197 protein-coding genes, 7 tRNA genes and 1 other RNA gene (1 of these 205 running past the window's edge) are annotated in these 228,248 nt (G+C 74.4%); 64 read left to right on the top strand and 141 right to left on the bottom strand.

The window, feature by feature from the left end; genetic code table 11:
- Window positions 1–1,110: the 5' portion of a signal recognition particle-docking protein FtsY gene (gene ftsY, locus QYM41_RS03975; protein WP_368798429.1), read on the bottom strand. 36 nt of this gene lie to the left of the window's left edge; only the first 1,110 of its 1,146 coding nucleotides appear in the window; its start codon is at window positions 1,108–1,110; its stop codon lies beyond the left edge, outside the window.
- Window positions 1,111–1,192: 82 nt separating this feature from the next.
- On the opposite strand from ftsY, the gene QYM41_RS03970 reads away from it, so the two are divergent.
- Window positions 1,193–2,428 carry an MFS transporter gene (locus QYM41_RS03970; RefSeq protein ID WP_368798428.1) on the top strand — a complete coding sequence of 412 codons (1,236 nt, stop codon included), beginning with the start codon at window positions 1,193–1,195 and terminating at the stop codon, window positions 2,426–2,428.
- A 33-nt stretch (window positions 2,429–2,461) separates the two neighbouring features.
- On the opposite strand, the gene smc is transcribed toward QYM41_RS03970, so the two are convergent.
- A complete protein-coding gene (gene smc / locus QYM41_RS03965) occupies window positions 2,462–6,139 on the bottom strand; it encodes a chromosome segregation protein SMC (protein ID WP_368798427.1) in 3,678 nt (1,225 codons plus the stop codon).
- Between the two features lie 264 nt (window positions 6,140–6,403).
- Here smc and QYM41_RS03960 point away from each other — a divergent pair, with 264 nt between their 5' ends.
- From QYM41_RS03960 to QYM41_RS03950, 3 genes are all read left to right on the top strand, one after another.
- On the top strand, window positions 6,404–7,429 hold the full coding sequence (locus QYM41_RS03960; protein ID WP_368798426.1) for a 3-oxoacyl-ACP synthase III: 1,026 nt from the start codon (window positions 6,404–6,406) through the stop codon (window positions 7,427–7,429).
- Between the two features lie 136 nt (window positions 7,430–7,565).
- Window positions 7,566–10,253, top strand: a complete 2,688-nt coding sequence (locus QYM41_RS03955) for an alpha/beta fold hydrolase (protein WP_368798445.1) — start codon at window positions 7,566–7,568, stop codon at window positions 10,251–10,253.
- On the top strand, window positions 10,250–11,446 hold the full coding sequence (locus QYM41_RS03950) for an NAD-dependent epimerase/dehydratase family protein (RefSeq protein ID WP_368798425.1): 1,197 nt from the start codon (window positions 10,250–10,252) through the stop codon (window positions 11,444–11,446). Before QYM41_RS03955 ends, QYM41_RS03950 begins: the two co-directional genes overlap by 4 nt.
- Before the next feature lie 21 nt (window positions 11,447–11,467).
- Here the strand turns inward: QYM41_RS03950 and mutM are convergent, their stop codons facing one another.
- The 5 genes from mutM to coaD form a co-directional block, all read right to left on the bottom strand.
- Entirely contained in the window at window positions 11,468–12,409 is a 942-nt protein-coding gene (gene mutM, locus QYM41_RS03945) for a bifunctional DNA-formamidopyrimidine glycosylase/DNA-(apurinic or apyrimidinic site) lyase (RefSeq protein WP_368798424.1), read from the bottom strand.
- A complete protein-coding gene (gene rnc, locus QYM41_RS03940) occupies window positions 12,402–13,100 on the bottom strand; it encodes a ribonuclease III (protein ID WP_368798423.1) in 699 nt (232 codons plus the stop codon). Before rnc ends, mutM begins: the two co-directional genes overlap by 8 nt.
- Before the next feature lie 5 nt (window positions 13,101–13,105).
- On the bottom strand, window positions 13,106–13,309 hold the full coding sequence (gene rpmF, locus QYM41_RS03935) for a 50S ribosomal protein L32 (protein ID WP_058874629.1): 204 nt from the start codon (window positions 13,307–13,309) through the stop codon (window positions 13,106–13,108).
- Window positions 13,310–13,311: 2 nt separating this feature from the next.
- Window positions 13,312–13,824, bottom strand: coding sequence for a YceD family protein (locus tag QYM41_RS03930; protein WP_368798444.1), 513 nt, complete (start codon window positions 13,822–13,824; stop codon window positions 13,312–13,314).
- 170 nt (window positions 13,825–13,994) lie between these two features.
- Window positions 13,995–14,462 carry a pantetheine-phosphate adenylyltransferase gene (gene coaD, locus QYM41_RS03925; RefSeq protein WP_368798422.1) on the bottom strand — a complete coding sequence of 156 codons (468 nt, stop codon included), beginning with the start codon at window positions 14,460–14,462 and terminating at the stop codon, window positions 13,995–13,997.
- 83 nt (window positions 14,463–14,545) lie between these two features.
- On the opposite strand from coaD, the gene QYM41_RS03920 reads away from it, so the two are divergent.
- Window positions 14,546–15,952 carry a wax ester/triacylglycerol synthase domain-containing protein gene (locus QYM41_RS03920; protein ID WP_368798421.1) on the top strand — a complete coding sequence of 469 codons (1,407 nt, stop codon included), beginning with the start codon at window positions 14,546–14,548 and terminating at the stop codon, window positions 15,950–15,952.
- 10 nt (window positions 15,953–15,962) lie between these two features.
- Complete coding sequence (locus QYM41_RS03915; RefSeq protein ID WP_368798420.1) at window positions 15,963–17,189, top strand: aminotransferase class I/II-fold pyridoxal phosphate-dependent enzyme; 1,227 nt, start codon at window positions 15,963–15,965, stop codon at window positions 17,187–17,189.
- Between the two features lie 31 nt (window positions 17,190–17,220).
- Here the strand turns inward: QYM41_RS03915 and QYM41_RS03910 are convergent, their stop codons facing one another.
- The 5 genes from QYM41_RS03910 to thiL all read right to left on the bottom strand — a co-directional run bounded on the left by QYM41_RS03910 (window position 17,221) and on the right by thiL (window position 23,663).
- Window positions 17,221–18,546: a UDP-glucose dehydrogenase family protein gene (locus QYM41_RS03910; protein WP_368798419.1), complete on the bottom strand. Its 1,326-nt coding sequence runs from the start codon at window positions 18,544–18,546 to the stop codon at window positions 17,221–17,223.
- A gap of 60 nt (window positions 18,547–18,606) precedes the next feature.
- Entirely contained in the window at window positions 18,607–19,236 is a 630-nt protein-coding gene (gene rsmD, locus QYM41_RS03905; protein ID WP_368798418.1) for a 16S rRNA (guanine(966)-N(2))-methyltransferase RsmD, read from the bottom strand.
- Window positions 19,237–19,300: 64 nt separating this feature from the next.
- The gene (locus QYM41_RS03900) at window positions 19,301–21,595 is read right to left on the bottom strand and encodes an ATP-dependent DNA helicase RecG (protein WP_368798417.1); all 2,295 of its coding nucleotides are present in this window, start codon (window positions 21,593–21,595) and stop codon (window positions 19,301–19,303) included.
- A 12-nt stretch (window positions 21,596–21,607) separates the two neighbouring features.
- Window positions 21,608–22,534: a DAK2 domain-containing protein gene (locus QYM41_RS03895; RefSeq protein ID WP_368798416.1), complete on the bottom strand. Its 927-nt coding sequence runs from the start codon at window positions 22,532–22,534 to the stop codon at window positions 21,608–21,610.
- A 22-nt stretch (window positions 22,535–22,556) separates the two neighbouring features.
- Window positions 22,557–23,663: a thiamine-phosphate kinase gene (thiL, locus tag QYM41_RS03890; RefSeq protein ID WP_368798415.1), complete on the bottom strand. Its 1,107-nt coding sequence runs from the start codon at window positions 23,661–23,663 to the stop codon at window positions 22,557–22,559.
- 64 nt (window positions 23,664–23,727) lie between these two features.
- On the opposite strand from thiL, the gene QYM41_RS03885 reads away from it, so the two are divergent.
- Both QYM41_RS03885 and QYM41_RS03880 read left to right on the top strand, forming a co-directional pair.
- Complete coding sequence (locus QYM41_RS03885) at window positions 23,728–24,219, top strand: DUF3515 family protein (RefSeq protein ID WP_368798414.1); 492 nt, start codon at window positions 23,728–23,730, stop codon at window positions 24,217–24,219.
- A gap of 119 nt (window positions 24,220–24,338) precedes the next feature.
- Complete coding sequence (locus QYM41_RS03880; RefSeq protein WP_368798413.1) at window positions 24,339–24,644, top strand: DUF4193 domain-containing protein; 306 nt, start codon at window positions 24,339–24,341, stop codon at window positions 24,642–24,644.
- 28 nt (window positions 24,645–24,672) lie between these two features.
- Here QYM41_RS03880 and QYM41_RS03875 read toward each other — a convergent pair whose 3' ends face one another.
- A complete protein-coding gene (locus QYM41_RS03875; RefSeq protein ID WP_368798412.1) occupies window positions 24,673–25,953 on the bottom strand; it encodes an ABC transporter permease in 1,281 nt (426 codons plus the stop codon).
- A complete protein-coding gene (locus QYM41_RS03870; RefSeq protein ID WP_368798411.1) occupies window positions 25,950–26,708 on the bottom strand; it encodes an ABC transporter ATP-binding protein in 759 nt (252 codons plus the stop codon). Before QYM41_RS03870 ends, QYM41_RS03875 begins: the two co-directional genes overlap by 4 nt.
- A 541-nt stretch (window positions 26,709–27,249) precedes the next feature.
- Between QYM41_RS03870 and QYM41_RS03865 the strand changes: the two genes are divergently transcribed.
- Together QYM41_RS03865 and QYM41_RS03860 are read left to right on the top strand one after the other, a co-directional pair.
- The gene (locus QYM41_RS03865; protein ID WP_368798410.1) at window positions 27,250–27,939 is read left to right on the top strand and encodes a hypothetical protein; all 690 of its coding nucleotides are present in this window, start codon (window positions 27,250–27,252) and stop codon (window positions 27,937–27,939) included.
- 302 nt (window positions 27,940–28,241) lie between these two features.
- A complete protein-coding gene (locus QYM41_RS03860) occupies window positions 28,242–28,838 on the top strand; it encodes a class F sortase (protein ID WP_368798409.1) in 597 nt (198 codons plus the stop codon).
- Window positions 28,839–28,863: 25 nt separating this feature from the next.
- Here the strand turns inward: QYM41_RS03860 and QYM41_RS03855 are convergent, their stop codons facing one another.
- The 6 genes from QYM41_RS03855 to leuC form a co-directional block, all read right to left on the bottom strand.
- Window positions 28,864–29,982, bottom strand: a complete 1,119-nt coding sequence (locus QYM41_RS03855) for a D-alanine--D-alanine ligase family protein (RefSeq protein WP_368798408.1) — start codon at window positions 29,980–29,982, stop codon at window positions 28,864–28,866.
- Complete coding sequence (locus tag QYM41_RS03850; RefSeq protein WP_368798407.1) at window positions 29,979–31,100, bottom strand: NAD(P)H-dependent glycerol-3-phosphate dehydrogenase; 1,122 nt, start codon at window positions 31,098–31,100, stop codon at window positions 29,979–29,981. The genes QYM41_RS03855 and QYM41_RS03850 overlap by 4 nt, the downstream gene beginning before the upstream one ends.
- Window positions 31,097–31,846, bottom strand: coding sequence for a lysophospholipid acyltransferase family protein (locus QYM41_RS03845; RefSeq protein WP_368798406.1), 750 nt, complete (start codon window positions 31,844–31,846; stop codon window positions 31,097–31,099). The genes QYM41_RS03850 and QYM41_RS03845 overlap by 4 nt, the downstream gene beginning before the upstream one ends.
- 13 nt (window positions 31,847–31,859) lie before the next feature.
- A complete protein-coding gene (gene murA / locus QYM41_RS03840) occupies window positions 31,860–33,176 on the bottom strand; it encodes a UDP-N-acetylglucosamine 1-carboxyvinyltransferase (RefSeq protein WP_368798405.1) in 1,317 nt (438 codons plus the stop codon).
- A 172-nt stretch (window positions 33,177–33,348) separates the two neighbouring features.
- Entirely contained in the window at window positions 33,349–33,948 is a 600-nt protein-coding gene (leuD, locus tag QYM41_RS03835; protein ID WP_368798404.1) for a 3-isopropylmalate dehydratase small subunit, read from the bottom strand.
- 32 nt (window positions 33,949–33,980) lie between these two features.
- Window positions 33,981–35,483, bottom strand: a complete 1,503-nt coding sequence (leuC, locus tag QYM41_RS03830) for a 3-isopropylmalate dehydratase large subunit (protein ID WP_368798403.1) — start codon at window positions 35,481–35,483, stop codon at window positions 33,981–33,983.
- A 114-nt stretch (window positions 35,484–35,597) separates the two neighbouring features.
- Between leuC and QYM41_RS03825 the strand changes: the two genes are divergently transcribed.
- From QYM41_RS03825 to QYM41_RS03815, 3 genes are all read left to right on the top strand, one after another.
- A complete protein-coding gene (locus tag QYM41_RS03825) occupies window positions 35,598–36,410 on the top strand; it encodes an IclR family transcriptional regulator (RefSeq protein ID WP_368798402.1) in 813 nt (270 codons plus the stop codon).
- A gap of 104 nt (window positions 36,411–36,514) precedes the next feature.
- A complete protein-coding gene (locus tag QYM41_RS03820) occupies window positions 36,515–38,251 on the top strand; it encodes an NAD(P)/FAD-dependent oxidoreductase (protein WP_368798401.1) in 1,737 nt (578 codons plus the stop codon).
- Window positions 38,235–39,086 carry a hypothetical protein gene (locus QYM41_RS03815; protein WP_368798400.1) on the top strand — a complete coding sequence of 284 codons (852 nt, stop codon included), beginning with the start codon at window positions 38,235–38,237 and terminating at the stop codon, window positions 39,084–39,086. Before QYM41_RS03820 ends, QYM41_RS03815 begins: the two co-directional genes overlap by 17 nt.
- A 60-nt stretch (window positions 39,087–39,146) precedes the next feature.
- On the opposite strand, the gene QYM41_RS03810 is transcribed toward QYM41_RS03815, so the two are convergent.
- The 4 genes from QYM41_RS03810 to QYM41_RS03795 are packed head-to-tail and all read right to left on the bottom strand — an operon-like array spanning window position 39,147 to window position 44,491.
- Window positions 39,147–40,835, bottom strand: coding sequence for a dynamin family protein (locus tag QYM41_RS03810; RefSeq protein WP_368798399.1), 1,689 nt, complete (start codon window positions 40,833–40,835; stop codon window positions 39,147–39,149).
- The gene (locus QYM41_RS03805; RefSeq protein WP_438612542.1) at window positions 40,832–42,595 is read right to left on the bottom strand and encodes a dynamin family protein; all 1,764 of its coding nucleotides are present in this window, start codon (window positions 42,593–42,595) and stop codon (window positions 40,832–40,834) included. The genes QYM41_RS03810 and QYM41_RS03805 overlap by 4 nt, the downstream gene beginning before the upstream one ends.
- A 56-nt stretch (window positions 42,596–42,651) precedes the next feature.
- Complete coding sequence (locus QYM41_RS03800; protein ID WP_368798398.1) at window positions 42,652–43,572, bottom strand: NADP-dependent oxidoreductase; 921 nt, start codon at window positions 43,570–43,572, stop codon at window positions 42,652–42,654.
- Between the two features lie 55 nt (window positions 43,573–43,627).
- Window positions 43,628–44,491 carry a potassium channel family protein gene (locus tag QYM41_RS03795; protein WP_368798397.1) on the bottom strand — a complete coding sequence of 288 codons (864 nt, stop codon included), beginning with the start codon at window positions 44,489–44,491 and terminating at the stop codon, window positions 43,628–43,630.
- Between the two features lie 169 nt (window positions 44,492–44,660).
- On the opposite strand from QYM41_RS03795, the gene QYM41_RS03790 reads away from it, so the two are divergent.
- Entirely contained in the window at window positions 44,661–45,908 is a 1,248-nt protein-coding gene (locus QYM41_RS03790; protein ID WP_368798396.1) for a cation:proton antiporter domain-containing protein, read from the top strand.
- Between the two features lie 39 nt (window positions 45,909–45,947).
- The gene (locus QYM41_RS03785) at window positions 45,948–46,493 is read left to right on the top strand and encodes a DUF421 domain-containing protein (protein ID WP_368798395.1); all 546 of its coding nucleotides are present in this window, start codon (window positions 45,948–45,950) and stop codon (window positions 46,491–46,493) included.
- Between the two features lie 28 nt (window positions 46,494–46,521).
- Here QYM41_RS03785 and QYM41_RS03780 read toward each other — a convergent pair whose 3' ends face one another.
- Window positions 46,522–48,417 carry a glycoside hydrolase family 15 protein gene (locus QYM41_RS03780; RefSeq protein ID WP_368798394.1) on the bottom strand — a complete coding sequence of 632 codons (1,896 nt, stop codon included), beginning with the start codon at window positions 48,415–48,417 and terminating at the stop codon, window positions 46,522–46,524.
- A gap of 61 nt (window positions 48,418–48,478) precedes the next feature.
- Between QYM41_RS03780 and QYM41_RS03775 the strand changes: the two genes are divergently transcribed.
- Window positions 48,479–49,870 (top strand): glucose-6-phosphate dehydrogenase, encoded by a 1,392-nt coding sequence (locus QYM41_RS03775; protein WP_368798393.1) that lies wholly within the window; start codon window positions 48,479–48,481, stop codon window positions 49,868–49,870.
- A gap of 40 nt (window positions 49,871–49,910) precedes the next feature.
- Window positions 49,911–50,849, top strand: a complete 939-nt coding sequence (gnd, locus tag QYM41_RS03770) for a phosphogluconate dehydrogenase (NAD(+)-dependent, decarboxylating) (RefSeq protein ID WP_368798392.1) — start codon at window positions 49,911–49,913, stop codon at window positions 50,847–50,849.
- A gap of 112 nt (window positions 50,850–50,961) precedes the next feature.
- Here the strand turns inward: gnd and QYM41_RS03765 are convergent, their stop codons facing one another.
- From QYM41_RS03765 to QYM41_RS03745, 5 genes are all read right to left on the bottom strand, one after another.
- A complete protein-coding gene (locus QYM41_RS03765) occupies window positions 50,962–51,156 on the bottom strand; it encodes a DUF2795 domain-containing protein (protein WP_368798391.1) in 195 nt (64 codons plus the stop codon).
- Window positions 51,157–51,292: 136 nt separating this feature from the next.
- A complete protein-coding gene (locus QYM41_RS03760; protein WP_368798390.1) occupies window positions 51,293–51,568 on the bottom strand; it encodes an SHOCT domain-containing protein in 276 nt (91 codons plus the stop codon).
- 169 nt (window positions 51,569–51,737) lie between these two features.
- On the bottom strand, window positions 51,738–52,442 hold the full coding sequence (locus QYM41_RS03755; RefSeq protein ID WP_368798389.1) for an esterase/lipase family protein: 705 nt from the start codon (window positions 52,440–52,442) through the stop codon (window positions 51,738–51,740).
- Window positions 52,439–53,230 (bottom strand): alpha/beta fold hydrolase, encoded by a 792-nt coding sequence (locus QYM41_RS03750; protein ID WP_368798388.1) that lies wholly within the window; start codon window positions 53,228–53,230, stop codon window positions 52,439–52,441. Before QYM41_RS03750 ends, QYM41_RS03755 begins: the two co-directional genes overlap by 4 nt.
- The gene (locus QYM41_RS03745) at window positions 53,227–54,369 is read right to left on the bottom strand and encodes a carboxylate-amine ligase (RefSeq protein WP_368798387.1); all 1,143 of its coding nucleotides are present in this window, start codon (window positions 54,367–54,369) and stop codon (window positions 53,227–53,229) included. Before QYM41_RS03745 ends, QYM41_RS03750 begins: the two co-directional genes overlap by 4 nt.
- A gap of 293 nt (window positions 54,370–54,662) precedes the next feature.
- On the opposite strand from QYM41_RS03745, the gene QYM41_RS03740 reads away from it, so the two are divergent.
- From QYM41_RS03740 to QYM41_RS03725, 4 genes are all read left to right on the top strand, one after another.
- Window positions 54,663–55,706: a TerC family protein gene (locus QYM41_RS03740; protein ID WP_368798442.1), complete on the top strand. Its 1,044-nt coding sequence runs from the start codon at window positions 54,663–54,665 to the stop codon at window positions 55,704–55,706.
- Between the two features lie 151 nt (window positions 55,707–55,857).
- A complete protein-coding gene (locus tag QYM41_RS03735; RefSeq protein WP_368798386.1) occupies window positions 55,858–56,250 on the top strand; it encodes a hypothetical protein in 393 nt (130 codons plus the stop codon).
- 121 nt (window positions 56,251–56,371) lie between these two features.
- A complete protein-coding gene (locus tag QYM41_RS03730) occupies window positions 56,372–57,628 on the top strand; it encodes a heparan-alpha-glucosaminide N-acetyltransferase domain-containing protein (RefSeq protein WP_368798385.1) in 1,257 nt (418 codons plus the stop codon).
- Window positions 57,629–57,800: 172 nt separating this feature from the next.
- Window positions 57,801–58,232, top strand: coding sequence for an OsmC family peroxiredoxin (locus QYM41_RS03725; RefSeq protein WP_368798384.1), 432 nt, complete (start codon window positions 57,801–57,803; stop codon window positions 58,230–58,232).
- Between the two features lie 128 nt (window positions 58,233–58,360).
- Here the strand turns inward: QYM41_RS03725 and QYM41_RS03720 are convergent, their stop codons facing one another.
- Window positions 58,361–58,561, bottom strand: coding sequence for a hypothetical protein (locus tag QYM41_RS03720; protein ID WP_368798383.1), 201 nt, complete (start codon window positions 58,559–58,561; stop codon window positions 58,361–58,363).
- A 52-nt stretch (window positions 58,562–58,613) separates the two neighbouring features.
- On the opposite strand from QYM41_RS03720, the gene QYM41_RS03715 reads away from it, so the two are divergent.
- Entirely contained in the window at window positions 58,614–60,029 is a 1,416-nt protein-coding gene (locus tag QYM41_RS03715; RefSeq protein ID WP_368798382.1) for an alkaline phosphatase PhoX, read from the top strand.
- Window positions 60,030–60,121: 92 nt separating this feature from the next.
- Here the strand turns inward: QYM41_RS03715 and QYM41_RS03710 are convergent.
- The 9 genes from QYM41_RS03710 to metG form a co-directional block, all read right to left on the bottom strand.
- Window positions 60,122–60,197: transfer RNA gene (locus QYM41_RS03710), tRNA-Glu, on the bottom strand.
- Between the two features lie 140 nt (window positions 60,198–60,337).
- A tRNA-Glu gene (locus QYM41_RS03705) sits at window positions 60,338–60,413 on the bottom strand.
- 22 nt (window positions 60,414–60,435) lie between these two features.
- Window positions 60,436–60,507: transfer RNA gene (locus QYM41_RS03700), tRNA-Gln, on the bottom strand.
- An 88-nt stretch (window positions 60,508–60,595) separates the two neighbouring features.
- On the bottom strand, window positions 60,596–61,174 hold the full coding sequence (locus tag QYM41_RS03695; protein ID WP_368798381.1) for a cupin domain-containing protein: 579 nt from the start codon (window positions 61,172–61,174) through the stop codon (window positions 60,596–60,598).
- A gap of 67 nt (window positions 61,175–61,241) precedes the next feature.
- Window positions 61,242–62,756 (bottom strand): glutamate--tRNA ligase, encoded by a 1,515-nt coding sequence (gene gltX / locus QYM41_RS03690; RefSeq protein WP_368798380.1) that lies wholly within the window; start codon window positions 62,754–62,756, stop codon window positions 61,242–61,244.
- 147 nt (window positions 62,757–62,903) lie between these two features.
- The gene (locus QYM41_RS03685; RefSeq protein ID WP_368798379.1) at window positions 62,904–63,677 is read right to left on the bottom strand and encodes a fumarylacetoacetate hydrolase family protein; all 774 of its coding nucleotides are present in this window, start codon (window positions 63,675–63,677) and stop codon (window positions 62,904–62,906) included.
- Between the two features lie 69 nt (window positions 63,678–63,746).
- Window positions 63,747–64,856, bottom strand: coding sequence for a branched-chain amino acid aminotransferase (locus QYM41_RS03680; RefSeq protein WP_368798378.1), 1,110 nt, complete (start codon window positions 64,854–64,856; stop codon window positions 63,747–63,749).
- Window positions 64,857–64,954: 98 nt separating this feature from the next.
- A complete protein-coding gene (locus tag QYM41_RS03675) occupies window positions 64,955–66,028 on the bottom strand; it encodes a 3-isopropylmalate dehydrogenase (protein WP_368798377.1) in 1,074 nt (357 codons plus the stop codon).
- Window positions 66,029–66,158: 130 nt separating this feature from the next.
- Window positions 66,159–67,721 carry a methionine--tRNA ligase gene (gene metG / locus QYM41_RS03670; protein WP_368798376.1) on the bottom strand — a complete coding sequence of 521 codons (1,563 nt, stop codon included), beginning with the start codon at window positions 67,719–67,721 and terminating at the stop codon, window positions 66,159–66,161.
- A 97-nt stretch (window positions 67,722–67,818) separates the two neighbouring features.
- On the opposite strand from metG, the gene QYM41_RS03665 reads away from it, so the two are divergent.
- Window positions 67,819–68,487 carry an AIM24 family protein gene (locus QYM41_RS03665; RefSeq protein ID WP_368798375.1) on the top strand — a complete coding sequence of 223 codons (669 nt, stop codon included), beginning with the start codon at window positions 67,819–67,821 and terminating at the stop codon, window positions 68,485–68,487.
- Between the two features lie 4 nt (window positions 68,488–68,491).
- Here the strand turns inward: QYM41_RS03665 and QYM41_RS03660 are convergent, their stop codons facing one another.
- The 5 genes from QYM41_RS03660 to QYM41_RS03640 all read right to left on the bottom strand — a co-directional run bounded on the left by QYM41_RS03660 (window position 68,492) and on the right by QYM41_RS03640 (window position 74,282).
- Window positions 68,492–69,298, bottom strand: a complete 807-nt coding sequence (locus QYM41_RS03660) for a CPBP family intramembrane glutamic endopeptidase (RefSeq protein ID WP_368798374.1) — start codon at window positions 69,296–69,298, stop codon at window positions 68,492–68,494.
- A gap of 161 nt (window positions 69,299–69,459) precedes the next feature.
- Window positions 69,460–70,485, bottom strand: coding sequence for a ketol-acid reductoisomerase (ilvC, locus tag QYM41_RS03655; RefSeq protein ID WP_368798373.1), 1,026 nt, complete (start codon window positions 70,483–70,485; stop codon window positions 69,460–69,462).
- A gap of 107 nt (window positions 70,486–70,592) precedes the next feature.
- Window positions 70,593–71,102: an acetolactate synthase small subunit gene (gene ilvN / locus QYM41_RS03650; protein WP_368798372.1), complete on the bottom strand. Its 510-nt coding sequence runs from the start codon at window positions 71,100–71,102 to the stop codon at window positions 70,593–70,595.
- A 2-nt stretch (window positions 71,103–71,104) separates the two neighbouring features.
- Window positions 71,105–72,997: an acetolactate synthase large subunit gene (locus QYM41_RS03645; protein ID WP_368798371.1), complete on the bottom strand. Its 1,893-nt coding sequence runs from the start codon at window positions 72,995–72,997 to the stop codon at window positions 71,105–71,107.
- Between the two features lie 277 nt (window positions 72,998–73,274).
- Window positions 73,275–74,282, bottom strand: coding sequence for an NAD(P)-dependent oxidoreductase (locus QYM41_RS03640; protein WP_368798370.1), 1,008 nt, complete (start codon window positions 74,280–74,282; stop codon window positions 73,275–73,277).
- A 168-nt stretch (window positions 74,283–74,450) separates the two neighbouring features.
- Here QYM41_RS03640 and QYM41_RS03635 point away from each other — a divergent pair.
- Window positions 74,451–74,526 (top strand) — tRNA-Lys (locus QYM41_RS03635).
- Window positions 74,527–74,774: 248 nt separating this feature from the next.
- Here QYM41_RS03635 and QYM41_RS03630 read toward each other — a convergent pair.
- Window positions 74,775–75,311 (bottom strand): MarR family winged helix-turn-helix transcriptional regulator, encoded by a 537-nt coding sequence (locus tag QYM41_RS03630; RefSeq protein WP_368798369.1) that lies wholly within the window; start codon window positions 75,309–75,311, stop codon window positions 74,775–74,777.
- Window positions 75,312–75,583: 272 nt separating this feature from the next.
- On the opposite strand from QYM41_RS03630, the gene bcp reads away from it, so the two are divergent.
- From bcp to QYM41_RS03600, 6 genes are all read left to right on the top strand, one after another.
- Window positions 75,584–76,057 carry a thioredoxin-dependent thiol peroxidase gene (bcp, locus tag QYM41_RS03625; RefSeq protein ID WP_368798368.1) on the top strand — a complete coding sequence of 158 codons (474 nt, stop codon included), beginning with the start codon at window positions 75,584–75,586 and terminating at the stop codon, window positions 76,055–76,057.
- Window positions 76,058–76,093: 36 nt separating this feature from the next.
- Window positions 76,094–76,177, top strand: a tRNA-Leu gene (locus QYM41_RS03620).
- 78 nt (window positions 76,178–76,255) lie between these two features.
- Window positions 76,256–77,866, top strand: a complete 1,611-nt coding sequence (locus QYM41_RS03615; protein WP_368798367.1) for an ABC transporter substrate-binding protein — start codon at window positions 76,256–76,258, stop codon at window positions 77,864–77,866.
- Between the two features lie 127 nt (window positions 77,867–77,993).
- A complete protein-coding gene (locus tag QYM41_RS03610) occupies window positions 77,994–79,478 on the top strand; it encodes a malate:quinone oxidoreductase (protein ID WP_368798366.1) in 1,485 nt (494 codons plus the stop codon).
- Between the two features lie 277 nt (window positions 79,479–79,755).
- Entirely contained in the window at window positions 79,756–82,950 is a 3,195-nt protein-coding gene (locus QYM41_RS03605) for an efflux RND transporter permease subunit (protein WP_368798365.1), read from the top strand.
- 250 nt (window positions 82,951–83,200) lie between these two features.
- Window positions 83,201–83,635: a MarR family winged helix-turn-helix transcriptional regulator gene (locus QYM41_RS03600; RefSeq protein ID WP_368798364.1), complete on the top strand. Its 435-nt coding sequence runs from the start codon at window positions 83,201–83,203 to the stop codon at window positions 83,633–83,635.
- Here the strand turns inward: QYM41_RS03600 and QYM41_RS03595 are convergent.
- Window positions 83,622–84,479 carry a transglutaminase-like domain-containing protein gene (locus tag QYM41_RS03595; protein ID WP_368798363.1) on the bottom strand — a complete coding sequence of 286 codons (858 nt, stop codon included), beginning with the start codon at window positions 84,477–84,479 and terminating at the stop codon, window positions 83,622–83,624. The genes QYM41_RS03600 and QYM41_RS03595 overlap by 14 nt on opposite strands.
- A 168-nt stretch (window positions 84,480–84,647) precedes the next feature.
- Between QYM41_RS03595 and QYM41_RS03590 the strand changes: the two genes are divergently transcribed.
- Genes QYM41_RS03590 through QYM41_RS03575 form a run of 4 tightly spaced genes read left to right on the top strand, consistent with a single transcriptional unit; the run spans window position 84,648 to window position 88,422 of the window.
- Window positions 84,648–85,739, top strand: a complete 1,092-nt coding sequence (locus tag QYM41_RS03590) for a YihY/virulence factor BrkB family protein (protein ID WP_368798362.1) — start codon at window positions 84,648–84,650, stop codon at window positions 85,737–85,739.
- A gap of 36 nt (window positions 85,740–85,775) precedes the next feature.
- On the top strand, window positions 85,776–86,528 hold the full coding sequence (locus tag QYM41_RS03585) for an alpha/beta hydrolase (protein WP_368798361.1): 753 nt from the start codon (window positions 85,776–85,778) through the stop codon (window positions 86,526–86,528).
- Between the two features lie 59 nt (window positions 86,529–86,587).
- The gene (locus tag QYM41_RS03580; RefSeq protein ID WP_368798360.1) at window positions 86,588–87,685 is read left to right on the top strand and encodes an S-(hydroxymethyl)mycothiol dehydrogenase; all 1,098 of its coding nucleotides are present in this window, start codon (window positions 86,588–86,590) and stop codon (window positions 87,683–87,685) included.
- Complete coding sequence (locus QYM41_RS03575) at window positions 87,682–88,422, top strand: MBL fold metallo-hydrolase (RefSeq protein ID WP_368798359.1); 741 nt, start codon at window positions 87,682–87,684, stop codon at window positions 88,420–88,422. Before QYM41_RS03580 ends, QYM41_RS03575 begins: the two co-directional genes overlap by 4 nt.
- A 54-nt stretch (window positions 88,423–88,476) precedes the next feature.
- Here QYM41_RS03575 and QYM41_RS03570 read toward each other — a convergent pair whose 3' ends face one another.
- Window positions 88,477–89,784: a hypothetical protein gene (locus QYM41_RS03570; protein ID WP_368798358.1), complete on the bottom strand. Its 1,308-nt coding sequence runs from the start codon at window positions 89,782–89,784 to the stop codon at window positions 88,477–88,479.
- Between the two features lie 127 nt (window positions 89,785–89,911).
- Window positions 89,912–90,865 carry an MIP/aquaporin family protein gene (locus QYM41_RS03565; RefSeq protein WP_368798357.1) on the bottom strand — a complete coding sequence of 318 codons (954 nt, stop codon included), beginning with the start codon at window positions 90,863–90,865 and terminating at the stop codon, window positions 89,912–89,914.
- 144 nt (window positions 90,866–91,009) lie between these two features.
- Between QYM41_RS03565 and QYM41_RS03560 the strand changes: the two genes are divergently transcribed.
- Complete coding sequence (locus tag QYM41_RS03560; protein ID WP_368798356.1) at window positions 91,010–92,137, top strand: ADP-ribosylglycohydrolase family protein; 1,128 nt, start codon at window positions 91,010–91,012, stop codon at window positions 92,135–92,137.
- Here the strand turns inward: QYM41_RS03560 and QYM41_RS03555 are convergent.
- From QYM41_RS03555 to clpS, 8 genes are all read right to left on the bottom strand, one after another.
- A complete protein-coding gene (locus QYM41_RS03555; RefSeq protein WP_368798355.1) occupies window positions 92,106–92,741 on the bottom strand; it encodes a 3'-5' exonuclease in 636 nt (211 codons plus the stop codon). The genes QYM41_RS03560 and QYM41_RS03555 overlap by 32 nt on opposite strands.
- 22 nt (window positions 92,742–92,763) lie before the next feature.
- Entirely contained in the window at window positions 92,764–93,630 is an 867-nt protein-coding gene (locus tag QYM41_RS03550) for a phosphotransferase family protein (RefSeq protein WP_368798354.1), read from the bottom strand.
- 27 nt (window positions 93,631–93,657) lie between these two features.
- A complete protein-coding gene (gene rdgB / locus QYM41_RS03545) occupies window positions 93,658–94,302 on the bottom strand; it encodes an RdgB/HAM1 family non-canonical purine NTP pyrophosphatase (protein ID WP_368798353.1) in 645 nt (214 codons plus the stop codon).
- A complete protein-coding gene (gene rph, locus QYM41_RS03540) occupies window positions 94,295–95,080 on the bottom strand; it encodes a ribonuclease PH (RefSeq protein WP_368798352.1) in 786 nt (261 codons plus the stop codon). Before rph ends, rdgB begins: the two co-directional genes overlap by 8 nt.
- A 56-nt stretch (window positions 95,081–95,136) precedes the next feature.
- Window positions 95,137–95,964 (bottom strand): MBL fold metallo-hydrolase, encoded by an 828-nt coding sequence (locus QYM41_RS03535; RefSeq protein WP_368798351.1) that lies wholly within the window; start codon window positions 95,962–95,964, stop codon window positions 95,137–95,139.
- A 61-nt stretch (window positions 95,965–96,025) separates the two neighbouring features.
- Window positions 96,026–96,961 (bottom strand): glutamate racemase, encoded by a 936-nt coding sequence (gene murI / locus QYM41_RS03530; protein WP_368798350.1) that lies wholly within the window; start codon window positions 96,959–96,961, stop codon window positions 96,026–96,028.
- Between the two features lie 115 nt (window positions 96,962–97,076).
- Window positions 97,077–97,637, bottom strand: coding sequence for a DUF2017 domain-containing protein (locus tag QYM41_RS03525; protein WP_368798349.1), 561 nt, complete (start codon window positions 97,635–97,637; stop codon window positions 97,077–97,079).
- On the bottom strand, window positions 97,637–97,975 hold the full coding sequence (clpS, locus tag QYM41_RS03520) for an ATP-dependent Clp protease adapter ClpS (protein WP_368798348.1): 339 nt from the start codon (window positions 97,973–97,975) through the stop codon (window positions 97,637–97,639). Before clpS ends, QYM41_RS03525 begins: the two co-directional genes overlap by 1 nt.
- A gap of 55 nt (window positions 97,976–98,030) precedes the next feature.
- Here clpS and QYM41_RS03515 point away from each other — a divergent pair, with 55 nt between their 5' ends.
- Both QYM41_RS03515 and QYM41_RS03510 read left to right on the top strand, forming a co-directional pair.
- A complete protein-coding gene (locus tag QYM41_RS03515; protein ID WP_438612541.1) occupies window positions 98,031–99,380 on the top strand; it encodes a nicotinate phosphoribosyltransferase in 1,350 nt (449 codons plus the stop codon).
- Window positions 99,381–99,595: 215 nt separating this feature from the next.
- Entirely contained in the window at window positions 99,596–100,207 is a 612-nt protein-coding gene (locus tag QYM41_RS03510; protein ID WP_368798346.1) for an isochorismatase family protein, read from the top strand.
- A gap of 57 nt (window positions 100,208–100,264) precedes the next feature.
- Here QYM41_RS03510 and QYM41_RS03505 read toward each other — a convergent pair whose 3' ends face one another.
- The 6 genes from QYM41_RS03505 to QYM41_RS03480 all read right to left on the bottom strand — a co-directional run bounded on the left by QYM41_RS03505 (window position 100,265) and on the right by QYM41_RS03480 (window position 106,849).
- Window positions 100,265–102,064 (bottom strand): DEAD/DEAH box helicase, encoded by a 1,800-nt coding sequence (locus tag QYM41_RS03505; protein WP_368798345.1) that lies wholly within the window; start codon window positions 102,062–102,064, stop codon window positions 100,265–100,267.
- Between the two features lie 122 nt (window positions 102,065–102,186).
- A complete protein-coding gene (locus QYM41_RS03500; protein ID WP_368798344.1) occupies window positions 102,187–102,522 on the bottom strand; it encodes a DUF3039 domain-containing protein in 336 nt (111 codons plus the stop codon).
- Between the two features lie 63 nt (window positions 102,523–102,585).
- Entirely contained in the window at window positions 102,586–104,241 is a 1,656-nt protein-coding gene (locus QYM41_RS03495; RefSeq protein WP_368798343.1) for a hypothetical protein, read from the bottom strand.
- Entirely contained in the window at window positions 104,223–105,074 is an 852-nt protein-coding gene (locus QYM41_RS03490) for an ABC transporter ATP-binding protein (RefSeq protein WP_368798342.1), read from the bottom strand. The genes QYM41_RS03495 and QYM41_RS03490 overlap by 19 nt, the downstream gene beginning before the upstream one ends.
- Before the next feature lie 216 nt (window positions 105,075–105,290).
- A complete protein-coding gene (locus QYM41_RS03485) occupies window positions 105,291–106,250 on the bottom strand; it encodes a tetratricopeptide repeat protein (protein ID WP_368798341.1) in 960 nt (319 codons plus the stop codon).
- Between the two features lie 257 nt (window positions 106,251–106,507).
- A complete protein-coding gene (locus QYM41_RS03480) occupies window positions 106,508–106,849 on the bottom strand; it encodes an Rv1322 family protein (protein ID WP_368798340.1) in 342 nt (113 codons plus the stop codon).
- A gap of 75 nt (window positions 106,850–106,924) precedes the next feature.
- On the opposite strand from QYM41_RS03480, the gene nucS reads away from it, so the two are divergent.
- Together nucS and QYM41_RS03470 are read left to right on the top strand one after the other, a co-directional pair.
- The gene (gene nucS, locus QYM41_RS03475) at window positions 106,925–107,620 is read left to right on the top strand and encodes an endonuclease NucS (protein WP_368798339.1); all 696 of its coding nucleotides are present in this window, start codon (window positions 106,925–106,927) and stop codon (window positions 107,618–107,620) included.
- Window positions 107,621–107,902: 282 nt separating this feature from the next.
- The gene (locus QYM41_RS03470) at window positions 107,903–108,106 is read left to right on the top strand and encodes a cold-shock protein (RefSeq protein ID WP_017833253.1); all 204 of its coding nucleotides are present in this window, start codon (window positions 107,903–107,905) and stop codon (window positions 108,104–108,106) included.
- Window positions 108,107–108,177: 71 nt separating this feature from the next.
- Here QYM41_RS03470 and murA (QYM41_RS03465) read toward each other — a convergent pair whose 3' ends face one another.
- From murA (QYM41_RS03465) to QYM41_RS03395, 15 genes are all read right to left on the bottom strand, one after another.
- Complete coding sequence (gene murA / locus QYM41_RS03465; protein ID WP_368798338.1) at window positions 108,178–109,455, bottom strand: UDP-N-acetylglucosamine 1-carboxyvinyltransferase; 1,278 nt, start codon at window positions 109,453–109,455, stop codon at window positions 108,178–108,180.
- A gap of 122 nt (window positions 109,456–109,577) precedes the next feature.
- Window positions 109,578–109,853, bottom strand: a complete 276-nt coding sequence (locus QYM41_RS03460; protein WP_368798337.1) for a F0F1 ATP synthase subunit epsilon — start codon at window positions 109,851–109,853, stop codon at window positions 109,578–109,580.
- Between the two features lie 2 nt (window positions 109,854–109,855).
- Complete coding sequence (gene atpD, locus QYM41_RS03455) at window positions 109,856–111,322, bottom strand: F0F1 ATP synthase subunit beta (protein WP_368798336.1); 1,467 nt, start codon at window positions 111,320–111,322, stop codon at window positions 109,856–109,858.
- 55 nt (window positions 111,323–111,377) lie between these two features.
- Entirely contained in the window at window positions 111,378–112,289 is a 912-nt protein-coding gene (locus QYM41_RS03450; protein WP_368798335.1) for a F0F1 ATP synthase subunit gamma, read from the bottom strand.
- Window positions 112,290–112,349: 60 nt separating this feature from the next.
- Window positions 112,350–113,975, bottom strand: coding sequence for a F0F1 ATP synthase subunit alpha (atpA, locus tag QYM41_RS03445; RefSeq protein ID WP_368798334.1), 1,626 nt, complete (start codon window positions 113,973–113,975; stop codon window positions 112,350–112,352).
- A gap of 154 nt (window positions 113,976–114,129) precedes the next feature.
- Complete coding sequence (locus tag QYM41_RS03440; RefSeq protein WP_368798333.1) at window positions 114,130–114,942, bottom strand: F0F1 ATP synthase subunit delta; 813 nt, start codon at window positions 114,940–114,942, stop codon at window positions 114,130–114,132.
- Window positions 114,942–115,490, bottom strand: a complete 549-nt coding sequence (locus QYM41_RS03435; RefSeq protein ID WP_368798332.1) for a F0F1 ATP synthase subunit B — start codon at window positions 115,488–115,490, stop codon at window positions 114,942–114,944. The genes QYM41_RS03440 and QYM41_RS03435 overlap by 1 nt, the downstream gene beginning before the upstream one ends.
- Before the next feature lie 47 nt (window positions 115,491–115,537).
- Window positions 115,538–115,741 carry an ATP synthase F0 subunit C gene (gene atpE / locus QYM41_RS03430; protein WP_017833261.1) on the bottom strand — a complete coding sequence of 68 codons (204 nt, stop codon included), beginning with the start codon at window positions 115,739–115,741 and terminating at the stop codon, window positions 115,538–115,540.
- Window positions 115,742–115,858: 117 nt separating this feature from the next.
- Window positions 115,859–116,653, bottom strand: coding sequence for a F0F1 ATP synthase subunit A (gene atpB, locus QYM41_RS03425; protein WP_368798331.1), 795 nt, complete (start codon window positions 116,651–116,653; stop codon window positions 115,859–115,861).
- Window positions 116,654–116,686: 33 nt separating this feature from the next.
- On the bottom strand, window positions 116,687–117,097 hold the full coding sequence (locus tag QYM41_RS03420) for an AtpZ/AtpI family protein (RefSeq protein WP_368798330.1): 411 nt from the start codon (window positions 117,095–117,097) through the stop codon (window positions 116,687–116,689).
- Window positions 117,084–117,509, bottom strand: a complete 426-nt coding sequence (locus QYM41_RS03415; RefSeq protein WP_368798329.1) for a hypothetical protein — start codon at window positions 117,507–117,509, stop codon at window positions 117,084–117,086. Before QYM41_RS03415 ends, QYM41_RS03420 begins: the two co-directional genes overlap by 14 nt.
- Complete coding sequence (locus tag QYM41_RS03410; RefSeq protein ID WP_368798328.1) at window positions 117,506–118,618, bottom strand: MraY family glycosyltransferase; 1,113 nt, start codon at window positions 118,616–118,618, stop codon at window positions 117,506–117,508. Before QYM41_RS03410 ends, QYM41_RS03415 begins: the two co-directional genes overlap by 4 nt.
- Window positions 118,615–120,543 (bottom strand): polysaccharide biosynthesis protein, encoded by a 1,929-nt coding sequence (locus tag QYM41_RS03405; RefSeq protein WP_368798327.1) that lies wholly within the window; start codon window positions 120,541–120,543, stop codon window positions 118,615–118,617. The genes QYM41_RS03410 and QYM41_RS03405 overlap by 4 nt, the downstream gene beginning before the upstream one ends.
- Before the next feature lie 59 nt (window positions 120,544–120,602).
- A complete protein-coding gene (locus tag QYM41_RS03400; RefSeq protein ID WP_438612544.1) occupies window positions 120,603–121,406 on the bottom strand; it encodes a glycosyltransferase in 804 nt (267 codons plus the stop codon).
- Window positions 121,407–121,452: 46 nt separating this feature from the next.
- On the bottom strand, window positions 121,453–122,370 hold the full coding sequence (locus tag QYM41_RS03395) for a glycosyltransferase (protein WP_368798325.1): 918 nt from the start codon (window positions 122,368–122,370) through the stop codon (window positions 121,453–121,455).
- 208 nt (window positions 122,371–122,578) lie between these two features.
- On the opposite strand from QYM41_RS03395, the gene QYM41_RS03390 reads away from it, so the two are divergent.
- The gene (locus QYM41_RS03390; RefSeq protein WP_368798324.1) at window positions 122,579–123,550 is read left to right on the top strand and encodes an NAD-dependent epimerase/dehydratase family protein; all 972 of its coding nucleotides are present in this window, start codon (window positions 122,579–122,581) and stop codon (window positions 123,548–123,550) included.
- Window positions 123,551–123,604: 54 nt separating this feature from the next.
- Here QYM41_RS03390 and QYM41_RS03385 read toward each other — a convergent pair whose 3' ends face one another.
- The 9 genes from QYM41_RS03385 to argS form a co-directional block, all read right to left on the bottom strand.
- Window positions 123,605–124,633, bottom strand: a complete 1,029-nt coding sequence (locus QYM41_RS03385; RefSeq protein WP_368798323.1) for an L-threonylcarbamoyladenylate synthase — start codon at window positions 124,631–124,633, stop codon at window positions 123,605–123,607.
- Entirely contained in the window at window positions 124,630–125,529 is a 900-nt protein-coding gene (gene prmC / locus QYM41_RS03380; RefSeq protein ID WP_368798322.1) for a peptide chain release factor N(5)-glutamine methyltransferase, read from the bottom strand. The genes QYM41_RS03385 and prmC overlap by 4 nt, the downstream gene beginning before the upstream one ends.
- Before the next feature lie 13 nt (window positions 125,530–125,542).
- On the bottom strand, window positions 125,543–126,625 hold the full coding sequence (prfA, locus tag QYM41_RS03375) for a peptide chain release factor 1 (protein ID WP_368798321.1): 1,083 nt from the start codon (window positions 126,623–126,625) through the stop codon (window positions 125,543–125,545).
- A 126-nt stretch (window positions 126,626–126,751) separates the two neighbouring features.
- On the bottom strand, window positions 126,752–129,022 hold the full coding sequence (gene rho, locus QYM41_RS03370; protein ID WP_368798320.1) for a transcription termination factor Rho: 2,271 nt from the start codon (window positions 129,020–129,022) through the stop codon (window positions 126,752–126,754).
- A 326-nt stretch (window positions 129,023–129,348) separates the two neighbouring features.
- Window positions 129,349–130,305, bottom strand: a complete 957-nt coding sequence (gene thrB, locus QYM41_RS03365) for a homoserine kinase (protein ID WP_368798319.1) — start codon at window positions 130,303–130,305, stop codon at window positions 129,349–129,351.
- A gap of 6 nt (window positions 130,306–130,311) precedes the next feature.
- Window positions 130,312–131,421: a threonine synthase gene (gene thrC / locus QYM41_RS03360; RefSeq protein ID WP_368798318.1), complete on the bottom strand. Its 1,110-nt coding sequence runs from the start codon at window positions 131,419–131,421 to the stop codon at window positions 130,312–130,314.
- Window positions 131,422–131,554: 133 nt separating this feature from the next.
- Window positions 131,555–132,877 carry a homoserine dehydrogenase gene (locus tag QYM41_RS03355; protein ID WP_368798317.1) on the bottom strand — a complete coding sequence of 441 codons (1,323 nt, stop codon included), beginning with the start codon at window positions 132,875–132,877 and terminating at the stop codon, window positions 131,555–131,557.
- Entirely contained in the window at window positions 132,877–134,325 is a 1,449-nt protein-coding gene (gene lysA, locus QYM41_RS03350) for a diaminopimelate decarboxylase (RefSeq protein WP_368798316.1), read from the bottom strand. Before lysA ends, QYM41_RS03355 begins: the two co-directional genes overlap by 1 nt.
- Before the next feature lie 4 nt (window positions 134,326–134,329).
- Window positions 134,330–136,000, bottom strand: a complete 1,671-nt coding sequence (gene argS, locus QYM41_RS03345; protein WP_368798315.1) for an arginine--tRNA ligase — start codon at window positions 135,998–136,000, stop codon at window positions 134,330–134,332.
- 105 nt (window positions 136,001–136,105) lie between these two features.
- Here argS and QYM41_RS03340 point away from each other — a divergent pair.
- A tRNA-Arg gene (locus QYM41_RS03340) sits at window positions 136,106–136,178 on the top strand.
- Window positions 136,179–136,285: 107 nt separating this feature from the next.
- Here QYM41_RS03340 and QYM41_RS03335 read toward each other — a convergent pair.
- From QYM41_RS03335 to QYM41_RS03320, 4 genes are all read right to left on the bottom strand, one after another.
- Window positions 136,286–136,648: a hypothetical protein gene (locus tag QYM41_RS03335; RefSeq protein ID WP_368798314.1), complete on the bottom strand. Its 363-nt coding sequence runs from the start codon at window positions 136,646–136,648 to the stop codon at window positions 136,286–136,288.
- 130 nt (window positions 136,649–136,778) lie between these two features.
- Window positions 136,779–137,606, bottom strand: coding sequence for an ABC transporter ATP-binding protein (locus tag QYM41_RS03330; protein WP_368798313.1), 828 nt, complete (start codon window positions 137,604–137,606; stop codon window positions 136,779–136,781).
- A gap of 3 nt (window positions 137,607–137,609) precedes the next feature.
- Complete coding sequence (locus QYM41_RS03325) at window positions 137,610–138,548, bottom strand: ABC transporter permease (protein WP_368798312.1); 939 nt, start codon at window positions 138,546–138,548, stop codon at window positions 137,610–137,612.
- A 141-nt stretch (window positions 138,549–138,689) separates the two neighbouring features.
- Window positions 138,690–139,694, bottom strand: coding sequence for an ABC transporter substrate-binding protein (locus tag QYM41_RS03320; RefSeq protein WP_368798311.1), 1,005 nt, complete (start codon window positions 139,692–139,694; stop codon window positions 138,690–138,692).
- Window positions 139,695–139,868: 174 nt separating this feature from the next.
- On the opposite strand from QYM41_RS03320, the gene hrpA reads away from it, so the two are divergent.
- On the top strand, window positions 139,869–143,897 hold the full coding sequence (gene hrpA / locus QYM41_RS03315) for an ATP-dependent RNA helicase HrpA (RefSeq protein ID WP_368798310.1): 4,029 nt from the start codon (window positions 139,869–139,871) through the stop codon (window positions 143,895–143,897).
- Between the two features lie 28 nt (window positions 143,898–143,925).
- Here the strand turns inward: hrpA and QYM41_RS03310 are convergent, their stop codons facing one another.
- Together QYM41_RS03310 and QYM41_RS03305 are read right to left on the bottom strand one after the other, a co-directional pair.
- Window positions 143,926–144,354, bottom strand: a complete 429-nt coding sequence (locus QYM41_RS03310; protein WP_368798309.1) for an HIT family protein — start codon at window positions 144,352–144,354, stop codon at window positions 143,926–143,928.
- Window positions 144,355–144,434: 80 nt separating this feature from the next.
- Window positions 144,435–145,097: an MBL fold metallo-hydrolase gene (locus QYM41_RS03305; protein WP_368798308.1), complete on the bottom strand. Its 663-nt coding sequence runs from the start codon at window positions 145,095–145,097 to the stop codon at window positions 144,435–144,437.
- A 242-nt stretch (window positions 145,098–145,339) separates the two neighbouring features.
- Here QYM41_RS03305 and QYM41_RS03300 point away from each other — a divergent pair, with 242 nt between their 5' ends.
- Complete coding sequence (locus QYM41_RS03300) at window positions 145,340–146,296, top strand: diacylglycerol kinase family protein (RefSeq protein ID WP_368798307.1); 957 nt, start codon at window positions 145,340–145,342, stop codon at window positions 146,294–146,296.
- A gap of 12 nt (window positions 146,297–146,308) precedes the next feature.
- On the opposite strand, the gene QYM41_RS03295 is transcribed toward QYM41_RS03300, so the two are convergent.
- From QYM41_RS03295 to guaB1, 3 genes are all read right to left on the bottom strand, one after another.
- Window positions 146,309–147,391: a hemolysin family protein gene (locus QYM41_RS03295; protein WP_368798306.1), complete on the bottom strand. Its 1,083-nt coding sequence runs from the start codon at window positions 147,389–147,391 to the stop codon at window positions 146,309–146,311.
- Window positions 147,388–148,749 carry a hemolysin family protein gene (locus tag QYM41_RS03290; RefSeq protein ID WP_368798305.1) on the bottom strand — a complete coding sequence of 454 codons (1,362 nt, stop codon included), beginning with the start codon at window positions 148,747–148,749 and terminating at the stop codon, window positions 147,388–147,390. The genes QYM41_RS03295 and QYM41_RS03290 overlap by 4 nt, the downstream gene beginning before the upstream one ends.
- Before the next feature lie 188 nt (window positions 148,750–148,937).
- Window positions 148,938–150,395, bottom strand: a complete 1,458-nt coding sequence (gene guaB1 / locus QYM41_RS03285; protein WP_368798304.1) for a GMP reductase — start codon at window positions 150,393–150,395, stop codon at window positions 148,938–148,940.
- 270 nt (window positions 150,396–150,665) lie between these two features.
- Between guaB1 and QYM41_RS03280 the strand changes: the two genes are divergently transcribed.
- The 3 genes from QYM41_RS03280 (at window position 150,666) to QYM41_RS17940 (ending at window position 155,452) form a co-directional block, all read left to right on the top strand.
- Window positions 150,666–154,508 carry a multifunctional oxoglutarate decarboxylase/oxoglutarate dehydrogenase thiamine pyrophosphate-binding subunit/dihydrolipoyllysine-residue succinyltransferase subunit gene (locus QYM41_RS03280; RefSeq protein WP_368798303.1) on the top strand — a complete coding sequence of 1,281 codons (3,843 nt, stop codon included), beginning with the start codon at window positions 150,666–150,668 and terminating at the stop codon, window positions 154,506–154,508.
- Window positions 154,509–154,643: 135 nt separating this feature from the next.
- Window positions 154,644–155,243, top strand: coding sequence for a GDSL-type esterase/lipase family protein (locus tag QYM41_RS03275; RefSeq protein ID WP_368798302.1), 600 nt, complete (start codon window positions 154,644–154,646; stop codon window positions 155,241–155,243).
- 134 nt (window positions 155,244–155,377) lie between these two features.
- Window positions 155,378–155,452 carry a 50S ribosomal protein bL37 gene (locus QYM41_RS17940; protein ID WP_095343185.1) on the top strand — a complete coding sequence of 25 codons (75 nt, stop codon included), beginning with the start codon at window positions 155,378–155,380 and terminating at the stop codon, window positions 155,450–155,452.
- 115 nt (window positions 155,453–155,567) lie between these two features.
- Here the strand turns inward: QYM41_RS17940 and rsrA are convergent, their stop codons facing one another.
- On the bottom strand, window positions 155,568–155,834 hold the full coding sequence (gene rsrA / locus QYM41_RS03265) for a mycothiol system anti-sigma-R factor (RefSeq protein ID WP_368798300.1): 267 nt from the start codon (window positions 155,832–155,834) through the stop codon (window positions 155,568–155,570).
- A 2-nt stretch (window positions 155,835–155,836) separates the two neighbouring features.
- Window positions 155,837–156,505 (bottom strand): sigma-70 family RNA polymerase sigma factor, encoded by a 669-nt coding sequence (locus QYM41_RS03260; protein WP_368798299.1) that lies wholly within the window; start codon window positions 156,503–156,505, stop codon window positions 155,837–155,839.
- A 356-nt stretch (window positions 156,506–156,861) separates the two neighbouring features.
- On the opposite strand from QYM41_RS03260, the gene QYM41_RS03255 reads away from it, so the two are divergent.
- The 4 genes from QYM41_RS03255 to hisN all read left to right on the top strand — a co-directional run bounded on the left by QYM41_RS03255 (window position 156,862) and on the right by hisN (window position 160,760).
- Window positions 156,862–157,401: a DoxX family membrane protein gene (locus QYM41_RS03255; RefSeq protein WP_368798298.1), complete on the top strand. Its 540-nt coding sequence runs from the start codon at window positions 156,862–156,864 to the stop codon at window positions 157,399–157,401.
- 20 nt (window positions 157,402–157,421) lie between these two features.
- Complete coding sequence (aroA, locus tag QYM41_RS03250) at window positions 157,422–158,795, top strand: 3-phosphoshikimate 1-carboxyvinyltransferase (protein WP_438612540.1); 1,374 nt, start codon at window positions 157,422–157,424, stop codon at window positions 158,793–158,795.
- Entirely contained in the window at window positions 158,785–159,894 is a 1,110-nt protein-coding gene (rsgA, locus tag QYM41_RS03245; RefSeq protein ID WP_368798296.1) for a ribosome small subunit-dependent GTPase A, read from the top strand. Before aroA ends, rsgA begins: the two co-directional genes overlap by 11 nt.
- A 68-nt stretch (window positions 159,895–159,962) precedes the next feature.
- Complete coding sequence (gene hisN / locus QYM41_RS03240) at window positions 159,963–160,760, top strand: histidinol-phosphatase (RefSeq protein WP_368798295.1); 798 nt, start codon at window positions 159,963–159,965, stop codon at window positions 160,758–160,760.
- Window positions 160,761–160,889: 129 nt separating this feature from the next.
- Here the strand turns inward: hisN and QYM41_RS03235 are convergent, their stop codons facing one another.
- The 3 genes from QYM41_RS03235 to smpB all read right to left on the bottom strand — a co-directional run bounded on the left by QYM41_RS03235 (window position 160,890) and on the right by smpB (window position 162,875).
- Window positions 160,890–161,738: a hypothetical protein gene (locus QYM41_RS03235; protein WP_368798294.1), complete on the bottom strand. Its 849-nt coding sequence runs from the start codon at window positions 161,736–161,738 to the stop codon at window positions 160,890–160,892.
- A gap of 189 nt (window positions 161,739–161,927) precedes the next feature.
- Window positions 161,928–162,311: a transfer-messenger RNA gene (ssrA, locus tag QYM41_RS03230) on the bottom strand.
- Between the two features lie 87 nt (window positions 162,312–162,398).
- Window positions 162,399–162,875, bottom strand: coding sequence for an SsrA-binding protein SmpB (gene smpB, locus QYM41_RS03225; protein WP_368798293.1), 477 nt, complete (start codon window positions 162,873–162,875; stop codon window positions 162,399–162,401).
- A 189-nt stretch (window positions 162,876–163,064) separates the two neighbouring features.
- Between smpB and QYM41_RS03220 the strand changes: the two genes are divergently transcribed.
- Entirely contained in the window at window positions 163,065–164,300 is a 1,236-nt protein-coding gene (locus QYM41_RS03220) for a polysaccharide pyruvyl transferase family protein (protein ID WP_368798292.1), read from the top strand.
- A gap of 61 nt (window positions 164,301–164,361) precedes the next feature.
- Here QYM41_RS03220 and prfB read toward each other — a convergent pair whose 3' ends face one another.
- Window positions 164,362–165,483 carry a peptide chain release factor 2 gene (prfB, locus tag QYM41_RS03215; protein ID WP_368798291.1) on the bottom strand — a complete coding sequence of 374 codons (1,122 nt, stop codon included), beginning with the start codon at window positions 165,481–165,483 and terminating at the stop codon, window positions 164,362–164,364.
- An 88-nt stretch (window positions 165,484–165,571) separates the two neighbouring features.
- Here prfB and QYM41_RS03210 point away from each other — a divergent pair, with 88 nt between their 5' ends.
- Window positions 165,572–166,732 (top strand): glucose-1-phosphate adenylyltransferase family protein, encoded by a 1,161-nt coding sequence (locus QYM41_RS03210; protein WP_368798290.1) that lies wholly within the window; start codon window positions 165,572–165,574, stop codon window positions 166,730–166,732.
- A 60-nt stretch (window positions 166,733–166,792) separates the two neighbouring features.
- Here the strand turns inward: QYM41_RS03210 and QYM41_RS03205 are convergent, their stop codons facing one another.
- The 8 genes from QYM41_RS03205 to QYM41_RS03170 all read right to left on the bottom strand — a co-directional run bounded on the left by QYM41_RS03205 (window position 166,793) and on the right by QYM41_RS03170 (window position 172,878).
- The gene (locus QYM41_RS03205; protein ID WP_368798289.1) at window positions 166,793–167,938 is read right to left on the bottom strand and encodes a glycerol dehydrogenase; all 1,146 of its coding nucleotides are present in this window, start codon (window positions 167,936–167,938) and stop codon (window positions 166,793–166,795) included.
- Window positions 167,939–168,095: 157 nt separating this feature from the next.
- Window positions 168,096–168,605, bottom strand: a complete 510-nt coding sequence (locus QYM41_RS03200) for a pilus assembly protein TadG-related protein (RefSeq protein WP_368798288.1) — start codon at window positions 168,603–168,605, stop codon at window positions 168,096–168,098.
- Window positions 168,602–169,027, bottom strand: a complete 426-nt coding sequence (locus tag QYM41_RS03195) for a hypothetical protein (RefSeq protein ID WP_368798287.1) — start codon at window positions 169,025–169,027, stop codon at window positions 168,602–168,604. The genes QYM41_RS03200 and QYM41_RS03195 overlap by 4 nt, the downstream gene beginning before the upstream one ends.
- Window positions 169,028–169,091: 64 nt before the next feature.
- The gene (locus tag QYM41_RS03190) at window positions 169,092–169,559 is read right to left on the bottom strand and encodes a TadE family protein (protein WP_368798286.1); all 468 of its coding nucleotides are present in this window, start codon (window positions 169,557–169,559) and stop codon (window positions 169,092–169,094) included.
- Window positions 169,560–169,561: 2 nt separating this feature from the next.
- Window positions 169,562–169,780, bottom strand: coding sequence for a hypothetical protein (locus QYM41_RS03185; protein ID WP_368798285.1), 219 nt, complete (start codon window positions 169,778–169,780; stop codon window positions 169,562–169,564).
- A gap of 52 nt (window positions 169,781–169,832) precedes the next feature.
- The gene (locus QYM41_RS03180; protein ID WP_368798284.1) at window positions 169,833–170,765 is read right to left on the bottom strand and encodes a type II secretion system F family protein; all 933 of its coding nucleotides are present in this window, start codon (window positions 170,763–170,765) and stop codon (window positions 169,833–169,835) included.
- Window positions 170,762–171,619 carry a type II secretion system F family protein gene (locus tag QYM41_RS03175; RefSeq protein ID WP_368798283.1) on the bottom strand — a complete coding sequence of 286 codons (858 nt, stop codon included), beginning with the start codon at window positions 171,617–171,619 and terminating at the stop codon, window positions 170,762–170,764. The genes QYM41_RS03180 and QYM41_RS03175 overlap by 4 nt, the downstream gene beginning before the upstream one ends.
- Window positions 171,616–172,878 carry a TadA family conjugal transfer-associated ATPase gene (locus QYM41_RS03170; protein ID WP_368798282.1) on the bottom strand — a complete coding sequence of 421 codons (1,263 nt, stop codon included), beginning with the start codon at window positions 172,876–172,878 and terminating at the stop codon, window positions 171,616–171,618. The genes QYM41_RS03175 and QYM41_RS03170 overlap by 4 nt, the downstream gene beginning before the upstream one ends.
- Window positions 172,879–173,260: 382 nt before the next feature.
- Between QYM41_RS03170 and QYM41_RS03165 the strand changes: the two genes are divergently transcribed.
- Window positions 173,261–174,208: a glycerophosphodiester phosphodiesterase family protein gene (locus tag QYM41_RS03165; protein ID WP_368798281.1), complete on the top strand. Its 948-nt coding sequence runs from the start codon at window positions 173,261–173,263 to the stop codon at window positions 174,206–174,208.
- A gap of 16 nt (window positions 174,209–174,224) precedes the next feature.
- Here the strand turns inward: QYM41_RS03165 and QYM41_RS03160 are convergent, their stop codons facing one another.
- Together QYM41_RS03160 and QYM41_RS03155 are read right to left on the bottom strand one after the other, a co-directional pair.
- Window positions 174,225–174,641: a DUF2304 domain-containing protein gene (locus tag QYM41_RS03160; protein WP_368798280.1), complete on the bottom strand. Its 417-nt coding sequence runs from the start codon at window positions 174,639–174,641 to the stop codon at window positions 174,225–174,227.
- A 40-nt stretch (window positions 174,642–174,681) separates the two neighbouring features.
- Window positions 174,682–175,347, bottom strand: coding sequence for a glycosyltransferase family 2 protein (locus QYM41_RS03155; RefSeq protein ID WP_368798279.1), 666 nt, complete (start codon window positions 175,345–175,347; stop codon window positions 174,682–174,684).
- A 143-nt stretch (window positions 175,348–175,490) separates the two neighbouring features.
- Here QYM41_RS03155 and QYM41_RS03150 point away from each other — a divergent pair, with 143 nt between their 5' ends.
- On the top strand, window positions 175,491–177,554 hold the full coding sequence (locus QYM41_RS03150) for a DUF6541 family protein (RefSeq protein WP_368798278.1): 2,064 nt from the start codon (window positions 175,491–175,493) through the stop codon (window positions 177,552–177,554).
- Window positions 177,555–177,745: 191 nt separating this feature from the next.
- Here the strand turns inward: QYM41_RS03150 and QYM41_RS03145 are convergent, their stop codons facing one another.
- The 6 genes from QYM41_RS03145 to QYM41_RS03120 form a co-directional block, all read right to left on the bottom strand.
- Entirely contained in the window at window positions 177,746–178,522 is a 777-nt protein-coding gene (locus QYM41_RS03145) for an ABC transporter ATP-binding protein (RefSeq protein WP_368798277.1), read from the bottom strand.
- Between the two features lie 2 nt (window positions 178,523–178,524).
- A complete protein-coding gene (locus QYM41_RS03140; RefSeq protein WP_368798276.1) occupies window positions 178,525–179,385 on the bottom strand; it encodes an ABC transporter permease in 861 nt (286 codons plus the stop codon).
- Window positions 179,385–181,388: a glycosyltransferase gene (locus QYM41_RS03135; protein ID WP_368798275.1), complete on the bottom strand. Its 2,004-nt coding sequence runs from the start codon at window positions 181,386–181,388 to the stop codon at window positions 179,385–179,387. The genes QYM41_RS03140 and QYM41_RS03135 overlap by 1 nt, the downstream gene beginning before the upstream one ends.
- Complete coding sequence (gene glf / locus QYM41_RS03130) at window positions 181,385–182,572, bottom strand: UDP-galactopyranose mutase (protein WP_368798274.1); 1,188 nt, start codon at window positions 182,570–182,572, stop codon at window positions 181,385–181,387. Before glf ends, QYM41_RS03135 begins: the two co-directional genes overlap by 4 nt.
- A 101-nt stretch (window positions 182,573–182,673) precedes the next feature.
- Window positions 182,674–183,852 (bottom strand): glycosyltransferase family 4 protein, encoded by a 1,179-nt coding sequence (locus QYM41_RS03125; RefSeq protein ID WP_368798273.1) that lies wholly within the window; start codon window positions 183,850–183,852, stop codon window positions 182,674–182,676.
- Between the two features lie 147 nt (window positions 183,853–183,999).
- On the bottom strand, window positions 184,000–184,398 hold the full coding sequence (locus QYM41_RS03120; protein ID WP_368798272.1) for a hypothetical protein: 399 nt from the start codon (window positions 184,396–184,398) through the stop codon (window positions 184,000–184,002).
- A gap of 340 nt (window positions 184,399–184,738) precedes the next feature.
- Between QYM41_RS03120 and QYM41_RS03115 the strand changes: the two genes are divergently transcribed.
- Window positions 184,739–184,987 (top strand): WhiB family transcriptional regulator, encoded by a 249-nt coding sequence (locus QYM41_RS03115; RefSeq protein WP_017833636.1) that lies wholly within the window; start codon window positions 184,739–184,741, stop codon window positions 184,985–184,987.
- Window positions 184,988–185,060: 73 nt separating this feature from the next.
- Here the strand turns inward: QYM41_RS03115 and QYM41_RS03110 are convergent, their stop codons facing one another.
- Genes QYM41_RS03110 through QYM41_RS03100 form a run of 3 tightly spaced genes read right to left on the bottom strand, consistent with a single transcriptional unit; the run spans window position 185,061 to window position 188,652 of the window.
- Window positions 185,061–186,611, bottom strand: coding sequence for a sensor histidine kinase (locus QYM41_RS03110; protein WP_368798271.1), 1,551 nt, complete (start codon window positions 186,609–186,611; stop codon window positions 185,061–185,063).
- A 50-nt stretch (window positions 186,612–186,661) separates the two neighbouring features.
- Entirely contained in the window at window positions 186,662–187,999 is a 1,338-nt protein-coding gene (locus QYM41_RS03105; protein WP_368798441.1) for a CpaE/TadZ family protein, read from the bottom strand.
- A complete protein-coding gene (locus QYM41_RS03100; RefSeq protein WP_368798270.1) occupies window positions 187,999–188,652 on the bottom strand; it encodes an SAF domain-containing protein in 654 nt (217 codons plus the stop codon). Before QYM41_RS03100 ends, QYM41_RS03105 begins: the two co-directional genes overlap by 1 nt.
- Before the next feature lie 239 nt (window positions 188,653–188,891).
- Here QYM41_RS03100 and QYM41_RS03095 point away from each other — a divergent pair, with 239 nt between their 5' ends.
- On the top strand, window positions 188,892–189,107 hold the full coding sequence (locus QYM41_RS03095; RefSeq protein ID WP_368798269.1) for a helix-turn-helix domain-containing protein: 216 nt from the start codon (window positions 188,892–188,894) through the stop codon (window positions 189,105–189,107).
- A 27-nt stretch (window positions 189,108–189,134) separates the two neighbouring features.
- Here the strand turns inward: QYM41_RS03095 and QYM41_RS03090 are convergent, their stop codons facing one another.
- Window positions 189,135–189,698 (bottom strand): hypothetical protein, encoded by a 564-nt coding sequence (locus QYM41_RS03090; RefSeq protein ID WP_368798268.1) that lies wholly within the window; start codon window positions 189,696–189,698, stop codon window positions 189,135–189,137.
- Window positions 189,699–189,908: 210 nt separating this feature from the next.
- Here QYM41_RS03090 and QYM41_RS03085 point away from each other — a divergent pair, with 210 nt between their 5' ends.
- Together QYM41_RS03085 and QYM41_RS03080 are read left to right on the top strand one after the other, a co-directional pair.
- A complete protein-coding gene (locus QYM41_RS03085) occupies window positions 189,909–190,691 on the top strand; it encodes a LysM peptidoglycan-binding domain-containing protein (RefSeq protein ID WP_368798267.1) in 783 nt (260 codons plus the stop codon).
- A 97-nt stretch (window positions 190,692–190,788) separates the two neighbouring features.
- Window positions 190,789–191,349: an Rv3235 family protein gene (locus tag QYM41_RS03080; RefSeq protein ID WP_368798266.1), complete on the top strand. Its 561-nt coding sequence runs from the start codon at window positions 190,789–190,791 to the stop codon at window positions 191,347–191,349.
- A gap of 22 nt (window positions 191,350–191,371) precedes the next feature.
- Here the strand turns inward: QYM41_RS03080 and secA are convergent, their stop codons facing one another.
- The 10 genes from secA to QYM41_RS03030 form a co-directional block, all read right to left on the bottom strand.
- Window positions 191,372–194,086, bottom strand: a complete 2,715-nt coding sequence (secA, locus tag QYM41_RS03075; protein WP_368798265.1) for a preprotein translocase subunit SecA — start codon at window positions 194,084–194,086, stop codon at window positions 191,372–191,374.
- A 191-nt stretch (window positions 194,087–194,277) separates the two neighbouring features.
- Window positions 194,278–194,964 (bottom strand): ribosome hibernation-promoting factor, HPF/YfiA family, encoded by a 687-nt coding sequence (gene hpf, locus QYM41_RS03070; protein WP_368798264.1) that lies wholly within the window; start codon window positions 194,962–194,964, stop codon window positions 194,278–194,280.
- A gap of 89 nt (window positions 194,965–195,053) precedes the next feature.
- The gene (locus QYM41_RS03065) at window positions 195,054–195,854 is read right to left on the bottom strand and encodes a ComF family protein (RefSeq protein WP_368798263.1); all 801 of its coding nucleotides are present in this window, start codon (window positions 195,852–195,854) and stop codon (window positions 195,054–195,056) included.
- Between the two features lie 89 nt (window positions 195,855–195,943).
- Window positions 195,944–197,638: an LpqB family beta-propeller domain-containing protein gene (locus tag QYM41_RS03060; protein ID WP_368798262.1), complete on the bottom strand. Its 1,695-nt coding sequence runs from the start codon at window positions 197,636–197,638 to the stop codon at window positions 195,944–195,946.
- Entirely contained in the window at window positions 197,635–199,437 is a 1,803-nt protein-coding gene (gene mtrB, locus QYM41_RS03055) for an MtrAB system histidine kinase MtrB (protein ID WP_368798261.1), read from the bottom strand. Before mtrB ends, QYM41_RS03060 begins: the two co-directional genes overlap by 4 nt.
- Window positions 199,434–200,117, bottom strand: coding sequence for an MtrAB system response regulator MtrA (gene mtrA / locus QYM41_RS03050; RefSeq protein WP_368798260.1), 684 nt, complete (start codon window positions 200,115–200,117; stop codon window positions 199,434–199,436). The genes mtrB and mtrA overlap by 4 nt, the downstream gene beginning before the upstream one ends.
- A 160-nt stretch (window positions 200,118–200,277) precedes the next feature.
- A complete protein-coding gene (locus QYM41_RS03045; RefSeq protein ID WP_368798259.1) occupies window positions 200,278–201,339 on the bottom strand; it encodes a uroporphyrinogen decarboxylase/cobalamine-independent methonine synthase family protein in 1,062 nt (353 codons plus the stop codon).
- Entirely contained in the window at window positions 201,336–201,737 is a 402-nt protein-coding gene (locus QYM41_RS03040; protein ID WP_368798258.1) for a chorismate mutase, read from the bottom strand. Before QYM41_RS03040 ends, QYM41_RS03045 begins: the two co-directional genes overlap by 4 nt.
- A 10-nt stretch (window positions 201,738–201,747) precedes the next feature.
- On the bottom strand, window positions 201,748–202,944 hold the full coding sequence (gene mnmA / locus QYM41_RS03035; RefSeq protein WP_368798257.1) for a tRNA 2-thiouridine(34) synthase MnmA: 1,197 nt from the start codon (window positions 202,942–202,944) through the stop codon (window positions 201,748–201,750).
- 42 nt (window positions 202,945–202,986) lie between these two features.
- On the bottom strand, window positions 202,987–204,234 hold the full coding sequence (locus QYM41_RS03030; RefSeq protein WP_368798256.1) for a cysteine desulfurase family protein: 1,248 nt from the start codon (window positions 204,232–204,234) through the stop codon (window positions 202,987–202,989).
- A gap of 58 nt (window positions 204,235–204,292) precedes the next feature.
- Here QYM41_RS03030 and QYM41_RS03025 point away from each other — a divergent pair, with 58 nt between their 5' ends.
- The gene (locus QYM41_RS03025) at window positions 204,293–204,760 is read left to right on the top strand and encodes a tRNA (cytidine(34)-2'-O)-methyltransferase (protein ID WP_368798255.1); all 468 of its coding nucleotides are present in this window, start codon (window positions 204,293–204,295) and stop codon (window positions 204,758–204,760) included.
- Window positions 204,761–204,828: 68 nt separating this feature from the next.
- Here the strand turns inward: QYM41_RS03025 and QYM41_RS03020 are convergent, their stop codons facing one another.
- Complete coding sequence (locus QYM41_RS03020) at window positions 204,829–206,271, bottom strand: S1C family serine protease (protein WP_368798254.1); 1,443 nt, start codon at window positions 206,269–206,271, stop codon at window positions 204,829–204,831.
- A gap of 278 nt (window positions 206,272–206,549) precedes the next feature.
- Between QYM41_RS03020 and QYM41_RS03015 the strand changes: the two genes are divergently transcribed.
- Together QYM41_RS03015 and QYM41_RS03010 are read left to right on the top strand one after the other, a co-directional pair.
- Window positions 206,550–208,592: a TPM domain-containing protein gene (locus QYM41_RS03015; protein ID WP_368798253.1), complete on the top strand. Its 2,043-nt coding sequence runs from the start codon at window positions 206,550–206,552 to the stop codon at window positions 208,590–208,592.
- A 134-nt stretch (window positions 208,593–208,726) separates the two neighbouring features.
- A complete protein-coding gene (locus QYM41_RS03010; RefSeq protein ID WP_368798252.1) occupies window positions 208,727–209,470 on the top strand; it encodes a PspA/IM30 family protein in 744 nt (247 codons plus the stop codon).
- Between the two features lie 117 nt (window positions 209,471–209,587).
- Here QYM41_RS03010 and QYM41_RS03005 read toward each other — a convergent pair.
- From QYM41_RS03005 to QYM41_RS02995, 3 genes are all read right to left on the bottom strand, one after another.
- A tRNA-Met gene (locus tag QYM41_RS03005) sits at window positions 209,588–209,664 on the bottom strand.
- A gap of 46 nt (window positions 209,665–209,710) precedes the next feature.
- A complete protein-coding gene (locus QYM41_RS03000; protein WP_368798251.1) occupies window positions 209,711–212,602 on the bottom strand; it encodes a UPF0182 family membrane protein in 2,892 nt (963 codons plus the stop codon).
- Window positions 212,603–212,846: 244 nt separating this feature from the next.
- Window positions 212,847–213,926 carry a YlbL family protein gene (locus QYM41_RS02995; RefSeq protein WP_368798250.1) on the bottom strand — a complete coding sequence of 360 codons (1,080 nt, stop codon included), beginning with the start codon at window positions 213,924–213,926 and terminating at the stop codon, window positions 212,847–212,849.
- A 214-nt stretch (window positions 213,927–214,140) separates the two neighbouring features.
- Here QYM41_RS02995 and QYM41_RS02990 point away from each other — a divergent pair, with 214 nt between their 5' ends.
- Window positions 214,141–215,556, top strand: coding sequence for a zinc-dependent metalloprotease (locus QYM41_RS02990; RefSeq protein ID WP_368798249.1), 1,416 nt, complete (start codon window positions 214,141–214,143; stop codon window positions 215,554–215,556).
- On the opposite strand, the gene QYM41_RS02985 is transcribed toward QYM41_RS02990, so the two are convergent.
- Entirely contained in the window at window positions 215,487–216,095 is a 609-nt protein-coding gene (locus QYM41_RS02985) for a M48 metallopeptidase family protein (protein WP_368798248.1), read from the bottom strand. The genes QYM41_RS02990 and QYM41_RS02985 overlap by 70 nt on opposite strands.
- A gap of 162 nt (window positions 216,096–216,257) precedes the next feature.
- On the opposite strand from QYM41_RS02985, the gene QYM41_RS02980 reads away from it, so the two are divergent.
- The gene (locus QYM41_RS02980; RefSeq protein WP_368798247.1) at window positions 216,258–217,064 is read left to right on the top strand and encodes a hypothetical protein; all 807 of its coding nucleotides are present in this window, start codon (window positions 216,258–216,260) and stop codon (window positions 217,062–217,064) included.
- Here QYM41_RS02980 and QYM41_RS02975 read toward each other — a convergent pair.
- Both QYM41_RS02975 and nudC read right to left on the bottom strand, forming a co-directional pair.
- Complete coding sequence (locus QYM41_RS02975) at window positions 217,055–218,884, bottom strand: ATP-dependent helicase (RefSeq protein WP_438612539.1); 1,830 nt, start codon at window positions 218,882–218,884, stop codon at window positions 217,055–217,057. The two genes, QYM41_RS02980 and QYM41_RS02975, sit on opposite strands and share 10 nt — an antisense overlap.
- Window positions 218,881–219,966 (bottom strand): NAD(+) diphosphatase, encoded by a 1,086-nt coding sequence (gene nudC, locus QYM41_RS02970; RefSeq protein ID WP_368798245.1) that lies wholly within the window; start codon window positions 219,964–219,966, stop codon window positions 218,881–218,883. The genes QYM41_RS02975 and nudC overlap by 4 nt, the downstream gene beginning before the upstream one ends.
- An 85-nt stretch (window positions 219,967–220,051) precedes the next feature.
- Here nudC and QYM41_RS02965 point away from each other — a divergent pair, with 85 nt between their 5' ends.
- Window positions 220,052–221,209, top strand: coding sequence for a phosphotransferase (locus tag QYM41_RS02965; RefSeq protein ID WP_368798244.1), 1,158 nt, complete (start codon window positions 220,052–220,054; stop codon window positions 221,207–221,209).
- Here the strand turns inward: QYM41_RS02965 and QYM41_RS02960 are convergent.
- Both QYM41_RS02960 and QYM41_RS02955 read right to left on the bottom strand, forming a co-directional pair.
- Window positions 221,185–224,691, bottom strand: a complete 3,507-nt coding sequence (locus tag QYM41_RS02960) for an ATP-dependent helicase (RefSeq protein ID WP_368798243.1) — start codon at window positions 224,689–224,691, stop codon at window positions 221,185–221,187. The genes QYM41_RS02965 and QYM41_RS02960 overlap by 25 nt on opposite strands.
- A gap of 50 nt (window positions 224,692–224,741) precedes the next feature.
- The gene (locus QYM41_RS02955) at window positions 224,742–228,233 is read right to left on the bottom strand and encodes an ATP-dependent helicase (protein WP_368798242.1); all 3,492 of its coding nucleotides are present in this window, start codon (window positions 228,231–228,233) and stop codon (window positions 224,742–224,744) included.
- Window positions 228,234–228,248: the final 15 nt, after the last annotated feature.

The raw sequence follows: 228,248 nt of genomic DNA, 5'->3' as shown, positions 1-228,248 counted from the left end.
GAAGGGCGCGAGGTCGTCCGGTCCCTCGCCGAGGCCGATGAGCTTGACCGGCACCCCGAGGCTCTTCTGGATGGCCACCACGATGCCGCCCTTGGCGGTGCCGTCGAGCTTGGTGAGCACGATGCCGGTGACGTCCACGGCCTCGGCGAAGACCCGGGCCTGGGTCATGCCGTTCTGCCCGGTGGTCGCGTCCAGGACCAGCAGCACCTCGTCGACGGTGGCGGCCTTCTCCACGACCCGCTTGATCTTCCCGAGCTGGTCCATCAGCCCCGCCTTGTTCTGCAGCCGGCCGGCGGTGTCGATCAGCACCACGTCCACCTCGTGCTCGATGCCGGCGGTCACGGAGTCGTAGGCCACGGACGCGGGGTCCGCGCCCTCGACCTGCGAGCGCACGGTGGGCACGCCCACGCGGGCGCCCCACGTGGCGAGCTGGTCCGCCGCCGCGGCGCGGAAGGTGTCCGCGGCGCCGAGGACGACGTCCTTGTCCTCGGCGACGAGCACGCGCGCGAGCTTGCCCACGGTGGTGGTCTTGCCCACGCCGTTGACGCCCACCACGAGGACGACGGCGGGGACCGGCCCCTTGCGGTCCACGGCCAGGGACCGGTCCATCGTCGGGTCGACGAGCGCCACGAGCTCCTCCCGGAGCATGGCCTTCACGTGGACGGGGTCGTGGGTGCCCTCGACCCGGACCCGGCGCTGCAGCGCCTCGACGAGGTCCGTGGCCGCGTCCGTGCCGAGGTCCGCGAGCAGCAGCGTCTCCTCGATCTCGTCCCACACGTCCTGGTCGATGCGGTCGCGCGAGAGCAGCGCCAGCAGGCCCTTGCCGAAGACGGTGTTGGACCGGGCCAGCCGTCCGCGCAGCCGGGCCATCCGGGACGCCGCGGACTCGGGGCGGTCGAGGGCCGGGCGGGTGCTCTCGGGCGGGACGGGCGCGGTGCCGGGCTCCAGGTCACCGGGGGCGGCGACGGGGCCCGGGTCGAGGTCGTCGGGGTCCCGGGTGGAGGGGTAGCCGCCGCGGGGCGCCCTGGGCCCCCGCAGCAGGACCAGGCCGAGCAGGCCGAGGACCACCACGGCGATGAGGACGAAGGCGAGAACGGGTATCGAATCCACGTCCCCCAGCTTCTCACACCGCCCTCCGGCACCGGCCGGACGCACCGGCGTCCCGCCCCGCCCGGGGACCTAGACTCGACGGGTGCCCGTTCAGCCCCCAGCCGCCGCCCCCGGCCGCGACCGCGTCCCCCAGCAGATCACGGTGCTCATCGCCGCCGCCTTCGTCATCGCCGTCGGCTACGGCATCGTGGCCCCGGTGCTCCCCCAGTTCGCCACGACCTTCGGGGTCGGCGTGGCGGCCGCCTCGGCCGTGGTCAGCGTCTTCGCCGTGGCCCGCCTCCTGTTCGCCCCGGCCGGCGGGCGGATCCTCAACCGGATCGGCGAGCGCCCCACGTACGTGACCGGGGTGCTGATCGTGGCGCTGTCCTCGGCGGCCACCGCGTTCGCCCAGACCTACTGGCAGCTGCTGCTGTTCCGGGGTCTCGGCGGGATCGGCTCCGTGATGTTCACGATCTCGGCGATGGGCCTGATCGTGCGCCTGGCCCCGCCGCGGATGCGGGGGCGGGTCTCGGGCTACTACGCCTCCGCGTTCCTGGTGGGCGGGGTGCTCGGCCCGGTGATCGGCGGGCTGCTCGCCGGCTTCGGCATGCAGGCGCCGTTCCTCATCTACGCCGTGTCGCTGCTGGTGGCCGTGGCCGTGGTGCACTTCCGGCTGCGGGACGAGGTCCTGGGCGCCGGCAGGGACCGCCGGGACCAGCCGGTCATGTCCGTGGCCGAGGCGCGCCGGGTCGGGGCCTACCGCTCCGCCCTGGTCTCGAGCTTCGCCAACGGGTGGACCGCCCACGGCATCCGGGTGGCGCTCGTGCCCCTGTTCGCGGTCGCCGTGCTCGGGGCCGGGCCGGCCGTGGCGGGCCTGGCCCTGGCGGTCTACGCCGTGGGCAACGCCATGGCCCTGCCGGTCACCGGCCGGCTCACGGACCGGTTCGGGCGCAAGCCGCTGGTGCTCACCGGCCTGGTGGTCAACGGGGTCGCGACCATGGGGCTGGGCCTGGTCCAGGACGTGCCGTGGTTCGTGGTCCTCTCGCTCGTGGCCGGCATGGGCTCCGGGACCCTGAACCCGGGCCAGCAGGCGACCGTGGCGGACGTCATCGGACCGGACCGGGCCGGCGGACCGGTGCTGGCGCGGTTCCAGATGAGCGCCGACGCCGGGCAGATCCTGGGGCCCGTGGTGGCCGGCGCGCTGGCCGACGCGGCCGGCTTCGGCTGGGCCTTCGGGGTGTCCGGGGCGATCATGCTGCTGGCCGCCGGGGCCTGGCTGCCGGTGCGGGACACCATGGAGCGGCCCGACACGCCCTCCGTGCGCGGCACCGGATCGTGAGCGCCGGACCGGCCGGGGCCGCCCCGGGCCGGCTCAGCGCAGCTCGGCGAGGCGCTGGCCGATGACGGTGGTCACGCCGTCCCCGCGCATGGCCACCCCGTAGAGGGCGTCGGCGATCTCCATGGTCCGCTTCTGGTGGGTGATGATGATCAGCTGCGAGGTCTCCTGCAGCAGGCGGAAGATGCCCAGCAGCCGCCCCAGGTTCCGGTCGTCCAGGGCCGCCTCGACCTCGTCCATGACGTAGAAGGGCGAGGGGCGGGCCTTGAAGATGGCCACGAGCAGCGCGATGGCCGTGAGCGAGCGCTCCCCGCCCGAGAGCAGGGACAGCCGCTTGATCTTCTTGCCCGCCGGGCGCGCCTCGACGTCGATCCCGGTGCCGAGCATGTCCGTGGGGTCCGTCAGGCGCAGCCGCCCCTCCCCGCCGGGGAACAGGGTGGCGAAGACGCCCTCGAACTCGCGGGCGGTGTCGGCGTAGGCCTCCGCGAACACGCGCTCCACGTGCTCGTCGACGTCGCGGATGATGCTGCGCAGGTCCTGCCGGGACCGCCTGAGGTCCTCGAGCTGCTCCGCGAGGAAGCGGTGGCGCTCCTCGAGGGCCGCGAACTCCTCCAGGGCCAGCGGGTTCACCCGGCCCAGCGCGGCGAGCTCCTTCTCGGCCCGGCGCAGCCGCGCCTCCTGCTCCGCCCGCACGTAGGGCGTGCCCTGCCCCGGCACGCCCCCGGAGCAGGGGCCGAACAGGACCTCCTGGTCCCCCTCGCCCGTCGCGGGCGCGGCGGCGCCGCCGGACGGCGGCGTCCCGGGGTCCGGCGCCGGCTCGGGCTCGGGGACCGGCAGGTGCGGCCCGTAGTGCTCCACGAGCGCGTCCGGGGTGAGCCCCAGCTCCTCGAGGGACCGGTCCTCGAGCGCCTGGACCCGGGCGCGCCGCTGGGTGCGGGCCAGCTCGTCCCGGTGCACGGAGTCGGTGAGCTCCGCGAGCCGCGCGGCGAGCCGGTCGTTGGCGGCGCGCAGGTCCGTGAGCTCGGCGTCGAGCCCGGCGCGGACCGCCTCGGCCCGGTCCCGCTGCGCGGCGGCGGCCGCGGCGGAGCCGGCGACGGCGTCGAGCAGCTGCCCGGCGCCGTCGAGCACCGCCTCGGCGTTGCGGGCCTGCAGCCGGCGGCGCCGGGCCCGTCGCTCCGCCTCCTCGCGCGCCCGGCGCTCGGCGGCCGCGGCCCGCTCCTGGGACGCGGCCCGGTTGCCGAGGGCGCGGGCCTGCTCCTCGAGCGAGCGCAGGGCCAGCCGGGCGTCCGTCTCGGCGGTGCGGGCGGCCGTGGCGGCCCGGTGCCGCTCGTCGCGGCGGGCGGCGGCCTCGAGCTGGACGGCCTCCGTGTCCTCCTCGCCGTGCTGCTCGGCGGCCTCCAGCCGTCCGGCGGCCTCGCGCAGCCGCTCCTGCTCCCGCGCCAGCTGCTCCCGCGCGGCCCCGACCTGCTCGTCGAAGCGCCGGGTCTCCGCCTCGGCGGAGTCCAGCACGGCCCGGGTCCGGGCGAGCTCCGAGGCGGCCCGGTCCGCGGCGCGCTCGGCCGTGCGGAGCCGCTCCGCGGCCTCCTCCGCCGCCCGGCGGGCGGCGTCCCGGGTCCCGGCGGCCGCCCGGGACGCGGCGCGAGCCTGCTCGAGGGCCGTGGCGAGCTCGGCCCGCTCCGTCTCGGCGGCCTCCGCGGCGGCGCGGGTCTCGAGCGTGCCGGCCGCCTCGGCGGCGCCGCCCCAGGCGCTGGTGCCCGTGAACACGTCGCCGTCCCGGGTGACGGCCGTGAGCCCGGGCGCCGCCACCACGACCCGGGCCGCCGTGGCGGCGTCCTCCGTGAGCACGGTGGCCGCGAGCAGGGCCCGGACGGCGGCCGCGCCCCGCTCGAGGTCCTCGGCCGCGGCGGAGTCCCCGGCCGCGCCGGCCCGCAGCACGGCCGCGGCCGGCCGCACCCCCGGGACGTCGGGGACCGCCGGAGGCGGACCAGGGCGGTCCGCGGCGGCCCCCGCCACCAGCAGGTGCACCCGGCCCACGCCGTCGGCGCGCAGGGCCTCGAGGACGGAGACCGCCTCGCCGTGGGAGCGCACGGCGAGGGCCTCGGCGAAGGGACCCATCGCGGCGGTCACCGCCCGCTCCCAGCCGGGCTCGACGTCGACGAGGTCGGCGACGGCGCCGAGGACGGCCTCGGCGTGCCGGTCGAGGACCGCCGCCGAGCCGTCGGGCTGGCGCAGCCCGGCGCGCAGGGTCTCGGCCCGGGCGCGCTGGGCGTCGTGGGCCCGCAGCAGCTCCTGGGCGGCGCCCTCGGCCTCCCGGGCCGCGGCGCGGGCCCGGGCGGCGGCCTCGGCGGCCTCCTCGTGCCGGACCCGGGCGCGGTCCGCGGCGCCGGCCGCCTCCTGGGCCGCCAGCGCCAGGCTGTCGGCCTCGGTGCCGGCCTGCGCCCGCCGCCGCCCGGCGTCGGCGTGGGTGGCGTGCAGGCGGGCGAGCTCGTTCTCGGCCGCCTCCACCCGCGAGCGGGCCGCGGCGACCGCGCCGGTGAGCCGGGCCGCGCCCTCCCGGCGGTCGGCGGCCGCCCGGAGCAGGCCGGTGACCACGCCGTCCTGCTCCCGTGCCGCGGCCTCCGCGTCCTCGCGCTCCTGGATGGCCTCGGCGAGGGCCTCCACGGCGTCCTCGACCTGCTCGAGCAGGAGCTGCTGCTCCTCCCGGGTGCGGGCCGCCTGGGCGTCGAGCCGGTCCGGGTCCCGTCCCGGTTCCGCCGGCTCCGCGGCGGCGCCGAGCAGCCGGCGCCGTTCGGCCGCGAGGGAGGCCAGTGAGCGGTAGCGCTCCTGCACGGCGGTGAGCTGGTACCACGTGTCCCGCGCGGCGTTGAGGGCGGGGGTCGCCCGGGCGGCGCGGGCCTCGACCTCGGCCTGGCGGGCGCGGCCGGCGTCGAGGGCCTGCTCGACCTCGGTGCGCTCCGCGCGCAGCCGGCGCTCGGCCTCCTCGTCGACGGCGAGGCCGGTGCGGGCCTGCACGAGGTCGTCCGCCAGCAGCCGGGCGCGGGCGTCGCGGACGTCGTGCTGGATCCGCTGGGCACGGCGGGCCGTCCTGGCCTGCCGGCCCAGCGGGGTGAGCTGGCGGCGGATCTCGCCGGTGAGGTCCTCGAGCCGGTCGAGGTTGGTCTGCATCGCTTCGAGCTTGCGCAGGGTCCGCTCCTTGCGGCGGCGGTGCTTGAGGATCCCGGAGGCCTCCTCCACGAAGCCGCGGCGCTCCTCAGGGGTGGCGTGCAGGATGCGGTCGAGCTGGCCCTGGCCCACGATGACGTGCATCTCGCGGCCGAGCCCCGAGTCGGAGAGCAGCTCCTGGATGTCGAGCAGCCGGCAGGGCCGGCCGTTGATGGCGTACTCGGAGCCCCCGGAGCGGAACAGCGTGCGCGAGATCGTGACCTCGGCGTACTCGATCGGCAGCGCGCCGTCCGCGTTGTCGATGGTCAGCGAGACGTGGGCGCGCCCGAGGGGCGCCCGTCCGGCGGTGCCGGCGAAGATGACGTCCTCCATCTTCCCGCCGCGCAGGGACTTCGCGCCCTGCTCCCCCATCACCCACGCGAGGGCGTCCACCACGTTGGACTTGCCCGAGCCGTTGGGGCCCACCACGGCGGTGACCCCGGGCTCGAACTCGAAGGTGGTGGCCGAGGCGAAGGACTTGAACCCCCGCACGGTCAGGGTCTTCAGGTGCACGGGTGTCCGGTCTCCTGCGGTGGGGGCGGCGGGCGGGGGTCGTCCCCACTCTACTCGGGCGCCCGGACGGGGCCGTGCGCCCGGCCCCGCGGCGAGGAGGCGGGGCGGGCGATGATCAGCCTGCAGAGAAACGGCCCGGACCCGGGGGGCGGGCGCGGAACCGGCCGGTAGACTGACCGCGACCAGCACGACCTGCCCTCCCCGTGAGCGCGCCCCCGTGGGCGGAGCGGGGCGTCGGCGAGCCCCTAACGAAAGCCAGAGACCTTGACCGGTAATTCCTCGATCCGTCACCGCAACGCCGCCCTCCTGGCCATCACCAAGGTCGAGGCCGACGTGGTCGTGCCCTCGTCCCACGCCGACGAGGTCCTGGCGGACACGTTCGCGCGCCTGAAGATGCCGAAGGGCCTGCTGGAGCGGCTCGCGGGCGTCAAGGAGCGGCGCGTCTGGGCCCCGGGGCGCCACTTCACCGACGGCGCCGTGGAGGCGGGCGAGGCGGCCCTCGCCCGGGCGGGCGTGCGCCCGGACCAGGTGGGGCTGCTGATCAACGCCTCGGTGACCCGCGACGGCTACGAGCCCGCGGTCTCGGTCTCCGTCCACCACCGGCTGGGCCTGGCCCCGTCCGCCCTGAACTTCGACGTCACCAACGCGTGCCTGGGCTTCGTCAACGGGCTCACGATCGCGGCCACGATGATCGACTCGGGCGCCATCGACTACGCCGTGGTGGTCGCCGGCGAGGACCCGACCCCCTGGCACCGCGAGACGTACGAGCGGCTGCAGGGCCCCGACGTGACCCGTGCGGACGTGGTGCGCGAGTTCGCCACGCTGACCCTGGGCTGCGGCGCGGCCGCCGCCGTGGTGGGCCCGGCCGACCGGCACCCCGAGGGCCACCGGATCGCCGGCTCCGTGACGCGCTCCGCCACCGAGCACCACGGGCTGTGCATCGGCGGCTTCGACGGCATGTACACCGACGCCACGGGCCTGCTCAAGCACGGCGTAGGCCTGCTCGAGGACGCCTGGCGCGACGCCCACGAGGACGGCTGGCACTGGGAGGAAATGGACCGCTACATCGGGCACCAGGTCTCCATGTCCCACACCAACAAGCTCTTCCAGGACGTCGGGATCGACCCGGAGAAGTTCCCGCTGACCTTCCCGTTCTGGGGCAACGTGGCGGCGGCCGCGCTGCCGATGACCCTCGCGCTGGAGGCCGAGCGGCTCCGGCCCGACGAGCGCGTGCTGCTGCTCGGCGTGGGCTCCGGGCTCAACGCCACCTACATGGAGATCGACTGGTGAACCGCCGGCGCTGACGCGCCGCGCCCGCACGAGACGTCCCGCACGAGACCCACCCTCGAGGAGCCCCACGACCATGGCACGCACACGACCGTCCACGACGCCGCAGACCGGAGGGCCGGACGCGGCCCGGCTGCCCATGACGGAGGTGCCCCTGCCCGGGGTGGACCCGGCGTGGTCCCGCACGGTCACGGTCGCCTCGAGCGCCCCCGTGGAGCCCGTGCCCGGCCGGCGGCGCCGCTGGCACGTCCTGGACAACGCCCCCTCCCTGGAGGCCGCCGGGCTCACCCCGCGGGGGACGGTCCTGGCCGTGCACGGCAACCCCACCTGGTCCTACCTGTGGCGCGACGTGCTGGCCGCCGGGACCGACCCCGCGAACCCGTGGCGGGTGGTGGCCGTGGACCAGCTCGACATGGGCTTCTCGGAGCGCACGGGGCTCTTCCGCCGCCTCGACGACCGGGTCCGCGACCTGGGCGACCTCACGGCCGAGCTCGGCCTGGACGCGGGCGACGGCCCCGTGGTGACGCTCGCCCACGACTGGGGCGGGCTGGTCTCCTCCGGCTGGGCCCTGGAGCACCCGGACGTGCACCGGGCCACGATCCTCACCAACACGGCCGTCCACCACGACAACGCCGAGCGGATCCCCGCGTCCCTGCGCCTGGCGCTGGCGCCCGCCGTGCACGGGGTGCTCACCGAGGGCACCACGAGCTTCCTCGACGTGGCGCTCGCGCTGGCCGAGCCGTCCCTGTCCCGCGAGGTCCGGGCGGCCTACCGGGCCCCGTACGCCACGCAGGAACGGCGCGAGGCGATCCGCAACTTCGTGGCCGACATCCCCGCCGCCCCGGACCACCCCTCCCACGCCCGCTACGAGCAGATCGCCGCGGGGGTGGCCGAGCGCGACGTGCCCGCCCTGCTGCTCTGGGGCACCGGGGACCCCGTGTTCCAGGAGCGCTACCTGCACGACCTGCTGCGCCGGATGCCGCACGCCGACGTGCACCGCTACGAGGGCGCCCTGCACCTGCTGCCGGAGGACCGGGACATCGCCACCCCGGTCATGGCCTGGCTCGCCGACCGCTTCGGCCCCGGTCCCCGCCGCCGGGAGCTGCACCTGCAGCGCCGCGCGGCGGCACGCGCCGAGCACGTGCCCTTCCCCGCCGAGCTCGACGCGCGGCGGGCGGACCTCGGCCTCGCCGTCGTGGACATGGCGCCCAGCCCCGGCGACCCGCACGCGGGCTCCCGCGTGCCCCCGGTGCGGGCGAGCCTGAGCTGGGCGGAGCTCGCCGACCGCGTGGACCGCCTCGCCGCGGGGCTGACCGGGATCGGCGTGCGCCCCGGGGACCGCGTGAGCCTCATGGTGCCGCCGGGCTCGGATCTGACCGCGCTGCTCTACGCGTGCCTGCGCATCGGCGCCGTCGTCGTGGTGGCCGACTCCGGGCTGGGCCCCCGGGGCCTCACCCGGGCGCTGCGCGGGGCCGCACCCGGCTGGCTCGTGGGGATCCGCAGGGCGCTCGTCGCCGGCCGGGCCCTGGGCTGGCCCGGGACCCGGATCTCCCTCGAGGCCCTCGACCCCGTCTCCCGGCGGGTCCTCGGCGTCGCCCACGACGTGCCCGGACTGCTCGCGAGCGCCCCGCGCACGGACCTGCCCGCGCCGGACCCGGACGCGGACGCGGCGGTGCTGTTCACCTCCGGGTCCACCGGCCCGGCCAAGGGCGTGGTCTACACCCACCGGCAGCTCTCCGCCATGCGGGACGCCGTCCGCGGCACCTACGGGCTGAGCGCCGGCACGGGGCTCGTGGCGGGCTTCGCGCCGTTCGCGCTGCTCGGGCCCGCGATGGGGACCACCTCGGTGACGCCCGACATGGACGTGACCGCCCCGAAGACCCTCACGGCCCGCGCCCTGGCCGACGCCGCGTCCGCGATCCAGGCCACCGCGGTGTTCCTCTCCCCCGCCGCGATCGCCAACGTGCTCGCGACCCGCCACGACCTGGACGAGGGGCAGCGCGGGGCCCTGGAGCGGGTCGAGCTCGTGCTCTCGGCGGGGGCCCCCCTGCCGGAGCCGCTGCTCGAGCAGCTGCAGGAGCTGGTGCCGGCGGCCACGCTGCACACCCCCTACGGCATGACCGAGGGCCTGCCCCTCACGGACGTGACGCTCGGGACCATCCGGCAGGCGCGCCTGGACGGCCAGGGCGCCGCCGTGGCCGGGGCCGGCAACGGCGTGTGCGTGGGCACCGCGGTGCACGGCGCCGAGCTGGGCGTCACCGCCCTGGGCCCGGACGGCTCGCCCGGGGACGCGATCACGACCGAGCCCGGGGTGACCGGGGAGATCGTCGCCCGCGCCCCGCACCTCAAGGACCGCTACGACCGGCTGTGGTACACGGAGCACCTCAGCACCCAGCTGCCCGGCTGGCACCGCACCGGGGACGTGGGCCACGTGGACGCCGCCGGGCGGCTGTGGGTCGAGGGCCGCCTCGCCCACGTCATCGTCTCCGCCGGAGGCGTGCTGACGCCGGTCGCCGCGGAGCACGCGGCCCAGACGGTGCCGGGGGTCGGCCGCGCGGCCGTCGTCGGCGTCGGTCCGGCGGGGGCCCAGGTGCCCGTGGCCGTCGTGGAGACCGTGCCCCCGGCCCCGCGCTCCGGGCCCGCCGACCCGCTGGTCGCCGGGGCCGTGCGCGCCGCCGTGGCCGGGGCCACCGGGCTGGACCTCGCCGCCGTGCTCGTGGTCCCCGAGCACCCCACCGACATCCGGCACAACTCCAAGATCGACCGAGCCCTGCTGGCCCGCTGGGCGGACTCCGCCCTGGCCGGAGGAAGGATCAGGAACCCGTGAACGGCAAGCACCGCCAGGACGGCGCGCACGACGAGAAGGTCCCCGCCTACGACTCCTCCGTGACGGAGGGCGCCCCGCCGGCCGGCACCGGCAGCCACGAGGTGGAGCGCGGACGGGAGGAGCTGACCGGGACGGGGCGCACGGTGCTCGTCACCGGCGCCTCCGGGATGCTCGGGGAGCACGTGGCGCGGCGGCTCAGGGACCGCGGCTGGACGGTCCGGCTGCTCCAGCGCCGGCACGCCCCGCTGGCGGACGAGCCGGGCGTCGAGGAGGTCCTGGGCTCCGTCGCGGACCCGGAGGCCGTCGCGCGGGCCGTGGAGGGCGTCGACGACGTCGTCCACCTCGCCGCCAAGGTCTCCTTCGCGGGGGACTGGGCCGACTTCGTGCGGACCAACGTCACCGGCACCCGTGTGGTCCTGGAGAGCGCACGGGCCGCCGGCGCCGGCAACGTGGTGTTCGTCTCCTCGCCGTCGGTCGCGCACACGGGCGAGTCCATCGTGGGCGAGCCCGCCCGCACGGCCGACCCCGTGCACGCCCGCGGCGACTACGCCCGGTCCAAGGCCGCCGCCGAGCTGCTCGCGCTCGAGGCGGACGGGCACGGGCTGCGCGTCACGGCCGTGCGCCCGCACATCGTCTGGGGACCCGGCGACACGCAGCTCGTCGAGCGGATCGTGGACCGGGCGGCGCGGGGACGGCTGCCGCTGCTCGACCACGGCGCGGCCCTCATCGACACCACCTACGTGGACAACGCCGCCGAGGCGGTCGTGCGGGCGCTGGAGCGGATCGAGTGGGCGCACGGGCAGGCCCTGGTGGTCACGAACGGCCAGCCCCGCACCGTGGGCGAGCTCGTGGCGGGCTTCTGCCGGGCGGCCGGGGTGGAGCCGCCGGCGCGCCGGGTCCCGGGCGCGGCGGCCCGCCTGGCGGGCCGGGTCATCGAGAAGGTCTGGGCGCTGCGCCCGGGAGCGGACGAGCCCCCCATGACGGCGTTCCTCGCCGAGCAGATGTCCACGGCCCACTGGTTCGAGCAGAGGACCACCCGCGAGGTGCTCGACTGGACGCCGTCCGTGACGGTCGAGGAGGGCATGGAGCGGCTCGCCGCGCACTACCGGGACCGTCCGCGGGCCGCCCCCGGGACCCCGGGGCACTCCGCCGGGGCCCCGGCCACCGCGACCTCCGGAGCGCGGCCCTCCTGAGCACGCCCCCGTGGCGCCCGGTCAGAACCGGGCGTTGCGGGGCGTGCGCTGGCAGGCCGGGCAGCGGTACGAGGAACGGTTCATGAACTGCTCCCGCACCACCAGGGTGCTCCGTCCCTCCTCCGCGCAGCGCGGGCAGGGCAGGGAGGCCCGGCCGTAGGCGTTGAGGGAACGCGCGAAGTACCCCGACTCCCCGTTGACGTTGACGTACAGGGAGTCGAAGCTCGTCCCGCCGGCCGCCAGGGCGCGGTCCATGACCTCCCGGACCGCCTCGAGCAGGCGGTGCGTCTCGGGGCGGCGGAGCGTGTCCGTGGGCCGGGCCCAGTGCAGGCGCGCCTGCCACAGCGCCTCGTCCGCGTAGATGTTGCCGATCCCGGAGACGAGCGACTGGTCCAGCAGCGCGCGCTTGAGCCCGGTGCGGCGCCGGCGCAGCCGCTCGTGCAGGCGCCCCGCGTCGAAGGCGGGGTCCAGGGGGTCCCGGCCGATGTGGGCGGCGCGGGCGGGCACCAGCGGGGCACCGGTCGCGCAGCGACCGCCCGGGGCGCCGTCCTCGGTGGGCACGAGCCGGTCCAGGAGCATCCCGCCGAAGATCCGCTGGTCCACGAAGCGCAGCTCCGCCGGGGTGCCGGGGCGCTCGGACAGGCCCAGCCGCACCTTGAGGTGCCTCTCGTCCGGCGAGCCGGAGTCCTGGACGAGCAGCTGACCGCTCATCCCGAGGTGGACCAGCAGGGCCTCCTGCGGGGGCGATCCGTCCGGTCCGGTCAGCGGCAGCCAGAGGAACTTGCCGCGGCGCACCGCGTCGGCGACGACGGCGCCCTCGAGCTCGTGCGCGAAGTCGGCCGGACCGGCCTCGTGCCGGCGCACCGACCGGGGGTCCAGGACCTGCACGGACTCGATCCGGCGGCCGACCACCCAGCGCTCCACGCCGCGGCGGACGACCTCGACCTCGGGCAGCTCAGGCACCGCGGCGGGCGACCAGGGTCGCGTAGGCCTGCGCCGCGGCGGAGCGCTCGGCCTCCTTCTTGGTGGTGCCGGTGCCGGTGCCGTGGTCCTGGCCCCCGACGAGCACGTGCGCCTCGTAGCGGCGGTCGTGGTCGGGGCCCGTGCCCTCCACGGCGTAGCGGACGGGGCCCAGGCCGCGCGCGGCGGCCAGCTCCTGGATCTCGGTCTTCCAGTCGCGGCCCTCCCCCATCACGAAGTCGTCCTCCAGCAGGGGCACCACGAGCCGCAGCACGAAGGCGCGCGCCTGCTCCAGTCCCGAGCTCACGTAGACGGCGCCGATCAGCGCCTCCATGGTGTCGGCCAGGATGGAGGCCTTCTCGTGCCCGTTGGTGCGCACCTCCCCCTTGCCCAGGCGGATGTGGGGGCCCACGTCCAGGGACCGGGCGAGGTCGGCCAGCGTCCGGGTGCTCACCACGGCCGAGCGGATCTTCGCGAGGTTGCCCTCGGAGTCGTCGGGGTAGCGGTGGAAGATCTCGTCGGTGACCGCGAGCCCCAGCACGGAGTCCCCGAGGAACTCGAGCCGTTCGTTGTGGCCCTGCCCCTCGTGCTCGTACGCGTAGGAGCGGTGGGTCAGGGCAAGACGGAGCGTCCCGGCGTCGATGTCGACGCCGAGACGCTCCAGCAGGTCCTGAGACGTGGCGGTGGTGGTCACCGTGGTCAGGCGTCGGCCACCTTGCGGCCCTTGTACTCCAGGAACAGCGCGGTCCCGGCGGAGTCGGTCACGACCTTGGCCTGGTGCGGCAGGCTGTAGCTGACCTTGCCGTTCTCGACGGTCTTGACCAGCTTCGGCGCGGTCGCCTTCCACTGGGAACGGCGTGCACGGGTATTCGCACGGGACATTTTCCGCTTGGGAACAGCCACGGCTATCTCTCTTCTCTCGGTTCGGTCGTCTGGGTCGAGGTGTCCTGCTCGAGCAGCCCCGACAGGGCGCTCCAGCGCGGATCGAGCACCTCGTGGTGGTGCCCCGGGTCGTCCTCCAGGCGCGCGCCGCACTGGGCGCACAACCCCTGGCAGTCCTCCCGGCACACCGGTTGGAACGGCAGCTGCGTGATCACTGCGTCCCGAAGCATGGGTTCGAGGTCGATGGTCTCGTCCTGAACGTCATACATCTGGTCGTCCTCCGACTCCTCCCCACCGTCGGTGGCGGCGTCGAAGACGTAGAGCTCCTGCACGTCGACGTCCAGATCGTAGTCGATCGGGTCGAGGCACCGGCTGCACTCGCCGTGGATGGCCACGACGGCCGTGCCGGACACCAGGATACCGTCGTGGACGGATTCCAGCCGGAGGTCCAGGTCGATGTCCGAGCCCTCCGGGGCGCCGATGAGTGCGTTGCCGAAGTTCTCCGGCGCGGGCACAACTTCTTCCAGGCGTCGCATCATCCCCGGGCGGTGCTCGAGGTCCCGGACACCGATGGTGAGGGGCGAACTGTTCTCGCGACTGATGACTGACTCCTGGTGAAATTCTGACCGACAGACCATGTTAGCGTGCCGCGCCGCACGTTCTCAAACGCGGCGGCTCCCGGCGCGCCCGGGCGGGGCGGGCCGGCTCAGCCGCGCAGGGCCGCCAGCACGGGCGCCGGCACGAACCCGGAGACGTCCCCGCCGAGGCCGTGGACCTCCTTCACGAGCGTGGAGGACAGGTGCAGGTAGCGGGGGTCGCCGGGGAGGAAGACCGTCTCCACGCGGGTGAGGTCCCGGTTCATGGTGGCCATCGGCACCTCGTACGCGTAGTCCTCCCCCGAGCGCAGCCCCTTCACCAGGGCCACCGCGCCGCGCCGCGCCGCGTACTGCGCGAGCAGGCCCGCGCCCATGGGCTCCACGACGACCCCGGCGACGTCCGCGAAGCTCTCCCGCGCCAGGGCCAGCCGCCGGTCCGCGTCGAAGCGGTAGCGCTTGTGCGGGTTCGTGGAGACCGCGACCACGACCTCGTCGAAGAGGGCCGCGGCGCGGGCCACGACCTCCACGTGGCCGTTGTGCAGGGGGTCGAAGGAGCCGGGGCAGATCGCTCGGTGCATGGGTGCCATCCTAGGGGCGCACCGCGCCCCGGCGGCGTACCGTGGTGGGCGAGCGACCCCTCCGGGCAGAGCGGAGCACCGACATGGGCCATCACCGCCGCCGCGCGCGGACCGGGCAGCGGATCAGCGCCCAGGACGCGGCCACCCTGCGCGTGGAGCGCCGTGGGGTGCCCATGCACGTCGCGGCCCTGGCGCTGCTGGACGCCGGTCCGCTCCTGGGTCCCGGCGGGCGGCTGGGACTGGAGGTCGTCCGGGAGCACGTCGAGCGGCGCACCCGGGACGTCCCCCGGCTGCGCCAGGTGCTCGCCCGGCCCGGGCGCGGGCGGCCCGTGTGGCTCGCCGACCCCGTCTTCGACGTCGCCCGTCACGTGCACGCCCGTCCGGTGCCGCCGCCCGGGGACGAGGAGGGCCTGCTGCGGGTGTGCACCGCGATCCACGCGGTCCCGCTCGCGCAGGACCGGCCCCTGTGGGAGCTGTGGCTGCTGCCCGGGCTCGAGGGCGGCCGGACCGGCCTGCTGATCCGCTGGCACCACGTGCTCGCGGACGGCCTCGCGGCCCTGACCCTCCTCGCGCCGCTGTTCGATCCCGCGGCGCCCGGCGCCCCCGGCGCCCCGCCTGACGGCGCCCCGCCGCCCGGGACCGCCCCTCCCGGCACCCCGCCGGCCGGCATGTCCAGGCCCGGCGCCGCCCGGTCCGGCGCCGCGGCCGGCGGGCCCCCGTCCGTCCCGGCGGGGGCGCGCAGCCGGGCCGCCCGCCTGCTCGGCCGTCCGGCCCGGCTGCGCGCCGCCCTCGCCCAGGGTCGCGCCCCGGCCCTGAGCATCAACCGCCCCGTGGGCCCGCGGCGGCGCAGCGCGCTCGTGCGCGCCGACCTCGCCGCCGCCCGGAAGGTGGCCCACCGGCACGGCGGGACGGTCAACGACGTGGTGCTCGCCGCCGTGGCGGGCGGCGCCCGGCAGCTGCTGGCCGGGCGGGGTGAGCTGGCCGGCGTGACGGAGCTCGTGGTGTCGGTGGCCGCCTCCGTGCGCACCCCGGGAGATCCCGCGGGCGGCAACCGGACCGGTGTGCGCGTGGTGGCCGTTCCCGTGGACGAGCCGGACCCCGTGGCCCGGCTGCGCCGGATCGCGGCGACGACGGCCGCGCGGCGGGATCTGCCGCCGTACCGGCCGGGCGGTCGCCTCGCCCAGCACTGGATGGTCCGCGTGATGGACCGGCAGCGGCTCGTCAACGTCCTGCTCAGCAACGTGCGCGGCCCCGCGGCCCCGCTGCTCTTCGCGGGCGCGCCCGTGCGCGAGCTGTTCCCGGTGGGGGCCGTGCAGGGCAACCTGGCCCTCGCCGTGGGCGTGGTCTCCTACGCCGGCGCCCTGGGCCTCGACGTGGTGGCCGACGCCGACGTGGTGCCCGACCTGCCGGTGTTCGTGGCGGGGCTGACCGCCGCCCTCGAGGGGCTCGGCGCGGTTGCCCCTCCCCCGGGCCCCGCGGCGGAACCCTAGACTGGCCGCCATGGATGCCACCGACACCGCCGTCCCCTGCCCGCCCGGCCCCCCGTGGGAGCGCATGGCCCGCGGGGGCGGCCTGCTGACCGGCACCGGGGAGCTCACCGGGACGGTCTTCGAGGAGATGTCGCGGCTGGCCGCGCGGACGGGCGCCGTGAACCTGGGTCAGGGCTTCCCGGACGTCGACGGTCCGCAGGAGATGCTCGACGCCGCGGCGGCCGCGCTGCGGAGCGGCGGCAACCAGTACTCCCCGGTCGCGGGGCTGCCGGTGCTGCAGGAGGCCGTCGCCGCGCACCAGCACCGCTTCTACGGGATCGACGTGGACCCGGGCACCGGGGTCGTCGTGACGGTGGGCGCGTCCGAGGGTCTCGCCGCAAGCCTGCTCGCGTTCCTGCGGCCCGGGGACGAGGTCGTGGTCTTCGAGCCGCACTACGACCTCTACGGCGCCGTCGTGGAGTTCGCGGGCGCCCGGCTGGTCACGGTCCCGCTCGAGCCGCCGCGCTTCGCCCCCGATCCCGAGCGCCTCGCCGCCGCCTTCGGCCCCCGCACCCGGATGGTGATCCTCAACGACCCGCACAACCCCACCGGGACCGTGTTCGACGACGCCGTCCTGACCCGGCTGGCCCGGCTCGCCGCCGAGCACGACTGCGTGGTGGTCACCGACGAGGTCTACGAGCACCTGCGCTACGCCGGCCCGCACCGGCCGTTCGCCGCGCTGCCGGGGGCCTTCGAGCGGACCCTGACCGTCTCCTCCGTGGGCAAGTCCTTCTCGGCCACGGGCTGGCGCGTGGGCTGGGTCAGCGGGCCGGCGCACCTCGTGGGCCCCGTGCGCGCCACCAAGGCCTACCTCACGCACAGCGCCGCCACGCCGCTGCAGATCGGGGCGGCCACCGCCCTGGGCGCGCCGGAGGGCTTCTACGACCGGCTCACCGAGGACTTCCGGCGGCGCCGCGACGTGCTCGTGCAGGGCCTGGCCGCGGCGGGCGCCGAGCCGTTCGAGCCGCAGGGCACGTTCTTCGTCGTGGCCGACGTGCGCGGGCTGTGCGAGCGGCACGGCGCCGAGGACGCCGAGCACCTGGCCCCGCTGCTGGCCGAGCGCGCCGGCGTGGTGGGCGTGCCGGTCCCGGCCCTGGCCTCCGCGACGCACCGGGGGCTGTACGCGTCCTGGATGCGCTTCTCCTTCGGCAAGCGCCTGGAGGTCCTGGAGGAGGCGGGGCGGCGCCTGGCCGGCTGACGCGAGCCGAGGACGCCGCCCCGGGCCGGGCTCAGACGGAGACCGCCCGGCGGCCGAGGGCCCGGTAGCAGAAGCCGGCGGCGGTCCAGCGCTCGGGGTCGAGCACGTTGCGGCCGTCCAGGATCTGGGGGACGGCCACCAGCGGCTCGAGCTGCTCCGGGGTCATGGTCTTGAACTCCGCCCACTCGGTCAGCAGCACCACGACCTCGGCGCCGGTCACGGCCGCCTCGAGGGAGTCCACGTAGTCCAGGCGGGGATAGCGCTTGGCGGCGTTGGCGTTGGCCTTGGGGTCGTAGACGGCGACCTCGGCCCCGATCGAGTGCAGCCGGGCGGCGATGTCCAGGGCCGGGGAGTCGCGCACGTCGTCGGAGTCCGGCTTGAAGGCCGCCCCGAGCACGGCGACCTGGCGCCCCACCACGGACCCGCCCAGCATCTGGGTGACCGTCTCCACCGTGTGGCCGCGGCGGCGGACGTTGATGTCGTCGACCTCCGCGAGGAAGCGCACCGACTGCTCCACCCCCAGCTCCGCGGCGCGGGCCCGCAGGGCACGGATGTCCTTGGGCAGGCAGCCGCCGCCGAAGCCCACGCCGGCGTTGAGGAACTTGCGCCCGATCCGCTCGTCGAGCCCGATGGCGTCGGCCAGGGTGCGGATGTCCCCGCCGACCGCCTCGGTGAGCTCGGACAGGGCGTTGATGAAGGAGATCTTGGTGGCCAGGAACGCGTTGGCCGCGACCTTGACGAGCTCGGCGGTCTCGAAGTCGGTGACGATCAGGGGCACGCCGGCCTCGAGCTGGCGGGCGTAGACCTGGCGCATGACGGCCTCCGCGGCCTCGTCCTCGGCGCCGAGCACCATGCGGTCCGGGGTCAGGGTGTCCTCCACGGCGTAGCCCTCGCGCAGGAACTCGGGGTTCCACACCAGGGACACGTCCACCCCCTCACGGGCGGAGGCGCGCGCCAGGTCGGCCAGGCGCCGGGCGGAGCCGACCGGGACCGTGGACTTGCCCGCGATGACGCAGTCCTTCGTGGCGGCCGCGGCGATCGAGCCCACGGCGGCGTCGACGTAGCGCATGTCCGCCGCGAAGCTCCCGGCCCGCTGCGGGGTGCCCACGCCCACGAAGTGGACGTCGCCGAAGGCCCCGGCCTCCTCGTAGCTCGTGGTGAAGCGCAGCCGGCCCGTGCCCACGTGCGTGCGCAGCAGCTCCCCCAGGCCCGGCTCGTGGAAGGGCAGCTCGCCGCGGGACAGGGCGTCGACCTTCTCCGGGTCCACGTCCACCCCGAGCACCTCGAAGCCCATCTCCGCCATCGACGCGGCGTGCGTGGCCCCCAGGTAGCCCGTTCCCAGAACCGTGATCCTCATGGACGTCCTCCGTCTCTCCCGGGCGCGGGGCCCGTGCTCGTTGCTGCCTGTCGCATCTTGTCAAAGCGGGTGCGTGCGGGGACGCAGGTCCTGGTCCGGCGCGCCGGGCGGGGGCGCGGATGTGACGTCCGTCTCCGCGAACCACATCGTGGTCTCCCCGTGCCGCCGGTGCTCGAAGCGGCGCAGCCCCGCCGGCCAGTCCGGTTCCGGGGAGCGGGAGGAGCGCTCGACCACGACCACCCCTCCCTCCCGCAGCCGGCCCGCCAGCGGGGCGAGGACCGCGGTGAGCTCCGTCTCCGGGAGGGGGTACGGCGGATCGGCCAGGACCAGGTCCCAGGGTCCCGCGGCGGGATCCGCGAGGTAGCCGCCGACCGCCCCGGGCCGGACCGCGACGACGTCGTCCCGGCCGAGGGCCCCGTGGACCGTCCGGGCGTTGGCGCGGCAGACCCGCACCGCGCCCGGGTGCCGCTCCACGAGGGTCACCGAGGCCGCCCCGCGGCTCGCGGCCTCGCAGCCGAGCGCCCCGGAGCCCGCGAACAGGTCGAGGACCCGGGCGTCCCGGAGCATCCCCCACGCCTCGAGGCGCGCGAAGAGCGACTCCTTGACCCGGTCGGTCGTGGGCCGCGTGTCCCGGCCCGGCACGGACTGCAGCCGCAGCCCCCCGGCGGCCCCGGCGATGATCCTGCTCACGCGTGCTCCTGTTCTGTGCGCTGCGGCACGGGCTGCTGCGGCACGGGCTGCTGCGGCACGGCGCTCAGCCCCGGTCCAGGAACGCCTCGGCGTCCGGGTCGAGGTAGCGCTCGATGGCCTCGGCCAGCTCGGGGTGCTCGAGCAGCCGGGGGTCCTCGCGCAGGATGGCCTCCGCGTCCCGGCGGGCGCGCTCGATGAGCTCGACGTCGTCGAGGGCGCGGAGCAGGCGCAGGGTGGAGCGCCCGCCGGACTGCGCGGCGCCCAGGATGTCGCCCTCGCGGCGCAGCGCGAGGTCCGCCCGGGCCAGCTCGAAGCCGTCCGTGGAGGCCGCCACCACCTCGATCCGCTCCCGGGACGGGTGCCCGGCGGGACGCCGCGTGACGAGCAGGCAGGTCCCGGCGTGCCCGCCGCGCCCGATCCGGCCGCGCAGCTGGTGCAGCTGGGAGATGCCGAACCGGTCGGCGTCCACGATGATCATCAGCGTGGCGTTCGGGACGTCCACGCCCACCTCGACCACGGTGGTGCACACGAGCAGCGGCACGTCCCCGGCCGCGAACTCCTCCATGACGCGGGCCTTGCGGTCGGTGTCGAGCCGCCCGTGCAGCACCTCCGCGCGCACCCCGGCCAGCACGGGCTCGGCGGCGACGAGCTCGGCCAGCCAGGTGACGGACGCCATCGTGGCCTCGGCCCCGTCGTCCCCGGCCGCGGCGAGGGCCGACTCCGCCAGGGAGGAGTGGGGCGGGGGCTCCTCGTCGTCCCCGATCTTGGGGGCCACGACGTAGACCTGGCGGCCCGCGTCGATCTCCTCCCGGGCGCGCCGCCACAGGCGCCGCTCCCACCCCGGGTGCTCCACGAGACCCACGGCGTGGGTGGTGATGGGCTGCCGTCCGGCCGGGAGCTCGTCGAGGACGGAGACGTCCAGGTCCCCGAAGACGGTCATCGCCACGGTGCGCGGGATGGGGGTCGCGGTCATCACCAGCAGGTGCGGGGGCCGTCCGGCCTTGTCCCGCAGCCGGTCCCGCTGCTCCACGCCGAAGCGGTGCTGCTCGTCCACCACGACCAGCCCGAGGTCGGCGAACTGGACGACCTCCGACAGCAGGGCGTGGGTGCCGATGACGATCCCGGCCTCCCCGGAGGCGATCTGCAGGAGGGCCCGCCGGCGGGCCGCGGCGCCCATCGATCCCGTGAGCAGCACGACCCGCGTGCCGTCCGGGTCCCCGCCGAGCAGCCCGGCCTGGGCGAGCGGGCCCAGGGAGCGGAGCACGGAGCCGTGGTGCTGGGCGGCCAGCACCTCGGTGGGGGCGAGCAGGGCGGCCTGCGCGCCGGAGTCCACGACCTGCAGCATCGCGCGCAGCGCCACCAGGGTCTTGCCGGAGCCGACGTCCCCCTGGAGCAGCCGGTTCATGGGGTGGGTGCCGGCGAGCTCGGCGGCGAGCTCCTCCCCCACGGCGCGCTGACCGGCGGTCAGCGCGAACGGCAGCCCGGCGTCGAAGCGGGCCAGCACCCCGCCCGCGGCGCCCGGGCGGGCGGTGGTGGGGTGGGCGGCGAGCTCGGCGCGGCGGCGGGCCAGGGCGCACTGCAGCAGGAACGCCTCCTGGAAGCGGAACCGGCGGCGCGCCTCGCCGTGGGCACGGGTGTCCCGGGGGCGGTGGACCTGCCAGTAGGCCTCCTCGAGGCCCATGAGCCCCTCGCGCTCCCGGAGCCAGTCCGGCAGCGGCTCCGGGACGGCGCCGAAGTCCACCACGGGCAGCAGCGAGTGCACGGCGCGGGCGATCTTGTCCGTGGTCAGCTTGGCGGTGGCCGGGTAGATGGGGATGGGCCGTCCGGCCCGCTCCTCGGCGCTCTCCCCGGCCTCCGGGGCGTCCGGGTCGAGGATCGCGTAGTGCGGGTTGGTCATCGTCACGGCGTTGTGGTAGATGCCGACCGTCCCGGAGAACAGGGCGTGCGTGCCCGGCGGCAGGTCCCGGGCCGCGGTCCAGGCGTTGAAGAAGCTCAGCCGCATGGTCCGGCCCGGGCCGGGGTCCCCGTCCGCGAAGAGCCGCTGCGGGTCGGAGGAGGCGCGGTCCGTGATCACCACGTCCGTGATGGACCCGCGCCGGGAGCGCATCTTCCGGGTGGAGGCGTGCACGACCTCGGCCACGATGGTGACCTGCTGGTCGATGCGCAGCTCCGAGAACGGGGTGAGCTCACCGCGCGGCATGTACCGGCGGGGGAAGTGGTCCAGCAGCTGCCCGATGGTGGTGACCGAGAGCTGCCGGGCGAGCTGGTCGGCCGTGGTCCTGCCCAGCAGCCGGGCCAGCGGCTGGTCGAGCTCGGGGACCGGGTCGGGGAACGCCCCGCCGCCGTGGGATCGGGTCATCTCAGCGGCGCCTCATCCGTCCGCCTCCGAGAGGGAGGTCACCGTCAGGTTGACGGCCTTGCCGCGGGCGCCGATCACCGTGAGCGCGGCCTCGGGCCGCGGGACGTGCACGTGGACCCGCCACCGGTACCCGTCCCCCGTCTCGGTCACGGCGCTCATGATCACGCTGGTGCCGACCTCGCTGAGCTCGTGGCGCAGCTCCGCGGCGTCCAGCGGGCTCAGCTCCACGGTGCACATCACCTCCACGCCGCCGTGCACGGCGTGCGGCGGGTCCTCGGCGCCGGCGGCCCGGGCCGCGGCGGCGTCGATGAGCTCGTCGAGGGCGTTCTCGTCGCCGGCGTCGTCGCCGCCCACGGTGCGGGCCAGGGCGTCGAGGACGACGAGCATGCCCAGCGCGCCGGCGTCGACCGTGCCCGTCTCCCGCAGGATCTCGAGCTGGTCCGGGGTGACGAGCACCGCCGCCCGGGCCGCCGTGCTGACACCGGCGAGGAACTCCTTGAGCTGCTGGTTGGAGCCGTCCTCCACCCCCTGGGGCACGGGGACGGCCGCGGCGGCCTCCAGGACGGAGAGCATGGTCCCGTCCACGGGGTCCGTCAGGACGCTCCAGGCGCGTACGTGCCCGGCGTGCAGGGCCAGCCGCACGGACTCGGCGCTCAGCCTGGTGCTGCCCTCCAGCGCGCGGCCGACGGCCGTGAGGAAGACCGAGAACAGGGTGCCCGAGTTCCCGCGGGCCTCCTCGAGGGCGGCCTGGCCCGCGAGGGACAGCAGCTCCCCGACGTCTCCGGTCTCGAGCACGGCGGCGGCCTCGGCGGCGGCGCGCACGGTGGTCGAGAGGTTGGTCCCGGTGTCGGCGTCGGCCACGGGGAACACGTTCAGGGCGTTGAGGACGGGGCTGTGGCGCACGAGGTCCCGGTGGGCCAGGTCGAGCCACCGCCGCATGACGGCCGCGTTCGATCCGATCCTATGGTTCAAAGTGATCCCATCCTTCGCCGACCGCGTGCCCGAGAGCCCGGTGCGGCGCTCGTCCGTCGAGCAGCACCCGGGGGAGGGAGCCGTCCGGTGCGGGGGGCGCGGGCGCACACGAGCCTATCGCACGGAACGCGCCGGGCAGCGGCACGCCGGGCGGGAAGACGGCCAGCAGCCCGTGGTCCTCGCCCCCGGTCAGCACCCAGTCGCGAGGGTCCGCCCCGAGCAGACGGGCGGCCGGGGCGAGGGGCGCGGCGAGCTCGGCCACGGCCTCCCCGTCGAGGTCGACGACGACGCCGCTGGCGGCCGCGACCCGGCCGGCGTCGCGGAGCAGGCCGTCGGAGAGGTCGATCATCGCGGTGGCCCCGGCCGCGGCGGCGGCGGCCCCGGCGGGCACGGGAGCGCACGGCCGCAGCTGGGCCTGCGCCAGCGCGTCCAGCCGCTCGTCGTGGCCGGGCCGGTAGCGGCGGTCCTCGAGCAGGGCCACGCCCGCGGCGGCGCGCCCGGTGGTCCCGGCGAGCGCCACGGTGCCGCCCTCCCCCGCCCCGGAGCGGCGCACCGGGTCCCGGCCCTCGAGGTCGCCCGTCACCGTGGCCGTCACCGACAGCTCCCGGCCGGCGCCCAGGTCCCCGCCGACCACGGCGCAGCGCTCCGCGCCCATGGCCGCGAACCCGGCCACGAGTCCCCGGGCGAAGTCCAGGGGCCAGGACACCGGCGTGTCCGGCGGCAGGGTCAGGGAGACGACCGCGGCGGTGGGGACGGCTCCCATCGCGGCGACGTCGGCGAGGTTCTGGGCGGCGCACTTGACCCCGGTGTCGTAGCCGGTGGTGACCGTGCCGCAGGCCCAGGAGAGCCGGAAGTCCTGGTCCTGCACCTGGGTGTCCGTGGTGATCACGTACCGCCCGTCCGGGGCCGCGAGCACGGCGCAGTCGTCGCCGGGCCCCACCAGCACCGGGTCCGCCCCGCGGTCCGGGGAGGCCGGGCGCAGGAGCAGCGGGAGCACGCGGTCGAGCAGCTCCGCCTCGGAGAGCTCCCCGACGGTCGGTCCCGGTCCGGGCGGGGCGTGGGGCACGGGGGGCTGCTCCGCTGGGGGTCGGGTCATGGCGCTCATCCTAACGAGGGGCCCGGACGCGGGAACGGCGCCGCCCGAGGATTACGCTGGGGGCATGCCCTCGCTCCTGCTGTCCCGATCCGCCCGCGCCCTGTGGGGGGCGGGAGCCCTCGTGGTGGTCCTCGCGGGGTGCTCCGCGGCCGTCACCGTGGACCCCGCCGCCGACGCCGCCGACCCGGGGTGCGCCCCAGCGATGCTGGCCATGCCGGAGACCGTCGGGGAGCACGAGCGGCGCGAGACCACGAGCCAGGGGACCACGGCCTACGGCGAGCCCACGGCGGCGGTCGTGCGCTGCGGGGTGACGCCGCCCGGGCCCACCACGGACCCCTGCTCCTCCGTCAACGACGTCGACTGGCTGATCCGCCAGGACGAGGACGGGAGCACGTGGACGGCCACGACCTACGGCCGGGACCCGGCGGTCGAGGTCGTCTTCGACAGCACCGCCGTGGCGTCCTCGACCCTGCTCGTGGAGCTGGGCTCCGCCGTGGAGCAGATCCCCGCGGAGCGCCGGTGCCTGGACCTGCAGGACGCCGTGGAGGGCCTGTGAGCCCGGGGCCGGGCGGTGGCCGCGGCACCGGGCGCGGGCGGCGGGAATAGGCCCACGCCCCGCCGGGTTGTGGCGTGGACATGCACGCGAGCGCAGCACGCGCACAAGGAGGAGAACCCGTGGCCACCGATTACGACGAGCCCCGCGTCAAGCCCGAGGACGAACCCGCCAACGAGTCGCTCGAGGTGATCCAGGCGCAGCGCAGCGCCACCACGCAGAGCCCGGCGATCGACGTCGACGACGCGGACACGGCGGAGGGCATCGACCTGCCCGGTGCGGACCTGTCCCAGGAGGAGCTGCTCATCCAGGTGGTGCCGGAGCAGGACGACGAGTTCACCTGCATGTCCTGCTTCCTGGTCCGCCACCGCAGCCAGCTCGCCCGCGAGAAGGACGGCGCCCGGTACTGCATCGAGTGCGAGAGCTGACCGACCCCTCCGGTGGTGCCCGCCGGGCTCACTCGTGGCGCAGGGAGGCGATGGGGTCCTTCCGCGCCGCCCGGACCGCGGGGATCGTCCCGGCCAGGAACGCGATCCCCATGACGGAGAGCACGATCAGTGCCACCCGCCACGGCTCGAACGCGAACAGGGCGAGTCCGGGCAGCCCGGAGAGGAAGCCCTCGGCCAGCGCCCCGCTCAAGGCGGAGCCGCCGAGCACGCCCGCGACGGCGCCGACGACGGCCCCGAGGAAGCCGATGACGACGGCCTCGAGGGAGAACAGGCCGAAGACCCGCCCCCCGCTCATGCCCATGGCCTTCATCAGGCCGATTTCGCGGGTGCGCTCCTGCACCGACATCAGCAGGGTGTTGACGATCCCGAGCCCGGCGGCCAGGAGCGCGATGACGGCGCAGGCGTTGAGGATCCAGACGATGGCGTTGATGACGGCGCGGAACATGCCGAGCTGGTCCTCCACGGTGAGCCCGAGCATGTCGTGCTCCTCCAGCCGCGCCTGGACCGCCGGCGCCGCCGCCATGTCCTCGACGGTGACCGTGGCCATGGCGAAGCTCTCCGGCACCTCCTCCGGGGCCCCGCTGACCTGGTAGTCGTAGAGCCGCTGGTTGAAGGAGTCCGACGGGATGGGGTTCAGGGACGTCCCGACGAGGCTGGCCTGCGTCACGCCCGAGATGGTGGCCGGGAATGCCCGGTCCTGCTCCGCCATGTTGGTCATCACCACGTCGACCCGACCCCCGACCGCCTCGCCGGCGGAGGCGAAGCCCAGGTCGGCGACCCAGCTGTCGGGCACCACGATCTCGTCCCGTCCCGCGGCCGGGGCCCCGCCGGCCACCATCTGCAGACCCACGGCGTCGACCGGGATCCCCGGGGACAGCTGGAACCTGCTCCCGTCGGCGGCCTCCAGGTAGGTCGGGGCCACGGAGTACATGGGCTTCACGGAGCGCACGCCGTCGATGCCCTCGACGACGTCGATGTCCTCGCGGGTCAGCCCCTCGAAGGACACGCCGAAGCCCGTGCGGATCCGGGTGGTGTCCGGGTCGTACTCCCGGGGCCCCGAGGTCGCGGACAGCTCGATGAGGGGCTGCGACTTCTGCACGTAGAGCGCGTCGGCGTCGCCGAAGGCGGCCACCGTGTCGTCGATGTAGCGGTTCACCCCCGTGCCCATGCCCGAGGTGAGCGTCAGCGCGAACGCGCCGATGAACACGGCCAGCACGGTCAGGGTCGCGCGGATCCTCGCCCGCCGGGTGTTGGCGACGGCCGAGCGGAGCAGGTCGGGCCATCTCACCGGGCGCCCCCGGCCACGCCCACCACGGCCTCGGCGCCGGGCCCCGCTTCGGCGCCGGACCCCGCGGCGGGGCCGGCGCCGTCCACGACGAGACCGTCGTGCAGGTGCACCTGGCGGCCGCAGTGCCGCGCGAGGTCCTCGTCGTGGGTGACGACCACCAGCGTGATGCCCTGCTCCCGGTGCAGCCCGAACAGGAGGTCCTGGACCACCGCGCCGGTGGCCGAGTCGAGGTTGCCCGTGGGCTCGTCGGCGAAGATCACGGCGGGGTCGTTGACCAGGGCGCGGGCGAGGGCGACCCGCTGCTTCTGCCCGCCGGAGAGCTCGACGGCGCGGCTGGAGGCCTTCTCCGCCACGTCCAGCCGCTCCAGCACGTCCAGGGCGCGGCGCCGGCGCGCCGCGGGGCGGACACCGGCGATCTTCAGCGGCAGCACGACGTTCTCGAGGACCGTCTGGTCCGGGGTGAGGTAGAACTGCTGGAACACGAAGCCGAACGCGGCGTTGCGCGCGGCGTTGAGCTCACGGGCCGTCATCGAGGCCGCCGGCCTGCCGTCCAGGGCCACCGTCCCGTGGGTGGGTGCGTCGAGCAGCGCGAGCAGGTGCATCAGGGTCGACTTGCCCGATCCGGACTTGCCGACCACGGCCACGGACTCCCCGTGCCGGATCCGCAGGTCCACCCCGCGCAGCGCGGCGAAGCGGGTGTCCCCCCGGCCGTAGATCTTGACCAGGCCATGGGCCTCGAGCACCGCGGACGTCATCGGATCCCCCCTGTCGGAGCGCCCGTCCCCGCGGACGGCCGCCGTGGGACCACGTCCCGCCCTCCATCATGTGCACACGTTAACGGTGGAGGCGACCAGGACCGTGTCCCCACTAGTGCTGTCCCGGACCCCGGCGCCGGACAGGGCGGCCGGGAGCCCTGTTCGGCGGGTCCGGCGCGGACCGGACGAGGACCCGGCGTGGACCCGGTGTGGACCCGGTGTGGACTCGGCAGGGGCCCGGCGTGGACCCGACGGGGACCGCCGCGACCGGTGCGCCGGGCCCCGACTCCTCCCGTCACGTAGGAGTTCACCCTTGCTAATGCTGTGATCTGGACGATAGTTAACAGCACAGCGGTTCTTCGGCAGGGGGTCACGGCTCCGCAGGACGGGCGCACCGTCCGTCCGGGCCGAACGACGAGCGGCACGACGAGACGGGGGTCCGTCCGCGCGGGGGCGCGGGCCGCTCTCGCGGGGTCTGTGCGCGCGCTGGCGGTCCTGGGGTGGGCCCGGGCCGACGACGGGATACAGGAGACGCATCGACATGACCACTACGAGAAGACTGGCTGCCGCCGGTGCCTCGGCGACCGTGCTGGTGGGGGGCCTGTTCCTGGGCGCCCCGGCAGCGGTCGCCGCGCCCGGTGACGCCCCACCGGACGGCGCCCCGCCGGGCGCCGCCGCACCCGCATCCGCGGCGGTGGAACTGCCTGCCGCCGTACCCGCTGACGTCCCGGCCGCCGAGGTCCTGGTCGCCGAGGCACCGGCCGCCGAGGTGGCCGCGCCGGCCCAGGCCCCGGCACCGGCTCCCGAGCCGGCACCGGCCGCCGCCGAGGTGGCGGCCCCGGTCCTGCCGGTCGCGGACGCCCCGGCCCCCGCACCCGCGGAGGTCGCACCCGTCGAGGTCCAGCCGGTCGAGGCACCGGCCGCCGAGGTGGCCGCGCCCGTGCAGGCCCCGGCTCCCGAGCCGGGACCGGCCGCCGCCCAGGTGGCGGCGCCGGAGCCCGCGGCACCGGCCGCGGCCGTGGCCGAGCAGGCGGTCGTCCCCGAGCTCGCGCCCCAGGAGGCCGTGGTCGGAGCCGCGAACCCGGGGCTCAACGTGGACACCCGCCTCACCGCGGCACCCCTGGAGCAGACGGCCGGGGCCGGCCTGCTCACGGGGCTGCTCGCGGCGGCGGTGGCCCTTCCCGGTGCGCTCGCGTACAGGGCCCGGCGGCTCGGGCGCACCGGCGCCTGAGCCTCGGTGCCGTGCCGGTGCGCCCGCGGGCGCTCCGGCACGGCACCGTCGTCCCGGAGAAGGGCGACCGCCCCGGAGGAGGACGACGGCTCCGGAGGGCGGCGCCGCCCGGCGGGAGCCGGGCCCGGCCGCACCGGGAAAGGACCCCGGCCGTGACGGGGACCGGCGCCAACCGGCACAGGACGCGCCCTGACAGGACAGGACGGGCCGGCACAGGACGGGCCGGCACAGGACGGGCCGGGACAGCGCCGGACAGGACAGCACGGGACAGGACAGGCCCGGGAAGAACAGGACGGAGCAGGATGGCAACGAGCACCGTGGCGGGGCCGCCACGGCCGGTTGCGGCGAAGGACCCGGGGGCCCGCCGGGCGGCCGTGGTGACGCTGTGCGCCGCCGTGCTGTGGGTGGCGCTGATGAACCAGTGGTTCCTGGCCCAGACGTTCTTCGGGCACGTGCCGTCCGCGGCGTCGCCGCTGCGCCTGAGCATCGACGCGGTCGGCTTCGACGCGGACGTGCTCCCGTACGACCCGACGGACGAGGACCTCGAGGGCGGGTCCCTCGTGCCGCCGCAGACCTACAGCGGCTACCGGCTCACGCCGTACGGGATGCCCGGGGCGGGCTCGACCAACACCACGTACATCGCCGGGCACAGCTACGACAGGGTGGAGCTGCCCTTCAACAAGCTGAGCGACCCGGGCCTGGTCGGCGAGGAGCTCGAGGTCGAGACCGTGGACGGGACCCTCGACTACGTGGTGGACTCGGTGACGACCTACGAGAAGGACACCCTGAAGGACAGTGAGATCTGGCGGGTCGTCCCGAACCGCATCGTGCTGATCAGCTGCTACACCCAGGACGCGGTCGGCAAGAACGTGGTGGTCACCGCCTCCCCGGCGCCGTGAGGCGGGTTCGCGGCCGCGCGGCGGTTCAGCGCAGCCCCACCGGCCGTTCCAGGGCCAGGCCCAGGAGCTCGTCGATCAGCTCGGCGTAGTCGAGGCCGGAGGCCGCCCACATCCGCGGGTACATCGAGATGGGCGTGAACCCGGGCATCGTGTTGATCTCGTTGATGACCACCCTGCCGTCCGGGGTGTAGAAGAAGTCGGCACGGCACAGCCCCTCCCCGTCCAGCGCCTCGAAGGCGGTCACGGCGCCGCGGCGGATCGTCTCGATGGCCTCCTGCGGCAGGTCCGCGGGACAGCTGAGCCTCGCGGAGGCCTGCGAGACGTACTTCGCCTCGAAGTCGTAGAACGCGTGCTCGTCGACGATCTCGATCTCCCCCGGCATGGAGGTCCGGGCGGCACCGGTCCCCCGCCCCTGGAGCACCGCGCACTCGATCTCGCGGCCCACGATCCCCGCCTCGACCACGAGTTTGCGGTCGTGCTCGCGGGCGGCCGCGATCGCGGCGTCCAGCTCCTCCGCGCGCTCCACCTTCGTGATGCCGAAGGAGGACCCGGCGCGGGCCGGCTTGACGAACACGGGGAAGCCGAGCGCGGCGATGCGCTCGCGCACGCCGTGGGGGTCCACGGCCCACTGCCGGTCGGTCACCACCGTGTAGGGACCCACTTCCAGCCCCGCCGCCTCGAAGGCGAGCTTCATGAAGTGCTTGTCCATCCCCACCGCCGAGGCGGTCACCCCGCAGCCCACATAGCGCAGGTCGGCGAGCTCGAGCAGCCCCTGCAGCGTGCCGTCCTCCCCGAAGGGCCCGTGCAGCAGCGGCAGGACCACGTCGATGTGCCGGTCCCGGGCGACCGTCTGCCCGCAGGGGCCGTCCTGGCGCACGATGAGCTCGCTCTCCCCGACCTTCAGCGGCAGGCTCACGAGGTCCTCGCCCACGGGCAGCTCCGCGATCGGGTTCGCCTCGAGCAGCGCCTCGAGCTCCTCCTGGGGGCAGAGGAACCACTCCCCGGAGGTCGCGATGCCCACGGTCACCACGTCCCACTTCTCGCGGTCGATGGCGCGCAGCACGCCACGGGCCGTGATGAGGGAGATGGAGTGCTCGCTGGAGCGACCGCCGAACAGCACGGCGACGCAGGGGCGGGGGGTCATGGGGCGGTCCCTTCGGATTTGATCTCTCGGCCCAGCAGCAGCTGGGCCACGTCGTCGATGGTGATCTGCTCGCGCAGGATGGCCACGACGGCCTCGGTGATGGGCACGTCGACGCCGTGCCGGCGGGCCAGGGCGAGCACGGCCGGGGCGGACTTGATGCCCTCGGCGGTCTGGGTCATCTCCTCCTGGACCTCCGCGGGGGTCAGGCCCAGCCCGAGGAGCCGGCCCGCGGTGCGGTTGCGGGACAGGGGCGAGGAGCAGGTGGCCACGAGGTCGCCCAGCCCGGCGAGCCCGGAGAGGGTCTCCAGCCGGCCGCCGAGGGCGAGCGCGAGCCGGGTGGTCTCGGCCAGGCCGCGGGTGATGATGGAGGCCTTGGAGTTCTCCCCGAAGTGGCGGCCGTCGGCGACGCCCACCCCGAGGGCGATGACGTTCTTGACGACGCCGCCGATCTCGGTGCCCACCACGTCCGTGTTCGTGTAGGGGCGGAAGTAGCGGGTCCGGCAGGCGTGGGCCACCCAGGTGGCCAGCGCCTCGGACGGGGCCGCCACCACCGACGCCGTGGGCTGCTCCTCGGCGATCTCCATGGCCAGGTTCGGCCCCGAGAGCACGCACGTGCGTGCCCGCCAGTGCTCGGGGCCCAGGCCGGTGGCCCGGCCGAGCTCCTCGGCGACCACCTCGCTCATCCGCAGGCCCGTGTCCCGCTCGAGCCCCTTGGCCAGGGACAGCACCACGGCGTCCCGCTCGAGGTGCTCCGCCGCGGCGGCCAGCTGCGCGCGCAGGGACTGCGCGGGGACGGCGAGGACCACGAGGTCCGCCCCGTGCACGGCGGCGGCGAGGTCCGCGGTGATCTCCAGGCGCTCGGGCAGCCGGATGCCGGGGACGTAGCGGTCGTTCACCCGGGTGCGGGCGGTGTGGCCCATCGCGGCGGCGCTGCGTCCCCACAGCACCACGGTCCGGCCGGGAGGCTCGTGGCGGTCGTGCGCGGCCTCCCGGGCGCTGTCGGCGAGGATCTTGGCGAAGGTCGTGCCCCAGGACCCGGCCCCCAGCACGGCGATCCTGCGGGGACCGGCGGCGGGCGGGCCCCCGGGGGCCGGTGCGGTGGGCTCGGCCGGCGTCACGGGCGGGCCCCCCGGCGGCGGTCCCAGAGGGCGGCCGGCGGCTCCGTGCCGCGCAGCACGGCGAGCTCCCGCGCCACCGCCCGCATGACGGCGTCCGTGGCCTCCTCGAGCCGGGCCGCGTCCGGCTCCGCCGGACGGGTCAGGTCGGGGACCTCCTCCCGCCACGGGCCGAGGTCCACGGGCGGGCCGATCCGCACGCGGACGTCCTTGCGGGGGAAGAGGCTGACGGTGCGCCGGCCCGTGGCGCGGTCGTGGTCGAGGACGTCCTGGTCGCCCCAGTGCGCCACCGGGACGACCGGGGCCCCGGTGGCCAGGGCCAGGCGCACGGCGCCCGTGTGCCCGGTCATCGGCCACCGGCCGGGGTCCCGGGTGAGGGTCCCCTCGGGGTAGATCACCACGGCCCCGCCGGAGGCGAGCTCCGCGCGGGCCGCCGTCAGCGCCGCCGCCGCGTCGGCCGTGCCGCGCAGCACGGGGACCTGGCCCGTGGCCCGGAGCACCGCGCCCACCCCGGGGACGCGGAACAGCGACTCCTTCGCAAGGAAGCGCGGCATGATCCCGTTGTCGTAGAGCGTGATGGCGACAGTCAGGGGGTCGAGCTCGGTCAGGTGGTTGGGGACCACGACGAACCCGCCCTCGGCGGGCAGGTGCTCCTGCCCGGACCAGCGCAGCCGGGCCACCAGCGCGTAGGCCGGTTTCACGACGCCCGCGAGCACGCGGAAGAGGCGACGGTTCGAGGTGCGGCTCATCGACGGGCCCGGCTCACTCGCCGTCGAGCTCGAACGACGCCCCGAGCCCCGCCAGCTTGTGGGTGAAGTGCTCGTAGCCCCGCTCGATGAGTTCCACACCGGTGACGTGGGACGTGCCCTCGGCGGCCATCGCCGCGATGAGGTGCGAGAAGCCGCCGCGCAGGTCGGGGATGTTGATCTCCGAGGCCTGCAGCGGGGTGGCCCCCGAGATCACGGCCGAGTGCACGAAGTTGCGCTGCCCGAAGCGGCAGGGCACGGAGCCCAGGCACTCGCGGTGCAGCTGGATCGTGGCCCCCATCCGGTTCAGGGCGGCGGTGAAGCCGAAGCGGTTCTCGTAGACGGTCTCGTGCACGATGGACACGCCCGAGGCCTGGGTCAGGGCGACCACCAGCGGCTGCTGCCAGTCGGTCATGAACCCGGGGTGCACGTCCGTCTCCACGATGAGCGGGTTCAGGTCCCCGCCGGGGTGGTAGAAGCGGATGCCGTCCTCCGTGATGTCCAGGCCGCCGCCGATCTTGCGGAAGGTGTTGAGGAAGGTCATCATGTCGGCCTGCCGGGCCCCGGACACGAAGATGTCGCCGCCCGTGGCCAGCGCCGCGGAGCCCCAGGACGCCGCCTCGATCCGGTCGGGCATCGCCCGGTGCCGGTAGCCGGTGAGCTCCGGGACGCCCTCGATGCGGATCACGCGGTCGGTCTGGACCGTGATGATGGCGCCCATCTTCTGCAGGATCGCGATGAGGTCCATGATCTCGGGCTCGGTCGCCGCGCCGCGCAGCTCGGTGTGGCCGTCGGCGCGGGTGGCGGTGAGCAGCACCTGCTCGGTCGCCCCGACCGAGGGATAGGGCAGTTCCACCTTGGCCCCGTGCAGGCCGTGGGGGGCGCTCATCCGGATCCCGGACTCGAGCTTCTCCACGCGGGCGCCGAAGTGGCGCAGCACGTCGAGGTGGTAGTTGATGGGCCGGTCGCCGATCTTGCAGCCGCCGAGGTCGGGGATGAACGCCTCGCCGATGGCGTGCAGCAGCGGACCGCACAGCAGGATCGGGATCCGGGAGTCCCCGGCGTGGGCGTCGATGTCCGCGTGCCGCGCCGTGGTGACGTTGCACGGGTCCAGGGAGAGCCGTCCGTCCTCGCGCGCCACGTCGACGCCGTGCAGCGCCAGCAGGTTCGTGACGACCTGGACGTCCTTGATCTCGGGCACGTTGGCCAGGACGGACGGGGTGGAGCCCAGGAGGGCGGCCACCATCGCCTTGGGGACGAGGTTCTTGGCACCTCGCACGGTGACCTGCCCGGACAGGGGGACCCCGCCCGTGATGTGCAGTGCGCTGCTCATGACCTTCCGATCTGCTGTTGCCGGGCCACTCCCGAGCGGGAGCGGCACCCGTACAGTGTAGGTTCCCCGGCGCGGGCCCCCCGACAGGGGCGGACGTCGTGCGTGTCCGGGACACGCGACGGCCCGGCGGGGCCGCGGAGGGCTCCGCCGGGCCGTGCCGGGCGCGGCCGGGTCAGGTGCGGGCGGGCAGCGTGGTCGGCTTGAACGCGGGCCGGGCGGCCTCGTAGGCGGTGATGTCCTCCTCGCGCTGGAGGGTCAGCCCGATGTCGTCCAGGCCCTCCATGAGGCGCCAGCGGGTGTAGTCGTCGATGGTGAAGGGCACCGTGACCGTGTCGCAGGTCACCGTGCGCGCCTCGAGGTCGACCTCGATCTCGGTGCCGGGGTGCTCCTCGATCAGCTTCCACAGCAGCTCGACGTCGGCCTGGTCGACCTGGGCGGCCAGCAGGCCCTGCTTGCCGGAGTTCCCGCGGAAGATGTCCGCGAACCGGGAGGAGACCACGACCCGGAAGCCGTAGTCGCGCAGCGCCCACACCGCGTGCTCGCGGGAGGAGCCGGTGCCGAAGTCCGGTCCCGCCACCAGGACGGAGCCGTGCCGGTAGGGCTCCCGGTTGAGCACGAAGTCCTCGTTCTTGCGCCAGGCGGCGAACAGGGCGTCCTCGAACCCGGTCTTGGTGATCCGCTTGAGGTAGACGGCCGGGATGATCTGGTCGGTGTCCACGTTGGACTGGCGCAGCGGGACGCCGACACCCCGGTGGGTGGTGAACTTCTCCATGGCAGGGCCTTTCTGGGCTTCGGGTCGAGGGCTCAGGCGCCGGCGGACGCGAGGTCGCCGGGGGCGCCGGCGGACTCGAGGTCGGACGGGGAGGACAGCGTGCCGCGCACCGCGGTGGCCGCGGCCACCACGGGCGAGACGAGGTGGGTGCGCCCGCCCTTGCCCTGCCGGCCCTCGAAGTTGCGGTTCGACGTCGAGGCGCACCGCTCCCCGGGGGCGAGCTGGTCGGGGTTCATGCCCAGGCACATCGAGCAGCCCGCGAACCGCCAGTCGGCGCCGAACTCGGTGAAGACCCGGTCCAGGCCCTCGGCCTCGGCCTGCAGCCGCACCTTCGCGGAGCCGGGCACCACCATCATCCGCACGTTCGCGGCCTTCGTGCGGCCCTTGACGATCTCCGCCGCGGCCCGCAGGTCCTCGATCCGGGAGTTGGTGCAGGAGCCCAGGAAGACGGTGTCCACCGGGATCTCCTTCATCGGGGTGCCGGCGGCCAGGCCCATGTACTCCAGGGCCCGGCGGGCGTTGGCCTTGTCGTTCTCGTCGCCGATGTCCTCGGGGTCCGGCACGGACTGGGACAGCGGCACGCCCTGGCCAGGGTTGGTGCCCCACGTGACGAACGGCTCCAGCTCGTCCGCGTCCAGGAAGACCTCCGCGTCGAAGACCGCGTCCTCGTCGGTGCGCAGGGTGCGCCAGTACTCGACCGCGGCGTCCCAGTCGGCGCCCTGCGGCGCGTGCGGGCGGCCCTGGACGTAGTCGAAGGTGGTCTCGTCCGGGGCGATCATGCCCGCCCGGGCGCCGGCCTCGATCGACATGTTGCAGATCGTCATCCGGGCCTCCATGGACAGCGCACGGATGGCCGAGCCGCGGTACTCCAGGACGTAGCCCTGCCCCCCGCCGGTGCCGATCTTCGCGATCACGGCCAGGATGATGTCCTTGGCGGAGACGCCCGGGCGCAGCGTGCCCTCGACGGTGATCGCCATGGTGCGGAACGGGGCCAGCGGCAGCGTCTGGGTGGCCATGACGTGCTCGACCTCGGAGGTGCCGATGCCGAAGGCCAGCGCGCCGAAGGCCCCATGGGTGGAGGTGTGGGAGTCCCCGCAGACCACGGTCATCCCGGGCTGGGTGAGCCCCAGCTGGGGGCCCACCACGTGCACGATGCCCTGCTCGGCGTCCCCGAGCGGGTGCAGGCGCACCCCGAACTCGGCGCAGTTGGCCCGGAGGGTCTCGATCTGCTTGCGGGAGGTGTCGTCGGCGATGCGCGAGAAGATGTCCTGGGTGGGCGTGTTGTGGTCCTCGGTGGCGATCGTCAGGTCCGGCCGGCGCAGCGGACGGCCCGCGAGACGCAGGCCCTCGAAGGCCTGCGGCGAGGTGACCTCGTGGAGCAGGTGCAGGTCGATGTAGAGCAGGTCGGGCCGCCCGTCCTCCCCCTGGCGCACGAGGTGGTCCGCCCAGACCTTCTCGGCGAGGGTGCGCCCGCCGGCGCGCCCCGAGGGCGCGGCGGAGGTCGTGGCGGGGGTCGAGGACTGGTAGTCCGGCATGGCGGATCCTTCCGTGCTGCCTGTGCAACGTCTTTCCTCCATGGTCGGCGCCCGGCTCGCGCCGGGCCAGCTTTCCGGCTTGCTTCTCACATTCTGAGACGGCAGTATCATTCCATGGACACATCGGGACACCTCGACCCCTCCGGCGCCCCCCTCGGAACGCCCCTGGGCGGGCACGGGACCGGGGAGGCCCTGGCGCTGGCCGCCACCACCGCGCCCAGCGGGGTGGGGGTGGTCGACAAGGCCGCGACGATCCTCGATGCCCTCGAGGCAGGGCCCGCGACCCTCGCCCAGCTGGTGAGCGCCACCGGGCTCGCCCGCCCCACCGTCCACCGGCTGGCCGTGGCGCTGGCCCACCACCGCTTCGTGGGCCGCGACGTCCAGGGCCGGTTCGTGCTCGGCTCCCGGCTCGTGGAGCTGGCCTCCGCGGCCGGTGAGGACCGCCTGATCGCCGCCGCCGGTCCCGTGCTCGTGAACCTGCGGGACGCCACCGGGGAGTCCGCGCAGATCTTCCGCCGGCAGGGCGACTGGCGCGTGTGCGTGGCCTCGGCCGAGCGCCCCATCGGGCTGCGGGACACGATCCCCGTGGGCACCCAGCTGTCGATGAAGGCGGGCTCCGCCGCGCAGGTGCTCGTCGCCTGGGAGGACCACGACCGCCTGCTGGAGGGCCTGCGCCACGCCCGGTTCTCGGCGACGGTGCTGGCGGGGGTGCGCCGCCGCGGCTGGGCGCAGTCGCTGGGCGAGCGGGAGCCGGGCATCGCCTCCGTCTCGGCGCCGGTGCGGGGGCCCTCGGGCCGGGTGATCGCCGCGGTCTCGATCTCCGGGCCCATCGAAAGGCTCACCCGCCAGCCGGGCCGGCTGCACGCCGAGGTCGTGGTCCAGGCCGCCCGCCAGCTCACGGAGGCCGTCCGGGCCACCACCCAGTAGCGGGCCCGTGCCGCCCCGCCCCCGGGCGGATCCCCTTGTCCCCGGATCCGGGCGCGAGTAGCCTGAGCGCCATCCGGCCAGGGATCCACCAGGAGGTGGTGGCCATGGATGGCTCGGTCCCGGTCCTGCTGCTCGCGACCGACGACCCGGTCTCCCGGGAGATCCTGGGGGACGAGCTGCGTCGGCGCTACGGCGCCGACTACGAGGTCGTGGTCTGCGCCTCGAACGCCCATGCCCGGGCGGTGCTCCAGGGACTCCGGCACTGGAAGCGCTCGGTGGCGCTCATCATGGGCTGCTACGGCCCGGCCGACCGGGGCGGACTGGACCTGCTCCGCCGCGCCTACGCCGAGCACCCCGCCGCCAAACGGGCCGTCGCGGTGATCTGGGGAGACTTCGCCAGCGGTCCCACCGTGTTCAGGGCCCTCGCCCAGGGCCACGCCGACCTGCTCGTGCTGCGGCCCGAGCGGACCCGCGACGAGGAGTTCCACGGTGCGGTCACCGACGCCCTCGACGACTGGCACCTCGCCCAGGGCGCCGGGTTCGTGGCCGTGCGGATGATCGGGGAGGCGCGCGACGCCCGGACCCGGTCCCTGCGCGACACGCTGGTGCGCAACCACATCCCGGTGGGCTTCCACCCGGCCGGTTCCGCGGCGGCCCAGCGGATGCTCGCGGGCCTGGACCTGCACGAGCCCGAGCTGCCGGTCCTGGTGCTGGAGTTCACCGCGCCGCCCACCGTCCTGCAGAACCCCAGCGACCCGGAGATCGTCGAGGCGTTCGGGCTGAACCGTCCGCAGGCGGCGGACCGGGTCTACGACGTGGTCGTGGTGGGCGCCGGACCTGCCGGTCTCGCGGCGGCGGTGTACGCCTCCTCCGAGGGCCTCTCCACCCTGGTGGTGGAGAAGGAGGCCGTGGGCGGGCAGGCGGGCACCAGCTCGCTCATCCGCAACTACCCCGGCTTCTCCCGCGGCGTGAGCGGCGCCCACCTGGCCTTCCGGTCCTTCCAGCAGGCCTGGGTGTTCGGCACCGACTTCCTGTTCATGCGGCAGGCGGAGGGGCTGGGGACCGAGGGCCCCCTGCGCACGGTGCGCACCTCCGACGGCGGGCTCGTCCGGGCCCGCGCGGTCGTGGTGGCCACCGGCGTGGACTACCGCCGCCTCGGTGTCCCGCAGCTCGAGGAGCTGGTGGGCCGGGGGGTGTTCTACGGCGCCGCGGTCTCGGAGGCGCCGTCGCTGGCCGGTCAGCGGGCGTGCGTCGTGGGCGGCGGCAACTCGGCCGGGCAGGCGGCCCTGCACGTCGCCCGCTACGCGAAGCACGTCACGCTGCTGGTGCGGGGACCGTCGCTGGCGGCGAGCATGTCGGACTACCTGATCGGCCAGCTCGAGGCGACGCGCAACGTGAGCATCCTCCTGGGCACCGCGGCGGTGGGCGCCCGGGAGCTGGACGGGTGCCTCGCCGCGGTCGTCGTCGCGCCGTCCGGGGCGCCCGCGGACGGCCCCGTCGAGGAGATCGAGGCCGCCGCCCTGTTCGTGCTGATCGGCTCGGTGCCGCGCACGTCGTGGCTGCCCGGGTCGGTCCAGCGCGACAGCGCCGGTTTCCTGCGCACGGGCGGCACCGGGCGGGCGGAGGAGCCCGGTCCCGGCGGGCCGTCCGGGCCGCCGCTGCTGCTGGAGACCACCATGCCGGGGGTCTTCGCGATCGGCGACGTCCGGGCCGGCTCGGTCAAGCGGGTGGCGACCGCCGTCGGGGACGGCGCCACCGTGATCTCGCTCCTGCACGGCTACCTGGCCGAGCACCCGTCGGCCGGCCCCGGCACGGCGGCGGACCATGGGCTCCCCGGCTGACGCCGCGCCGCTGCTGCCGGCGATGCGGCGGCTGCTGCTCGTCGCCGCGTTCCTGGTGTTCCTCGCGGGGCTGGTGCTGTTCGTGTTCCCGCTGCGCACGCCGGACTGGTTCGCGTGGACCGTCGACCCGCCCATGACCGCGGTCTTCCTGGGCGCGGCGTACTGGTCGAGCGCCGTCCTCGAGGTGGCGGGGGCGCGCTCGGCCGCCTGGGACCGGGCGAAGCTGGCGGTCTGGCCCGTGTTCGTCTTCACGACCCTGACCCTCGGCGTGACGCTCCTGCACCTGGAGCGCTTCCACCTGGCCCCGGAGCACCCGTTCCTCGCCCGGTTCGCCACCTGGGCGTGGCTGGCCATCTACGCCGCCGTCCCCGTGGCGATGCTCGTCATCGGCCTGGCCCAGAGCCGGACCCGGCCGGTGGCCGGGACCCCCGCGCAGGCCCGCGTCCCGCTGCCGCCCGGTCTGCGGGGACTCCTGGCGGGCATCGCCGCGGTGCTGCTGCTGACCGGCGCCGCGCTGCTCCTCGTGCCGGTCGCGGCCGCGGCGCTGTGGCCGTGGCCCCTGACCCCGCTGACGGGGCGGGCGGTCGGTGCCTGGCTGGTCGGTCTCGGGTGGGCGGCCGCGTACGCCGGCGCGGCCGGCGACGCGCGCACCGTCCGCCCCCTCGGGCTGAGCGCCCTCGTCTTCGCCCTCCTCCAGGCCGTGGCCCTGCTCCGCCACGGTGACGCCCTGACCTGGACTGGCCTGCCCGCCGCCGGCGTCGTGGCCGTCCTGCTGGCCATCGGCTGCGCGGGCGGATGGATCCTCGCCCTCCGTCCGGCGGCCGGTGCCCGCTGAGGGCCGGCCCCGGGCGGGTTCCCCCGGGACCCGTCGGCGGCCGCCGACGAGGACCGGGGCTCAGCGGCGCAGGACCTCCAGGGCCGTCCGGAACGCGGCGAAGGCCTCGAGCTCCGCCCGCACCGGGTCCACGACGGTGCGCCGGCCCGCCTCCGCCACCGACGCCCGCAGCCGGCGCCGCACCGAGCGTTCCCGCAGCCGGGCGCCGAAGCCGGCGAGGATCCGGCCGGTCAGGGCCGTGAAGATGCCGAGCAGCGCCCCGGCCAGCACGAGCAGCGTGGGCACGGGCAGCGGGAAGCCCTCGACGCCCGGGGGCGGCGGGACGGGGATCTGGAACCACTCGAGCAGGAAGAGCCCCAGCAGCCACACCAGGCCCGCCACCGCCGCGAGCGCCGCGAGCCACTGGACGACGTCGAGCAGCAGCCACCACCAGGAGTTGCGCCCGGCCCGGAAGTCGGTGCGGGCGACCGCCTGGTCGATCGCGTCCGGCAGCCTCTGCTCGTGCGTGCGTGCGGCCTGGCGGACCGACCGGGTCCACGGCTCGGCCGCCCCCTCGGCGGCGTCGTGGGCGAACGTGCGCACGGCGGAGTCGGCCGCGGCCCGCTGGGCGGCGCCCATGGGCGGCAGGGACGTGCGGTTGACCTCCGGGTTCACGGTCCCGCCCCGGTCGAGGTTGAGCCGGCGCATCGGGTCCTTGCGGAACCGCAGCAGCCACCGGGTGGGGATCCACCCCGTGCGGTGCGCGGCGTGCAGGGCGTAGGAGCGCCCGGCGGCCCGGGCGATGCCGGGCACGTTGGCGGCCTGCGCCAGGCCGTCGGTGAGCCGCTCCTGCGCCGGCCCGGTGATCCCGGTCGGCTCCCCCTCGCCGCAGGCCTCGGCGAGACGCGCGGCGGCGTCGTCCACGTCGGCGTCGAGCCGGGCACCGGCCGCGGCCCGGGAGTCGGCCACCCGGCGGATCCGGGCCCGGAGGGCCTCGACGCCCTCGCCGGTCACCGCGGAGACCGCCACCGGCGCCGACAGACCCGTGGTGGGCAGCCCGTCCCGGGCCACGAGCTCCTCGAGGGAGGCCATCACGGCCGGGACCTCCGCGGGCGGCAGCCGGTCCACCTGGTTCATCACCACCATGGTCACGGCCCCGTGGCGGGCGAGCGGCGCGATGAAGTCCTGGTGGATGACCGCGTCGGCGTACTTCTGCGGGTCCACGACCCAGACCACGACGTCCACCATGCCGACCAGGCGCTGCACGACGGTGCGGTGGTGCAGGCTCACGGAGTCGAAGTCCGGCAGGTCCAGCAGGATGAGCCCCCCGGGCCCCTCCGCCGCGGGTCCGCCCGTGAACCGCTCCTTCACGCGCGTCCACCGGCCGGTGTCCTCGTCCGCGGAGGGCAGGGGCGTGTCCACGTGGTGGCGCTGGTTGACGCCGAGCCAGTCCAGCAGGGCCTCGCTGCCGGCCTCCCCCCAGACGGCGGCCAGGGGTTCCGAGGTGGTGGGGCGGCGGGCGGCGGCCCGGGCGATGTCCCGGCCCACCACCGCGTTGAACAGCGTGGACTTCCCGGACCCGGTCGCCCCGAAGAAGCCCACCACCGTGTGGTCGGCGGACAGGGAGCGCCGCTCCGCGGCCCGGTCCAGGACGGTGCGGGACGCCGCCACGGCTTCCTCGTCGAGCCGGCCGGAGGCCAGGTCCGTGGCGCGCGTGAGCGCCGTGAGCCGTTCGGAGAGGGTCGGGGCCGTCTGCCGGGCCGGGCTCACCGCCCCTCCCCCAGCGTCCCGCCCGCGGTGCGGATGCGCTCCGCGGCGGCGGCGAGCTCCTCCGCCCGCGGGTGCCCGTCCAGCACGTCCAGGCGCCGCAGGAACACGGACGCCTGCTGGTCCATGAGCGTGGAGATCCGGGTTTCCAGGTTCCGGCGGGCGTCCTCGGCCATCCGCCGCACGGCGTCCTCCCCGAAGACCGCCTCGAGGAGCTTGGTGCCCACCACCCCGGAGCCGCCGGCGATGCCGACCTCCAGCCCGGTGAGCCCGCCCGTCATGGAGAACACGCCGATCATCAGGATCACGGTCAGCGCGTTGACGCCCAGGGACATGGCCCGCGCCTTGGTCCGCTTGTCCGCGCCCTCGCGCCGGATCAGCTCCATGAGGTCGCCCTGCCAGGCGCGCACCTGCTCGGCCGTGCGCTCGCGGAAGTCCGGGGGCAGGGAGCCGAGGTCGGAACCGCCGAGGAGCACCCGGCCGGCCGGCTCGTCCTGCCAGCGTCGCTCGGCGGTCTCGGAGGCGCGCGCCGCCTCCTCCACGATCACGGTCTGCAGCCCGGTCTCGATGGCCTCCTCGACCTCGACCTCGGGCGCCGGCCGGCCGCTCAGGAAGGCGGTGAGCCGGTCGCGCAGCCGGCCGATGCCCGCCTCGAGGTTGCGGAAGAACTCGCCGGTGCCCACGAAGTCCTGCCAGCGGGCGAGGACCTCCCCGCGCAGCAGGGTCCCGTCCCGCGTCGACTCCACGACCGCCGCCAGCGCCTCCTCGAAGGCGCGCTCCACGTCCTGGTGCAGCTGCGCCCCGACGCGCTGCTGGGAGAGCACCGCGGTCCCGGCGGCCCCGGTGCGGTCGGCGATCGAGCGCACCGCGCCGCCGAGGGTCCGGCGGGCGATCTCCGAGCGGGCGGCCGCGCTGCGCCCCAGCTCGGCGAGGTAGTCCGCGACGGGGGCGACGACGTGCGGCGGGAGCATGCCGGTCTCGTTGAGCGGGGACTCCGGGACCGTGAAGACCGGCGCGTCCCCGAGGCCCTGCTCGCCGAGCATCCGCCGGAGATCCTCCTCGATCTCGGCCTCGAGCCCGTGCGGGACACGGTCGAGGACCACGGCCATCGTGATGTCCCGCTGCGCGGCCTCGACGAGCAGCCGCCACGGCACGGCGTCGGCGTAGCGGTTCGCGGTGGTCACGAACAGCCACAGGTCCGCGGCGGCGAGCAGCTGGCCCGCGAGCCGGCGGTTCTCGTCGGAGATCGAGTCCACGTCCGGGGCGTCGAGCAGGGCCACGCCCTCGGGGATGCGCGGCTCGGCCAGCAGCACGAGGGCCTGGCCGTCCGCGGTGCCGGGCAGGGCGGACGGGGAGGCGGTGTCCGCGGCGGTCGAGCCCGCGGGGGTGACCTTCCGCGCGTGGATCCGGCTCAGGTGCGGCAGCACCCGCTGGTCGGCGAACGCCTCGGCGTCGCGGGGGTGGTGGATGAGGATCGGCTGCCGGGTGGTCGGGCGGATGGCCCCGGACCGGGTCACGGGGTGACCCACGAGCGCGTTGACCAGGGTCGACTTGCCGGCGCCGGTGGACCCGCCGACCACGGCGAGCAGCGGGGCGTCGAGGGAGCGCACCCGGGGCAGGACGTAGTCGTCGAGCTGGGCGACGGCGCGGCCGACGTCCTCGCGCTCGCGCAGCACGTCGGTCGTGGACAGCGGGAGGGTCGTCGCCGCGAGCAGCGCCCGCGCGTCCTCCAGGGCGCTCAGCATCTCCGTCTGGTCGGTCACACGGCCATTGTGCCAGTCAGCCTGCTGTCCACCTACGCGGCGGGCGTCCCCGCGGCTCAGGGCATCCGGACGGCGATCTTGCCGCGGACGTGGCCCTCCTGGCTGAGCCGGTAGGCCTCGACGCCCTCGGCCAGGGGCACGCTGCGGGCGAGCTCGATCCGGAGCGCGCCCCGGTCCACCAGCCGGCTCAGCTCGGTGAGGTCCTCGGCGGAGGGGCGCACCCACATCCAGGTCCCGCCGTGGGCCTCCACGGCGTCGTCGGCCACGGAGGCGTGCCGTCCGCCGTCCGCGAGGACGGCCAGCGTCTGCTCGAGCACCCCGCCCACGAGGTCGACCACCACGTCCACGCCCCCGGGCGCGAGCTCCCGGACCCGCTCGGGCAGGCCGTCCCCGTAGCCCACGGGTTCCGCGCCCAGCTCGCGCAGGTAGTCGTGGTTGGCCGCCGACGCCGTGCCGATCACCCGGGCGCCGCGGGCCACGGCGAGCTGCACGGCGTAGCCGCCCACGCCGCCGGAGGCGTTGTGCACGAGCACCGTCTCCGCCGCGGCGACGTCCAGGCGGCGGAGGACCTGGTGGGCCGTGAGCCCGGCCAGCGGCAGGGAGGCCGCCCGGTCCCAGTCCACCGAGGCGGGCTTCGACGCGAGCAGCCGGGCGGGCAGGGCCACGTACTCGGCCATCGTCCCGCCGTGCACCCAGTCCGTGCGGGCGTAGGAGATCACCTCGTCGCCGGCCGCCCACTCCGGCACGTCGATGCCCACGGTCTCCACGACCCCGGACACGTCCCAGCCGGGCACCACCGGGAACTGGACCTCCATGAGCGGGTCGAGGCCGCCGGACATGATCTTCCGGTCCACGGGGTTGACCGCGGCGCTGCGCACCTTCACGAGCACCCACCCCGGGGGCACCTTGGGCTGGGGCAGCTCGGTGAGCTCGAGGACTTCGGGGCCGCCGTAGCGGGCGTACGTCAGGGCTTTCATGCCCGGCCCAACCGGCAGGGGCGGGAATCTGTTCCCGCGCCCCTGCCGTGCGGAATCAGCGGCGGGCGTCCCGCCCGTGGTCCTCGGCGTAGGCCGCGAAGGTCTCCTCCGGGGACTCCCCCGCGGTGAGGAAGTCCTCCCGCAGCTTCTGCCCGAGCTGCTCCAGGGCCAGTCCCAGCCGGCGGGAGCTCGTGCGCACCCCCTGCGCGGAGCAGGCGGCGGCGCCGTCCCGCAGCGCGAGCGCGTAGGGCAGGTGCCGGGCCAGGGAGAGGTCCGGGTCCTCCTCCTGGAAGTAGTACGTCTCCCCGTGCTGGGTGAAGTCGATCCTGGCCTTCGCCACCTCCGCGGCCAGGCCGTCGAGCACCCGGGCGGCCGTCACCGGGTCCTCCTCCGGCAGGCCGCCGGCGTAGTCCACGTCCGCGAGGGACTTCAGCTCGAGCGCCAGGGCGCGGCGCCGGGACAGCGGCGGGTAGATCTGGGTGAACCAGGTCAGGGCCGCGGTGAGCAGCGCGAAGCCCGTCAGCGCCTCCAGCGGGGTGGCCATCCTGATCCAGGGGTCGGTGGCCACCACGTCCCCGAACCCCAGGGTCGCCAGCGTCACCAGGGAGACGTAGAGCGCGTCCACGGCGTCCGGGTAGTCAGCAGGGTCCACCCCGGGCGCGTACGTGAAGCCCCCGGGCACGTGCGGCAGGTAGACCAGGGCCCAGCCGACCCCCTGCAGGACGACCCACAGCAGGACCACCGTAATCATCGACGCCGGTCCCACGGCCGAGCCGAACCGGTGCCCGGTGGACCGGGAGAGCCACCAGACGGCCGACTGCACCCTGCCGCCCAGGGCCCCAGAGCCGCTGGGGTGCAGCAGGCTGTGGTAGATGTCCCACAGCCCGAGCGCGACGATGCCGATCCCCAGCGCTGTCATGAGCACGTCCACGTTGTCGCTCCGATCCTCTCCGCGTGCTGTCCTCGTCCGGTGACCCTACCCGGCGCGCGGCTCCCTCTTGCACCGGGCACCGTCAGCAGGGTTACGGTGGGAGCCGGCGGACCGGAGCGCTGCCGGACGGTGCGGCGACGGGACCGGAGGGAGCGACGTGGACATCAACCTGGTGCTGGCCCTGTTCGCCGGGGTGGTCCTGGTGCTGTCGGCGTTCTCGACCCTCTTCCAGCGGATCAGCCTGCCCGGCCCGCTGCTGGCCCTCGCCCTCGGGGTGCTGATCGGCCCCCACGCCCTGAACCTCCTGCGGATCGAGGACTGGGGCCTGCCCCGGGGCACCCTGCTCGAGCAGGCGTCCCGGATCACCCTGGCCGTGGGCCTGGCGGGGGTGGCGCTGCGCCTGCCGCACGGGTACTGGCGGCAGAACCTCCGCTGGATCGTGGTCATCATCGGCCTGGGCATGGCCGGGATGCTCGTGGTGGCCACGGGTGTGCTGTGGTGGGGCCTCGGAGCGTCGTTCCTCCTGGTCCTGCTCCTCGGGGCGATCGTCACGCCGACCGACCCCGTGGTCACCACCCCGATCGTCACCGGCTCCCTGGCCGAGGAGAAGGTGCCGGAACGGGTCCGGCACAACATCTCCGCGGAGAGCGGGATCAACGACGGGCTGGGGTACCTGTTCGTAATGCTCCCCGTGCTGCTGCTGACGGACCCGGGCGGCGCCTGGCACGAGCTGCTCACCAGGGTCCTGCTGTGGGAGGTCCTGGGAGGGGCCGCCCTCGGCGCCGTCGCCGGCTGGCTGCTGGGCCGGCTGTTCCTGTTCGTGCAGCGGCACGGACTGATGGAGGAGAGCTCGTACCTGGCGATCGTCGTGCCCCTGGCCCTGCTGCTGCTCGGTGTCGGCAAGCTCCTCGGGACGGACGCCGTCCTGGTGGTCTTCACGGGCGTCGCCGTCTTCGGACAGGTCATCCCCCAGCGGGAGGAGGAGCAGGAGGACCGGATCCAGGACGCCGTCTCCCGGCTCTTCCTGCTCCCGGTCTTCATCCTGCTGGGCCTGGCCCTGCCCCTGGACGAGTGGACCCGGCTGGGCTGGGTCCCGCCCCTGGTCCTCACCGTGGCCCTGCTCGCGCGCCGGCTCGTCACCGTCTGGCTGCTGCGGCCCCTGTTCGCCCGGCTGCACGACCGCGCCGAGACGTTCTTCCTCAGCTGGTTCGCCCCGGTGGGCATCTCCGCGCTCTTCTACGCCACGCTGGCCGAGCGCCACACCGGCCGGCACGAGATCTTCGTCTACACCGCACTCGCCATCACCGTCTCCGTGGCCGTGCACGGACTCACCGCGGCGCCGCTCAGCGCCTGGCTCCGGCACCGGGAAGCGGCGCCGGAGGAGCAGAAGGAGGCCTCCGCATGATCACGACCGGCACCGTCCCCGTCCCGGGAGGTGGTCCTCGTGTGGTTTGACGGGTGGCCGCAGATCCTGCGCATCGTCCTGGTGGGTGCGGCCGCGTACGCGGCGCTCATCGTGTGCCTGCGGGCCACGGGGAAGCGGACCCTCGCCCAGCTCAACGTCTTCGACTTCGTGGTGACCGTGGCCCTGGGGTCCACCCTGGCGACGATCTTCCTGAGCAGCGACGTCTCGTGGGCGGAGGGCGTCACCGCGTTCGCGGTGCTGACCGGGCTGCAGCTGTGCGTGGCGTGGATCTCGTCGCGCCGGCCGCGGGTGCGCGGGGTCTTCACCGCGGAGCCGGCGCTGCTGCTGGCCGGCGGGGAGATCCGCCAGGACGCGCTGCGGCGCAACCGGCTCACCGAGTCCGAGCTGCGCCAGGCCGTGCGGATGCAGGGCACCGGCGATCTCTCCCAGGTCGCGGCGGTCGTGCTCGAGACCAACGGCAAGTTCAGCGTGATCACGTCCGGCTCCTACGGCGACGGGTCCGCGCTCCGCGACGTCCGCGGGGCGGAGGACCTCGACACCGGCGGGCACCGGCCACCGCGCTGACCGCCCGGCACCGCGGGCGGCCGCGACATCAGGAGGAGGCCCGGGCGAGGGCGTCGGCGGCGCGGATGAAGCCGAGGTGGCTGAACGCCTGGGGGAAGTTCCCGGCCAGGCGGCCCCGCTCCGGGTCGTACTCCTCGGCGAGGAGACCGAGGTCGTTGGCGCAGCCGGTCAGGCGCTCCAGCAGCGTGCGGGCGTCCTCGCCCCGGCCGCTGCAGGCGTACTGCTCCACGAGCCAGAAGGAGCAGATCAGGAAGGGGTATTCGTCCCCGGCCAGGCCGTCCAGGCCCGAGGACGTCCGGTACCGGCGCAGCAGCCCGTGCTCGTCGAGCAGCTCCTCCTCGATCCTGGCCACGGTGCCCAGCATCCGGGGGTCGTCGTAGGCGACGAACCCGGTGTGCGGCAGCTGGAGCAGGGAGGCGTCGACCTCGGTGTTCGCGTAGGTCTGGGTGAAGGTGTTCCGTCCCTCGTCGAAGCCGTGCTCCAGGATCTCGGCGCGCAGCCGGTCCCGCAGGACCCGCCACCGCTCCACGGGACCGTCGGAGCCGTGCACCTCCACGGCGCGGATCCCCTGGTCGAACGCCGCCCACATCATGGCCCGCCCGTGCACGAAGAACGCCGGTTCCCCGCGCATCTCCCAGATGCCGTGTCCGCGCCGGTCGTAGTGGTCCTCGCAGAAGCGCAGCAGGTTCTTCTGCAGGCCCCCGGAGTACTCGTCCTCCTCGATCCCGGCGTCGCGCAGCGCGGCGAGCGCGAGCATGACCTCCCCGACGACGTCCGCCTGGTACTGGCCCACCGCCCCGTTGCCGATCCGCACGGGCACGGAGCCCTCGTAGCCGGGCAGGTGCTCCAGGCGCCTCTCGTCCAGCTCTCGCTCCCCGGCCACCCCGTACATGATCTGCAGGTCGTCGGGGTGTCCGGCGACCGCGCGCAGCAGCCAGCCCCGCCAGTGCAGGGCCCCGTCGGTGAAGTCGTGGGCGACCAGCGTCTCGATGGTCAGGGCGGCGTCCCGCAGCCAGGTGTACCGGTAGTCCCAGTTGCGCACCCCGCCGAACTCCTCCGGCAGGGACGTGGTCGGGGCGGCGACGATCCCCCCGGTACCGCTGTTGGTCAGCGCCCTGAGCACGAGCAGCGAGCGCAGCACCGTCCGGCCGTGCTCGTGCTCCGTGTCCACGCGCGCGGACCACTCCCGCCAGTACCGCAGGGTGCGCTCCAGGGCCTGCTGCGGGTCCTCGGGCCGGGGCGGGTACTCGTGGGACAGGTGCCAGGTCAGCACCCAGTCCAGGGTCTCGCCCTCGGACAGCGGGAACACCCCGGTGAGCCGGTCGGCGACCGCACCCTGGTAGTCGTCGGGATGTCCCGCGGAGGACGCCTCATGGCGCTCCTCCATCCCCGTCTGGGGCTGCACCTGCTGCTCCTCGTGGGGGTGCAGCAGCGGTCCGGACAGCAGGAGCCCGTCGGGACCGGCCACCGAGAGCAGACCGCACGTTCCGGTGTCCTCGAGGTCGACGCGCCGGGTCCAGGGCCTCGCCCGGGCGTAGTCGAAGCGGATCCGGAGGTCGTGCTCCACCTGCACCTGCCCCTGCGTGCACTCGACCCTGCGGATCAGGTCCGCCTGGTCGCTGGCCGGCGGGAGGAAGTCGATCACCACGAGGGTGCCCGTGGGCGTGCGCCAGGTCGTCTCGAGCACGAACGTGCTCGGCAGGTACCGGCGGTGGACGACCTCACCGTCCACGGCGGCGATCCTCCACCGGCCGTCCTCCGGGGTGCCGAGCAGCGCCGAGAACACCGACGGGGAGTCGAAGCGCGGGAAGCACAGCCAGTCGACGCTGCCGTCCCGGGACACCAGCGGCCCGGTGTGCAGGTCCGACAGGAGGGCGTAGTCCTCCAGCGGCGTGGACGTGTGCTCGGGCACCGGATCACCCATGAGCCCATTCAACCACTCCGGTCCCGCGACATCGAGGCGTCAACGGCGTAGCGTGCCGGTCATGGACGGTTCTGCGCGGGAGAACATCGGAACGCTCATCGTGCTCGGGGCCACCGGGGACCTCACGTCCCGGTTGCTGCTCCCGGGCCTGGGCCGGCTGCTCACCGAGCAGCCGGAGCGCCGCTTCACGCTCGTCGGGGCGGACCTGCCCGCCGAGGACGGCGAGGCCTGGACGCGCACGGTGCGGGCGGCCTTCGACACGGCCGGGGCCGCGGGCCCGGCGGTGGACCACGTCCTCGCCCGCACCGCGTACCGGGTCACCGACGCGACGTCGGCAGAGGACCTGCAGCAGCTCCTGGACGCGGCGGACGGGATCCCGGCGCTGTACTTCGCCCTGCCCCCGGCCGTGACCGCCCGGGCGGTGGAGGCCCTGCACCGGGTGACACTGCCGGAGGGCACCGTGCTCGCGCTGGAAAAGCCCTTCGGCGGGGACCGGGACAGCGCCGCCGCCCTGAACCGGAGGATCACCGCGCTCGTCCCGGAGGACCAGGTCTTCCGGGTGGACCACTTCCTGGGGAAGTCCACCGTGCTCAACATGCTGGGCCTGCGCTTCACCAACCACGTGTTCGAGCCGCTCTGGAACCGGGAGCACATCGAGTCCGTGGAGATCGTCTACGACGAGCGTCTCGGCCTGGAGGGCCGGGCCGGCTACTACGACCGGGCCGGGGCACTGGTGGACATGATCCAGTCCCACCTGCTGCAGGTCATGGCGCTGGTCACCATGGAGGCTCCCGTCTCGATGGACGCCGCGGACCTGCGGGCCGTCAAGGCCGAGGCGCTGCGCGCGGTGCGCCCCTGGGCGGGCGATCCCGTCGCTGCCGGCCGGCGCGCCCGGTACACCGCCGGCAGCGTGGACGGCCGGCACCTCCCGTCCTACGCGGACGAGGAGGGGGTCGACCCCGACCGCGGGACCGAGACCCTGGCCGAGGTGACGCTGGAGTCGCGGACCTGGCGGTGGGCGGGCGTGCCCTTCGTGCTGCGCTCCGGCAAGGCGCTGAGCGGGGCGCGCCGGGAGGTCGTCGTGACCTTCCGCGGGGTGCCCCCCGTGCCCACCGGCCTGGCCGGGACGATCGGCCCGACCGTGCTGCGCCTGTGCCTGGGACCCGACCGGATGGTCCTGGAGATCAACGTCAACGGCCCCGGCGACCCCTTCGTGCTCGACCGCGTCCCGTTGACGGCCCGGCTGGCCGGCGGCCGGCTCGACCCCTACGGGGAGGTCCTGCACGGCATCCTCGAGCGGGACCCCACCCTGTCCGTCCGGGCCGAGGGCGCCGAGCACGCCTGGCGGGTGATCGACGAGATCCGGGCCGCGTGGCGCAGCGGCCGGGTGCCGCTGGAGGAGTACGCCGCCGGCTCGGCCGGTCCCGCCTCCTGGCGGGACGGGCCCGGCTGAGACCCGCGGGACCGACGCACCACCGAGGAAGGAGCACACCATGCAGATGGGACTCGTAGGGCTGGGCAAGATGGGCGGCAACATGCGTGAGCGGCTGCGCGAGGCCGGGCACACCATCATCGGCTACGACACCGACCCGGAGCTCTCCGACACCGAGAGCCTCGAGGCGATGGTGGAGCGGATCGACCGCGAACCGCAGGTCGTGTGGGTCATGGTCCCGGACCGGGTGGTGGACCCGGTGATCGACGAACTGGCCGGGCTGCTCGGCGAGGGAGACGTGATCATCGACGGGGGGAACTCCCGGTGGACCCACGACGCCCCCCGGGCGCGGAAGCTGGCCGAGCGGGGCATCGAGTACCTGGACTGCGGAGTCTCCGGCGGGGTCTGGGGCATCACCCAGGGCTACGCCCTCATGGTCGGCGGGGACGATGCGACGGTCGCCAAGGCGCAGCCGATCTTCGACTCGCTCAAGCCCGCCGGCGAGTTCGGCTTCGTCCACGCCGGTGAGCACGGTGCCGGTCACTTCGCGAAGATGGTCCACAACGGCATCGAGTACGCGATCATGCAGGCCTACGCCGAGGGCTGGGAGCTGCTCGAGGCCGCCGGTCACGTCAGGTCGGTGCGCGAGACCTTCAACTCCTGGCGCGAGGGGTCGGTCATCAAGTCCTGGCTGCTGGACCTGGCGGTGAACGCGCTGAACGAGGACGAGCACCTGGACCGGCTCGCGGGCTACGCCGAGGACTCCGGCGAGGGCCGGTGGACGGTCGAGGCCGCCCTGGACCTCGCGGTGCCGGTGCCCGCCATCTCCAACGCCCTCTTCGCCCGCTTCACCTCCCGGCAGGACGAGTCGCCGGCGATGAGGATGATCGCCGCGATGCGCAACCAGTTCGGCGGCCACACGGTGCGGGACGTGGCCGCGGGTCCCGAGCACGTCGAGGCCGCCCCCGGCGAGGAACCGGCGCACCCCGGGGAGCAGTGACCGCGCCCCGCTCCGGAGGGGTCCGTGCCGGGGCCGGCACGGACGGCGGTCCCCCGGGCCCGGGGGCGCCGAGGGACCACCGCGCCGGGACCGGCGGGGCGGGCTGGGCGGGCTACCGGCCGAACACGGCCTCGGTGACGTGCGTGGGCTTCTCGTACTGCCCGTCGGGAAGGTTCCGCAGCGCCTCCAGGATCGAGTCGTCGGCGCCGGAGTCCTGGGCCTTCCGCACGATCTCGTCCTTGCCGACGGGGTAGTCCAGGCCGCTGAGGTGCTTCTGCAGCTCGATGGGGTCGGGCTGGTCGGACACGGGGTGCTCCTTCTCGACATCGGGACACGTCCCGCCGGTGCGGCAGGACTCGGAGAGTTCCAGTCTGTCAGCCTGCTTGTCGTTCGTCAGCCCCGCCCGCTCTCCCGCCGGTCCGGGGGCGACACGGTCCCCGGTCTCACGGACCGCGGCGGCCCTCCTGGTCCAGCAGCCGCAGCCGCTCCCGGTACTCGTCCTCGGTGAGCTCGCCGGCCGCGTGGCGCTCCAGCAGGCCGTCGCGGGCCCGGCGCAGCCCGAGCCGCGTGCGCGCCCTGCGCCCCCAGCAGGTGTTCTGCCCGTACCGGCGCACGAGCCACCGGACGCCCCGCACCACCGCCCAGACGCCGGCGGCGAGCAGCAGCGTCCAGGACATCACCTCCCAGCCCTGGAAGGGCGTCAGTCCCAGTACGACCACGGTCCCACCCGTCCCTCCGACGTCGTCCGCCGCTGCTGCCCGGCCGGCGGGCCGCAGCGGCGCTCGGTGCGGGAAGCGTAGCAGTCGCCTCCGACGCCGCGGCGGTCCCGGCGGCACCGGGACGGGTCCGGGACAGGGCCCGCGGCCGGCACCCCGGCGGGCCGCCCGGTCAGCGGGTCAGCTCGCGGATCCCGTCGAGGATCGCCCGGTGCACGCGGGGATCGCCCAGGGGCAGGAAGTGGCCGCGCGTGGGGAGCCGGACGTTGCGCGCCCCCTCGAGCCGGCTGCCGCCCGGGATGTGGGGGTCGAACTGCCCGTAGACGGAGACGATGTACCGGTCGACCTCCCGGCTGGTGGTCAGCGCGGTCAGCTCCGGGGAGTGCGGCAGGAACACCCGGATCGTCGGGAGGGGCAGGAGCCGGGCGAGCGCCGACCCGGAGAACGGCGTGTTCACGGCCACGAGGCCCTGGACCACGGTGCGCTCGTGGTGCCGGGCGAGGAGGTGCTTGCCGATCAGCCCGCCCTTGCTGTGCGCCACGAGCACGCAGCGCTCGAGCCCCTCACGCCGGACGTGCTCGTCGACCAGTGCCGCCATCTCCTCGAGGGTCCCGGTGTTGAACCCGAGGTCCTCGACCACGTGGACCTCGTGGCCGTGCTCCCGAAGGACCCGGGCCACGGGGATCATGAAGGTCCACGACTCGTAGACACCGGGGATGAGCACGACCGGGACCTTCCCGGGCTCCCCGGGACCCCGGAACCGGGCGGGATCCCGGCGGCCGAGCAGTCCTGCGGCCTGCCGCCGGGCCGCGTAGGCGTAGTCCCGGGCCCAGGCCACGAGGTTCGCGCCCGTCTCGGGCCCCCGGTGCGGGATCACGCCGGGCCGCCGGGACGCGGGCGGGCACGGCAGGCCGCGAGGAAGGGGGCGCAGGCCGCGGCCAGCTCCGCCGGGTCGGTGTGCTGGACGTTGTGCGGGGCGCCGGGGATCTCCAGGAGCCGGGCGTCCGGGGCCGCCCCGGCCAGCCGCCGGGCCCAGTCCCGCCCGGCGATCGGATCGCGGCCACCGCGTACGACGAGTCCGGGCACGGTGCACTCCCGGATGCCGTCCTCGATCCGGTCCCGGAGCATGTGCCGGGCAGTGCGCAGATAGCGCAGCGGCCCCATGCGGAGGTAGTCGCGGAGGATGAGGGCGTTGGTCGCCGGGGGTTCGCGCAGGGTGTCCCGGAGCAGGCGCCGGGCCTGGCGGAGCAGGGTGCGGGCGTCCGCGTCCACGGTCGGCCCGATCAGCACGTAGCCGCTGCACAGCCCGGGGTGGTCCTTGACGGTGTCCACCACGATCTGGCAGCCCATGGAGTGGCTGACGACGACGGGGGCCTCCAGTCCCAGGGCGCTGATCGTGCCCGCCACGACCCGGCCGAGCTCCGGCACCGTCAGGGGCCGGTCCGGCCGCGGCGCCGCCCCGAAGCCCGGCAGGTCCAGGGCGTACACGTCGTGCCCGGGCGCGAGCGAGTCCGCCAGGCGCAGCAGATAGGCGCCCGACACCCCGAGGCCGTGCACGAGGAGCACCGGGGGCAGCGCCGGGCGGAAGGTCCCGCGCACGACCACCGTGTCCCCCGCGACGTCGAGACGGCGCCGCTCGAGCAGGGGGTCCCGACGGCCCGTCACCGGTGGGTCGCCGCCAGCGCCGCGCGCACGACGTCGTGCGGGTCCTGCCGTGCGGCGAAGGCGGTCCGCTGCTGCCGGGCCCCGGAGCCGTCCCGCAGCAGGCCCGCCACCTCCGTCTCCACCGCCGCGACCTCCCCCCACCGCGCGAGCACGGGACGCACGAGCTCGAGCAGCTCGGCCACGACCTCCGCGGCGGGTGCCGGGGCGCCGGAGACCGGGCTGACCAGGGAGCCGCCGACCCCGGCGACGCTCGCCTGCCACGACCAGGCCCGCAGCTCCGCCACGCCGGTCCGCGGGGCCGGGGCACCGCTGCGCCACTGCGCCGCCGCGGTCTCGACCAGGGCGCGGGACAGGGCCGCCAGCGCCGCGGCGTGCCCGGCCTCGAGGCACACGTCCGCGATCCGGATCTCCACGGTGGGGTACCGGGCGGAGAGCCGGACGTCGGAGTACAGCATGCCGTGGTCCAGGGCCACCCCGGAGCGCAGCAGCGCCTCGCACCGGCGCTCGTACTCCCGGGGCGTGCCGACGAGCTCGTCGGGCCCGGCCGTGGGCCAGCGGGTCCAGGTCTGGTACCGGTAGCTGTCGTAGCCGGTGTCCCGGCCGTACCAGAACGGCGAGTTCGCGCTGAGCGCCAGGAGCACCGGGAGCCAGCCGCGGATGCGGTCCAGGACGGCGACGCCCTCGGCCGGGTCGGAGATCCCCACGTGCACGTGCTGACCGCACGTCAGCTGCTCGGCGGCGACCAGGCCGAAGCGGTCGCGGAGCCAGGCGTAGCGGGGACGGGGCACGAGGTGCGGCAGGGCGGGGAAGACCGGTGAGGCCAGGGCCACGGCGCGGGCGCCGGCCGCGCGGGCGGCGGAGTCCAGCAGCTCCCGGCCCCGGCGGATCACCGCGAGCTGGTCCGCGAGGGAGGTCACCGGCGGGCCCGCGACCTCGATCTGCTCCTGCTGGAGCTCGGTGCTGATCCGGTGTCCGGACGGCGCCGGGTGCTCGTCCTGGGCGCTGACCACGCCGGGGCTCACGGCCGCCGGCTCGAGGGTCTCGGCGTCCACGAGGAGCAGCTCCTCCTCCACGCCGAAGGTGCGGGCGGGAGCGGCGGCCTCTGTGTCGACGGGGTGCGGGGAAACGGTGATCACCACCAACCGGGACGGTTCGGAGCAGTGCGGGCGGGTCCTGCGGTTGTCCCGCCGTCGTCGCCGGTGGATCGCCGGCTCACTTCGGAGCGTAGCACCGTGGCACGCTGCCGACGCCCGGCCGCGGGCCTCCGCGTCGCCCCTTGACGCGCGGGGCGCGGAGGAGTTCGCTGGAGACTCCAGGAGGGGAGTATCCCCCCGCGCAGCGTCGTCACCACGGTCCTCGCAGGATCCGGCGCGCGGGCCCGGCACGGGCCGGGAGAGACCTCCGGTCCGCAACCGGAGGGTGGCTGGTGGCGATGGGCGTCCCGTTCTGGGGCTGGGCCGCGGTGATCGGCGGGATCGTGGTGCTGCTGGCGGTCGACCTGCTGGCCCACCGGCGCCCGCACGCGATCGGCCTGCGCGAGGCCGCACTGTGGACCGCCGCGTGGGTGGCGTGCGGGGTGGGCTTCGGGGTGCTCGTCTGGGTGGTCCTCGGGGCGCAGGCGGGTCAGCAGTACTACGCGGGGTACCTGATCGAGAAGTCCCTGTCCGTGGACAACGTGTTCGTCTGGGCGGTCGTGCTCTCGTACTTCGCCGTGCCCCCCGCCTACCAGCACCGGGTGCTGTTCCTGGGCGTCTTCGGCGCGCTCGTGCTCCGGGGCGGCTTCATCGCCGCGGGTGCGGCGCTGATCCACGCCTTCGAGGGCGTGCTCTACCTGTTCGCCGCCTTCCTGCTCTTCACGGGGTGGCGGATGCTCCGCCGGCGCGAGACCCGCCTGAACCCCGACCAGTCGGCGGTGCTGAAGGTCTTCCGGCGGTGCGTGCCGATGACGGAGGTCTTCTACGGCCAGCGCCTGGTGGTGCGGGTCGGCGGGGCGCTGCAGGCCACGCCGCTGCTGGCGGTCCTGGTGCTGATCGAGGCGACCGACGTGGTCTTCGCCGTGGACTCCATCCCGGCCGTCTTCGCCGTCACCGACGACGTCTTCATCGTCTTCACCGCCAACGCCTTCGCCGTGCTGGGCCTGCGGGCCATGTACTTCCTGCTGGCGGACCTGATGCACCGGTTCGTCCACCTGCGTGCCGGTCTGGCCCTGGTCCTGGTGTGGGTCGGCGTCAAGATGGCGCTCAAGGTCGACGTGGCCGACATCCCCACGGGGCTGTCCCTCGCGGTGATCGCCGGCATCCTGGCCGTGTCGGTCGCCACGAGCCTGCACGCCACCCGCGGCCAGGGGCGGCGCCCGCCGGAGTGCCCGCCGGCCCCGCCGTTCCGGACGGCGAGCGCTGCGGAGCTCGCGGCGCTGCAGCCCCTCCGGGCGTCCGGGGCGCCTCCGGCGGAGCCGGGCCGGCAGGGCCGGCGCTGACGGCGGCCGGAGCGGGCCCGGGGCTTCCGGCCCGGCATGTTTGCGAGCCGACCGACAGGTGGCTTATGGTTTGACGGCAGCTGGAACCATCGCGGGCTCACCGACCACCGGACGGCGGCGCGGTCCGCCGCACCGTGAAGGAGCCCACTCCGTGCAGCGCAAGATCTCCGTCCTCCTGGAGGTGGACCCCGACGGCCGGTGCGTCCGGCTCAGCGTGACCGGCGCCCTGACCCGGGCGAACCAGCAGGCGCTCCACCCCGTCCTCCGGCGGGCCCGGACGTCGTTGCCGGCGGCGCGGGTCAGCGTCGACCTGACCTGCGTGCACGAGCTCGAGCCGGCCACCGTCGACCTGCTCCGCGGAGCCGTCGAGCAGGACGCGGGCCTGAGCGGGTCGGTGGAGATCCTCGAGCCCGGGGCGGAGCCCGCCGAACCGGCCGTGGCCGCCTTGGACGCCCGGCGCCGGATGCGGGCCAAGGTGCTGCGGCGCCGCTGCGCCGGGCTCCCCGTGACCCCGCCCGGCATGGCCCTGCACGCCGCCTCCTGAGCCTCCCGGCGCAACGTTGCCGCGGCCGACCGGCGCGGGTGCGAAGATGTCGGCAGTGCACACGACATCCCGGGGCGCGGCCCGTCGTGGGACCGGGACGAGGAACAGGACGGCGTGACCCATGAACGACCACCCCACGAGAGACCGGGCCGCGGAGGCCACCGGCGGGCTCGACCCCCGCCGATCGGCCGGGCGCCTGGTCGCCGTGGACGCCGCACGAGGACTCGCTCTCGTGGGGCTGACGGCGGTCCACTTCCTCCCGCAGTCCTATCCGGACAACGACCGGCCGACACTGTCCTGGCTGCTGTTCGCCGGGGACTCCGCGGCACTGTTCGCCCTGCTCGCCGGGGTCAGCCTCGCCTTCTCCACCGGGGGCCGCCGGCCCAGCAGGGGCCGTGACCTCACGGCCGACCGTGCCGGACTGGCGGTGCGGGCGCTGCTGATCATGGCGATCGGCCTGACGGTGGACTACCTGATGCCGGAGGACCCCCCGGCCGTGAACATCCTCGTCCACTACGGGCTCTTCTTCCTGCTCGCGCTGCCCTTCCTGGGTCTGCGGCCGCGGACCCTGTTCCTGTGCTCGGGCGCCTCGCTGCTCCTCGGGCCCCTCCTGATCCATACCCTGGGCGACCTGGTCCCCGAGCACAGCGCGGTCAACCCCACCTTTGCGGAGCTCGTCACCGAACCGGCCGGGCTGTTCTGGCAGCTCACCCTCACCGGGACGTACCCGGCCGCGACCTACATGGCCTACCTCCTGGCGGGGCTGGCCCTCGGCCGGCTCAACCTCAAGAACCTACGCCTGCAGGCCCGCCTCCTCGCCGTGGGGCTCGGCCTCGCCGCCCTCGCCAAGCTCGTCTCCTGGGTGCTGCTGTACGGCATGGACGGCTACAACGTGCTGCTCTACAGCATCGTCTCGCTGACCCGGGCCGACCTGGACCACATCATCGTCTTCGGCGGGGACGGACCGCTGCCGACGTCCACCCTGTGGTGGCAGGTGCTCTCCGCCCCCCACGCCAACACGCCCCTCTCGGTGGCGTGGAGCCTGGGGGTGGCCCTGGCCGCGCTCGGCGCCCTGCTCCTCGTGGGCCGCGAGTTCGGCACGTGGCTGCTCCCCCTCACGGCCCTGGGTGCGATGACCCTGACCCTCTACACCGCCCAGCTGGTCCTCCTCTCCACCGAGGTCCACTACAGCAGTCCCCTGCTCTGGTTCGTCGCCTGCCTCCTCGTCTCCGCCCTCGTGGCGCTCGCCTGGCGGCACGCGCTCGGGCGTGGCCCCCTGGAGCGGGCGGTCTCCGCGGCCGCGCACGCGACCACCCGTGCCGTCGCGGACCGCGGGACCCCCCGCGGCCCGGACACCCCGCGCCGACCCCTCGAGTAGGTCCACGCGCAGGGCCAAGGGCAGGAGGCGGCGGCGCTGCGGGCAGGACGTGTCCGGGGAGCCCACCACGGCGCCGGTCGGTGGAACGACGCGCGGGATCCGCTAGCGTGACAGCAGCGCCGTCCGGCGCCGGCAGCGGAGCACCCGACTGCCGTGGACCTGAGGAGGAACCATGCCGAAACCCGTCGTCAGCAAGGCCAGCACCGTCTGGACCGGCGATCTCTTCAACGGCTCGGGCACCACCCGCCTGGGCGGCTCGGGCCTGGGCCCGTTCGACGTGGACTGGGACACCCGCGCGGAGAAGGGCGCCGGTTCCAGCACGAGCCCGGAGGAGCTGCTCGCCTCCGCGCACGCCACCTGCTTCGCCATGGCGTTCTCGAACATGCTCGCGCAGAACGACACCCCGCCGACCCGCCTCGACTCCACCGCCGAGGTCACCTTCGTGGCCGGCGAGGGCATCAAGGGCGTCAAGCTGATCGTCGAGGCGCAGGTGGAGAACCTCTCCCAGGAGGACTTCGCGCGCATCGCCGAGGAGGCGAAGGCCGGGTGCCCGGTCTCGCAGGCCCTGGCCGTCGACATCACCCTGGACGCCTCGCTGGCCTGATCCGGGCCCGCCGGCCCGGGCGCTGCCCGGGCCGGCGGACGCACCCCCGCCCGGTGCCCGCTGAGCCCTGGGGTGCCCTCCGCCCGGTGCCCGCGGTGCCCTCCGCCCCTCCGGGGCGGGCGGACCGCTCACGGGTGAGGGTGCGCGGCGACCTCCACGCCCGTCGCCTCGTCCGCCACGCACGCGATGCCGTGGCAGGAGGGGCAGTGGATGACGCGGCGCCCCCACCGCTGCGCCGGGCCGGGCCCGTCCGGCAGCTCGTCGGCCTGCCCGTCACCCGGCGTCCCGGGGATGCCGGCCCCCACCGCCGTCGCTATGCTGACGAGCACCGATCGGGGCGTCCCGCCCCTGCCCGCCCGCTCCCGGCCGAGGAGGCGTCCCGTGCCACGTCCGTTCTCCCGCCGCGGCTTCCTCGGCGCCGGCGCCCTTGGCCTGACGGTCGCCGGCCTCGGGGGGCTGACGTCGTGCGGCCGCCCCGAGCACCCCACGACGCGGGCCGCGGTCGGCTACGGACGGCTGGTCGCGGACCCCGACGGGGTCCTGGCGCTGCCGGACGGCTTCGGCTACACGGTCCTGGCCCGCTCGGGCGAGACCCCGACGTCCGACGGCACCCATCCGTCAGACCCCGACGGCATGGGGGCGTTCCCCGGCGCGGACGGCGGAACCGTCCTGATCTGCAACCACGAGAACAGCGGGGAGGAGACCCACCCGGTGTCCGCGATGGCGGGGCTCACCTACGATCCGGGGGCGATCGGCGGGACCTCCACCCTGGTCGTCGATGCCGACGGACGCCGCGTGTCCCAGTACACGTCGCTGGCCGGGACCGTGAACAACTGCGCCGGCGGAGTCACCCCGTGGGGCACGTGGCTGAGCTGCGAGGAGACGAGCGCCCGCGCCGGGCAGGACGGGTTCACGAAGGACCACGGCTACGTCTTCGAGGTGGATCCGCGGAGCCGCGACGCCAACCTCGGCAGGTCCCCGGTCCCCCTGACGTTCCTGGGCCGCTACTCGCACGAGGCCGTGGCCGTCGACCCCGCCACCACCCGGATCTACCTGACGGAGGACGCCGCGGACCCCAGCGGACTGTACTACCGCTGGACCCCTCCCCCGGGCTTCGTCGCGGGACGCCACGCGCTGCGCGAGCTCGCGGAGTCGGTGGGCGGCGACGTCGCCGGCCGGCTCCAGGCCATGCGCTGCCTCGCGGACGGGCGGGTGGTCCGGGACCTGGCGGAGGCGACCGCTGTGGGCACCCGCTATGACGTCGAGTGGATCGACGTGCCCGACCGCGGCGGCCGGGACGAGTCGGTGCGCCGGCAGTTCGACGACGACACCATCACCCGGGCGCACAAGCTCGAGGGACAGTGGTGGAACGACGAGGGTGTCTACTTCGTCTCGAGCTACGCGGACGACCGAGGGGAGGACGATGCAGGCCCCGTGCACCACGGCCAGGTGTGGTTCCACGACCCGGGCGCCGGGACGGTGACCCTGACCGTGCTCTTCGGGGTGCGGGAGGACCCGGACCTGGAGATGCGCTTCGAGCGCCCGGACAACATCACGATCTCCCCGCAGGGCGGTCTCGTGCTGGCCGAGGACGCGGACGGGACCAGCCACCTGGTGGGGATGACCGCTCGGGGGCGTGCCTACGCGCTGGCGCGCAACGACCTCGACGACTCGGAGTTCTGCGGCCCCGTGTTCTCGCAGGATGGTGTCCACCTGTTCGTCAACCTCCAGCAGGCAGGCCTCACCCTGGCGATCACGGGACCGTGGACGCCTCCGGAGCACGAGCTCCCTGGCTGAGCCGGCCTGTCCCGCGCCCCCGCACCGCGGGCGCGCGGGCCCGGGGAAACGACGACGTCCCCCGGACCGTGTGGTCCGGGGGACGTCGCTCGTGGTGACCCCAGCGGGATTCGAACCCGCGTTACCGCCGTGAGAGGGCGGCGTACTAGGCCGCTATACGATGGGGCCGCACCGGTCCGGTCCGCGGCTTCCCGCGACCGGCCTCGTACACTCTAGCAGGTCCCGGGCCCCGTTCCGGACACCGACCGGGAGCCGGTGCCCGGGCAGCGAAGAACCCCCGGACCGTGTGGTCCGGGGGTTCTTCGCGGTGGTGACCCCAGCGGGATTCGAACCCGCGTTACCGCCGTGAGAGGGCGGCGTACTAGGCCGCTATACGATGGGGCCGTACTGTTCCGATGGAGCAGCGCTGGGATACCAGGACTCGAACCTAGAATGACGGTACCAGAAACCGTAGTGTTGCCAATTACACCATATCCCACTGTCGTCCCCGGTCCGGCGGTTTCCCGCGGCGACCGGCGCAACGCAAGAAAACTATACCGGCCTTCCGGCGGGGCGGCAAATCGTGCTCAGGCGCAGTAGCGCTGCTCCAGCTCACGGTCGATCCCCCGGCGGCGGGCGATCCCCGCCAGCACCCGGCGCACCGGTCCGAGCCAGCGGTGGATCCCCGGCAGGTTGATGTCGGTCCACTCGACGAGCAGGGCCGTGCGCAGCGGGCTGCGCGGCCGGCCGTCCCGGCGGACCCGCCCATCACGGGCCAGCCCGTACAGCGCCACCAGGCCCTTCTCGAAGCCCTCGTGGGCGGGGCGCACCTCCACCACGAACCGGGCCGGGGCCCCGGACGGGTTCTTCCAGCGGAAGAGGTGCTCCTCGGGCACCTCGACCTGTCCCCCGGCGCCCAGGTCCCGCACGACGTGACCGACCTGCACCCGCAGCGTGCCCTCGAGCACATGCAGGCGCATCGCGGACCGCCGGTGGTAGTGGGCGAGCACCTCGCCCCCGGGCTCGACCTCGACGTGCAGCAGGTCGAGCTCGCCGCCCGTCTCGGCACCGGTCCGCAGCCATGTCACGGTGTCCCGCTGCACGGGATTGTGGTGCTGCGGACGGCCTGCCCGCATCGCGTCGATCCGCCCGCCGGCCAGCTCCATGGTAATCGCCTCCTGCCACCAGGCTACGCCGGGAGCACCCGGTGCGGGCGGATGACGGGACGGGTGCTCAGCCGAGCTGGGCGGCGAGGGCGCGCAGGCGCGTCAGGGAGGACTCCTTGCCCAGGATCTCGAGGGACTCGAACAGCGGCGGGGAGATCCGGCGTCCGGAGACGGCCGTGCGCACCGGGCCGAACGCCAGCCGGGGCTTGATGCCCAGGCCGTCGACGATCGCCTCGCGCAGCGCCGTCTCGAGGGCCGCTGAGCTCCAGTCCTCGAGCGGCTCCAGTGCGGCGAGCGCCGCCCGCAGGACCTCGCCGGCGGAGTCCTTGAGCTGCTTGCGGGCGTCGTCGGCGACCTCGATCTCGTCGTCGGCGGCGAAGAGGAAGGACAGCAGCTCGGGGGCCTCGCCGAGCAGGTTCATCCGCTCCTGGACCAGCGGCGCCGCCCGGTCCAGGATCTCCCGCTCGCGCTCGTCCGGGCTCTCCCCCAGCACCCCGGCGGCCTGCAGGTACGGCACGAGCCGGTCGCGGAAGTCCTCGGGGGCGAGCCGGCGGACGTGGGTGCCGTTGATCGCGGTGGCCTTCTTGAGGTCGAACCGCGCCGGGTTGGCCAGGACGTCGTGGACGTCGAAGTGCTCCACGAGCTGCTCCACGGTGAAGACGTCCTCGTCGGCGGACAGGGACCAGCCGAGCAGGGCCAGGTAGTTGAGCAGGCCCTCGGGGACGAACCCGCTGTCCTTGAGGTGGAAGAGGCTGGACTCGGGGTCGCGCTTGGACAGCTTCTTGTTGCCCTCGCCCATGACGTAGGGCAGGTGGCCGTACTCGGGCACGTACTTCGCGAGGCCGATCTCGACCAGGACGCGGAACAGCGCGATCTGGCGCGGAGTCGAGGAGAGCAGGTCCTCGCCGCGCAGCACGTGGGTGATCTCCATGAGGGCGTCGTCCACGGGGTTCGTGAGGGTGTACAGCGGCTGTCCGTTGGCGCGCACCACCACGTAGTCCGGGATGGAGCCGGCCCGGAAGACGATCTCGCCGCGGATCATGTCCTGGACCACGATGTCCTCGTCCGGCATCCGCAGCCGCAGCACGGGCTCCCGGCCCTCGGCCCGGTACGCCGCGATCTGCTCCTCGGTGAGGTCGCGGTCGAAGTTGTCGTAGCCGAGCTTGGGATCGCGGCCGGCCGCCCGGTGGCGGGCCTCGACCTCCTCCGGGGTGGAGTAGGCCTCGTAGACGGCACCGTGCTCCCGGAGCCGGTCCGCCACCTGCCGGTAGAGGTCCAGGCGCTGCGACTGCCGGTACGGGGCGTGCGGGCCGCCCGTCTCGACGCCCTCGTCCCAGTCGATCCCCAGCCAGGCGAGCGCCTCCAGCAGCTGCTGGTAGCTCTCCTCCGAGTCCCGCAGCGTGTCGGTGTCCTCAACGCGGAAGACCATGGTGCCGCCGGTGTGCCGGGCGTGGGCCCAGTTGAACAGCGCGGTGCGGATCAGCCCCACGTGCGGTGTGCCCGTCGGGGACGGGCAGAAGCGCACGCGCACGGACGAGGACGTGGCGGAGGTGGTGGCCGGGGTGGCGGACGTGTCGGTCATGGCTCTCTCGTGGATCGGTCGGGGACTGGACGGGGTCGCGCGGTGGGGCGAGGCGCCCCGGGCTCGTGCCGTGCGGCGGCGAGGGCCGGTGGCGCCGGCCGGTGGCGCGGACGTGCGGAGTGGACGGGTCGGGCGGACGTGCGGGGCTCAGCGGCGCAGGACGGTCGGGAGCACGCCGATGCCCTCGACCTCCACCTCGATCCGGTCGCCCTCGTCGACGATGCCGACGCCGGCGGGCGTCCCGGTGAGGATGACGTCGCCGGGCAGGAGCGTGAAGGCCTGGGAGACGTAGGAGACGAGGAAGGGGACGTCGAAGACCATGTCCCGGGTGTTGCCGTCCTGCTTGGTCTGCCCGTTGACGCGGCTGCGCACGGCGAGGGCCGAGGTGTCGAGGTCCGTCTCGATCCAGGGCCCGAGGGGGCAGGCGCCGTCGAAGCCCTTGGCCCGCGCCCACTGGCCGTCGGTCCGCTGCACGTCCCGGCCGGTGAGGTCGTTGGCGGCGGTGTAGCCGAAGACCACCTCGGGCACGCGCTCCACCGGGACGTCCTTGCACATCCGGCCGATGACGACGGCGAGCTCGCCCTCGTAGGAGACCTGCTCGGTCCACGGGGGCAGGGTCACGGGGTCGCCGGGGCCGGCGACGGAGGTGTTGGGCTTGAAGAACAGCATCGGGGAGGCGGGCAGCTCGTTGCCCAGCTCCGCGGCGTGGTCGGCGTAGTTGCGGCCGACGCACACGATCTTGGAGCGCGGGATGACGGGGGCCAGGAGGCGGACGTCGGCGATGTCGTGGCGCTGCTGGGTGGGATTGATCCCGGTGTAGAAGGGGTCGCCCGCGAGGACGGTGACCGTCTCCTCGCCGGCGGCGCCCTGCACCGCGCCGAAGTGGATCTCGTGGTCGACCGTGAACCTGGCAATTCGCATGGGTCCAGGCTATCCCACGGCCCGCGGGCGGGCGCGCGGCCCCGGGGGCGCCCCGGGGCCGCGCGGGGCTCAGACCAGCCGGGTCAGCCAGCCGTGCGGGTCCTCCGCGCGGCCCGTCTGGATCTCCAGGAGCTGCTTGCGGATGTCCATGGTGACCTCGCCGGGCCGGGCCCCCTCGTCGCCGATGGTCTCCTCGGCGGAGACGAGGCGGCCGATGGGCGTGATGACGGCGGCGGTCCCGCAGGCGAACGCCTCCGTGATGGTCCCGGCCTGCCAGCCCTCGCGCCACTCGTCGAGGGTGAAGCGGCGCTCCTCCACGCTCATCCCCCGGTCCTTCGCGAGCTGGATGATGGACCGGCGGGTGACGCCCTCCAGGATGGTGCCGGTGAGCTCGGGGGTCACCAGCCGGCCGTCGCCGTAGACGAAGAACACGTTCATGCCGCCGAGCTCCTCCACGGCGTCCCCGCGGTCCCGGTCCAGGAACATGACCTGCTGGCAGCCGTGGGCGTCGCCCTCCATCTGGGCGATGAGGGAGGCCGCGTAGTTGCCGCCGCACTTGGCCGCGCCCGTGCCGCCGCGCCCGGCCCGGGCCCAGTCGCGCGAGAGCCAGATGTCCACGGGCTTGACCGGGCCGCCGAAGTAGTTGCCGGCCGGGGAGGCGATCACCGAGTACAGCACCTGACGGGACGGGCGCACGCCCAGGAACGCCTCGGTGGCGATCATGAACGGGCGCAGGTACAGGGACTCGCCGTCCCCGTCCGGCACCCACTGCTCGTCCACCGAGACGAGCTCCCGCAGCGAGTCCAGGAACATCTGCTCCGGCAGCTCCGGCAGCGCCAGCCGGCGGGCCGACCGGTTGAGCCGCGCCGCGTTGGCCTCGGCGCGGAACGTCCACACCGAGCCGTCGGCGTGCCGGTAGGCCTTGAGCCCCTCGAAGATCTCCTGGCCGTAGTGCAGCACGGCCGCGGCGGGGTCCAGCACCAGCGGCCCGTACGGCTCGATGCGGGGATCGCTCCAGCGCCCCGTGCCCTTCTCGACGTCCCCGAACCAGTCGATCTTCACCATGTGGTCCGTGAAGTTCGTGCCGAAGCCCGGGTCGGCGAGGATGGCGGCCCGCACCTCGTCCGGGACCGGGTCCTGGTTGAGGTGGTGGGCGAAGGTGGTGGGCTGTGTGGTCACTGCGTCTCCCTGCGAGGTCGACCCCGTGGCGACCGGCACGCGGGGCTCAGCTGGTGGTTCCGTGCCCCAGCCTATCCCCGGAGCACGGGCGGATCGGCTCAGGCCAGGGCGGCGAGCACGCCGTCGCCCACCTGGGCGGTGGAGCGGGTCTCGGTGCCGTGCCGGGCGAGGTCCTGCTGCACGGCGGCCTCGATCCGGGCCGCGGGCCCGGGGTGGCCGAGGTGCTGCAGCATCATGGCGGTGGCGAGGATCGCCGCCACGGGGTTCGCCAGCTGCCGGCCCGCGATGTCCGGCGCGGAGCCGTGGACGGGCTCGAACATCGACGGCGCGGTGCGGTCCGCGTTGATGTTGCCGGCCGGGGACAGGCCGATGCCGCCGGTCACCGCCCCCGCGAGGTCGGTGAGGATGTCCCCGAACAGGTTGTCGGTGACGATGACGTCGAAGCGGGCCGGGTCGGTCGTGAGGAAGATCGTCGCCGCGTCCACGTGCAGGTAGTCGACCTCGACACCGGGGAACTCGGCGCCGATCTCCTCGACGAGGCGGGCGTAGAGCCGTCCGGCGTGGACGAGCACGTTGTGCTTGTGCACCAGGGTGAGCCGCTGGCGCTCCCGCGAGGCGGCGAGCTCGAACGCGTAGCGCACGAGGCGCCGCACGCCGTAGGCGGTGTTGAGCGAGACCTCCGTGGCGATCTCGGCGTCGGTGCCGCCGCGCAGCACGCCGCCGTTGCCGGCGTAGGGGCCCTCCGTGCCCTCGCGCACCACCACGAAGTCGATGTCCCCCGGGTCGGCGAGCGGGCTGGTGGTGCCGGGGAAGAGCCGGGACGGGCGGAGGTTGACGAAGTGGTCGAGGCTGAAGCGCATCCGCAGCAGCACGTCCCGCTCGATGATCCCGGAGGGGACCCGCCGGTCGCCCGGGGCGGCGCCGACGGCGCCGAACAGGATCGCGTCGTAGGCGCGCAGCTCGGTCAGCGTGCGGTCCGTGAGGGTCTCCCCCGTCGCCAGCCAGTGCTGGGCGCCGAGGCCGAACTCCCGCTTCTCGACCGTGAGCCCGGCCTCGGCGGTCACGGCGTCGAGGACCTTCTCGGCCTCGGCCACGACCTCCGGGCCGATGCCGTCCCCGGGGACGAGGGCGATCTTCAGGTGGGCGGGGGCGGCGGGCGTCGGCTGGCTCATGGCGCCAGGATAGGGGCACGAGGACGGTGTCGACCACGGAGTGGACGGACGTCTCACATGGTGGACGAGTGGGCCGGCGCAGGCCGGTGGGCCGGTACCGCCCGGTGGGGCCGTGCAGGCCTGCACCGGCTCAGGCCTGCAGCGGGGCCGGCTCCTCGTAGCGCGGGAACACCGGCGTGGGCGCGGGCAGCTCCGTGCCGGGGACCAGGGGCACGCCCAGGGCGGTGAACGCCCGGGCCTCGCCCTCCTCCTGGCCGAGCACGTCGAGCAGCCGGGCGGCGGCGTCCGGCATCACGGGCTGCACGAGGACGCCGACCACGCGCACCACCTCGAGCGTCACCCACAGCACGGTGGCCATCCGCTCGGCGTCGGTCTTGCGCAGCTTCCAGGGCTCCATGGCGGTGAAGTAGCGGTTGGCCTCGGCGACGACCCGCCAGATCCGCTCGAGCGCCCGGTGGAACTGCTGCTCGTCGAACTCGGCCCGCACCGGCTCGTAGAGACCGGCCGCGGCGTCGAGCATGGCACGGTCCTCGACGGTCAGCTCCCCCGCGGCCGGGACCCGGCCCCCGCAGTTCTTGGCGACCATCGACAGCGAGCGCTGCGCCAGATTGCCGAGGTCGTTGGCCAGGTCGGAGTTGATCCGGTTCTTGATCCCGTCGTGCGAGTAGCTGCCGTCCTGGCCGAACGGGACCTCGCGCAGCAGGAAGAAGCGCAGCGGGTCGAGGCCGTACTCGGCCACGAGGGCGTGCGGGTCGATGACGTTGCCCACGGACTTGGACATCTTCTCGCCCTGGTTGAACAGGAAGCCGTGCGCGAAGACGCGCCGGGGCAGCGGCAGCCCGGCGGACATCAGGAACGCCGGCCAGTACACCGCGTGGAAGCGGGCGATGTCCTTGCCGATCACGTGGGCGTCGGCGGGCCAGTACCGCCGGAACGCCTCGCCGTCGGTCTCCGGGAAGCCCACCCCGGTGAGGTAGTTGGTGAGGGCGTCGACCCACACGTACATCACGTGGTCCGGGTTGCCCGGCACGGGCACGCCCCAGTCGAAGGTGGTGCGGGAGATGGAGAGGTCCTCCAGGCCCGAGCGCACGAAGGAGGCGATCTCGTTGCGGCGGGTCTCCGGGAAGACGAAGCCCTCCTGCTCGTAGAGGGCCAGCAGCCGGTCCTGGTATGCGGAGAGGCGGAAGAAGTAGGACTCCTCCTCGGTCCAGGTGACCTCCGTGCCGGTGCCCGTCGAGCAGCGCACCCCGTCCTCGCGCAGCTCGGTCTCGTCCTCCCCGTAGAACGCCTCGTCGCGCACGGAGTACCAGCCGGCGTACGCGCCGAGGTAGATGTCCCCGGCCTCCTCCATCCGCCGCCAGATCGCCGCCGACGCCGCGTAGTGGTCCTCGTCGGTCGTGCGGATGAAGCGGTCGTAGGAGATGTTGAGGGCGTCGTCCATCGCGCGGAAGCGCGCCGAGTTGCGGTCCGCGAGCTCCCGGGCCGTGAGGCCCTCCTTCTCCGCGGTCTGCTGCATCTTCTGGCCGTGCTCGTCGGTGCCCGTCAGGAAGCGGACGTCGTAGCCGTCCAGGCGCTTGAACCGGGCCATGACGTCGGTCGCGATGACCTCGTAGGCGTGCCCGATGTGCGGGGTGCCGTTGGGGTAGGCGATGGCCGTGGTGATGTAGTACGGGGTGCGGTCGGAGGAAGTCACGGCGTCCACTCTACCGACCTCCGGGAGGGTGCGGACCCGGGTGCTCCGGTGCCACCATGGTCGGGACAGCGAGCACCGAGAACACCGGGAGGCCACCGTGCGCAGCGAGCTCTTCGCCCAGGACCACTTCGAGCAGCAGAGCCAGGAGCGCTGGACCCGGCAGTCCGACCGGATGCTGCGCGTGGGCCTGGGCCCCGACGTCGTGGCCACCAAGGGCGCCATGGTCGCCTACCAGGGCCGGATGTCCTTCCGGCACGAGGGCTCCGGCTCGATCGGCAAGCTCATGAAGAAGGTGCTCACGAACGAGGACGCCCCCATGATGCGCGTCTCCGGCGAGGGCGAGGTGTTCTTCGCCCGGCAGGCGCGCCACGTGTTCACCGTCCTGCTCGAGGGCGAGGCCATCACCGTGGGCAGCGGGGCCCTGCTGGCCTTCGACGACAGCCTGGCCTGGGACATCCGCCGGGTGGGCGGGGCCGGGCTGATGGCCGGCGGGCTGTTCAACCTGGAGCTCTCCGGCCAGGGCGTGCTCGCCCTGTGCTCGGACGGACCGCCCATGATCCTCGACTGCTCCGCGCAGCCCACGTTCGTGGACCCGCAGGCCGCCGTCGCGTGGTCGGCGAACCTCGTGCCCGGGATCCAGAACGACCTCTCGATGGGCTCGCTGCTGCGCGGCGGCTCCGGCGAGTCGTTCCAGCTCTCCTTCTCCGGGCCGGGCTTCGTGGTCGTCCAGCCCTCCGAGGGCGTGCCGGTCGTGCGGCAGGGCTGAGCGCTCACCGGCGGGGGCGCGCGGCGCCCAGGCGGCCGCGGGTGAGCACGACGACGAGCAGCGCCGCCGCCGCGTAGGTGCCGAACAGGACGAGGTCCACGGTGTCCAGCAGCCCGGTGTGCACCGGGTCCGCGCCGAGCAGGACCAGGTGGTCCTGGGCGGGGGTGAGGCTCGCGTGCAGCAGGACGCACAGCAGCACGCTGCCCGTGCGGTTGTACAGCGGGGTGTAGAGGAACGCGAGGAGCAACGGCACGGCGAAGCCCAGCGGCCCGTAGAGCGGGACGTGCCACAGACCCCACAGCAGCCCCAGCAGCGCGGTGGCCCGGAGCGGCCCCAGCCGTTCCTGCAGCCGGGGCAGCGCGAACCCGCGCCAGCCGGGCTCCTCGAGGCCGCCGCCGAGCACCGCCACGAACGCGAAGGTCGCCAGGTAGGCGGGCGCCCGCTCGAGCGCCAGCGACCAGTCGACGTCCCGGCCCAGGGCCGCCAGCACCGCGTTGACCACGGCGTACAGCGCCGCCGGCAGGCCCAGCGCCCAGGCCCACCACCGCACGGGCACGCGCCACCGCACGATCGCCCGGGCCCAGTCCCGCACCGGCTGCCCCGCCAGCACGGTGACCGCCCACGCCGCCAGCAGCGGGCCGAAGCCGCCGAGCACGAGCAGGGCGGCCCCGCCCGCGCCGAGCAGCAGCGGCGTCCAGCAGGCCCAGGACCACGCGTACGCGAGCGCGAAGAAGGCCACCAGCTGGTGGCGTGCGATCCGGCCCCGCAGGCCCCGGCCGGTCGTCCGGTCGCGTGCACCGACGTCCGCCATGCGGACCACCCCCAGGGATCGTGGCGACTGCCTCCGCCCCCAGCGTAGGACCCGGGACGCGGCGAGGGGCCGCGTCCGCACGGAATGCTCGGCGCATGACGTGCGGTCGCGGCCCCTCGGCCGGTGCCCCGCCGCTCCTCGAGGCGGTGGGGCGGGGTGGATCAGCGGGCCGCGGTGCCCTCGACGTAGTCGGCGTCCGGGGAGGTCCACGCGAAGAGCTTGCGCAGCTCCCGGCCGGTGACCTCGATGGGGTGCGACTCCTCCTTCTCGCGCAGCTTCTTGAACTCGGCGCCGCCGTTGTCCTGGTCCTCGATGAAGCGCTTGGCGAAGGTGCCGTCCTGGATGTCGGCCAGCACGGCCTTCATGTTCTCCTTGACCGCGGGGTTGATGACCCGGGGGCCGGAGACGTAGTCGCCGTACTCGGCGGTGTCCGAGATGGACCAGCGCTGCTTGGCGATGCCGCCCTCGACCATGAGGTCCACGATGAGCTTGAGCTCGTGCAGGACCTCGAAGTAGGCGATCTCCGGCTGGTAGCCGGCCTCGGTCAGGGTCTCGAAGCCGTACTGGACCAGGTGGGACATGCCGCCGCACAGGACCGCCTGCTCGCCGAAGAGGTCGGACTCGGTCTCCTCGGTGAAGGTGGTCCTGATGACGCCGGCGCGGGTGCCGCCGATGCCCTTGGCGTAGGACAGGCCCAGCTCGAGGGCCTTGCCGGAGGCGTCCTTCTCCACGGCCACGAGGGCGGGCACGGCGCGGCCGGCCTCGAACTCGCGGCGCACGGTGTGGCCCGGGCCCTTCGGGGCGACCATGACGACGTCGACGCCCTCGGGGGCCTCGATGTAGCCGAAGCGGATGTTGAAGCCGTGGGCGAAGAAGAGGGCGTCGCCCTGCTCGAGGTTCGGGGCGATCGACTCGGCGTAGACGTGGCGCTGGACCTGGTCCGGGGTCAGGATCATGATGACGTCGGCTTCCTTGACGGCGTCCGCGACGGTGAGCACGCGCAGGCCCTCCGCCTCGGCCTTGGCCCGGGAGCGCGAGCCCTCGGCGAGGCCGATGCGCACGTCCACGCCGGAGTCGCGCAGGTTCAGCGCGTGGGCGTGGCCCTGGGAGCCGTAGCCGATGACGGCCACGGAGCGGTCCTGGATGATCGAGAGGTCGGCGTCGTCGTCGTAGAAGATCTCTGCCATGGGATTGTCTCCTTGAAGCATGGTGGGATGGGCGCGGCGGCGGGGCCGCTGCGCGGTGGTTGGGGTGTCTGTGGGCCGGCGCCCGCGTCCACCGCCGCCCGGGGGCGTCAGTGGCGCAGGGCGCGGTCGCTCATCGACTTGGGACCACGTCCGAGGGCCAGCGTACCGGCCCGGACGATCTCCCGGACGCCGAACGGCTCCAGGATGTCCAGCAGCGCCCGGAGCTTCTCCGGGGCGCCGGTGGCCTCGATGACGAGCGACTCGGTGGAGACGTCGACAACGGTGGCCCGGAACAGGTCCGCGGCTTGGGTGACCTGCAGACGGGTGGCGGCGTCGGCGCGGACCTTGACCATGATGTGGTCGCGCTGCACCGACGACTCGGGGGTGAGCTCGACGATCTTGATCACGTTGATCAGCTTGTTGAGCTGCTTGGTGACCTGCTCGAGCAGCTCGCCCTCGGCGTCCACCACCACGGTGATGCGGGAGACGCCCTCGAGCTCCGTGGGTCCCACGGCGAGCGAGTCGATGTTGAAGGCGCGGCGGGCGAACAGCCCGGCCACGCGGGTCAGCACGCCCGGCTTGTCCTCGACGAGCACGGAGAGGGTGTGTCGGCTCATGGTCAGTCCTCCTCGTCCCAGTCGGGGGTCATGTTGCGGGCGATCTGGATCTGGTCGTTGGACACGCCGGAGGGCACCATCGGCCACACCATCGCGTCGGCGGAGACCACGAAGTCGATCACCACGGGGCGGTCGTTGATCTCGAGGGCCTGGCGGATGACGTCGTCCACGTCCTCGTCGCGGGTGCAGCGCAGGGCGGCGCACCCGTAGGCGTCGGCGAGCTTGACGAAGTCCGGCACCATGATGCTGTCGTGGCCCGTGTTGAGGTCGGTGTTGGAGTACCGGCCGTCGTAGAACAGCGTCTGCCACTGGCGCACCATGCCCAGCGAGGAGTTGTTGATCACCGCCACCTTGATCGGGATCTTGTTGATCGTGCAGGTGGCGAGCTCCTGGTTGGTCATCTGGAAGCAGCCGTCGCCGTCGATCGCCCACACGGTGCGCTCCGGCTGGGAGACCTTGGCCCCCATCGCGGCCGGCACGGCGAAGCCCATGGTCCCCAGCCCGGCGGAGTTCAGCCACTGCCGCGGCCGCTCGTACTGCACGAAGTGGGAGCTCCACATCTGGTGCTGGCCCACGCCGGAGACGTACACGGCCTCGGGCCCGGTCAGGGCGGAGATCCGCTCGATGACGTGCTGCGGCGAGCCCAGCCCGTCGGCCGGCTTGGGGTAGCCCAGCGGGTAGGTGGCCTGCAGGCTGCTCAGCGCGGTCCACCACGCGGAGAGGTCGGGGCTGCCGCTGCGCTCGAACTCCTGGCGCACGGCGGCCACGAGGTCCGGCAGGATCTCCTTGACGTCGCCCACGATCGGGACGTCGGCCGTGCGGTTCTTGGAGATCTCGGCCGGGTCGATGTCCGCGTGGATGATCTTGGCCGTGGGCGCGAAGGTCTCCAGGTGGCCCGTGACGCGGTCGTCGAAGCGCGCGCCGAGGGTCACCAGCAGGTCCGCCTGCTGCATCGAGTACACGGCCGGGACCGTGCCGTGCATGCCGGGCATGCCGAGGTTCTGCTCGTGGGAGTCCGGGAACACGCCCCGGGCCGTCAGCGTGGTCACCACGGGCGCGCCGGTCAGCTCAGCCAGGTCCATCAGCTCGGCGGCGGCGTCGGCGCGCATCGTCCCGCCGCCCACGTACAGCACGGGCCGCTGGGCGGCCGCGATGAGCCGGGCGGCCTCCCGGATCTGCTTGGCGTGCCCGCGGGTGACCGGCCGGTAGCCGGGCAGGTCCATCCGGGGCGGCCAGGAGAAGGTCATGGTGTCCTGCTGGGCGTCCTTGGCGATGTCCACGAGCACCGGGCCGGGGCGGCCGGTCGAGGCGAGGTGGAAGGCCTCGGCGAGCACGCGCGGGATGTCCTCGGCGTGCGTCACCAGGTAGGAGTGCTTGGTGACCGGCATCGTCATCCCGACGATGTCCGCCTCCTGGAAGGCGTCGGAGCCGATCACCTTGGACGAGACCTGGCCGGTGATCGCGACCATCGGGATCGAGTCCATGTGCGCGTCCGCGAGGGCGGTGACGAGGTTGGTGGCGCCGGGGCCGGAGGTCGCGATGCACACGCCCACGCGGCCCGAGGCGAGGGCGTAGCCCTCCGCGGCGTGACCGGCGCCCTGCTCATGGCGGACGAGGACGTGGTTGATCTTGTCCGTGTCCATGAGGGGGTCGTAGGTCGGCAGGATCGCTCCGCCGGGCAGGCCGAAGACGTCGGTCACGCCGAGCTCCTCCAGGGCCCGGATGACCGCCTGGGAGCCGGTCATCTCCGTGGGGGCCACCGTGTTGCTGGGGCCCATGACAGACGGCACGGCGGGGACGGACTTCTCCGGGGCCCCGGGGGGCCGGTGATCGGCGGCGGTCTCCGCGCGCTTGGTGGCCATCAGCGCTGGGCTGATCGGCTGTCCCTTGCTCATGTCAGCAGTCCTTCTGGTCTGGAGTGGTTCTGGTCCGGCTCGACACGCTCTCCGCCGCAGGCGCCGGGCAAGAAAAAAGGCCCTCGCTGCACCGGAGGTGCGACAGGGCCCGTGCGCTCGACCGGTGGTCGGCTCAGGCCCCGCGTCCGACGAGGACGCGTACCGTGAGCTGGACGACACCGTGGCTGAGTTGCATGCTCCCATGTTCTGCCGCCCGCCCGGGCGTGTCAATCTTCGGACGCCGTGTCCCACGATGTGAGACAGGACATATCCTGCCCTACCGGGCGTCCGGGCCCGGCACGGCGAGCCTGCCCTCCTGCTGCAGGAACAGGGGCCGTTCCCCGGCCGCGATGCGCTCGAGCTGCATCCGCAGCAGCCTCCGCACCCTGGGCCGGTAGGAGGTGCTGGACCCGCCGGTGTGCGGGGTCAGGATCGCGCCCGGGGCGCGGAACAGCGGGTGGTCGCCGGGGAAGGGCTCCGGCTCGACGACGTCCAGGGCGCAGCGCAGCCGCCCGGACACGACCTCCTCGGTGAGCGCGGGGGTGTCGACCACGCGTCCGCGCCCCACGTTGACCACCAGGGCGTCGTCGGGCAGCCGGGAGAGCACCCGGGCGTCGACGAGGCGGTCGGTCGCCGGGCTCGCCGGGAGCGCCACGACGAGCACGTCCGTGCCGGGCAGCAGGGCGGGCAGCTCGTCGACACCGCGCACGGGACCCCGTTCGTCCGTGCCGGCCCGGGACGCCACGCGCACGACCTCGACCTCGAAGGGCAGCAGCCGGTCGACCACGGCGGAGCCGATCTCACCGGCCCCGAGCACCAGCACCCGGCTGTCGGCCAGGCTGCGGGTCGCGAAGCGGCGCCAGAGCCCCGCCCGCTGCTGCAGCACGGCGCGGTCGAGCTCCCGCTGCGCCGCCAGGATCAGCCCCAGGGCCAGCTCGGCGGTCCCGGCCGCGTGCACCCACCCCGCGCTCGAGAGCGCCAGATCCGGCCCCACGGCCTCGGCCACCCCGTCGAAGCCCGTGCCCTGCAGCTGCAGGAGCCGCAGCCGCGGGGCGGCGGACAGGGCCCCGAGCCAGGGACCGGCGACGTAGGGGGCCACCGCCACGTCGATCTCCTCGGCGCGGGCCCCGACCGGGTCGCCGGCCATGTCCCACAGCACGTAGCGGAACCCCGGCACCCGGGCGCTCAGGTGGTCCACGAGCTCCTGCTCCGGGAGGGAGACGACGCGGAGCTCGGAGAGGGGGACGGACGCGGTGGTCGGTGCGGAGTGCGGTGCGGAGGCCATGACCGCCATGCTGGACGTCGCGGCTCCCCGGGACGTCGGCCCCGGAATGGACAAGCCGCACCGGAATGGTAGAGTGTTCTCTCGTTGCGGGACGGGCCACGGCGCAAGCCGGCCGGCGCGATTCGGCCCCCGGGCCGGGAGCGTGCTAACGTTCTTGCCGCACCACCAGCGCCTCTAGCTCAATTGGCAGAGCAATTGACTCTTAATCAATGGGTTCTCGGTTCGAGTCCGAGGGGGCGCACCACGGAAGGACCCCATCGCGCAGCCGCGCGGTGGGGTCCTTCGTCGTCCCCGCGCCGGCGCGGGAGCACGGCCTCCCCCGCTGCCCACCGGAGGGACCCGGGGACGACGAAACCCCGGGCCGTCACCGCGCCCCGGGGTGCTCCGCGCCGCCACGCCGTCGTGACCTCGCGCTCGGGCGCTCGCACGGCGGTCCTCGGTGCCGTGCCCGCCCGGCCCGCGGATCCAGGACCCGTGGGCTGTCCGGCCGGATCAGGAGACGGCGTCCTCCTGGTCGCCGGCCTCGGCGGTCCGGCGCGCCTGCTCGGGCGTGGTCGCGTCGGCGGAACCGGCGTCGGTGACGGTCCCATCCGGCTGCACCCGCAGCTTCCACCGCGCGCCGCCCAGGGTGGTGATGATGTCGGCGAGGGTGCGCCGGAGGTTCTCGTCCGTGAGCAGCCCGTGGTCCACCAGCTCGTCCTCGAGCTGGGTGGCGGCCTCCAGGATGCGCTCGCCCTCCGGCGTGATCGACACGAGGTGGCTGCGCCGGTCGCGGACGTTCTTGGACCGGGTCACGTGACCGTGCAGCTCCAGCCGGTGCAGCGTCTTGCCCATGGTCTGCGCCTGCACCCGGACACGGTGCGCCAGCTGGGCCTGGGTCATGCTCCCCGCCGTCTTCAGCACGTCCAGGGCCATGACCCCGGCGTGGGTGACGCCGAGCGTGGCCAGGCGCTCGTTCCACGCGTGCTCCACGAGCCGTGCCGCGGTCGAGAGCAATCGGTTGGTCGGCCATTGAGTGGTGAAAGGCATGCACAGCAGTCTACCGACCCGGTACCCGTAATACAGCACCATGCTAAGCAAACTGAGCAACAATTTTCCGCGCGGGTGCGCCCGGACGGCGGGGACGGGACCCGGTGGACCGGCCCCGGCCGGGCCGGTCCACCGGTAGTGTTCGTGGTCCGCGGCCGTTGCGCCGCACCGGGCGGGCACCCGGCCCGCACCGGCAGCACGGCCGACCGCGCCGCCGGACGACCCGCAGCGACGGCCCGCACCCACGACCCCCAGCACGGAGGAGCATCCCCATGGCAGCACGCCTCGCACCGGGCCGGCAGGCCCCCGACTTCACCCTGCCCGACGCGCAGGGCGGGACCGTCTCGCTGGCCGAGCACCGCGGCCGGCGCGTCGTCGTCTACTTCTACCCGAAGGCGTCCACCCCGGGCTGCACCACGCAGGCCTGCGACTTCCGGGACAGCCTCGAGCGCTTCGCCGCGGACGGGTTCATCGTGCTCGGCGTCTCCCCCGACGCCCCGGAGGCCCTGGCGCGCTTCGCCGAGGAGCAGTCCCTGACCTTCCCGCTCCTCTCCGACGCCGACCACCGCGTCGCCGAGGCGTACGGCGCCTGGGGCGAGAAGAAGAACTACGGCAGGACCTACGAGGGTCTCGTGCGCTCCACCGTGGTGGTCGGGGCGGACGGCACCGTGGAGCTCGCGCAGTACAACGTGCGCGCCACGGGCCACGTGGCGAAGCTGCGCCGGGACCTCGGCCTGGAGGGCTGAGGATAGGATGGCCGAGGGGCCCGCAGGGGCCCCTCGGCGCGAGTGGTGGAACTGGCAGACACGCAGGATTTAGGTTCCTGTGCCCTGACCGGCGTGCGGGTTCGAGTCCCGCCTCGCGCACCCCGCGGTCCCCGGGCCCCGCCCCGGGGACCGCCCACGACGACATCCCGACCGATCCCGTGAGGCGGCGAAGGACCCATGGCGCCCAGGCGAACCCCCCGCACCGCGGCCGCGCTCGCGCTCGCCGCCGGGCTCGTCGCCCTCCCCGGCTGCTCCCCCGCCGGCGACGACGCCCCCGGCGCCCCCACCGCCTCCCGCTCCGTGCCGAGCGCGGAGTTCGTCTTCGCCAACGCCGCCGCCGCGCCCACCCTGGACCCGGCCACGGTCAACATCCTCGAGACCTCCCGGATCGCGGCCCAGATCCTCGAGGGACTCGTCTCCGCCGACCCCTCCACGGGCGAGGCGGTGCCGGCCCTGGCGAGCTCGTGGAGGCGCTCCGAGGACGGTCTGTCCTACACCTTCGCCCTCCGTGACGGGGTGCGCTTCCACGACGGCACCGACCTGGACGCGGCGGCGGTGTGCGCGAACTTCGAGCGCTGGGAGGACCTCGCCGCCGGCGGGTCCCGGACCCCGTTCGGCACCGTCTTCCGGACCGCCGCACCGGGGACCGAGCCGCTCTACGCGGGATGCACGGCGGTGTCGGCCGACACGGTGCGGCTCTCGCTCACCGCTCCGCACACGCCCCTGCTCCGCGCGCTCACGCAGCCCGCCTTCGGGATTGCCTCCCCCGCGGCGCTGGCGGCCGGCACCCACGAGACCCACCCCGTGGGCACCGGCCCCTTCCGCTACGAGTCCGGGGACGGGACGAACGTGGTGCTGCGCGCGAACCCCGGCTACTGGGGCGAGCTCGGGGACATCGGCCGGCTCGAGTTCCGCACCATCGCCGAGCCCGAACTGCGCTACGTGGCGCTGCGGCTCGGCCAGGTGGACGGCTACGACCAGGTGGGCCTGGACTCCTTCGCCCCGCTGGCCCGCCAGGGCGTGCAGGTCCTGCAGCGCGACCCGTACTCCGTGTCCTACCTCGGCATCAACCAGGACGTGGCGCCGCTGGACGACCCCGACGTGCGGGCCGCCATCGCCGCCGCCGTGGACCGCGGCGCGATCGTGCGCGAGCACTACCCCGACGGCACCCGGGTGGCCAACCAGTTCCTGCCCGCCCGCTTCGCCATGGACGGCACCGACCTGGAGATCCCCTCCTACAACCCGCAGCGGGCCCAGGAGCTGCTGGAGGCCTCGTCCTACGCCGGCGAGCCGCTGCGCTTCTACTACCCGCGCAACACCTCCCGGACCTACATGCAGGAGCCCGAGAAGATCTACGCCGACATCGCCGCCCAGCTCGTGCGGGCGGGGTTCGTGATCGAGCCCGTCCCGGTGGAGTGGTCGGACGGCTACGTGGCGCAGGTCCAGGACCCGGACGGCGACCACGCCCTGCACCTGCTCGGGCTCAACGGCGGGTACCGGGACCCGGACTACTTCACGGCGGCGCTCTTCGGCGCCCCCCACGGCGAGTTCGGGGTGGACGCCGCGTCCCTGTTCGGCGCGGTCAACCGCGCGCCGGCCCTGCCGGACGGCGAGGACCGGTCGAGCGCGTACGTGTCCATCAACAACAGGGTCTCCCGCCTGCTGCCCGCGGTCCCCCTGGCCCACCCGATCTCGGCGGTGGCCGTGGACGGGTCGGTCACGTCCTTCCCGCTGAGCTCCACGGGCTACGAGTCCTTCAACCGGGTGGACCTCGAGGATGCCGGGTGAGCACCGCCCCGACGCGCCCCCGGGCGCATTCGGGGATCGTCCGGGCGTGGCGATAGTCTGTTCCCGACCATTCACCGGCGCAGCCACTCACCGGCGCGGCGCCGGGCGTTCAACGGGAGCATCGACAGTGACATCACCTCAGACCACGGAATCGACCGACGTCCTCCTGATCGGCGGCGGCATCATGAGCGCGACCCTCGGCGTGTTCCTCAAGGAGCTCGAGCCGCAGTGGGACATCACGATGCTGGAGCGCCTGGACCAGGTGGGCGCGGAGAGCTCCAACGTCTGGAACAACGCCGGCACCGGGCACTCCGCGCTGTGCGAGCTCAACTACGCCCCCCAGGCCCCCGACGGGTCCGTGAGCGCCGAGAAGTCGCTCGGCATCAACGAGCAGTTCCAGCTCTCCCGCCAGTTCTGGGCCTCGCTCGTGGCCGAGGGCAAGCTGAAGGAGCCGAGCACCTTCATCAACCCGGTGCCGCACATGTCCCTCGTCTTCGGCGACGCCCACAGCGACTACCTGCGCCGCCGCTGGGAGGCCCTCCGGCCCCACAAGCTCTTCGAGCGCATGCAGTACACCGAGGACCGCGAGAAGATCGCCGAGTGGGCGCCGCTGACCATGCACGGCCGCGGCGCCGGCCGCGTGGCGGCGTCCTGGTCCCCCGAGGGCACCGACGTCGACTTCGGGGAGCTGACCCGCCAGCAGGTCGCCCACCTGCAGGCCCGGGGCGGCGTGGTGCACTACGGCCGGCAGGTCGTGGACCTCGACCGCCAGGGCGACGGCACCTGGGTGGCGACGGTCCGGAACCGTCTCAACGCCGAGGGCGACCGGCTCGTCCGCGCCCGGTTCGTGTTCGTGGGCGCCGGCGGCGGCGCGCTGCCGCTGCTGCAGAAGTCCGGCATCCGCGAGGCCAAGGGCTACGGCGGGTTCCCCGTCTCCGGGCTGTGGCTGCGCAACTCCGACGAGGACGTCGCCGCCCAGCACAACGCCAAGGTCTACGGCCAGGCCTCCGTGGGCGCCCCGCCCATGTCCGTCCCGCACCTGGACACCCGCTACGAGCACGGGCGGCGGGCGCTGCTGTTCGGCCCCTACGGCGGGTTCAAGCCCAACTTCCTCAAGCAGGGCTCCTTCCTGGACCTGCCGCGCTCCGTGCGCCCGCACAACATCTACCCGATGACCCGCGCGGGCCTGGCCAACCTGGACCTCGTGAAGTACCTGCTGAGCGAGCTGGCCAAGTCCAAGGACCAGCGCGTCGAGGCGCTGCAGCAGTTCTACCCCACCGCGGACGGCTCCCAGTGGGAGCTGGTCGAGGCCGGGCAGCGCGTGCAGGTCATGAAGCGGGACAAGCAGAAGGGCGGCGTGCTGCAGTTCGGCACCGAGCTCATCACCGCCGCGGACGGGTCCATCGCCGGGCTGCTGGGCGCCTCCCCGGGGGCGTCCACCGCGGTGCCCATCATGCTCAACCTCCTGGCGAAGTCCTTCCCCGCCCGGATGACGGCGTGGGAGCCGCGGCTCAAGGAGCTCATCCCCTCCTACGGCACGAAGCTCAACGACAACCCGCAGCTCGCGGACGAGGTCATGGGCCGCACCGCCCAGGTGCTCGGCATCAACTGACACCCGGCCGTGCCGGCCGGCACCGGCCGGTTCGGCACGGCACCCCGGAACGGGCCCCGGACCGCGAGCGGTCCGGGGCCCGTCGTCGTCCCGCCCGCCACCGGGGCGCCGGGCCCGCCCCGTGGCGGGCCGGCTCCGTTCCCGGGGTGCAGGACCCCGCTCCCGTCGTCCTGCGGCCCGGGGGCACAGGTGACCTGTCAGTAGGCGGCGGTACCCTGGGGGGCGTGCGCCCCGGCCCCGCCGGGCGCCCCCGACCGTCCCTCCCCAAGGAGCACGATTGTTCCCCCTCGCCCGCGCCTCGATGGCCAACCGAGCGCTGATCGTGCTCATCACGCTGTTCGTCGCCCTCTTCGGGGTGCTGAGCATGCGCTCCATGAAGCAGGAGCTCATCCCGTCCCTGGAGATCCCCGCCATCAGCGTGGTCTCGGCCATGCCCGGCGCGTCCGCGGAGGTCGTCGACGAGCAGGTGGGCCGGCCCCTGGAGCGCGCGCTCAACATCGTGGAGGGCCTCGAGAGCTCGACGTCCACCTCGCGCGCCGGGCTGTCCAACATCCAGCTCGGCTTCGAGTACGGCACGGACCTGGACCGGGCCCGCAACCAGGTGGAGCGGGCGGTCTCCAACGTGCGCACCCAGCTGCCCGACGACGTCGAGCCCACCGCGTTCGCCGGCTCCGTGGCGGACTTCCCCATCGTTTTCCTCGCCGTGTCCTCCGACGAGGACCTCAGCCCGCTCGCGGCCGACCTGGAGCGGCTGACCGTCCCGGACCTGCAGAAGATCGTGGGGGTCCGCTCCGCCGAGGTCAGCGGCGCCCCCGACCAGGTCGTGTCGATCCTGCCGGACCGGGCCGACCTCGCCCGGGCCGGCGCCACGCCGGCCGACATCCGCACCGCCCTCGAGGAGAGCGGGGGCCTGGTGCCCGTGGGCACCGTGGACGACGGCGCCACCACGCTGCCTGTCCAGGCCGGCTCCCCCCTGGACTCCCTCGAGGCCGTCGAGAACGTGCCCCTGCCCCTGCCGGAGGACGCCCCCGAGGACGCCGCGCCCACCACCGTGGGCCAGGTGGCCACCGTGGAGCTCACCGAGCAGGAGCAGACCTCGATCACCCGCACCAACGGGGAGCCCACCCTCGCCCTGTCCGTGACCAAGACCCCCGACGGGGACACCGTGGGGATCTCGCAGGCCGTCGAGGAGATGATCCCCGAGCTCGAGGAGGACCTCGGCAACGGCGCCGAGATCACGGCGGTCTTCGACCAGGCCCCCTACATCGAGCAGTCCATCGAGGATCTCACGGTCGAGGGCCTGCTCGGGCTCGCGTTCGCCGTGCTCGTCATCCTGGTGTTCCTGGCGTCGCTGCGCTCGACCCTCGTCACCGCGATCTCCATCCCGCTGTCCCTGCTCGCCACGTTCATCGGGATCAACGCCCTCGGCTACTCCCTGAACCTCCTGACCCTGGCCGCGATCACTCTGTCCGTGGGGCGGGTCGTGGACGACTCCATCGTGGTGATCGAGAACATCAAGCGCCACTACGGGACGGTCGACCTGCGGACCGACCCCGCCGGGGCCAAGTCCCGGGCCATCCTCACCGCCGTGCGCGAGGTCGCGGGGGCGATCACCGCCTCGACCCTGATCACGGTGGCGGTGTTCGTGCCCATCGCCTTCGTGGGCGACGTGACCGGCGAGCTGTTCCGGCCGTTCGCCCTGACCACGACCATCGCGCTGCTGTCCTCGCTCGTGGTGTCCCTGACCATCGTGCCCGTCCTCGCCTACTGGTTCCTGCGGGACCCCCGCCTGGTCCACCGCGCCCGCCCCGCTCCGGCGGTCCGGCCCGCCCCCTGGGCCGGCCCCGCCGCCGGCGGCACGGCCGCGGCGCCGACCCGCCTGGCGCAGGGCTACCTCCCGGTCCTGCGGGGCACGCAGCGGCACCCGTGGGCCACCCTGGGCGTGAGCGTCCTGATCCTGGGCGGGACCGCCGCTTTGCTCCCCGTGCTGCCGACCAACCTGCTCGGGGACACGGGGCAGAACACCATGACGATCGAGCAGGACCTGCCGCCCGGCACCGCCCTGGAGGTCACCTCCGAGCAGGCGGCCCGCGCCGAGGAGGTGCTCGAGTGGACCGAGGGCATCCAGGACGTGCAGGTGACCATGGGTCCCGGCGGCGGCTTCTCCGCGTTCCTGCCCGGCAGCGGCACCAACAGCGCCACGTTCTCCGTGACCACGGACGCCGCGGTGGACCAGGAGCGGCTGCGCCGCACCGTCGGCGAGCGCCTGGACCGGCTGGACGGGGCCGGGGAGTTCTCGGTGCGCGGCGCCCAGGGCTTCACGAGCAACGACGTCGAGATCTCCGTCACCGCCACCGACCAGCCGACCCTGGCGGAGGCCGACGAGGCCGTGGTCCGTGCCATGCGGGAGCTCTCCACCACCGGGCAGGTCACGAGCAACCTGGCCGCCACCCAGCCCACCGTCGTCGTGACGGTCGACCGGGCGGCCGCCGCCGCGCGCGGCCTGAGCGAGGAGCAGGTCACGGCGGCGCTCGCGGGCACCGTGAACCCGTTGCCCGCCGGGTCCATCGACCTGGACGCCGACTCGGTGGCCGTGACCATCGGTGAGGGCCGTGCCGTCGAGGACGTCGAGGCGCTGCGCTCCTTGCCGGTGCCGGCGGCCGGCGGAGCCGTCCGGCTCGACGAGCTGGCCGAGGTCGAGGAGTCGCTCACGGTCGAGACGATCACCTCGAGCAACGACCAGCGCACCGCCACCGTGGCCGTCACCCCGGCCGGCGACGACCTGGGCGCCACGAGCGACGACGTCCGGGAGGCCCTCGCGGACCTGGACCTGCCCCAGGGCGCCTCGGCCGAGCTGGGCGGGGCCGCCACCGAGCAGGAGGCCACGTTCCGGCAGCTGGGCATCGCGGTGCTGGCCGCGATCGCGATCGTCTACGTGGTGCTCGTGGCGACCTTCAAGTCGCTGGTCCAGCCCCTGATCCTGCTGATCTCCATCCCGTTCGCGGCCACGGGAGCGGTGCTCGCGCTGCTGGCCTCGGGGGTGCCGCTGGGCCTGGCCTCGCTCGTGGGCGTGCTGATGCTCGTGGGCATCGTGGTGACCAACGCGGTGGTCCTGATCGACCTCATCAACCAGTACCGGGGCCGGGAGCACCGGATGCCCCTCGAGGAGGCCATCGAGAGGGGCGCGACCCGGCGGCTGCGCCCCATCGTGATGACGGCCCTGGCGACCATCCTGGCGATGACCCCCATGGCGCTGGGCATCACCGGCCAGGGCAGCTTCATCTCGCAGCCGCTGGCCGTGGTGGTCATCGGCGGGCTGCTCTCCTCGACCCTGCTGACGCTGGTGCTCGTGCCGGTGCTCTACCGGCTCGTCGAGGCGCGCAAGGAGGAGCGGCACCGCCGCCGGGAGGAGCGGATCTCCGCGCTGGCCGCCTCCGCGACGGGAGCGGGTCGCCCGGCGCACGAAGCGTGACGCCGGTCACCGTGCGCTCTTTCGTGGACGTTTGCTATAGAGAATTCTCGCGCACGCGGGGATCGGCGGTGCGGTCCCGCGCCGCACGCGGTATCATCCGCCCAGGTCACACCGGAGATCGGGGTCACCGAGCCGGGGTGCACCCCGGGAGCGGTCCGGACCGTCCCCCGAAAAGGGGGACACCGGGGCACCGCACGCCCATGTAACCGAGTCGTAGCATTGACGTGTGCCCCGCAGAGAAACAGATCGTGTGCAGAACAGCGCCGACGCCTGGGAGGCCCTCTTCAGGGCCCAGGTGACGGTCATGCGGCGTCTCCAGCGCCAACCCGAGTTCGCGGAACTGTCCGCCCGCGAGTACGACGTCCTGTTCAACCTCTCCCGCTCCGACGAGGCCGGCATGCGCCTCAACGAGCTCAACGAGTACGTCCTGCTCACCCAGTCCAGTCTCAGCCGGATGCTCGAGCGCCTCGAGCTCAAGGGCCTCGTGCACCGCTGGCAGGACCCGCAGGACCTGCGGGGGCTGCGGATCCGGCTGACCGATCGCGGCCGGCAGATGCAGCTGCAGATCGCCGAGCAGTTCCGCCTGCACGTCCACGAGCTGATGTCCGCGGGCCTGGACCCGGACGAGCTGCGCATCCTCACCCGCCTCGCCGACCGCCTGCGGGAGGCCGTCAACGACCTGTGAGCCCGGCTCCCCGGCCGTCCGGCAGCGGCAGCACGACCCTGGCCCGCGGGTCCTCGGGCACGGGCGCGGAGGACTCCGCGCTGATCCGCATCTCCCCCAGGGTGATCTCCCCCTGGAGGGTGGTCAGGAACGCCGTCTCGGAGGCGTCGGCGCCGGTGGCGATGCGCACGAACCCGGTGCGCGGGGCGAGGCCGGTGGCGTCGAGGACGTACCAGGTGCCGTCGTGCCAGGCCTCGACCACCGCGTGGAAGTCCATGGGTGAGAGCCCGGGCGCGTAGACCGACACCAGCCGCGCCGGCACGCCCAGGCCGCGGAGCAGGGTGATGAGCAGGTGCGCGTAGTCCCGGCAGACGCCCCGGCGGGTCAGGAACGTGTGCACGGCGGTGTCGGTGGCCGTCGAGGACCCCGCCACGTACTCCAGGTTCTCGTGCACCCAGTCCCGCACCCGCTGCAGGGTCGCGTAGCCCCCGCCCCGGGCCCCCGGGAAGAGGGCGTCGGCGGTGCCGGCCATCTCGTCGAAGGGGCAGAACCGGCTGGGACGGGTGTAGCGGACCACGTCCACGCTCTCCGCCGGCGGCGGCGGTCCCGCCTCGCCGGTCAGCTCCAGCGCGTAGGACACCGTGCACTGCGTGCCGCCCGGCACCCGGGCCAGGTGCAGGCGGGTGCCGTGCAGGTCCTCCGCCTCCTCCAGCGCCGCCTCCGTCCCGTCGACGAGCAGGCGCAGCCGCTCACCGGGGTGGCCGCCGCCACCGGTGCGGGCGGCCGCGACGGAGAGCACCGCGAGGTGGTCGCTCTCCGAGGTGAAGTCGAGCTCGGCCGAGACGGTGCGCCGTGGGGTGGGCACGGAGGGCCTCCTGGGGTGGTCGGGTGCGGGTCGGGCCGGTGGGCCGCCCCGACCATTGTCGCCCACCGGGGCGATCGTCAGTACACTGATGCCCGAGAGATCCCCCACACGACCCGCCGCCGTCCGGAGTCCGCGCACCGCATCCGGCGGCCGACCGAAGGACGCAGCATGGCCCAGGACACCGCCCAGGACAGCCGCTCCAAGGAGCGCACCGCACCCGAGCCTGAGGACTCCCGCAAGCCGGACAGCCCCACCGAGCTGAGCAAGCCCTCCTGGGGCTACATCGCCAAGCGGGCGCTCTCCGAGTTCTCCAAGGACGACTGCACCGACCTCGCGGCGTCCCTGACGTACTTCGCCGTCCTCTCCCTCTTCCCCGCGCTGCTCGCCATCGTGTCCCTGCTGGGCGTGTTCGGCCAGGGGCAGGCCACGACGCAGGCGATCACCGACTTCCTGGCCCAGTACGCGCCCGCCGAGCTCGTGACCCTGCTCGAGGGCCCGATCAACAACCTCACCACCAGCACCGGCGCGGGCCTCGCCCTGTTCACGGGTCTGCTGGGCGCGCTGTGGACCGCCTCCGGCTACACGGGCGCCTTCGGCCGGGCCATGAACCGCATCTACGAGGTCGAGGAGGGCCGGCCCGTCTGGAAGCTGCGGCCGATGAACATCCTCGTGACGCTGATGCTCGTGCTGATCGTGGTCCTGATCATGCTCATGGTGCTGCTCTCCGGCGGCGTGGCCCAGTGGGTGGGCGACCTCGTCGGTCTCGGCGCCACGGCCGTGACCGTGTGGAACATCGCCAAGTGGCCGGTGATCGTCGTGCTCGCCGTCGTGCTGGTCGCGGTGCTCTACTACTTCACGCCCAACGTCCGCCAGCCCAAGTTCCGCTGGATCAGCATGGGTTCGATCGTCGCCCTCCTCGTGGCGGCCGTGGCGGCCGCGGCCTTCACCTGGTACGTGATCAACTTCGCGTCCTACAACGCCACCTACGGCATCATCGGCTCCGTCATCATCCTGCTGCTGGGCCTGTGGATCATCAACAACGTGCTGCTGCTGGGGGCCGAGATCGACGCCGAGGTGGAGCGCGGCCGCCAGCTGCAGGGCGGGATCAAGGCCGAGCAGTCCATCCAGCTCCCGCCGCGCGACACCCGCCAGGTGGACAAGAAGGAGAAGAAGGAGGAGAAGCTCGTCGACCAGGGCCGCAGGCTGCGCCTCGAGAACGAGCACCTGGACTACTCCTCCGACGACACCGGCGGCCACTGAGGGAGCCGGCGGGAGCCGACGAGCGGGCCGGCGCGGATGGACCTCCTGGAGCTCGGCGGGGACCCCGGCGGCCACCCGGTGCTGCTGGTCCACGGGTTCGCCTCCTCGTCCTCCGACTGGGTCCGCACCGGCTGGGTGCGCGCGCTCGGGCAGCAGGGGTTCCGGGTGCTGGGCGTGGACCTCCCCGGGCACGGCCGGCACGCCGCCCCCGCGTCGCAGGAGACCACCCGCACCGGACTCGAGGACCGGATCGGCGAGCTCGCCGCCGGCCTGGGCGGCGGCGCTCCCGTGCCCCTGGTGGGCTACTCCCTGGGCGCCCAGCTGGCGTGGTCGGCCGCCGCCCGCCGGCCGGGGATCGGCGCCCTGGTGCTGGGCGGGCTCGGGCCGCAGGACCGCCTCCCCGACCTCGGGCGCGCCCTCGCCGGCGACCCCACGGCCGAGCCGTCCGCCCGCGAGCTCGCGGCCACGCTGACCGCGACGGCCCCGGAGGGCGTCTCCGGCCGCGTCCGGCGCTGGTCCGCGCTCGCCCGCCTGGCCGGGACCGAACCCTTCGCCCCGGAGTCCGCGGTGCCCGCCCAGCCCCTGCTCCTGTTCGCCGGCGGCCGGGACGACTGGGCGGACCCCCGGGCCATGGCCCGGCTCCGCGGCCGCACCGGGGCCCCCACGGAGCAGCTCGTGGTGCCCGGACGCGGTCACGTGGACGTCCTCACGGCCCGCGCGGCACGGCAGGGCGCCGCCGGGTTCCTCCGCCGCTCCGTCCCGCCGCGCGCCCCCGGGGTCCTTCCCTAGACTGGGGAGCGGTGTTCCGGACCGGAACCGTCATGTCGTCCGAAGGAGAGGTCCCCCTCATGCACGAGGTCAGAGCCGTCGTCGTCACGGAGAAGAACGCACCCGCCACCCTCGAGACGATCCTCGTCCCGGACCCCGGGCCCGGGGAGGCGCTGGTGGACGTGCTCACCTGCGGGGTGTGCCAGACCGACCTGCACTACAAGGTCGGCGCCGTGGGCGACGACTACCCCTACCTTCTGGGCCACGAGGCCTCCGGCGTGGTCGCCGCGGTCGGCGAGGGCGTCACCGAGGTCGCCGTCGGGGACAAGGTCATCCTCAACTGGCGCGCCGTGTGCGGGGAGTGCCGGGCCTGCCGCAGGGGCGAGCCCTGGTACTGCTTCGCCACCCACAACGCCACCCAGAAGATGACGCTCGCCGACGGCACGGAGCTCTCCCCCGCCCTGGGCATCGGCGCGTTCGCCGAGAAGACCCTGGTCGCGGCCGGGCAGTGCACCAAGATCGAGGGCGAGCTCGAGGACCACCAGTACGCCGCGGTCGGCCTGCTCGGCTGCGGCGTGATGGCCGGCATCGGCGCCGTCCTCAACACCGCGAACGTCCGGCGCGGGGAGTCCGTGGCTGTGATCGGCTGCGGCGGCGTCGGCACCGCGGCGATCGCCGGGGCCCAGCTCGCGGGGGCCACCACGATCATCGCCGTGGACCTCGACGACGAGAAGCTCGCCACGGCGCAGACGTTCGGCGCGACCCACACGGTGAACTCGAAGGAGCAGGACCCCGTCGCGGCCATCCAGGAGCTCACGGGCGGGCACGGCGCCGACGTCGTGGTCGACGCCGTGGGCGTGGCCGCGACCTTCCAGCAGGCCTTCGAGGCCCGCGATCTCGCCGGACGGCTGGTCCTGGTGGGCGTGCCCGCCCCCGGCACCACGTGGGAGATCCCGCTGGACGAGGTCTTCGGCCGCGGCGGGGCGATCAAGTCCGCCTGGTACGGCGACACCCTGCCGAACCGTGACTTCCCGATGCTCGTGGACCAGTACCGGCTGGGCCGGCTGGACCTCGACGGCTTCATCACCGAACGGATCGGGATCGAGGACGTCGAGCCCGCCTTCGAGCGGATGACCGCCGGCAAGGTGCTGCGCTCCGTCGTGGAGCTCGGCCGATGAGCGCCGTCGACGGCCACGACGGCGAGGCCCTGCCCGACGGGGAGCGCGCCCACCCCGCCGACCACGGCGCCGTCCCGGTGCACCCCGCCGAGGGCGTCGGCCGCGCGCGCATCGACCGGCTCGTCACCGCCGGCACCTTCTCGCTCGACGGGGGGACCTGGGAGGTCGAGAACAACGTGTGGATCGTGGGCGACGACGACGAGTGCGTGGTGATCGACCCCGCCCACGATCCCGCCGCGGTGGTGGAGGCCGTGGCGGGGCGCACGGTGACCGCGATCCTGCTCACCCACGCCCACGACGACCACATCCGCTCCGTCAAGGAGGTGGCCGGCCAGGTGGGCGGCACGATCCACCTGCACCCGGACGACACCGTGCTGTGGGAGCAGGTCTACCCGGCCACGCCCTTCGACGCGGAGATCGCCGACGGCCGGCGGTTCACGGTGGCCGGGACCACCCTGACCGCGCTGCACACCCCGGGCCACTCGCCCGGCTCCGTGTGCTTCCTCGCGCCGGAGCTGGGCGAGCACGGGGTGCTCTTCTCCGGGGACACCCTCTTCCAGGGCGGCCCCGGCGCCACCGGCCGCTCGTACTCGGACTTCCCCACGATCGTGGACTCCATCCGCGACCGGCTGCTCACGCTGCCCGGATCCACGGAGGTGCTCACCGGCCACGGGGACACCACCACGATCGGCGCGGAGGCCCCGCACCTGCAGGAGTGGATCGACCGCGGCCACTGAGCGCGGTCACCCGCCGGCCCTCTGAGCCCCGCCCGCCGGCCCGGCGGGCGGGGCTCAGAGATCGGCGGGGTCGACGCGCCGCCAGCGGTGCACGAAGGCCAGCGCGGTGGCCAGCAGGGCCGCCGCGGAGACCACGGGCAGGAGGGCCGCGCTCCGGTACCCCCCGTACTCCCCCCACCACCCGGAGAGGGCGAGGCCTCCGGTCAGGCCCACGCTCATCATGGCGGTCATCACGGTGGTCAGGGCCGTGACCCGGGAGATCGGCGCCACCAGCCGCGCGATCTCGTAGACCGCCACCAGGCACGGCCCCGTCGTCAGCCCGGCCAGGGCAAGCACCACCACCATGCCGACGGAGTCGTCGGGGATCGTCAGCAGCATCGAGGCGAGCACGGCCCCCGCGGCCGCCGCGACCCAGCGGTTCCACAGCCGCAGCTCCTCGCTGCGGGCGGACGCCGCGACGGCGGCCAGGGCCGAGGTGAGCCCGGAGACCGCGTACAGCCAGCTGACCGAGATCACCGCGTCCACGGCGGTCGCAAAGACCACGACCGCGCCGAGGGTCGACCCCACGAGGCAGCCCAGCGCCGCCATGCCCAGCACGGGCAGCAGCCGCAGCCGCCGCGCCCGGCACCGCCGGTGGCGGGCCGCCCTGGTGGGCGCGGCCGCCTCGGGGGCCCGGACGCCGATCGGGCCCCGCGGCAGCCGGGCGGAGCAGTGCAGCAGGAAGACGCTGGTGCCCACGAGCGTGAGCGTGGCCGCCAGCACGAGCACGGCGACCGGGCCCAGGGTCACGGCCACCAGACCGGTCGCCGCGGCGGCCAGGACGGTGCCCAGGGAGTCCATGACGCTCTCGTGGCGCAGCGCGGTGTCGAAAAGGTCCTCCCGGGAGTCGCGGGCCAGCAGGGACCACCAGCGCAGCCGGCACGCCACCCCCATCTGGGGCAGCACGAGGCCCGCCAGCAGGCAGGGCAGCACCAGCTGCGCGGGGTCCGCCCCGGCGTCGGCGGCGAGGCCCGGCAGGCGGCGCACGAGCCACCACACCACGAGCGGGTTGACGAGGGTGAGCACCACCAGTCCCAGCTGGCGGCGGCGCCACGTGGCGGCGGCGCCCATGGCGAGCCCGCACAGGGCCGAGCCGAGGGTCACGGCGGCGGCGCAGTACGTCCCCCGGGCCGGGGAGCCGGAGATCAGGGCCACCGTGGTCAGTACGCCGAGCGGCACCATGGTCTGGGGCAGCCGCACGAGCAGGGTCAGCACGGGGTACAGGGCCCCGCTGACGGCGGCAAGCTCCCGGGAGTCCGCCAGCGGCGAGCGGGAGATCGTGCCGAAGCCCCCGAGGGGCTCGGCGGCGCGCACACTGCTCACGGGGGTCCTCCGCTTCCTGCCGACGGCGGCCGGGCAGGGACCAGCCTAGTCCCGCCCCGCCGACCATGACGGAAAGCGTCGGCCCGGCGCGCGGCGCCTCCGGCAGCCACGCCCGGGCGGCCGGGGCTCAGCCCTCGCGCTCCGACGCCGTGGGAGCCCCAGTGGGGGCCGCCGCGGTGGACGACCCGGAGTCCGTCCCGGCGGCGGACTCCCCGGCGGACTCTCCGGCGGACCCGCCGCGGCGCGGCCGGGCGAAGTCCGCCGCGCGGTGGACGAGCCCCGCCACGAGACCGCCGAGCAGCGGAGCCGCCCAGAACAGCCAGAGCTGGCCCAGGTGCGTGCCGCCGGAGACCACGGCCGCGCCCGTCGAGCGGGCGGGGTTCAGCGATCCGCCGTCGAACGGCGCGGCGATGGTGAGCAGGAACGCCAGGGCCGCCCCGATGGCCAGGGGGGCGAGCACCGCGTTGGCCCGCGGCGCCGTGGCCCCGAGGACCACGAGGGCGAACAGGGCGGTCGCCACGAACTCGACCAGCAGGACGGTGGTCCATCCCGCCTGGGACGTGGAGTTCTCCCCGAAGCCGTTGGAGACCGCGCCGAGGACCTGCGCCGTGGTCGAGGAGTCGAGCAGCGTCACGAGCACCGCCCAGAGCACGCCCGACGCCGCGAGGGCGCCGAGCACCTGGGCCACCAGGTAGCCGGGGGCGGACCGGACGGGGGTGCGCCCGGCCACGACGGCGGCGAGGGTCACGGCGGGGTTGAAGTGCCCTCCGGAGACGTGGCCGAAGGCGACGATCGCGGCGACCAGGCCGAGGCCGAAGCCCAGCGCGGAGTCGATGACCTCGGTGGCGAACATCCCCGTGCCCAGCCCGGCGAAGACCAGCAGGGCCGTGCCGGCGAACTCGGCGGCCCAGCGGGCCGGGGCGGAGTCGCCGGCCGGTGCGCCGGCAGGCACGGAGTCCTTCCGCGCGGCCACGGGCACGGGAGCGACGAGACCCTCCGTGCCGGGGCCGGCGGGCGTGCTCTCGGGGACGGGGCCGCCTGCGCCGGTGGGCGCGGTGGTGGCGGGGACGTGCTGGTTCATGGGTGCTCTCCTGGGTGTGGGGGGCGGCGCGGCGGGAACGGGCCGCGCCGGTGGGGCGCCGGGCGCCCGTGCCATGCAACCACAGCCGGCTGAAGGGGAGGTGAACCCGTCCCGGGACCGCGGGCCGCCGACTACACTGACCGCATGCCCGCCCCCCTGCTCTCCCCCGACGCCGGCCTCGACCCCCGCCGGGACGGCTACGCCGACTCCGTGCACGCCGTCCTGCTGGGTGGGGCCCTCGGGGACGCCCTGGGCGTCCCCGAGGTCCCGGCGCCGGGAGCCGGCGCCGGGCAGGGCGGGGCGCACGCCCCGACCGGCCGCGGGGACGACGGCCCCGCCGCACCGCTGCGGATCACCGCCGCCGCCCAGCTGACCCTCTACACCCTCGACGGGCTGCAGGAGGTCGTCGAGTGGGCCCACCAGGGCCACTCCGCCGACGAGACCGCGTGCCTGTGGCTGGCCTACCTGCGCTGGCTGCGCACCCAGGACGAGCCCGACCCGGCCGAGGCGCCGCGACCGCTCCCCCGCCCGATCGACGACGACCGGCTCCTGCACGCCGTGCGGGACCCCGACACGACGGTCCTCGAGGCGCTGCGGTCCGGCCGGATGGGCGAGGTCGAGCGCCCGGTGCAGCCGGACGCCCTGGGCCCCGGGGCCGTGCTCCGCTCGGCGCCCTTCGGGCTCCTCCCGCACGTGGGCTGGCGCACGCTCGCCCCGCTCGCCGTCAACGGCGCCGCGCTCACCCACGGCCACCCCGAGGCGCAGACCGCGGCCGCGGTGCACGGCTTCGTGGTGCACGCCGCGGTGCGGGCCCGCCAGGAGGGCGCGGCGCGGCCGGTCGCCGAGGCCGTGGCGGCCGCCCGCGCCGCCGCGGAGCACCTGACCCGGCCGGTGGCCGGGACCGTGGCCCGGATCGACGACGTCGTGCGCGCCGCCGGGCACCGGGTCCCCGCCACCGGGGCGTCCCCGCGGACGGAGGGCACCGGCCCGACCGCCCCCGAGGTCCTGGCCGGCGGTCTGGGCGCGGCCCTGCGCGCGGAGGCCGAGCTCGCGGGCTCCCCGGACCCGCAGGCCGTGTTCCGGCGCGCGGTGGCCCTGGGGACCGAGGACCCCGGCCACGGGGCCGGGGCGGTCGCGGGCGCCGTGACGGGGGCGGCCCTCGGGACGGCCGCGCTCCCCCCGCCGTGGTGCGCCCGGCTGGACGCCCGGGACGCGGTGTCGCGGGCGGCCCGGCGCTGGCTCAGGGAAGTGGGGGCGACGTCAGGCGCCTGACACCCAGTCCCGCGGCGCCGAGCAGCTCCCGGACGCTGCCCGCACCGGCCCGGTGCACGAGGTCCAGCACGATCCCGGCGCACGCCCGGGCGTCCTCGAGGGCGTCGTGGTGGCGGCGCAGCGGGACCCCGGCGGCCTCCGCCGCCCTCGGCAGCGCGTAGGACGGCAGGTCGTAGCCGCGCCGTGCCAGGGCCAGGCTGCACGCGTACGCCAGCGGGGCGTGCCGGGTGCCGGACGCGGCGCACGCCGCGCGGATCACCCCCATGTCGAAGCGGGCGTTGTGCGCGACCACGAGCTCGTCGGGGTCCTCCGCCAGGATCCACGCCTCGATCCGGGGCCACAGCTCGGCGAAGCCGGGCCGGCCCGCGACGGCCTGCTCGGTGATGCCGTGGATGCGGGTGTTGCCGGGGTCGAACGTGGCCAGGGCCCCTGGGGGCCGCATGGTGGTGGAGCGCTCCGCCACCACCCGGCCGCCGCGGACCCGCACGAGGCCCACGGCGCACGGCGAGCCGAGCGAGCGGTTCGCGGTCTCGAAGTCGATGGCGGTGAAGGAGAGGCTGGACGGATCCACGGCGGTCGGGGCGGGGAGGGCTGGTCTCGGCACCAGACCAGCCTACTGCGCCCGCTCAGGCGGAGGCGCCGCGCAGGTTCGTCTCGATCCAGTCGTCGGCCCGGGCGATGGACTGGTTGACCTGGGCCGTGTCGAGCTCGTGGTGCAGGGCGTACGCGACCGCCTGCAGCGGGAAGGTGCGGGCGTGCAGCCGGGCCCGCTCGTAGACGGTCTCCGAGACCGCCGCGCGCAGGGCGTCCCAGCCGTACCACAGCCCGAGGGACGCGGCGTCGTGCGCGGGGTCGGAGAGGCAGGCGTGGTCCCAGTCGATGACGCCCGTGAGCTCCTCCCCCACCCACAGCATGTTGTGGCCCATCAGATCCCCGTGCACCAGGGTCGGGACCACGGTGGGCAGCGCCGCGAGCTCGGCGACGGCCTGCCGCGCGGCCTCCTGGTTGCGGGGCAGCAGCCGCGGGATCACCTCGTCGAGGAGCACGTGCCGGCGCCGGTGGCCGCCCCAGTGCTGTCCGGGACGGTCCAGGTAGTGCGCGAAGCCCGTGGTGTCGACCTCCGCCAGCTCGGTCAGCACCCGGTGCAGCACGGCCGGGTCCCCGTGACCGGGCGGGTGGGGGTCGCCCGGGCACCACGTGAGGCCCACGCCCGTGTAGCCGTGGGAGACCACCACGCCGGTGAGCGGCCGGGGGGTCGTGAACGAGAAGCGGGGCAGCCGGCGCAGCACCTCGGTGCGGCGCTGGACGTGCTCGCAGACCGTGGCGTTCTTCGCGATCCGCACGGAGATCACGTGGCCCACGTTGACCACCACGTGTGCGGAACCGCCGGCGTGCACCTCCCACTGGCTCGGGTCGGCGCTCATGCCGGCCTCGCGCAGGACGGCCTGGACGGCGCCGGCGAACGGCAGGTGGTGGAGCTGCGACCAGGGCATGGTCAGATTCCTCGGTTCGGACGTGGGTCAGTCGGGGACGGCGGCGGGGTCGAGGGCCGCGAGCAGGTGCGGGAGCAGGGCCCGCAGGGCGCGCCCGCGGTGGCTGATGGCGTTCTTCTCCTCGCGCGAGAGCTGCGCGCAGGACCGGTCGAGGCCGTCGGGGCGCAGCACGGGGTCGTAGCCGAAGCCGCCGTCGCCGACCGGTTCCCGCAGCAGCGTCCCGCGCAGGGCGCCGGTCTCGACGTGCTCGGTCCCGTCCGGGGTCACGAGGGCCGCCGCGCACACGAACTGCGCGCCGCGGTGGGCGTCGGGGACGTCGGAGAGCTGGTCGAGCAGCAGCCGCAGGTTGGCGGCGTCGTCGCCGTGGCGGCCGGACCACCGCGCCGAGAAGATCCCGGGGGCGCCGCCCAGGACGTCCACGGCCAGGCCGGAGTCGTCGGCCACGGCGACCAGCCCGGTCGCGGCGGCCGCGGCGCGGGCCTTGAGCAGGGCGTTGGCGGCGAAGCTCGTGCCGTCCTCGACGACGTCGGGGGCGCCGGCCGCGGTGGCGTCCACCACGAGGCGCCCCACGTCCGTGCCGGGCAGCGCCTCCGCCAGCAGGGCCCGCAGCTCGGCGAGCTTGCCGGCGTTGCGGGTGGCCAGGACCACCCGTGGGCCGTCGTGCTCACCCATCGTCGGCCTCGCGCAGGGTCTCGAGCTGGATCTGGGTGAGCTGGGCGCAGCCGGCGAGGGCCAGGTCCAGGAGGGCGTCGAGCTCGGCCCGGTCGAAGGGGGCGCCCTCGGCGGTCCCCTGGACCTCCACGAAGTCGCCGGACCCCGTGACCACCACGTTCATGTCGGTCTCGGCCCGGACGTCCTCGACGTACGGGAGGTCGAGCATCGGCACCCCGTCGATGATCCCCACGGACACGGCGGCCACGGTGTCGGTGAGCGGCTGGGCGCGGCGGGCGAGCAGCCCCTCCGCCCGGGCCCAGCCCACGGCCTCGGCCAGGGCGACGTAGGCGCCGGTGATGGCCGCGGTGCGGGTGCCGCCGTCGGCCTGCAGGACGTCGCAGTCGAGGACCACGGTGTTCTCGCCCAGCGCGGAGAGGTCGATGACCGAGCGCAGGGAGCGGCCGATGAGCCGGGAGATCTCGTGGGTGCGCCCGCCGATCTTGCCCTTCACGGACTCGCGGGCGGAGCGGGTGGACGTGGCCCGCGGGAGCATCGCGTACTCGGCGGTCACCCAGCCGCGGCCCTCCCCCTTAAGCCAGCGCGGCACGCCCTCGGTCACGGACGCGGTGCACAGCACCCGGGTGCTGCCGAACTCGATGAGCGCGGAGCCCTCCGCCTGCTGGGACCAGCCGCGGGTGATCGTGATGGGCCGCAGCTCGCCGGGCGAGCGGCCGTCCGAGCGGGTCACCCCCGGGGTCGCGGGGGCCGGTGCGCTCTGGTCGACGGGGGAATCCATGTGCTCCACCTTACCCCCCGGCCCGGCGCTCCCGGCCCGGGCGCCGGCGGCCGGGATCACGGCCCGACGGCGGCCGCGGGCCGACCGCTGCCGCGGCGGACGATCCGGTAGGTGTAGGCCGGCTCCGCCACCCCGATGGGGCCCTCGAAGACCTCCTGCGCCTCCTCGACGGCCCGTGTCGGGGAGTTCCACACCGGCAGGTGGGTCAGCAGCAGCTTGCGGGCCCCGGCGTCCCGCGCGGCCTCCGCGGCGCGGCGGCCGGTGAGGTGGATGCCGCGCAGGGCGTCGTCGCGCCCCTCGTGGTAGGCGGCCTCGCAGAGGAAGACGTCGGCGTCCCGGGCTGCGCGCACGAGGCTCTCGCACGCGTCGGTGTCCCCGGAGTAGGTCAGGGTGCTGGGACCCATGACGCCGTCGAAGTCGATGCGCAGCGCGTACGGCTCGGGCGTGGGGTGCTCCACCAGGAACGGCGTGACGGTGAACGGGCCCACGCGCACCGGCTCCTCGGGGACCCAGGTGTGGAAGTCGAACTCCCCGTGCATCCCCGGTTCCGTGGGCAGCCCGTGCGTGCTGCTGAGGTACTCGTGCAGACCGGTGGGCGCCCAGAGCGGGATCGGGGCCCGGCCCCAGCCGCGCGGGTCCCACTTGATCGCCACGTGCAGCCCCGCCAGGTCGATGCAGTGGTCGGGGTGCAGGTGGCTGACGAGCACGGCGTCGATGTCGTGCAGGTCGATGTGGCGCTGGAGCACGCCGAGGGCGCCGTTGCCCATGTCCAGCAGGACGCGCCAGGTCCGGCCCTCCTCGTCCTCGCCGCTGACGAGGTAGCAGGAGGCCGGGGAGTTCGGCCCCGCGAAGGAGCCGGTGCATCCGACGATGGTGAGTTTCATGGAGCGTGTGCCTTCCAGGGAGGACCGGTGGGACGGCGGCCGCACCGGCCGCGGGGGCTGCTCAGGGAGCGGACGGGCCGGTGCCCCCGATCATCTCCGGGGTGATCCGCGCGAGCGAGCCCGTGGGGTACTGCTCCGCCACGGAGCTGGTGTGCCGGACGCGGGCGACCTCGGGGCCCAGGAACCGCCGGGCGAGCACTTCGAAGGACGCGGCGTCCCCGGTGGCGAGGAACTCGTGGTGCGCGGGCAGGCCGGGGTCCCGCTCGAGCCCGTGGCCGACCAGTGCCCGGTAGACGTCCTTGGCGGTCTCCTCGGCGCTGGAGACGAGGGTGACGGTGTCGCCCATGACGTAGGAGATCACGCCCGTCAGCAGGGGGTAGTGGGTGCAGCCCAGGACCAGGGTGTCCACCTCGGCGTCGCGCAGCGGGCCGAGGTAGTCCTGGGCCGTGGCCAGCAGCCCGGGTCCCGTGGTGACGCCGGCCTCCACGTAGTCGACGAAGGCCGGGCAGGCCACGGAGTCGATCCGCAGGTGGGGGGCCGCGGCGAAGGTGTCGTCGTAGGCGCGGGAGCCGACGGTCGCCTCGGTGCCGATGACGCCGATCCGGCCGTTGCGGGTCGAGGCCACGGCCCGCCGCACCGCCGGCTGGATGACCTCCACCACGGGGATCCCGTAGACCCGGGTGTAGCGCTCCCGGGCGTCGCGCAGCACCGCCGCGGACGCCGTGTTGCACGCGATCACCAGCAGCTTGACGCCCGAGTCGACGAGCTCGTCCATGATGCGCAGCGCGTGCGCCCGGACCTCGGCGATCGGCAGCGGCCCGTAGGGCCCGTGCGCGGTGTCGCCCACGTAGACGATCTCCTCGTGGGGCAGCTGGTCGATGATGGCGCGGGCCACGGTGAGCCCGCCCACCCCGGAGTCGAACACGCCGATGGGCGAGGCGGGATTGGGGCGCCGTGCGGCCCGGCCGCCGGACCCGAAGAGGTCGTCGTCCTGCATATCGACAAGAGCGTAGTCCCGCCCGTGCCGCCGCCCCAAACCGTGGGCGGGGCGCGCCGCCGTGCGGCACGTCACCGGCGGGGCGGACGGAGCCGCCGCGGGACGTCGTGGCCGGTCAGTCGCGGGGCAGGTCGTGGAGCAGCGCCTCCATGAGCGTCTCCTGCAACCACGAGACGAAGTTGTACAGCAGCGACATGTACGTCTCGACGTCCTCGATCGCGGACCAGTCGTCGTAGCGGCCCACCCGCTCGGCGTCCGCCTCGCTGCGGATGCCCAGGCGGTCGGCCAGCACCAGCCGCACGTCGTTGAGGGCCTGCCCGAAGGCCTGCGCCTGCTCGGGGTCCAGCCGCACGGGCTGAGCCTCGAGGGCCAGGGCGGCCTGCTTGAGCACGCCCCGCTTGGTCTCGCGCAGCCCCCGCTCCGTGTACCGGCGGAACTCGGCGGCGCGCTCGGGGTCGCGGCTGCCGTCGGGCAGCAGCCGGCGCAGCGCGGAGTCGTCCGGCACGGTGGCGTCCCCCGACACGCCCAGCATCCGCTCGAGCGGGTCCTCCGAGGCGGGCTGCTCGGGGACCAGCGCCTGGGCGACGTCCGCGAACAGCTTCTGCAGCACGTCCTTCTCGGCGTCCTCGAAGCGGGCCGTGATGCCCCGGCGGGTGGACCGGAATCCCTGCGCCATCAGTGGCCTCCCGCCTGCTCGAAGGTGGCCCACAGCCCGAAGCCGTGCAGGGCCGCGGTGTGGGTCTCGGCCTCCTCGAGGGAGCCGCTGGCCACCACGGACCGCCCGTGGTGGTGGACCTCCAGCATCAGGGCGCGGGCCTTCTCCTCCGGGTAGCCGAAGTAGGAGCGGAACACGTACGTGACGTAGCTCATGAGGTTGACAGGGTCGTCCCACACGACCACGTTCCACGGGGTCTCGGTCGCCTCGGCCACGGACGTCGCCCCGGTGGGCCGGGTGCCCGTCTCCGGGGTGGCGGTGGCCGCGGGCAGGGCGGCGGCGGGAGTGGCACAGTGCATGGTCCGTCCATCGTAGCGAGTGCCGGAGGCCGGGCGCACCGGAGGCGTCGCTAGAGTGGTGCCCGTGAACCAGCGCAGCCACCGGTGGGCCCCGCCGCCCACGTCCCTGATGACCGACCACTACGAGCTGACCATGCTGCAGGCCGCCCTGCACGCCGGCACCGCGCAGCGGCGCAGCGTGTTCGAGGTCTTCGCCCGGCGGCTGCCGGCCGGCCGCCGCTACGGCGTGGTGGCGGGCACGGGGCGGCTGCTGGAGGGGCTCGAAAGCTTCCGCTTCGGCGAGGAGCAGCTGCGCTTCCTGGCGGACACCGGCGTGGTGAACCGCGCCACCCTGGACTACCTCGCGGACTTCCGCTTCACCGGTTCGATCTCCGGCTACGCCGAGGGGGAGGCGTACTTCCCGTCCTCGCCGCTGCTCGTGGTCGAGGCCACCTTCGCGGAGGCCTGCGTGCTCGAGACGTACTTCCTGTCGGTGCTCAACTACGACAGCGCCGTGGCCTCGGCCGCCTCCCGCATGGTGGGTGCCGCGGCGGGGCGCCCCTGCATCGAGATGGGCTCCCGGCGCGCCCACGAGGAGGCCGCGGTCGCGGCCGCCCGGGCGGCCGTCATCGGCGGCTTCGACTCGACGTCGAACCTCGAGGCCGGGCACCGCTACGGGATCCGCACCGTGGGGACGGCCGCGCACTCCTTCACGCTGCTGCACGACTCGGAGGAGGACGCCTTCCGCGCCCAGCTCCAGTCGATGGGCCGGGACACCACCCTGCTGGTGGACACCTACGACGTCGAGGCCGCGGTCCGGAAGGCCGTCGAGCTCGCGGGCCCGGAGCTGGGGGGCGTACGCCTGGACTCGGGCGACCTCGTGACCCAGGCCGCCTGGGTGCGCGGGCTGCTCGACGAGCTCGGCAACCCGGACACCCGCATCACCGTCACCTCGGACCTGGACGAGTACGCCATCGCGGCGCTCAACGCGGCGCCCGTCGACGCGTTCGGCGTGGGCACCCGGGTGGTCACCGGTTCCGGCGCGCCCACGTCCTCGATGGTCTACAAACTGGTGGCGCGGGAGGACTCCTCCGGCGAGCTGCGTCCCGTGGCCAAGGCCGCCCGGGGCAAGGTGTCCGTGGGCGGGCGCAAGCACGCCCTGCGGCGACGCGACGCGAAGGGCACGGCGACCCACGAGGTCGTGGGGATCGGCCGGATGCCCGACGACGACGGGGACGACCGGGCGCTGCTCGAGGACTTCGTGCGCGACGGCGAGCTGCTGGACGGGTGGACCGGTCCCGCCGGGGTGCGGCGGGCCCGGCAGCGCCACGCCGCGTCCGTGGCGGAGCTGCCGCGCTCGGCCCGCCGGCTGAGCGAGGGCGACCCCGTCATCCCGACCGTGCTGGGGCCCGACGCCCCGGACTGAGCACCCCGCGGCGGAGCACCCGGCCGGGCGCTCCGCCGCGGAGCACCGGGGCGGCCCCCGGGGCGGTCCCACCGGGCATCGGGGCCGCAGAGCACCCGCCGACCCGCAGCCGTCCGGCGGCCGGCACCGGCCACCGGCACCGACCGCAGTTGCCGAACAGCAGGCACCCAACAGCAGGCACTCAACAGCAGGCACCGAACAGAGGGAGGAACACCATGAGGACCGCACTGATCGTCGTCGACGTGCAGAACGACTTCTGCGAGGGCGGGTCGCTGGCCGTCGCCGGGGGCGCGGCGGTGGCCGCGGCCGTGTCGGAGCACCTCGAGGACCACCACCGGGACTACGCGGCCGTCGCGGCCACCCAGGACTGGCACATCGACCCCGGGGCGCACTTCTCCGACGAGCCGGACTACGTGGACTCCTGGCCCGTGCACTGCGTGGCGGAGTCGCGGGGCGCCCACGTCCATCCCGACCTGGACACGGACTGGATCCAGGCCTGGTTCCGCAAGGGCGAGCACGCCGCCGCCTACTCCGGGTTCGAGGGGCTGCTCGCCCCGGACGCGGACGTGCCGATGGGCGACGACGAGGACGTCGACGACGAGCCGGACGTGAGCCTCGACGACTGGCTCCGTGAGCACGAGATCGAGGCCGTGGACATCGTGGGCCTCGCGACGGACCACTGGGTGCGGGCGACCGCCCTGGACGCCCTGGAGGCCGGCTACGACACCCGGGTGCTGGTGGACCTCACCGCCGGCGTGGCCGAGGAGAGCACCGAGCGCGCCCTGCGGGAGATGGCCGAGGCCGGGGTCGAGATCGTCCGTTCCTGACCGCACCGGGTCACGGACCGGGCCCGTGGCCGGGCGGTGGCCCGGGCCGGCCGCGGGTCACTTGCGGCCGATGAACCAGTCCTGGAGCTTCTTCACGCGCGCCTGCAGCTGCGCCTCGTTGGCCTGCGCCACGGCGGGACCGCCGCACACGCGGCGCAGCTCGTTGTGCACCACGCCGTGCGGGGTGCCGGTGCGCGAGGCCCAGGCGGAGACGTTCTTGGACAGCGTGGCGCGCAGCTCCTTGAGCCGCCGGTGGTCCGGCACCGCGGGCTCCGGGGCCCGGGCGGCCCCCGGGCGGCGGCGGGCGTGCTGGGACTGCCGCTCGCGCAGCAGCGCCGAGACCTGGTCGGCCTCGAGCAGGCCCGGGATGCCGAGGAAGTCCGCCTCCTCCTCCGAGCCCACGGCCACGCCGCCGCCGAAGGCGCCGCCGTCGAAGAGCACGCCGTGGAAGGACGCGTCCGAGCCGATCGCCTCGAAACGGCCCTGGGCCAGGGCCGAGGAGGCCTTCTCCTCGCGGTTGGCCTCCTCGAGCAGGTCGTCGTCCCAGCCCTCCTCGAGCGGGTCGGCGGGCAGCCCGGTGTCCTCCGCGGCGGGCTTGTCGAGGGCGTGGTCCCGCTCGGCCTCCATCTCGTTGGCGAGCTGCATCAGCGCCGGCACGGACGGCAGGAAGACGGAGGCCGTCTCCCCCCGCTTGCGGGCGCGCACGAAGCGGCCGACCGCCTGGGCGAAGAACAGCGGTGTGGACGTGGAGGTCGCGTAGACCCCCACGGCCAGCCGGGGCACGTCGACGCCCTCGGAGACCATGCGCACGGCCACCATCCAGCGGCTGTCGCCGGCGGAGAACTCGTCGATCCGGTCCGAGGCGCCCTTGTCGTCCGAGAGGACCACCGTGGGGTTCTCCCCCGTGATCCGGCGCAGCTGCGCCGCGTACGCCTTCGCGTCCTGGTGGTCGGTCGCGATCACCATCGCCCCGGCGTCGGGCACGGTGCGCCGCACCTCGGTGAGCCGCTGGTCCGCGGCCTGGAGCACCGACGGGATCCACTGCCCGTTCGGGTCGAGCGCCGTGCGCCAGGCGTGGGCGGTGATGTCCTTCGTGAAGCCCTCGCCGAGCTCCGCGGCCATCTCCTCGCCGGCGCTGGTGCGCCAGCGCATCTGCCCCGAGTAGGCGAGGAAGATGACGGGCCGGACCACGTGGTCCTTGAGCGCGTCGCCGTAGCCGTAGGTGTAGTCGGAGCTCGAGCGGCGGATGCCGTCGCCGTCCTCCACGTAGCGCACGAACGGGATCGGGGCGGTGTCCGAGCGGAAGGGGGTGCCGGTCAGGGCGAGCCGGCGGGCGGCGGGGTCGAAGGCCTCCTGCAGCCCGTCGCCCCAGGTGAGGGAGTCGCCGGCGTGGTGGATCTCGTCCATGATCACCAGCGTGCGGCCCGCCTCGGTCCGGGCCCGGTGCAGCAGCGGCTTCATGGCCACCTGGGAGTACGTCACGGCCGCGCCCAGGTAGTCCCGGCCGTGGGAGCCGTCCGCGTTCTTGAAGTTCGGGTCGATCGCCAGCCCCACCCGGGCCGCGGCGTCCGCCCACTGCCGCTTGAGGTGGTCCGTGGGCGTCACCACCGTGATCCGGTTGACGGTGCCGCGGTCGAAGAGCTCCTTGGCCACCCGCAGCGCGAAGGTGGTCTTGCCGGCGCCGGGGGTGGCGACGGCCATGTAGTCCCGGGGCTGCGTCTCGAAGTAGCGCTGCAGCGCCTCCGCCTGCCAGGCGCGCAGCTTGGGCGCGGTGCCCCACGCGGCGCGGTCGGGGTAGGCCGGGGGGAGGTCGGCGGCGGCTGCGCCGAACAGGGAGAGCTGGTCGTCCTGGGACACTCTGGCGACGTCCTTTCGCACGGGGGTCCGCGGCCCGGGGTCGCGGTGGATGACGGGGGGCGCGGCGGCGGGCCACGCAAAAGCGCCCGCCGGCGGCGGGCGCTTGCTCCTCGGGGCGGTGCTCAGCCCTGGTCGTCGCCCTGGTCGTTGGGCGGGCGCAGCCCGTCGTAGATCTCCTTGCAGGTGGGGCAGACCGGGAAGCGCTGCGGGTCGCGGCCGGGGACCCAGACCTTGCCGCACAGGGCGATCACGGGCTCGCCCGAGAGGGCGGACTCCATGATCTTCTCCTTGCGCACGTAGTGCGCGAAGCGCTCGTGGTCGCCGGGCTCCTGCAGCTCCCGGGTCTCCTCGCGCTCGATCGTGGAGGTGCCCCCGGCCGGCTGCGCCGGGTCGGTGCCGTACGGGCTGTCGTCCAGGCCGTTCGTCGGGATGCCGGTGGTCGCCGCTGAGACATGCATGGTGGCCACTTTACCCCGTCCCCGCGGCCCCTCGTGCGCTCGGGACCGTCCGGACGGGCCGGCTCAGCGGAACTGGGCGACCTCCTGGAGCAGCTCCGGGGCCCGCCGGTCGTACCAGCGCCCGCCGAGGACGATCCCGCCCCAGCACAGCAGCGGGCCGAGCACCGCACCGGCGGCGAGCGCGCCCCAGCCCCAGACGGGGTCCCCGGTGAGGAGCTGCACGAGCAGCGGGACCGCGGCGGGCAGCATCAGCAGGACCACGAGTCCCAGGGCCACGACCTGCACCAGGACGTTGAGGACGGTGAAGCCCTGCGGCGTCTTCAGGGGGGACGCCCCCGGCGGGGCGACCGGATACGTGTACCGGGCGGACATCACGGAGGACAGGCCGGCCCCGCCCAGCAGCCCCAGCAGCGCGGTCCCCGCGACCCCGGGCAGCAGCTGCCACCGGCCCTCCACCGCGAACGGCAGCAGCAGCCCGAGCGCCGTGAGCGGCACGGCGACCACGAGCAGTGCGAGCACCCGGCCCGCGCGGTCGTGGACCCCCCGGACACCGGAGAGGACGTGCAGGTGCAGGGCGGTGTTGTCGTAGGACACGTCGCCCGAGATCTGGTAGGCGAGCAGCGCCGCGATCATCGGCCCCAGGCCGTAGAGGAGGACGCTGCCCCCGCCGGGGTCCCGGGAGAACCACAGGAGCACCGCGAGCGCGGGGATCACCAGCAGCCCGGCCGCGTAGCGGGGGTCCCGGACCCAGTAGACCAGGCACCGCGCCGCGACGGCGGCCCACGGCCGCGGGGGCACGCGGTCGAACAGCCCGGCGCCGGCGGCCCCCTCGCGGGGGACCGCGGACCGTCCCCCGGCCGTGGTGGTCAGCGCCCGCTCCTGGGCGACCCGCCAGACCAGCACGAGGGCCACGACCGTCAGGACGGTCACGGCCAGCCGGCCGGCGGCGGCCCCCCAGCGGCCCGCGGCGACATCGGCCGGCACGGCCCACACGGCACCGACCGGGGTCCAGGACAGCACCCCGGCGTACCGCGGCAGCCGGTCCCACAGCAGCTCCAGCCCGCTCAGCAGGCCGGTGACGATGGGGCCGAGCAGCACCAGGAGCACGAGCGCGGCGAGCGAGACCAGCTCGGTGAGCCGCCGGCGGCGTCCGAGGCCGGAGGCGAGGGCCGTGACGCAGCGGGAGCCGCAGACCACGAGGGCCAGCGCGAGCGGCACGCACAGGAGGGCCGCGGCCAGCGCGGCCGGGGACGCACGCCAGGAGCTCACGGCCGCCAGGAGCGCGACGGTGGTGAGCGAGCCCGGCACGCCGACGAGCGCGCCGAGGGCCTGGCCCCACTGGACCTGTCCCACGGACAGCGGGAACAGGGCGAGACGGGCGGGGTCCAGCGTGGCGTCCGCGCGCGCCGCGAGGATCGGGAGCAGCCACCAGGCCAGGGTCGCCGCGGTCCCGGCCAGGACGAGCACGGTGCGCACCAGGGCGAGGTCCTGGCGGCCCAGCAGGACCAGCCCGACCACGGCCAGGCCCAGCAGGAACACGAAGTAGGCGGCCCCGAGCACGGTCCCCACGAGCACCCAGGTGCTGCGGGTCAGGGTGTTCACGAGGATCCTCGCCTTCAGGCCCACGAGGCGCCGCGCCAGGACGGCGGTGCCCGCCCCGGCCGGGGCCAGGCCCTCCGGGGCGGGGGCGAGCTCCCGGGTCACTCCGGGCGCAGCCACGACAGCCCCTCCCCCGTCTCCCGGCGGCCTCCCACGAGCTCCACGAACCGGTCCTCGAGCGTGGCCCCGCCCCGGACGTCGTCGACCGTCCCGGCGGCCAGCACCCGGCCGCGGTCCATCACGGCGACGTGGTCGCACATCCGCTGCACGAGGTCCATGACGTGGCTGGAGACGACGACGGTCCCGCCGGCGGCCACGAACCCGTGCAGGATCTCGCGGATGTTCGCCGCCGAGACGGGGTCCACCGACTCGAACGGCTCGTCGAGCACCAGCAGGCTCGGGGCGTGGATCAGGGCGCCGGCGAGCGCGATCTTCTTGGTCATGCCGGCGGAGTAGTCCTGGACCTGCGTCCCGGCGTCGGGGAGCAGGTCCATGACCCGCAGGAGGTCCTCGGTGCGCTCGGCCACGACCGCGCGGTCCATGCCCCGCAGCAGGCCGGAGTAGGTCACGAGCTGGCGTCCCGTGAGCCGGTCGAACAGGTGCAGGCCGTCCGGCAGCACCCCCATGAGCTGCTTGGCCCGCCGGGGCTGCGCCCAGACGTCGACACCGGCCACGTGCGCGGTCCCCGCCGTGGGGCGGAGGAGCCCGGTGGCCATCGACAGCATGGTCGTCTTGCCCACGCCGTTGCGTCCCACGAGGCCGAAGAAGGAGCCCCGGGGGACGTCGAGGTCCACGCGGTCGACGGCGACCTTGGCCTCCGGGGTGCCCGGGCGGCCGAAGACCCGGACCAGGCCGCGGACGCTGAGGGCCGGGGTCCCGCCGGGCGGCGGCCCCGCGGCGGCCGGGGCGCCGGCCCGTCCGGGCGCGGCCTGCGGAAGGTGCTGGTGGCTCATGCCCCCAGCGTAGGCAGGCGGGGATCCGCTCCGCCTCCGGCGCGCGGCGGAGTCCTGCCGGGGCGGACGGCTCCCCCGCGCGGCGGACGGCGGGGCGGGCGCCCGGTCGGCGGACGTGCCGCCGGGGCGGACTCGAGGGCCGGGCGGACTCGAGGGCCGGGCGGACTCGAGGGCCGGAGCGCGGGCGCGTCCGCCCGGAGGGCGGGCGCGGAGTGCTCAGAACAGGGCGCGCATCAGGGCGCCCCGGGCCGTGACCACGCGCGGGTCCTCGGCGCCGACCACGTCGAAGAGCTCGAGCAGCCGCAGCCGGACCGTGTCGCGCTCCTCCCCCGCGGTGCGGCGGACCAGGGCCAGCAGCCGCCGGAAGGCGTCCTCCACGTGGCCCCCGGAGACGTCGAGGTCGGCGACGGACAGCTGGGCCGCCACGTCGTCGGGGGCGGCGGCGGCCTCGGCGCGCACCGTCGCCGCGTCGAGCGGCAGCACGCGCTGGAGCAGGTGCACCTGGGCGAGGGCGAGCTTGGCCTCGCGGTCCCCGGGGTTCTCGGCGATCGCCTTCCGGTACGCGGCCTCGGCCGCGTCGACGTCGCCGGCCTCGAGGGCGTCCACGGCCTCCTGGTGCAGCGGGGGCAGCGGCTCCGGCTCGTCCGTGCGTGCCGGCTCCACGGTGCCCGTGATCCCGTTCTGCTCGGCGAGCGCGAGGAGCTCGTCGAGGACCTGGGCGGCCTGCTCGGGCGGGACCGTGGAGTTGAACAGCGGCACGGGCCGCCCGCCGAGCAGCGCCACCACGGTGGGCACGGACTGCGCCTGGAACATCTGCGCGATCTCGGGGGCGGCCTCGGCGTCCACGGAGGCGAGCAGCAGCCGCCCGCGGTACCGGTCGACCACCTGCTCCAGCGTGTCGGTGAAGGCCACCGACTGCTGGCTGAAGCGGGCCCACAGGGCGAAGACCACGGGGACCCGGGCGGAGAGCTGGGCGACCTCCTGGACGTCGGCGGTCGTGACCTCCCGCCGGTACCCGCCCGCCCGGTCCTCCTCGGGGGCGGGGCCGCCGGGGACGGGGGCCGGCGCGGCGCCCAGGTCCACCGCTCCCCGCACCGAGGAGGGCAGCGGGGTGTCCTGCGGCGGCGGAGCGGTCTCGGCGGTGCTGCGGGGCTGCTGGTGCTGGAACTCGTTCACGGGCGTCTCCTGGGGCTCGGCGGCGGGCTCGGCGGTCCGCCCCACCGCACGGCACGGGGTCCGGTGGCGGGCGGTCCGCGTCGGCCGCCGGGGGTCGGCGGTCGGGTCGGCCGTCCGGGCCGACCGCGGGGCGGCGCCCGGCGGGCGCCGCGGGTCGTCCACGATTATCGACCCGCCCGGCCCGGTCCGGCCACCGGCACGGCCCCGTGTCCGCTCCGGGCGTGACGACGGCCGCGGCTCCGGCGGCGGGCGCCGGGTCAGCGGCGGGTGCGCCAGCAGCGCTCGTGCCAGTGCCGGCGGTCCTCGAAGGCGCTGCGGGCCCCCAGCAGGGAGTCCTGCTGCCAGACCACCAGGTGCGGGGTCCCCGGCGGGACGGCCCGGCCGCAGCCGGGGCAGGTGTAGGTCTTGACCGCGTTGGCGGGCCGGACGTGGCGGACCATCCAGTCGCCGTCCGGGGCGCGCTCCACCGTGGGGGCCGGCTCCAGGAGCCGCTCCACCGACCACGGCTCCTGCGCGGCGCCGCGCTGCCACTTGCTGGCGCGCGGACCGGGGGCGGGCCCGCCGCGGCGGCGGCGCGAGGAGTGGTTGGAGCGTGGCACGGCGACATCCTCTCACACGCGCGGTCGGCGCCCTCCGGTCCGGGCCGGACCGCGCGGAGCGCTAGGCTGGTCCGCGTGCGTCTCGTCATTGCCGATTGCTCCGTCGACTACGAAGGGCGTCTGCGCGCCCACCTGCCCGCCGCCCGGCGTCTTCTGCTCGTGAAGGCCGACGGCTCCGTGCTCGTGCACTCGGACGGCGGCAGCTACAAGCCCCTGAACTGGATGAGCCCGCCCGCCCGGCTGCACGTCGGCGAGCCGGACACGGAGCTCGCGGCCGAGGGCGTCCTGCAGACGTGGACCGTGCAGGCGGCCAAGAGCGACGACCGCCTGGTCATCCAGGTGTTCGCGATCCACGAGGACGTCTCCCACGAGCTGGGCACCGACCCCGGCCTGGTGAAGGACGGGGTCGAGGCCGACCTCCAGCGGCTGCTCGCCGAGCAGATCCACCGCCTGGGCGCGGGGCACACCCTGGTCCGCCGCGAGTACCCCACCGCGATCGGGCCGGTGGACATCCTGGCCCGGGACGCCGCGGGCGCCACCGTGGCGGTCGAGCTCAAGCGCCGCGGGGACATCGACGGCGTGGAGCAGCTCACCCGGTACCTCGAGCTGCTCAACCGCGATCCGTTGCTGGCTCCGGTGCGCGGGGTGTACGCCGCCCAGCTCATCAGGCCCCAGGCCCGGGTGCTCGCCGAGGACCGGGGCATCGCGTGCCTGACCCTCGACTACGACGAGATGCGCGGGCTCGACGACAGCGACTCGCGGCTCTTCTGAGCACGGCCGCCCCCGGGGGGTCCGCGGCGGGCCCGCCGCAACACGCGGGGATCCGCACCCGGACGTCGTTGACCGCCCCCGGGGAGTGTGTGAAGCTGAGCGTGTTCTTCGTTCCATGTTTTGCATGCTCGCAGAACGGGTAAGCGAGCGTGACGTTCGACCCTGACCCTGGCCCCCGCCCCTCGGGAACGGAGGCCTCGGCCCTCGGCTCATCTCGTGGTACCGCCCTTCCGTGCACGACCTGTGCACACGTTTCGCACCATCTCGCAAGGAGAGATCTTCATGGCCCAGGGCACCGTCAAGTGGTTCAACGCCGAAAAGGGCTTCGGCTTCATCACCCCCGACGACTCCGACTCGGACGTCTTCGTCCACTACTCGGAGATCCAGTCGGGTGGCTTCCGCACCCTCGAGGAGAACCAGCGCGTCGAGTTCGAGATCGGCCAGGGCCAGAAGGGCCCGCAGGCCACCGGCGTCACGCTCATCTGATCCGCGTCCCGCGCACCGGCTGAGCACGGAGCCCCGTACCCGTCCCGGGTGCGGGGCTCCGTCGTGCCCGCTCAGTAGGCGGTGACGACGACGTGGCGCTCGACCGCGGCGCCGGCCGCGCCGAGCTGCTCCACGAAGTGCTCGTAGCCGCGGTCCACGTGCGGCACACCGCTGACGTCCGTGGTGCCGACGGCCGCCATGCCCGCGATCACGAGGGCCGCGCCGGCCCGGATGTCCTTGGCCTCCACCGGCGCCCCGGAGAGCACGGGCATCCCGGCCACCAGGGCGTGGTGGCCGTCGAGGCGCACGCTCGCGCCGAGCCGCTCCAGCTCGGCCGTGAAGCCCCAGCGGGCCTCGAAGACGTTCTCGGTGACCATGCCGGAGCCCTCGGCGACCGCGTTGAGGGCCACCACGAACGGCTGGAGGTCCGTGGGGAACCCCGGATAGGGCAGCGTGGAGACGTTGATCGCCCGCGGACGTCGCGGACCGGCGACCACGAAGCGGCCTCCCTCCGTGTCCACGCGGCAGCCGGCGGCACGCAGCTTGTCCAGGACCACCGTCAGGTGGTCCGGTTCCGCGCCCTCGATCTCGACCGTCCCCCCGGTCACGGCCGCGGCGAAGGCCCAGGTGCCCGCCACGATCCGGTCCGGGACCGTGCGGTGCTCGACCGGGTGCAGGGTCTCCACCCCGGTGACCGTGACGGTGCTCGTGCCGAGCCCCTCGATCCGCGCGCCCATCCCCTGCAGCATCCGCCCGATGTCCACGATCTCCGGCTCGCGGGCCGCGTTGTCGATGACCGTGGTGCCCTCGGCCAGGGTCCCGGCCATCATGAGGTTCTCCGTGGCGCCCACGGAGGGGTAGTCCAGGCGGAACGGGGTGCCGCGCAGTCCGCCGGGGACCGACGCCACGAGGTAGCCGCGCTCGATCTGCAGCACCGCCCCCATGGCCTCGAGACCCGCACGGTGCATGTCCAGGCCGCGGGAGCCGATCGCGTCCCCGCCGGGCAGCGCGACCTCCGCCACCCGGCACCGGGCGACCAGCGGGCCGAGCACCGAGATGGACGCGCGCATCGCCCGCACCAGGTCGTAGTCCGCCTGGTGGTGCAGGACCGACGGGACGTCGATGCGGACGGTCTTCTCCGCCCGGTCGTAGCTCACCGCGCAGCCGAGCCGGCGCAGCAGCTCGGCCATGATCGTGACGTCCTGGATCTCGGGGACGTTGGTGATGACGGACTCGCCCTCGGCCAGCAGCGTCGCCGCCATCAGCTTGAGCACACTGTTCTTGGCGCCGGAGACGCGCAGCGTGCCGTTGACCGCGGTGGGTCCGTGCACGACGATCTTCTCTTCCATCCACTCTCCTGGGCGGTCTCGCCGGGGCCGGCGCGGGGCCGGGTACGGCTGCGGCCCCCGCACCGGTGGTGCGGAGGCCGCGGGCGGTGCCGGCGCGGGGACGGGCCCCGCGCCGGCGGGGATCAGGCGGCGGCGGCGTCGGACAGCTCCACGCTGTCCGCCACGATCGTCACCCGGTCGTTGTCCACGAACACGAAGCCGGAGTCGATGGTGCCCTCGACCCGCGAGCCGTCCACGGGGTCCACCGCGAAGTCGCCCGGCCGGAGGAGTCCGGCCACGGCCTCGTGACCGGCCAGGATACCGATGTCACCCTCCGAGGTGCGGACCCGCACCATCCGGGCCGTGCCGGTCCACACCGCCTGCTCGAGGGAGACGATTTCGACGATCAGCTCGGCCATGACTACTTGCCGCCGGTCCGGGACTTGATCTCGTCCCACTTCTGCATGACGTCCTCCAGGCCGCCGACGTTGTAGAACGCCTGCTCCGGGACGTGGTCGAACTCGCCCTCGGTGATCTTCCCGAACGCCTCGATGGTCTCCGCCAGCGGGACCGTGGAGCCCTCGACACCGGTGAACTGCTTGGCGGTGTAGGTGTTCTGGGAGAGGAACTGCTCGATGCGGCGGGCCCGCGAGACGACGACCTTCTGCTCCTCGGAGAGCTCCTCGACGCCCAGGATCGCGATGATGTCCTGCAGCTCCTTGTTCTCCTGCAGGATCGACCGGACGCGGATCGCCACGTCGTAGTGCTCCTGGCCCACGATCTGCGGGTCGAGGATGCGCGAGGTCGAGGTCAGCGGGTCGATCGCCGGGTAGAGACCGCGGGAGGCGATGTCGCGGGAGAGCTCCGTGGTCGCGTCCAGGTGCGCGAACGTCGTGGCCGGGGCCGGGTCGGTGTAGTCGTCGGCCGGCACGTAGATCGCCTGCATGGAGGTGATGGAGTGGCCGCGGGTGGAGGTGATGCGCTCCTGCAGCACGCCCATCTCGTCCGCCAGCGTGGGCTGGTAGCCCACGGCGGAGGGGATGCGTCCCAGCAGGGTCGAGACCTCGGACCCGGCCTGCGTGAAGCGGAAGATGTTGTCGATGAACAGCAGCACGTCCTGGTTCTGCACGTCGCGGAAGTACTCCGCCATCGTGAGTCCGGTCAGGGCCACGCGCAGACGCGTTCCGGGCGGCTCGTCCATCTGGCCGAACACGAGGGCGGTGTCCTTGAGGACGTTCGCCTCCTCCATCTCGACCCAGAGGTCGTTGCCCTCACGGGTGCGCTCGCCCACGCCGGCGAACACGGAGGTGCCGCCGAAGTTGCGGGCCACACGGGTGATCATCTCCTGGATGAGCACGGTCTTGCCCACGCCGGCGCCGCCGAACAGGCCGATCTTGCCGCCCTTGATGTAGGGGGTCAGCAGGTCGATCGACTTGATGCCGGTCTCCATCATCTCCGTGGAGCCCTCGAGCTCCGCGAAGGACGGCGCCTTGCGGTGGATCGGCCAGCGCTCGGTGATCTCCAGGGAGGAGGTCTCGACGTCGAGGGCCTCGCCGAGGACGTTGAAGATGTGGCCCTTGACCACGTCGCCCACGGGCACGGAGATCGGCTCGCCGGAGTCCTTGACCTCGGTGCCGCGCACCAGGCCGTCGGTCTGCTGCAGGGCGATCGCCCGGACCATGTTGTCGCCCAGGTGCTGGGCGGTCTCGAAGGTGATCGTCCGCGTCTCGCCGTTGAGCTCGTACTGGGCGGTCAGGGCGTTGTAGATCCCGGGCACCGCGTGCTCGGGGAACTGGACGTCGACGACCGGCCCGATGACCCGGGCGATGCGGCCCGTGGCGCCGCCCGAGACCGGCTGCCCGGCCTGTTCGCTGATGGTGGCAGTCATTTCTCTCACTTCACTTGTTCGTGGTGGTCAGTTGCTGGATCGCCGGGACGGCCCGTCACAGGGCCTCGGCGCCGCTCACGATCTCGGTGAGCTCGGTGGTGATCTCCGCCTGGCGGGCGTTGTTCATCAGGCGCGTGTACTTCTTGATCAGTTCGTCCGCGTTGTCTCCGGCCGCCTTCATGGCCTTCTGCCGCGCCGCGAGCTCGCTCGTGGCCGCGTGCGCGAGGCTGGCGAAGAGCCGGGCGTCGATGTAGCGCGGCAGGACGGCGTCGAGGAACTCCTCCGGGTTCGGCTCGAACTCGAAGGTGCTGTCCGGCTCCTCGAGCTCGTCGAACTCCTGGGCGACCTCGTCGGTCAGCGCGTTGGCGTCCACGACCTCCAGCGGCAGTAGGCGCAGCACGCGCGGCTGCTGCACGACCATCGACTTGAACGTCGTGTAGACGAGGTGGATCTCGTCGACGCCGCCGTCCTCGTACGGGGTCTCCAGGTCCTCGATCAGCACCTTGCGCAGCTCCCGCGCGCGGTCGGGCCGGGCGTTGTCCGTGTCCCCGGTCCAGTTCCGCTCGTAGGGGCGGCTGCGGAAGTCGAAGTACGCCTGCGCCTTGCGGCCGATCAGGTAGACCTTCGTCTCCTTGCCCTCCCCGTGCAGCAGCTCCAGCAGGCCCTCGGCCTCCTTGAGCACGTTGGAGGAGTAGGACCCGGCCAGTCCGCGGTCCGAGGTCATGATCACCACGGCCGAGCGGCGCACCTCGTCGACCCGCGTGGTGAGGACATGGGAGACGTTGTGCTGGGTGGCGACCTGTGAGACCGCCCGGGTCAGCGCGTTCGCGTAGGGACGCGCCGCCTGCAGACCCTGTCGGGACTTGTTGATGCGCGAGGTCGCGATCATCTCCATGGCCTTGAAGATCTTCTTCATGGACTTGGTCGACGCGATCTTGTTCCGGTAGACCCGAATCTGCGCTCCCATGTGACTTCCTTTCGTCACCGTGCCCGGTGCCCCGCCGCGGCGGGGCACCGGACCGACCGGTTACTTCCTGACGATCCGTTCCTGCTCGACCTCGGACGCCTCGAGGGGCTCGTGCTCCTCGTGGCCCGGCTCGATCCCGTGCTTGGTGCCGCGGAAGTCCCGCTTGACCTCGGCGACGGCGGTCTCGAGGGCGGCGACGGCGTCGTCCTCGAGCTTGCCGGTGCCGACGATGGAGTCCATCACGTTGGTGGTCCGGCGCACGTGGTCGAGCAGGGCCTGCTCGAAGTCCAGCACGTCGGCGACCTCCACCTCGTCGAGGTGCCCGTTGGTGCCGGCCCAGATCGACACGACCTGGTCCTCGACCGGGTACGGGGTGTACTGCTTCTGCTTGAGCAGCTCCATCAGCCGGGCGCCGCGGGTCAGCTGCTGCCGGGACGCGGGGTCCAGGTCGGAGGCGAACATCGCGAACGCCTGCATCGAGCGGTAGGACGCCAGCTCGAGCTTCAGGGTGCCGGAGACCTTCTTCATGGCCTTGACCTGGGCGGCGCCGCCCACGCGGGACACGGAGATGCCGACGTCCACGGCGGGGCGCTGGTTGGCGTTGAACAGGTCCGACTGCAGGAAGATCTGGCCGTCGGTGATGGAGATGACGTTGGTGGGGATGAACGCCGAGACGTCGTTGGCCTTCGTCTCGATCAGCGGCAGCCCGGTCATCGAGCCCGCGCCCAGCTCGTCGGAGAGCTTGGCGCAGCGCTCCAGGAGGCGGGAGTGCAGGTAGAACACGTCGCCCGGGTAGGCCTCGCGTCCCGGCGGGCGGCGCAGCAGCAGCGAGACCGCGCGGTAGGCCTCGGCCTGCTTGGACAGGTCGTCGAAGACGATGAGGACGTGCTTGCCGCCGTACATCCAGTGCTGGCCGATGGCGGACCCGGCGTAGGGGGCCAGGTACTTGATGCCCGCGGCCTCGGAGGCCGGGGCCGCGACGATCGTGGTGTACTCCAGGGCGCCGTTGTCCTCGAGGGTCTGGCGCACCCCGGCGATGGTCGAGGCCTTCTGGCCGACCGCCACGTAGATGCAGCGGACCTGCCGGTCGACGTCGCCGGACTCCCAGTTGGCGCGCTGGTTGAGGATCGCGTCGACGGCGATCGCCGTCTTGCCGGTCTGGCGGTCGCCGATGATGAGCTGGCGCTGGCCGCGGCCGATCGGGATCATCGCGTCGATGGCCTTGATGCCGGTCTGCAGCGGCTCGTGGACCGACTTGCGCATGGTCACGCCGGGGGCCTGCAGCTCCAGGGCGCGACGGCCCTCGGACTCGATGGGGCCGAGGTCGTCGATGGGCGAGCCCAGCGGGTCGACCACGCGGCCGAGGAAGGCGTCGCCCACCGGCACGGAGAGGACCTCCCCGGTGCGCTGGACCTCCTGGCCCTCCTCGATGCCCCGGAAGTCGCCGAGGATCACGACGCCGATGTCGCGGACGTCGAGGTTCTGGGCGAGGCCGAGCACGCCGTTCTCGAAGCGCAGCAGCTCGTTGGCCATGACCGAGGGCAGGCCCTCGACGCGTGCGATGCCGTCGGAGGCGCTGCTGACGCGGCCGACCTCGGTTCGTTCTGCGGTGCCGGGCTCGTAGGACGCGGCGAATTCGCTCAGCGCGCTACGGACGTCGTCGGCATTGATGGTGACTTCGGACATGTCCTGTCCCTGCTCTCCTAGTTCGTGATCACTGCCGTCAGCGGTGACCGTGAGTCCAAATCTGTGGCGGAACGCCGCGCCGGTGCACCGGCTGCCGCCGTCCGGCCGGCGGGGGCGTCCGTCCGCGACGGCCCCGGGGCGGGCACCGAGGGGCTCAGGCGCCGATCCGCTGGCGCAGCTCGTCGATCCGGGCGGCGACGGAGCCGTCGATGACCTCCTCGCCCACCTGCACCTTGAGCCCCCCGATCAGCGTCGGGTCGACGTCCACGGTGAGCTTGAGGTCCCTGCCGTACACGGCGTTGAGCTGCTGCTGCAGCCGACCGCGCTGCTCCTCGGTCAGCGGCCGCGACGTGCTCACGTGCGCGATCCACCGCTGCCGGCGGGCCGCCACCTCCTCGGCGAAGCGCTCGACGAGACGGCCGACGAGGGCTCCGCGCGGCGAGAGCACGGCCTGCTCCACGAGCAGCAGCGCCTCCTCCGAGGCGCCCGGGGTCAGCCGCTGCGCCAGGCGGGTCTTGGCCTCCACGCCCGCCCGCGGATCGCTGAGGGCCCGCTGCAGCTCGTGCGAGCCGTCCAGCACCCCCTTGAACGCGATCAGCTGGTCCACGACCTGCTCGAGGCCCTCGAGACCGCCGCGGTTCTCGGCGGACGCCGCGGTGAGGGCCACCCCGGCGTGCTCGAGGGCGTCGGCGAACTCGCGGTCGTCGCTCCAGCGGCGGCCGGCCAGGTGCGCGACGACCTCCACGGCGTCCGGGGAGACCTTCTCGGCGAACAGCCGGCGCACGACCTGCTCGCGCTGGGGCCCCTCGTAGGAGGGGTCCGCCAGCGCGCGGCGCAGGGCGCCGTTCTCGTCGAGCACGGCGAGCACGCCGAACAGCTCCCGGGCGAGCGCCGGGCCGGCCGAGCCGGCCCAGCGCTCGACCTCACGAGCGGTCTGCTGGGTGAATTCGTTCGCTGCGTCTGCCATTACCGCGCCGCACCTGCGTTCCGTTCCTGATCCTGCTCCAGGTCGGCGAGGAAGCGGTCGACCACCCGGTTGGCCCGGGCGTCGTCGTCGAGCGACTCGCCCACGATCTTCGCCGCGAGCGTGGTGGCCAGCGTGCCCACCTCGTTGCGCAGGGAGACCACGGCCGCCGCGCGCTCCGCCTCGATGGTGCGGTGGGCGTTCTCGGTGATGCGGGCCGACTCGGCGTTCGCCCGGTCCTTGAAGTCCGCGAGGATCTTCTCGCCCTCGAGGCGGGCCTCCTCGCGGATCTTCTGAGCCTCCAGGCGCGCGCTCTCGAGCTGCTGGTTGTACTCGTCACGGGCGGCGGCGGCCTCGGCCTGGGCGGCCTTGGCCTTGGCCAGACCGCCCTCGATGGCCTCGGTGCGCTCGCGGTAGACCCGCTCGAACGCCGGCACGACGAACTTGACGACCAGGAAGAGCAGGATCAGGAACCCGATGCCGGTGATCAGCATCTCCCAGACATTGGGGAAGAGGGGGTTCGCCCCTTCCTCGGCTGCCAGTATCATCATGTGCGCGATTCCTGTTCTCTAGGAAGGACTTGTACGGGGTGCGCCACTCAGGCGATGAACGCGAGCACGAAGCCCAGAATCGCGAGCGCCTCGACCACGGCGAAGCCGAAGAACAGCATCGGCTGGAGCACGCGCTGCGACTCCGGCTGGCGGGCGACCGACTGCATGTACGCGGCGAAGATCAGACCCACGCCGATGCCGCCGCCGATGGCAGCCAGACCGTAACCGATAGCACTGAGCGAACCAGTCATGAGGGGTATTTCCTTTCTAGGTGCCCGGGGGCCGGGCGTCGTAGCCGTGTCGGCTCTGAACATTTCGGGGATGGACTGCGGGGCTCCGGCCGGGGCCGGAGCGGTGCTCCACCGGTGTCAGTGGCCCTCTTGCAGGGCGCCCTGGACGTACACGGCGAAGAGGAGGGTGAAGATGTAGGCCTGGAGGACCTGGATCAGGATCTCCAGGAAGTAGATGAACACGCCGAGCACGGTGGAGCCCAGCGCGACGACGCTGATGGCGCTGGCCTGCGAGAGCAGGTATCCCGTCATGGACGCCGCGACCATGAGCGCCAGGTGGCCGGCGAACATCGTGGCGAACACACGGAGGGCGTGCGTGACCGGGCGGATGATCAGGTTCGAGAGGAACTCGATCGGGATGAGGAAGATGTAGAGCAGCTTCGGGACGTCCGGCGGCATCGTCATCTTGCCCATGAAGCCGCCGAGCCCGTGCCGCTTGATGCCCATGAAGACCCAGGTGACGTAGGCGATGCCGGCCAGGACGTAGGCGGAGCCCGCGTGGGAGAGGGTCGGCAGCTGCAGCACCGGGATGGAGCCGAAGAGGTTGTTCACCAGGATGAAGAAGAAGAAGGTGAACAGCAGCGGGATGTAGGGGCGGAACTCCTTCTCACCGATGATGTCCCGGCCGAGGTGGTTGCGCACGAACCCGTAGCCGCTCTCCGCGAGGTACTGCGACTTCGAGGGAACGAGGGCGTTGCGGCGGATGGCCCACATGAAGAAGCCGGCGATCAGGACGACCGACAGGAGGATCAGCAGCATCTGCTTGCCGAACTCGAAAGTGCCCAGCTCGAAGAACGGCGGCAGGTGCATTTCCTCGACGGTCGGGGCGGTGAATCCTCCGGTGGCGGGGAGCCTGATGAGGGCGGCGTTCAATGCGGGTCCTTTCTGCAGTGCTCTGGCCGGTGGTCACGGTCGGGGCGCCGAGTCCGGGCCGGACTGGTGCGGGTTGTGCGGATCGGCCCCATCGGAGGTCGGGCTGCGACGCAGCCCCTCCTGCATGTGGAGGTACACGACGTAGATCCCGGAGGCGGCGCCGATGCACGCTCCCAGAACCACGATCCACCGGGTTCCCAGCACGCGATCCGCACCCCACCCTACCAAACTCCAGAACCCCATCCCGATCACCACATAGAGGAGTGTCGTCAGCCCGCCGGAGAGCCCGCCGCCCTCCACGAGCTCCCCCGCGGTGCGCAGTCCCCGGCTCCTCCGGGCCGGCTCCCGGCCGTCCCCGGGGCCGTCCTCGGGGCCGTCCCCGGGCGGGTCCGGAACGGGGTCCCCGTCCGGGCGGGTCGCGTCCTCGCGGTCATCCGTGCTCATGGTCGTCCTGCCTCCTGTCGGGGCGCGCCCGGTCGTGCGGGTGCCCGTGCGGGTCCCGCGGTGTGTCGTCGGCCGCGCCCGCCCCGGCCTCCGCCCGGCGGCGCGCCTCCAGCAGCGGGCCCAGCGCGGTGCGGGCACCGCGGCCGGCGGCCCGGGCCGCGAGCGCGAGCGAGACGACGAGGGCGCCCAGCACGCCCGCGGCGGCCCAGCCCGGGACCAGCCACGGCGGGGCGGGCACCGTGAGCAGGATGCCGCCGAGCAGGAAGACCTTCAGCACGTACGTCATCGCGAGCGCGGGCGCGGCGACCGGCCCCTGCGTCCCGGCGGTGGCCCGCGCCACCAGCAGGGTGACCAGATGGCTGGCGACGACCAGCGCGGCGCCGAGCACGGCGCTGAGCGCGGCCGCGCTCACGGCCGGGACCCCGTCGGGGACCGGTCGCGCGCCCGGCGCCCGAGCAGCCCGGGCAGCACGAGGTAGACCGCGAGCACCGCGAGCACGAACGCCCCGGCCCCGGCCGTGGCGGCCGGGCCCGTGCGCAGGCCGACGACGGAGGCCACGCTCACGAGCACGGTCGCGGCCGTGACGACGAGCGCCGAGCCCGTGTGGGAGAGCCCCACGTCGGTGAGGCGCTGGTAGACGTGCTGGCGGTGCGGGCGGTACCAGGCCTCCCCCGCCCGGACCCGGCGGAGCAGGGTCACGGAGGTGTCGGCCACGTAGACCGCCAGCGGGGGCAGGAGGTACTCGACGTACACCCCCGAGAGGAAGGCCGCGACCGCGATCCCGGCCAGCGACCCGCCGAGCAGGTAGGAGCCGACGTCCCCGAGGAACACGGTGCCCCGGCCCAGGTTCCAGGGCAGGAACCCGGCGAAGCCCCCGGCCACGGCCAGGCCAGCCGCGACCATCCACGGCAGGTCGTTGGAGGCGCCGGCCCAGGCGTACAGCAGTCCCGCGGCGAGCCCGTGCAGCCCGGAGATGCCGTTGATCCCGTCCATGAAGTTGGCCATGTTCACGTAGGCGGCGATCGCGACCGTGCCCACCGGCAGCCACCACGCCGAGGTGCCGAGGACCGTGACGAGGACGGTCGTGGCCGCCAGCCCGATGCCCAGCTGGGCGGCCAGGCGCACCCGCACCGACACGCCCCGGTAGTCCTCGGCCCAGCCGAGGGCGGCGAACAGCGCGGCGACGGCCAGGACCACGAGCGCCACGGAGCGGTCGACCCGGATGGCGCCCGTGAGCAGGGCGGAGCCGTAGGCGAGGAGCACGGCGACCGCCACGGCCAGGCCCATCCCCCGCACGACCGTGCGCTGGTGGGAGGAGCGCTCGTTGGGGACGTCGAGCACCCCCCACCGGGCGAGCAGGGGCTTGACGGCCAGGGGCAGGAGCAGGCTCAGCACGAGGGCCGGGGCGCCGACCGTCAGGACGAGCTCCCCGAGCCGGCGCAGCTCCTCCGGGTCGGGGGCCGCCCCGGGGTCGGTGAGGTCGAGGCCGGCCGGCAGCAGCGCGACCGCGGGGGCGCTCACGAGGCCCGCCCCGAGGCGCTGCGCGGACGCTGCACCGACGTGGGCGGCGGCTGCGTGGACGGCCGCACGACCGGGATCGTGCCCGTGTAGACCATGCCGCCGCGCACCTTCCAGGTGTGCCGGTCCAGCTGGGCGGGGTCGAGGCGGTCGGCGCGGGCGTGGGAGATCTTGGGGTGGAAGGGCCGCTCGTCCTTCTCGCCGAGGCCGATGAGGTCCTCGTGCAGCTTCTCCCCGGGCCGCAGGCCCGTGATCTCGATCTCGACGTCCTCCCGCCCGCTCATCACGCGCAGCCGCTCGGCGATGTCCATGATCCGCACGGGCTCGCCCATGTCGAGGATCAGCACCTCGCCGCCGCGGGCGATCGCCCCGGCCTGGATCACGAGCTGGCAGGCCTCGGGGATCGTCATGAAGTAGCGGGTCGCCTCGGCGTGCGTGACCGTGATCGGCCCGCCCTGCCGGATCTGCTCGGTGAACAGGGGCAGCATCGAGCCGCGGGAGCCGAAGACGTTGCCGAAGCGCACCGAGGCGTAGCGCTGCCCGGTGCGGTCCGCCATCCAGGCGGTGAGCTTCTCCGCGACGCGCTTGGAGTGGCCCAGCGCCGTGGTGGGGTTGGCGGCCTTGTCGGTCGAGATGTTGACGAAGACCTCGACGCCCGCCTGCTCGGCGGCCTGGAGCACGTTGAGGGTGCCGATCACGTTCGTCTTCCACGCCTCGTCCGGGTACTGCTCCAGCAGGGAGACGTGCTTGAGGGCGGCGGCGTGGAAGACCACCTGGGGCAGCCGGTCGCGGAAGATCGTCCCGACGGACTCGGGGTCGCGGATGTCGGCGAGGACGGTGTCGCGCCCGTCGAGCAGACCGCGGCCCGTGATGGAGATCTGCGTGCTCTGCAGGGCGGACTCGTCCCGGTCGACCATGATCAGCTCGGCGGGCTCGAAGCCCACGAGCTGGCGGCACAGCTCGGAGCCGATGGAGCCGCCGGCGCCGGTGACCAGGACGCGGCGGCCCTTGACGTAGCCGGCGATCTCCTCGACGTCGATGTCGACGGGGCGGCGGCCGATGAGGTCCTCCATGCTGATGTCCCGGAAGTCCGCGCCCTGGTGCTTGGCGGCGAGCACCTCCCCGAGCGGGGGCATCGTCATGACCCGGATCCCGGTGCCGGCCACGGCGTCCGCGACCCGGTGCATGATCCGCGGGTCCGGGCTGGACATCGCGACGATCAGCACGGAGGCGCGCGTGCGGGCCATGACGTCGCGGACGTCGTGCAGGGTGCCGAGCACGGGCACGGAGGAGATCCGCAGGTGCTTCTTCGCGGGGTCGTCGTCGAGCAGGGCCACGGGCAGGAACTCGGAGTGCGGGTCCTGCATCATGCGCTGGATGAGGAAGGTCCCGAGGTAGCCCGCGCCGTAGACCACCACGTGCTGGGCGGAGGCGCCGGGACGGGCGGAGGCCTCCTGGTACATCCGCTTCAGGTAGCGGAAGGCGGCCATGAACAGGCACGCGAAGGGGAACGCGATGAGGGCGGTGGAGCGCGGGATGCCGATGCTCGTGCCCACCACCAGGAGCAGGACCTGGAGCACGGCCGTGACGATGAGGGTGACGACCACCAGCAGCTTGGCCTCGTCGAAGCTGCCGAAGGAGTACCGCCCCTTGTACAGGGCGAAGGAGAAGCCGACGACGAGCTGGGCGGCCACGGCCACCAGGGACACCAGCAGCAGGCCGGGGGCGCTGATGAACTGGAGGTCCATCTCGTAGCGCAGCACCAGCGCGAGCACGAGGGCCACGACCCAGGCGACGGAGTCCAGCAGCATCTGGATCCACAGCCACGCCACGGGACGCTCCGGCGGGGCCGCCCGGGGCGGGGACCCCCTGCCGGCGCCGCCGGGGGGCAGCGCCGTGCCGCTGGGGCGCTCGGGCTCAGCGCTCATCGCGTCGTTCCTTTCGTGGTCGGTGCCGGGGGCGCCGGGCGGGCTCCGGTGCGGGACGGTCAGCGGCGGGGCGCGCCGACCATGGCCCGGTAGGCGAGCTCCCGGAGCCGGGTGGGGACGAACCGGTACCCGCCGCGCACCACCACGTTGCGCACCCATTGTAGGAACCCCACGTGGCCGATCCCGCGCAACCGGGCCTGGAGGGCGAGCTCCGCGCGGAGCACGCGCCACCCGCCGCGCCGCTCGTAGGAGCCCGCGGAGACCCGGTAGCCGACCAGCGGCTCGGGCACGTTGCGCACGTCGGCGCCGGCGCGCAGCATCCGCACCCACAGCCAGTAGTCCTCGGCGAGGGGCACGTGCACGTAGCCGCCGGCCGCCCGCACGGCCGAGCGCCGGAACACCACGGTCGGGTGGCTCACGGGGTTGCGGCGCCGCGAGACGGACAGGATGTCCCGCTCCCCCACCGGGGCGCGGCGCAGGGCGAGGGGGGTGCGCTCGTCGTCGCCGATCTCGTGCATCGAGGAGCCCACGAGGTCGGCCCCGGCCTCGATCACCGGCAGCTGCACCGCGAAGCGGCGGGGATAGGAGACGTCGTCTGCGTCGGCGCGGGCCACCACGTCGAACCGGCACCGGTCGAGCCCGGCGTTGAGCGCCGCGGTGAGCCCCTCGTTGCGCTCGAGGTCGACCCGCACCACCGGGACGGGCAGCTCCCGCGCGAGACGGTCCAGCTCGGCCTCGAGCGGGGCGGGGACCGGGCCGTCGCGCACCAGGACGAGCTCGGCGGGGCGGCGCCGCTGCTCGACGGTGGCCGACTCCGCCGCGCGGCGGAGTCGCTCCGCCGTGTCCCCGCGGTACACGGGCATGAGCACGGAGAACGCGGTGCGCGGGGCCGGGGACGCGCTCACGGCGTCACCGCGGGCCGCCGAAGCCGCGCCCACGCATCCCGCCCACGTAGCGGCCCGCCCAGGACGCCAGGCCGCGCACGTCGCGCCGGCGCAGGTAGTAGAGGGGGTAGCCGACGAGGTCGGCCCCGAGCTGGACGACCCGCTTGTAGCGCCACGTGGTCCAGCCCCGGTTGCGGAAGAAGTGCTCGCGCTTGAACTCGGTGCCGGGCACCACCACCTTGAGCCGGCCGGGCACCACCACGTGCTCCTCGTCCCAGCCCGGCGGGTGGGCCACGGCGGTGCGGGTGGTGGTGCCGAAGGGCAGTCCCGAGCGGCGCAGCCGCACGAGGAAGTCGACCTCGTCCCCGCGCAGGAAGAGCTTCAGGTCCGGGAGCCCCACCGTGAAGAACACGTGCTCGGCCATGAGGGCGCCGTTGAAGAAGGTGGCGTGGCCGGGCAGGAAGCCGAGGGGCTCCAGGTCCGCCCGGGAGTGCGTCATCCGTCCCTCGAGACGGTGGGAGAAGGCGAGCGCGCCGTGGTCCTGGGGCGCCACGACGAGCGGGGAGACCACGGACAGCTCCCGCTGCGCGGCCTCGCGCAGGAGGATCTCGAGGCAGTCGGGGTCCTCCGGGCGGGCGTCGTCGTCCATGAGCCAGACCCGGTCCGCCCCGGTGGCGAGGGCGGTCAGGATCGCCAGGGAGAACCCGCCGGCGCCGCCGAGGTTGGCCAGGGAGCGCACGAGCTCGAGCTCGAAGCGCCCGCCGATCGCCTCCTCCAGGACCTGCCGGGGCAGCGCCTCGCGCCCGGCGTCGACCAGGCACAGCGAGGCGACGGGCACCGTCTGCTCGCGCAGGGCGGCGACGAGCGCGAGGACGTCCTCGTGCCGGTCCTGGGTCACGCAGGCCACCGCCACCGTGGGGGTGGGCGTGGGGTCGGACGGCATGCGGCTCCTCCAGTGCGGTGACGGGTGCGGGCTCCGGCGCGGGGCCGGGCGGGCGCCGGGCCGTGCCGAGTCTAGCAAGCGGGCGGCCGGTCCCCGGGCTGACCGGCCGCGTCGCCCCGCCCCGGCGGAGGGCCGGTCTGTACGATGAGCGCAAGGATCCGGATCCGCGACGACGGCGACCGGCAGCGACCGGCGGGAAGGAAGCACCGTGACATCGACGACGTGGGCAGTCCTGGGAGCGACGGGGTTCGTGGGCTCCGCGACCGTGGCCCGGCTGCAGGCGGACGGCCAGACGGTGGTCCCGGTGTCCGCTCCGCGGCTGGGGTCCGGGGCGCGCACGGTCCACCACCTCCTCGAGCAGGCCGGCCGGCTCGAGTCCGTCATCGACTACCTCGCCGAGTCCTTCGCCGGCGCCCACGTGGTGGTGAACGCGGCGGGCCTGGCGGCCCCGGACCAGACGCACGAGGAGTCCCTCGTGGGGGCGAACGCGCTGCTGCCGGTGCTCGTGGCCCTCGCCGCGCGCCGCACGAGCGTGCGCCGGATCGTGCACGTGAGCTCCGCGGCCGTCCAGGGCGACGTCGAGGTCCTCGACGAGACGCCCACGGTGCGGCCCTTCTCCCCCTACTCCTTCTCGAAGGCCCTCGGGGAGAGCGCGCTGCTGAAGCTGCGCCGGGACTGGGCGGGCGAGCAGGACGCCGCGGCGATCACGGTGCTGCGCGCCACGTCGGTGCAGGGCTCCGGGCGCCGCACCACGGCGCGGCTGGCCCGCTTCGCGTCCTCGCCGCTCAGTTCGGTGGCCGGCGACGGCACCGCGCACACCCCCGTGACCTCCGTGCACGCCCTGGCCGAGTTCGTCTCGCGGGTGGGTCGCCACCGCGAGGAGCTGCCGCCGGTCGTGCTGCAGCCGTGGGAGGGCGCCACCACCGCCTCCATCCTCCGGGACGCGGGCCGGCGGGAGCCCCGGCACCTGCCCGTGCTGCTGTGCCGGCTCGTGGTGGACGCCGGGTTCGCGGTCTCCGCGCTCGCCGGCAACCGCTGGCACGGGGTCCTCCGCCGCCTCGAGGTGACGTGGTTCGGCCAGCGCCAGGTGCGCGGCTGGGCCGAGGAGCACGACGCGGTCCCGGAGCCGCGGATCACCGAGGTGCTGCGCCAGGCGCACCTGGCCGCCGGCCGGGGCTGAGCCCCGGCCGGAGCAGGGGGCCCGCCGGAGCGGGGAGCGCCGCGGGGACGGAGCTCAGGCGTCCCGGTGCCCGCGCGCCACGAGCCGGGCCGCCTCGTCCACCGGCAGGGGCCGCTGCTCGCCCGGGGCCGCCGGACGGGCGAGCCGGGTGCGGTCCTGGTCCACGGCCGGGGGCGGGCCCCCCGCGGAACGGGCGACGAGCGCCGCGGCCAGGCCCTGCGCGGCCGCGGCCCGGGCGGGTCCGGGAGCCGGGGGCTGCCGGTCGGGACCGGCGCCGTCCGTGTCCTCCGGCGCGGCCGGGCCGGGCGGGGCGGCCTCCGGGTCCGGCTCGCCGACCGCGTGCGATCCCCCGGCCGCGGCGGGCTCCGCCGGCGGCGTCGCGGGACCGGGGGAACCCTCGAGCTCCTCGTCGCCGTCCGCCGGCGCCACCGAGGGCACGACCGAGCGCAGGCGGGCGAGGCTCACCGTGCCGTGGCGCACCAGCAGCGGCGTCTCCCCCGTGCAGTCCACGATGGTGGAGGACACCGGGACCGCGCCCGCCGTCCCCCCGGCGGGCCTCGGGCCGCCGTCCAGGTACAGCTCCACGGCGTCGCCGAGCATGTCCACCGCGGCCTGCGCCGTCGACGCGGCGGGGTGGCCGGTGCGATTGGCCGAGGACACCGCCAGCGGTCCGCTCTCGATGAGCAGCGCCTGGGCCAGCTCGTCGTCGGGCACCCGCAGGGCCACGGTCCCGTGGGTCTCCCCGAGGTCCCAGCCGAGGGACGGGTGGGCGTGCAGGATGAGGGTCAGCCCGCCGGGCCAGAAGGCCTGGGCGAGCGCGCGGGCGTCGTCGGAGACCTCGTCCGCCAGCCCGTCGAGCACGCCGGCGTGGGCGATGAGCACGGGCGGGGGCATGGCCCGCGACCGGCCCTTGGCGGCGAGCAGGGTCGCCACGCCCCGGGCGGAGAAGGCGTCGGCCCCGATCCCGTAGACGGTGTCGGTGGGCAGGACCACGCACGCGTCGGCCGCGAGGGCACGCGCGGCGTGCTTGAGCCCGGCGGTGCGCTGGGCGATGCTGGTGCAGTCGTAGACGGTGTGGTTCACGGCGTCCATTCTCCCATCCCGGTGGTGCGTGCGCGGCCGCCGCGGGGCGTGCGCCCGGCCGTGGCCCGGTCCCGGCCCGTGAGGTCCCGGTGGCCCACGACGTCCTCGAGACCGGCGGCCCGGAACGCGTGCGCCACGGCGGCGGCCTGCACCTCGGCGTGCTCCATGACGAAGAACCCCCCGGGGCGCAGCAGCCGTACGGCCGAGGCCAGGGCCGCCCGGGGCAGCTCGAGACCGTCCTTCCCGCCCCCGTACAGGGCGAGGTCCGGGTCGTGCTCCCGGGCCTCCGGCTCGCGCGGGACCGCGTCCGCCGGGATGTAGGGCGGATTCGACACGACCACGTCGCAGCGTCCCTCGAGCTCGGGGAACGCCGTGCGCAGGTCGCCGCGGACCAGCTCCGCGCGCGTCCCCCGCAGGTTCTGCGCCGCCCAGGCGTGGGCGGTCCCGGACAGCTCCACGGCGTGCACCCGCGCCTGCGGCACCTCGTGGGCCACCGAGGCGGCGATCGCCCCCGAGCCCGTGCCCAGGTCCACCACGTGCGGGCGGTGCACGCCCGCGGCGAGCTGGTCGCGCAGCTCGTCCACAACGGTCTGCACCACGGTCTCCGTCTCGGGCCGGGGCACGAACACCCCTGGTCCCACGGCCAGCGTCAGGTAGCGGAAGTGCGCGACGCCGGTGAGGTGCTGCAGCGGGACCCGGCGGGCGCGCTCGGCGACCAGCTCGGCGTAGCCCTCGGGCTCGTCCGCGCCGATGACGGCCCGCGCCTCGACCTCGCCGCGGGTCAGGCCCGTGAGGTGGGCGGCGAGCAGCAGGGCGTCCGTGCGCGCGGAGTCGATCCCGGCCTCGGCGAGCACCTGCTCCGCCCAGCGCACCGCCTGTCCCAGCGACCTGGTCATCCCGGGGCCCCGCTCAGCCGTCCTGCTGGCCGATGGCCTCGAGCCGGGCCTGCTCGTCCATCTCGATGGCCGAGCGCACGACCGGCTCCAGGTCCCCGGCCATGACGTGGTCGAGGTTGTAGGCCTTGTAGCCCGTGCGGTGGTCGTTGATCCGGTTCTCGGGGAAGTTGTAGGTGCGGATCCGCTCGGAGCGGTCCATCGTCCGCACCTGGGAGCGGCGCTGTGCGGCGTTCTCCGCGTCGATCTGCTCCTGCTGGTGGGCGAGGATGCGGGCGCGCAGCACCCGCATCGCGGCCTCCCGGTTCTGCAACTGCGACTTCTCGTTCTGCATGGCCACCACGATGCCCGTGGGCAGGTGGGTGATCCGGACCGCGGAGTCGGTGGTGTTCACGGACTGCCCGCCCGGGCCCGAGGAGCGGTAGACGTCGATCTTCAGGTCGTTCTGGCTGATCTCGACCTCCTCGGGCTCGTCGACCTCCGGGAAGACGAGCACCGCCGCGGCGGAGGTGTGGATCCGGCCCTGCGACTCGGTGACGGGCACGCGCTGCACCCGGTGCACCCCGCCCTCGTACTTCAGCCGTGCCCACACGCCCTCGGCGGGGTCCGTGGCGTTCGACTTGATCGCGACCTGCACGTCCTTGTAGCCGCCCAGGTCGGAGTCGTTGGTCGAGATGAACTCGGTCTTCCAGCCCCGGGCCTCCGCGTACTTCAGGTACATGCGCAGCAGGTCCCCCGCGAAGAGCGCGGACTCGTCCCCGCCCTCCCCGGCCTTGACCTCCAGGATCACGTTGCGCCCGTCGTCGGGGTCGCGCGGGACGAGCAGCCGGCGCAGCTTCTCGCGCCCCGCCGCGAGCTGCTCCTCGAGCCCCGGGATCTCCTCGGCGAACTCGGGCTCCTCGGCGGCGAGCTCGCGCGCCGCGCCCAGGTCCTCCTCGAGGCGCTGGACCCGGCGGTGGGCCTCCACGATGCCGTTGAGCTCGGCGTAGCGGCGCCCCAGGCGGCGGGCCTTGCCCTGCTCCGCGTGCACCGCGGGATCGGCGAGCTGCCGCTGCAGCTCGGCGTGCTCGTCGAGCAGGGACTGGATCGGATCCGGCATGGGACGCTCCTTCATCGGGCGGCGGGGAGGACGGCGGTCGTTCCGGGCGCGGACGGCACCCGGGCACGACGACGCCGCCGCGGCCCGTCCGGGGGTCCGGAGCGGGCCGCGGCGGCTGCGCGGGTGCTAGCGGTCGCTCTCGGCGCGGGCCGACAGCGTGGTCTTCTGCACCTGGAGCAGGAACTCGGTGTTGGACTGGGTGTCCCGCAGCTTGTTCGTGAGCAGCTCGAGGGCCTGCTGCTGGTCGAGCCCGGAGAGGACCCGGCGCAGCTTCCACATGATCTTGATCTCGTCCGGGGACAGGAGGTTCTCCTCGCGCCGGGTGCCCGAGGAGTTGACGTCCACGGCCGGGTAGATCCGCTTGTCCGCGAGCGAGCGGGACAGGCGCAGCTCCATGTTGCCGGTGCCCTTGAACTCCTCGAAGATGACCTCGTCCATCTTGGAGCCGGTCTCCACGAGCGCGGTCGCCAGGATCGTCAGCGAGCCGCCGTTCTCGATGTTGCGGGCCGCGCCGAAGAACTTCTTCGGCGGGTACAGCGCCGCGGAGTCCACGCCGCCCGAGAGGATGCGGCCGGACGCGGGCGCCGAGAGGTTGTAGGCGCGGCCCAGGCGGGTCATGGAGTCCAGGAGGACCACCACGTCCATGCCCATCTCCACGAGCCGCTTGGCCCGCTCGATCGCGAGCTCGGCGACCGTGGTGTGGTCGTCCGCCGGGCGGTCGAAGGTCGAGGCGATCACCTCGCCCTTGACCGTGCGCTGCATGTCCGTGACCTCCTCGGGGCGCTCGTCGACGAGCACCATCATGAGGTGGACCTCGGGGTTGTTCGTGGTGATCGCGTTGGCGATCGCCTGCAGCATGAGCGTCTTGCCGGCCTTCGGCGGGGAGACGATCAGGCCGCGCTGGCCCTTGCCGATGGGGGCCACGAGGTCGACGACGCGGGGCCCGATCTTCTTGGGCTCCGTCTCGAGGCGCAGCCGCTCCTGCGGGTACAGCGGGATCAGCTTCCCGAAGTCCACGCGGTCCTTGTTCTCCTCGGTCTTCTTGCCGTTGACCGTGGTCAGCTGGACCAGCGCGTTGAACTTCTGCCGGGTGTTGTTCTGCTGCTCGCCCTCGCGGGGGGCGCGGATGGCGCCGACCACGGCGTCGCCCTTGCGCAGGTTGTGCTTCTTGACCTGGGCCAGGCTGACGTAGACGTCGTTGGGGCCGGGCAGGTAGCCGGAGGTGCGCACGAACGCGTAGTTGTCGAGCACGTCCAGGATGCCGGCGACGGGCAGCAGGACGTCGTCCTCGGTGAACTCCGTGTCGTCGACCTCGGGGCCGGAGCTGCGCCCGCGGCGGTTGCGGCGCTCGTTGCGCTCGGCGCGGTCGTTGCGGTCGCTGCGGTCGCGGTCACGGTCGTTGCGGTTGCGGTTGCGGCGGCTGCGGCGGCTGCCGCCCTCGCCGTCCTGGCCGCGGTTGTCCTGGCCCCGGTTGTCCGGGCGGTTGTCCTGGCCCCGGTTGTCCTGGCGGTTGTCCTGGCCGCGGTTGTCCTGGGACTTGCCGTCCTGGGACTTGCCGCCCTCGGCGCGGTTCTCCCGCTTGCCGCGGCCGTCGCCCTTGTCCTGGCCGCGGTTGTCCTGGCCGCCCTTGTCCTGGCCGCGGTTGTCCTGGCCGCGGTTCTGGTTGCGGCCGCGGTCCTGCTTCGACTGGTCGTCGTCGCGGCCCTCGGCGGAGCCCCGCCCGTCCTCGGACCTCTGCCCGGCGTCCTGGCCGCCCTGGTTCTGGCCGCCCTGCTCCTGGCCGCCGGCCTGGCCGTTGTCGTCGCGGTTGCGGTTCCGGCGGCTGCGGCCACGGCCGCGGCCGCCCTCGCTGCCGGAGGTCTCGTCGGCGGACGCCGCCGGGCGCTCGGCCGGCTGCTGCCCGGCATCCTGCTGACCGGTGCTCTGCTGCGGGGAGTCCTGCTGCTCGGTGCCCTGCTGCGCGGAGCCCTGCGGCTCAGCGCCCTGCCGGCCGGTGTCCTGCTGATCGGTGGACACCACGCCCGTGCTCGTGGCGCGGCGGGAGCGGGAGCGCCGCTGCGGCGGGGCCCCGTCCGCGCCCTGCGCGGCGGAGTCGCCGCCGGTGCGCTCGGCGGCCGGGGCGCCGCCCTGGTCGGCACCGCTCTCGGCGGTCTTCTCGACCGTCTGGGCGATCTTCTCCTCGACGGCCCGGTCCCGGTCGGCCACGGCTCCGCCGCGCTGGTGGGCGGCGATCGCGTCGACCAGCAGGCTCTTGCGCATCCGGCGGGCGCCGGTGATCCCCAGCTGGGAGGCGAGCGCCTGGAGCTGGGCCAGCTTGAGCGCGGACAGGCCCGCGTTCCGGGGATCGGTGGTGGTGGTCTCTTCCGTACCCGTGGAAAGGTCGGTGGTCTCGGTCACGAAGTGTCCTTCTCCCTCGGTGGGGGGCCCATGGATCTCAGAGTCCTGGACCGTGGATGGTTCCCGGCGGGCCGCGACGGCGGGCCGCCTGCGGCGGGGCGCACTTCAGGGCGCGGCAGCCTGGGCGAACAAGGTGGTGCCCGCAGGATCGTGGTGCGCCCCGGCCCGTGTCGGTGCGGACCGGTGCGCCGACGGCATCGGAGAGGCCGGTGCCGGCGGGGGATCACCGGAGGATCTGAGGTGGTGGAGCCGAGGACCTCGGCGCATCGGACCGGGGCGGAGCCCCTCATGATGCCCGCTGTCCTCACCGCGCTGGGCGCGGTTTCCTACCCCTGGATCTGCTGCGGGTGCCTCTCCAGCGTAGCACCCCGGCCGTCGACCCGCAGACGGAGGACACGCCAGGAGACCGGTCCGGTGCCGGCCCCGGGGCCCACGAGCTCCTCCAGCGCCTGCTCCGTCTCCCGCGCCTGGTCCTGGCCGGCGGCCAGGACCAGGACGGTGGGACCGGCCCCGGAGATCATGGCCGGGAGCCCGCGCTCGCGCAGCGCGCCCATCAGCCGGGCGCTCGGGGGCATGGCCGAGGCCCGGTACGGCTGGTGGAGCCGGTCCTCCGTGGCGGGCAGCAGCAGCTCCGGGCGCCGGGTCAGGGCCTCGACGAGCAGGGCCGTGCGCCCGGCGTTGACCGCGGCGTCGTGGTGCGGGACGGTCGCGGGCAGCAGGGAGCGGGCCAGACGGGTGGGCACCTCGAAGTCGGGCACCGCCACCACCGGCACCACGTCCTCGTGCACGGTCACGGGGGCGCTGCGGTAGCCGTCCGTGCCGGTCCAGGAGATCACCAGGCCCCCGTAGAGGGAGGGGGCCACGTTGTCCGGGTGACCTTCCATGGCGGCGGCGACCTGGAGCAGGCGCAGGTCGTCGAGCACGCGCCCCGCGGGCAGCAGCGCGTTCGCGGCGAGCACGCCGGCCACCACGGCCGAGGCGCTCGAGCCCATGCCGCGGCCGTGCGGGATCCGGTTGGTCGCCTCGAGCCGCAGTCCCGGCAGGTCCTCGACGCCTGCGGCGCGGAAGGCGGCCCGCATGGCGCGGACCACGAGGTGCTCCGCGGACCGGGGCACGGACGCGGAGCCCTCGCCGTGGAGCTCGAACTCCAGTCCCCCGCCGGTCACGGTCACGGCCAGGTCGTCGTAGTGGCCCAGCGCCAGGCCCAAGCTGTCGTAGCCGGGGCCCACGTTGCCCGTGGAGCCGGGCACGCTCACGGAGACCCGCTGGCCGATCTCGAACATCCGGGACTACTCCAGGCCCAGCGCGGCGGCCACGGCCACCACGTCGAAGGGCACGCGCTTCGGCTCGACGAGCGAGGGGTCCTCCCGCTCGGCGGCCTTGATCGCCCACTGCGGGTCCTTCAGCCCGTGGCCGGTCACGGTGATGACGATCGTCCTCCCCGCCGGGACCTCCCCCGCGGCGTGCTTATGCAGCACGCCGGCGACGCCCGCGGCGGAGCCGGGCTCCACGAACACGCCCTCGCGGGCCGAGAGCCACCGGTGCGCGGTCAGGATCTCGTCGTCCGAGACGGAGCCGATCAGCCCGCCGGACTCGTCGCGGGCGGCGATCGCCGAGTCCCAGGACGCGGGGTTGCCGATCCGGATGGCGGTGGCGATCGTCTCGGGCTCCGTGACGGGGTGGCCGAGCACCAGCGGCGCCGCCCCCTCGGCCTGGAAGCCCCACATGACGGGAAGCCTCGTGGAGACGGCGGGCAGCCGTCCGGCGGCCGGGGAGTCGTACGGCTGGGCGTACTCCTGGTAGCCCTTCCAGTACGCGGTGATGTTGCCGGCGTTGCCGACCGGCAGCACGTGCAGGTCCGGGGCGTCGCCGAGGGTGTCGACGACCTCGAAGGCCCCGGTCTTCTGGCCCTCGATCCGGTAGGGGTTCACGGAGTTCACGAGGAACACCGGGTAGGACTCGGAGAGCTTGCGGGCGACCTCGAGGCAGTTGTCGAAGTTGCCGTCCACCTGGATGATGTCCGCGCCGTGCGCCACGGCCTGCGAGAGCTTGCCCATCGCGATCCGCCCCTCCGGCACGAGCACCGCGCACGTGAGCCCGGCCTGCTGGGCGTAGGCCGCGGCGGAGGCGGAGGTGTTGCCCGTCGAGGCGCACACGACGGCCTCGGCGCCCTCCTCCTTGGCCTTCGTGATGGCCATCGTCATGCCCCGGTCCTTGAACGAACCGGTCGGGTTCATGCCCTCGAACTTCAGCCAGACGGTGCTGCCGGTGAGCTCCGACAGGGCGCGCGCCCGGATCAGCGGCGTGCCGCCCTCCCCCATCGTGATGACCTCGGTGGACCCGGAGACCGGCAGCCGGTCCCGGTACTCGTTGATGACGCCCTGCCAGACGTGTGCCATGTGCTGGATCTCTTCCTGTGGACTCGGTGGTGCGGGGGGGGGTGCTCGTGCGGTGCTCCGGGCACGGGGCGGCGGATCGTCCGGCCGCCGTGCGCGGTGCCGCCCGGTGACCGGGCGGCACCGCGGCGAGGGCTCAGTCGGCGTGCTCCACGCGGATCACACCGGCGACCTCCTCGACGAACGGCAGCTCCCGCAGCGCGTCGACGGTGGCGACGAGGTCCTTGTTGGCGCCGCGGTGGGTGACGAGCCGGATCTCCGAGAGCCGGGGGTCGCCGTGCGGGTGGTCCTTCTGCTGCATGGTGAAGATCGACACCCCGTGGTCGGCGAAGACCTGGGCGATCCGCGCCAGCACGCCCAGCCGGTCCTGGACCGTGAGGGTGATCGAGAAGCTGGTCCGGACGTCGTCCATGGACGCCGCGGGCAGCTGGGCGTGGGGGTCCGCGCCCTGGGCGGGGCCGCCGAGCACGAGCCGGCGCGCGGCCGAGACGAAGTCGCCGAGCACGGCCGAGGCGGTGGCGGCGCCGCCGGCGCCCGCGCCGTAGAACATCAGGGAGCCGGCGTTCGCGGCCTCGACGAACACGGCGTTGTAGGCGCCGTGCACGCCCGCCAGGGGGTGCTCGCGCGGGATCATGGTCGGGGTGACCCGCAGGTTCACCCCGTCGGCGCAGCGCTCGCAGACCGCCAGCAGCTTGATCACGTAGCCGGCCTCGCGGGCCGCGGCGACGTCGGCGGCGGTGACCCCGGTGATGCCCCGGCAGTACACGTCGTCGATGGTGAACGTGGAGTGGAAGGCGAGGGACGCGAGGATCGCGGCCTTCGCCGCGGCGTCGTGGCCCTCCACGTCGGCCGTGGGGTCCGCCTCGGCGTAGCCCAGGCGCTGGGCCTCGGCGAGGGCGTCGTCGAACTGCGCGCCCGTCGTGTCCATCTGGTCGAGGATGTAGTTCGTGGTGCCGTTCATGATGCCCAGCACGCGGTCCACCCGGTCCCCCGCGAGGGAGTCCTGCATGGGGCGCACGATCGGGATCGCACCGGCCACGGCGGCCTCGTAGGACAGGGGCACCCCGGCGGCGTCGGCCGCGTCCTGGAGCTGGCGCCCGTGCCGGGCGATGAGGGCCTTGTTGCCCGAGATCACCGGCTTGCCCGCGTGCAGGGCCCGCAGGATGCGGCTGCGGGCCGGCTCGATGCCGCCGGTCAGCTCGATGACCACGTCCGCGGCGTCCACGAGGGCCTCGGCGTCGGTCGTGAGCAGCTCCTCGGGCAGCTCCACGGTCCGCCGGGCGGTGAGGTCCCGCACGGCGATGCCGACGAGCTCCACGGGCGCTCCCACCCGGGCGGCGAACTCGGCGCCGTGGTCGAGCAGGGTCCGGGCCACCTCGGCGCCGACGTTGCCGGCGCCGAGCAGGGCGACCTTCACGGTCGAAGGCGGGCGGGTGGTGTCAGGGGTCGTGGCGTCCATCAGGCTCCCAGGTCGCGGGCGAACAGGTCTTCTTCGGTCTCGCCGCGCACGATGAGCCGCGCGCGCGGCGGCTCCCCGGCGGCGCGCACGGCGACGACCGGCGGGCGGGCGATCCAGTTGTAGTTGCTGGACAGGGCCCAGCAGTAGGCGCCGGTGGCGGGCACGGCCAGGATGTCCCCGGGGGCGAGGTCGGCGGGCAGGTAGACGTCCCGGACCACGATGTCCCCGGACTCGCAGTGCTTGCCCACCACCCGGGAGAGCACGGGGGCGCCCTCGGCGCGGCGGTTCGCGAGCACGGCGGTGTAGTCGGCCCCGTAGAGCACGGGCCGGGCGTTGTCGCTCATCCCGCCGTCCACGGAGACGTACCGGCGCGGCGCGCCGGACTCCGCCGTGACGGTCTTGAGGGTGCCCACCGTGTACAGGGTGCACGCGGCGGGGCCGGAGATCGCCCGGCCGGGCTCGAAGGACAGGTGCGGGACGGCCAGGTGCAGCGACCGGGCCGCGGCGTCCACCCGCTCCGCCAGGGCCTCGGCGATCTCGCGGGCCGGGCGGGGGGTGTCGGCCTCGGTGTAGGCGATGCCGTAGCCGCCCCCGAGGTCGAGCTCCGGCAGCGTCAGGCCGAAGCGCTCGTCGGCGTCGGCCATGAAGGCGAGCACGCGCTCGGCCGCCGTCCCGAAGCCGTCCGCGTCGAAGATCTGGGAGCCGATGTGGCAGTGGATCCCGCGCAGGTCCAGCTCCGGCTCCAGCACGCACGCCGCGACCGCCTGCATCGCGGGGCTGTCCCCGCCGCCGTCGGGCGCGGCCAGGGACAGCCCGAACTTCTGGTCCTCGTGGGCGGTGGCGATGAACTCGTGCGTGGACGCGTGCACGCCGGGGGTGACGCGGATCAGCACGGGGGCGACGACGCCGAGCGTGCGCGCCAGGTGGGCCACGAGCTCGATCTCGGCCAGGGAGTCCACCACGATCCGGCCCAGGCCGTGGTCGAGGGCGCGGGTGATCTCGGCGGCGGACTTGTTGTTGCCGTGCAGGGCGATCCGGGCGGGCTCCATGCCGCCGCGCAGGGCGACGGCCAGCTCCCCGCCCGAGGCGGTGTCCACGTTGAGGCCCTCCTCGCGCAGCCAGCGCACCACCTCGGTGGTCAGGAACGACTTGCCGGCGTAGTACACGGAGACCTCGGCGCCGATCCGGGCGAACGCCTCGGTGAAGGCGGAGCGGAACTCGCGGGCGCGGGCCCGGAAGGTGTCCTCCGAGTAGACGTAGGAGGGGGTGCCGTAGCGCTCGGCGAGCTCCGTGACGGGGATCCCCGAGACGGCCAGCACGCCGTCCCCGCCGCGGCGGAACGCCTCGGGCCAGATGGCGGGGTCGAGCGCGTCCAGGTCGCCGGGCACGCCCAGCCAGGCGGGGGCGAGCGGGGAGGCCCCCGTGCGGGTGGTGGGGTCCGCGGTCATGCGATCACATCCTCTCCGGGGCGGACACGCCGAGCACGCCCAGGCCGTTGGCGAGGACCTGCCGTGCGGCGTCGTTGAGCCACAGCCGGGTGCGGTGCAGGTCCGTGACCTCGTCATCGCCCTGCGGCGCCACCCGGCACGCGTCGTACCAGCGGTGGTAGGTGCCGGCCAGGACCTCGAGGTGGCGCGCCACGCGGTGCGGCTCGCGGAACTCGGCGGCCTGGGCGAGCACGGACGGGTACTGGCCGAGGGCGGCCAGCAGCTCGCCCTCCAGCGGGTGGTCGAGCAGCGACGCGTCGAAGACGGCCCCGCCCTTCCCGTCCGTGCGGGCCACGCCCGCCGCCGCGGCGTTGCGGCCCACGGCGCACGTGCGGGCGTGGGCGTACTGGACGTAGAAGACCGGGTTCTCGTTGGAGCGCCGGGTCAGCAGGCCCAGGTCGATGTCGATGTTGGAGTCCACGGAGAAGCGCGTCAGGGAGTACCGGGCGGCGTCCACGCCGACGGCCTCGACCAGGTCCTCCATGGTCACCACGTTCCCGGCGCGCTTGGACATCCGCACGGGGACGCCGTCCTTCACGAGGTTCACCATCTGCCCGATGAGCACCTCGACCCGCTCCGGGGCGTCCCCCAGCGCCGCGGCGGCCGCCTTGAGCCGGGCCACGTAGCCGTGGTGGTCGGCCCCGAGCATGTAGATGCACAGGTCCGCGCCCCGGTCCCGCTTGTCCTTGAAGTAGGCGATGTCCCCGGCGATGTAGGCCGCCTGGCCGTCCGACTTGATGACCACGCGGTCCTTGTCGTCGCCGTAGGCGCTCGAGCGCAGCCACCAGGCGCCCTCGGCGAAGTACAGGGCGCCGGAGGTCTTGAGCTGCTCGAGCAGCGTCTCCACGGCGCCGTTGTCGAACAGGGACTGCTCGTGGAAGTACACGTCGAAGTCCACGCCGAAGTCGTGCAGCGAGGACTTGATCTCGGCGAACATCAGCTCGACGCCCGCCGCGCGGAACGCCTCCTGCGGGTCCCCGGACTCGAGGACGCCGGGGTTCTCGGCGACGATGCGCCCGGCGATGTCGGTGATGTACTCCCCGCCGTAGCCGTCCTCGGGGGCGGGCTCGCCCTGCGCGCGGGCCAGCAGGGAGCGGGCGAAGCGGTCGATCTGGGCGCCGGCGTCGTTGAAGTAGTACTCCCGCACCACGTCGGCGCCCTGCGCCTCGAGCACGCGGGCCAGGGAGTCCCCGACGGCCGCCCACCGGGTGCCCCCCAGGTGCACCGGGCCGGTCGGGTTCGCCGAGACGAACTCCAGGTTCACGGACGTCCCGGCCAGCGCCCGGGTCCGGCCGAAGTCCTCGCCCTGCTCCACCACGGTCCGGGCGATCTCCCCGGCGGCCGCGGCGTCCAGGGTGATGTTCAGGAAGCCCGGGCCGGCCACGTCGACGGCGGCCACGCCCGCGGTGGCCTGCAGCCGGTCGCGGACCACGGCGGCGACGTCCCGCGGGGGCCGCCCCACCGACTTGGCCAGCTGCATGGCGATGTTGGTCGCCCAGTCCCCGTGCTCCCGGTTCTTCGGCCGCTCGATCCGCACCTCCGGCAGCGGGGCGCCGTCGGCGAGGGCGAGGTCGCCCCGGGCCACGGCGTCCTGCAGGCATGCGGATACGGCGAGAGAAAGTTGTTCTGGAGTCACCGGACCAGTGTAACCAGGTGCCGTGGAGCGACCGTGCCGGGGTGGTCCTCGAGCACTGCGGAAACCTGCTAGTATCGTCGAGGTTCATCGCTGAGGCGGTGAGAGGCCCGCGTAGCTCAGGGGATAGAGCGTCTGCCTCCGGAGCAGAAGGCCGTAGGTTCGAATCCTACCGCGGGCACCGTTGTCGAAGGCCCCGGACCGTCAGGTCCGGGGCCTTCGTCGTCCCCTCCCGCGCCGCGCCGTCGGGCGCCCGGGCGGGCGTCCCCGCGGCGCGGTGGCGGCGGCTCAGTCCTCGTCGTCGCGGGGCGGCCGCCGGTGCTGCGGGTCGTAGGGCAGGACCGGCCCGTCGCCGAACTGCTCGTCGAGCAGCCGGTCCTCCGGGCTGGGGGCCTCCCCGGCCGAGCGGCGCCAGTTGAAGCCGGCGATCGCCAGCGCTCCCCCGCCGATCAGGGTCACGGCCCCCACGGCGGTGACCGCCACCGCCCGCCCGCTCAGGCCCTCGGACTCCCCCGCCGAGACCCGCGCGAGGTGGTGGATGGCCTCCGGCACGGTGAACGTGGAGAGGAACAGGGCCACCACGCCCACGGCCAGCAACCACCCCCCGGTGCGCCGGCGGCGGGGGTGCTGCGGGTCGGGGGTCTGGCTCACGGCGGTGCTCTCCTGGCTGCTGGTCGGGACCGGGCGGACGGCCCGGACGCGCGCGACGGGGCGGGCCGCACCGGCCCGCCCCGTCGCCGTCCGTGCCGGTCGGGGACCGTCGTCGGGCTGCGGCGGCCGGTCAGGAACCGTCCTCGGTCTTGACGCTCTCGAACAGCGTAGCGTCGTCGAACGCCTCCTGGCCCGCCCCCGGCTGCAGCCGGCGGAACTGCTCGAGCAGGCCGGGCACGGTCATCGACTGCTTCTGCGCGGCGTCGAGCTCGAAGAGGATCCGGCCCTCGTGCATCATGATGAGCCGGTTGCCCAGGCGCAGGGCCTGGTCCATGTTGTGCGTGACCATCACGGTGGTGAGGTTCTGCTCGGCCACGATCTCCGCGGTGAGCCGGGACACGAGGTCCGCGCGCTGCGGGTCGAGGGCGGCCGTGTGCTCGTCGAGGAGCAGGATGCGCGGCTCGGAGAACGTCGCCATGAGCAGGGACAGGGCCTGCCGCTGGCCGCCGGAGAGCAGGCCCACCTTGGCGCCCAGCCGGTTCTCCAGGCCCAGCTCGAGGCTCGCCAGCTTGTCGCGGAAGAGCTGGCGGCGGGCGTTCGTGAGCCCCGGGGCGAGCCCCCGGGACTTCCCCCGCTGGTAGGCGATCGCCATGTTCTGCTCGACCGTCATGGTGGGCGAGGAGCCCTTCATGGGGTCCTGGAACACGCGGGACAGGTACCGGGCGCGCTTGTGCTCGGGCAGCCGGGTGACGTCGGTGTCGTCGACCCGCACCGTGCCCGTGTCCGGGATCAGGCTCCCCGAGATGGCGTTGAGGATCGTCGACTTGCCGGCGCCGTTGGAGCCGATGACGGTCAGGAAGTCCCCCTCCTGCAGGGTCAGCGAGACGCCGGCGAGCGCCCGCCGCTCGTTGACGGTGCCGGCGAAGAACGTCTTGTGGACGTTGTCGATGGTGAGCACGGCTCAGGCACCTGCCTTCGTGGTCGCGGGGGTGTCGGTGAGGTCGTCGACGAGGCGTGCCGCCTCGCTCGCCTGGTGCCGTTCCCTCCGGCGCCTGAAGAACTGCAGCTGGGGCACCACGAGCGCCGCCACCACGAGGACCGCGGAGATCAGCTTCATGTCGGACGGGTTGAGCCCGGCCTGGAGGGCCACGGTGATGACGAGCCGGTAGACGACCGAGCCGAGGACCACGGCCAGGGTCGCGATCACCACCGTGCGCGAGCCGAAGAGCCCCTGGCCGAGGATCACGGAGGCGAGCCCGACGACGATCAGGCCGATGCCCATGCCGATGTCGGCGAAGCCCTGGTACTGAGCCACCAGGGACCCCGCGAGGCCCACGAGCCCGTTGGACAGGCACAGGCCCAGCATCTTCTGGTGGTCCGTGTTGACGCCGAAGGAGCGGATCATCTCGGGGTTGTCACCGGTGGCCTGCATCGCGAGGCCGGCGTCCGTGTAGAGGAACCAGTCGAGGAGGACCTTGACCACGGCGACCCCGAGCAGGAACAGGGCGATGCCGATCCACGTCCCCTGCACGCCCAGCTCGGCGAGCGGGGTGAAGATCGTGTCCTCCCGCAGCAGGGACAGGTTCGCCCGCCCGTCCATGACGCGCAGGTTGATGGAGTAGAGCGCGGTCATGGTGAGGATGCCCGCGAGCAGGCCGTTGATGTGGGCCTTGGTGTGGAGCAGGCCCGTGATCAGCCCGGCGAGGGCGCCGGTCACGAAACCCGCGGCGGTGGCGAGCCAGGGGCTGCCGCCGCCGAGGATGATCATCGCCGTGGTGGCGGCGCCCGTGGTGAAGGACTGGTCGACCGTCAGGTCGGGGAAGTCGAGCACCCGGAACGTGAGGTACACGCCCAGCGCCATGACCGCGTAGAGCAGTCCGAGTTCGATACCGGCTATCACTTCTGCTGGATCCGTTCTGGTTGGTGGGAGACGGGGGCCGGCCCGCCGATCGGGCGGGCCCGGCCCCGTCGGGGTCGGTGGGGGCCGGGCGGGCCGGCGTCCGGGGTCCCCGGACGCCGGCCCGCGGCGGCCGCCCGGGACTTACTCGATGACCTGGTCGGCGGAGTCCCGCAGCTCCTGGGGGACCTCCACGCCCATCCGCTCGGCGGCCTTGAGGTTGATGATCAGCTCCGTCTCCTCCTGGGACTCGACGGGCATGGACGCGGGGTCCGCGCCCTCGGCGAGGATCCGCACGGCCATCTCACCGGTCTGCCGGCCGAGCTTCTCGTAGTCGATGCCCTGGGTGATGAGGGCGCCGCGCTCCACGGAGTCGCCCTCTCCGGCGATCAGGGGGATCTGCTTGGACTCGGCGGCGGCGATCACGGCCTCGAGGCCGGAGACCACCTTGTTGTCGGTGGGCACGTAGATGGCGTCCGTGTCGAAGGACTCGGCGGCCTGGGCCACTTCGGAGGTGTTGGTGACCGCCTTCTCGACGACCTCCAGCCCCTCCTCGGCGGCGGCCTCCTTGGCCATGTCCACCTGGACCTGGGAGTTGGTCTCCCCGGAGCTGTAGATGATCCCCACGGACTGCGCGTCCGGGTCGAGCTGCTTGATCAGCGCGATCTGCTCCGCGACCGGGTTCATGTCGGTGGTGCCCGTGACGTTGCCGCCGGGGTTCTCGAGCGAGTCGACCAGGCCGGCCTCGACCGGATCGGTCACGGCCGTGAAGAGCACCGGGCGGTCGGTGACGGCCTGGGCCACGCCCTGGGCGGACGGCGTGGCGATGGCCAGGACGAGGTCCGCGTCCGAGGACGCCATGTGGGAGGCGATGCTGGTCGAGGTGCCCTGGTCGCCCGAGGCGTTCTGCAGGTCGATGGTGAGGTTCTCGCCCTCCGTGTAGCCGCCCTCCTCGAGCGCGGCGACGAAGCCCTCCCGCGCGGCGTCGAGCGAGGGGTGCTCCACGAACTGGCTGATCCCGACGGTGGCCTCCTCGACCGCCTCGCCGCCTCCGGCGCCGCCGGCACCCTCGGTGTCGGAGCCGCCGCAGGCCGTGAGCAGCAGGGCGGTGGAGGCGAGGGCCGCCGTCATCGGGAACAGTCGCTTCATGGTGGGTCCTTTCGAGAAAGTGTGGTGTCAGCGATATTACCTTCCGTTCGTTCACAAAATGAGAGGCAGCTCACAAGTGGTGACGGAACGGCTCCGCCGGCGTGTCGCAGGTGCCCGATCGTCCACCGCGGCCGGGCCTGCCGCGGCCCGTGTCCCCGGTAGGATCGGGGGGTCATGTCAGCATCCCTGAGCAGCCCCTCCACCATCGTCTATCCCGAGAACCTCCCGGTCTCCGCGCGCCGCGCGGACATCATGGACGCGATCTCCGCGCACCAGGTGGTCGTGATCGCCGGCGAGACCGGTTCCGGCAAGACCACCCAGATCCCCAAGATGTGCCTCGAGCTCGGCCTCGGCGAGCGCGGGCTGATCGGGCACACGCAGCCGCGGCGGATCGCCGCGCGCTCGGTCGCGGAGCGCATCGCCGCGGAGCTCGGCGAGAAGATCGGCGGCACGGTCGGCTACCAGGTGCGCTTCACCTCCGAGGTGGGGGCCGACTCGCGGGTCAAGCTGATGACCGACGGCATCCTGCTCGCCGAGATCCAGCACGACCACCTGCTGCAGAAGTACTCGGCGATCATCATCGACGAGGCCCACGAGCGGTCCCTGAACATCGACTTCCTGCTGGGCTACCTCCGGCGGATCCTGCCACGGCGCCCGGACCTCAAGGTGGTCATCACCTCGGCCACGATCGACCCGGAGCGCTTCGCCCGGCACTTCGCGCCGGAGCCGGCCGCCGGCGCCGAGCCCGAGCCGGCGCCGGTGATCGAGGTCTCGGGCCGCACGTACCCCGTGGAGATCCGCTGGCGCCCGCTCGCCCAGCCGCGCTCGGGGGACGGCGGCCCGGACGCCGAGGACGCGGGGGACGGGCTCGAGGACGAGGACCGGGACCCGATCGACGCGGTGTGCGACGCCGTCGAGGAGCTCGCCGCCGAGCCGCCCGGGGACATCCTGATCTTCTTCGCCGGCGAGCGCGAGATCCGCGACGCCCAGGAGGCGCTGCAGGCCACCTTGAAGCGGGTCCGGGGACTGGCCGACGCCGAGATCCTGCCCCTGTTCGGCCGGCTGTCCATGGCGGAGCAGCACCGGGTGTTCGCGCCGTCGGGCCGCCGCAGGATCGTGCTCGCCACGAACGTGGCCGAGACGTCGCTGACCGTCCCCGGCATCAAGTACGTGATCGACCCCGGCACGGCCCGCATCTCGCGGTACTCGGCCCGCACGAAGGTCCAGCGCCTCCCGATCGAGCGCGTCTCCCAGGCCTCCGCGAACCAGCGCGCGGGCCGCTGCGGGCGCGTCTCGGACGGCATCTGCATCAGGCTCTACTCGGAGGAGGACTACCTCTCCCGCCCGGAGTTCACCGACCCGGAGATCCTGCGCACGTCCCTGGCGGCCGTGATCCTGCAGATGACCTCGGTGGGGGTCGTGAAGGAGCCCGGGGACATCGAGCGCTTCCCGTTCGTGGAACCGCCGGAGTCCCGGGCCGTCAAGGACGGGGTGGCCCTGCTCCGGGAGCTCGGCGCGCTCCGGGAGCCGGGGGCCGCGCCCGAGCGCGGACGGCGGGACGGGGACGGCCCGCTGACCCCGGTGGGCCGGCAGCTGGCGCAGCTGCCCGTGGACCCGCGGCTGGGCCGGATGATCGTGGAGGCGGACCGGCGGGGCTGCGCCCGGGAGGTCATGGTCCTCGCGGCGGCCCTGACCGTGCAGGACCCCCGCGAGCGCCCCCTCGAGCAGCGCCAGCGGGCGGACGAGCTGCACAGGAGGTTCTTCGACGAGAACTCGGACTTCACCAGCTGGCTGCTGCTGTGGCGCTACGTCCAGGAGCAGCAGGAGGAGCTCTCGTCCACCCGCTTCCGGAAGCTGTGCCGGCAGGAGCACCTGAACTTCCTGCGGATCCGGGAGTGGCAGGACCTCTACGCGCAGCTGCGCCAGATGGGCCAGCAGGTCGGGATCCGGGTCGGGAAGGGCCGCGAGGTGGACCCCTCCGGGAAGGAGCGGGAGATCCACGTGTCCCTGCTGGCGGGGCTGCTGAGCCACATCGGGCTCAAGGACGAGCGCAAGCGCGAGTACCAGGGCGCCCGCGGCTCCCGGTTCGCCGTGTTCCCGGGGTCGAACCTGTTCAAGAAGTCCCCGGACTGGATCATGTCCGCGGAGCTCGTGGAGACCTCCCGGCTGTGGGCCCGGGTCAACGCCGCCGTCGACCCGCTGTGGGCCGAGGAGCTGGCCCCGCACCTGGTCAAGCGCAGCGTCTCGGAGCCGCACTGGTCGCGGGCGCAGGGCTCCGTGATGGCCTACGAGAAGGTCACGCTGTACGGCGTGCCCCTCGTGGCCCAGCGCCGGATCAACTTCTGGCGGGTGGACCCCGCCCTGGCCCGGGAGCTGTTCCTGCGCCACGCCCTCGTGGAGGGGGACTGGCAGACCCGGCACCGGTTCTTCGCGCGCAACCGCAAGCGCCTGGCCGAGGTCGAGGAGCTGGAGAACCGGCTGCGCCGCAAGGACCTGCGGGTCGACGACGAGACGCTGTTCGCGTTCTACGACGCGCGGGTCCCGGAGTCCGTGGTCTCCGCACGGCACTTCGACGCCTGGTGGAAGAAGGCCCGGCAGCAGGACGAGCACCTCCTGGACCTGGATCCCGAGGACCTGATCGACGAGGAGGCCGGCGGCTACGACGAGTCCCGGTACCCGCGCCAGTGGGTCCGGAGCACCCGCGAGGGCGAGCTCGTGCTGGACCTCGCCTACGCGTTCGCCCCGGGCACCGACCGGACCGACGGCGTGACCGTGCGCGTGCCCGTCCTGTTCCTCCACCAGCTGGACCCCGAGCAGTTCCGGTGGCAGATCCCCGGCCTGCGCACCGAGCTCGTCACGGCGCTCATCCGGTCCCTGCCGAAGGCGGTGCGCCGCAACTTCGTGCCCGCCCCGGACGTGGCCCGGCAGGCGGTGGCGATGCTCGAGGCGGACTTCGACCCGGCCTCCGACCCCCTGGAGCCGTCCCTGGAGCTGGTGCTGCGCCGGCTCAAGGGCCACGTGGTCCCGCCGGGGTCCTGGAACTGGGACGCCGTCCCCGCCCACCTGCGGATGCGCTTCCAGGTGCGGGACCGCCGCAACCGGGTGCTGGGCGAGGGCGAGGACCTCGAGGCGCTCCGGGCGGAGCTGCACGAGGAGATCCGCTCCGCGCTGGCCGAGTCCCTCGGCGCGGTGCCCGCCGCCCCCGGAGGGCAGCGGGCCGCGGGGCCCGACCGGGTCGCTCCGCGCTCCCCCGCCCCCCGGCCCCCGGCGGCGGACCCGGCGCCCGCGGCGCTCGAACGCTCCGGGCTGACCCGCTGGCCGGAGGAGGACCTGCCCCGCAGCGTCGAGACCACGGTGGCGGGCCAGCGGATCACCGGGTGGCCTGCGCTCGTCCCCGAGCGTCCCCGGGGCACGGCGGGACGGGCCGCGGGCGGGGAGGCCACGGTCGCGGTGCGCATCCTCCCCTCGGCCGCCGAGCAGCGCAGCGCCCAGCGGCGGGGCGTGATCACACTGCTGCAGCTGCGCGTGCCCTCCCCCGAGCGCTACGTGCTGGAGCACCTCAACAACCGGGAGAAGCTGGTCTTCACGCAGAACCCGCACGGGTCGGTGGCCGAGCTCATCGCGGACTGCACGGTCGCGGCCATCGACAGGCTCACCCCCGCCGACCCCCCGTTCACCCGTGCCGCGTTCGACGCCCTGCACGAGCACGTGCGGGCGGAGCTCATCGACACCGTCTTCCAGGTCACCGCGATCGTGGAGCAGGTGCTCTCGGGCGCTGCCCGGATCCGCCGGCAGCTCAAGCGCTCCTCCTCGCTCGCCGCGGTCAACTCGCTCAACGACGTGAAGGCGCAGCTCGAGCACCTGGTGCACCCGGGGTTCGTGGCCGCCACCGGCTACGAGCAGCTCCAGCACCTGCCCCGCTACGTGCGGGCGATGGAGGTGCGGCTCGAGAAGCTCACCGGTCACCTGCAGCGGGACACCGTGCACCTGCTGGCCGTGCAGAAGCTCGAGGACGACTACGACGCCGCGCTGGACTCCCTGCCGCCGCACGCGCCGGTCCCGGAGGAGCTGCGCCGGGTCGCCTGGATGATCGAGGAGCTGCGGGTCTCCCTGTTCGCCCAGGAGCTGGGCACCGCCCACACCGTCTCGGAGAAGCGGATCCGCAAGGCCCTCAAGGACGCCCTCGACAGCGCGCGGGCCTGACCCGCGGGACGGGGCGCCGGGCCGCGGGTCAGGCTTGCGGGACGCAGGAGCCGTGCCCGGCCTCGACCAGGGCGGCCCGGATCCGCTCGGCGGCCTCGTCCATCCAGGCGGGGTCCGGGTCGCGGAGCACGTTGGCGAACTGGAACTGCTCGACCGTCTCCGCCGGCCAGACGTGCACGTGGGTGTGCGGGACCTCGAAGCCCTGGATCATCTGGCCCACGCGCGCCGGCCGCCACACGGTGTCGATGGCCCGGCCGATCCGCTGGGAGACCACCATCAGGTGGGCCGCCAGGTCCTCGGGCAGGTCGACCCAGTGGTCGTGCTCCTCGCGCGGGACCACCAGCGTGTGGCCCTGCGCGAGCGGGTCGATCGACAGGAAGCCGACGCAGCGCTCGTCCTGCCAGACGAAGCGGCCGGGGATCTCCCCCTCGATGATCTTCGTGAAGACGGTGCTCACAGGTGCTCCCTCTCGGTGGTCGGTCGGATCCCGGTGGTGGGTCGGATCCCGGTGCGGGGCCGCGCGCGGCGGCGCCCCGGCTACAGGGCCACGCGCTCGCCGGTGGCCAGGTGACGGTACTCGACACCGTACTTCGCGGCGAACGTGCGCAGCTGCCCCTCGATCACGCCGAAGCCGTGCTCGGAGAGCAGGCCGTCGTGGATCTGGAAGACCCGCTCGGGGCGGGCGGAGACCACGAAGTCGATGACCTCCGACAGCTTGTTCCAGGGCGCGTGGATCGGGGCCAGCAGCACCGGGGCGGTGAGCCCGTGCGGGACCACGAGCGAGTCGCCCGGGTGGTAGACGGTCTCGTCCACCAGGTAGCCGATGTTGTCCACGGTCCGGATGAGGGGGTGGATCATCGCGTGCTGGCCGCCGAACGTCCGCACGGTGAAGCCCCCGAGCTCGAGCACGCTCTCCGGCTCGGCGTCGTGGATCTCGTGGCCCTCCCCCAGGGCCTCCCGCAGCCCCGCGGCGACCGGGGCCGGGGCGTGCACCCGGGTCCGCGGGTGGGCCCGGAGGTGCGCGTGCACCGGCTCGGGGTCGAGGTGGTCGGGGTGCACGTGCGTGATCAGCAGCTCGTCGGCCCCCTCGAGGGCCTCGGCCAGCTCCTCCCGCCCGGAGAACGAGCCGGGGTCGAGGACCAGCACCCGGCCCTCCTTCTCGAGCCGCACGCACGAGTGGGTGTACTTGATCAGGTCCATGGGCCCACCCTATCCCCGGCCCCGCCCGGGTCCCCAGGGCCGGGCGGGACGTGTCCGGCGCCGCTTGTTAAGCTGGTGCCGAGCCGCAGCACCGGCGACGGGAGGACGAGGCGTGAGCGTGCGCACCAGCGGGGGTGGGGCCGGGAGGCCCCGCGGCACCCGGCAGCGCCGTGCCGCCCCCGGGGTCCTCCCGGGCGCCGGGGCGGACCGGCCGGTGCGCAGCGCCGGTCCGCGGCGGGCCGATGGCTGAGCCCGCCCCGACCCGCGGCGTCTTCGTCCTCGCGGTCAATCCGAGCGCCGGGCGCGGCCGCGCCCTGGCCGACGCCCACCGGGCCGCGGACCTGCTGCGCACCGGCGGCGACGAGGCCGTGGTGCTCTGCGCCGAGGACCTCCCCGCCCTGCTGACGCTGGTCCGCGCCCGGCTGCGGGAGGACGCCCCCGCCGTCCGGGCCCTCGTGGTCGTGGGCGGGGACGGGATGGCCCAGGCCGGACTCGGGCTGCTCGTGGAGCTCGCCGGGCAGGGTCTGGACGTCCCGCTGGGCGTGGTGCCGTGCGGGACCGGCAACGACCTGGCCCGTCACCTCCGCATTCCGCTGCGGGACCCGGAGGCCGCGGCCGGGCGGATCCTGCGCCGGCTCGACGACCCGCGGCCGCGCCGGCTCGACGTCGGCCGCGCCCGCTTCGCCGACGGCCGCACCCGCCACTTCGCGACCGCCCTGTGCGCGGGGTTCGACGCCGTGGTCAACGAGCGCGCCAACCGGTGGCTGCGCCCGAGCGGATCCGCCAAGTACCTGCTCGCCGTCCTGGTGGAGATCCTGCGGCTGCGCACCGTCCGCTACCGGCTCGGGATCGAGGACGCCGCCGGACGGCACCGCACCGAGCACCGGGACGGGGTCCTGCTCAACGTCGCCAACACCTCGTCGGTCGGGGGCGGGCTGCCCATCGTGCCCGGCGCGCGGGAGGACGACGGGCTGCTGGAGCTCTTCACCGTGGCCCCGCTGGGGCGGGTCCGCTTCCTGGTCCTGTTCCCCCGGCTGTTCTCGGGCCGGCACGTGGCGCTGGAGAGCGTGCGGATCGAGCGGGTCCGCTCGGTGGACGTGGACGCCGCCGGCGTCACCGCCTACGCCGACGGCGAGCGGCTCGGTCCGCTGCCCGTGCGCGTGGACGTGCTCCCGGGCGCGGTACGCGTCCTGGCCTGAGCCCGCGCCCGCTCAGCGCGGCGGCTCCGAGGTGTCCACCCGGTCCCCCCGGCGCTGCCGGCGGTCCTGGGTGGTGTCGCGGATCTCGCCCACCAGCTCCTCGATGACGTCCTCGAGGAACAGCACGCCCAGGGTCTGCCCGCCGGTGTCGACCACGCGCGCCAGGTGCGAGCCCGTGCGCTGCATGGCCGCCAGCGCGTCGTCGATCTCGATGCCGGGGCGCAGGTTGGCCAGCGAGCGCACGCGGGTGACCGGCACCGGCTCGTTGTAGCGGCTCTCCGGGATCGAGAGCACGTCCTTGATGTGCAGGTACCCGTTGAGCTCGCCGTCGTCCTCCCGGAGGGCGAAGCGGGAGAAGCCCGTGCGGGCCACCGCCTTCTCGACCTCCGCCGCGGACACGTCCTCGGGCAGCGTCACGAGCTCGTGCAGGGGCACCATGACGTCGGCGGTGCGCTTGGAGGAGAACTCGAGGGCGCCGGACAGCAGACCCGTCTGGTCCGCCACGGTGCCCTCCTTCGTCGACTCCGCCACGATGGACTGCAGCTCGTCGAGGGTGAAGGTCGAGGAGACCTCGTCCTTCGGCTCGATGCCCATCAGCTTCAGGACGTGGTTCGCCGACCAGTTCAGCGTGGCGATGACCGGGCCGACGGCGCGGGAGACGAGCACGAGCGGCGGCGCCAGCAGCAGCACCGCGCGGTCGGCGGCCGAGACCGACATGTTCTTGGGGACCATCTCCCCGAACACCACGTGCAGGAAGGTGACCACGACCAGGGCCGTGAGGAACCCGCTGACGTCGGCGACCTCGGCCGGCACGCCCACGTGCTCCAGCGGGCCGGAGACGATGTGGTGCAGCGCGGGCTCGGAGATGTTGAGGATCAGCAGCGAGCACACGGTGATGCCCAGCTGGCAGCAGGCCAGCATGAGGGACACGTGCTCCATCGCGTACAGCGCGGTCCGGGCCCGCTTGTTGCCGTCCTCGGCCAGGGGCTCGATCTGGCTGCGGCGCGCGGACATGACGGCGAACTCGCCGCCCACGAAGAAGGCGTTGCCCGCGAGGAGCACCACGAGCCACGCCAGGCCTGCCGCGTCGCTCATCGTGCCTCACCCTCCCGAGCGCCCTTCCCGCCGGCACCGGGGGCGGCGTCCTCGTCCCCGTCCGGGGCGGGGACGAAGCGGATGCGGTCCACGCGGCGTCCCTCCATCCGGGCGACCTCGAGCAGCCCGCCCTGGACGGGGACCACGTCCCCGGGCCTCGGGATCTGCCCGAGCCGGTCCATCATGAACCCGCCCATCGTCTCGTAGGCGGGGCCGTCCTCGATGTCGAGCTCCGTGATCTGCTCGGACACCTCGTCCGGGCGCATCAGGCCGGGGAAGTACCACTCGCCGGACGCGGACTGCAGGGCGCCGAGGCTGAGCCGGTCGTGCTCGTCGGAGACCTCCCCGACCACCTCCTCCACGAGGTCCTCGAGGGTCACGACGCCGGCGGTGCCGCCCCACTCGTCGACGACCACGGCCATCTGCAGCCCGCCGGAGCGCAGTTGCACGAGCAGCGAGTCCAGGTGCACGGTCTCGGGCACCCGCAGCACGTCCTCCATGATCGCCCCGCACTCCAGGGCGGCGCGGCGCTCCGACGGGACGGCCACGGCCTTCTTGACGTGGACCACGCCCCGGACGTCGTCCGGGGAGTCGTCCATCACGGGGAACCGGGAGTGCCCGGTGCGGGAGGCCACGGCCACGACGTCCGCCACGGACTCGTGGGAGTCGAGCATCTGCACGCGGATCCGGGGCGTCATCACGTCCGCGGCCGTCCGCTCCGCGAAGGTGAGGGTCTTGGCGACGAACGCGGCCGTGCCGGCGTCCAGGGTGCCCATCTTCGCCGACCGGCGGACCATCGAGGACAGCTCCTCCGGGGAGCGTGCGCCCGAGAGCTCCTCCTTGGCCTCCATGCCGAACAGGTGCAGGACGCGGTTGGCCACGCCGTTGAGCGTGACGACGAACGGCTTGAAGACGGCCGTGAACACCAGCTGGGGCCGGGCCACCAGCCGGCCCACCCGGAAGGCCTCGGCGATGGCCCAGTTCTTGGGCACGAGCTCGCCGAGCAGCATGGACAGCAGGGTGGAGATGAGCATCGACAGGGCCAGGGTCGCCCCGCCGGCGGCCGCCACGGACAGCCCGGTGAGCTCGGCGATCGGCTCCCGCAGGAAGGACTGCAGCGCCAGGTCCAGGGTGTAGCCGGTGAGCAGGGTGGTCAGCGTGATCCCGAGCTGGCAGCTCGACAGCTGCGTGGACAGGGAGCGCAGGCACTTGAGCAGCGGTTCCGCGGCCCGGTCGCCCTCGGCGATCGCCCGGCGCACGGTGGTCTGGTCGAGGGCCACCAGGGAGAACTCCACGGCCACGAAGAAGCCCGTGCCGAGGATCAGGAGCAGACCCGCCGCCAGGAGCAGCCATTCCATCAGGAGCGGCCTCCCGTGGCGGCCCGGGACGCAGGGCCGGGGCGGGCAGGGGCCGTGCGGCCGGGGTGGGGGACGGTGGGTGCGCCGGCTCGGGGGCCGCGGCGGAGGAGTCCGCGGCCGGGCCGGCGACTACTGAAGGAGTCCATGAGGGCTCCAGCGTACCGGAGCCGGGCCCTGCCCGCGCGTGCTCACGACCAGCTGACGGCGCGCGCCCTGCCCTCCTCGTAGCCGGAGGCGGACTGGATGCCGACCACCGCGCGGGACGCGAACTGCTCGAGGGTCGTGGCCCCGGCGTAGGTCATCGAGCTGCGCACCCCGGCGGTGATCTGGTCCACCAGGTCCTCCACCCCGGGCCGCGCGGGATCGAGGTACATCTTGGAGCTCGAGATGCCCTCCTCGAACAGGCCCTTGCGGGCCCGGGCGAAGGCGCCCTCGCCGCGGGTGCGCTCGCGCACGGCGCGGGTGGAGGCCATGCCGAAGCTCTCCTTGTACATCCGCCCGTCGGCGTCCACGTTCAGCTCGCCGGGGCCCTCGTGGGTGCCGGCGAACCACGAGCCCACCATCACCTGGCTGGCCCCGGCCGCGAGCGCGAGGGCGACGTCCCGGGGGTGCTTCACCCCGCCGTCGGCCCAGACGTGCCGGCCCAGCCCGGCGGCGGCCTCGGCGCACTCCAGCACGGCGGAGAACTGCGGCCGGCCCACGGCGGTCATCATCCGGGTGGTGCACATCGCCCCGGGACCCACCCCGACCTTCACGATGTCCGCGCCGGCGTCGACGAGGTCCTGGACGCCGTCGGCGGTGACCACGTTGCCCGCCACCACGGGCACGTCGGGGGCCGCCGCGCGCACCTGCTCGAGGGCCTCCACCATCTTGCGCTGGTGCCCGTGGGCGGTGTCGACGACCAGGACGTCCACGCCGGCGTCGAGCAGCGCCCTGGCCTTGCCGCGCACGTCCCCGTTGATGCCCACGGCGGCGCCCACCCGCAGCCGGCCGGAGCCGTCCAGCGCGGGGGTGTAGATCGTGGAGCGCACCGCGCCCTTGCGGGTCAGCACGCCCACGACCGTGTCCCCGTCCAGCACGGGCGCCACGTGGGCGCGGGTCTGGGTCAGCCGGTCGTAGGCGGCGGCGAGGACGTCGTCCCCGGACCCGGCCCGAACCTCCGCGAGGGTGAACACCGGGGCGTCGGTGCGCATGATCGAGCCGAGCTGGCTGAAGCGGTCCACCTCGGCGCAGTCCGCCGCGAGCACCACCCCGCGGTAGGACCGGCCCGGCCCGCACACCACCACGGCCCCGTGGGGGCGCTTGTGCATGATGCCCAGGGCGTCGTGGACGGTGTCCTCGGCGCCGAGGACCACCGGCGTCTCGAAGCGGGGCGAACGGTCCTTGACCCAGGACGTGACCTCGGCGATGACGTCGAGCGGGATGTCCTGCGGGAGGATCCCCAGCCCGCCGCGCCGGGCGAGCGTCTCGACCATCCGGCGGCCGGTGACCGCCGTCATGTTCGCGGCCACGAGCGGCACCGTGGTGCCCGTGCCGTCCCGGGGGCTGAGGTCGACGTCGAAGCGGGAGGTGACCCGGGAGCTCGAGGGGACGAGGAAGACGTCGCTGTAGGTCAGGTCGGAGGTGGGGGTGTTGAGAAAGCGCACGCGCGCCAGTCTAGCCGGGGGCCCGCGACACGCCCGCCGGGGCGCGGCGGCGGACTAGCCATGCCGCCGCGGGGATCACTAGACTCGCCGGAGGTACGGCCGCGCCCGGCCGACGACCGTCCGGCCGGCCCGGAGGCGGACGCCGGCGGCTGCCGAGGGAGACGGCCGCCGACGAACACCGGCGGCGGGTCCGGACGCTACCGGGACCGACACTGTGGAGACCGGGCAGACGGCCTCCACGCGATCAACCATGGAAGAGGCGTATTCCCCGTGCCACATCAGCCACAGCATCCCATCCCTGAAGAATTCGCAGGTAACGAGTGGCTCGTCGACGAACTGTTCGAGAAGTACCGGACGGACAAGAACTCGGTGGACGAGAAGTGGTGGCCCATCTTCGAGTCGATGAGCGCTGACAACGGCACCGGCGCGGAGCAGCCGGGCTCCGCCCCGGCGGCGAGGACCGCGGAACCGGCGCCCTCCCCCGCGAAGCCCCGGGCCGCTGCCGCCCCGAAGCCCCCCGCGGCCCCGAAGTCCGCCCCCGCCGAGCGGGCCGCCCCGGCGGCGAAGCCCGCGGCGGCACCGGCCCCCACGAAGTCCGGGGCGAAGGCCGAGGGCCGGCCCGAGACCGACCAGGGTGAGACGGAGTCCACCGAGGCGAAGAAGCCCATCCCGGCCCAGCCCGCCCGCGCCCGCGCCACGGCCCCGAACCACGACGCGCCGGCCGAGGACAGGGTCGTCAAGCTGCGCGGGCCCGCCAAGGCCGTGGCCGCCAACATGGACGCGTCCCTGACCGTGCCCACCGCCACCACGGTCCGCGCTGTCCCGGCGAAGCTGCTGATCGACAACCGCATCGTGATCAACAGCCACCTCGCCCGCAACCGCGGTGGCAAGGTGTCCTTCACGCACCTGATCGGCTACGCCGTGATCAAGGCGCTGGCCAACTACCCCTCGCAGAACGTCGTCTACGACGAGCAGGACGGCAAGCCCGTGGCGGTGCACCCCGCGCACGTGAACTTCGGCATCGCCATCGACATCCCCAACAAGGACGGCTCCCGCAACCTCGTGGTGCCGAACATCAAGGGCGCCGAGGACATGTCCTTCATGCAGTTCTGGACCGCGTACGAGGACGTCGTCCGCCGCGCGCGCGCCAACGAGCTGACCATGGAGGACTACCAGGGCACCACGGTCTCGCTGACCAACCCGGGCGGCATCGGCACGGTCCACTCGGTGCCCCGGCTGTCGAAGGGCCAGGCGTGCATCGTGGGCGTGGGCGCCCTCGACCACCCGGCCGAGTACCGCGGCTCCTCCCCCAAGACCATCGCCCGCCACGCGGTCTCGAAGATCATCACGCTGACCTCGACCTACGACCACCGCGTCATCCAGGGCGCCGGCTCCGGCGAGTTCCTGCGGCTGATCGAGTCCTACCTGCTGGGCGGGGACGACTTCTACGACGAGATCTTCGAAGCCCTGCGGATCCCCTACGAGCCCGTGCGCTGGGCCGTGGACAACCAGGTCAACCCCGAGATCCAGGTCAACAAGGTCGCCCGGATCCAGCAGCTCATCCACGCCTACCGCGTGCGCGGCCACCTCATGGCGGACACCAACCCGCTCGAGTACGTGATGCGCAAGCACCCGGACCTCGACATCCGCACCTACGGGCTGTCCCTGTGGGACCTCGAGCGCGAGTGGCCCACCGGGGGCTTCGGCGGCGCGGACGTGCTGAGCCTGCGCACCATCCTGGGCAGGCTGCGGGACGCCTACTGCCGGACCCTCGGCGTGGAGTACATGCACCTCCAGGAGCCCGAGGAGCGCGAGTGGTTCCAGGACCACCTCGAGCACGGCTACCAGAAGCCCAGCCGCGAGGAGCAGTTCCGCATCCTCGGCCGGCTCAACGCCGCCGAGGCGTTCGAGACGTTCCTGCAGACCAAGTACGTGGGCCAGAAGCGGTTCTCCCTCGAGGGCGGCGAGTCCCTGATCCCACTGCTGGACGAGATCATCTCGGACGCCGCGGACAGCGGTCTCGCGGGCGTGGGCATCGCCATGGCCCACCGAGGCCGGCTCAACGTGCTCACCAACATCGCGGGCAAGTCCTACGCCCAGGTCTTCCGCGAGTTCGAGGGCAGCCAGGACCCGCGCACCACCGAGGGCTCCGGCGACGTGAAGTACCACCTGGGCACGGAGGGCTCCTTCACCTCCGACAACGGCAACGAGACCCAGGTCTACCTGGCGGCCAACCCCTCGCACCTCGAGGCGGCCGACCCGGTCATCGAGGGCATCGCCCGCGCCAAGACCGACGTCCTGGGCGCCGGGCCCGAGGGCGACGGCACGTACCCCGTGCTGCCGATCCAGGTGCACGGCGACGCCGCCTTCGCCGGTCAGGGCGTCGTCGCGGAGGTCCTGCAGATGGCGCTGCTGCCCGGCTACACGGTCGGCGGGACCATCCACGTGGTCGTGAACAACCAGGTGGGCTTCACCACGGCCCCGGCCGCCGCCCGCTCCACCACCTACGCCACGGACATCGCCAAGGGCCTCCAGGCCCCGATCTTCCACGTCAACGCGGACGACCCCGAGGCCGTCACGCACGTGGGCCAGATGGCGTTCGCGTACCGGCAGACGTTCCACAAGGACGTCATCATCGACCTCGTGTGCTACCGGCGCCGCGGCCACAACGAGGGCGACGACCCCTCGATGACCCAGCCGCTGATGTACAACCTCATCGAGGAGAAGCGCTCCACCCGCAAGATCTACACCGAGAACCTCGTGGGGCGCGGGGACATCACCCAGGAGGAGGCCGACCGGGCGCTGAAGGACTACCAGGAGCGGCTGGAGCGGGTCTTCGCCGAGACCCACGAGGCGCAGACCTCCTCCATCCCCCTGGTCACCGGGGACTCCGCGGCCATCTCGAACATCGAGCGGCCCTCCGCCCAGCAGGCGGACTCCGGGGTCTCCATCCCGCGCACCACGGCGATCTCCACCGAGGCCGCCCAGCGGATCGGCGCCGTGCACACGGAGGTCCCCGAGGACTTCACGGTGCACAAGAAGCTGCGCAAGCTGCTCGAGCGCCGCGAGGCGATGACCCGCGAGGGCGGGGTCGACTGGGGCATGGGCGAGCTCATGGCCTTCGGCTCCCTGATGATGGAGGGCATCCCGGTGCGGATGTCCGGCCAGGACGTCCGGCGCGGGACCTTCACCCAGCGCCACGCGGTGTTCTACGACGCCGGCACGGGCACGGAGTGGACCCCGCTCAACCACCTCTCCGGCGACCAGGCCCAGCTGGCGATCTACAACTCGCTGCTCTCCGAGTACGGGGTGCTGGGCTTCGAGTACGGCTACTCCGTGGAGCGGCCCGACGCGCTGACCGTCTGGGAGGCGCAGTTCGGGGACTTCGTCAACGGCGCCCAGATCATCCTGGACGAGTTCGTCTCCTCCGCCGAGCAGAAGTGGGGCCAGCGGTCCTCGCTGGTCATGCTCCTGCCGCACGGCTTCGAGGGCCAGGGCCCGGACCACTCCTCGGCCCGCATCGAGCGGTTCCTGACGCTGTGCGCCGAGAAGAACATGGTGGTGGCCAACCCGTCGACGCCGGCGAACCACTTCCACCTGCTGCGCCGGCAGGCCTACAGCCGCCCGCGCAAGCCGCTGGTGGTGGCCACGCCGAAGCAGCTGCTGCGCCTCAAGGCGGCGGCGTCCCCCATCGAGGAGTTCACCTCCGGGGCGTTCCGCCCGGTGATCGGGGACCAGGCCGGGCTCGAGGCCTCCGAGGTCACGGACGTGGTGCTGGTCTCCGGCCGGCTCTACTACGACCTCGCCGCGGCGCGCGAGGAGCGCAAGGACCGCACGACGGCGATCGTGCGGGTGGAGCAGCTCTACCCGCTGCCGCTCGCGGAGCTGCGGGAGGAGCTGGGCAAGTACCCGGAGGCCCGGCTCACCTGGGCCCAGGACGAACCCGCCAACCAGGGCGCCTGGCCCTTCATGGCGGTCAATCTGGTGCCGCAGCTCGACCGGCGGGTGCGCCTGGCGTCCCGGCCCGCGTCCGCGTCCCCGGCCAACGGCTCGGCCAAGCGCCACGCGGCCGAGCTCGAGACCCTGGTGCAGACGGCCTTCGAGCGCGACTGAGTCCGTCCCGGGAGGGCGGGGGCCCGTGCCCCTGCCCTCCCGCACGTCCCCAGCGAGTCCGGCGCCGGTCCGTGCCCACGGGCCGGCGCCGCTCGTTCCCCCCGACATCACGCACCCCCGAGCAGAAAGAACGACGTGGAGCAACGAAGGATCAGAATTGTCGCAGTCGGTGACGAGCTGCTGGCCGGCGAGGGCGACCCCCGGGGCCTCGGCTGGTTCGGGCGGGTCATGGCCCGGACCCCGCACCACGTGGTCCCGGTGTCCGCGTACAACCTGGCGGCGCCCGGCGAGGGCAGCGAGTCGCTGAACGAGCGCTGGTTCGAGGAGGCGGCCCGCCGGTTCTCCGGGGGCCACGACAACCGGCTGGTCATCGCGCCCTCCACCCTGGACATCGACCTGTCCATCACCAGCGCGCGGTCCCGGCTCAACATGGCCAACATCATCGACACCGCGTCCCAGCACAACGTGCGGGTGCTCGTCGTCGGTCCCCCGCCCACGCTGGACGCCGAGCGCAACCGCCGGATCGCGGACCTCTCGGCCGCCTACGCGGACGTCACCACCCGCCGCAACCACGTCTACGTGGACACGTTCAACCCGCTGCAGCACCACGAGCAGTGGCGCAAGGACCTCGCGGCGAACCACGGCCACCCCGGCCAGGCCGGCTACGGGCTGATGGCCTGGCTGGTGCTGCACCGGGGCTGGTACGACTGGCTGGACCTGCCCGAACCCCAGTGAGACCCGCCCGCCCGGCGTGTGACACAATGGCGGGCAGTGCCCCGTCCCGCCGCCGGAGCCCACCGGTGCGTGCGGGAGCGGACGCCGACACCCACGATCCGCCGCGGGCGACCGCGGACAGACAGGAGGCTCGCATGAGCAAGCGCGGACGCAAGCGCAAGGACCGCCGCAAGGGCGGCGCCAACCACGGCAAGCGCCCCAACGCCTGAGGTCCTTCCCGGACCCCGGCGACCGCCGTGACGGAAGGGCCCCGGACCGCTCAGCGGTCCGGGGCCCTTCCGTGTGCCCGGCCCGGGGCGGAGCCACCGCTCCGGGAGGCCGTGCTCAGGCGGCCGGCGGGTCCTGGCGCTGCCCGTGCAGCCGGGCGAGGATCGAGACCCGCAGGTCGGCGGGAGCGGTCTCCGCGCAGGAGCGCCGGACCACGGAGCGGATCACGCACTCGAGGTCGTACTCCCGGGCGCACTCCCGGCACTCGAGGAGATGGCCGTGGATCTCGTCGAGGTCGTCCGCCGGGAGCACCCCGTCCAGGTACTCGTAGATCAGGCGGATCCTCTCGTCGGTGCAGCCTCCGTGGCTCTCGCAGTCGGCCATGTCTACTGGTCCTTTTCCTTCTTCTTGTCGCCGGTCACCCTGGACGTGTCGAAACCGCGCTCGGCCGCGTAGTCGGCGAGCTTCTCGCGCAGCAGCTTCCGCCCGCGGTGCAGGCGGGACATCACCGTCCCGATCGGCGTGTCCATGATCTCGGAGATCTCCTTGTAGGCGAAGCCCTCCACGTCGGAGAAGTACACGGCGAGGCGGAACTCCTCCGGCAGCTCCTGCAGGGCCCTCTTGACGTCGCTGTCCGGCAAGTGGTCCAGGGCCTCGACCTCCGCGGAGCGCAGCCCCGAGGACGTGTGGGACTCGGCGCGGTGCAGCTGCCAGTCCTCGACGGTGTCCGTGTTCGCCTGCAGCGGCTCGCGCTGCCGCTTCCGGTAGAGGTTGATGTACGTGTTGGTGAGGATGCGGTACAGCCACGCCTTGAGGTTCGTGCCCGGCTTGTACTGGTGGAACGCCGAGAAGGCCTTCGTGTAGGCCTCCTGCACCAGGTCCTCCGCGTCGGCCGGGTTGCGCGCCATGCGCAGGGCGGCGGCGTAGAGCTGGTCCACGTACTCCATGGCGTCCTGCTCGAAGCGCGCCTTCCGGGCCTCGGGGCTCTCGGTCTCGACGTCGACGGGAGGCTCGGTGCGCTGGGGGGCGGCCCCCGGCTGGTTCTGCTCGTTCATCACGGACCAGTCTACGGGGACGTGCGCGGGGACCTGCTCGAGAACGCTCGCGGGGGCGGTGATGACTGCTCCTCTCCCCCGGCCGTGCGGGTCCGTTCGCTGGGCTGTGCTGCTGTGGGCTGTGCTGCTGTGGGCTGTGGTGCTGTGCGCTGTGCTACGCCGTCGTCCCGCCGCTGCGGGCCGCCGGTCGCTGTCCTGCACAACGGGGGACACGGTGGCGCCTATTCCCGGCCCGCCGCCCGAACGACCACCCCCGGTGCGGTCCCCGTGGCTAGGATGGGACGAGCGGCGCCGTCCGCCGCACCCGACCCGTCCGAGACAGCCCCGCGGTACCGTCCGCCGCCGAGGAGGAACCCATGAGCATCGTCCGTCGCATCGCCCGCCCGCTGCTGGCCACCGGTTACGTCGCCAACGGGGTGGAGAGCTTCCGCAACTCGTCCCAGGCCGCCCAGCACCTCGCCCCGGCGATCTCCGCCGCCACGAAGGCCTTCCCCCAGGCCGGACCCGCGCTGCAGAACCACGCCGTGGTGGCCCAGGGCCTGGCCGCGGCCCAGGTCGGCGCCGCCGTGCTCTTCGGGCTGGGCAAGCTGCCCCGCCTCTCGGCCGGCGTGCTCGTCACCACCACCGCGCTCAACGCCTACGCCGACTACCGCGCCGCCGAGGCGAGCACCCCGGAGCAGAAGGCCGCCCGCCGCTCCACCGCCTTCAAGAACTCCTCCCTGGTCGGCGCCGTCATGCTCGCCGCCGTGGACACCGAGGGCAACCCGTCCCTGCTGTGGCGCGCCGAGCACCTCGCCGGGGACGTGCGCAAGAACGCGTCCAAGCTGGGCAAGGACACCCAGAAGCAGGTCGCCAAGGCCGAGAAGGCCCTTCAGCACGCCGTCAAGCAGGGCTAGGCCACGGTCCTGCTGTCGTGATGCCGTCGGAGTCCCCCGCCCCGCCCGCCCGTCCCGACGACGCGGAGCAGGCCCCGCAGCACGAGCTGTGGCCGGCCCCGTACGTCGGCGCCCGTCCCGTCGCCGCCGAGCTCACGGTCCCGGGCTCGAAGTCCCTGACCAACCGGTACCTGTTGCTCGCCGCGCTCGCGGACGGTCCGTGCCGGCTCCGCGCCCCGCTGCACTCGCGGGACTCCCGCCTCATGGTCGGCGCCCTGCGCGCCCTGGGGGCGCGCGTCGAGGAGGTGCCGGGGGACGGGGACTTCGGGCCCGACCTGGTCGTCGAGCCCGCCGCGTGGGACGCCGCGGAGCCGGTCGTGGTCGACTGCGGCCTGGCCGGGACCGTGATGCGCTTCGTGCCGCCCCTCGCCGGCCTCGCCCGGCGCCCCGTCACCTTCGACGGCGACCCCGGCGCCCGGGTGCGGCCCATGGGCCCGGTGATCGACGCCCTGCGCGGCCTGGGCCTGCAGGTGGAGGACGAGGGCCGGGGCCGGCTGCCCTTCACCGTGCACGGCACCGGCGGCGTCCGGGGCGGCGAGCTGGAGATCGACGCCACCGGCTCCAGCCAGTTCGTCTCCGCGCTGCTGCTCGCGGGGGCCCGGTTCCACGACGGGCTCGTGCTGCGCCACCGCGGCGCCGACGGCCGCGGGGTGCCGTCCATGCCGCACGTCGAGATGACCGTCGAAGTGCTGCGCGGCGTGGGCGTGACCGTGGACGACTCCGTGCCGGAGGAGTGGCGGGTGGCCCCGGGGCCCGTGCGCGCCTTCGACGTGCGCATCGAGCAGGACCTCTCCAACGCCGGTCCCTTCCTGGCCGCCGCCGTGGTGACCGGAGGACGGGTCTCGGTGCCCCGCTGGCCCGCGCGCACCACCCAGGGCGGCGACCACTGGAAGCACATCCTCCCGGCCTTCGGCGCGACGGTGGAGCTGGCCGACGGGACGTTCACCGTCACGGGCCCCGGCTCGCTCCGCGGGGTCGACCTCGACCTCGGGGCGGCCGGCGAGCTCGCGCCGACCGTCGCGGCCGTGTGCGCGCTCGCCGGCACCCCGTCGCGGCTGCGCGGGATCGCCCACCTGCGCGGTCACGAGACCGACCGGCTCGCGGCCCTCGTCGCCGAGATCAACCGGCTCGGGGGCGACGCCGAGGAGACCGCCGACGGGCTGGTGATCCGGCCGGCGCCCCTGCACGGCGGGACGTTCCACAGCTACGAGGACCACCGCATGGCCACCGCCGGCGCGGTGATCGGGCTCGTGGTCCCGGACGTGCGGGTCGAGAACATCGCGACCACCGACAAGACCCTGCCGGAGTTCCCCCAGCTGTGGGCGCAGCTCGCGGGCTCGAGCCGTGGCGCGTAGGGACTCGGTCCGGCGGGACTGGGACGAGTCGGACGTGCGCGTGCGCCCCAGCAAGTCCGGCTCCCGCCCGCGCACCAAGGAGCGCCCCGCGCACGAGGACGCGGTCACCGGACGGATCGTCACCGTGGACCGCGGCCGGTACACGGCGATCCTCGAGGAGGACACGGACCGGGAGCGGCTGGTCGTGGCGGTGCGCGCCAAGGAGCTGCGCCGCCGGCCCGTGGTCGCCGGCGACCTCGTGGGTCTCGTCGGGGACGTCAGCGGCGCCCCGGACACCCTGGCCCGGCTGGTGCGCATCGAGGAGCGCACCACCGTCCTGCGGCGCAGCGCGGACGACACGGACCCGGTGGAGCGGGTCGTCGTCGCCAACGCGGACCAGCTCGTGGTCGTCGTGGCCGCCGCCAACCCCGAGCCCCGCACCGGGTTCATCGACCGCTCCCTCGTGGCGGCCTACGACGCCGGCATCGAGCCGCTGCTGTGCATCACGAAGACCGATCTGCGGGATCCCGCCGAGCTGATCTCCCACTACACCGCCCTCGAGCTGCCCGTGCTCGTCTCGGGGCCCGCCCGGGACGTCCCGGCCGGGGCCGACGGGACCACGCTGCCCCTCGACCCCGCGCTGGTCGAGGCCCTGCGCGAGCGCCTCGACGGACGGGTTTCGGTGCTGCTCGGGCACTCCGGGGTGGGCAAGTCCACCCTCGTCAACGCGCTCACGGGTGCCGACCGGGCCACCGGCGGCGTGAACGCGGTGACCGGGCGGGGCCGGCACACGTCGTCGTCGGCCCTGGCCCTCAAGGTCGAGGACGCCTCCCCCGGATCCTGGATCATCGACACCCCCGGCATCCGCTCGTTCGGGCTGGCGCACGTGGACCACGACCGGATCGTGGAGTCCTTCGACGAGCTGGCCGAGGCCATCGCCGAGTGCCCCAAGGGGTGCCGGCACACGGACACCTCCCCCGGCTGCGCCCTGGACGCCTGGGTCGCGCAGGGCCGCGCCGGGGACGCCGGCGAGTCCCGGCTGCACTCCCTGCGCCGCCTGCTCGGCGCCGGGGAGCGTCCCGGGGAGTCCCGCGAGGACAAGGAGCTCGGCGTCCAGTGACCCGCCGGGACGCCGGACCCCACCCCCGTCCGACCAGGCTCGGGACCGGTTCGGGGTAGGTTGGTCCAATGCGCAGCCCCAGCAACTACACCGACGACCTCCGCCTCGCCCACATCCTGGCCGACGCCGTGGACCGCCTGACCATGCGCCGGTTCAAGGCCCAGGACCTCGCGGTGGAGACGAAGCCCGACCTCACCCCCGTCACGGACGCCGACCGGGAGGCCGAGCAGCTCATCCGCGCGCAGCTGGGGCGCACGCGCAACCGGGACGCCGTGATCGGCGAGGAGTACGGGGCGACCGGCAGCGGCGCCCGGCAGTGGGTCGTGGACCCCATCGACGGCACCAAGAACTTCGTGCGCGGCGTGCCCGTGTGGGCCACCCTGATCGGCCTGGTCGACGAGGGCCGCCCGGTGGTCGGCGTGGTCTCCGCGCCGGCGCTGGGCCGCCGCTGGTGGGCCGCGTCCGGCACCGGCGCGTTCACCGGCAAGTCCCTCGCCAACGCCCAGCGCATCCACGTCTCCCAGGTCGGGCGGCTGTCCGACGCCTCGCTGTCCTACTCCTCGCTCACCGGGTGGCGGGACCGCGGCGTGCGCGACCGCTTCCTGGAGCTCACCGACGAGGTGTGGCGGACCCGCGCCTACGGCGACTTCTGGTCCTACTGCCTCCTGGCCGAGGGTGCCGTGGACATCGCCTGCGAGCCCGAGCTGAACCTGCACGACATGGCCGCGCTCGTGCCCCTGGTGGAGGAGGCCGGAGGCCGGTTCACCTCCCTCGAGGGCGAGCCCGGGCCCTTCGGCGGCAACGCGCTGGCCACCAACGGGCTGCTCCACGACGAGGTGCTCGGGATGCTGGCCACCGTGTCCTGACGCCTCCCCTCCGCGTTGCCCCGCGCCGAGGGCACGCGCGGCGGAGGCACGGGGACGACGGCGAGGGCCCGCACCGACCGGTGCGGGCCCTCGCCGTGCCCGCCCGGGCAGGGGAGAATCACCGGAGGATCACTGGGTCGTGGTGCTGACGCCCCACTCCTGCTCGATGCAGCGCTGGAAGCCCGCCTCGTCGTTGGCCTGGAGGTACTGGGCGCACTCGCCGTTGAGGATCGAGTCGATGACCGCCCCGTAGACCACCATGAAGAAGATGCTCGCCACGATGCCGAGGACGCTGAGCACGATGCCGATGACCGGCACGGCCTTGGAGGCGCCGGGCGTCCTGCCCAGCTTGCGCAGCGCCACGATGCCCAGCACCAGGCCCACGAGGCCCGGCACGATGCCCAGCACGAACCAGCACGTCAGCAGCGCGACGATGCCCAGCACCAGGGCGGCGATGCCCAGGCCCGTGCCCGCGGGCTTCGATGCCGCACCGTACTGGCCCATGTCGTACTGCCCCTGCTGTCCCGGGTAGCCGTACTGGCCCGGGGGGTACTGGCCCTGGCCGTACTGGCCCTGGCCGTAGGGGTCCTGGTAGCCCTGCCGGCCCTGGCCGTACTGGCCCTGGCCGTATTGGCCTTGTCCGTACTGGCCCTGGCCGTACTGGCTGCCGCCGTACGGGTCCTGCTGGCCCTGCCCGTACTGACTCTGCCCGTACTGATCCTGGCCGTACTGATCCTGGCCGTACTGACCTTGCCGGTACTGGTCCTGACCGGAGGAGTCCTGCTGGCCCTGGCCGTACTGCGGCGCGGCGTACTGCTCGCCGGCGGCCCCCTGGCCGTAGCGCGGGGGCTCGTAGGAGGGACCCGGGGGCGCTCCCTCCACCCGCTGACCGTACTCGGGCACGTCCGGGCGCCCGGAGCTCGACGACCCGCCGGCACCCGTGCCGCTCCGGTCTGGCGTGTTGTCGTTCTGGCTCATGGCGCTGCCCTTTCGGTCGTCTGCGGTACGGCACCAGCTTGTCACACGGGGCACCGGGAGGTCCCCTCCGGGCCCCGCCGCGGCGGCAACGTGCCCGCGCCCCGGCGGTCAGGACACCGGACCGGTGCCCCGGCGGTCCGGGCACGAAAAAACCGGGGAGCGCCTCGCGGCGCTCCCCGGTCAGGGATCTTGTGGAGATGGGGGGAATTGAACCCCCGTCCGATGCAGCATTGTCAGGGCTTCTCCGGGTGCAGTCTGCTTGGCGTCTTCTCAGTCCCGGCCCTCGTGCAGACACGTGGCCGACGGACTCAGTCGCGACTTGATGTTCCCCGGACGTCCACGACACCCGTCCGGAGCAGTGGCCTTCTAGCTGATGCCAGGCCCCGGGTCGAAGGCGAACCCGGGCTGACAGCCACTGGTGAGTCTACTTACGCGGCGAGCGCGAAAGTGGACTGCGTGGCGTTGCTCTTGGAATTGGCAACTATTGTTTTACAGAGAGCGTTTACGAGATAACTCTGCGTCCTCGACCCGCTTCCCCTGTCTCAACTCACATCGTCGAAACCGATCATCCCCGTATTCGTTTTTCAAGCGTCCCGCCGGAGCAGGACTCCCCATCATATCCGCCCGGCACGACCGGCCGCAAGCACCGGGGCGGGTCGCTCAGCCCAGGTTCTTGTAGCGCATGGCCCGCTGCGCCTCACGGTTGTCCTGCTGCTCCCGCAGGGCCTGGCGCTTGTCGTACTCGCGCTTGCCCTTGGCCACGGCGATCTCCACCTTGACCCGCTTCCCGTCCAGGAAGTACAGGGACAGGGGCACGACCGTGAAGCCGGACTCCCTCGTCTTCTGCTGGATCTTGTCCATCTCGCTGCGGTGCAGCAGCAGCTTCCGGCGGCGGCGGGCGGAGTGGTTGGTCCACGAGCCCTGCAGGTACTCGGGGATGTGGACGCCCTCGAGCCAGAGCTCCCCGTCGGTGAACTGGCAGAACCCGTCCACGAGCGAGGCGCGCCCCATGCGCAGGGACTTCACCTCGGTGCCCATGAGCGCGAGGCCGGCCTCGTACGTGTCGAGGATGTGGTAGTCGTGCCGGGCCTTCTTGTTGTTGGCCACGACCTGGCGACCGGTGTCCTTCTTGGCCACGGGGCCTCCTCCCTGGGGTCGGTGCGGACGGTGACCTGCCGCGCACCGGGGTGCGCGGCAGGTCCTCCATCCTACGCCACGGCGCCCGCGGCGGACCGCCGGGCGCCCTCCGTCCCCGCGGACCACCGGCGCGCCCCCGCGACCGGGCGTCGCCGCAGGTCACCGGGCCGCACGCGCTAAGCTGGGCGGATGCTGGAGCCCACTCCCACCGAGCGCCCGCCCGCGGCGGACGTCCTGTACCTCGTCGGCACGAGCGGTCACCCGAACTTCGGCGACGAGTTCATCGCGGCCTCGTGGCTGCGCTTCCTGGCCCGGGCCCGCCCCGGTGCCGAGGTCTGGCTCGACTGCCCGAACCCCGGCCTGGCCTCCCACCTCTTCGGGGGCCTGCACCCCGGGCTGCGGACCACCGACACCCTGTGGCGGCTCGCCGTCGAGACGGCGGGCATGGACCCGGACGCGGCCGACGCCCACGTGGACCGCGTGGTGACGCATCTGGGCTCGCCCCGCTACGACCTCGGACTGCTCGGCGCCCGCCGGGCCGGGTCCGTCCACTTCATCGGCGGCGGGTACCTCAACTCCATCTGGCCGCACCACGCGCGCCTGCTGCGCGCGGCCCTGCGGCTGCGCGAGGTCTCCGGCGCGCGCCTCGTCGCCACCGGACTCGGCCTGACCCCCGCCACCGACGCCGAGGGCCTGCGCACCGCGCTGGCGGCCTTCGACCACGCCACGGTCCGGGACGCGCCCAGCGCCCAGGTCTCCCGGGCCGACCGCGCCCCCGACGACGCCTTCCTCGGCCTGCCGGACCTGGCGGGCTTCACGGGCGCCCCGTCCGATGCGGCGGCCGACGGCGACGTGTGGGTGTGCCTGCAGAGCGACATGTCCGGGCCCGGGGTCCTCGAGGACGCCGTCGCCGCCGTGCGGGCCGCGCTGACGGGCCCCGAGCTGGCCGGGCGGACCGTGCGCTACCTGGAGGCGATCCCGGGCGCGGACCGCACGGCCTTCGACCGGCTCGCCGACCTCGTTCCCGAGGAGAACTTCGTGCCCTTCACCCGGGTGTGGGAGGAGGGCTTCCCCGCCCGTGCCGGGCAGACGTGGCTCACCTCCCGGTTCCACTTCCACCTGCTCGCGGCCGCGTGCGGCGCGGCGGGCACCGCGCTGGAGGTCAGCCCGGACTACTACCGTGTCAAGCACCAGTCCCTGCTCGAGGCCGGCACCGGCTGGTCCCTCACGCCCACGGGCAGCACGGAGGCCGCGTCCCCGGCCCGGTCGGCGGCCTTCCCCGCCACGGCCGCGCGCCTGCACCGCACGAAGCTGCGGGAGGCGGAGGAGCTGTACCCGGTGGTGCCCTCACCCGGCACCGCTCCCGACGGGCCGCAGGCCCGTGCCCTGCCGGGCGGGAGGGTCGCGCGCCTGCTGCGCCGCTGAGCACCGGGCCCCGGCCGGTCGCCGGGACCGGCCGGGGCCCGGTCAGGGATCCCGCGGGGACTCAGGCGTCGGCCGGGGCGTGGCGCTGGTCGGCGCGCCACCGGATCCCGGCGTCGACGAAGCCGTCGATCGCGCCGTCGAAGATCGCGGAGGGGTTGCCCTCCTCGTGGTTGGTCCGCAGGTCCTTGACCATCTGGTACGGGTTCAGGACGTAGGAGCGCATCTGGTCCCCCCAGGACGCCTTCACGTCCCCGGCCAGCTCCTTCTTCTTGGCGCTCTCCTCCTCCTGGCGCTGCAGCAGCAGCCGGGACTGGAGCACGCGCAGCGCGGCGGCGCGGTTCTGGATCTGCGACTTCTCGTTCTGCATGGACACGACGATGCCGGTGGGGATGTGGGTCATCCGCACCGCGGAGTCCGTGGTGTTCACGGACTGCCCGCCGGGGCCCGAGGAGCGGAAGACGTCCACCTTGATCTCGGACTCGGGGATCTCGATCGAGTCGTCCTGCTCGATGAGCGGGATGACCTCCACGGCCGCGAACGAGGTCTGGCGCCGGCCCTGGTTGTCGAACGGGGAGATGCGCACCAGCCGGTGGGTGCCGGCCTCCACGGACAGGGTGCCGAAGGCGTAGGGCGCCTTGACCTCGAAGGTCGCGGACTTCAGGCCCGCCTCCTCCGCGTAGGAGGTGTCCAGGACGGTCGTCGGGTAGCCGTGGCGCTCGGCCCAGCGCAGGTACATGCGCAGGAGCATCTCGGCGAAGTCCGCGGCGTCCACGCCTCCGGCGCCGGAGCGGATGGTCACCACGGCCTCGCGCTCGTCGTACTCCCCGGAGAGCAGGGTCTGCACCTCGAGCTGGGACAGGGCCTTCTTGACCGCGGCGAGCTCCTCCACGGCCAGCTCGAGGGTCTCGGCGTCGTCCTCCTCCGCGGCCAGCTGGACCATGACCTCGATGTCGTCGATCCGCCCGCCCAGCTTCTCGAGGCGCTCGAGGTCGGACTGCTTGTGGGAGAGCTTGGAGGTGATCTTCTGCGCCGCGGCGGGGTCGTCCCAGAGGTCGGGGGCGGTCGCCTGCTGCGAGAGCTCGGCGATGTCCCGCTTGATGGCGTCGACGTCGCTCACGGCCTCGATGGACGCGAACGTGGAACGGAGGGCGGCGATCTCTGCCGGGAAGTCAAGGGAGGCCATGAAAGCCAAGATTATCCCATGGGGGCAAATCAGCCGGGTCCCGCCCGGGTCTGCTCTGGCAGGATGGGACCGAGAGAGAGGAAGCACGATGCGCATCCCCCGCACGCTGGCCCTGATCCTCGCCGGCGGGAAGGGTTCCCGCCTCGGCGCCCTGACCGAGAAGAAGGTCAAGCCCGCCCTGCCCGTCGCGGGGACCTACCGGCTGATCGACGTCGCCCTGTCCAACCTCGTGCACTCGCACATCTCCGACGTCTGGGTCGTCGAGCAGTTCCTCCCCCACAGCCTCAACGCGCATCTGGCCAACGGGCGCCCCTGGGACCTCGACCGGACCCACGGCGGGCTGCAGGTGCTGCCCCCGTACGAGGGGAGCGAGGGCGAGGGCTTCGCCGAGGGCAACGCGGACTCCCTCTACCGGCAGAAGGACCTGATCCGCGACTTCGCCCCGGACCTGGTCCTCGTGCTCAGCGCCGACCACCTGTACACCCTCAACTTCCTCGACGTGATCGACACCCACCTCGCCCAGGAGGCCGATCTGACGGTGGTCACCACGCTCGTCGACGAGGACCCCTCCCGCTACGGCGTGGTGCAGACCGACGACGCCGGGCGCGTCACCGGCTTCGACTACAAGCCCGAAGAGCCCCGGGGACGGCTGGTCGCCGGAGAGATGTTCCTCTACGACGCGGACCGCCTGCTCGAGGCCCTGGACCTGCTGCACGAGCAGGAGGGCGGGCTCGAGGACTACGGCAACGACCTGGTCCCGTGGTTCGTGGCGCACCGCACGGTGGTGGAGCACCGGCTGGAGGGCTACTGGATGGACCTGGGCACGCTGCAGTCCTACTGGACCGCCCACCTGCAGCTGCTCGACGGCGACGGCGTGAGCCTGGACGACCCCGCCTGGCCGATCCTCTCGGCCCAGCCGCAGCGGGTGCCCGCCCGGATCGCCGGCAGCGCCGAGCTGCGCGGGTCCATGGTCGCCGCCGGCGCCACCGTGCGCGGCGCGGTGGAGCGCTCCGTGCTGGGGCCCGGCGTCCTCGTGGAGGAGGGCGCCACGGTGCGCGGGTGCGTCCTGCTGGACCGCGTCCGGGTCCGCGCCGGGGCGGTCCTCGAGAACGTCGTGGCCGACGTGGGCGCCGACATCCCGGCGGGCGAGCACGGGACCGCGGGAGCTGTGACCCTGGTCGACGACTCCGGCGCCGTGGCGACCACGGAGGAGTTCGACCGCGGGGCGGTCCTGCCCCGCGGTGCCTGAGCCCGGCCGCCGCCGGGCCGCCCCGGGCGGACGCGTCCGTCCCCGGTGCGGGCGTCGCGGCTAGTGGGCCGGCCGGTAGGGCTCCGGCTCGGGCAGCCCGGCACGGGCGCGCACCCGCCGGCCCAGCCGCTCGATCGAGGTCAGCGCCCCGGCGACGTCCTCCGCCCGCACGGTGAAGGGCATGCTGTGGATGGTCTCGCTCTCCACCGTGGCCGCCCGGGCCACGGCCCGGATCTCCTCGGTGTCCTCCGCCCGCAGCCCGATCTCCGTGAGCGTGGTCGGCAGCCCGACCCGGGTGGTGAACTCGATGAAGTCCACGATCTCCGAGCTCGGGGCGCCCTCCAGCACGAGCTGGGTGATCGAGCCGATGTTGACCTTCTGCCCGTGGGCCAGTCCGTGGGTCTGCGGCGCCGCGGTCAGCCCGTTGTGGACGGCGTGGGCGGCCGCCAGACCGCCCGACTCGAAACCGAGCCCGGACAGCAGCGTGTTGGCCTCGATGACCTTCTCCAGCGCCGGGGTCACGACGTGGTCCCGGGCGGCGTCCATCGCGACCAGGGCGTTCTCCCACAGCACGTCCCAGCTCAGCCGGGCCAGCGCGGTGCCCGTGAGGGTGGCCGTCCCCCCGGCCATGGTCGCCGACCCCGAGGCGGCGGTGGCCCGGGCCTCGAGCCAGGTGGCGAGGGCGTCGCCGACACCCGCGGCCAGGAACGCCGCCGGCGCGTCGGCCACGAGCTGCGAGTCCACCAGGACGAGGTCGGGGTTGCGGGGGAAGAAGCGGTACTCCTCGAAGACCCCCTCGTCGGTGTAGACGACCGCCAGGGCCGAGGTCGGTGCGTCGGTCGAGGCGACGGTGGGGACGCTGACCCACCGGATCCCGGCCTGGAACCCCGAGGCCTTGACCGCGTCGATGGTGCTGCCGCCGCCCACGGCCACGGCCACGTCGGCCCCCACGTCGCGGATGACCGCGGTGAGCCGGTCGATCTCCCCGGCCGAGGGGATGCCGTGGAACGTCTCGCGCGTGGTGGTCATGCCGGCCCGGGTGAGGGACGCCTCCACGTCGTGGCCCACGAACCCCCAGACGACGTCGTCGGCCACGACGAGGGGGGTCCGGCCGATGGGCGCGAGGTACTCCCCCAGGCGTGCGACGGCGCCCGGTCCCTGGACGTAGCGTCCTGGGCTGATGACGGAGCGGACGGGAGCGTCCATGGCCTTCTCCTTCGACGACGGGGCCGGCGGGTCGTCCGCCGGGCGGCCCGGGACGACCCCCGGGTGCTCGCCAGCGTAGGAAGGTCCCGGCGGTGAGCACCAGGGTCGTTCTCGCGGGGTGAGAAGCACGCGTCCCGCCCGGGCACGGCGGCGGCGTTCAGCGCCGGAGCTGGGCGCGGGCCTCGCTCGTGGCCGTGATCGGGATGCCGTCGGGCACCACGAGGTTCACCACGGGCGGGTGCACGACCGCGGAGAGGCTCACCTGCGCGGTCCGCCCGTCGGGGCTGCCGGTGGGGGTGGCCACGGCGAGGCCGGGAGTGCCGGTCCAGGCCCGGACGGTGTCGAGGTAGGCGGCGGCGGCCCCCGCCACGGCGTCGTCGTCGAGGACCGTCGCGGGCGGGGCGCCGCCCGCCCCCGGGCTCAGCGCCACGAAGGTGTCGGCCGCGGCGAGCGCGGCGTTGTCCGCGAGCACCTGCAGCTTGCGCTCCCCCACGTAGACCGCGGTGACGCCCATGACGACGACCGTGAGCAGGAGCAGCACGACCGCGAAGCCGATGACCAGGATCGTGACCTGACCGTCGTCCCGGTCGTCGCGCCGGCCGTCGCGCCGGCCGTCGTCCCGGCCGTCGACCGCGCCGGGGACCGGCCGCGCCCGGGGCCCGCTCACCCGTACCGCCCGATCACGACCGTCGCCGAGGACGTCAGCACGGCGACGTCCAGGTCCGTGAACCCGGGCACGAGCGGCAGCGGGACCTCCAGGCTCGTGTGCACGGTGGCCACCGCCCCCGGCTCCGCGCAGGCGCCGTCGGAGCACTCGAGGCGCACGGCCAGCCGGTCGGGAGCAAACCCCTGGTCCGTGGCCGCCAGCTGCGCCGCCGCGGTCAGCCCTGCCCCGGAGAGCCCTCCCGGTTCCGCGCGCGCGAGCACCTGGGAGGCCTGCTGCGCCGCGGCCACGACCGCGAAGGCCCCGGCCTGGACCTGGGCCACCGCGAGGACGAAGTAGATCACGGGCACGAGCAGCAGCGTGCCGAGGGCCACGAACTCCACCACCGCGCTCCCCTCGTCCCCGTCCCGCGGTGGCCCGGCCACACCGGGCACGGGAGCGCCCGGGTCGTCCCCGGCAGTCCCCGGCGTCCCGGCGGTCTGCCGATCGTCAGTCGCCGAGGACGGCATGACCGCGCACCTCCAAGGAGTCGGGCGGCCCGAAGAGCGCCACCACGGGCAGCGGCGAGACCACCGTGATCTCGAGGGTCCGCAGCTCGCCCACGGTCACGGGGGCCGCGACGACGTCCTGGGCGTACCGCGGCCCCAGGGCGCCGGAGACGATCCGGCGGGTCCGCTCCACCCCGTCCTCGGCCGAGCGGTCCGCCAGCGTGCCGTACCGGGCGCCGGCCGCGGCGGCGTCGACCAGCGTGTTGCGCACGTGCAGGGCCAGCGCGAGCTGCAGCGTGGCCGCGAAGATCATCGCGACGAGCCCGGCGACCATCACGTACTCGACCACCGCGCTCCCCCGGTCCTCCGGGCGCGGCCCGTCCCGGTCCGCCGCTCGGTCCTGCTCCCGGGCCCGGACCCGGTCCTGCGGCCGGGGTCCGGGACCCGGGCGGGCACGGCTGTCGCCCATGCTCAGTTCTGGCTCACGCGGGCCATCGCGTCCTGGAAGAGCCCCTCCAGGGCCGGCTGCGCCACCAGCAGCAGGCCGGCGACGAGCACCGCGGACATGAGGGTCAGCATCACCCAGCCGGGGACGTCACCGCGATCGGGGTCCCCGGTGCGCCACCGGCCGCGCAGCGCGGACGGGGCGAGGACGGCGAGCAGGCCTGCGAGCCGGTGGAGGTGTGTCATGAGAGGTGTCCTTTCCGGGTGGGCGGCCGGTCCCGGCCGCCCGGTTGCGAGGTCAGAATCCGAGTTCGAGCACGGCGATGCCCGGGTACACGGCGAACACGACCGTCAGCGGGAGCACGAAGAACACGAGGGGGACCATCATCGCGATCTCCTTGCGGCCGGCGGCCTCCATCAGTTCGCGCTTGTCGTGGTCCCGCACGTCCTGCGCCTGGGCACGCAGCACGTCCGCCAGGGGCGTACCGCGCTCGATGGCCACGACGATGCCGTCCACGAACCGTCCGATCGGTGCCACCGGCGTGCGCGCGGAGAAGTCCTGGAGCGCGTGCACCAGGCCGGCGCCGGACCGGGTCTGCGCGAGCACTCCGCGGAACTCCGCGGTGAGCTCCCCCTCGGCGACCCGGCACACCCGCTCGAGCGAGCCGACCGCGCTCTCCCCGGCGCCGACGGACAGCGCCATCAGCTCCGCCACGGCCGGGAACTCCGCCAGCATCCTGGCCTCGCGGCGCCGGACCCGCCGGCTCAGCAGGTGTCCGCGCAGCAGGTACCCGCAGCCGCTCGTCGCCACCACGGCCAGCAGCACCCCGCCGGGACCCGTGCCCCAGCGGGCGGCACCGGCCGTGCCGAGCAGGACCCCGGTCAGCAGGCCCGCCGTCGCAAACAGGAGCTGCTCCGCGCGGAAGTCCGCCACCGTGGTGGTGGCCCCCGCACGGACCAGCCGTCGTTCCAGGGCCGCCGAGGGCCCGGCGTGCCGGAACACCCGCTGCGCGAGCGCCCGCGCGAGCGGCCCGGGCCCCACGGCGGCCCGGCCGGGCCGGTGCCCCGGACGGGCGAGCAGGGCGGACTGGACCTCCACCGACCGCAGCTGGGGTGCGATCCGCGCCGCGAAGGACCGCCCGCCGGTGGCCCGGGCGCCGGGGAGCACCAACCACAGACCGGCGGCGAGCACCAGGCCGAGCAGGGCCAGGAGGGCGGGCGAGGCACTCACCGCAGCACCCGGGCGGGCTCCGGCAGGGCCCCGATCCGCAGCATGAGCCGGTACGCGGTCACGGACACGAGCAGGCCGCCGAGCAGCACGAGGGCACCGGCCGGGGTGTCGTAGGCCCGGATCGCGGCGGGCTGGGTGGCCATCAGCGCGAGGACGATCCAGGGTGCGGCCACGGCCAGGCGGGCGGCGTTGACCGTCCAGGACTGGCGCGCCTCCAGCTCCCCGCGGGTGCGGGCGTTCTCCCGCAGGAACTCCGACAGCGTCCCGAGCAGCCGGCCGAGGTCTGTCCCGCCGACCTCCCGGGTCACCCGCAGGGCCTCGATGATGTTGTCGGCGACGGGATCGGCCAGCCGGTCCTTGAGCAGGGTCAGCGCCGCCTGCAGCTGGCCGGAGGCCCGGTAGTCCGCGGCGAACCGGGCGAAGGCCGGGCGCACCGGCTCCGGACCGCGGTACTGCAGCTGGATCAGCGCCTCGGGCAGGGACATGCCCGCACGGATCGCCGACCGGAGGTGGTCCACGACATCGGGCCACACCTCCCGCAGGGCGGCCGCCCGGCGGCGGGCCCGGTGCTGGACGACGGCCACGGGGACCCAGGCCCCCAGGAGGGCGGCGCACAGGCCGAGGACGGCCGCGCCGCTCACGGCCGCCACGAGCAGCCCGCCCAGCGCCCCGGACGCGGCGCAGGCGGCCAGCAGTCCCGCCGGTCCCACCCGAGCCAGGTCCGCGCGGAGCAGCAGCTCGCGCAGCCGGCCGGGACGGGGCGCGGCGGCCGGGTGCGGCCCGTCCTCGGCCCAGCAGGACCACCAGAGCAGGAGGACGCCCGCGCCCAGCAGCGCCCCCAGCGCCGCGCTCACCGCGCCGCCCCGGCCGGGCCGTCGTCCAGCAGCAGCTCGCTCACCCGGTGCCCTGCCCGCTCGAACTTCCAGGCCGCCGGCGCCTCGGCCGCGACGGCCAGCAGGTCGCCGCCGGTCTCGGCGAACACCGGGTACGTCTCGATCACGCCGTTCTCCACCCGGTTGCCGATCGCCAGGATCTCGCTCACCCGGCGCCCGCCGTGCCGGTCGCGGTGGCAGTGGACCACGAGGTCGAAGCAGGAGGCCACCGTGGGCACCACGAAGCCGCTGCTGATGTTCTCCCCCGCCAGCAGGGGCAGGGTGCAGATCTTCGTCACGGCGTCCCGGGCCGAGTTCGCGTGCAGGCTGCACATCCCGGGCAGGCCGCTGTTGAGCGCGATGAGCATGTCCAGGCTCTCCGCCTCCCGCACCTCCCCCACCACGAGCCGGTCCGGCCGCATGCGCAGCGCCTCCTTGACGAGGCGGCGCAGGGGGATCTCGCCCGTGCCCTCCAGGTTGGGCTGGCGGCACTGCATCCCCACGACGTCGCGCAGCGGGACCTGCAGCTCGAAGATCTCCTCGACCGTGACCACCCGCTCCCGCGGTCCGATCGAGGCGCACAGACAGTTCAGCAGCGTGGTCTTGCCGGCCTGGGTGGCGCCCGAGACGAGGATGTTGAGGCCGCTGCCCACGGCCGCGTCGAGGAACCGGGCCGCTCGCGGCGGCAGCGAGCCCAGCGTCACGAGATCGTCCAGCCGCCGTGCGCGCGCCACGAACTTGCGGATGTTCACGGCCCAGTGCCGCCGGGTCACGTCGGGGATGACCACGTGCAGGCGGGACCCGTCGGGCAGCGCCGCGTCCACGAAGGGTGAGGACAGGTCCAGACGCCGTCCCGAGGACTTGAGCATGCGCTCCACGAGGTTGCGGATCTGCGCCTCGGTGAGCACCAGGCTCGTCAGCTCGGACTCCCCGCCGCGCGCGGCGTAGACCTCGGCCGGGCCGTTGATCCAGATCTCCTCGATCCCCGGGTCGTCGAGCAGCGGCTGCAGCGGACCGAACCCCGCGACCAGGTCCAGCAGCACGCGGCGGGCCGCCTCCAGGTCGGACAGGGCCGGGAGCACCCCGCGCGCCGAGCGCTGGTCGTAGTCGCGCACCGCGGCGTCCACCAGCTCCCGGGTCCGCTCCAGCTCCAGCACCGGGTCCAGGCCCCGGCGCCGGATCAGTTCGCGCACCTCGGCCTCGACCAGTCCGAGCGCGTCCTCGGAGAGCAGTGCCGTCATCCGTCCCCCTGCGTGGTCCCCTGCGCCCACCCCGGTGCGGTGTCCGCGCCGGCCGCTCCCTGCGGAGCGCATGCACAGGAACATAGGCCAGGCCGCGGCCGTCCCCACACCCCCGGCCCCCAGCCCTGTGGACAGCCGTCGCTGACCTGCGGCGTTGTTCCCGTCCGGGAACGCACGGTCCGTCACAGGATGTGCACGCATGAAACCTGGGGCGGGGCGACCACGGCGGCCGAGCCCGGCCGCCCCCGACGGCGGGCGGATCGCGTCCTCGTGCGCGGCGTGCGGCCGCACCGTAGTGTGGCGGGCGAGCACTCCCCACCGGGCGTGCGCGCCACGGCACCGCCCGTGCTGCGGACGCCGCCCCCCGATCGCGAGGACCACCGTGACCCCTGTGACGTCCCGGCGAGACGGCGCACGCCCCGATGCCCCGGCCCGGGCGCAGGCGCTGCTCCGCGCCGCCGTCCCGTTCACCGGCAACCTGCTCAGCAGCGGGCTCGGCGCGGCGCTCGGGCGCCACCTGGACACTCCGTTCCCGGGAGCGAGGGCTCCCGTGCCCCGCGGCTGGCCCACCGCGTTCGCCCACCGGGGCGGCGCAGGGCTCGCCCCGGAGAACACCCTCGCCGCGTTCCGGGCGGCCGAGGAGATCGGGGACGTCGTGCTGGAGCTCGACGTGCAGGCCTCCGCCGACGGCACGGCCGTGCTGATGCACGACCTCACGGTGGACCGCACGACGGACGGGACCGGGGCCGTCGCGCGCATGACCGCCGCGGAGCTGCGCCTGCTGGACGCCGGGCACACGTTCAGCCCGGACGGCAGGTCGTTCCCGTGGCGCGGCCGCGGGGTGCACGTCCCCACGCTCGCCGAGGTCTACGAGGCGTTCCCCGAGCACCGCGTGGCGATCGAGCTCAAGGGCAACCGGCCGGGGGCCGAGGACGTCGTCTGGCGGGCCGTCCGGTCGGCCGGCGCCCAGGGGCGCACCCTCGTCGCGACGAACCGCACGGCCTCGATCCGGCGCTTCCGCCAGGTCTCGGGCGGCACGGTCCCCACGGCGGCCGCGCCCACGGAGTTCGCGGTCTTCCGGCTGCTCTGCCTGCTGGGCCGGCAGGACCACCGGCCCCTCCCGTTCCAGGGCCTGCAGCCGCCCGACGCCCTCCTGGGGCTGCGCGTCGTGACGCCCGCGCTGCTGCGGTCGGCGCAGCGGGCGGGGCTGCGCGTGGACGTCTGGACCGTCGACCGGGAGGAGGACATGCGCCGGCTGCTGGCGTGGGGCGTGGACGGTCTCATGACCGACCGCCCGGACCTGCTCTCCCGGGTGCTCCGGCAGGCCTGAGCCGCGCCGGAACCGCTCAGCCGGCGGGCCGCTCCCCCGGGGAGGTCTCCGCGAAGGAGCGCACCGAGGCCCGCTCGGCGTGGGCGGGGTCCGGGGACCACGGCCGCTCCGCCTCGGTCACGGCGATGTGCCGGGCCAGCCGGGTCACGTTGACCTCCTGCTGGCGGTTGCGCAGCGCGGAGGTGGCCTGGGTGATCATGAAGATCACCACGAAGCCGTACAGGACGAGGTCCGTGCCGCGCCCGATCCCGAGGAACTGGGCGACGCCCGTGAGCAGGTCGGGGAAGAAGATGGACAGCGCGGCGAAGACAAAGAACGCCAGGCCCACCACCCGGCGGATCGCCTGGTGCTTGGCGTTGGCCCCGCCCCGGATCAGGGCGAGCGCGCCGTAGCCCACGGCCAGGACCAGCAGGATCTGGACGGCGTAGATCATCGGTGGTTCTTCCCTTCGACGGTTCCGGCAGCGGTGCGGACTACTTCACGAACAGCTCGGCGAGGATGTTCACGCCGTTGAGCAGCGACTGCCCCTTGGACTTCGAGTAGTCCGTGTAGATGATCTCGACCGGGTGCTCGACCCAGGCGGGCCGGATGTCGGCGAGCTGGTTGACGATCTCGGAGGCGTGCGCCATCCGGTTCTGCGTGAGCCGGATCCGGGACAGGGTGCCGCGGTCGATGGCGCGCAGGCCGTTGTGGGCGTCGGAGAGATCCATGCCGGTCGACAGCTTCGAGAAGAACGCGGCGGTGCGCAGCACGATCCGCTTGAGCGCGGAGATCCGGGTCCGCCGGTCGAGGAAGCGGGAGCCGAGCACGACCTCCGCCTCGCCCGAGCGGATCCGCTCGACCATGTCCCAGGCGTCGGCCACCCGGTGCTGGCCGTCGGAGTCGAACGTCACCACGCAGTCCATCGCCGGGTCCTGCAGGGCGTACTCGAACCCGGTCTGCAGCGCCGCGCCCTGGCCCAGGTTGATCGGGTGCTGGACGACGACGGCGCCGGCCTCGGCGCAGATCCGGGCGGAGTCGTCGGAGGACCCGTCGTCGACGCAGACGACGTGCGGGAAGGTCTTCCGGAGCTCCTTCAGCACCTCTCCCACCACGGCCGCCTCGTTGTACACGGGCATGACGATCCACGAACGACTCACCCGGCCATTCTCGCACAGCGCGCCGGACCCGCCCGTCAGGACGGTGGCGGGCCCGGGGCGGCCGCTATGATCGTCCCCGACCCTTCCCCCCACCGTGAGGACGTGACCGTGCCCGCTGCCAGGCCGAGCCCCGCAGGACCGACGTGCTGACGGACTGGTGGCCGTACCTCCCGGCGTTCCTGGTGCTGCTGGCGTTCCTGTGGCTGCCCGGGCTGGCCCTGCTGTGGGCCTTCGGCCAGCGCGGGGGCCGGATCCTGCTCACGGCACCGGCGTTCAGCGTCGCCGTCGTGGGGCTCACCGGCGTGGTGCTGGACCTGGCGGGGCTTCCCTACGGCGTCCTCTCGCAGGTGCTCTCCGCCCTGGTGCTGGCGGGCCTGGCGTGGCTGGTGGGGCGGCTGCTCCCGCGCGGCGGCCACCGGCCCGGCCCGCACCCCGGCGAGCGGGACCCGGCGGCCCCGGACGGTGCACCGCGCCGCTGGTGGTTCCCCGCCGGGGCGGCCGCCGGGCTGGCGGTCGGGTCGGTGCTGCTGCTGCGCCGACTGACGTCCGTGATCGGCGTCCCGGAGGCCATGGCCCAGCGCTGGGACAACATCTTCCACCTCAACGCCATCCGCTACGTCGTGGACACCGGCAACGGGTCCACCCTGACGCTGAACCGCCTGGTCAGCCCGGACAGCGCGATCGCCCTGTACCCGGCGGCCTGGCACCAGCTGGCCTCGCTCGTGGTGCCCCTGACCGGCGACAGCGTGCTCGTCGCCCACAACCTGACCCTGCTCGCGGTGGCGGGCCTCGTCTGGCCCGCCTCCTGCATCTTCCTGACCCGCTGCCTGGTGGGCCCGTCCCCGGTGGCGGCGGTCCTCGCCGGCACGGCCTCCGCCGGCTTCGGGATCTTCCCGCTGGGCCTCATGGCCTGGGGGCCGCTCTTCCCCAACATCCTCGCCCTGGCCCTCGCCCCCGTGGCCCTCGGACTGCTCGTGCGGCTGCTCGGTCCCGGCGTGACCGCGGACCGGACGGAGCGCACCCCGGACGCCGCCGGCCGGGTGCGCCTGGGCGCCAGCCTGGTGGTCACCCTGGGCGCACTGTTCGTGTCCCAGCCGAACGCGTTCCTGGCGCTGCTGGTGGTCGCGGTGCCGGTGGCGGCCACCGCGTGGTGGCTCGGCCTGCGGGCCGCCGCCGGGGCGCGGCGCCGCGGGGCCGCGCTCGGGCTCGTGGCGGTCGCCGCGGTCGCCGTGGCCGTGTGGCTGCTCCTGTGGAACGTGCTGACCACCTCGTTCGTCTGGGAACCGTCCACCACCCTGGCCCGGGCCGCCGGCGAGGCCCTGCTCTACGGCGCCAACGGCCGGGAGGACGTGCCGTGGGTCCTCGTGCTGCTCACCGGGGCCGGGATCTACGCCGCCGTCACCCGCCGCCGGCTGCGCTGGCTCGTGCTCGCCCACCTGGTGCTCGCGTACCTGTACGCCGTGGCCGCCGCGGGCGAGGAGGGCCCCGCGCGGCAGTGGCTGGTGGGCGGGTGGTACACCGACTCCTACCGCCTCGCGGCCACGCTGCCGCTGACGGCGGTGCCGCTCGTCGCCCTCGGTGCCGCGCACGTGGCCGGTGCCCTGGCGGCCGGCCTGGGCGCCCTCGCCGCCCTGGTGGGCCGGCCCCGGGCCGGGCGCGCCGCCCTGCCCGGGGCGGCGGTCGTGGTGCTGGCCCTCGCGGTGCCCTACTCCCAGGTGGACTCCCTGACCCAGGCCACCCGCTGGGGCAAGCAGTACTACGCGTGGGAGGGCCCGGAGAGCATCGTGAACCGGGACGAGTACGAGCTGCTCCAGGAGCTCGACGAGCTCACGGAGCCGGGCGACGTCATCGCCGTGAATCCGTGGAACGGCGGCTCGCTCGCCTACGCGGTCGCGGGCACGCCCGTGACGCAGTACCACGTCGAGTCCCCGGCCACCGAGCTGGAGACGCTGGACCCGGAGCTGTCCGCGATCGCGACCGGGATCGACGACGCCGTCCCGGGCAGCCCGGCCTGCGCGGCCGCCGAGGAGCTGGACGTGCAGTGGGTCCTGGACTTCGGCACGCAGTTCATCATCCCCGGGGCCCAGCAGGCGCGGGACTACGCCGGCATCAACGCCGTCGACCCGCAGCTCGCCCCCGGGCTCGAGCTGGTCGAGCGCGAGGGCGGTGCGGCGCTCTACGAGGTCGTGGGCTGCGCCGGACCCTGACCCCTCGGCTGCCCCGCCCCGGGGAGCTCCGCCCCGCCGTGGGCCCCCTCGGCGGGGCGGGCTCCCCCGTCCCGGTCCGCCACGGGCAGGGGTTCCCCGTCCCGGTTCGCCCCGTCCTGGTACGCCACGGGCCGCCCGGCTCCCGGAGGAGCTGGGCGGCCCGTCGCGCGCGCCGGCCGGGGGCGGCGTCGTCAGCCGGCGTTCTCGGCGGCGCGGAACGCCTCGATCACCTCGTCGATGGGCCCGTCGCTGCGGACCCGTCCGTGCTCGATCCACACCCCGCGGGCGCAGACCTTGCGCACCACGTCGAAGTCGTGGCTGACGACCAGCAGCGTCTTGCCCTCCGCGGAGAGCTCCTGCACCCGGCCCAGGCTCTTGCGCTGGAAGGGCTCGTCGCCCACGGAGAGGATCTCGTCGATGATGAAGATGTCCGGGTCGGTGAACACCGCCACGGCGAACGCCAGGCGCAGGTACATGCCCGAGGAGTAGAACTTCACCTCGGTGTCGATGAACTGCTCGATCTCGGAGAACGCCACGATCCGGTCGAACTTCCGGTCGATGTCCTCCTTGCTCATGCCGAGGATCGCGCCGTTGAGGTAGACGTTGTCGCGGCCGGTGAGGTCCGGGTGGAAGCCCGCGCCGACCTCGATCAGCCCGGCCACGCGCCCGTTGACCTCGAGGGAGCCGCCGTCGGGGCTCATCACCCCGGAGACCAGCTTGAGGAACGTGGACTTGCCGGAGCCGTTGAGGCCCACGAGCGCCACGCTCTCGCCCGGCGCGATGCTGAGGCTGAGGTCCTCCAGGGCGCGGAAGCGGTTGGAGATGTCCTGGCGCCGTCCCCGCGCGAGCCACATCACCGTCTCCTTGAGGGAGCGGGCGTGACGCAGGGAGAACTCCTTGGCCAGGTGCCGGGCGACCACGGCGGGCTCGGCCGGCGGTGCGGTGCGGTCGGTGCGTTCGGTGCTCATCGTCACAGCTCCTGAGCGAATCGGCCCTCGAGGCGGCGGAACACCAGGTCGCCCAGGACCATGACGACCGTGACCACGAGCAGCGCCACCGGCGTCCAGAGGGAGAACAGGTGCGGCGGCACCTCGTGGGCCCCGGGCGTGGTGGTCGGCAGCCAGAACGCGGCGTGCGAGAGCTCCACGGCCACGGTCAGGGGGTTGAGCATGAACCCGGCGAACCACACCGGGCCCAGCACGTCGCGGACCATCGTCCAGGCGTAGAGCACCGGTGCGGACCACGTGCTGACCATGACGATCAGGTCCACGAAGTTCTCGGCGTCGCGGAAGAACACGTTCGCCGCCCCGAAGAGCATGCCCAGCCCCGTGCCCAGCAGCCCCACGACCAGCAGCGCCGCGGGCACGGCCAGCAGCGACAGCCACGTGGGCGACCAGCCCACGACGAGGGCGGCCACGAGCATGACCACCAGCTGCGGCATCAGGTGCACGGCGGCCACCCACACCGAGGCCACGGGGAACATCTGCCGGGGCAGGTAGATCTTCTTGATGAGGCTCGCGTTCGCCACGATCGAGCGGGCCGCGTTGCCGAAGGACTCCGAGAAGAAGTTGATCAGGATGATCCCGGAGAACAGGTACACGGCATAGTTCTCCATCCCGCGCTCCAGGCCCAGGAAGATCCCCAGGGCCACGTAGAAGACCACGAACTGGATCCCCGGCTTCACGTAGGACCACAGCAGCCCCAGGACCGTGCCCCGGTAGCGGATCTGCAGCTCCTTGTCGACCAGCAGCTTCAGCAGGTAGCGCTGGCGGAACACCGCCGGTAGCCCCGTCCCCGGGGACGGCCGCCGGACGACCGTGGCCGCCGGCATCAGGCGCCGATCTCCGAGTGCTCGCGGAAGGTCGCCTCCCAGGCCTCCAGGGAGGTGACCTCCGGCAGGGCCGCGCGGTAGCGGCGGGAGAGCTCCGGCCAGCGCAGGGCCAGCTGGGCGTGCAGCCGCAGGGACTCCGCCATGAGGGCGCGCGCCTCGCGGGGCGAGCGCTTGTACCAGGTGTAGCCGGTGCCGTCCGAGGCGGAGACCAGGGCGCTGTCGTAGCGGGAGAGCCGCCACCAGCGGGCGTCCTGGTACGGCAGGTGCACCTGGGGGTGCTCCTCGGCCTGCTCCTGCGGCCGGACGGCGAGGTGGCGCACCACGGCGGTCGTCGCGGAGGTGAGCACCTTCAGCCCGTGCGGCGCCGAGAGCCGCCGGGTGCGCAGCGGCTTGGCCGAGGCCACGGTCGGGTAGGCGTCCAGGTCCGGTTGGTAGACGGCGTCGGAGTGCTGGGTCATCATCCGGCGCACGTCGCGGATGCGCTGGGGCAGCAGCTCGTGCAGGGCCTCCGGGCCGGTCAGGACGTCGCGCAGGGCCAGGACGCGGGCCTCCTCCGCGAAGTACTGCATGGACAGCAGGTGGCGCAGGTCCTTGATCCCGTTGCGGCCCAGCACCTCGCCGCCGCGCTCGAACGGGGAGTGCAGCAGCGCGGCCACGAGCTGGTTGCGCTTGTGGAAGTAGGCCTGCCAGCTGATCGTGTCGTCCTTGTCCGCCCAGGCCAGGTGCCACACGGCCACGCCGGGCAGGGACACGGTCCGGTAGCCGGCGGCCTTCGCGCGGATGCCGTACTCGACGTCGTCCCACTTGATGAAGACCGGCAGCGCCAGGCCGATCTCGCGCACGACCTGCGTGGGGATCAGGCACATCCACCACGCGTTGTAGTCGACCTCGATGCGGCGGTGCATCCACGCGGTGCCGCGCAGGTTGCTGTGCCGGAAGTCGTGGCCGATCTCCACGCCCTCCCCCGCGGGGCCGTACTGGAAGCTGTACGGGTCCATGGCCTCGCCGAAGTTGTGGATCTTCGTGGGGTTGAGCAGGTCGATCATGTGCCCGCCGACCAGCGTGGGCCGCTTGCAGAAGTCCGCGAACACGCTGATCCGGCGCACGGCCTCCGGCTCGATCTCGACGTCGTCGTCCATGAGCAGCACGTAGGTGCTGTCGGCGCGGACGGCCTCGTACATGCCGCGGGCGAAGCCGCCGGCCCCGCCCAGGTTGCCCTGGTCGATGACCCGCAGGCGGTCGCCGAAGCGCGCCTGGACCTCGGCGAAGCCCGGCTCGTCGACGACCTTCTGGTTGCCCTGGTCCACGATCACGACCTGCGCGACCTGCGGCAGGTTCTCGCGCTGCTCGTCGAGCAGGCGGGCGTTGGTGAGGCAGTAGGAGGGCTTGTTCATGGTCGTGATCTGCAGGGTCACGGACCCCTCCGCGGTGCCCGTGCCGTCGCCCAGCCACTGGGCGCCCAGCACCTCGAGCTCCTGGTCCCCGGCCGTGGCGTCGAACCAGTACCACCCGCCGTCGGCGAAGGCCGTCAGGGGCAGCACCACCTCGGTCGTCCGGTCGGCGCCGTCGACCTCGTGCACCGACACGGGCACGGACTCGCCGCGCGCGTTGGAGCTGTGCACGCCGACCGTGCCGCGGCCCGTGGTGCGCACCCGCAGGACGACCTCCCGCAGATGGGTGTTGTGCCGCCAGTAGCTGGCCGGGAAGGCGTTGAAGTACGTGGCGAAGGACACCGTGCTGCGGGCCGGCACGCGCACGGACGTGCGCCCGAGGATCGCCACGCCGCTGGCGGCCGCGGCGTCCGAGGCGACGTTGACCACGATCTGGGGCCGCTGGTCCTTCGTGTCCTCCTGCTGGACGGCGGTGCCCGTGTCCGCCCGGGAGTCGAGGTAGAGCGGCTGGGTGGGGTAGCGGTCCTTGGCCGGGAAGACGAGCTCCTGCAGCACCCGGTAGGCGGTGCCCTCCGTGCCGGTCCGGTCGATGTCCTGGGTCGTCGCGGTCACGCGTCCACTCCCCCGCTCTCGATGGTGGCCCCGCCGGTGAAGTGGGGCTTGAGCTTGTTGTCGACCATGGACAGCGCGGCCCCGATGGCCATGTGCATGTCCAGGTACTTGTAGGTGCCGAGACGGCCGCCGAAGAGGACGTTGTCCTCCCCGCGGGCGAGGTCGCGGTACTTCAGCAGCTTCTCGCGGTCCACGGCCGTGTTGACCGGGTAGTACGGCTCGTCGCCCTTCTCCGCGAACCGGGAGAACTCGCGCATGATCACCGTGGCGTCCGTGGTGTAGTCGCGCTGGGGGTAGAAGTGGCGGAACTCCAGGATCCGGGTGAAGGACACGTCCGGGTCCGGGTAGTTGATCACCGGGGCGCCCTGGAAGTCCTCGATCGGCAGCACCTCCTGCTCCAGGTCGATGGTCCGCCACGAGAGGTCGCCCTCGGCGTAGTCGAAGTAGCGGTCCACGGGCCCGGTGTAGACGACCGGGACCTGCCCGGAGACGGCGGAGCGGGAGTAGTCGTGGCCCTCGTCGAAGAAGTCGGTGTCCAGCCGGACGTCGATCTTCGGGTGGTCCGCCATGCGCTCGAGCCAGGCGGTGTAGCCGTCCACCGGGAGGCCCTCGTACTTGTCGTTGAAGTACCGGTTGTCGTAGGTGTAGCGCACGGGGAGCCGGTTGATGATCGAGGCGGGCAGGTCCTTGGGGTCCGTCTGCCACTGCTTGCCCGTGTAGTGCTTGATGAACGCCTCGTAGAGCGGCCGGCCGATGAGCTGGATGCCCTTGTCGTTGAGGTTCTGCGGGTCCGTCCCGGCCAGCTCCCCGGCCTGCTCCTGGATCAGGGCCCGCGCCTCCGCCGGCGAGTACGCCGCGCGGAAGAACTGGTTGATCGTGCCGAGGTTGATCGGCATGGGGAAGACCTCGTCGTGGTGCCGCGTGTACACGCGGTGCACGTAGTCCGTGAAGTCGGTGAACCGGTTCACGTAGTCCCAGACCCGCTCGTTGGAGGTGTGGAACAGGTGGGCGCCGTAGCGGTGCACCTCGATCCCGGTCTGCGGCTCGTTCTCGGTGTAGGCGTTGCCCCCGATGTGGGGGCGCCGGTCGATGATGGCCACGTCGAGGCCGAGCTCGTTGGCGGCCCTCTCGGCCACGGTCAGGCCGAACAGGCCTGAGCCTACGACGACGAGATCTGCGTTCACGGGCTAACTCCTGAGGTTGGTGTCCTGGTGGGCCGTGCCGGCGTCCGGCCGGTGGGGGGCGGTACGGGCGCCGGGCGTGCGCTGCGTACCAAAGTACCTGATCAGTCCGGGAAGCCCTGGAGCAGCCACTCGGCGGCGATGCGGCCGGAGGCCGCCAGGGACGCGTTCTCGGCCGCCCACGCGGCGCGGCGGCGGCGCTCCCGGTCGTTCTCCTCGGCCCGCGCCGGGTCCAGCCGGCGGTCGAGGGCGGCGATCATGGCCTCGGCCACCGCGCCGGCGTCGTGGTCGACGACCGACCCCAGCCCGTTGTCCTCCACCAGCTGCGCGGCGACCCCGGTGCCCGCATAGACGACCGGCGTCCCGCACGCCGCGGCGGCGTAGATCTTCGTGGGCTTGGTGAAGTCGTAGCCGATGCCCGGGAGCACCGCGCCCAGGGCGGCCACGGCACCCCGGGTCCACTCCGCGGTCTCCGCCGCGGGGCGCAGGCCCTCGAAGTGCACGCGTCCGGGCGCGAGCCGCTCGGCGATCTCCTGCACCCGGTCGATGTCGGAGCCGCGCCCGAAGAAGCGCAGCCGGGCGTCCGGGTGGGCCTCCAGCACCCTCGGCATGGCGCGGACGAAGACGTCCGCCCCCTGCCACTCGGACATCGACCCGGCGTAGACGAAGTAGGGGTCGCCGGGTTGCGCCACGGGCCCGTCGGGGCGGAAGACGTCGGTGTCGATGCCGTTCTCCGCCACCAGCACCTTCTCCCACTCCACCCCGGTGACGGCCTGCAGCTCGCGGCCCATGGCCTCGGACACGGTGAGCACCCCCGCGGCCCGCCGGGCCGCGAGGGTCTCCATGAGGCGCATGGCACGCTTCACCGGCGCGGTGACGTCCATCTTCTCGGCGGCGGTGGTCCAGATGTCCGGGGCGTACCAGACGTAGGGGCGGCCCCGCAGGAGCGAGGACACGAGCACGGCCATCCCCGTGGTGGGCGGCGGCTCGCAGACCACGAGGTCGGCGCGGGTGGCCAGCAGCCGGAACAGCACGGGCACGTCGAAGCTGAGGTACTGGACGAGGCCGCGCACGTAGTCGTACCGGTCGCGCAGCACGGGCCACCGGCGCACCGGGTAGGGCTCCGGCTCGATCACGGCCCCGGCGGGCGGACGGGTGGTCAGGACCGTGACCTGCGCCCCGGCCTCCGTCAGACCCCTGGCCAGGGCTCGCAGCCGGAAGGACGCGGCGGCGGGCTCGGGCGCGAAGATGCGGCTGACGATGACGATGCGTCGGGGAGTCACGGGACCACCTGTTCGGAGCTGCTCGACGGGACGGGACGGGACGGGGCCGGGCACGGCCTCGGCGGGCGCGGGCGGTTCAACTGTACTGGTCCGGGCCCGCGGTCCGGGCCGGGCGCGCCACCGGGCAGGGCGCCGTCGGACGGCCCGCTACCGGACGGTGCGGCTGGTCCACGCGAGCACGCCGGGCCGGAAGAGCAGCACCAGGACGACGACGGCGGGCACCGCCGGCACGAGCCCGGCCGTCCACTGCCCCGACTGCAGCAGCGGGAGCGCGAGCACCAGGAGGAAGAGCTGGACCACGAGCGCGGCCGCGCGCGGCCACCGGTAGCCGCGCCAGAGGGCCCGGCCGACGCGCCACAGCCACAGGGCGCCTCCGAGGAACACCGCCGTGAGGAACACCGTCCCGCCCACGGTCAGGGGCGCCTCGAACAGCAGCGTGCGGACCAGGCGCAGGGCGGCGCCTGCCAGTGCCAGGGCCTCGAGCAGCACCACACCGGTCAGGATCGAGACCGCGCGGGGACGGGCGTCCGGGTCGGGAGCGGTCATGGGTTCCTCCTTCCGGCGGCGGGCAGGCGCGGCCGGGCCGCTCCCCGCCACCCTAGTCCGCCACCCCGGTGCGCGGGGTCCGGGGCGGGCCGGCGCACCGGGCCCGGGCCGCGCGGCCGGGGCACCGGGTCCGGGCCGGCTGTGAGCAACACCTCACTGCGCGGGGCGTGACGCGGCCCCCAAAACCCTTGTCCGCACCCCTCCGGCGTGGGAAAGTGGACGTCAGTTCTTCACAAGGCCCGTGCGAATGGGCCTTTTCTCTTGTCCCGGACGCCGCTGCCGCAGGATCCCTCTGCCCTGCGCCGCCCGGACCCGCCCTTGAAAGGAGCGATCGCTGACCATGGATTGGCGTAGCCGCGCAGCATGCCTGGAGAAGGATCCCGAGCTGTTCTTCCCCGTGGGCAACACCGGACCTGCTCTCCTCCAGATCGAGGAGGCCAAGGCCGTGTGCCGCAGCTGCCCGGTGATGGACACCTGCCTGCAGTGGGCCCTCGAGTCCGGCCAGGACGCGGGCGTCTGGGGCGGGATGAGCGAGGACGAGCGCCGCGCGCTCAAGCGCCGCGCCGCCCGCGCCCGCCGCGCATCCTGAGCACTCCGCCCGCACCGAGGACCGGGACCCCCACGGGGTCCCGGTCCTCGCCGCTTCCCGGGCCGGTCCCGGCCTAGTCGTCGAGGCGGGCGCACACGGTCACCTCGGTGCCCCCGCCCTGCCGCGGGACCCAGCGGATCCGGCCGCCGAGCTCGCCCGCCACGAGGGTCCGCACGATCTGCATGCCCAGCCCCTCCCCGCCGCCGGCGCGGCGCAGGGCGCCGGTCCCGGACTCCTCGATGACCGCGTCCCCCATCCCGGCGCCGTCGTCGCTCACCACGACCTCGAGCAGCTGGCCCGGCCCGTCCTCGTCCTGCACGCGGGACGCCTCCAGCGTCACCGTGCCGGTCCGGCCCGCGAGACCGTGCTCGACCGCGTTCGTGACGAGCTCGTTGATCACGAGCGCCAGCGGGGTGGCCAGGCGGGTCGGCAGCTCGCCGAACTCGCCGATCATCCGGGTGTGCACGGTCTGCTCGGGTGCGGCCACCTCGGCCGCGAGCCGGAACTGCCGGGCGATGAGCTCGTCGAAGTCCACGTTCTGCGTGAACCCCTGGGACAGCGTCTCGTGCACCATCGCGATGGTCGCGACGCGGCGCATCGCCTGCTCCAGGCCGTGCCGCGCCTCGTCCGTGGTCATCCTCCGGGCCTGGAGGCGCAGCAGCGCGGAGACCGTCTGCAGGTTGTTCTTGACGCGGTGGTGGATCTCCCGGACGGTCGCGTCCTTCGAGACGAGCTCGAGGTCCCGGCGGCGCAGCTCGGTGACGTCCCGGCACAGCAGCACCGCGCCGAGCCGCCCGGAGCGGTCCCGCAGCGGGACGGAGCGGAAGTTCACGCTCACGCGCGCGCCCTCCACCTCGGTGCGCCACGCCGTCCGCCCGCTGAGCACGGGGGCGAGGGTCTCGTCCGCGTCCGCACCCGGCGCCAGCACGGGCGGCACGAGGTCCATGAGCCGCTCCCCCAGCAGCTCGCCGTCGATCCCCAGCCGGCGCAGCGCCGACTCCGCGTTGGGCGAGACGTAGGTCACCCGGTCCTCGGGGTCGAGCCGGATCGCCCCGTCCCCGACCCGGGGGGCGCCGCGCCGCGACCCGGTCGGGGCGGAGAAGTCCGGCCACAGCCCCTCGTTGGCCATCCGCAGCAGCACGTCGGCGGTCTCCCGGTAGACGACCTCCTGCCGGGAGGCCACCTGCCCGCCCGCCCGCCCGGTGTGCAGGCTCAGCAGCGCGAGCGTCCGTCCCTTGCGCACGAGCGGCACGACCTTCACGGGCTCGGCTCCGGCCCCGCCCTCGGGCAGACGCACCCGTTCGATCCTCCGGCCCACCCACGCGGCGCGCAGGGGCCCGCTCAGCGCGTCGGGCAGCTGCTCCCCCACCATGTCCTCGTGGAAGACCGTGGGACCGGTCGCGGGCCGCACGTGGGCGAGCACCCGGAAGGGGGTGCCGGGCGCCGGCATGCCGCGGCCGTTGCCGCTGCCGGCGGCCGGGATGTAGTCGTCCGGGAAGCTGAGCACCAGGTCGCAGAAGGAGAGGTCGGAGATCAGCTGCCAGTCCCCCACGAGCAGGTGGAGCCACTCGTAGTCCCCGGGGCCGAAGTCCTTGGTGTCCTTGAGCGCTTCCGTGAACGCCACGTCGCCTCCCGTGGTCGCAGGTGGGGAGGGCCCGGGCGGCGCCCCCGCGATCAGCGCCGCAGCCAGGCCCCGATCCTGCCGCCCAGCCTAGTACCGCGCACGACCCCGTCCTCGTGCCCGTCCGGTGGCGCGTCGTCGGCGAGCGCCCGGCCGGCCAGGGCGCGGACCGCGGCCCGCACGGCCGAGCCCGGGGCGGTCTCCGCCAGGACGGCTCCGGCCAGCAGCGCCTCGTCGCACGTCTCCGGGTCCCACGGCACGAACAGCTCCACCGCCGGCCCCGAGCCGAAGCGGGCCCACGCCTCGCGGATCCCCAGTTCCGGGGACCGCCCGGCCGCCGAGCGGCGCAGCTTGTTGACGGCGACGACGAGCCGGGCACCGGGGGCGGCCGCGGCGACGTCCGGCAGCCCCTTGACCAGCCGCGGGACGCCGATGGTGTCCGCGGCGCCCACGGCCACGACCACGTCCGCCCGCTCCAGGACGGCGAGGGCCGCGGCGTGCCGGCGGGGCGCCATGGTGTCCACGGCGAGCTCCTCGTCGGCCTCGAGTGCGAAGCCGCAGTCCACCACGGTGGTCCCGAACTCGTGCACCGAGCACTCGAGCACCGTCGCGACGGCGCTCGCGCGCAGCTCCGGCCAGCGGTCCTGCCGCGTCAGTCCCGTGAGCACCCGGACGGTGCGCCCGGCGACGGCCACGTCGGCGGCCGTCCGGCGCAGGGCCGCGCCGTCGAGCCGCCCCTGGTCGGCGAGGCGGCACGCCTGGGCGAGGCCCGCCGCCTCGTCCAGCATCCCGAGCGCCGCGGCCACCGACGGCCCGTAGGTGTCCGCGTCCACGAGGACCGTGTCCTGGCCGAGGAGGGCGAGCTCGGCGGCCAGGTTGACGGCCACCGTGGTCCGGCCCGGCGCCCCCGTGGGACCCCACACCGCGACGACCCGCCCCGTGCCGCGGGTGCCGTCCGGGTCCGCTCCGGCGGGCTCCGCCTCGTCCGGGGGCGCCGTGCCCGTCCCGCCGTCCTCGACCCCCGCGTAGCCCACGGCGCTGGGCGCGCCCGCCGCCGTGGCGACCGCCTCCTCGACGAGGCGCGCGGCGTCCCCGGGGTCCGCGTGCTCGGGGACGACCACGGCGCCCAGCCCGGCGAGGCGTCGGTGGTCGTGGCCCTCCAGCACCAGCAGCACCGCCCCGCCGAGCCGGATCTGCTCCAGCAGGCTGGCGGTGAGCTCCTCCGCGCCCTCCGCGACGAGGGCCGCCCGGCCGAGTCCGGCGCGCGCGGCCGCCAGCAGCTCGGTGAGGTCGAGGCAGCGGCGCACCACGGTGACCGGACCGTGCAGCCGTTCGATCCCGTCCACGAGGGGCCAGGTGGAGACCCCGAGGACCATGACCGGGAGCACCATCACCGGCCGCCCGCGGGGTTCCACACGAGCGTCACGCGGGCGTCGTTGCCGAGGGCGTCCACGAGCGCCCTCATCGGCTCCTCCTCCACCAGCACGTGCACCACCGTGCCGCGCCCCGCGCCGAGGGCGGTCTCCTCCGCCTGCACGCCGGCGATCTCCGCGGCGGGCAGCAGCAGGCGCGGGGACTCGTGGCCGCGGCCCGAGGGCCTCAGGGCCGCGACCCAGACGTCGACCCGGGACCCGGCACCGGCGTCCTCGGGCAGGGGGTGGTCCACCGGCACGGCGACCGGCTTGCGGTCCAGCCGGTCCGCGGTGCCCAGGGCGTGGTCCGGCAGCAGCTGGCCCGCCGGGATCCGCTGCGTGGCGACCGTGCCCGGTCCGGGGGCGGCGTCCGCCGGGACGTACAGCTCGGCCGCGTCCTGCAGCCGGACGTCCAGGGTCACGAGGTCCTCGCCGCCCACCTCCTGCCCGACCTCGATGTCCCGGGCGGCCGCCAGGTACGGCTCGGTCCGGTTCGTGGCGGAGACCACGGCCGTCACCCCCGCGACGGAGAGCAGCACGAGCAGCAGTCCGGTGAGCAGCCGGGGGTCCCGCCAGGTCGGTCTCCGGAACCGGGCCGACGGGGCGTCCGCGCCCCTGACCGTGCCGCTCATCGGCGACCGCCTCTCTCGATGCTCGGCACGGCCGTGGCGGCCGCGCGCGTCGCCCACATTGTGCCCGCCGCCGCGGTGCCGCGGGAACGGACCGGTGCACAACTGGGGACAGGGCCGCCGTCGGGCCGGGCCCGCCGCCGCCTCCGCACGGCGGCGTCGCCGCATGTGGACGGCAGGCCGCCGCGGCCGTTCGGTGGCAGACTGGATCGGGAGAGCAACCACGAGCAAGGAGGCGGAGGATGGCGCAGCAGCGCTTCCTGACCTTGGCGGACGTCGCCGAGATCCTCAACATCTCGGCGACGCAGGCGAGGGCGCTCGTGCGCAGCGGCGAACTGCCCGCCATCCAGGTGGGCGGTCGCGGCCAGTGGCGTGTCGAGACCGCCAAGCTGGAGGAGTACATCGCCCGGGGGTACGAACGGACCGCGGAGGCGGTGCGCTCGGGCGGAGCGGACTGACGCACCGGGACGTCCCCGGCGGCCGGCTCACCCGGGCGTGAGCGAGGACACGCAGACCAGCGCCGGGAACGGCACCACTCGCAGGGCGGTGACGCTGCCGCGCCTGCGGTAGTCGTCGTCGGGATGCAGGGCCAGGTCGAGGAAGTCCGCGCCCACCCGGTCCACCGTCCCCTCGAGCTCGCCGAGCGGGCCGCCGCCGGAGAGCCGGATCCGCACCCGGGCCCTGGCCCGGGCGAGGGCGCGCAGCGCGTGCCCCAGGCCGAGCCGCAGCATCACCGGGTCCTCCCCGGCCGCCCACCCGCGGCCGAGGGACTCCCACCACAGGACCGCCGCCAGCGGGACGAGGTGCTCGGTCCCGCGGTCCTCGAGCACGACCCATCCGGACCCCACCGCCCGCACCCGGCCCTCGACCGGCACGGCCCCCGTCAGCAGCGCCCGGACGGGATCGCCCTGCCGGAGGCGCAGCCGGTCCACCAGCTGCACCCGGGAGTACTCGGCGCGGGCCTGCTCCGCGGCCTCCTCCTCGAGTCCCCGCTGGTGGGCGGCGGCGAGCTGGGCCTCCAGGTCCGCGAACAGCTGCTCCCAGCGCACTGCAGGGCCTCCCCTCCCACGCTCCGGATCGGCCGGTCGCGCAGGGCCTCACGCTAGGCACCGGCCGGGCGGCGGTCAAGGAGCGTCATCTCCACCGTTGTCCGCGCGATCCTTTACACCGTCGCCGGAGGAGTGCTACCAATACTCGAAGAGATCAAATCACCTCAAACATCATCAAATGAGGTCAAACGGCACGGTTCGAGGGACGACATGGACAGCACCGCACCACCCGACCACCCCGGAGGGGCGCCCCTGTGGTCCGTGCTCCTGGTGCCCGCCCTGGGCCTGGCCACGGCGGCCTGCGGGACGGCGCTGGCCGCCGGCACCCGCCGCCCCTGGGTCTCGGACGCCGGCGCCCTGATCGGGCTCGCCGCGGCCGCGGCCGGGTGCGCCGTGGTGGCCGCCTGGCTCGTGGGCGCCGCCCTCGCCGTGCTCTCGGTGCTGGCCGGCCGCCGCCGGTGGGACCGCCTGGCCGGGGTGTGCCGGAGCTGCTCGCCGGCCCTGCTGCGCCGCGCGGCGGCCGCGGTCCTGGGCCTGCAGCTCCTGACGGCCCCCGCGGCGACGGCCGACGACGCGCCCTCGCCGTTCTGGGACGCCCCGCACCGCGACGCGGCGGCCGCGTCGCAGGAGGCACCGGCCTCCGTGGCGCCCGCTCCGGCGCCACCGGCCGGTCACGGCGCGCCGCAGGACGCCGCACGGGCCGCGGCCCCCGGCGCCGGGGACCGGCCCGTCCCCGCCCCTCCTCCGGCTCCCTGCGCTGCCCGGCCGGGGGCCTCGGCCGCGCAGCGCACGGTGGACGGCGCCGTCACGGTCGTGCGCGGGGACACCCTGTGGTCCCTGGCGGCGGCCCGGCTGGGGCCGGAGGCCGACGACGCCCGGATCGCCCGCGCGTGGCCCCGCTGGTACGAGCTGAACCGGCACGTGCTCGTCGACGGACCGCACCGGCTCCTGCCGGGCCAGCGGCTGCTGGTGCCCGGCAGCGGGGACCCCTGAGCCGTCCGCACCCCGCTTCCCGGCAGCGCAGGCCCGGCAGCACCACCACACCCCTGCACCGCCGTCCAGACCGCAGCACCGCACCAGGAGGCCCGTCATGAACGCACCCACCGCCGGTTCCGACCCGGTCGCCCGCCGGGCCGCACCCACGGCCGGTTCCAACCCGGTCGCCCGCCGGGCCGCACCCGCCCCCGGACGGCGCGCGGCGGGACCGCCGGCCCGGCGTTCCCGGCCGGTCCCGCCCACGGCCCCCGGCGGGTACACGTGGGGCGCCGCCCGGGTCCTGGGCCACGACGCGGCCGACGAGCTGGCGCGGGTCACCGCGCTGGCACGGTCCATCGGCCAGGCGGCCGTGGAGGTGCTCGGCGGGAGCAGGCCGGCCGCGCAGCTGAGCCGCTGGACCACCCCGGAGATCGTCCAGCGGTTCCAGCAGCGCGCCGACCTGCTCCGGCTGCTGCAGGAGCAGTTCGAGGACAAGTCCGCGCTGCAGGAGCTGCACCGCAACCCCCACGTGCGCCGGTGCCGGGTGTGCCGGGTGGACCGCGGTGTCTACGAGGTGGCCCTCGTGGTGGTCGAGCCGCGGCGCAGCCGGGCCGTGGCGCTGCGCGTGGAACGCCTGGGGCGGGGCTGGAGCGTCACCGAGCTCGAGGTCGGCTGATCCGCGGCCCGCCCCGGTCCGCTCAGCCCTCCGAGGACTCCGCGCTGCCCGCCCGGGCCCGGGCCCGGCGCCCGGCGCGGTTCGGGGAGGCGTCGGCGGAGTCCGCCTCGGCCGCGCCGCGGTCCGGCGCGGTCGGCTCCGTGCGGGTCTGCGTCCCCCCGCTCTCCGCGGGCGCGGTGTACTGCAGGAAGCTGGGCTGGCGCGGGATCTGCAGGTCCACGGGGCCGCCGCCGGCGCCCACGCGCTGGCGGCGGATTTCCATCCGGTACAGGGTCGAGACGGTCTCCTCGCGGATCGCCCCCATCATCTCCTGGAACATCGCGTAGCCCTCCCGCTGGTACTCCACGAGGGGGTCGCGCTGGGCCATGGCGCGCAGCCCGATGCCCTCCTTGAGGTAGTCCATCTCGTAGAGGTGCTCGGGCCACTTGCGCCCGATGACCGAGAGCAGCACCCGCCGCTCCAGGTTGCGCATGGCCTCCGCGCCGACCTCCTCCTCCCGCTGGTCGTAGACCAGGCGGGCGTCCGAGAGGATCTGCTCGCGCAGGAACTCCGCGGTGAGCCGGGTGCGGCCCCCGGCCTCGGCCACGACCTCGTCGACGGTGAGGGTCACGGGATAGATCGTGCGCAGGGCCTCCCACAGGCCCTCGAGGTCCCAGTCCTCCGGGTGGCCGACCGCCGTGCGGTCCTGGACCGTGGAGGAGACGACCTCGTCGACGAACTGCGCGATCTGCTCCTGGAGGTCGTCGCCCTCGAGGACCCGGCGGCGGTCGCGGTAGACCGCCTCGCGCTGCCGGTTGAGGACGTCGTCGTACTTGAGGACGTTCTTGCGCTGCTCGGCGTTGCGCCCCTCGACCTGGCTCTGCGCCGAGGCGATGGCGCGGGAGACGATCTTGTGCTCCAGGGCGGTGTCGTCCGGCGCCCCCGCCATGAGCCGCTGGGCGGCGCCGGCGTTGAACAGCCGCATCAGGTCGTCCGCGAGGGACAGGTAGAAGCGGGACTCGCCCGGGTCGCCCTGGCGTCCGGAGCGCCCCCGGAGCTGGTTGTCGATGCGCCGGGACTCGTGGCGCTCGGTGCCCAGGACGTAGAGGCCGCCGACGGCGACCACCTCCTGGTGCTCCGCCTTCGTCTCCTCCTCGCACGCGGCCACCACCTCCGGCCACACCCGCTCGTACTCCTCGGCGTCCCGCTGCGGGTCCAGGCCCCGCTCGCGCATCCGGTCCACGGCGTTGAACTCGGCGTTGCCGCCGAGCATGATGTCGGTGCCGCGCCCGGCCATGTTCGTGGCCACGGTCACCGCGCCCTTGCGGCCGGCCTGCGCGACGATCGAGGCCTCCCGGGCGTGGTTCTTCGCGTTGAGCACCTCGTGGCGGACCCCGCGCTGGGCGAGCAGCTTGGAGAGGTACTCGCTCTTCTCGACCGACACGGTGCCCACCAGGACCGGCTGGCCCTTGGCGTGGCGCTCCTCGATGTCCTTGACCACGGCGGCGAACTTCGCGACCTCGTTCTTGTAGACGAGGTCGGAGCGGTCGATGCGCACGAGGGGGCGGTGGGTCTCGATGGACACGACGCCCAGCCCGTAGGTGTTCATGAACTCCGCGGCCTCGGTCTCGGCGGTTCCCGTCATGCCCGAGAGCTTCTCGTAGAGGCGGAAGTAGTTCTGCAGGGTGACGGTGGCGAGCGTCTGGTTCTCGGCCTTGATCTCGACGCCCTCCTTCGCCTCGATGGCCTGGTGCATGCCCTCGTTGTAGCGGCGGCCGGCGAGGATGCGCCCGGTGTGCTCGTCGACGATCATCACCTCGCCCTTGAGCACCACGTAGTCCTTGTTGGCGCGGAAGAGCTCCTTGGCCTTGATGGCGTTGTTGAGGAAGCCGATGAGCGGCGTGTTCTGGGCCTCGTAGAGGTTGTCGATGCCCAGCCAGTCCTCGACCTTCTCGATCCCGGACTCGAGCACGCCCACGGTGCGCTTCTTCTCGTCCACCTCGTAGTCGGTGCCGGCGTGGAGCCGCTGCACGAGGCGGCCGAACTCGGTGTACCACCGGTTGGCCTCCCCGGAGGCGGGCCCGGAGATGATCAGCGGGGTGCGCGCCTCGTCGATCAGGATGGAGTCCACCTCGTCGACGATCGCGAAGTGGTGGCCCCGCTGGACGAGCTCGTCGGGGCTCCACGCCATGTTGTCACGCAGGTAGTCGAAGCCGAACTCGTTGTTCGTGCCGTACGTGATGTCGGCGACGTACTGCCGGCGGCGGGTCTCGGGGTCCTGGTTGGCCAGCACCACGCCCGTCTCCATGCCCAGGAACCGGTAGACGCGCCCCATGAGGTTGGCCTGGTACTCCGCGAGGTAGTCGTTCACGGTCACGACGTGCACGCCCTTGCCGGCCAGGGCGTTGAGGTACGCCGGTGCCGTGGCCACCAGGGTCTTGCCCTCGCCCGTCTTCATCTCGGCGATGTTCCCGAGGTGCAGGGCGGCGCCGCCCATGAGCTGGACGTCGTAGTGGCGCTGGCCCAGGGTGCGGGACGCGGCCTCACGGACCACCGCGAAGGCCTCGGGCAGGAGCCGGTCCAGGGACTCGCCGTCGGCGACACGGGCGCGGAAGGCGTCCGTCTCGGCCCGCAGCTCCGCGTCGCTGAGCTCCCGGAAACCGTCCTCGAGGCTGTTGATGGCGGTCGTGTAGGACCGCAGCCTCGTCAGGACCTTCTTGTCTCCGGTCCTGAGGACTTTCTCCAGGAATGACGCCACGTGCACACGCTCCTCGTGTTCGACTGCCGTGCTGGGACTGATGGGGGGGGTGTCCGGCACCCGCTCCAGTCTACGCGAGCCCGCCCCGGTCGCCGGGCGCGGACGAGCCCGGTGGCCGTGACCACCGGGCTCGTCCGGGGCGGGGCCCGGCCGGCACCCGGCCGGGCCGCTCCGCCGTCACGGGGGCGCGGTCAGCGGGCGGGCTCGGTCTGGTACGCCCGGACGCTCTCCTCGGACTCCTCGCCGTTCTCGCTGAGGCTGATCACGCCGTAGCTCCAGCCCTTGCGGCGGTAGACGGCGGAGGGCTCCCCCGTCTCCTTGTCGACGAAGAGGTAGAAGTCGTGGCCGACCAGCTCCATGTGGTCGACGGCCTCGTCGACGCTCAGCTCGGAGGCGGGGAAGCGCTTGCGCCGGATCTCGACGGGCGTGACGGCGTCGGTGAGGCTCACGCTCTGGTCGAACGCCTCCTGCTCGGCGGTGGCGAGCTCGGCGGCGGTGGTGTAGATGGGCCCGGAGCTCGGGACCACGGGCAGGGTGCCGGTGGCCTCGTGCACGGCCGTGGGACGGTGGGCGCCGCGGTGCACCTTGCGGCGGTCGCGCGCGCGGCGCAGGCGCTCCAGCAGCTTGCTGTAGGCCTCGTCGAAGGCGGCGAACTTGTCGTCGCCCCGGGCCTCGGCCCGCAGGACGGGGCCGCGGCCGGAGACCGTGATCTCCACGCCCATGCCCTGGTGGCCGGGCAGGGCGTGGTCCTTGGTGACCTTGACATCAATGCGCTGGACCTTCTCGCCCAGCTCCTCGAACTTGACGACCTTCTCGGCGGCGTACTCCTTGAACCGCTCCGGTACGGCGACGTTGCGCCCCATGACGTTCAGTTCCATGATGCCCTCCAAATCTCGGGGGTGACGTGGGCGGATGGGGCCGCCCACCCGGGAGGATCGGTGCGTCCCGTGGCTCAACGTTAGTTGAATCACACGGGATATTCACCAGGCCCCCACCGGGCCGCGGGCGAATCAGCGGTCAGCGGAACGGCCGGCGGCCGCACGGCCGCGAGCACGACCGCGCCGACCACCTCGGCCCCGCCGGCCCGCAGCGCACGGGCCGCCTCCCCGAGGGTCGCCCCCGTGGTCAGCACGTCGTCGACGACGACGCACGGCGCGCCGGTCACCGCGGCGCCCCGCAGGGACCCGGCGGGCCCGGCCCGCCGGCCCGCGGTGCCCCGTCGCTTCTGCGCCGGCCCGCGCCGCATAGTCCCGCCGGCCCGGTGCCGCAGCCCGCGGTGCACGACCGTGCCGGCGGGGAGCACGCCGCGGCGGGCACAGTCCTCCAGCAGCAGGCGCACGGGGTCGAACCAGCGCCGCCGCAGGGCGGCCGGTGCGCTCGGGACCGGGACGAGCAGCACGGGCCCCGGCGGCCAGTCCCGTGCCGCTGCGTGCAGGGCCGTGGCGAGGCAGGCGGCGAGCACTGGCACCAGGTCGGTGCGCCCGGTGGTCTTCAGCGCGAGCAGGCACGCGGCGAGCCCGTGGGCGTAGCGCCCGGCGGCGACGACCGGCAGCGGCGGCTCGAGCATGGGCGCGGCCGAGGAGGCCTCGAAGGGCCGGGCGCAGGACCGGCGCAGCACCATGCGGCAGGCCCGGCACAGCGCGGCCCCCGGGGCACGGCACACGGCGCACTCCACGGGCAGGAGCACCTCGGCGGCCTCGGCCAGGGGGCGCAGGACCCGGGCGGCCGCCCGGTCGAGGGCGCGGGCGGTGCGCGGGGTGACGGGCATGCGCCCATCCTCGCCGGTGCCCGGCGCCCCGGACCGGGGCCTCTCCCCGTCCGGACGGCCGCGGGCTGTGGAGCGCCGCCCGGGGCCGCTCAGCCGGCGAACGCCGTGTCGAGCACGCCCCTGCTCTGCGGCGCCCAGGCGTTGCCCGTGAGCATGTGCAGGGTGCCGCCGGCCACGGCGAAGACGGAGGACGTGCCGTTGCCCCCGCTCAGCCCGGTGAGGCCCACGATGCCGGGCAGCTCCCGGAAGCGCCCGGAGACGTCGTAGATCCGGGGCCGGACGGAGCCCGTGCCCCCGAGCGGGGCGGCGACGAACTCCCGGTCGCTGAGCCACAGGGCCACGTCCGCCTCGACGTCGGCGGCCACCCGGTACGGCTCGTTGAGCCGGCGAGGTGTCCCGTCGGGTTCGCGGACCACACCGGCCAGCCAGATCTGGGAGACCCCGTCGTCCTCGGTGACCACCAGCGCCCGGGTGCCACCGCGGGAGATCCGCAGGGAGGTCACGGTGCGCCCCGTGAGCCACGGGGCCTCCACGCGCAGCGCCTCCTCCGCCTCGGTACCGGTGCGCACGGCCCGCACGGTCCCCGCGGAGTCCCCGGCCCACACCCAGCCGTGCTCGTCGAAGCTCGGGCGGCTCAGCCCGGTCCCGCTGAAGCGCTCGACGGGCTCCTCGCCCCGGGCCACGGTCACGAGGGAGCCGGTGCCCCGGTCCACGAACGCGAAGTGCTCGGCGGCGGCGTCCATGGCGGGCCGGGAGGGCGGGTGCTCGTCCAGCGGCGGGAGCCCGTCCACGGCCTCGGTCTGCCCGCCCTGGTAGAACACCAGCTCGCCGTCGCGCAGGCCCACCTGCCGGGACGGGACGGTGACGTCCTGGACGGGCGCGGTGTCCGTCCACCCCGCGCCCAGCTCCACGGGCGCCCCGTCGACGAGCAGCTCCACGTCGTTCACCGCGGTGAGCGACCGGAGGCTCAGCGAGAGCTGGTCGTGCATCCGCCGGTTGATCTCGATGTTCGCGGGGTCGAAGTCGGGCACGCTCAGCTCCACCGTGGCGGTGCCCTCCCGCACGGGCACCGCGGATCGCGCGAGCGTGGTCCCCGGCGGGAACGCCGAGGTCACCGCGCCGCGCAGGTAGGGCGCGGGACCACCGAGCAGGGCGCGCACGATCGACGTGGACACGGGCACCCGGTCCGGGAACCAACGGGGGTCGACCACCACGTTGGAGAGGTCCTCGTCGGCGAAGTACAGGTGGTGGGGCTCGAAGATGTCCTCGAAGTCGGGCCGGGTCAGCGCGGTCGCGTCCGGGGCCTCGGAGATCCGCCACTGGCCGTCCACCTGGACCACCTCGAAGTCCAGCACCTCGGTGGCCCCCGCCGGCTTGCGCTCGATCACGCCGGAGCCGTCCACGATGCTCTCCACCTCGAGGTTCACCCGGTACTCGTTGTCCTCGAGGCGGGGCACGGGCGTGGCGTCGCCGCGGTGCACGATGGTGCGCGTGTCCGGGTGCCAGGTGCCCGCGAGCTCCGGGGTGAGGTACTCGCGGGCCACGGAGTAGTCGTCGGCCACGCCCGTGCCGGCCGCCAGGAAGCCCCGCACGATCTGCTCCGGGGTGGCTCCGTCCCGGGGGCCGGCCGGCTCGGCCTCGTAGGTGGGCTGGGCCGCGGTCCGGGTCGGCTCGGCGTGCCGGTGCACTGGTCCCGACCGGGGGATGGCGCCGCAGCCGCCCAGGGCCACGGCCACGGCCACGGCGAGCGCGGCCGAGCGGGTGAGCCGCCGGGTGCTGCTCATGACCGGTCCTCCTCGACGTCGGGGGGCCGCTGCGCCGCTCCGGCCGGGGCCGGCTCGCCCGTGGCCGGCTCGGCCGGGGGCGCCGGGGCCGGGGCGGTCTCGGCCGGGGCCGCGGGGGCCAGGGCCAGGGACCCCGTCCTGGTCACCGCGGCCGTCTCGGGATAGGCGCCGGTGTCGGGCGGCAGGGCGAGCGGGCTCTCGTCGTCGGGCACCAGCCGCCGCGCGCGGGTGCGGGGCAGGGTGAGCCGGAAGCACGCGCCCTCCCCGGGGGCGCCCCAGACCTCGAGCCGTCCGCCGTGCAGCCGCGTGTCCTCCGTGGCGATGGCGAGACCGAGCCCCGTGCCCCCGGTGGTGCGGGCGCGGGCGGGGTCCGCGCGCCAGAAGCGGTGGAAGGCCTTGGCTGCCTCCTCCTCGGTCATCCCGATGCCGTGGTCGCGCACCGCCACCGCGGCGGCGACGTCCGAGGCCCCCACGACGACGTCGATGGGCCGGCCCTCCCCGTGCTCGAGGGCGTTGACCACGAGGTTGCGCAGGATCCGCTCGATCCGCCGCGCGTCCCCCTGGACGGTGCAGCGGGACAGCTCCGAGCGGACCCGCACCGTGGAGCCGGAGGAGACGGCCAGCGGGGCGGCGGCCTCCACCACGTCGTTCACCACGGAGAACAGCTCCACGTTGGCGACCTCGAGCCGCGCGGCGCCGGCGTCGAAGCGCGAGATCTCCAGCAGGTCCGCCAGCAGGGCGTCGAAGCGGTCCACCTGGTGGTGGAGCAGCTCGGCGGAGCGCCGGTTGACCGGGTCGAAGTCCTCGCGGGCGTTGAAGAGCACCTCGGCGGCCATCCGCACCGTGGTCAGCGGGGTGCGCAGCTCGTGCGAGACGTCCGAGACGAAGGTCTGCTGCATCGAGGACAGCTGCTCGAGCTGCGTGATCTGCTCCTGCAGGCTGTCCGCCATGCGGTTGAAGGAGCGGGCGAGACGGGCGACCTCGTGCGAGCCGCTGACGGGCATCCGCACCCCCAGGTCGCCGTCGGCGAGCTGCTCGGCCACGCGCGCGGTGCTGGAGACGGGTCGGACGACCTCACGGGTGACGTACCAGACGATGGCGCCCACGAGCAGGAGCAGCACGACCACCGACAGCAGCAGCACCGCGTGCATGGCGTCCAGGGTGCGCTGCGGCTCGGAGAAGTCGTAGACGAGGTAGAGCCCGTAGCGGCTGTTCTGGTAGAGGTCCACCACCGTGCCGACGACGATGACGGGGGCCTCTTCCCCGTCCTCCGTCATCCGGACCGAGGCCGGCTGCCAGAACACGCCGTCCTGCTCGGCGAGCCGCTCCTGCAGCTCGGGGGGCACGGTGCTCGAGGTCATCCACGGGCTCTGGCTCTGCGCCGGGATGAGGGTCTGCCCGCTGGTGAAGTCCATCGGGAGCAGGATCCAGCGCTCCGTCTCCGCGCCGTCGACCGAGAGGGAGCCGAGGGTGGAGGCGACGAGCGCCTGCAGCTCGTCGCGGTCGGAGGCGTCCGAGGCGTCGAAGCTGTCCTGCACCTGCTCGAAGTCGGCGGTGGCGGAGGCGAGGACCTGGTCCAGCCGTTCGGTGAACAGCCGGTCCGCGATCTGGTGCGAGAGGAAGCTGCCCGTGACGAAGAAGGCGAGCGCGGTGAGGGACAGGGACACGGCGATCGCCCGGAACTGCAGGGACTGCCGCCAGCGGCGGGCCAGGAGGAGCCGGCCCAGCCGCAGCCGGCGGGCCGTGGCGCGGGCCGACCCGCTGCGCCGGGGGGAGGCGGCGGCGTCCGGCACGGTCATCGGGCGGACGTGCCCGCCTTGTAGCCGACGCCGCGCACGGTGACCACGATCTCGGGGCTCTCCGGGTCCCGCTCGATCTTGGCGCGCAGCCGCTGCACATGGACGTTGACGAGCCGGGTGTCGGCGGCGTGCTGGTATCCCCAGACGTCGCGGAGCAGCATCTCCCGGGAGAACACCTGGTGGGGTGCGCGGGCGAGGGCCGTGAGCAGGTCGAACTCGAGGGGGGTGAGGGAGATCTCGTGGTCCCCGCGGTGCACGCTGTGCCCGCTCACGTCGATGGTCAGGTCGCCGATCCGCAGCTCCTGCGAGTTGGCGCGCTCGACGGGGCGCAGCCGGGCCTTGACCCGGGCCACGAGCTCGGCGGGCTTGAACGGCTTGGGCACGTAGTCGTCGGCCCCGGCCTCGAGACCACGGACCACGTCCACGGTGTCCGACTTGGCGGTGAGCATGACGACCGGGACGTCGGAGATGGTGCGGATCTCGCGGCAGACCTGGATGCCGTCCTTGCCCGGGAGCATGAGGTCGAGCAGCAGCAGGTCCGGGCGCACGGCCCGGAAGGTGTCCACGGCGGTGGCGCCGTCGTAGCAGAAGACGGGCTCGAAGCCCTCCGCGGTCAGGACGATCCCGATCATCTCCGACAGGGCGGCGTCGTCGTCGACGACCAGTATTCGCGCGTTCATCGCCTCTCCGGTGGTGTGGGACGGGCCCGCAGCGGCGGGGATCGCCGTGTCCCCGGGCGTCCGGGGCGTGGTGGTGGAGCGGGGTCCACCTGCATTGTGGCCGATCGCGGCCCCGCCCGCACCTCGGCGCGGAGTGTGTCGGTCCGCGGGGCGGGCCCGGTCAGTCCTCGGCGGCGGTCCGGGCCAGCGCCGCGGCGGTCCCGGTGACCCGTTCGAGGACCTCCCGCAGCTCGGCGGGGCCCAGGGCGTCGAGCTCCTCGCGCGGGGTGATCCTGACCGCGTCGAGGGCGGCGCCCGGCAGCCCGAGGTCGCGCCACACGGACCACACGCCCGCGGCGAGGGCACGGGACCCGGCCGCTGCGGCGGCCGGCACGGGGACGAGGCCCAGCCACAGCTGGAGGCCCTCCTCGACGAGCGCGGCGAGGGGCTCCCACTCGTGCGCCGAACCGGCGGGCGCCGGCACCTGCACGGCGTCCGCACCGGCCTCCCGCGCGAGCCGGGGGTCGACCCCGGGGGGCAGGCTCAGGACCACCCCGGCGGCACCGGCCTCGCGGCAGGCCGCGGCCACGGTGCTGAGCGACCTGCGGACCTCCGCCGCCGGGACCGCCCGCAGCGTCCGGTAGCCGCTCATCGTGGGCAGGGCGCCGGCGAGCACCCGGGCGAGCTCGGGCTCGTCCAGCTGGACGAGCACGTCCCGTCCGGGCGCCGCGGCGCGCACCGCCCGGACGTGCTCGCGGATCCCCGAGGCCAGGGAGTCGGCGATGTCGCGGCGGGCGCCGTGGTCCTTGAGCGCCCGCTCCCCGGCGTGCAGGTGGAGCCCCGCCGCCAGGCTGAGCGGACCGACCAGCTGGGTCTTGACCGGCGCGTCGTCCGGTCCGCTCTCGGCGCCGATCACGTCGGCCAGGACGTTGACGTCACCGGCCAGCAGCGCCCGGGCGGCGCGGGAGTCCTTGCCGGGGACCCCGGACACGCGCAGCCCGTGCGGCTGCTGGTCCGCGTGCAGCTCGTCGAGCACCGCGGCCGTGCGGGCCAGGGGCTGGGCGGCCGCGCCGCGGGCGGGCAGGGCGGGCAGGAAGGAGATGTGGGGGGCGCCGAGCTCGCCCCGCAGCAGCGTGACGGACTCGAGGACGTCCGTGCCGGGCATCGTGCCGAGGGCGGTGCCCACGACGCCGGGGACGTCGGGGTCGGCGCGCCGGGGGCGGTCCGGGACGTGGCGCGTCACGAGCGGTCGTCGTCCGTCCGCCGGTGGTCCTCGGAGAGGGCCACGTGGTGGCGGATGACCTCGCTGATGATGAAGTTCAGGAACTTCTCCGCGAACTCGGGGTCCAGCTGGGCGGAGGCCGCGAGCGCGCGGAGCCGGCCGATCTGGGCGGACTCGCGGTCCGGGTCGCCGGCGGGCAGGCCGTGGGTGGCCTTGAGGACGCCCACGCGCTGGGTGGCCTTGAAGCGCTCGGCGAGCAGGTGCACCAGGGCCGCGTCGATGTTGTCGATGGTGCCGCGGATGGACTGCAGCTCGTCGAGCACGCGGGGGTCCGCCCGGCCCTGGAGCGAGGACGCGGTGGCGTCGAAGTCCTGGTGGGCCCGGACGTCGGCGGAGGCGTGGGGGTGCGGTGCGCTCATGCCGGCCAGTCTATCGGGCGGGCCCGGAGCGGCCGGCCAGGTCGGGACGGGCCAGCGAGTGGGCGCGGTCCACCGTGGCCTGCCCGAGGACCCGGGTGCCCTGGTAGAGCACGACGGACTGGCCGGGGGCCACGCCGCGCATCGGCTCCTCGAGGCGGACCACGAGCTCGGGCACCGGGTCCCCGCCGGGCCCCTCGACGAGCTCGAGGCGGGCCCGGGCCGGGACGGGGTCCCCGTGCGCCCGGACCTGGGCGAGGACGGGGAAGCCGGCGGACACCGTCCCGGCCTCGGCGCCGGGACGCAGCAGCGGCGCCGCCTCGGGCACGGGCTCCCCCGCCCAGGAGGGGCGGATCCCGCGCAGCTCGTCGACCGCCAGCATGGCCTCCGGGCCCACCACCACCTCGTTGGTCCGCGGCCGGATCTCCAGCACGAAGCGCGGCTTGCCGTCGGGGGCCGGGGTGCCGATCCGCAGGCCCTTGCGCTGGCCCACGGTGAAGGCGTTGGCGCCGGGGTGGGTGCCGACCACGCGTCCGTCCACGTCCTTGATCTGTCCCTCGGTCATCTCGATGCGCTCCGCGAGCCAGCCGCGGGTGTCGCCGTCGGGGATGAAGCAGATGTCGTGGGAGTCGGGCTTGCTCGCCACGGACAGTCCGCGGCGGGCCGCCTCGGCCCGGACCTCGGCCTTGGAGGGGGTCCGGGCCAGCGGGAGCAGCACGTGCTCGAGCTGCTCGGCCGTGAGCACGCCCAGGACGTAGGACTGGTCCTTGGCCCAGTCCGCCGCCCGGTGCAGCTCACGCCGGCCGTCGGGGAGCTCGAGGACCTCGGCGTAGTGGCCGGTGCACACGGCGTCGAAGCCGAGGGCGAGGGCCTTGTCGAGGAGGGCGGCGAACTTGATCTTCTCGTTGCAGCGCAGGCACGGGTTGGGCGTGCGCCCGGCCGCGTACTCCGCCACGAAGTCGTCCACGACGTCGGCCTGGAACCGCTCGGAGAAGTCCCACACGTAGTACGGGATGCCCAGGACGTCGGCGGCGCGCCACGCGTCCCGGGAGTCCTCGATCGTGCAGCAGCCGCGGGAGCCGGTGCGCAGGGTGCCGGGCGAGCGCGAGAGCGCCAGGTGCACGCCCGTCACCTCGTGGCCGGCGTCGACGGCGCGGGCCGCCGCCACGGCCGAGTCGACGCCGCCGCTCATGGCTGCCAGTACTCGCACGGTGAGATCGTCTCCAGGGGTCGGGGGTGGTGGTCCGTGTCCTCAACGGGGCGCGGCGGGACGGTATTCCCCGCCGGCCCGGTGCCCGGCCGGCGCCGCGCCCGAGAGCCCGGCGCGCAGCGCCCGCCGGTGGACCTCGGGCAGCGCGGCGAGCAGGGCGTCGACGTCGTCGGCGGTGCTGGTGCGGCCCAGGGTGAAGCGCTGCGCGCCGCGGGCGGTGGCCTCGTCCAGGCCCATGGCCAGCAGCACGGAGGACGCACGGGGCACGCCCGCGTGGCAGGCCGACCCGGTGGAGGAGGCGATCCCGGCGCCGTCCAGCAGGAACAGCAGGGAGTCCCCCTCGCACCCGGGGAACGTGAAGTGGGCGTTGCCGGGCAGCCGCGTGCCGGTGTGCTCCCGGTCCTCGGGCCCCCGCAGGACGGCGTCGGGCACGACCCGGCGCACCCCGTCCACCAGCCGGTCCCGCAGCCCGGCGAGGCGCTCCGCCTCCGTCTCCCGCTCCGCGGCGGCCTCCCGCGCCGCCGCGCCGAACCCCGCGAGCGCGGCGGCGTCGAGGGTGCCCGAGCGCACCGTGCGCTCCTGGCCGCCGCCGTGCTGGACGGGCGCCAGCCCCACGGTGCGCCCGGCCACGAGGGCCCCGGCGCCCACGGGGCCGCCCAGCTTGTGGGCCGAGACGGCCAGGGTGGTCAGCCCGGGCAGGTGGGCGTCGACGGGCAGGGAGCCGAAGGCCTGCACGGCGTCGCAGTGGAAGGGGACCTTGAACTCCTCCGCGAGCGCGGCGAGCTCCGCGACGGGCTGGACGGCGCCCACCTCGTTGTTCGCCCACATGACGGTCAGCAGCGCGGTGGCCCCGGGCTCGCGCTCCAGTTCCTCGCGCACGGCGGCCGGGTCCACCCGGCCGGTCCCGTCGACGGGCAGCCAGACGGCCTCGGCGCCCTCGTGGGCGGCCAGCCACTCGACGGTCTCGGCCACGGCGGCGTGCTCCACCGAGGACGCGAGGACGCGCCGGCGGCGGGGGTCCTGCGCGCGCCGGTGCCGGTACAGGCCCTGCACGGCCAGGTTGTCGGCCTCGGTGCCCCCGGAGGTGAACACCACCTCGACGGGGTCCGCGCCCAGCGCGGCCGCGACCTCGTCGCGGGCCTGCTCCACGACGGCGCGCGCCGCGCGCCCGGTGCGGTGCAGGGAGGACGGGTTGCCGCCGCGCGCGAGCTGCTCGGCCACCGCGGCGAGCGCGGACGGGCGCAGGGGCGCGGTGGCGGCGTGGTCGAGGTAGACGGACTCGTGCGGCACGCCCGCCAGTCTAGGCGCCCGGCCCGGGCGCGTGCCCGGCCTCCGTAGACTGGCGGGCATGCTCCGCATCCTCTTCCACACCCCCGAGATCCCGGGCAACACCGGCAACGCCATCCGTCTCGCCGCGGTCACCGGGGCCGAGCTGCACCTCGTGGAGCCGCTGGGCTTCGACTTCGGCGACGCCCACCTGCGCCGGGCGGGCCTCGACTACCACGACCTCGCGGTGCTGACCGTCCACCCCGACCTGGACGCGGCCTGGACCGCCCTGGCCCCCGAGCGGGTGTGGGCGTTCACCACCGACGGGGAGCTCGCGCACACGGACGTGGCCTACCGCCCCGGCGACGTGCTGCTGTTCGGCCCCGAGTCGGTGGGGCTGCCCGCCGCCGTGAAGGCGGACCCGCACGTCACCGCGCGGGTCCGCATCCCCATGCTGCCGGCGCGCCGGTCGCTGAACCTGGCGAACTCGGCGTCCATCGCCGTGTACGAGGCGTGGCGCCAGCTGGGCTTCGCGGGCGCCACCGGCTGAGCGCGGGCGCCGCGGCCGGGGCTCCCCGGCCCGTCGCCGGCTGCTGCTCACCGGCTGCTGCTCACCGGCTACTGCTCGTCGGCGTCGCCCACCGTGACCTCCACGGTGCGCTCCTGGCCGTTGCGCACGACCGTCATCGTCCCGGTGCCGCCGGCGGGCAGCTCCCGCACCGCCGCCGTCAGGGAGGCGGCGTCCTGGATGCGGTGGCCGTTGAACTCCGTGATGACGTCGTCCACCTCCAGGCCCGCGTCGTCGGCCGGCGAACCGGGCACCACCTGCTCCACGGCGGCGCCGTCGGAGAAGGCCTGGCTCCGGCCGTCCGCGCCCGGCGCGGCGCTCACGCTCGTGCCGAGGTAGCCGTGCGTGGCCCGGCCGTTGTCGATGATCTCCTGGGCCACCCGCTTCGCGGTGTCGACCGGGATCGAGAAGCCCACGCCGATGTTGCCGGCCTCGGCGCCGGAGCCGGCCGAGGCGATGGCCACGTTGATCCCGATCACCTCGCCGTCCGTGCCGATCAGCGGTCCGCCCGAGTTGCCCGGGTTGATGGCGGCGTCGGTCTGGATCACGTTGAGGAACACCGACGGCGCGGACGCCTGCGAGCGGCCGCCGGAGCCGCCGTCCTCGTCGGGGAAGTTGAAGAAGAAGTCGCTGCCGTCGCCGCGCTGGTCGCTCTCCCCCTCGGACGGCGTGCTCGGGGCGGCGGAGGAGGCCACGGTGATGGTCCGGTTGAGGGTGGAGACGATCCCGTCGGTCACCGTGCCGGCCAGGCCCAGCGGCGCGCCGATGGCGATGGCCGTGTCCCCCACGTTCACGTCGTCCAGCGAGCCGAGCGTCGCCGGGGTCAGGCCCGGGGCGTCGACCTTCAGCACCGCGAGGTCGGACAGCGGGTCCGTGCCGACGACCTCGGCCGGCAGCACCCGGCCGTCGTCGAGCTGCACCTCGAGGGTCGGGCTGCTCGTGGTGCCGTCGAGGGTCACGACGTGCGTGTTGGTCAGGATGTGCCCCTCGTCATCGATGATCACCCCGGAGCCGGAGCCGTTCTGGCCGCCGCCGGACGCGGAGATCGTCACCACGGACGGGGACGCCTTCACGGCCGCCGCGGTGACCGCGTTCACCTCGTCCTGATCGTTGACGATGATCGAGCTGGTCGTGGACCCGCCCGCCGCCGGGGCCGTGCCGCCGCCGTCCAGCAGGGCGTCCGTGCCCACGGCCGCCCCCGCCCCGATGAGTCCGGCCAGGACCATGCCCGTCACGAGCGAGCCCCCGGAGAAGCGGCGCCGCTGCCGGGGACCCGCCGGGGCCCCGCTCCACGGCCCGCCCGGAGCGGGCTCCCCGGCGCCCTGCCACGCCCCGGAGCCGGGGCCCCGGTCGCCGCCGTGCCAGGCCCCCGTGGGCGCGTCCCGTCCGGCGGCCGGCGCCCACGGGTCGTGGACGGGACGCCCGCCGACCGGCGGGAGAGGCTGGGTGAGCTGCGGGTCGGCGCCGGATCGGGGGTCGCGGGAATCGGACATGGGGGTCTCCTCCTGGGGACGGACGGGCCCGGCGGATCCCGGTGCGGCCGGGACGGCGCGGGCGGCTCTGACGCCCAGTATCCCCGTCCGCACTGAGACGACGCTGAGAAACCTGGCCGCGCCCCGGACGTCGACCGGACAGACGCCGGGGGTCCGCCGGACGTCCGGCGCGTCACGGACCGTCCCGGGGGTTCGCCCTGCGCGTAGGGACCGCGGCGGTCGTCCCGCCGCGGAACCCCCGCCCTAGAATCGGGAGCACCGACCACGTGAGGGAGATCATGCACTGGCGCCCCATTGCCCGCAGGACCGTCGCCGGCTGCGGCCTGACGCTCACCCTGTTCCTGCCCGCCGGTGCCGCTGCCGCCCAGCCGCCCGTGGACGTCCCCCCGGGCGAACGGATCGTCGACGAGGCGGGGGTCCTGGACGACCCCGCGGCGCTGGCCGCCGACGTGCGCGAGCTCGCCACCCAGGAGGGCATCACGCTGACCGCCGTCTTCGTGGACTCCTTCACCGACCCCGCGGATCCCGACGCCTGGCTGCAGGAGTTCGCCGCGGTCAACGACCTCGGCAGCTCCGACGCGGTGCTGGTGGTCGCGACCGAGGACCGGCAGCAGCGGTTCTCCGCGAACTCGGCCGGCCCCCTGAGCACCGAGCAGCAGGAGCGCATCAACCGCCGGTACATCACCCCGGCGCTCGCGGCCGACGACTGGGACGGCGCGGTCGAGGGCGCGGTCGAGGGCATCGAGGCGGAGCTCTCCGGCGCCCCCGCCGGGGACGGGGACAGCTCCGACGGGGGCGGCGCGGGGTTCGGCCTGCTCGGCCTCGGGGCCCTCGGGCTCGGCGGGCTGGCGGTCTACGGCTGGGCCGCCCGCAACAAGAAGCGCCGGCAGCGCGGGGACGCCCCGTCCGGCGGGACCGGCGACCGGGACGGTCCGCGGGGTGCCGGGAGCCGCGTCCCGGACGTCCCCGTGCCGGAGCTGCGCAAGCGGGCCGGTGAGCTGCTCGTGGCCACCGACAACGCCATCCAGCACTCCGAGCAGGAGCTGGCCTTCGCGCAGCTGCAGTACGGCGACGCGGAGGTCGAGCCGTTCCGCCGCGCCGTGCAGGACGCCAAGAAGCACATGCAGGCCTCGTTCGCCCTCCAGCAGCAGCTCGAGGACCACATCCCCGACACCGAGGAGCAGCAGCGGGCCTGGCTCGGCGAGATCATCGCCCGCTCCCAGGACGCCCAGCGTCCGCTCCGGGAGCACCAGGAGGCGTTCAGCGCGCTGCGCCGGCTGGAGTCCCGGGCTCCTGAGGCCCTCGAGGACGTCCGGCGCCACGCCGAGGCCGTGCGCCCCCGCTTCGCCGCGGCCGAGGACCGGCTCCGGGAGCTGACCGTCCGCTACGACGACACCGCCCTCGCGCCCGTCAAGGACAACATCGGCCAGGCCCGGGACCGGCTCGAGTTCGCGGACACCGCCGTGGCGGAGGCCCGCACCGAACTGGCGGCGGGGCGCACGAGCGAGGCCGTGCTGGACGTCCGCGCCGCGGAGGAGGGCGTGGGACAGGCCGGCGGCCTGCTCGACGCCGTGGAGCACGCGGCCACCGAGCTCGCCCACGCGGAGGAGTCCCTGAGGGACGCCGTGACCATCGCCCAGCGGGACGTCGCCGAGGCGGACGCCCTCGTCCGCCGGGGCTCCAACCCGGAGCTCGCGGGAGCGGTCGCCGGCGTCGCCGCCGTCCTGCGGACCGTCGAGGAGCAGATGGGAGCGGGCCGGATCGACCCGCTCGGCCTGAGCCGGCGGCTGGCGGTGGCCAAGGACGAGCTCGACAAGGGGCTCGCCTCGGTGCGCTCCCAGAACGACCGCGACCGCTCCGCGCGGGAGACCCTGGCGCACACCCTCGTCTCCGCGCAGGCCCAGCTGAGCTCGGCGAGCGAGTACATCTGGGCCCGCCGCGGCGGTGTCGGCCCCGAGGCGCGCACCCGGCTCGCGGAGGCCGAGCGCCATCTCGAGGCCGCCCAGCAGGCCCGGAGGTCGAACCCCTCCGAGGCGCTCACCAGCGCCAACGAGGCCGTCCGGCTCGCCGGCGAGGCCCAGTACATCGCGCAGCGGGACGTCGAGTCCTTCTCCCCCGGCGGCTTCGGCGGGCCCTCGGGCCCGTTCGGCCACCGCGGCCGCTCCGACAACGGACTCGGGGGCGCGATGCTCGGCGGGATCCTGCTCGGCTCGATCCTCAACAGCGGTGGCGGCTTCGGCGGGGGCGGCTTCGGCGGCAGCTTCGGCGGCGGATTCGGCGGCGGTGGCGGCTTCGGCGGCGGCATCGGAGGCAGCTTCTGAGCCCGCCCGCCGGGCGCCCGGTGCCGGGGCACCGGGCCCGCGCACCCGCCCGGCCGGACCGCCCGCCCCGGCCCCACGTCCGTCCCACGGTCCCGGGAGGCCCTCCCGGGACGCACCAGAGGAGAGAAGGAACCATGATCAAGCAGTCCATCTTCGGCCGCATCGCCCAGCTCGCGAAGGCCAACATCAACGCCATGATCGACGCCGCCGAGGACCCGCAGCTCATGCTGGACCAGATGGTGCGCGACTACACCGAGAACATCCGGGAGGCCGAGGCCGCCGTCGCCCAGACCATCGGCAGTCTCCGCCTGCTCGAGCAGGACCACGCCGAGGACGTGCGCGAGGCCCAGGAGTGGGGCAACAAGGCGCTGGCCGCGTCCAACAGGGCGGAGGAGTTCCGCGGGGCCGGCAGGGCCACCGAGGCCCAGCGGTTCGACGACCTCGCCAAGGTCGCCCTCCAGCGCCAGATCCAGTACGAGACGGAGGCCCGCGGCGCCGAGCCGCAGATCCAGTCCCAGACCGAGGTCGTGGACAAGCTCAAGGACGGGCTGAACCGGATGCGGGGCAAGCTCCAGGAGCTCTCCAGCAAGCGCGACGAGCTCAACGCCCGGCAGAAGACGGTCCAGGCGCAGTCGCAGGTCCAGGACGCGCTGAAGGCCTTCGACGTGCTCGACCCCACGAGCGAGGTGTCGCGGTTCGAGGACAAGATCCGCCGCGAGGAGGCCCGCGTGCTCGGCCAGCAGGAGCTCGCCGCGTCCTCCCTGGACGCCCAGTTCGAGTCCCTCGAGGCCCTCGGCCAGCAGAGCGAGATCGAGGCGCGGCTCGCGGCCCTGAAGTCCCGCAGCGCCGAGCGGATCGTCTCCTCCGAAGAGGTCTGACTGCCCCTCCCCGGGCGCGGGAGAGCCCCCACGGCCACGGCCGTGGGGGCTCTCCCGCGCTCGGGTCCTCCGGGTACGACGAAGGCCCCCGGACCGTGACGGTCCGGGGGCCTTCCGTGGTTGCGGGGGCAAGATTTGAACTTGCGACCTCTGGGTTATGAGCCCAGCGAGCTACCGAACTGCTCCACCCCGCGGCGACATGTACGACTATACGTGCCGCGGGGTGGACCCGCAAATCGGCTACCCGGCGGGCTGCTCCGCCGGCTCCTCGGGGGCCAGGGCGCCCTCGGCCTCGGGGGCGATGACGCCGTCCGCCTCGAGCGCGCGCTCGATGGCGTCCTGGAGCCGCTGCTGGGCCTCGCCGTACGACGTCCAGTCGCCCTCCTGCAGGGCCGTCTCGGACTCCTGGATCGCCGTGTTGGCGTCCCGCAGGGCGTCCTCGAGGCTCCCGCCGCCGGCCGGGGCCCCTTCCCCGCCGCCGTCCGGGCTGCCGGCCTCGGCGTCCTCGACGCCGGCGCCGGAGGACGTCTGCGCACCGGAGTCGCCCTGGAAGACCTCGTCGAGGGCCTCCTCCAGGGTCGGGGCGAAGCCGACCTCCTCGCCGAAGCCGACGAGCACTCGCCGCAGCGTCGGGTAGGCCGCGTCGCCCGAGGACTGGACGTAGACGGGCTGGACGTAGAGCATGCCTCCGCCCGCGGGCAGCGTGAGCAGGTTGCCGTTGATCACCTCGGAGGCGCCCTGGCGCAGCAGGTTCAGCTCCGTCGAGACGTCCGTGTCCGAGTTGAACAGGTTCTGCGCCTGACCGGGACCCGGCACCACGGAGGACCGCGGCAGCTCGAGGAGGCGCAGGGTGCCGTACTCGTCGCTCTTGACCCCGTCCTCGCCGGTCCCGGCGTCCGAGTTGGCGGACAGGTACCCGTACATCACGTTGCGGGTGTTGCCCGTCTCGGACTGCTGCGGGATGAAGGAGGTGGTGAGGGAGAAGTTGGCCTCGTCCTCCCCGGGCATCCGCATCGAGAGGTAGTACGGGGGCAGGGCCACGTCGGTGTCCTGCGTGGGGTCGTTGGGCACGGACCAGACGTCGTCGTTCGCGTAGAAGCTGTTCGCGTCGGTGACGTGGTAGCGGTTGAGCAGCTCCCGCTGGACCTTGAACATGTCCTGCGGGTACCGCACGTGCGCCATGAGCTCCGCGGACATCTCGGAGTAGGGCTTCAGCGTGTTCGGGAAGACGTTCTGCCACGCCTTCAGCACCGGGTCCTGGTCGTCCCACGCGTACAGGTTCACGGTGCCGTCGTAGGCGTTGACCGTGGCCTTGACCGAGTTGCGGATGTAGTTCACGCGCTCCGGCGGCAGGGTCGCGGCGGCGCCCTGGGCCGTCTGCGTGTCCTGCGTGGCCTCCTGCAGCACCGACGGCGTGGAGTACGGGTAGGCGTCCGAGGTGGTGTAGGCGTCCACGATCCACTGGACCTGGCCGTCGATGATGGCCGGGTACGGGGCGCCGTCGACCGTCAGGTACGGGGCGACCTTCTCGATCCGCTCGCGCGGGTCCCGGTCGTAGAGGATCTGCGACTCCGGGCGCACGGCGTCCGAGAGGAGCATGTCCGAGGACTGGAACTTGATCGAGTACGCCAGGCGGTTGAAGAAGTTGCCGATGCTGGGCCCACCCTCGCCGGCGAACGTGGTCTTGGCGTCGCCCGCCTGGTCACCGGCCGTCTGCGGACGGTCCAGCTCGAGCGGCTCGTCGCCCTCGGCGCCGCCGACGATCGAGTACAGCGGGGAGTTCTCCCCGAAGTAGATGCGCGGCTCGTAGTCGTCCGAGATCACGCCCCGGGACGGGATCCCGGCCTGCATGAACTGCGGCTTGCCGTCGACCTCCACCCGGTTGCCGTAGGCGGCGACCACGCCGTAGCCGTGGGTGTAGACCACGTGCTGGTTGAACCAGCCCTGGTTCTGGTCGGGGTTCAGCTCACGGGTGGCGATGACGGTGTCCTGGACCTCGCCGTCGATCTCGTAGCGGTCCACGTTGAGGGTGTCCGGGAACTGGTAGTACGGGCGGAACTGCTGCAGCTGGGAGAACGCCGCGGAGACCACGTTGGGGTCCAGCAGGCGGATGTTCGACGTCGTCTCGGTGTCCTGGCGCAGGGCTCCCTGCTCGGTCTCCGTGGTGGCGTCGTACGGCATCACCTCGGCGGCGTCCAGCCCGTAGGCCGAGCGCGTGAGGTCGATGTTGCGCTGGATGTACTGGTTCTCCAGGGCCTGCTCCGTGGGCGTGACCTGGAACCGCTGCACGATCCAGGGGTAGATCCCGCCGGCCACCACCGCGACCACGAGCAGCATGGCGGTGCCGATCACCGGCAGCCGCCAGCGGCCGATGAAGGACGCCACGACGAACAGGATGGCCACGATCAGCGCGGCCGCCGCGAGGATCGCCTTGGTGGGGATCACGGCGTTGACGTCGGTGTACAGGGCGCCCGTCCACGACCCCGAGGAGGACTGCAGCGTGGAGTACCGGTCCAGCCAGAAGTTCGCGGCCTGCAGCAGCAGGAACAGCGCCGCCAGCACGCCCAGGTGCACGCGCGAGGCCCGGGTGGTGCTGAGCCCCCGCTCGGTGATCCGGATGCCCCCGTAGACGTAGTGCATGAGGATCCCGGCCACACCGGCCAGCAGGACCGCCGAGACGAGGAAGCCGATGAGGAAGCGCAGGAACGGGAGGGTGAAGACGTAGAAGCCGAGGTCCAGGCCGAACTGCGGGTCCTCCTGGCCGAACGGCTCCTGGTTGAGGAACAGCAGCACCGTGTCCCACTGGGTCATCGCCGTGCTCGCCGCGAAGAGCCCGAAGAGCACGGGGACGACCACCATGACGATCTTGCGGACCGGCTCCAGGGCCTCCTGGTAGCGGCGCAGGTTGTCGTCCACGATGGACTCGGCCGTGATCGGCCGGTGCCGGTAGGCCAGGAAGAGGCTGGCGAACATCAGCGCCGCCACGAGCACGGCCGCCACCGTGAAGATCACGATCTTCGTCACGTTCTCCGTGACGAACACGCTGAGGTAGCCCAGCTGGTCGTACCACAGGACGTCCGTGTAGAGCTGCGTCAGTCCCACGAAGGCGGCCACGAGGACCAGGACGACCACGACCGTCGGCCACAGCGCACCCCGTTTCCGCCGCTGTCCTGCGGGCTGCTGCCTCGGTGGTCGGGGGGCTGTGGGTCCGGCGGTCACTGGTTACCTCTGCAATCGGCGTCGTTCGTCAGGTGTGGTGCGTGAACTCGTGGGGTGCGGGATGCTGCGGGGAGGGGCACCCCCGGAGGGGCGCCGGGGCACCCCGCCCATTCTGCCCGCGGGCTTCTCGGGGGTGCAATCGTGCACACGGCGGCGGTCATGGTGCCGCGCACGCCGGCAGTGCCGAGAGGTCCCCGCCGTCCCCGACGGCCCTGGCGGCGGTCACGGCGTCGTCGAGGGTGCGCACGGACACGACGGTCAGACCGTCGGGGACGTGGCCCTGCGCCTCGGCACAGTTGTCCTCCGGGGCGAGGAAGACCTCCGCGCCGGCCGCCGCGGCGCCCTCGAGCTTCTGCCGGATGCCGCCGATGGGCCCCACCTCCCCGTCCGGGGTGATGGTGCCGGTCCCGGCCACGTGCCGGTCCCCGGCGATCGAGCCCGGGGTCAGCTCGTCGACGATCCCCAGGGCGAGCATCAGTCCCGCGCTGGGCCCGCCGACCTCGTCGAGCTCGAAGGCCACGTCGATCGGGAACTCGTAGGCGGGCAGGAGGTACACGCCGAGCTGCCAGTGCCCCGACTCCTCGTCGCGCACGGTGTCCACCTCGACCTCCCGCGACGTGCCGCCGCGCTCGACCTGCAGGGTGACCCCCCGCTCCCCCGCCTCGTCGAGGGCCGACTTGAGGGACGGCAGCGAGGAGACGGGCCGCCCGTCCACGCCGCGCAGGACGTCGCCCTGCTCGAGCACGCCCTCCGCGGGGCCGCCCGGCACGGTGCCCTGCACCGAGAGCCGGGTGCCGAAGTCCTGGTCCAGGTGCGTCAGCGCCGCCGCGATGGAGTCCTCCTGCGAGGTGCTCATGGCCATCATGCTGTGCTGGGCGGCCTCCTCGTCGGAGACGTCGCGGGGGTAGAGGGTGGCGGCCGGCACCACGGAGGCGGAGGGGTCCAGCCAGGACCCCAGGACGGTGAGGACGGTGACGTTCTTGTCGGGCCCCCCGGTGACGTAGACGGTGGTCAGGTCCAGGACGGACTCGCTCGGGTAGGTCGGGGCCCCGGAGACCCCCAGGAGCTGCCGGCCGTCGTGCTCCCCCACCGTGTTGAACGTGGGCCCGGGCGCCTCGATCACGAACGGGGCGGGCAGCACCGACCCGGCCAGCAGCAGCCCGGCGGAGCCCAGCAGCGCCCAGGACTCGAGGCCGCGGCGGCGCAGGGCGCGGCGCTGGCGGGGGGATGCGGTCACGGGCGGTCCTCGGCGTCGTCGTCGGTGGGACCGGACGGCGGCTGGGCTGTCCGGTCCGGACGGTCCACCTTATCGCGCGGGACCCGCCCTGAGCTTCCAGCGAACTGGGAGTTGGCTCATGGTCGGCCCCGTCCGGTGCTCGCTAGGCTGGGCGCAGAGACGTCGGGCGCCCGTGCCGCCCGATCCCCCGACCCGACCGAAGAACGGTGGACCCATGACTCCCCAGCCTCCCCACGACCGCCCCGGGAACACCCCCGGCGACGGCTCCGGCGACGACCCGAAGGACCCGTTCCAGGAGATGCTCGAGCGTCTCATGGGGCAGAGCGGGATGAGCCCCGAGGACCTCCAGCGCGCGGGCATGCCGGTGGACCCGCAGGCGATGTCGATGATGTTCCAGCAGATCCAGTCCATGATGGGCGCCGGGGCCTCCGAGGGGCCCGTCAACTGGAAGCTCGCCCACGACCACGCCCGGAGGATCGCCGCCGAGGGCGGCGACCCGTCCGTCACCCCCGCCCAGCGCGGGGCGGTGGAGGACGCGATGCGCCTCGCCGAGCTGTGGCTCGCCGACCACACCGAGTTCGGCCAGCCCGCGATCCTGCCGCAGGCCTGGTCCCGCGCGGAGTGGATCGAGGCCACCCAGCAGACCTGGAAGGACATGACGGGCCCGGTCGCGGAGTCCGTGACGAAGGCCCTCACGGACGCCCTCACCCAGCAGCTGCCCCCCGAGCTCTCCGCCATGATGGGCGGGGCCTCCGGGATGCTCGCCGGCGCGGGCGGGATGCTGTTCGGGATCCAGCTGGGCCAGGCCATCGGCGGGCTGTCCCGCGAGGTGCTGTGCTCCACCGACATCGGCCTGCCCCTGGCGGAGGGCCGCTCCGGGCTGCTGCCCGCGAGCATCCGGGAGTTCGGGGAGGGCCTGGACATCCCGGCGCAGGAGATCATGCTCTACGTGGCCGTGCGCGAGGCCGCCCACGTCCGCCTGTTCGCGGCGAACCCGTGGCTGCGCCGGCACGTCCTGGAGCTCGTCCAGCGCTTCTCCGCGGGGATCCACATCGACATGGCCCGCATCGAGGAGGCCGCCCGGGACATCGACCCGATGGACCCCTCCAGCATGCAGGAGGCCCTGTCCTCCGGGATCTTCGCCCCGCAGCAGACGCCGGACCAGCAGGCCACGCTCAAGCGGCTCGAGACGGTGCTCGCCCTCGTGGAGGGCTGGGTGCACGTGGTGACCGTGGCCTCGACCGCGAACCTGCCGTCCGCGGACGCCCTGTCCGAGACCGTCCGCCGCCGCCGCGCCTCCGGCGGGCCCGCCGAGCACGCGTTCGGCTCCCTCGTGGGCCTGGAGCTGCGCCCGCGCCGGCTGCGCGAGGCGGCACAGTTCTGGGAGTACGTCGGCGAGCGCCGCGGGGTGCAGGACCGCGACGGCCTGTGGGACGCCGCGGAGCTGCTGCCCACCGACGAGGACCTGGACGACCCCGCCGGCTTCTCCGAGCGCCGCGGGCTGCTCACGGCCTCCGAGGACGAGGTCGACGCCGCGCTCCAGCGGCTGCTCTCCGGCGGCTACGAGGGGGACGGCGGTCCCGGGCGACCGGAGGACGGCGACCCGCAGGACGGGGACGGCTCCCGCTGATCCGCCCCGGCGGCGTGCCGGTGCGCCCAGGCGGCCCCGTCCAGGAAGGCCCGGGCCCTCTCGGCGAGCGGGTACCGGGCCTCGAGCTCCCGGAACCGGGGGCTGTGGTCGGCCTCGAGCAGGTGCGCGAGCTCGTGCACCAGCACGAAGTCCAGCACCCAGTCCGGGGCGTCCTGGAGCTGGGCCGAGATCCGGATGACGCCGGTGGCGGGGGTCGCCGATCCCCACCGGCTCTGCTGCCGGCCGGACCACCGCACGTCGGAGGGCCGGGCGCGGCCGTCGAGGTGGCGCCGCGACAGCTCCTGGGCCCGCCGCAGGAGCCGGTCGTCGGAGCGCCGCTCGGCGCCCCGGGCGGCCTCGCGGCGGCGGCGCTCCACGACCCGGGGCACCAGCTCCCGGGTCCAGTGCTCGATCTCCCGGCGGGTGGCCGCCTGGGGCACCGAGAGCACCACCGTGTCCTCGCTCCAGTGGGCGGACACGGTCTTGCGCCGGCGGGCGGAGCGGCGCACGACGACCTCGGGCTGTGACGGGACGGGCATGGGGCCATTGAACACGTCGCGGGCGCGGTCCGCGACACGGCGACGGCGGCGTGTGCACGGCCCGGCCCCGTGGACTGTGCACGGGCCGCCGCGGGGCGCGCCGGGGGCCCGGTCCGGGAGACAGTGACGTGGTCCCCGTCCCCGTGTCCCGGAAGGCCTCCCGTGCCCACCGCCCCTGTGCCCGGCCCCCGGCAGGAGTCCCGCCGGGGGCCGGAGCTGCTCCTGTCCTGTCTCGAGCGCCCCCGCCCCGACGAGGTGCACGTCCTGCTGCTGGGCCTGGACGGTCTCGCGGCGGCCCTCGCCGTGCGCCTGCTGCGCTGCGGCGTGCTGGCCCTCAACGTCAACGACCCCGCGCCCGTGACGGCCGCCGACCTCGGGACCGGTGCGTACCGGCCCGCCGACGTCGGCCGCCCCCGGGAGGCGGCCCTGCGCCGGCGGCTGCGGGAGCTCGACGCCCGGTGCGCGCCGGTCAGCGCGCCGCAGCTGTTCCCCGGCCCCCTGCTCCCGGGCACCGTGGTGGTCCGCAGCCTGGGGCCCCCGCCGGCCGCCGACCTGGCCCTGCCCGGGACGGCGGAGCCGTGGGGAGGGGTCGACCCCCGTCACCCCCTGGTGTCGCTGCACCGTGCCGGCGGCGTGCTGCTGCGCTGGCCCACCGTGCCCTGGGCGCACCGCCCCTGCCCGGACTGCGTGCGCGCGACCCTCGGGGCCGTGGGGACCGGCCCGGGCCCGCACGGCCCCGAGGCCGTCCTCACGGCGTGGGCGGCGACGGCGCACGCGGAGGCCGTGGCGGTCCGCCTGGCCGTCGAGGTGCTCGCGGTGGCCCTGGTCTCGCTGGACGAGGGCAGCGGACCGGCGGCGGACGGCGACGGCGCGCGGCACGCGGTCCTCTTCGCCCCGCCCTGGCCGGACCCGGTGGCGTCGCTCGAGCCGGACCGGAGCCGGTGCCTGTGCGGGATCGATCAGGAGTGAGCGCGGGCGCCCCGCGGGCGGGACCGGCCCGGGGCCGGGCGCACCCCGTCCGTGCCGCGCAGGGCCTCGAGGAACCGCGAGGCCTTGCGCGTGGGCCGCCCGCCCGGGGTGCGGGACAGGGTCCACGAGAGCACCAGGTGCTCCCGGGCCCGCGTGATGCCCACGTACAGCAGGCGGCGCTCCTCGTCGATCTCGTCCGCGGTCTCCGCGAAGCCGATCGGCATCAGCCCCTCGCTGAGGCCGGCCAGGAACACGGCGTCCCACTCCAGGCCCTTGGCCGAGTGCAGGGAGGCCAGGGTGACCCCGTTCATCACGGGAGCGTCCTGCTGGGCCGTCCGCCGCTCGAGCTCCGCGGCGAGGGCGGGCAGCAGGAACGTCTCCCCGCGCTGCGCGGCCTCCGCCGCCATCCGGTCGGCGAGGGAGACGAGGGCGGCCAGCGACTCCCACCGCTCGCGCACCGCGCCGGTGGAGCGCGGCGCCCGGTCCGAGTAGCCCAGCGAGGAGAGGATGTCGCGCACCAGGCGCGTCGGATCGTCGGTGTCCTCGGCGGCCCGTGCCGCCGTGCGCAGCTGGACCACGGCCTGCTTGACCTCGGGCCGGTTGAAGAACCGTTCCGTGCCGCGCAGCTGGAAGCCGATGCCGGCCTCCGCGAGCGCGGTCTCGAAGGCCTGCGACTGCCCGTTGGTGCGGAAGAGCACGGCGATCTCGGCGGCGGGCACGCCGTCGTCGATCAGGTCCTGGATGCGCGCGGCCGTCCCCGCCGCCTCGGCCTCGTCGTCCGCGTACTCGGTCCAGGACGGGGGCGGCCCGTCCGGGCGCTGCGCCACGAGGCGCAGCGGGGTGGCCCAGGCGCCGGGGGTCGAGTCCCGCGCCGGCCGGCGGGCCGCGAGCAGGCGGTTGGCGGTCTCCACGACCTGCGGGGTGGAGCGGTAGTCGCGCACGAGCTCGATCACCCGCGCCTGCGGGTGCCGCGCCGGGAACTCGAGCAGGTGCCGGGAGGTCGCCCCCGTGAAGGAGTAGATCGTCTGGGAGGCGTCGCCGACGACGCAGACGTCGTCCCGGCCGCCCAGCCAGGCGTCGAGCAGGCGCTGCTGCAGGGGGGAGACGTCCTGGTACTCGTCGACGACGAAGTGCCGGTACTGCTCGCGCACGGTCGCGGCGACCCGCTCGTCCTCCTCGAGCACCGCCACCGTGAGCAGCAGGACGTCCTCGAAGTCGATGAGGTGCCGGTCGGTCTTGAGCTCCTCGTAGGACTGGTACAGGCGCTGGACCGTGCGCACGTCGTAGTTGAGCGGCATGTCCCTCCCGGCGGCCCGCGCCGGGTAGGTGTCGGGGGTCAGCATCGAGACCTTCGCCCACTCGATCTCGGCGGCGAGGTCCCGCACCGCCGCCCGGTCCGTGGACAGGCGCATGTTCTGGGCGGCCTCCGTGATCAGCCGCGCCTTGTGCTCCACGAGCCCCGGCAGGGGTCCGCCCACGGCCTGGGGCCAGAAGTACTGCAGCTGGCGCAGGGCGGCGGCGTGGAACGTGCGCGTCTGGACCCCCGCGGCGCCGAGGCCGCGCAGCCGGTTGCGCATCTCGTTGGCGGCCCGGGCCGTAAACGTCAGGGCCAGCACCTTCTGCGGGGTGTAGACGCCCGTGGCGATGCCGTAGGCGATCCGGTGGGTGATGGCCCGGGTCTTGCCCGTGCCGGCGCCCGCGAGCACGCACACCGGTCCGCGCAGCGTGGTGGCGACCTCCCGCTGCTCGGGGTCCAGGCCGGCGAGGATCCGCTCCTCCAGGGGCGTCTCCACGTCCGCGGCGGTCTCGCCCCCGCTCACCACGCGGTCTCCGGCAGGTCCTCGCCGAGCCAGTGCGCGATGAGCGCGTGCGCGATGGAGACCCGGCCGGGCAGGGTCACCGATCCGGTGCGCGCCGCCTCCCGCAGCTCGTCCCGCGTGAACCAGCGCAGCTCCAGGATCTCCTGGCCGTCCGGGACCGCCGCGCCGGCCTGCACCACGGCGCGGCAGCCGAGCATCAGGGAGCGCGGGAAGGGCCACGGCTGCGAGCCCAGGTACTGCACGTCCCCCACGGTCAGCCCGGCCTCCTCGGCGACCTCGCGCACCACGGCCTGCTCGAGGGACTCCCCCGGCTCCACGAACCCGGCGAGGGTCGAGAACCGGTTGCCCTTCCACAGCGCGGAACGGCCCAGGAGCAGCCGCTCCCGCTCCGGATCCGGGTGGCCGTCGCTCACCGCCACGATGATCGCGGGGTCGGTGCGCGGGAAGTGCAGGGAGTCGTCGTTGCGGCACTGCCGGGCCCACCCGGAGCGGATCACCTCGGTGGGCTCGCCGCACTGCGGGCACCGGGGGTGGTCGCGGTGCCACAGGCCCACGGACTGGGCGGTCACGAGCAGCGAGGTGTCCTCCGCCGGGAGCACCGGGCCCAGCTCGCGCAGGCCGGCCCAGCGCAGCTGCGCGCCGTCGCGGTCCGCGGCGAACGCGGTGACGGCCGCCACCAGGGGTTCGGGCACGGCGAAGGGCTCCGCGGCGGCGTCCTCCCGTCCGGGCTCCGGGGCGGCGACGGCCCGCAGCAGGACCCGGGGGCCCCGGGTCCCGTCGGCGCCGGGAAGCCGGCCGAGATAGACCTCCGGCCGGCGGGGGTCGTGGGGCGCCGCGGGCAGCTCGGCGGCCGGCACCAGCAGGAGGGAGTCCCCGGTCACGGGGGCGAGCCCGCCGGCGAGCACGAGCACGAGCGTGGTGGGGTCCTGGGCGGCGAGCACGCGCACGTCGTGGAGCTCGCGGTCGACGGCGTCCCGGTCGAAGGCCGTCGCCGCGAACGGGAGACGGGCCGGGGCGAGACGCTCGGGGGCGGGCACGGGGCGGGAGCCGGGGACGGGCTCGGGAAGGCTGGAGGCGGGCACGTCTCCACTGTAGCGACCCGCCGGGGACCCGGGGCCGGCGGGTGGGGACGGGGCGGCCCGCCCCGCCTCTTGTAGGGTGGACGCCGTGAGCACGTCCCTCGAGCACCTGGCCGCCGTCGCCGCCGCAGGCGTGCCCGGGCTCGCGCCCGTGGCCGTGGGCCCCTCCCCCGACGACGACGCCGACTTCCGCTCCGCCGTGGTCCTCGACGCCGCCGGCCGGCGCTGGCGGGTGCGCTCCCCGCTGAGCCCCGAGGCGAGCGTCCGGCTGGAGACCGAGCACCTCGTGCTCCGCTGCTTCACCCCCGCCATCCGGTCCCGGCTGCCGTTCCTGGTCCCCACCGCCGCGGGGTCCGTGGCCGACGGGGACCTGCACGCTTTCGTGCACTCCCACATCGAGGGGTCCCCGCTGGAGATCGACGCGCTGGCCCGCATGGCCGCGCAGCCCGACCCGGAGCACCACCGGCACGTGCCGAGCGCCGAGCCGCCCCCCACGCTGTCCGTTCAGCTCGGGCGGCTGCTGGCCGCCGTCCACGCCCTGCCGCCGTCCCTGGTCCTCGACGCCGATCTGCCCGGCTACAGCGCCGAGCAGTGCCGGCTGCGCCGTCTCACGGAGCTGCGCCGCGCCGCCGGCACCGGGCGCGTTCCGGCGGCGCTGCTGGACCGGTGGGAGCGGGTCCTCGAGGACCCCGAGGTGTGGCGGTTCCAGCCGCGCGTGGTCCACGGCGACCTGCAGGCCGACGACCTCGTCATCTCCCGCGGCCGGGTCCGCGGGGTGACCGGGTGGACGGACCTGCACGTCGGTGATCCCGCGGCGGACTTCGCGTGGCTCATCGCGGCCCGTGACGCCCGCCTCGCCGAGGGCGTGCTCGAGGCCTACGCCGCGGCCTGCCGGCGCACGTCCTTCCGGGCGCCGGACCGGGAACCGGACGCCCACCTGCTGGACCGGGCCCGGCTGGACGCGGAGCTGGCGCTCGCGCAGTGGCTGGTGCGCGGGGTGGACCGCGGCGCGGAGGACCTGGTGGCCGACGCGGAGCAGATGCTCGCCACGCTCGAGCGGGACGTCCTCCGGCGCTCCGGCCCGGCGCCCGGGACCACCGCGGCGCCCGGGACCACCGCGGCACCGGGGGACCCGGCGTCCGCGCCGGAGCCGGCCGGGGACCCCGCCGGCACCGCACCGGCGGACGCTGCCGGGGAGCGCCCGGACCCCGGGCGTCCCGCTCAGGGGCGCAGCACCACGTCGTAGGCCGCCCGGACCACCGCCTCCAGCTCCTCGGCCCCGGAGAGGTCGTGCGGGCGGACCACCCGGTCCTCGGCCACGTAGTAGAAGGCGGCCGTGACCTCCTCGAGCGGGACGTCCCGCAGCCGGGACCACGCGAGCCGGTACACGGCCAGCTGCGCCGAGCGCTCCTGCAGCTCCCGCCCCGCCGGGGCCCGCCCCGTCTTCCAGTCGACCAGCTCCCAGGTGCCGTCGCCGTTGCGGAAGACGGCGTCCACGCGGCCCCGGACCGTGATGCCGGCGACCGGGGTCTCGAGGGGGAACTCCACCGCGTACGGCTGGCGGTCCGCCCAGGGACCCGACCGGAACGTCGCGGCGAGCTCGGGGAGGTCGTAGGCGGCGTCGACGTGCTCGTCGGCGGTGCCCGGGAGCTCCCCGACGTCGAAGATCGCCGAGCTGCCGTAGTACTGCTCGATCCAGGCGTGGAACGTGGTGCCCCGCCGTGCCGCGGTGCCGGGTCGGCGGGGCATGGGCCGGCGCAGCCCGGAGACCACCTCCAGGGGGTTCCGCGCCAGCGCCACGAGGGTCGACGCCGAGACGTGGGAGGGCATGGGGACGCTGCGCTGCGTGCGGCCGTCCTCGTGCCGGGCCAGCAGGACACGGGCCTCCTCGGACCACCGGCGGGGGTCGGGCGCGCGCCCGTCCCGTTCGGCGACCCCGAGCAGGTCCTCCGTGTCGAGGTCCGCGGTGTCCTCGAAGCCGCGCTCCCGGACGGCGCGGGCGGCCTGCTCGAGCACGCTCCGGCGGCCGCGGTGCGGGGGCGGGCTCACGCGCACGGCGCTGCGCCCGTCCTCGACCGTCACGGTTTCGGTGACCTCCGGGCCCTCCAGCGGGTCGTAGGGCCACGGGGCGCTGAGCACCGTGGCGGCGGCCGGGTTGCGTGCGTCCTCGGGCACCTCGGCCCAGGGCCCGCGGCGGACGGACGGGGCGGGGCCCTCGGTCAGCGGCGCCAGTTCCGTGACGAACGCGGAAGGCCCCTGGTTCCGCGCGGCCGTGCCCCGGAACGCGGTGCAGGACAGCTCCAGGACCTCCCGGGCCCGCGTCACGGCCACATAGGCGAGCCGGCGCTCCTCGGCCTCGGCGTGCTGCGCGGCCAGCTCCAGGTACTCCGTGTGGGACTCCTCGAGGGCCTTGAGGTCGGTCGTGTCCACGGCCCACTGCGGCAGGAAGCGGGCGTCCCCGCGCAGCGGCCAGGCCAGGGCACCGGTGTCGAGGGTCCAGCGGGACGGCTTGTCGGTCGGGAAGTTCCCGGCGTTCAGTCCCGGGACGTAGACGTGGTCCCACTCCAGGCCCTTGGAGGCGTGGACCGTGACGAGCTGCACGGCGTCGTGCCGCGTGCGGTCGGGGCCGGGCTCGAGCCCGTTCTCCTCCGCGAGCGTGACGTCGAGCCAGGCCAGGAAGGCCGAGACGTCGTTCGTCGCGGACGACGCGGTGAAGGACTGCGCGGCCTCCTGGAAGGCGTCCAGGTTGCGCCGGGCCTGGTGGACGGCGCGGTGCGGGTGGGCGGCGACCTCGACGTCCAGGCCCAGGACGGTCTCGACCTCGTGGAGCAGACTCGGCAGGTCGTCGGAGAGGAAGGCCCGCAGGTGGTCGAGCTCGGCGCGCAGCCGGGTCAGGCGCTCCCGCGCCGTGCCGGACAGGGTGCGGGCGTGCGCCGAGGTCCAGCCGGGCCGGGGCAGGGTCTCGAGGGCCTCGATCAGGGAGGCGTGGTCGGAGAGGTCCGGCTCGACGAGGGCGTCCTCCTGGGCCTCCTCCGCGGTCACCGGGCTCTCGAGGTCCTCGGCCCGGCCCGTCTGCGCGGCCTCCGTGCGGCGGCGCTCCAGGTGGGACGCCCAGTCGGCGAGGGCCATGAGGTCCCGGGCGCCGATCCGCCAGCGGGCTCCCGCGAGCAGCCGCACGAGGGCGTCCGAGCGGCCGGGGTCGTCCAGCACCCGGAGGGTCGCCACCACGTCGGAGACCTCCGGCGTGCTGAGCAGGCCGCCGAGGCCCACCACCTCGTAGGGGATGCCGCGGGCGGCGAGCTCCCGGCGCACGGGCTCGATCTGGGAGCGCTTGCGGCAGAGCACCGCCATGGTGGGCATCTCCTCCACCGGAGCGCCGCGGTGCTGCGCCCGGTGCTCCCCGATCCGCTCCGCGATCGCGGCGGCCTCCTCGAGATCGGTGGCCCACCGGCTGATCCGCACCCGGCCGGTGCCCGCACCGGGCCGCGGGGCGAGCTCGGGCACCGTGAGCGAGGACCGCCCGCGGGCCCACGCCGGCAGGGTCCGCAGGGGGGCGGCGATCGTGTTGGCGACGTCGAGGATGCTCGCGTCGTTGCGCCACGCCGTGGTGAGGAAGCTGGGCTCCGCCTCCTCGCCGGGGGCGACCGGGAAGGAGTCGTAGAAGCCGAAGAGCTGCCCGGAGGAGGCGCCGCGGAAGCCGTAGATCGACTGCTGGGGGTCGCCCACCGCCATCACGGAGTGGCCGTTGCCGAAGAGGGCGGCGAAGAGCCGCAGCTGGGCGTGCGAGGTGTCCTGGAACTCGTCGAGCAGCACCACCCGGTGCCGTTGCCGCTCGGTCCGGCGCGCGGCCGGGTCCTGCTCGGCCAGCCGGGCCGCCGCGGAGAGCAGGTCGCCGAAGTCCATGGCCTGCGCCGCGTGCTTGCGCCGGGAGAAGTCGGCCACGAGCTCGGCGAGGACCCACGCGGTGCGCTGGTTGTCCTCGACCTTCTTCAGCTGGGCGCCCAGGGTCTTCTTCCGGCGCCCCGGGGGCGTGGTGGCCAGGGCGCCGAGGAGCCGGGACGCGAACCGCTCCACGTCCGCCGGGTCGACGAGGTGCTCCGCGCACGCCGAGGCGAGGTCGAGGACCGCGGCGACCATGGTGGACTTCGCGGGCATGGTCTCGAGCAGCTCCCCGGTCCAGGCCTCCACCGTCTGGGCCGCGATCTGCCACGTCCGGGCCTGGCCCAGCAGCGTGGTGTCCGGCTCGATGCCCAGGCGCAGCCCGTAGTCGCGCACGAGCGTGTTGGCGTAGGAGTGGTAGGTGCTCACGGTGGGGTCCTGGGGCGCGGCGGGGAGGTCGTCCTCCCCGGCCTCGTCCGCGCCGACGGGCGCGACGAGCCCCTGGGCGCGCAGCCGGGCCAGCCGGGAGCGCATGCGTTCCCCCAGCTCACCGGCGGCCTTGCGGGTGAAGGTCACGCCGAGGACCTGGTCCGGGGCGACGACGCCGTTGGCCACGAGCCACACCACCCGGTCGACCATGGTGGCGGTCTTGCCGGAGCCCGCGCCCGCGACGACCAGCCGGGGCGTGAGCGGGGCGGAGATCACGGCGGACTGCTGGGCGGTGGGCCGGTTGCCGCCGAGCAGCTCGGCGAGCTCCTCGGGGCTGTACCGGGGCTCGACGCCGCCGTAGGGGTGCCCGGCGGTGTCCTGCCGGGCACCGTCGCCGGGGCTGCCGGGGCTGCGGCTCATGGGCGCTGTCCTCTCGTGCTGTCGGGGCGGGACGGGAGCGGGGTCGGTTCTCACGGCTCGCTCACCTGCCGGCCCTCGGCGCAGAGCGGGCAGATCTGGGGCAGCTTGCACCCGTGCCCGTTGAAGGCGCCCTCGGCCTGGTCGTGGCGGGCGGTGAAGCGCTCCCCCGCCACGAGCTCCGCGGCCCGGGTGATGAGCTCGCGCGCCCACGTGGCGTCGGGGTCCAGGGGATCCTGCTGCTGCACGGAGGGGGACTTCGCCCGGGTGCCGAGCTGGACGAGCAGGGCGCCGCCGGAGAGCTCCGTCACGGTGCCGTCCGGCAGCTCCAGGACGGCGTCGTCCGCACCGGCCACCATGGCCGTGCCCGCGCCGGCCGTGAGCGCCACCTGGTAGGCGGCCAGCTGCGGGTGCTCGGCGATCTTCGCCCCGGCCGGCTGGTTCCGTCCGGTCTTGAGGTCCACGACGACGTAGCGGCCCTGCTCGTCGAGCTCGAGGCGGTCCACCCGGCCCCGGAGCAGGGCGTCGCGCGCCCGCCCCTGGACGAGCACGCTGAAGGCGCCCTCCACGGAGACGAGCCGGCGGCCGTGCGTGCCGCGCGCGTCCAGCACGTACTGGGCGAACTTGCGCAGCATCTGCCGGGCCCGCTCGAGCTGGACGTCGGACTCCCAGGTGTCCGGCAGCCCCAGCGTGGGCCAGCGGCGCTCGAGCTCGGCGACGAGCTCGGAGCCCGAGGCCTCGGGCAGCTCCTCGGCGACGGCGTGCACGAGCGAGCCGAGGCTGCGGCTGAGGTCGGTGGCGGCCTCCGCCCGCGACGCGGCCACGAACCAGTCCAGCGGGGAGCGGTGGATGGTCTCGATGCGGGACGGGGAGACGGGGACCGGGACCCCGTCGTCGAAGACGGGCGCCGTGCTGGAGAGCTCCGCGGCGCCCCACCACGTGTCGGGGTGGGCGCCGGGCACCGGTCGCGGGGAGGCGGCGATGCGGTGGAGCAGCCGGGCCGCGGCCTCCGAGCGCACCGGGTCCTCCTCGTGCAGCTGGACCCACTGCCGCAGCTCGGCCACGAGGGCGCGCAGCGTCATGGGCCGCGGTGCGTCCACCACGGTCCGCGAGCCGTCCCCGGGCCGTGACCCCGGCGGGTCGACGAGGTCGAGGAACTCCGAGGGCTGCTCGTCCTCGCAGGAGGCCGCCGTGACCACGAGCGTCCCGCTGCTGCGGGAGACCGCGGCGGAGAAGGAGCGCAGCTCGTCGTGGCGGACCTCCCGCATCCGGGTGACCGGGGTGACCCGGGCGGCCTGCTCGGGCCCGAGGTCGAGGGCGTCCGTGAGCAGGTCCGCGCCCAGCAGCTGGCCCCGCAGACGGGTGTTGGGCCACACCCCCTCCTGCACGCCGGCGACGAAGACCACGGGCCACTGCCGGCCCGCGGCCGTGGCCGTGGTCATGATCTCGACCGTCTCGTCGGTCGGGGCGCGCGCGGCCAGGGTGTCCATGGGCAGGTCCTGGTTGTCGATGTAGTCCAGGAACTGGGCGGGGCTCGCCCCGGGCAGGTGGTCGACGTACCGCTCGGCCGACTCGAACAGGCCCACCACGGCGTCGAGGTCCCGGTCCGCCCGCTCCCCGGCCGGACCGCCCTCCAGGGCATGCCGCCGCCAGGACTCGGCCACCCCGGCGGCCTCCCACAGCGCCCACAGCACGGTCTCGGCCGTGGCGCCCTCCTCCCGCAGGGCGACGGTCCCGGCCGTGAGCATCCGGGCGATCCGGCGGGCCGGCACGGAGCGCACCCCTGCGGCGTCGAGCGCCCCGGGCGCCACGAGGGCCTCCACGAGCAGGTCGTCGCTGGTGCGGACGCCGCCCGCGGCGAGCTCCTCCGCCCGGAGCCGCTGGCGCAGCCGGCGGACGTCCATCGGGGAGGCGCCGCCGATCCGCGACGTCAGGAGCTCGACGGCCGCCTGGACGGTGAGGACCCCGAAGCGGCCGTCCTCGTCCCCGGTCCCGGTCGCCGCGGCGGCCTCGGTCACGATGCGCAGGGCGGCCAGCAGCGGGCGCACCGCCGGTTCGTCCCGGACCGGCGTCTCCGCCGCGGAGGTGCTGACCGGCACGCCCATGGCCGTGAGCTGGCGCTCGAGGGCCTCCAGGTAGCGGCCGTTGCGCACGACCACCGCCATGTCGGCGAGCGCGGCGCCGCCCACCAGGTGCCGTTCGAGCACCTGGTGGGCGATCCAGCGGGCCTCGTGCAGCGGTGACGACAGCACCACCGTGGTGACCTCCCCCGGTGCCGCACCGGCATCCGTGGCGCCGGTCCGGTCGCCGCTCGTGGCGCCGGCCGTGTCGCCGTCCCAGGCGTCTGCCGCCGGCGCCGCCGTCCCGCCGGCGGCGGGCGTCGCGGCCGCGGTGCCGGGTGCCTCCGCGGCGGGGCCGGTCCCGTCGGCGGGCCGCAGGTCGCGGGGGTGCCGGGCGCCGGCGACGGCAGGGATCCGCTCCGCCACGCGCCGCCACACCTCCACCACGGCCCCGGGCATGCGCCGGCTCGTGTCCAGGCAGTGCCGCCGGAGGGGCCGTGCGGGCTCGGCGAGCCGGTCGTCGAGGGTGCGCAGCAGATCGGGCCGCGCCCCGCGGAAGCCCTGGACCACGGTGTCCGTGCAGACGGTCATGACGGTGTCCCGGCCCCGGCACAGCACGGCGAGGAGCCGGTGGATGGAGGGCGTCGCCTCGTGCAGGTCGTCCACGAGCACGAGGTCGAGGCGCTCCTGCTCGGCCCGGAGGAACTCCGGCTGCTCCTCGAGGACCCGCGCGGCCTCGGTCACGAGCACCGCGGGGTCGTAGGACTCCGGCATCCGCAGCCGGCGCACGGCCAGGTACTCGGCGCGCACCGTGGCGGCCGCCGCCCAGTCCGGGCGCTCGAGCCGCCGGGCGAGGACGCGGAGGTCCTCGGGGGCGAGGTCGTACTCGGACATCCGGTCGAACAGCTCGCGCACCTCCTGGCGGAAGCCGCGGGTGCCCAGGGCCTCCCGGAGATCCGGCGGCCACACGACGGGAGCTCCGAATCCCGCGGCGTGCCCGGCCATCAGCTCACCGATGAGCACGTCCTGCTCCGGTCCGGACAGCAGCTTGGGCCCGTGCACGACGCCGGGGAGCAGCCCCTCGTTCTGCGCCCGACGGAGGAGGTCGAAGGCGTAGGACTGCCACGCCCGCACGGGCGGGGAGCTCATGGTGGCCTCGACCGCGGCCGTCAGGTCGTCCCGCAGCCGGGACGCCGCGAGCCGGGAAGGGGTGAGCACGAGCAGCCGGTCCGGGTCGAGCCCGTCCCGGATCCGGCGCGCCGCCAGTTCCACGAGCACCCGGGTCCGCCCGGTCCCGGGCCCGCCCAGCACGAGCCGGGGCCCGCACCCGGCCGGCAGCCCGGCGATCTCCTCCTGCCCGGGGCTCGGCCGCCACGCGGTGCGCCCCGGCGCGGAGCCGGCCGGGGGGACGAGGCTCCAGCGCACCGGTCCCGCACCGGGCGGGACGGTGCTCGTGGTGGGGGTGCCGTGCTCGGAGTGCCGCATGGGTCTCATCCCATC

Origin of the sequence: Kocuria oxytropis, from assembly GCF_040981195.1 — a bacterium.
Taxonomy (GTDB): Bacteria; Actinomycetota; Actinomycetes; order Actinomycetales; family Micrococcaceae; genus Kocuria; species Kocuria oxytropis.
This window is presented reverse-complemented; position numbering and strand designations above follow the sequence as displayed.

Excerpts from the sequence above, each read along its gene's own strand:
- QYM41_RS03955 (WP_368798445.1), top strand. The coding sequence starts at position 7,566 with ATGACGGAGGTGCCCCTGCCCGGGGTGGACCCGGCGTGGTCCCGCACG.
- QYM41_RS03930 (WP_368798444.1), bottom strand. The coding sequence starts at position 13,824 with ATGCGACGCCTGGAAGAAGTTGTGCCCGCGCCGGAGAACTTCGGCAAC.
- coaD (WP_368798422.1), bottom strand. The coding sequence starts at position 14,462 with ATGCACCGAGCGATCTGCCCCGGCTCCTTCGACCCCCTGCACAACGGC.
- QYM41_RS03920 (WP_368798421.1), top strand. The coding sequence starts at position 14,546 with ATGGGCCATCACCGCCGCCGCGCGCGGACCGGGCAGCGGATCAGCGCC.
- QYM41_RS03915 (WP_368798420.1), top strand. The coding sequence starts at position 15,963 with ATGGATGCCACCGACACCGCCGTCCCCTGCCCGCCCGGCCCCCCGTGG.
- QYM41_RS03910 (WP_368798419.1), bottom strand. The coding sequence starts at position 18,546 with ATGAGGATCACGGTTCTGGGAACGGGCTACCTGGGGGCCACGCACGCC.
- QYM41_RS03900 (WP_368798417.1), bottom strand. The coding sequence starts at position 21,595 with ATGACCCGATCCCACGGCGGCGGGGCGTTCCCCGACCCGGTCCCCGAG.
- QYM41_RS03895 (WP_368798416.1), bottom strand. The coding sequence starts at position 22,534 with ATGCGGCGGTGGCTCGACCTGGCCCACCGGGACCTCGTGCGCCACAGC.
- thiL (WP_368798415.1), bottom strand. The coding sequence starts at position 23,663 with ATGACCCGACCCCCAGCGGAGCAGCCCCCCGTGCCCCACGCCCCGCCC.
- QYM41_RS03885 (WP_368798414.1), top strand. The coding sequence starts at position 23,728 with ATGCCCTCGCTCCTGCTGTCCCGATCCGCCCGCGCCCTGTGGGGGGCG.
- QYM41_RS03870 (WP_368798411.1), bottom strand. The coding sequence starts at position 26,708 with ATGACGTCCGCGGTGCTCGAGGCCCATGGCCTGGTCAAGATCTACGGC.
- QYM41_RS03865 (WP_368798410.1), top strand. The coding sequence starts at position 27,250 with ATGACCACTACGAGAAGACTGGCTGCCGCCGGTGCCTCGGCGACCGTG.
- QYM41_RS03860 (WP_368798409.1), top strand. The coding sequence starts at position 28,242 with ATGGCAACGAGCACCGTGGCGGGGCCGCCACGGCCGGTTGCGGCGAAG.
- QYM41_RS03855 (WP_368798408.1), bottom strand. The coding sequence starts at position 29,982 with ATGACCCCCCGCCCCTGCGTCGCCGTGCTGTTCGGCGGTCGCTCCAGC.
- QYM41_RS03845 (WP_368798406.1), bottom strand. The coding sequence starts at position 31,846 with ATGAGCCGCACCTCGAACCGTCGCCTCTTCCGCGTGCTCGCGGGCGTC.
- murA (WP_368798405.1), bottom strand. The coding sequence starts at position 33,176 with ATGAGCAGCGCACTGCACATCACGGGCGGGGTCCCCCTGTCCGGGCAG.
- leuD (WP_368798404.1), bottom strand. The coding sequence starts at position 33,948 with ATGGAGAAGTTCACCACCCACCGGGGTGTCGGCGTCCCGCTGCGCCAG.
- leuC (WP_368798403.1), bottom strand. The coding sequence starts at position 35,483 with ATGCCGGACTACCAGTCCTCGACCCCCGCCACGACCTCCGCCGCGCCC.
- QYM41_RS03825 (WP_368798402.1), top strand. The coding sequence starts at position 35,598 with ATGGACACATCGGGACACCTCGACCCCTCCGGCGCCCCCCTCGGAACG.
- QYM41_RS03820 (WP_368798401.1), top strand. The coding sequence starts at position 36,515 with ATGGATGGCTCGGTCCCGGTCCTGCTGCTCGCGACCGACGACCCGGTC.
- QYM41_RS03815 (WP_368798400.1), top strand. The coding sequence starts at position 38,235 with ATGGGCTCCCCGGCTGACGCCGCGCCGCTGCTGCCGGCGATGCGGCGG.
- QYM41_RS03800 (WP_368798398.1), bottom strand. The coding sequence starts at position 43,572 with ATGAAAGCCCTGACGTACGCCCGCTACGGCGGCCCCGAAGTCCTCGAG.
- QYM41_RS03795 (WP_368798397.1), bottom strand. The coding sequence starts at position 44,491 with ATGACAGCGCTGGGGATCGGCATCGTCGCGCTCGGGCTGTGGGACATC.
- QYM41_RS03780 (WP_368798394.1), bottom strand. The coding sequence starts at position 48,417 with ATGGGTGATCCGGTGCCCGAGCACACGTCCACGCCGCTGGAGGACTAC.
- QYM41_RS03775 (WP_368798393.1), top strand. The coding sequence starts at position 48,479 with ATGGACGGTTCTGCGCGGGAGAACATCGGAACGCTCATCGTGCTCGGG.
- gnd (WP_368798392.1), top strand. The coding sequence starts at position 49,911 with ATGCAGATGGGACTCGTAGGGCTGGGCAAGATGGGCGGCAACATGCGT.
- QYM41_RS03740 (WP_368798442.1), top strand. The coding sequence starts at position 54,663 with ATGGGCGTCCCGTTCTGGGGCTGGGCCGCGGTGATCGGCGGGATCGTG.
- QYM41_RS03730 (WP_368798385.1), top strand. The coding sequence starts at position 56,372 with ATGAACGACCACCCCACGAGAGACCGGGCCGCGGAGGCCACCGGCGGG.
- QYM41_RS03725 (WP_368798384.1), top strand. The coding sequence starts at position 57,801 with ATGCCGAAACCCGTCGTCAGCAAGGCCAGCACCGTCTGGACCGGCGAT.
- QYM41_RS03695 (WP_368798381.1), bottom strand. The coding sequence starts at position 61,174 with ATGGAGCTGGCCGGCGGGCGGATCGACGCGATGCGGGCAGGCCGTCCG.
- gltX (WP_368798380.1), bottom strand. The coding sequence starts at position 62,756 with ATGACCGACACGTCCGCCACCCCGGCCACCACCTCCGCCACGTCCTCG.
- QYM41_RS03685 (WP_368798379.1), bottom strand. The coding sequence starts at position 63,677 with ATGCGAATTGCCAGGTTCACGGTCGACCACGAGATCCACTTCGGCGCG.
- QYM41_RS03675 (WP_368798377.1), bottom strand. The coding sequence starts at position 66,028 with ATGAGCCAGCCGACGCCCGCCGCCCCCGCCCACCTGAAGATCGCCCTC.
- QYM41_RS03660 (WP_368798374.1), bottom strand. The coding sequence starts at position 69,298 with ATGGCGGACGTCGGTGCACGCGACCGGACGACCGGCCGGGGCCTGCGG.
- ilvC (WP_368798373.1), bottom strand. The coding sequence starts at position 70,485 with ATGGCAGAGATCTTCTACGACGACGACGCCGACCTCTCGATCATCCAG.
- ilvN (WP_368798372.1), bottom strand. The coding sequence starts at position 71,102 with ATGAGCCGACACACCCTCTCCGTGCTCGTCGAGGACAAGCCGGGCGTG.
- QYM41_RS03645 (WP_368798371.1), bottom strand. The coding sequence starts at position 72,997 with ATGAGCAAGGGACAGCCGATCAGCCCAGCGCTGATGGCCACCAAGCGC.
- QYM41_RS03640 (WP_368798370.1), bottom strand. The coding sequence starts at position 74,282 with ATGGCCTCCGCACCGCACTCCGCACCGACCACCGCGTCCGTCCCCCTC.
- QYM41_RS03630 (WP_368798369.1), bottom strand. The coding sequence starts at position 75,311 with ATGCCTTTCACCACTCAATGGCCGACCAACCGATTGCTCTCGACCGCG.
- bcp (WP_368798368.1), top strand. The coding sequence starts at position 75,584 with ATGGCAGCACGCCTCGCACCGGGCCGGCAGGCCCCCGACTTCACCCTG.
- QYM41_RS03615 (WP_368798367.1), top strand. The coding sequence starts at position 76,256 with ATGGCGCCCAGGCGAACCCCCCGCACCGCGGCCGCGCTCGCGCTCGCC.
- QYM41_RS03590 (WP_368798362.1), top strand. The coding sequence starts at position 84,648 with ATGGCCCAGGACACCGCCCAGGACAGCCGCTCCAAGGAGCGCACCGCA.
- QYM41_RS03585 (WP_368798361.1), top strand. The coding sequence starts at position 85,776 with ATGGACCTCCTGGAGCTCGGCGGGGACCCCGGCGGCCACCCGGTGCTG.
- QYM41_RS03580 (WP_368798360.1), top strand. The coding sequence starts at position 86,588 with ATGCACGAGGTCAGAGCCGTCGTCGTCACGGAGAAGAACGCACCCGCC.
- QYM41_RS03575 (WP_368798359.1), top strand. The coding sequence starts at position 87,682 with ATGAGCGCCGTCGACGGCCACGACGGCGAGGCCCTGCCCGACGGGGAG.
- QYM41_RS03565 (WP_368798357.1), bottom strand. The coding sequence starts at position 90,865 with ATGAACCAGCACGTCCCCGCCACCACCGCGCCCACCGGCGCAGGCGGC.
- QYM41_RS03560 (WP_368798356.1), top strand. The coding sequence starts at position 91,010 with ATGCCCGCCCCCCTGCTCTCCCCCGACGCCGGCCTCGACCCCCGCCGG.
- QYM41_RS03550 (WP_368798354.1), bottom strand. The coding sequence starts at position 93,630 with ATGCCCTGGTCGCAGCTCCACCACCTGCCGTTCGCCGGCGCCGTCCAG.
- rdgB (WP_368798353.1), bottom strand. The coding sequence starts at position 94,302 with ATGGGTGAGCACGACGGCCCACGGGTGGTCCTGGCCACCCGCAACGCC.
- rph (WP_368798352.1), bottom strand. The coding sequence starts at position 95,080 with ATGGATTCCCCCGTCGACCAGAGCGCACCGGCCCCCGCGACCCCGGGG.
- QYM41_RS03535 (WP_368798351.1), bottom strand. The coding sequence starts at position 95,964 with ATGAAACTCACCATCGTCGGATGCACCGGCTCCTTCGCGGGGCCGAAC.
- murI (WP_368798350.1), bottom strand. The coding sequence starts at position 96,961 with ATGCAGGACGACGACCTCTTCGGGTCCGGCGGCCGGGCCGCACGGCGC.
- QYM41_RS03525 (WP_368798349.1), bottom strand. The coding sequence starts at position 97,637 with ATGGCGCAGGGATTCCGGTCCACCCGCCGGGGCATCACGGCCCGCTTC.
- clpS (WP_368798348.1), bottom strand. The coding sequence starts at position 97,975 with ATGCACTGTGCCACTCCCGCCGCCGCCCTGCCCGCGGCCACCGCCACC.
- QYM41_RS03510 (WP_368798346.1), top strand. The coding sequence starts at position 99,596 with ATGAGGACCGCACTGATCGTCGTCGACGTGCAGAACGACTTCTGCGAG.
- QYM41_RS03500 (WP_368798344.1), bottom strand. The coding sequence starts at position 102,522 with ATGCATGTCTCAGCGGCGACCACCGGCATCCCGACGAACGGCCTGGAC.
- QYM41_RS03490 (WP_368798342.1), bottom strand. The coding sequence starts at position 105,074 with ATGAGCCACCAGCACCTTCCGCAGGCCGCGCCCGGACGGGCCGGCGCC.
- QYM41_RS03470 (WP_017833253.1), top strand. The coding sequence starts at position 107,903 with ATGGCCCAGGGCACCGTCAAGTGGTTCAACGCCGAAAAGGGCTTCGGC.
- murA (WP_368798338.1), bottom strand. The coding sequence starts at position 109,455 with ATGGAAGAGAAGATCGTCGTGCACGGACCCACCGCGGTCAACGGCACG.
- QYM41_RS03460 (WP_368798337.1), bottom strand. The coding sequence starts at position 109,853 with ATGGCCGAGCTGATCGTCGAAATCGTCTCCCTCGAGCAGGCGGTGTGG.
- atpD (WP_368798336.1), bottom strand. The coding sequence starts at position 111,322 with ATGACTGCCACCATCAGCGAACAGGCCGGGCAGCCGGTCTCGGGCGGC.
- QYM41_RS03450 (WP_368798335.1), bottom strand. The coding sequence starts at position 112,289 with ATGGGAGCGCAGATTCGGGTCTACCGGAACAAGATCGCGTCGACCAAG.
- atpA (WP_368798334.1), bottom strand. The coding sequence starts at position 113,975 with ATGTCCGAAGTCACCATCAATGCCGACGACGTCCGTAGCGCGCTGAGC.
- QYM41_RS03440 (WP_368798333.1), bottom strand. The coding sequence starts at position 114,942 with ATGGCAGACGCAGCGAACGAATTCACCCAGCAGACCGCTCGTGAGGTC.
- QYM41_RS03435 (WP_368798332.1), bottom strand. The coding sequence starts at position 115,490 with ATGATGATACTGGCAGCCGAGGAAGGGGCGAACCCCCTCTTCCCCAAT.
- atpE (WP_017833261.1), bottom strand. The coding sequence starts at position 115,741 with ATGACTGGTTCGCTCAGTGCTATCGGTTACGGTCTGGCTGCCATCGGC.
- QYM41_RS03420 (WP_368798330.1), bottom strand. The coding sequence starts at position 117,097 with ATGAGCACGGATGACCGCGAGGACGCGACCCGCCCGGACGGGGACCCC.
- QYM41_RS03405 (WP_368798327.1), bottom strand. The coding sequence starts at position 120,543 with ATGAGCGCTGAGCCCGAGCGCCCCAGCGGCACGGCGCTGCCCCCCGGC.
- QYM41_RS03400 (WP_438612544.1), bottom strand. The coding sequence starts at position 121,406 with ATGCCCGTGTACCGCGGGGACACGGCGGAGCGACTCCGCCGCGCGGCG.
- QYM41_RS03395 (WP_368798325.1), bottom strand. The coding sequence starts at position 122,370 with ATGCCGTCCGACCCCACGCCCACCCCCACGGTGGCGGTGGCCTGCGTG.
- prmC (WP_368798322.1), bottom strand. The coding sequence starts at position 125,529 with ATGACCAGGTCGCTGGGACAGGCGGTGCGCTGGGCGGAGCAGGTGCTC.
- prfA (WP_368798321.1), bottom strand. The coding sequence starts at position 126,625 with ATGCCGGATCCGATCCAGTCCCTGCTCGACGAGCACGCCGAGCTGCAG.
- thrB (WP_368798319.1), bottom strand. The coding sequence starts at position 130,305 with ATGTTCGAGATCGGCCAGCGGGTCTCCGTGAGCGTGCCCGGCTCCACG.
- thrC (WP_368798318.1), bottom strand. The coding sequence starts at position 131,421 with ATGGCACACGTCTGGCAGGGCGTCATCAACGAGTACCGGGACCGGCTG.
- QYM41_RS03355 (WP_368798317.1), bottom strand. The coding sequence starts at position 132,877 with ATGGACGCCACGACCCCTGACACCACCCGCCCGCCTTCGACCGTGAAG.
- lysA (WP_368798316.1), bottom strand. The coding sequence starts at position 134,325 with ATGACCGCGGACCCCACCACCCGCACGGGGGCCTCCCCGCTCGCCCCC.
- QYM41_RS03320 (WP_368798311.1), bottom strand. The coding sequence starts at position 139,694 with ATGAAGCGACTGTTCCCGATGACGGCGGCCCTCGCCTCCACCGCCCTG.
- hrpA (WP_368798310.1), top strand. The coding sequence starts at position 139,869 with ATGTCAGCATCCCTGAGCAGCCCCTCCACCATCGTCTATCCCGAGAAC.
- QYM41_RS03305 (WP_368798308.1), bottom strand. The coding sequence starts at position 145,097 with ATGGACCTGATCAAGTACACCCACTCGTGCGTGCGGCTCGAGAAGGAG.
- QYM41_RS03300 (WP_368798307.1), top strand. The coding sequence starts at position 145,340 with ATGGCTGAGCCCGCCCCGACCCGCGGCGTCTTCGTCCTCGCGGTCAAT.
- QYM41_RS03295 (WP_368798306.1), bottom strand. The coding sequence starts at position 147,391 with ATGAGCGACGCGGCAGGCCTGGCGTGGCTCGTGGTGCTCCTCGCGGGC.
- QYM41_RS03290 (WP_368798305.1), bottom strand. The coding sequence starts at position 148,749 with ATGGAATGGCTGCTCCTGGCGGCGGGTCTGCTCCTGATCCTCGGCACG.
- rsrA (WP_368798300.1), bottom strand. The coding sequence starts at position 155,834 with ATGGCCGACTGCGAGAGCCACGGAGGCTGCACCGACGAGAGGATCCGC.
- QYM41_RS03260 (WP_368798299.1), bottom strand. The coding sequence starts at position 156,505 with ATGAACGAGCAGAACCAGCCGGGGGCCGCCCCCCAGCGCACCGAGCCT.
- QYM41_RS03255 (WP_368798298.1), top strand. The coding sequence starts at position 156,862 with ATGAGCATCGTCCGTCGCATCGCCCGCCCGCTGCTGGCCACCGGTTAC.
- aroA (WP_438612540.1), top strand. The coding sequence starts at position 157,422 with ATGCCGTCGGAGTCCCCCGCCCCGCCCGCCCGTCCCGACGACGCGGAG.
- hisN (WP_368798295.1), top strand. The coding sequence starts at position 159,963 with ATGCGCAGCCCCAGCAACTACACCGACGACCTCCGCCTCGCCCACATC.
- QYM41_RS03235 (WP_368798294.1), bottom strand. The coding sequence starts at position 161,738 with ATGAGCCAGAACGACAACACGCCAGACCGGAGCGGCACGGGTGCCGGC.
- QYM41_RS03220 (WP_368798292.1), top strand. The coding sequence starts at position 163,065 with ATGCTGGAGCCCACTCCCACCGAGCGCCCGCCCGCGGCGGACGTCCTG.
- prfB (WP_368798291.1), bottom strand. The coding sequence starts at position 165,483 with ATGGCCTCCCTTGACTTCCCGGCAGAGATCGCCGCCCTCCGTTCCACG.
- QYM41_RS03210 (WP_368798290.1), top strand. The coding sequence starts at position 165,572 with ATGCGCATCCCCCGCACGCTGGCCCTGATCCTCGCCGGCGGGAAGGGT.
- QYM41_RS03205 (WP_368798289.1), bottom strand. The coding sequence starts at position 167,938 with ATGGACGCTCCCGTCCGCTCCGTCATCAGCCCAGGACGCTACGTCCAG.
- QYM41_RS03190 (WP_368798286.1), bottom strand. The coding sequence starts at position 169,559 with ATGGGCGACAGCCGTGCCCGCCCGGGTCCCGGACCCCGGCCGCAGGAC.
- QYM41_RS03185 (WP_368798285.1), bottom strand. The coding sequence starts at position 169,780 with ATGACACACCTCCACCGGCTCGCAGGCCTGCTCGCCGTCCTCGCCCCG.
- QYM41_RS03170 (WP_368798282.1), bottom strand. The coding sequence starts at position 172,878 with ATGACGGCACTGCTCTCCGAGGACGCGCTCGGACTGGTCGAGGCCGAG.
- QYM41_RS03160 (WP_368798280.1), bottom strand. The coding sequence starts at position 174,641 with ATGATCTACGCCGTCCAGATCCTGCTGGTCCTGGCCGTGGGCTACGGC.
- QYM41_RS03145 (WP_368798277.1), bottom strand. The coding sequence starts at position 178,522 with ATGAGCACCGAACGCACCGACCGCACCGCACCGCCGGCCGAGCCCGCC.
- QYM41_RS03140 (WP_368798276.1), bottom strand. The coding sequence starts at position 179,385 with ATGCCGGCGGCCACGGTCGTCCGGCGGCCGTCCCCGGGGACGGGGCTA.
- QYM41_RS03120 (WP_368798272.1), bottom strand. The coding sequence starts at position 184,398 with ATGACCGCTCCCGACCCGGACGCCCGTCCCCGCGCGGTCTCGATCCTG.
- QYM41_RS03115 (WP_017833636.1), top strand. The coding sequence starts at position 184,739 with ATGGATTGGCGTAGCCGCGCAGCATGCCTGGAGAAGGATCCCGAGCTG.
- QYM41_RS03105 (WP_368798441.1), bottom strand. The coding sequence starts at position 187,999 with ATGGTGCTCCCGGTCATGGTCCTCGGGGTCTCCACCTGGCCCCTCGTG.
- QYM41_RS03100 (WP_368798270.1), bottom strand. The coding sequence starts at position 188,652 with ATGAGCGGCACGGTCAGGGGCGCGGACGCCCCGTCGGCCCGGTTCCGG.
- QYM41_RS03095 (WP_368798269.1), top strand. The coding sequence starts at position 188,892 with ATGGCGCAGCAGCGCTTCCTGACCTTGGCGGACGTCGCCGAGATCCTC.
- QYM41_RS03085 (WP_368798267.1), top strand. The coding sequence starts at position 189,909 with ATGGACAGCACCGCACCACCCGACCACCCCGGAGGGGCGCCCCTGTGG.
- QYM41_RS03080 (WP_368798266.1), top strand. The coding sequence starts at position 190,789 with ATGAACGCACCCACCGCCGGTTCCGACCCGGTCGCCCGCCGGGCCGCA.
- hpf (WP_368798264.1), bottom strand. The coding sequence starts at position 194,964 with ATGGAACTGAACGTCATGGGGCGCAACGTCGCCGTACCGGAGCGGTTC.
- QYM41_RS03065 (WP_368798263.1), bottom strand. The coding sequence starts at position 195,854 with ATGCCCGTCACCCCGCGCACCGCCCGCGCCCTCGACCGGGCGGCCGCC.
- QYM41_RS03060 (WP_368798262.1), bottom strand. The coding sequence starts at position 197,638 with ATGAGCAGCACCCGGCGGCTCACCCGCTCGGCCGCGCTCGCCGTGGCC.
- mtrB (WP_368798261.1), bottom strand. The coding sequence starts at position 199,437 with ATGACCGTGCCGGACGCCGCCGCCTCCCCCCGGCGCAGCGGGTCGGCC.
- mtrA (WP_368798260.1), bottom strand. The coding sequence starts at position 200,117 with ATGAACGCGCGAATACTGGTCGTCGACGACGACGCCGCCCTGTCGGAG.
- QYM41_RS03040 (WP_368798258.1), bottom strand. The coding sequence starts at position 201,737 with ATGAGCGCACCGCACCCCCACGCCTCCGCCGACGTCCGGGCCCACCAG.
- QYM41_RS03025 (WP_368798255.1), top strand. The coding sequence starts at position 204,293 with ATGCTCCGCATCCTCTTCCACACCCCCGAGATCCCGGGCAACACCGGC.
- QYM41_RS03020 (WP_368798254.1), bottom strand. The coding sequence starts at position 206,271 with ATGTCCGATTCCCGCGACCCCCGATCCGGCGCCGACCCGCAGCTCACC.
- QYM41_RS03015 (WP_368798253.1), top strand. The coding sequence starts at position 206,550 with ATGCACTGGCGCCCCATTGCCCGCAGGACCGTCGCCGGCTGCGGCCTG.
- QYM41_RS03010 (WP_368798252.1), top strand. The coding sequence starts at position 208,727 with ATGATCAAGCAGTCCATCTTCGGCCGCATCGCCCAGCTCGCGAAGGCC.
- QYM41_RS02990 (WP_368798249.1), top strand. The coding sequence starts at position 214,141 with ATGACTCCCCAGCCTCCCCACGACCGCCCCGGGAACACCCCCGGCGAC.
- QYM41_RS02985 (WP_368798248.1), bottom strand. The coding sequence starts at position 216,095 with ATGCCCGTCCCGTCACAGCCCGAGGTCGTCGTGCGCCGCTCCGCCCGC.
- QYM41_RS02960 (WP_368798243.1), bottom strand. The coding sequence starts at position 224,691 with ATGAGCCGCAGCCCCGGCAGCCCCGGCGACGGTGCCCGGCAGGACACC.
- QYM41_RS02955 (WP_368798242.1), bottom strand. The coding sequence starts at position 228,233 with ATGCGGCACTCCGAGCACGGCACCCCCACCACGAGCACCGTCCCGCCC.